This is a genomic window from Curtobacterium sp. SP.BCp (assembly GCF_051903255.1).
Classification (GTDB): domain Bacteria; phylum Actinomycetota; class Actinomycetes; order Actinomycetales; family Microbacteriaceae; genus Curtobacterium.
Genome location: NZ_CP194338.1, coordinates 2,549,376 through 2,771,876 on the forward strand (window position 1 = coordinate 2,549,376; position 222,501 = coordinate 2,771,876).

General features: G+C 72.0%; 224 protein-coding genes, 4 tRNA genes, 1 pseudogene and 1 riboswitch (1 of these 230 cut by a window edge). Of the genes and pseudogenes, 91 read left to right on the top strand and 138 right to left on the bottom strand.

Features of this window, described 5'->3' with window-relative positions; all coding sequences use genetic code 11:
* Positions 1–514, bottom strand: partial view of an adenylate/guanylate cyclase domain-containing protein gene (locus ACRQ4C_RS11980; RefSeq protein WP_439688797.1) — the beginning only. Its footprint begins 1,748 nt before the window's first position; the window shows 514 of its 2,262 coding nt (coding positions 1–514); it begins with the start codon at positions 512–514; the stop codon falls past the left edge of the window.
* A 565-nt stretch (positions 515–1,079) separates the two neighbouring features.
* Complete coding sequence (locus ACRQ4C_RS11985) at positions 1,080–2,945, bottom strand: ABC transporter ATP-binding protein (RefSeq protein ID WP_439690901.1); 1,866 nt, start codon at positions 2,943–2,945, stop codon at positions 1,080–1,082.
* 135 nt (positions 2,946–3,080) lie between these two features.
* Between ACRQ4C_RS11985 and ACRQ4C_RS11990 the strand changes: the two genes are divergently transcribed.
* Complete coding sequence (locus ACRQ4C_RS11990; RefSeq protein ID WP_439688798.1) at positions 3,081–4,502, top strand: APC family permease; 1,422 nt, start codon at positions 3,081–3,083, stop codon at positions 4,500–4,502.
* A 182-nt stretch (positions 4,503–4,684) separates the two neighbouring features.
* Here the strand turns inward: ACRQ4C_RS11990 and ACRQ4C_RS11995 are convergent, their stop codons facing one another.
* The 5 genes from ACRQ4C_RS11995 to ACRQ4C_RS12015 form a co-directional block, all read right to left on the bottom strand.
* Positions 4,685–5,257, bottom strand: a complete 573-nt coding sequence (locus ACRQ4C_RS11995) for a hypothetical protein (RefSeq protein ID WP_439688799.1) — start codon at positions 5,255–5,257, stop codon at positions 4,685–4,687.
* Positions 5,258–5,901: 644 nt separating this feature from the next.
* Positions 5,902–6,285: a 50S ribosomal protein L7/L12 gene (gene rplL / locus ACRQ4C_RS12000; RefSeq protein ID WP_400413170.1), complete on the bottom strand. Its 384-nt coding sequence runs from the start codon at positions 6,283–6,285 to the stop codon at positions 5,902–5,904.
* Between the two features lie 51 nt (positions 6,286–6,336).
* Positions 6,337–6,852: a 50S ribosomal protein L10 gene (rplJ, locus tag ACRQ4C_RS12005; RefSeq protein WP_058726968.1), complete on the bottom strand. Its 516-nt coding sequence runs from the start codon at positions 6,850–6,852 to the stop codon at positions 6,337–6,339.
* Between the two features lie 284 nt (positions 6,853–7,136).
* Positions 7,137–8,654 carry a sensor histidine kinase gene (locus ACRQ4C_RS12010; protein WP_439688800.1) on the bottom strand — a complete coding sequence of 506 codons (1,518 nt, stop codon included), beginning with the start codon at positions 8,652–8,654 and terminating at the stop codon, positions 7,137–7,139.
* An 11-nt stretch (positions 8,655–8,665) separates the two neighbouring features.
* Positions 8,666–9,406 (bottom strand): response regulator transcription factor, encoded by a 741-nt coding sequence (locus ACRQ4C_RS12015; protein WP_290131238.1) that lies wholly within the window; start codon positions 9,404–9,406, stop codon positions 8,666–8,668.
* A 368-nt stretch (positions 9,407–9,774) separates the two neighbouring features.
* On the opposite strand from ACRQ4C_RS12015, the gene ACRQ4C_RS12020 reads away from it, so the two are divergent.
* Together ACRQ4C_RS12020 and ACRQ4C_RS12025 are read left to right on the top strand one after the other, a co-directional pair.
* Positions 9,775–11,307 carry an ABC transporter permease gene (locus ACRQ4C_RS12020; RefSeq protein WP_439688801.1) on the top strand — a complete coding sequence of 511 codons (1,533 nt, stop codon included), beginning with the start codon at positions 9,775–9,777 and terminating at the stop codon, positions 11,305–11,307.
* A 185-nt stretch (positions 11,308–11,492) separates the two neighbouring features.
* Positions 11,493–12,167, top strand: coding sequence for an ABC transporter ATP-binding protein (locus ACRQ4C_RS12025; RefSeq protein ID WP_290134212.1), 675 nt, complete (start codon positions 11,493–11,495; stop codon positions 12,165–12,167).
* A 142-nt stretch (positions 12,168–12,309) separates the two neighbouring features.
* On the opposite strand, the gene ACRQ4C_RS12030 is transcribed toward ACRQ4C_RS12025, so the two are convergent.
* The 6 genes from ACRQ4C_RS12030 to ACRQ4C_RS12055 all read right to left on the bottom strand — a co-directional run bounded on the left by ACRQ4C_RS12030 (position 12,310) and on the right by ACRQ4C_RS12055 (position 18,912).
* Positions 12,310–13,254: a TolB family protein gene (locus ACRQ4C_RS12030; RefSeq protein WP_439688802.1), complete on the bottom strand. Its 945-nt coding sequence runs from the start codon at positions 13,252–13,254 to the stop codon at positions 12,310–12,312.
* 264 nt (positions 13,255–13,518) lie between these two features.
* The gene (locus ACRQ4C_RS12035) at positions 13,519–14,358 is read right to left on the bottom strand and encodes a carbohydrate ABC transporter permease (protein ID WP_290131232.1); all 840 of its coding nucleotides are present in this window, start codon (positions 14,356–14,358) and stop codon (positions 13,519–13,521) included.
* Positions 14,351–15,346, bottom strand: coding sequence for a carbohydrate ABC transporter permease (locus ACRQ4C_RS12040; RefSeq protein ID WP_439688803.1), 996 nt, complete (start codon positions 15,344–15,346; stop codon positions 14,351–14,353). Before ACRQ4C_RS12040 ends, ACRQ4C_RS12035 begins: the two co-directional genes overlap by 8 nt.
* 202 nt (positions 15,347–15,548) lie before the next feature.
* On the bottom strand, positions 15,549–16,850 hold the full coding sequence (locus ACRQ4C_RS12045) for an ABC transporter substrate-binding protein (RefSeq protein WP_290131230.1): 1,302 nt from the start codon (positions 16,848–16,850) through the stop codon (positions 15,549–15,551).
* Positions 16,851–16,930: 80 nt separating this feature from the next.
* Positions 16,931–18,169 carry a Gfo/Idh/MocA family protein gene (locus ACRQ4C_RS12050; protein WP_439688804.1) on the bottom strand — a complete coding sequence of 413 codons (1,239 nt, stop codon included), beginning with the start codon at positions 18,167–18,169 and terminating at the stop codon, positions 16,931–16,933.
* Positions 18,166–18,912, bottom strand: coding sequence for a sugar phosphate isomerase/epimerase family protein (locus ACRQ4C_RS12055; RefSeq protein WP_290131228.1), 747 nt, complete (start codon positions 18,910–18,912; stop codon positions 18,166–18,168). Before ACRQ4C_RS12055 ends, ACRQ4C_RS12050 begins: the two co-directional genes overlap by 4 nt.
* A gap of 144 nt (positions 18,913–19,056) precedes the next feature.
* Between ACRQ4C_RS12055 and ACRQ4C_RS12060 the strand changes: the two genes are divergently transcribed.
* Both ACRQ4C_RS12060 and ACRQ4C_RS12065 read left to right on the top strand, forming a co-directional pair.
* Complete coding sequence (locus ACRQ4C_RS12060) at positions 19,057–20,268, top strand: ROK family protein (RefSeq protein WP_439688805.1); 1,212 nt, start codon at positions 19,057–19,059, stop codon at positions 20,266–20,268.
* A 48-nt stretch (positions 20,269–20,316) separates the two neighbouring features.
* Positions 20,317–21,045 carry a YqaJ viral recombinase family protein gene (locus tag ACRQ4C_RS12065; protein ID WP_439688806.1) on the top strand — a complete coding sequence of 243 codons (729 nt, stop codon included), beginning with the start codon at positions 20,317–20,319 and terminating at the stop codon, positions 21,043–21,045.
* Here the strand turns inward: ACRQ4C_RS12065 and ACRQ4C_RS12070 are convergent.
* The 6 genes from ACRQ4C_RS12070 to ACRQ4C_RS12095 all read right to left on the bottom strand — a co-directional run bounded on the left by ACRQ4C_RS12070 (position 21,042) and on the right by ACRQ4C_RS12095 (position 24,539).
* On the bottom strand, positions 21,042–21,650 hold the full coding sequence (locus tag ACRQ4C_RS12070; protein WP_439688807.1) for a Pr6Pr family membrane protein: 609 nt from the start codon (positions 21,648–21,650) through the stop codon (positions 21,042–21,044). The two genes, ACRQ4C_RS12065 and ACRQ4C_RS12070, sit on opposite strands and share 4 nt — an antisense overlap.
* Positions 21,651–21,734: 84 nt before the next feature.
* Positions 21,735–22,424 carry a 50S ribosomal protein L1 gene (gene rplA, locus ACRQ4C_RS12075; RefSeq protein ID WP_022834225.1) on the bottom strand — a complete coding sequence of 230 codons (690 nt, stop codon included), beginning with the start codon at positions 22,422–22,424 and terminating at the stop codon, positions 21,735–21,737.
* Positions 22,425–22,498: 74 nt separating this feature from the next.
* Positions 22,499–22,930 carry a 50S ribosomal protein L11 gene (gene rplK, locus ACRQ4C_RS12080; protein ID WP_022906459.1) on the bottom strand — a complete coding sequence of 144 codons (432 nt, stop codon included), beginning with the start codon at positions 22,928–22,930 and terminating at the stop codon, positions 22,499–22,501.
* A gap of 121 nt (positions 22,931–23,051) precedes the next feature.
* On the bottom strand, positions 23,052–24,092 hold the full coding sequence (gene nusG, locus ACRQ4C_RS12085) for a transcription termination/antitermination protein NusG (RefSeq protein WP_400413143.1): 1,041 nt from the start codon (positions 24,090–24,092) through the stop codon (positions 23,052–23,054).
* Between the two features lie 75 nt (positions 24,093–24,167).
* Positions 24,168–24,446: a preprotein translocase subunit SecE gene (gene secE / locus ACRQ4C_RS12090; RefSeq protein WP_290131223.1), complete on the bottom strand. Its 279-nt coding sequence runs from the start codon at positions 24,444–24,446 to the stop codon at positions 24,168–24,170.
* Between the two features lie 20 nt (positions 24,447–24,466).
* A tRNA-Trp gene (locus ACRQ4C_RS12095) sits at positions 24,467–24,539 on the bottom strand.
* Between the two features lie 173 nt (positions 24,540–24,712).
* On the opposite strand from ACRQ4C_RS12095, the gene ACRQ4C_RS12100 reads away from it, so the two are divergent.
* Positions 24,713–25,894: a pyridoxal phosphate-dependent aminotransferase gene (locus ACRQ4C_RS12100; protein ID WP_439690902.1), complete on the top strand. Its 1,182-nt coding sequence runs from the start codon at positions 24,713–24,715 to the stop codon at positions 25,892–25,894.
* Between the two features lie 75 nt (positions 25,895–25,969).
* Here the strand turns inward: ACRQ4C_RS12100 and ACRQ4C_RS12105 are convergent, their stop codons facing one another.
* From ACRQ4C_RS12105 to ACRQ4C_RS12115, 3 genes are read right to left on the bottom strand one after another with little or no spacing between them, the layout of a single operon-like run.
* Entirely contained in the window at positions 25,970–27,010 is a 1,041-nt protein-coding gene (locus ACRQ4C_RS12105; protein WP_439690903.1) for a UDP-N-acetylmuramate dehydrogenase, read from the bottom strand.
* Positions 27,007–27,432: a MaoC/PaaZ C-terminal domain-containing protein gene (locus ACRQ4C_RS12110; protein WP_290131220.1), complete on the bottom strand. Its 426-nt coding sequence runs from the start codon at positions 27,430–27,432 to the stop codon at positions 27,007–27,009. The genes ACRQ4C_RS12105 and ACRQ4C_RS12110 overlap by 4 nt, the downstream gene beginning before the upstream one ends.
* Complete coding sequence (locus tag ACRQ4C_RS12115) at positions 27,429–27,878, bottom strand: MaoC family dehydratase N-terminal domain-containing protein (RefSeq protein ID WP_079236588.1); 450 nt, start codon at positions 27,876–27,878, stop codon at positions 27,429–27,431. The genes ACRQ4C_RS12110 and ACRQ4C_RS12115 overlap by 4 nt, the downstream gene beginning before the upstream one ends.
* A 113-nt stretch (positions 27,879–27,991) precedes the next feature.
* On the opposite strand from ACRQ4C_RS12115, the gene ACRQ4C_RS12120 reads away from it, so the two are divergent.
* Positions 27,992–28,381, top strand: coding sequence for a hypothetical protein (locus ACRQ4C_RS12120; protein ID WP_290131219.1), 390 nt, complete (start codon positions 27,992–27,994; stop codon positions 28,379–28,381).
* A 100-nt stretch (positions 28,382–28,481) separates the two neighbouring features.
* On the opposite strand, the gene ACRQ4C_RS12125 is transcribed toward ACRQ4C_RS12120, so the two are convergent.
* The 5 genes from ACRQ4C_RS12125 to ACRQ4C_RS12145 form a co-directional block, all read right to left on the bottom strand.
* Positions 28,482–28,555: transfer RNA gene (locus tag ACRQ4C_RS12125), tRNA-Met, on the bottom strand.
* A gap of 33 nt (positions 28,556–28,588) precedes the next feature.
* A tRNA-Thr gene (locus ACRQ4C_RS12130) sits at positions 28,589–28,660 on the bottom strand.
* 93 nt (positions 28,661–28,753) lie between these two features.
* Entirely contained in the window at positions 28,754–29,938 is a 1,185-nt protein-coding gene (locus ACRQ4C_RS12135) for a M23 family metallopeptidase (RefSeq protein WP_439688808.1), read from the bottom strand.
* 149 nt (positions 29,939–30,087) lie between these two features.
* Entirely contained in the window at positions 30,088–30,918 is an 831-nt protein-coding gene (locus ACRQ4C_RS12140) for an inositol monophosphatase family protein (RefSeq protein WP_439688809.1), read from the bottom strand.
* A 57-nt stretch (positions 30,919–30,975) separates the two neighbouring features.
* Positions 30,976–31,057: transfer RNA gene (locus ACRQ4C_RS12145), tRNA-Tyr, on the bottom strand.
* Between the two features lie 145 nt (positions 31,058–31,202).
* Here ACRQ4C_RS12145 and ACRQ4C_RS12150 point away from each other — a divergent pair.
* Both ACRQ4C_RS12150 and cls read left to right on the top strand, forming a co-directional pair.
* Positions 31,203–31,691, top strand: coding sequence for a YajQ family cyclic di-GMP-binding protein (locus ACRQ4C_RS12150; protein ID WP_242088468.1), 489 nt, complete (start codon positions 31,203–31,205; stop codon positions 31,689–31,691).
* A 38-nt stretch (positions 31,692–31,729) separates the two neighbouring features.
* Positions 31,730–33,190 (top strand): cardiolipin synthase, encoded by a 1,461-nt coding sequence (gene cls / locus ACRQ4C_RS12155; protein WP_439688810.1) that lies wholly within the window; start codon positions 31,730–31,732, stop codon positions 33,188–33,190.
* A 161-nt stretch (positions 33,191–33,351) separates the two neighbouring features.
* Here the strand turns inward: cls and ACRQ4C_RS12160 are convergent, their stop codons facing one another.
* From ACRQ4C_RS12160 to ACRQ4C_RS12175, 4 genes are all read right to left on the bottom strand, one after another.
* Entirely contained in the window at positions 33,352–34,479 is a 1,128-nt protein-coding gene (locus ACRQ4C_RS12160; RefSeq protein ID WP_439688811.1) for a heparan-alpha-glucosaminide N-acetyltransferase domain-containing protein, read from the bottom strand.
* Positions 34,480–34,492: 13 nt separating this feature from the next.
* Entirely contained in the window at positions 34,493–35,866 is a 1,374-nt protein-coding gene (locus ACRQ4C_RS12165) for an FAD-dependent oxidoreductase (protein WP_439688812.1), read from the bottom strand.
* An 81-nt stretch (positions 35,867–35,947) separates the two neighbouring features.
* Positions 35,948–37,024, bottom strand: a complete 1,077-nt coding sequence (locus ACRQ4C_RS12170) for a polyprenyl synthetase family protein (RefSeq protein ID WP_290131212.1) — start codon at positions 37,022–37,024, stop codon at positions 35,948–35,950.
* A 30-nt stretch (positions 37,025–37,054) separates the two neighbouring features.
* Complete coding sequence (locus tag ACRQ4C_RS12175; protein ID WP_290131211.1) at positions 37,055–37,864, bottom strand: demethylmenaquinone methyltransferase; 810 nt, start codon at positions 37,862–37,864, stop codon at positions 37,055–37,057.
* A gap of 97 nt (positions 37,865–37,961) precedes the next feature.
* Between ACRQ4C_RS12175 and ACRQ4C_RS12180 the strand changes: the two genes are divergently transcribed.
* Positions 37,962–39,221: an isochorismate synthase gene (locus ACRQ4C_RS12180; protein ID WP_439688813.1), complete on the top strand. Its 1,260-nt coding sequence runs from the start codon at positions 37,962–37,964 to the stop codon at positions 39,219–39,221.
* Positions 39,222–39,334: 113 nt separating this feature from the next.
* Here ACRQ4C_RS12180 and menD read toward each other — a convergent pair whose 3' ends face one another.
* On the bottom strand, positions 39,335–41,065 hold the full coding sequence (gene menD, locus ACRQ4C_RS12185) for a 2-succinyl-5-enolpyruvyl-6-hydroxy-3-cyclohexene-1-carboxylic-acid synthase (protein ID WP_439688814.1): 1,731 nt from the start codon (positions 41,063–41,065) through the stop codon (positions 39,335–39,337).
* 40 nt (positions 41,066–41,105) lie between these two features.
* Positions 41,106–41,474 (bottom strand): PLDc N-terminal domain-containing protein, encoded by a 369-nt coding sequence (locus ACRQ4C_RS12190; RefSeq protein ID WP_439688815.1) that lies wholly within the window; start codon positions 41,472–41,474, stop codon positions 41,106–41,108.
* 63 nt (positions 41,475–41,537) lie between these two features.
* Here ACRQ4C_RS12190 and ACRQ4C_RS12195 point away from each other — a divergent pair, with 63 nt between their 5' ends.
* Positions 41,538–41,858 carry a DUF4229 domain-containing protein gene (locus tag ACRQ4C_RS12195; RefSeq protein ID WP_290131207.1) on the top strand — a complete coding sequence of 107 codons (321 nt, stop codon included), beginning with the start codon at positions 41,538–41,540 and terminating at the stop codon, positions 41,856–41,858.
* A gap of 177 nt (positions 41,859–42,035) precedes the next feature.
* On the opposite strand, the gene ACRQ4C_RS12200 is transcribed toward ACRQ4C_RS12195, so the two are convergent.
* The 4 genes from ACRQ4C_RS12200 to ACRQ4C_RS12215 all read right to left on the bottom strand — a co-directional run bounded on the left by ACRQ4C_RS12200 (position 42,036) and on the right by ACRQ4C_RS12215 (position 45,920).
* Entirely contained in the window at positions 42,036–43,034 is a 999-nt protein-coding gene (locus ACRQ4C_RS12200; protein ID WP_290131206.1) for a 1,4-dihydroxy-2-naphthoate polyprenyltransferase, read from the bottom strand.
* 109 nt (positions 43,035–43,143) lie between these two features.
* Complete coding sequence (locus ACRQ4C_RS12205; RefSeq protein ID WP_290131205.1) at positions 43,144–44,280, bottom strand: AMP-binding protein; 1,137 nt, start codon at positions 44,278–44,280, stop codon at positions 43,144–43,146.
* The gene (locus ACRQ4C_RS12210) at positions 44,280–45,209 is read right to left on the bottom strand and encodes a 1,4-dihydroxy-2-naphthoyl-CoA synthase (RefSeq protein WP_290131204.1); all 930 of its coding nucleotides are present in this window, start codon (positions 45,207–45,209) and stop codon (positions 44,280–44,282) included. Before ACRQ4C_RS12210 ends, ACRQ4C_RS12205 begins: the two co-directional genes overlap by 1 nt.
* A 48-nt stretch (positions 45,210–45,257) precedes the next feature.
* Positions 45,258–45,920 carry a hypothetical protein gene (locus tag ACRQ4C_RS12215; RefSeq protein ID WP_439688816.1) on the bottom strand — a complete coding sequence of 221 codons (663 nt, stop codon included), beginning with the start codon at positions 45,918–45,920 and terminating at the stop codon, positions 45,258–45,260.
* A gap of 143 nt (positions 45,921–46,063) precedes the next feature.
* Between ACRQ4C_RS12215 and ACRQ4C_RS12220 the strand changes: the two genes are divergently transcribed.
* The gene (locus ACRQ4C_RS12220; RefSeq protein WP_439688817.1) at positions 46,064–47,050 is read left to right on the top strand and encodes an o-succinylbenzoate synthase; all 987 of its coding nucleotides are present in this window, start codon (positions 46,064–46,066) and stop codon (positions 47,048–47,050) included.
* Between the two features lie 247 nt (positions 47,051–47,297).
* Here the strand turns inward: ACRQ4C_RS12220 and ccsB are convergent, their stop codons facing one another.
* From ccsB to ACRQ4C_RS12250, 6 genes are all read right to left on the bottom strand, one after another.
* Positions 47,298–48,290, bottom strand: coding sequence for a c-type cytochrome biogenesis protein CcsB (gene ccsB / locus ACRQ4C_RS12225; RefSeq protein ID WP_439688818.1), 993 nt, complete (start codon positions 48,288–48,290; stop codon positions 47,298–47,300).
* A gap of 2 nt (positions 48,291–48,292) precedes the next feature.
* Positions 48,293–49,915 carry a cytochrome c biogenesis protein ResB gene (gene resB, locus ACRQ4C_RS12230; RefSeq protein WP_439690904.1) on the bottom strand — a complete coding sequence of 541 codons (1,623 nt, stop codon included), beginning with the start codon at positions 49,913–49,915 and terminating at the stop codon, positions 48,293–48,295.
* Positions 49,916–50,069: 154 nt separating this feature from the next.
* Positions 50,070–50,768, bottom strand: a complete 699-nt coding sequence (locus tag ACRQ4C_RS12235; RefSeq protein WP_400413594.1) for a cytochrome c biogenesis CcdA family protein — start codon at positions 50,766–50,768, stop codon at positions 50,070–50,072.
* Positions 50,769–50,812: 44 nt separating this feature from the next.
* Positions 50,813–51,433 carry a TlpA family protein disulfide reductase gene (locus ACRQ4C_RS12240; RefSeq protein WP_290131200.1) on the bottom strand — a complete coding sequence of 207 codons (621 nt, stop codon included), beginning with the start codon at positions 51,431–51,433 and terminating at the stop codon, positions 50,813–50,815.
* Positions 51,430–52,086, bottom strand: coding sequence for a histidine phosphatase family protein (locus ACRQ4C_RS12245; RefSeq protein ID WP_290131199.1), 657 nt, complete (start codon positions 52,084–52,086; stop codon positions 51,430–51,432). The genes ACRQ4C_RS12240 and ACRQ4C_RS12245 overlap by 4 nt, the downstream gene beginning before the upstream one ends.
* 79 nt (positions 52,087–52,165) lie before the next feature.
* Complete coding sequence (locus ACRQ4C_RS12250; RefSeq protein ID WP_439688819.1) at positions 52,166–53,656, bottom strand: SulP family inorganic anion transporter; 1,491 nt, start codon at positions 53,654–53,656, stop codon at positions 52,166–52,168.
* 58 nt (positions 53,657–53,714) lie between these two features.
* On the opposite strand from ACRQ4C_RS12250, the gene ACRQ4C_RS12255 reads away from it, so the two are divergent.
* Entirely contained in the window at positions 53,715–54,089 is a 375-nt protein-coding gene (locus ACRQ4C_RS12255; RefSeq protein WP_290134209.1) for a MerR family transcriptional regulator, read from the top strand.
* 194 nt (positions 54,090–54,283) lie between these two features.
* On the opposite strand, the gene ACRQ4C_RS12260 is transcribed toward ACRQ4C_RS12255, so the two are convergent.
* Positions 54,284–54,622 (bottom strand): hypothetical protein, encoded by a 339-nt coding sequence (locus tag ACRQ4C_RS12260; protein ID WP_439688820.1) that lies wholly within the window; start codon positions 54,620–54,622, stop codon positions 54,284–54,286.
* Between the two features lie 154 nt (positions 54,623–54,776).
* Here ACRQ4C_RS12260 and aspS point away from each other — a divergent pair, with 154 nt between their 5' ends.
* Positions 54,777–56,117, top strand: a complete 1,341-nt coding sequence (aspS, locus tag ACRQ4C_RS12265; RefSeq protein WP_439688821.1) for an aspartate--tRNA(Asn) ligase — start codon at positions 54,777–54,779, stop codon at positions 56,115–56,117.
* A 105-nt stretch (positions 56,118–56,222) separates the two neighbouring features.
* Here aspS and ACRQ4C_RS12270 read toward each other — a convergent pair whose 3' ends face one another.
* The 5 genes from ACRQ4C_RS12270 to ACRQ4C_RS12290 form a co-directional block, all read right to left on the bottom strand.
* A complete protein-coding gene (locus tag ACRQ4C_RS12270) occupies positions 56,223–56,516 on the bottom strand; it encodes a Dabb family protein (RefSeq protein ID WP_290131195.1) in 294 nt (97 codons plus the stop codon).
* Positions 56,513–56,767 (bottom strand): glutaredoxin family protein, encoded by a 255-nt coding sequence (locus ACRQ4C_RS12275; protein ID WP_290131194.1) that lies wholly within the window; start codon positions 56,765–56,767, stop codon positions 56,513–56,515. The genes ACRQ4C_RS12270 and ACRQ4C_RS12275 overlap by 4 nt, the downstream gene beginning before the upstream one ends.
* Positions 56,768–56,886: 119 nt before the next feature.
* Complete coding sequence (locus tag ACRQ4C_RS12280) at positions 56,887–56,985, bottom strand: 30S ribosomal protein bS22 (protein WP_003792170.1); 99 nt, start codon at positions 56,983–56,985, stop codon at positions 56,887–56,889.
* A gap of 135 nt (positions 56,986–57,120) precedes the next feature.
* Complete coding sequence (locus tag ACRQ4C_RS12285) at positions 57,121–57,315, bottom strand: helix-turn-helix domain-containing protein (RefSeq protein ID WP_111080648.1); 195 nt, start codon at positions 57,313–57,315, stop codon at positions 57,121–57,123.
* Between the two features lie 177 nt (positions 57,316–57,492).
* Complete coding sequence (locus ACRQ4C_RS12290; RefSeq protein ID WP_290131193.1) at positions 57,493–58,008, bottom strand: ArsR/SmtB family transcription factor; 516 nt, start codon at positions 58,006–58,008, stop codon at positions 57,493–57,495.
* Positions 58,009–58,082: 74 nt separating this feature from the next.
* Here ACRQ4C_RS12290 and ACRQ4C_RS12295 point away from each other — a divergent pair, with 74 nt between their 5' ends.
* Both ACRQ4C_RS12295 and ACRQ4C_RS12300 read left to right on the top strand, forming a co-directional pair.
* Positions 58,083–59,516 carry a TrkH family potassium uptake protein gene (locus ACRQ4C_RS12295; protein WP_400413075.1) on the top strand — a complete coding sequence of 478 codons (1,434 nt, stop codon included), beginning with the start codon at positions 58,083–58,085 and terminating at the stop codon, positions 59,514–59,516.
* Between the two features lie 16 nt (positions 59,517–59,532).
* Positions 59,533–60,219, top strand: a complete 687-nt coding sequence (locus tag ACRQ4C_RS12300) for a potassium channel family protein (RefSeq protein WP_290134208.1) — start codon at positions 59,533–59,535, stop codon at positions 60,217–60,219.
* Between the two features lie 169 nt (positions 60,220–60,388).
* Here the strand turns inward: ACRQ4C_RS12300 and proC are convergent, their stop codons facing one another.
* Positions 60,389–61,219, bottom strand: a complete 831-nt coding sequence (gene proC, locus ACRQ4C_RS12305) for a pyrroline-5-carboxylate reductase (RefSeq protein ID WP_439688822.1) — start codon at positions 61,217–61,219, stop codon at positions 60,389–60,391.
* 60 nt (positions 61,220–61,279) lie between these two features.
* On the opposite strand from proC, the gene ACRQ4C_RS12310 reads away from it, so the two are divergent.
* A complete protein-coding gene (locus ACRQ4C_RS12310) occupies positions 61,280–62,236 on the top strand; it encodes a cation diffusion facilitator family transporter (protein ID WP_290131190.1) in 957 nt (318 codons plus the stop codon).
* 65 nt (positions 62,237–62,301) lie between these two features.
* Positions 62,302–62,676 (top strand): hypothetical protein, encoded by a 375-nt coding sequence (locus tag ACRQ4C_RS12315; RefSeq protein ID WP_290131189.1) that lies wholly within the window; start codon positions 62,302–62,304, stop codon positions 62,674–62,676.
* Between the two features lie 90 nt (positions 62,677–62,766).
* On the opposite strand, the gene ACRQ4C_RS12320 is transcribed toward ACRQ4C_RS12315, so the two are convergent.
* Positions 62,767–63,198 carry a nucleoside deaminase gene (locus tag ACRQ4C_RS12320; RefSeq protein ID WP_290134207.1) on the bottom strand — a complete coding sequence of 144 codons (432 nt, stop codon included), beginning with the start codon at positions 63,196–63,198 and terminating at the stop codon, positions 62,767–62,769.
* Positions 63,199–63,274: 76 nt separating this feature from the next.
* Here ACRQ4C_RS12320 and upp point away from each other — a divergent pair, with 76 nt between their 5' ends.
* The 5 genes from upp (at position 63,275) to ACRQ4C_RS12345 (ending at position 68,889) form a co-directional block, all read left to right on the top strand.
* On the top strand, positions 63,275–63,910 hold the full coding sequence (gene upp / locus ACRQ4C_RS12325; protein ID WP_022902488.1) for a uracil phosphoribosyltransferase: 636 nt from the start codon (positions 63,275–63,277) through the stop codon (positions 63,908–63,910).
* A gap of 519 nt (positions 63,911–64,429) precedes the next feature.
* Positions 64,430–65,197: a winged helix-turn-helix domain-containing protein gene (locus ACRQ4C_RS12330; protein WP_400413065.1), complete on the top strand. Its 768-nt coding sequence runs from the start codon at positions 64,430–64,432 to the stop codon at positions 65,195–65,197.
* 424 nt (positions 65,198–65,621) lie between these two features.
* Positions 65,622–66,104 carry a MarR family winged helix-turn-helix transcriptional regulator gene (locus ACRQ4C_RS12335; protein ID WP_290131187.1) on the top strand — a complete coding sequence of 161 codons (483 nt, stop codon included), beginning with the start codon at positions 65,622–65,624 and terminating at the stop codon, positions 66,102–66,104.
* Positions 66,101–67,450, top strand: coding sequence for a cryptochrome/photolyase family protein (locus ACRQ4C_RS12340; RefSeq protein WP_439688823.1), 1,350 nt, complete (start codon positions 66,101–66,103; stop codon positions 67,448–67,450). Before ACRQ4C_RS12335 ends, ACRQ4C_RS12340 begins: the two co-directional genes overlap by 4 nt.
* The gene (locus ACRQ4C_RS12345) at positions 67,447–68,889 is read left to right on the top strand and encodes a serine hydrolase domain-containing protein (RefSeq protein ID WP_439688824.1); all 1,443 of its coding nucleotides are present in this window, start codon (positions 67,447–67,449) and stop codon (positions 68,887–68,889) included. Before ACRQ4C_RS12340 ends, ACRQ4C_RS12345 begins: the two co-directional genes overlap by 4 nt.
* A gap of 14 nt (positions 68,890–68,903) precedes the next feature.
* Here the strand turns inward: ACRQ4C_RS12345 and ACRQ4C_RS12350 are convergent, their stop codons facing one another.
* On the bottom strand, positions 68,904–69,878 hold the full coding sequence (locus tag ACRQ4C_RS12350) for a carbohydrate kinase family protein (RefSeq protein WP_439688825.1): 975 nt from the start codon (positions 69,876–69,878) through the stop codon (positions 68,904–68,906).
* A 142-nt stretch (positions 69,879–70,020) separates the two neighbouring features.
* On the opposite strand from ACRQ4C_RS12350, the gene ACRQ4C_RS12355 reads away from it, so the two are divergent.
* Positions 70,021–70,596 carry a TetR/AcrR family transcriptional regulator gene (locus ACRQ4C_RS12355; RefSeq protein WP_439688826.1) on the top strand — a complete coding sequence of 192 codons (576 nt, stop codon included), beginning with the start codon at positions 70,021–70,023 and terminating at the stop codon, positions 70,594–70,596.
* A 110-nt stretch (positions 70,597–70,706) separates the two neighbouring features.
* On the opposite strand, the gene ACRQ4C_RS12360 is transcribed toward ACRQ4C_RS12355, so the two are convergent.
* The 5 genes from ACRQ4C_RS12360 to ACRQ4C_RS12380 all read right to left on the bottom strand — a co-directional run bounded on the left by ACRQ4C_RS12360 (position 70,707) and on the right by ACRQ4C_RS12380 (position 76,928).
* Entirely contained in the window at positions 70,707–71,321 is a 615-nt protein-coding gene (locus ACRQ4C_RS12360; RefSeq protein ID WP_058725055.1) for a superoxide dismutase, read from the bottom strand.
* Positions 71,322–71,366: 45 nt separating this feature from the next.
* On the bottom strand, positions 71,367–71,897 hold the full coding sequence (locus ACRQ4C_RS12365) for a flavin reductase family protein (protein WP_439688827.1): 531 nt from the start codon (positions 71,895–71,897) through the stop codon (positions 71,367–71,369).
* A 109-nt stretch (positions 71,898–72,006) separates the two neighbouring features.
* Entirely contained in the window at positions 72,007–73,530 is a 1,524-nt protein-coding gene (locus ACRQ4C_RS12370; protein WP_290131181.1) for an MFS transporter, read from the bottom strand.
* 225 nt (positions 73,531–73,755) lie between these two features.
* Positions 73,756–74,874, bottom strand: coding sequence for a LacI family DNA-binding transcriptional regulator (locus tag ACRQ4C_RS12375; RefSeq protein ID WP_439688828.1), 1,119 nt, complete (start codon positions 74,872–74,874; stop codon positions 73,756–73,758).
* Positions 74,853–76,928 (bottom strand): aldo/keto reductase, encoded by a 2,076-nt coding sequence (locus tag ACRQ4C_RS12380; RefSeq protein WP_439688829.1) that lies wholly within the window; start codon positions 76,926–76,928, stop codon positions 74,853–74,855. Before ACRQ4C_RS12380 ends, ACRQ4C_RS12375 begins: the two co-directional genes overlap by 22 nt.
* Before the next feature lie 241 nt (positions 76,929–77,169).
* Between ACRQ4C_RS12380 and ACRQ4C_RS12385 the strand changes: the two genes are divergently transcribed.
* The 5 genes from ACRQ4C_RS12385 (at position 77,170) to ACRQ4C_RS12405 (ending at position 81,367) form a co-directional block, all read left to right on the top strand.
* The gene (locus tag ACRQ4C_RS12385; protein WP_439688830.1) at positions 77,170–78,474 is read left to right on the top strand and encodes an ABC transporter substrate-binding protein; all 1,305 of its coding nucleotides are present in this window, start codon (positions 77,170–77,172) and stop codon (positions 78,472–78,474) included.
* A gap of 142 nt (positions 78,475–78,616) precedes the next feature.
* Positions 78,617–79,537: a carbohydrate ABC transporter permease gene (locus tag ACRQ4C_RS12390; protein ID WP_439688831.1), complete on the top strand. Its 921-nt coding sequence runs from the start codon at positions 78,617–78,619 to the stop codon at positions 79,535–79,537.
* Positions 79,534–80,457, top strand: coding sequence for a carbohydrate ABC transporter permease (locus tag ACRQ4C_RS12395; RefSeq protein WP_439688832.1), 924 nt, complete (start codon positions 79,534–79,536; stop codon positions 80,455–80,457). Before ACRQ4C_RS12390 ends, ACRQ4C_RS12395 begins: the two co-directional genes overlap by 4 nt.
* A 124-nt stretch (positions 80,458–80,581) precedes the next feature.
* Positions 80,582–81,130, top strand: coding sequence for a TetR/AcrR family transcriptional regulator (locus ACRQ4C_RS12400; protein WP_290131175.1), 549 nt, complete (start codon positions 80,582–80,584; stop codon positions 81,128–81,130).
* Between the two features lie 66 nt (positions 81,131–81,196).
* Positions 81,197–81,367, top strand: a complete 171-nt coding sequence (locus ACRQ4C_RS12405; protein ID WP_175329491.1) for a hypothetical protein — start codon at positions 81,197–81,199, stop codon at positions 81,365–81,367.
* A gap of 281 nt (positions 81,368–81,648) precedes the next feature.
* Here ACRQ4C_RS12405 and ribH read toward each other — a convergent pair whose 3' ends face one another.
* The 7 genes and pseudogenes from ribH to ACRQ4C_RS12440 all read right to left on the bottom strand — a co-directional run bounded on the left by ribH (position 81,649) and on the right by ACRQ4C_RS12440 (position 91,007).
* Positions 81,649–82,128: a 6,7-dimethyl-8-ribityllumazine synthase gene (ribH, locus tag ACRQ4C_RS12410; protein ID WP_290131174.1), complete on the bottom strand. Its 480-nt coding sequence runs from the start codon at positions 82,126–82,128 to the stop codon at positions 81,649–81,651.
* Positions 82,129–82,163: 35 nt separating this feature from the next.
* Positions 82,164–82,826 (bottom strand): annotated as a pseudogene (gene ribB / locus ACRQ4C_RS12415) (3,4-dihydroxy-2-butanone-4-phosphate synthase); the annotation flags it as partial.
* Positions 82,826–83,512, bottom strand: coding sequence for a riboflavin synthase (locus ACRQ4C_RS12420; RefSeq protein WP_290131173.1), 687 nt, complete (start codon positions 83,510–83,512; stop codon positions 82,826–82,828). The gene ACRQ4C_RS12420 and the pseudogene ribB, both read right to left, overlap by 1 nt.
* Positions 83,513–83,593: 81 nt before the next feature.
* Positions 83,594–83,727: riboswitch (FMN riboswitch) on the bottom strand.
* Between the two features lie 128 nt (positions 83,728–83,855).
* Entirely contained in the window at positions 83,856–86,282 is a 2,427-nt protein-coding gene (locus ACRQ4C_RS12425; protein WP_290131172.1) for a bifunctional lysylphosphatidylglycerol flippase/synthetase MprF, read from the bottom strand.
* Positions 86,279–87,598, bottom strand: a complete 1,320-nt coding sequence (locus ACRQ4C_RS12430; protein WP_290131171.1) for an alpha/beta hydrolase — start codon at positions 87,596–87,598, stop codon at positions 86,279–86,281. Before ACRQ4C_RS12430 ends, ACRQ4C_RS12425 begins: the two co-directional genes overlap by 4 nt.
* 189 nt (positions 87,599–87,787) lie before the next feature.
* Positions 87,788–89,602 carry a hypothetical protein gene (locus ACRQ4C_RS12435; protein WP_439688833.1) on the bottom strand — a complete coding sequence of 605 codons (1,815 nt, stop codon included), beginning with the start codon at positions 89,600–89,602 and terminating at the stop codon, positions 87,788–87,790.
* Positions 89,603–89,693: 91 nt separating this feature from the next.
* On the bottom strand, positions 89,694–91,007 hold the full coding sequence (locus tag ACRQ4C_RS12440; protein WP_439688834.1) for a hypothetical protein: 1,314 nt from the start codon (positions 91,005–91,007) through the stop codon (positions 89,694–89,696).
* Positions 91,008–91,130: 123 nt separating this feature from the next.
* On the opposite strand from ACRQ4C_RS12440, the gene ACRQ4C_RS12445 reads away from it, so the two are divergent.
* Positions 91,131–91,562: a GNAT family N-acetyltransferase gene (locus tag ACRQ4C_RS12445; RefSeq protein WP_439688835.1), complete on the top strand. Its 432-nt coding sequence runs from the start codon at positions 91,131–91,133 to the stop codon at positions 91,560–91,562.
* Here ACRQ4C_RS12445 and ACRQ4C_RS12450 read toward each other — a convergent pair.
* Complete coding sequence (locus tag ACRQ4C_RS12450; protein WP_439688836.1) at positions 91,552–92,094, bottom strand: Lrp/AsnC family transcriptional regulator; 543 nt, start codon at positions 92,092–92,094, stop codon at positions 91,552–91,554. The two genes, ACRQ4C_RS12445 and ACRQ4C_RS12450, sit on opposite strands and share 11 nt — an antisense overlap.
* Before the next feature lie 92 nt (positions 92,095–92,186).
* On the opposite strand from ACRQ4C_RS12450, the gene ACRQ4C_RS12455 reads away from it, so the two are divergent.
* Positions 92,187–92,642 (top strand): phage holin family protein, encoded by a 456-nt coding sequence (locus ACRQ4C_RS12455; RefSeq protein WP_439688837.1) that lies wholly within the window; start codon positions 92,187–92,189, stop codon positions 92,640–92,642.
* A 3-nt stretch (positions 92,643–92,645) separates the two neighbouring features.
* On the opposite strand, the gene ACRQ4C_RS12460 is transcribed toward ACRQ4C_RS12455, so the two are convergent.
* Both ACRQ4C_RS12460 and ACRQ4C_RS12465 read right to left on the bottom strand, forming a co-directional pair.
* Positions 92,646–93,161, bottom strand: coding sequence for a hypothetical protein (locus tag ACRQ4C_RS12460; protein ID WP_439688838.1), 516 nt, complete (start codon positions 93,159–93,161; stop codon positions 92,646–92,648).
* Between the two features lie 16 nt (positions 93,162–93,177).
* The gene (locus ACRQ4C_RS12465; RefSeq protein ID WP_439688839.1) at positions 93,178–93,564 is read right to left on the bottom strand and encodes a DUF5997 family protein; all 387 of its coding nucleotides are present in this window, start codon (positions 93,562–93,564) and stop codon (positions 93,178–93,180) included.
* Positions 93,565–93,597: 33 nt separating this feature from the next.
* Between ACRQ4C_RS12465 and ACRQ4C_RS12470 the strand changes: the two genes are divergently transcribed.
* Positions 93,598–94,380: a LysR family transcriptional regulator substrate-binding protein gene (locus ACRQ4C_RS12470; protein WP_439688840.1), complete on the top strand. Its 783-nt coding sequence runs from the start codon at positions 93,598–93,600 to the stop codon at positions 94,378–94,380.
* A gap of 15 nt (positions 94,381–94,395) precedes the next feature.
* Here the strand turns inward: ACRQ4C_RS12470 and ACRQ4C_RS12475 are convergent, their stop codons facing one another.
* Genes ACRQ4C_RS12475 through ACRQ4C_RS12485 form a run of 3 tightly spaced genes read right to left on the bottom strand, consistent with a single transcriptional unit; the run spans position 94,396 to position 96,316 of the window.
* Positions 94,396–95,214: a DJ-1/PfpI family protein gene (locus tag ACRQ4C_RS12475; RefSeq protein WP_439688841.1), complete on the bottom strand. Its 819-nt coding sequence runs from the start codon at positions 95,212–95,214 to the stop codon at positions 94,396–94,398.
* Positions 95,215–95,251: 37 nt separating this feature from the next.
* Positions 95,252–95,866, bottom strand: a complete 615-nt coding sequence (locus tag ACRQ4C_RS12480; RefSeq protein WP_290131162.1) for a DNA-3-methyladenine glycosylase I — start codon at positions 95,864–95,866, stop codon at positions 95,252–95,254.
* Between the two features lie 33 nt (positions 95,867–95,899).
* Entirely contained in the window at positions 95,900–96,316 is a 417-nt protein-coding gene (locus ACRQ4C_RS12485) for a VOC family protein (RefSeq protein ID WP_439688842.1), read from the bottom strand.
* Positions 96,317–96,415: 99 nt separating this feature from the next.
* Here ACRQ4C_RS12485 and ACRQ4C_RS12490 point away from each other — a divergent pair, with 99 nt between their 5' ends.
* Complete coding sequence (locus ACRQ4C_RS12490) at positions 96,416–96,949, top strand: DUF3800 domain-containing protein (RefSeq protein ID WP_439688843.1); 534 nt, start codon at positions 96,416–96,418, stop codon at positions 96,947–96,949.
* Between the two features lie 237 nt (positions 96,950–97,186).
* Here ACRQ4C_RS12490 and ACRQ4C_RS12495 read toward each other — a convergent pair whose 3' ends face one another.
* Together ACRQ4C_RS12495 and ACRQ4C_RS12500 are read right to left on the bottom strand one after the other, a co-directional pair.
* Entirely contained in the window at positions 97,187–97,513 is a 327-nt protein-coding gene (locus ACRQ4C_RS12495; RefSeq protein WP_083513473.1) for a hypothetical protein, read from the bottom strand.
* A gap of 21 nt (positions 97,514–97,534) precedes the next feature.
* Positions 97,535–99,205, bottom strand: coding sequence for a sodium:solute symporter family protein (locus ACRQ4C_RS12500; RefSeq protein ID WP_439688844.1), 1,671 nt, complete (start codon positions 99,203–99,205; stop codon positions 97,535–97,537).
* A 152-nt stretch (positions 99,206–99,357) separates the two neighbouring features.
* On the opposite strand from ACRQ4C_RS12500, the gene aroQ reads away from it, so the two are divergent.
* On the top strand, positions 99,358–99,810 hold the full coding sequence (gene aroQ, locus ACRQ4C_RS12505; RefSeq protein ID WP_290131158.1) for a type II 3-dehydroquinate dehydratase: 453 nt from the start codon (positions 99,358–99,360) through the stop codon (positions 99,808–99,810).
* A 179-nt stretch (positions 99,811–99,989) separates the two neighbouring features.
* Here the strand turns inward: aroQ and ACRQ4C_RS12510 are convergent, their stop codons facing one another.
* Positions 99,990–100,586, bottom strand: coding sequence for an NAD(P)H-dependent oxidoreductase (locus tag ACRQ4C_RS12510; RefSeq protein ID WP_439688845.1), 597 nt, complete (start codon positions 100,584–100,586; stop codon positions 99,990–99,992).
* Positions 100,587–100,681: 95 nt separating this feature from the next.
* On the opposite strand from ACRQ4C_RS12510, the gene ACRQ4C_RS12515 reads away from it, so the two are divergent.
* Entirely contained in the window at positions 100,682–101,146 is a 465-nt protein-coding gene (locus ACRQ4C_RS12515; protein ID WP_290131156.1) for an MSMEG_6728 family protein, read from the top strand.
* A gap of 241 nt (positions 101,147–101,387) precedes the next feature.
* On the opposite strand, the gene ACRQ4C_RS12520 is transcribed toward ACRQ4C_RS12515, so the two are convergent.
* The 6 genes from ACRQ4C_RS12520 to ACRQ4C_RS12545 form a co-directional block, all read right to left on the bottom strand.
* Positions 101,388–101,681, bottom strand: a complete 294-nt coding sequence (locus tag ACRQ4C_RS12520) for a hypothetical protein (protein ID WP_439688846.1) — start codon at positions 101,679–101,681, stop codon at positions 101,388–101,390.
* A gap of 105 nt (positions 101,682–101,786) precedes the next feature.
* Positions 101,787–102,926: a cysteine desulfurase family protein gene (locus ACRQ4C_RS12525; protein WP_439688847.1), complete on the bottom strand. Its 1,140-nt coding sequence runs from the start codon at positions 102,924–102,926 to the stop codon at positions 101,787–101,789.
* A gap of 1 nt (position 102,927) precedes the next feature.
* The gene (nadC, locus tag ACRQ4C_RS12530; protein WP_439688848.1) at positions 102,928–103,836 is read right to left on the bottom strand and encodes a carboxylating nicotinate-nucleotide diphosphorylase; all 909 of its coding nucleotides are present in this window, start codon (positions 103,834–103,836) and stop codon (positions 102,928–102,930) included.
* A complete protein-coding gene (nadB, locus tag ACRQ4C_RS12535; RefSeq protein WP_439688849.1) occupies positions 103,833–105,452 on the bottom strand; it encodes an L-aspartate oxidase in 1,620 nt (539 codons plus the stop codon). Before nadB ends, nadC begins: the two co-directional genes overlap by 4 nt.
* 31 nt (positions 105,453–105,483) lie before the next feature.
* Entirely contained in the window at positions 105,484–106,755 is a 1,272-nt protein-coding gene (nadA, locus tag ACRQ4C_RS12540) for a quinolinate synthase NadA (RefSeq protein ID WP_290131151.1), read from the bottom strand.
* Positions 106,756–106,763: 8 nt separating this feature from the next.
* Positions 106,764–107,471, bottom strand: coding sequence for an NUDIX hydrolase (locus ACRQ4C_RS12545; protein WP_439688850.1), 708 nt, complete (start codon positions 107,469–107,471; stop codon positions 106,764–106,766).
* 103 nt (positions 107,472–107,574) lie between these two features.
* On the opposite strand from ACRQ4C_RS12545, the gene ACRQ4C_RS12550 reads away from it, so the two are divergent.
* The 3 genes from ACRQ4C_RS12550 to ACRQ4C_RS12560 all read left to right on the top strand — a co-directional run bounded on the left by ACRQ4C_RS12550 (position 107,575) and on the right by ACRQ4C_RS12560 (position 110,918).
* Positions 107,575–107,856 carry an acylphosphatase gene (locus ACRQ4C_RS12550; protein WP_400412993.1) on the top strand — a complete coding sequence of 94 codons (282 nt, stop codon included), beginning with the start codon at positions 107,575–107,577 and terminating at the stop codon, positions 107,854–107,856.
* 152 nt (positions 107,857–108,008) lie between these two features.
* Positions 108,009–109,484, top strand: coding sequence for an MDR family MFS transporter (locus ACRQ4C_RS12555; protein WP_439688851.1), 1,476 nt, complete (start codon positions 108,009–108,011; stop codon positions 109,482–109,484).
* Positions 109,485–109,616: 132 nt separating this feature from the next.
* Positions 109,617–110,918: an FAD-binding protein gene (locus ACRQ4C_RS12560; RefSeq protein ID WP_439688852.1), complete on the top strand. Its 1,302-nt coding sequence runs from the start codon at positions 109,617–109,619 to the stop codon at positions 110,916–110,918.
* Positions 110,919–110,994: 76 nt separating this feature from the next.
* On the opposite strand, the gene ACRQ4C_RS12565 is transcribed toward ACRQ4C_RS12560, so the two are convergent.
* Positions 110,995–111,492 carry a 2'-5' RNA ligase family protein gene (locus ACRQ4C_RS12565; protein ID WP_439688853.1) on the bottom strand — a complete coding sequence of 166 codons (498 nt, stop codon included), beginning with the start codon at positions 111,490–111,492 and terminating at the stop codon, positions 110,995–110,997.
* A 161-nt stretch (positions 111,493–111,653) separates the two neighbouring features.
* Between ACRQ4C_RS12565 and ACRQ4C_RS12570 the strand changes: the two genes are divergently transcribed.
* The 3 genes from ACRQ4C_RS12570 to ACRQ4C_RS12580 are packed head-to-tail and all read left to right on the top strand — an operon-like array spanning position 111,654 to position 114,315.
* Positions 111,654–112,607 (top strand): MetQ/NlpA family ABC transporter substrate-binding protein, encoded by a 954-nt coding sequence (locus ACRQ4C_RS12570; RefSeq protein WP_439688854.1) that lies wholly within the window; start codon positions 111,654–111,656, stop codon positions 112,605–112,607.
* Complete coding sequence (locus ACRQ4C_RS12575) at positions 112,607–113,647, top strand: methionine ABC transporter ATP-binding protein (RefSeq protein WP_439688855.1); 1,041 nt, start codon at positions 112,607–112,609, stop codon at positions 113,645–113,647. The genes ACRQ4C_RS12570 and ACRQ4C_RS12575 overlap by 1 nt, the downstream gene beginning before the upstream one ends.
* Positions 113,644–114,315 (top strand): methionine ABC transporter permease, encoded by a 672-nt coding sequence (locus tag ACRQ4C_RS12580; RefSeq protein ID WP_290131143.1) that lies wholly within the window; start codon positions 113,644–113,646, stop codon positions 114,313–114,315. Before ACRQ4C_RS12575 ends, ACRQ4C_RS12580 begins: the two co-directional genes overlap by 4 nt.
* Before the next feature lie 396 nt (positions 114,316–114,711).
* Here ACRQ4C_RS12580 and ACRQ4C_RS12585 read toward each other — a convergent pair whose 3' ends face one another.
* The gene (locus tag ACRQ4C_RS12585; RefSeq protein WP_290131142.1) at positions 114,712–115,488 is read right to left on the bottom strand and encodes an endonuclease/exonuclease/phosphatase family protein; all 777 of its coding nucleotides are present in this window, start codon (positions 115,486–115,488) and stop codon (positions 114,712–114,714) included.
* A 193-nt stretch (positions 115,489–115,681) separates the two neighbouring features.
* The gene (locus ACRQ4C_RS12590) at positions 115,682–117,100 is read right to left on the bottom strand and encodes an MFS transporter (protein WP_439688856.1); all 1,419 of its coding nucleotides are present in this window, start codon (positions 117,098–117,100) and stop codon (positions 115,682–115,684) included.
* 145 nt (positions 117,101–117,245) lie between these two features.
* Between ACRQ4C_RS12590 and ACRQ4C_RS12595 the strand changes: the two genes are divergently transcribed.
* The 5 genes from ACRQ4C_RS12595 to ACRQ4C_RS12615 are packed head-to-tail and all read left to right on the top strand — an operon-like array spanning position 117,246 to position 122,490.
* Positions 117,246–118,382: an alanine racemase gene (locus ACRQ4C_RS12595; RefSeq protein WP_439688857.1), complete on the top strand. Its 1,137-nt coding sequence runs from the start codon at positions 117,246–117,248 to the stop codon at positions 118,380–118,382.
* Positions 118,379–119,215 (top strand): IclR family transcriptional regulator, encoded by an 837-nt coding sequence (locus ACRQ4C_RS12600; RefSeq protein WP_439688858.1) that lies wholly within the window; start codon positions 118,379–118,381, stop codon positions 119,213–119,215. The genes ACRQ4C_RS12595 and ACRQ4C_RS12600 overlap by 4 nt, the downstream gene beginning before the upstream one ends.
* Positions 119,212–120,189, top strand: coding sequence for a sugar kinase (locus ACRQ4C_RS12605; RefSeq protein ID WP_439688859.1), 978 nt, complete (start codon positions 119,212–119,214; stop codon positions 120,187–120,189). Before ACRQ4C_RS12600 ends, ACRQ4C_RS12605 begins: the two co-directional genes overlap by 4 nt.
* A 55-nt stretch (positions 120,190–120,244) precedes the next feature.
* On the top strand, positions 120,245–120,895 hold the full coding sequence (locus ACRQ4C_RS12610; protein WP_439688860.1) for a bifunctional 4-hydroxy-2-oxoglutarate aldolase/2-dehydro-3-deoxy-phosphogluconate aldolase: 651 nt from the start codon (positions 120,245–120,247) through the stop codon (positions 120,893–120,895).
* Positions 120,892–122,490, top strand: coding sequence for an N-acyl-D-amino-acid deacylase family protein (locus ACRQ4C_RS12615; protein ID WP_439688861.1), 1,599 nt, complete (start codon positions 120,892–120,894; stop codon positions 122,488–122,490). Before ACRQ4C_RS12610 ends, ACRQ4C_RS12615 begins: the two co-directional genes overlap by 4 nt.
* A 55-nt stretch (positions 122,491–122,545) precedes the next feature.
* Here ACRQ4C_RS12615 and ACRQ4C_RS12620 read toward each other — a convergent pair whose 3' ends face one another.
* Positions 122,546–122,929 (bottom strand): RidA family protein, encoded by a 384-nt coding sequence (locus ACRQ4C_RS12620; protein ID WP_290131135.1) that lies wholly within the window; start codon positions 122,927–122,929, stop codon positions 122,546–122,548.
* A gap of 148 nt (positions 122,930–123,077) precedes the next feature.
* Here ACRQ4C_RS12620 and ACRQ4C_RS12625 point away from each other — a divergent pair, with 148 nt between their 5' ends.
* Positions 123,078–124,334: a hypothetical protein gene (locus tag ACRQ4C_RS12625; RefSeq protein ID WP_439688862.1), complete on the top strand. Its 1,257-nt coding sequence runs from the start codon at positions 123,078–123,080 to the stop codon at positions 124,332–124,334.
* 101 nt (positions 124,335–124,435) lie between these two features.
* Here ACRQ4C_RS12625 and ACRQ4C_RS12630 read toward each other — a convergent pair whose 3' ends face one another.
* From ACRQ4C_RS12630 to ACRQ4C_RS12640, 3 genes are all read right to left on the bottom strand, one after another.
* Positions 124,436–124,927: a pyridoxamine 5'-phosphate oxidase family protein gene (locus tag ACRQ4C_RS12630; protein ID WP_439688863.1), complete on the bottom strand. Its 492-nt coding sequence runs from the start codon at positions 124,925–124,927 to the stop codon at positions 124,436–124,438.
* A gap of 182 nt (positions 124,928–125,109) precedes the next feature.
* Positions 125,110–125,736: a hypothetical protein gene (locus tag ACRQ4C_RS12635; protein ID WP_439688864.1), complete on the bottom strand. Its 627-nt coding sequence runs from the start codon at positions 125,734–125,736 to the stop codon at positions 125,110–125,112.
* 108 nt (positions 125,737–125,844) lie between these two features.
* A complete protein-coding gene (locus ACRQ4C_RS12640) occupies positions 125,845–126,954 on the bottom strand; it encodes an LLM class flavin-dependent oxidoreductase (RefSeq protein ID WP_290131131.1) in 1,110 nt (369 codons plus the stop codon).
* A gap of 99 nt (positions 126,955–127,053) precedes the next feature.
* Between ACRQ4C_RS12640 and ACRQ4C_RS12645 the strand changes: the two genes are divergently transcribed.
* Positions 127,054–127,962 (top strand): SDR family oxidoreductase, encoded by a 909-nt coding sequence (locus tag ACRQ4C_RS12645; RefSeq protein ID WP_290131130.1) that lies wholly within the window; start codon positions 127,054–127,056, stop codon positions 127,960–127,962.
* A gap of 68 nt (positions 127,963–128,030) precedes the next feature.
* Here the strand turns inward: ACRQ4C_RS12645 and ACRQ4C_RS12650 are convergent, their stop codons facing one another.
* The 3 genes from ACRQ4C_RS12650 to ACRQ4C_RS12660 all read right to left on the bottom strand — a co-directional run bounded on the left by ACRQ4C_RS12650 (position 128,031) and on the right by ACRQ4C_RS12660 (position 130,352).
* The gene (locus ACRQ4C_RS12650; RefSeq protein ID WP_290131129.1) at positions 128,031–128,708 is read right to left on the bottom strand and encodes an SGNH/GDSL hydrolase family protein; all 678 of its coding nucleotides are present in this window, start codon (positions 128,706–128,708) and stop codon (positions 128,031–128,033) included.
* A 10-nt stretch (positions 128,709–128,718) separates the two neighbouring features.
* Entirely contained in the window at positions 128,719–129,459 is a 741-nt protein-coding gene (locus tag ACRQ4C_RS12655) for an SGNH/GDSL hydrolase family protein (protein ID WP_439688865.1), read from the bottom strand.
* 104 nt (positions 129,460–129,563) lie between these two features.
* Complete coding sequence (locus tag ACRQ4C_RS12660) at positions 129,564–130,352, bottom strand: NRDE family protein (protein ID WP_439688866.1); 789 nt, start codon at positions 130,350–130,352, stop codon at positions 129,564–129,566.
* Between the two features lie 42 nt (positions 130,353–130,394).
* On the opposite strand from ACRQ4C_RS12660, the gene coaBC reads away from it, so the two are divergent.
* The 8 genes from coaBC (at position 130,395) to ACRQ4C_RS12700 (ending at position 137,065) form a co-directional block, all read left to right on the top strand.
* The gene (gene coaBC / locus ACRQ4C_RS12665; protein WP_439688867.1) at positions 130,395–131,672 is read left to right on the top strand and encodes a bifunctional phosphopantothenoylcysteine decarboxylase/phosphopantothenate--cysteine ligase CoaBC; all 1,278 of its coding nucleotides are present in this window, start codon (positions 130,395–130,397) and stop codon (positions 131,670–131,672) included.
* Between the two features lie 117 nt (positions 131,673–131,789).
* Positions 131,790–132,182, top strand: coding sequence for a DoxX family protein (locus tag ACRQ4C_RS12670; RefSeq protein WP_439688868.1), 393 nt, complete (start codon positions 131,790–131,792; stop codon positions 132,180–132,182).
* Positions 132,179–132,970: a YqjF family protein gene (locus ACRQ4C_RS12675; RefSeq protein ID WP_439688869.1), complete on the top strand. Its 792-nt coding sequence runs from the start codon at positions 132,179–132,181 to the stop codon at positions 132,968–132,970. The genes ACRQ4C_RS12670 and ACRQ4C_RS12675 overlap by 4 nt, the downstream gene beginning before the upstream one ends.
* Positions 132,967–133,419 carry a DUF1810 domain-containing protein gene (locus tag ACRQ4C_RS12680; protein ID WP_439688870.1) on the top strand — a complete coding sequence of 151 codons (453 nt, stop codon included), beginning with the start codon at positions 132,967–132,969 and terminating at the stop codon, positions 133,417–133,419. Before ACRQ4C_RS12675 ends, ACRQ4C_RS12680 begins: the two co-directional genes overlap by 4 nt.
* Before the next feature lie 82 nt (positions 133,420–133,501).
* On the top strand, positions 133,502–134,152 hold the full coding sequence (locus ACRQ4C_RS12685; protein ID WP_290131122.1) for a GntR family transcriptional regulator: 651 nt from the start codon (positions 133,502–133,504) through the stop codon (positions 134,150–134,152).
* A gap of 99 nt (positions 134,153–134,251) precedes the next feature.
* Complete coding sequence (locus tag ACRQ4C_RS12690; protein WP_058724303.1) at positions 134,252–134,707, top strand: MarR family winged helix-turn-helix transcriptional regulator; 456 nt, start codon at positions 134,252–134,254, stop codon at positions 134,705–134,707.
* A gap of 278 nt (positions 134,708–134,985) precedes the next feature.
* Entirely contained in the window at positions 134,986–135,861 is an 876-nt protein-coding gene (locus tag ACRQ4C_RS12695) for a phospholipase (RefSeq protein WP_439688871.1), read from the top strand.
* A 58-nt stretch (positions 135,862–135,919) separates the two neighbouring features.
* Positions 135,920–137,065 (top strand): low temperature requirement protein A, encoded by a 1,146-nt coding sequence (locus ACRQ4C_RS12700; RefSeq protein ID WP_439688872.1) that lies wholly within the window; start codon positions 135,920–135,922, stop codon positions 137,063–137,065.
* Between the two features lie 27 nt (positions 137,066–137,092).
* Here ACRQ4C_RS12700 and ACRQ4C_RS12705 read toward each other — a convergent pair whose 3' ends face one another.
* From ACRQ4C_RS12705 to ACRQ4C_RS12720, 4 genes are read right to left on the bottom strand one after another with little or no spacing between them, the layout of a single operon-like run.
* Complete coding sequence (locus ACRQ4C_RS12705; protein ID WP_290131119.1) at positions 137,093–137,401, bottom strand: hypothetical protein; 309 nt, start codon at positions 137,399–137,401, stop codon at positions 137,093–137,095.
* Entirely contained in the window at positions 137,398–138,051 is a 654-nt protein-coding gene (locus ACRQ4C_RS12710; RefSeq protein ID WP_290131118.1) for a hypothetical protein, read from the bottom strand. The genes ACRQ4C_RS12705 and ACRQ4C_RS12710 overlap by 4 nt, the downstream gene beginning before the upstream one ends.
* Positions 138,048–138,602 (bottom strand): RNA polymerase sigma factor, encoded by a 555-nt coding sequence (locus ACRQ4C_RS12715; RefSeq protein ID WP_439688873.1) that lies wholly within the window; start codon positions 138,600–138,602, stop codon positions 138,048–138,050. The genes ACRQ4C_RS12710 and ACRQ4C_RS12715 overlap by 4 nt, the downstream gene beginning before the upstream one ends.
* Positions 138,603–138,658: 56 nt before the next feature.
* Entirely contained in the window at positions 138,659–138,811 is a 153-nt protein-coding gene (locus tag ACRQ4C_RS12720; RefSeq protein ID WP_290131116.1) for a hypothetical protein, read from the bottom strand.
* Between the two features lie 117 nt (positions 138,812–138,928).
* Here ACRQ4C_RS12720 and ACRQ4C_RS12725 point away from each other — a divergent pair, with 117 nt between their 5' ends.
* Complete coding sequence (locus ACRQ4C_RS12725) at positions 138,929–139,558, top strand: MOSC domain-containing protein (protein WP_439688874.1); 630 nt, start codon at positions 138,929–138,931, stop codon at positions 139,556–139,558.
* Between the two features lie 70 nt (positions 139,559–139,628).
* Here the strand turns inward: ACRQ4C_RS12725 and ACRQ4C_RS12730 are convergent, their stop codons facing one another.
* The gene (locus ACRQ4C_RS12730) at positions 139,629–140,012 is read right to left on the bottom strand and encodes an MmcQ/YjbR family DNA-binding protein (protein ID WP_290131114.1); all 384 of its coding nucleotides are present in this window, start codon (positions 140,010–140,012) and stop codon (positions 139,629–139,631) included.
* A gap of 73 nt (positions 140,013–140,085) precedes the next feature.
* Between ACRQ4C_RS12730 and ACRQ4C_RS12735 the strand changes: the two genes are divergently transcribed.
* Positions 140,086–140,385 (top strand): excalibur calcium-binding domain-containing protein, encoded by a 300-nt coding sequence (locus tag ACRQ4C_RS12735; protein ID WP_206556241.1) that lies wholly within the window; start codon positions 140,086–140,088, stop codon positions 140,383–140,385.
* Between the two features lie 110 nt (positions 140,386–140,495).
* Here ACRQ4C_RS12735 and epsC read toward each other — a convergent pair whose 3' ends face one another.
* The 3 genes from epsC to ACRQ4C_RS12750 all read right to left on the bottom strand — a co-directional run bounded on the left by epsC (position 140,496) and on the right by ACRQ4C_RS12750 (position 143,456).
* Positions 140,496–141,080 (bottom strand): serine O-acetyltransferase EpsC, encoded by a 585-nt coding sequence (epsC, locus tag ACRQ4C_RS12740; RefSeq protein WP_290131112.1) that lies wholly within the window; start codon positions 141,078–141,080, stop codon positions 140,496–140,498.
* Positions 141,077–142,015, bottom strand: coding sequence for a cysteine synthase A (cysK, locus tag ACRQ4C_RS12745; protein WP_290131111.1), 939 nt, complete (start codon positions 142,013–142,015; stop codon positions 141,077–141,079). The genes epsC and cysK overlap by 4 nt, the downstream gene beginning before the upstream one ends.
* A gap of 415 nt (positions 142,016–142,430) precedes the next feature.
* Complete coding sequence (locus ACRQ4C_RS12750; protein WP_439688875.1) at positions 142,431–143,456, bottom strand: dipeptidase; 1,026 nt, start codon at positions 143,454–143,456, stop codon at positions 142,431–142,433.
* Positions 143,457–143,508: 52 nt separating this feature from the next.
* Here ACRQ4C_RS12750 and ACRQ4C_RS12755 point away from each other — a divergent pair, with 52 nt between their 5' ends.
* On the top strand, positions 143,509–144,102 hold the full coding sequence (locus ACRQ4C_RS12755; RefSeq protein WP_439688876.1) for a GNAT family N-acetyltransferase: 594 nt from the start codon (positions 143,509–143,511) through the stop codon (positions 144,100–144,102).
* Positions 144,099–144,560, top strand: a complete 462-nt coding sequence (locus tag ACRQ4C_RS12760; RefSeq protein ID WP_439688877.1) for an SRPBCC family protein — start codon at positions 144,099–144,101, stop codon at positions 144,558–144,560. Before ACRQ4C_RS12755 ends, ACRQ4C_RS12760 begins: the two co-directional genes overlap by 4 nt.
* A gap of 7 nt (positions 144,561–144,567) precedes the next feature.
* Here the strand turns inward: ACRQ4C_RS12760 and ACRQ4C_RS12765 are convergent, their stop codons facing one another.
* On the bottom strand, positions 144,568–145,287 hold the full coding sequence (locus tag ACRQ4C_RS12765; protein WP_290131107.1) for a VIT1/CCC1 transporter family protein: 720 nt from the start codon (positions 145,285–145,287) through the stop codon (positions 144,568–144,570).
* Positions 145,288–145,469: 182 nt separating this feature from the next.
* Between ACRQ4C_RS12765 and ACRQ4C_RS12770 the strand changes: the two genes are divergently transcribed.
* A complete protein-coding gene (locus tag ACRQ4C_RS12770; protein ID WP_439688878.1) occupies positions 145,470–146,198 on the top strand; it encodes a VOC family protein in 729 nt (242 codons plus the stop codon).
* Here the strand turns inward: ACRQ4C_RS12770 and ACRQ4C_RS12775 are convergent.
* Positions 146,155–146,649: a GNAT family N-acetyltransferase gene (locus ACRQ4C_RS12775; protein ID WP_290131105.1), complete on the bottom strand. Its 495-nt coding sequence runs from the start codon at positions 146,647–146,649 to the stop codon at positions 146,155–146,157. The two genes, ACRQ4C_RS12770 and ACRQ4C_RS12775, sit on opposite strands and share 44 nt — an antisense overlap.
* 4 nt (positions 146,650–146,653) lie before the next feature.
* Positions 146,654–148,057, bottom strand: coding sequence for an LLM class flavin-dependent oxidoreductase (locus ACRQ4C_RS12780; protein ID WP_439688879.1), 1,404 nt, complete (start codon positions 148,055–148,057; stop codon positions 146,654–146,656).
* Positions 148,058–148,252: 195 nt separating this feature from the next.
* Between ACRQ4C_RS12780 and ACRQ4C_RS12785 the strand changes: the two genes are divergently transcribed.
* A complete protein-coding gene (locus ACRQ4C_RS12785; RefSeq protein WP_439688880.1) occupies positions 148,253–149,209 on the top strand; it encodes a helix-turn-helix transcriptional regulator in 957 nt (318 codons plus the stop codon).
* A gap of 28 nt (positions 149,210–149,237) precedes the next feature.
* Here ACRQ4C_RS12785 and ACRQ4C_RS12790 read toward each other — a convergent pair whose 3' ends face one another.
* The 7 genes from ACRQ4C_RS12790 to ACRQ4C_RS12820 form a co-directional block, all read right to left on the bottom strand.
* Complete coding sequence (locus ACRQ4C_RS12790) at positions 149,238–149,687, bottom strand: DUF6234 family protein (protein WP_439688881.1); 450 nt, start codon at positions 149,685–149,687, stop codon at positions 149,238–149,240.
* Positions 149,688–149,691: 4 nt separating this feature from the next.
* Positions 149,692–150,144 (bottom strand): Fe-S cluster assembly sulfur transfer protein SufU, encoded by a 453-nt coding sequence (sufU, locus tag ACRQ4C_RS12795; protein ID WP_290131101.1) that lies wholly within the window; start codon positions 150,142–150,144, stop codon positions 149,692–149,694.
* A complete protein-coding gene (locus ACRQ4C_RS12800) occupies positions 150,141–151,448 on the bottom strand; it encodes an aminotransferase class V-fold PLP-dependent enzyme (protein WP_439690905.1) in 1,308 nt (435 codons plus the stop codon). The genes sufU and ACRQ4C_RS12800 overlap by 4 nt, the downstream gene beginning before the upstream one ends.
* A 103-nt stretch (positions 151,449–151,551) precedes the next feature.
* Entirely contained in the window at positions 151,552–151,764 is a 213-nt protein-coding gene (locus ACRQ4C_RS12805; protein WP_290131100.1) for an antitoxin, read from the bottom strand.
* An 89-nt stretch (positions 151,765–151,853) separates the two neighbouring features.
* Positions 151,854–153,137 (bottom strand): chloride channel protein, encoded by a 1,284-nt coding sequence (locus ACRQ4C_RS12810; RefSeq protein ID WP_439688882.1) that lies wholly within the window; start codon positions 153,135–153,137, stop codon positions 151,854–151,856.
* 96 nt (positions 153,138–153,233) lie between these two features.
* Positions 153,234–155,342 carry an alpha-galactosidase gene (locus ACRQ4C_RS12815; RefSeq protein ID WP_439688883.1) on the bottom strand — a complete coding sequence of 703 codons (2,109 nt, stop codon included), beginning with the start codon at positions 155,340–155,342 and terminating at the stop codon, positions 153,234–153,236.
* 124 nt (positions 155,343–155,466) lie between these two features.
* Entirely contained in the window at positions 155,467–156,450 is a 984-nt protein-coding gene (locus ACRQ4C_RS12820; protein ID WP_290131097.1) for a magnesium and cobalt transport protein CorA, read from the bottom strand.
* Positions 156,451–156,529: 79 nt separating this feature from the next.
* Here ACRQ4C_RS12820 and ACRQ4C_RS12825 point away from each other — a divergent pair, with 79 nt between their 5' ends.
* The gene (locus tag ACRQ4C_RS12825) at positions 156,530–157,330 is read left to right on the top strand and encodes a tryptophan-rich sensory protein (protein WP_439688884.1); all 801 of its coding nucleotides are present in this window, start codon (positions 156,530–156,532) and stop codon (positions 157,328–157,330) included.
* A gap of 220 nt (positions 157,331–157,550) precedes the next feature.
* Here the strand turns inward: ACRQ4C_RS12825 and ald are convergent, their stop codons facing one another.
* From ald to ACRQ4C_RS12845, 4 genes are all read right to left on the bottom strand, one after another.
* Complete coding sequence (gene ald, locus ACRQ4C_RS12830; RefSeq protein ID WP_439688885.1) at positions 157,551–158,651, bottom strand: alanine dehydrogenase; 1,101 nt, start codon at positions 158,649–158,651, stop codon at positions 157,551–157,553.
* A gap of 120 nt (positions 158,652–158,771) precedes the next feature.
* A complete protein-coding gene (locus ACRQ4C_RS12835) occupies positions 158,772–160,172 on the bottom strand; it encodes an FAD-binding oxidoreductase (protein ID WP_439688886.1) in 1,401 nt (466 codons plus the stop codon).
* 28 nt (positions 160,173–160,200) lie between these two features.
* Positions 160,201–161,184 carry a helix-turn-helix transcriptional regulator gene (locus ACRQ4C_RS12840; RefSeq protein ID WP_439688887.1) on the bottom strand — a complete coding sequence of 328 codons (984 nt, stop codon included), beginning with the start codon at positions 161,182–161,184 and terminating at the stop codon, positions 160,201–160,203.
* 73 nt (positions 161,185–161,257) lie between these two features.
* Entirely contained in the window at positions 161,258–162,220 is a 963-nt protein-coding gene (locus ACRQ4C_RS12845; RefSeq protein WP_290131092.1) for a sugar-binding transcriptional regulator, read from the bottom strand.
* Positions 162,221–162,409: 189 nt separating this feature from the next.
* On the opposite strand from ACRQ4C_RS12845, the gene ACRQ4C_RS12850 reads away from it, so the two are divergent.
* Entirely contained in the window at positions 162,410–164,152 is a 1,743-nt protein-coding gene (locus tag ACRQ4C_RS12850) for an FAD-dependent oxidoreductase (protein ID WP_439688888.1), read from the top strand.
* Between the two features lie 145 nt (positions 164,153–164,297).
* Here the strand turns inward: ACRQ4C_RS12850 and ACRQ4C_RS12855 are convergent, their stop codons facing one another.
* A complete protein-coding gene (locus tag ACRQ4C_RS12855) occupies positions 164,298–164,954 on the bottom strand; it encodes a histidine phosphatase family protein (RefSeq protein WP_439688889.1) in 657 nt (218 codons plus the stop codon).
* A gap of 28 nt (positions 164,955–164,982) precedes the next feature.
* The gene (gene ykgO / locus ACRQ4C_RS12860) at positions 164,983–165,105 is read right to left on the bottom strand and encodes a type B 50S ribosomal protein L36 (protein WP_022905672.1); all 123 of its coding nucleotides are present in this window, start codon (positions 165,103–165,105) and stop codon (positions 164,983–164,985) included.
* Between the two features lie 45 nt (positions 165,106–165,150).
* On the opposite strand from ykgO, the gene ACRQ4C_RS12865 reads away from it, so the two are divergent.
* Positions 165,151–166,179 (top strand): GTP-binding protein, encoded by a 1,029-nt coding sequence (locus ACRQ4C_RS12865; protein WP_439688890.1) that lies wholly within the window; start codon positions 165,151–165,153, stop codon positions 166,177–166,179.
* Between the two features lie 584 nt (positions 166,180–166,763).
* Here the strand turns inward: ACRQ4C_RS12865 and ACRQ4C_RS12870 are convergent.
* A complete protein-coding gene (locus ACRQ4C_RS12870; protein ID WP_439688891.1) occupies positions 166,764–168,269 on the bottom strand; it encodes an MFS transporter in 1,506 nt (501 codons plus the stop codon).
* A gap of 209 nt (positions 168,270–168,478) precedes the next feature.
* Between ACRQ4C_RS12870 and ACRQ4C_RS12875 the strand changes: the two genes are divergently transcribed.
* Entirely contained in the window at positions 168,479–169,003 is a 525-nt protein-coding gene (locus ACRQ4C_RS12875) for a DinB family protein (protein WP_439688892.1), read from the top strand.
* Positions 169,004–169,109: 106 nt separating this feature from the next.
* On the opposite strand, the gene ACRQ4C_RS12880 is transcribed toward ACRQ4C_RS12875, so the two are convergent.
* The gene (locus ACRQ4C_RS12880) at positions 169,110–170,078 is read right to left on the bottom strand and encodes a sugar-binding transcriptional regulator (RefSeq protein WP_439688893.1); all 969 of its coding nucleotides are present in this window, start codon (positions 170,076–170,078) and stop codon (positions 169,110–169,112) included.
* A gap of 214 nt (positions 170,079–170,292) precedes the next feature.
* Here ACRQ4C_RS12880 and ACRQ4C_RS12885 point away from each other — a divergent pair, with 214 nt between their 5' ends.
* The 3 genes from ACRQ4C_RS12885 (at position 170,293) to ACRQ4C_RS12895 (ending at position 173,917) form a co-directional block, all read left to right on the top strand.
* Positions 170,293–171,606 (top strand): RbtT/DalT/CsbX family MFS transporter, encoded by a 1,314-nt coding sequence (locus ACRQ4C_RS12885; protein ID WP_439688894.1) that lies wholly within the window; start codon positions 170,293–170,295, stop codon positions 171,604–171,606.
* Between the two features lie 71 nt (positions 171,607–171,677).
* Positions 171,678–173,426: a dihydroxyacetone kinase family protein gene (locus ACRQ4C_RS12890; protein WP_439688895.1), complete on the top strand. Its 1,749-nt coding sequence runs from the start codon at positions 171,678–171,680 to the stop codon at positions 173,424–173,426.
* Positions 173,423–173,917, top strand: coding sequence for a ribose-5-phosphate isomerase (locus ACRQ4C_RS12895; RefSeq protein WP_439688896.1), 495 nt, complete (start codon positions 173,423–173,425; stop codon positions 173,915–173,917). Before ACRQ4C_RS12890 ends, ACRQ4C_RS12895 begins: the two co-directional genes overlap by 4 nt.
* A 214-nt stretch (positions 173,918–174,131) precedes the next feature.
* Here ACRQ4C_RS12895 and ACRQ4C_RS12900 read toward each other — a convergent pair whose 3' ends face one another.
* From ACRQ4C_RS12900 to ACRQ4C_RS12915, 4 genes are read right to left on the bottom strand one after another with little or no spacing between them, the layout of a single operon-like run.
* On the bottom strand, positions 174,132–175,115 hold the full coding sequence (locus ACRQ4C_RS12900) for a D-ribose ABC transporter substrate-binding protein (RefSeq protein ID WP_058727237.1): 984 nt from the start codon (positions 175,113–175,115) through the stop codon (positions 174,132–174,134).
* Between the two features lie 39 nt (positions 175,116–175,154).
* Positions 175,155–176,273: an ABC transporter permease gene (locus ACRQ4C_RS12905; protein WP_439688897.1), complete on the bottom strand. Its 1,119-nt coding sequence runs from the start codon at positions 176,271–176,273 to the stop codon at positions 175,155–175,157.
* A 20-nt stretch (positions 176,274–176,293) separates the two neighbouring features.
* The gene (locus ACRQ4C_RS12910; protein WP_439688898.1) at positions 176,294–177,823 is read right to left on the bottom strand and encodes a sugar ABC transporter ATP-binding protein; all 1,530 of its coding nucleotides are present in this window, start codon (positions 177,821–177,823) and stop codon (positions 176,294–176,296) included.
* Complete coding sequence (locus ACRQ4C_RS12915) at positions 177,820–178,476, bottom strand: DUF2291 family protein (RefSeq protein WP_439688899.1); 657 nt, start codon at positions 178,474–178,476, stop codon at positions 177,820–177,822. Before ACRQ4C_RS12915 ends, ACRQ4C_RS12910 begins: the two co-directional genes overlap by 4 nt.
* Positions 178,477–178,820: 344 nt before the next feature.
* Here ACRQ4C_RS12915 and ACRQ4C_RS12920 point away from each other — a divergent pair, with 344 nt between their 5' ends.
* Positions 178,821–179,951, top strand: coding sequence for a zinc-binding dehydrogenase (locus ACRQ4C_RS12920; protein WP_439688900.1), 1,131 nt, complete (start codon positions 178,821–178,823; stop codon positions 179,949–179,951).
* A gap of 22 nt (positions 179,952–179,973) precedes the next feature.
* On the opposite strand, the gene ACRQ4C_RS12925 is transcribed toward ACRQ4C_RS12920, so the two are convergent.
* Complete coding sequence (locus ACRQ4C_RS12925) at positions 179,974–181,455, bottom strand: FGGY-family carbohydrate kinase (RefSeq protein ID WP_439688901.1); 1,482 nt, start codon at positions 181,453–181,455, stop codon at positions 179,974–179,976.
* Between the two features lie 160 nt (positions 181,456–181,615).
* Between ACRQ4C_RS12925 and ACRQ4C_RS12930 the strand changes: the two genes are divergently transcribed.
* The 3 genes from ACRQ4C_RS12930 to ACRQ4C_RS12940 are packed head-to-tail and all read left to right on the top strand — an operon-like array spanning position 181,616 to position 184,501.
* A complete protein-coding gene (locus ACRQ4C_RS12930; protein ID WP_439688902.1) occupies positions 181,616–182,692 on the top strand; it encodes a LolA family protein in 1,077 nt (358 codons plus the stop codon).
* Positions 182,689–183,645, top strand: a complete 957-nt coding sequence (locus ACRQ4C_RS12935; RefSeq protein WP_439688903.1) for an ABC transporter ATP-binding protein — start codon at positions 182,689–182,691, stop codon at positions 183,643–183,645. Before ACRQ4C_RS12930 ends, ACRQ4C_RS12935 begins: the two co-directional genes overlap by 4 nt.
* The gene (locus ACRQ4C_RS12940) at positions 183,632–184,501 is read left to right on the top strand and encodes an ABC transporter permease (RefSeq protein WP_439688904.1); all 870 of its coding nucleotides are present in this window, start codon (positions 183,632–183,634) and stop codon (positions 184,499–184,501) included. Before ACRQ4C_RS12935 ends, ACRQ4C_RS12940 begins: the two co-directional genes overlap by 14 nt.
* 60 nt (positions 184,502–184,561) lie before the next feature.
* Here ACRQ4C_RS12940 and ACRQ4C_RS12945 read toward each other — a convergent pair whose 3' ends face one another.
* From ACRQ4C_RS12945 to ACRQ4C_RS12960, 4 genes are all read right to left on the bottom strand, one after another.
* Positions 184,562–185,620 (bottom strand): NADP-dependent oxidoreductase, encoded by a 1,059-nt coding sequence (locus ACRQ4C_RS12945; RefSeq protein WP_439688905.1) that lies wholly within the window; start codon positions 185,618–185,620, stop codon positions 184,562–184,564.
* A gap of 95 nt (positions 185,621–185,715) precedes the next feature.
* Positions 185,716–186,621 carry a metallophosphoesterase gene (locus tag ACRQ4C_RS12950; RefSeq protein WP_439688906.1) on the bottom strand — a complete coding sequence of 302 codons (906 nt, stop codon included), beginning with the start codon at positions 186,619–186,621 and terminating at the stop codon, positions 185,716–185,718.
* Positions 186,622–186,680: 59 nt separating this feature from the next.
* Positions 186,681–187,034, bottom strand: coding sequence for an L-rhamnose mutarotase (locus ACRQ4C_RS12955; protein ID WP_290131080.1), 354 nt, complete (start codon positions 187,032–187,034; stop codon positions 186,681–186,683).
* A gap of 59 nt (positions 187,035–187,093) precedes the next feature.
* Positions 187,094–188,455, bottom strand: a complete 1,362-nt coding sequence (locus tag ACRQ4C_RS12960; RefSeq protein ID WP_439688907.1) for an MFS transporter — start codon at positions 188,453–188,455, stop codon at positions 187,094–187,096.
* Between the two features lie 188 nt (positions 188,456–188,643).
* Between ACRQ4C_RS12960 and ACRQ4C_RS12965 the strand changes: the two genes are divergently transcribed.
* From ACRQ4C_RS12965 to ACRQ4C_RS13030, 14 genes are all read left to right on the top strand, one after another.
* Positions 188,644–189,654 (top strand): LacI family DNA-binding transcriptional regulator, encoded by a 1,011-nt coding sequence (locus ACRQ4C_RS12965; RefSeq protein WP_290131078.1) that lies wholly within the window; start codon positions 188,644–188,646, stop codon positions 189,652–189,654.
* A gap of 228 nt (positions 189,655–189,882) precedes the next feature.
* Positions 189,883–190,974, top strand: a complete 1,092-nt coding sequence (locus ACRQ4C_RS12970) for a LacI family DNA-binding transcriptional regulator (RefSeq protein ID WP_439688908.1) — start codon at positions 189,883–189,885, stop codon at positions 190,972–190,974.
* A 403-nt stretch (positions 190,975–191,377) separates the two neighbouring features.
* Entirely contained in the window at positions 191,378–192,703 is a 1,326-nt protein-coding gene (locus ACRQ4C_RS12975) for an ABC transporter substrate-binding protein (protein ID WP_439688909.1), read from the top strand.
* Between the two features lie 80 nt (positions 192,704–192,783).
* Positions 192,784–193,638 (top strand): carbohydrate ABC transporter permease, encoded by an 855-nt coding sequence (locus ACRQ4C_RS12980; RefSeq protein WP_290134204.1) that lies wholly within the window; start codon positions 192,784–192,786, stop codon positions 193,636–193,638.
* 59 nt (positions 193,639–193,697) lie between these two features.
* The gene (locus tag ACRQ4C_RS12985; protein WP_439690906.1) at positions 193,698–194,552 is read left to right on the top strand and encodes a carbohydrate ABC transporter permease; all 855 of its coding nucleotides are present in this window, start codon (positions 193,698–193,700) and stop codon (positions 194,550–194,552) included.
* 117 nt (positions 194,553–194,669) lie between these two features.
* Complete coding sequence (locus ACRQ4C_RS12990) at positions 194,670–196,994, top strand: family 78 glycoside hydrolase catalytic domain (protein WP_439688910.1); 2,325 nt, start codon at positions 194,670–194,672, stop codon at positions 196,992–196,994.
* Between the two features lie 236 nt (positions 196,995–197,230).
* A complete protein-coding gene (rhaI, locus tag ACRQ4C_RS12995) occupies positions 197,231–198,403 on the top strand; it encodes an L-rhamnose isomerase (RefSeq protein ID WP_439688911.1) in 1,173 nt (390 codons plus the stop codon).
* Positions 198,404–198,437: 34 nt separating this feature from the next.
* Entirely contained in the window at positions 198,438–200,522 is a 2,085-nt protein-coding gene (locus ACRQ4C_RS13000) for a bifunctional aldolase/short-chain dehydrogenase (RefSeq protein WP_439688912.1), read from the top strand.
* Between the two features lie 8 nt (positions 200,523–200,530).
* Entirely contained in the window at positions 200,531–201,994 is a 1,464-nt protein-coding gene (locus ACRQ4C_RS13005; protein ID WP_439688913.1) for a rhamnulokinase, read from the top strand.
* Positions 201,991–203,313 (top strand): alpha-hydroxy acid oxidase, encoded by a 1,323-nt coding sequence (locus ACRQ4C_RS13010; protein ID WP_439688914.1) that lies wholly within the window; start codon positions 201,991–201,993, stop codon positions 203,311–203,313. The genes ACRQ4C_RS13005 and ACRQ4C_RS13010 overlap by 4 nt, the downstream gene beginning before the upstream one ends.
* A 32-nt stretch (positions 203,314–203,345) precedes the next feature.
* A complete protein-coding gene (locus ACRQ4C_RS13015; protein ID WP_439688915.1) occupies positions 203,346–204,230 on the top strand; it encodes an amidohydrolase family protein in 885 nt (294 codons plus the stop codon).
* Positions 204,231–204,278: 48 nt separating this feature from the next.
* A complete protein-coding gene (locus ACRQ4C_RS13020; protein ID WP_439688916.1) occupies positions 204,279–205,154 on the top strand; it encodes a fumarylacetoacetate hydrolase family protein in 876 nt (291 codons plus the stop codon).
* Positions 205,151–205,897: an SDR family NAD(P)-dependent oxidoreductase gene (locus tag ACRQ4C_RS13025; protein WP_439688917.1), complete on the top strand. Its 747-nt coding sequence runs from the start codon at positions 205,151–205,153 to the stop codon at positions 205,895–205,897. Before ACRQ4C_RS13020 ends, ACRQ4C_RS13025 begins: the two co-directional genes overlap by 4 nt.
* Positions 205,898–205,970: 73 nt before the next feature.
* Positions 205,971–206,648, top strand: a complete 678-nt coding sequence (locus ACRQ4C_RS13030; protein WP_290131067.1) for a FadR/GntR family transcriptional regulator — start codon at positions 205,971–205,973, stop codon at positions 206,646–206,648.
* Positions 206,649–206,714: 66 nt separating this feature from the next.
* Here ACRQ4C_RS13030 and ACRQ4C_RS13035 read toward each other — a convergent pair whose 3' ends face one another.
* From ACRQ4C_RS13035 to ACRQ4C_RS13065, 7 genes are all read right to left on the bottom strand, one after another.
* Complete coding sequence (locus ACRQ4C_RS13035) at positions 206,715–207,671, bottom strand: aldo/keto reductase (protein WP_439688918.1); 957 nt, start codon at positions 207,669–207,671, stop codon at positions 206,715–206,717.
* Complete coding sequence (locus tag ACRQ4C_RS13040) at positions 207,668–208,036, bottom strand: L-rhamnose mutarotase (RefSeq protein WP_439688919.1); 369 nt, start codon at positions 208,034–208,036, stop codon at positions 207,668–207,670. The genes ACRQ4C_RS13035 and ACRQ4C_RS13040 overlap by 4 nt, the downstream gene beginning before the upstream one ends.
* Positions 208,036–209,364 (bottom strand): alpha-L-fucosidase, encoded by a 1,329-nt coding sequence (locus ACRQ4C_RS13045; protein ID WP_439688920.1) that lies wholly within the window; start codon positions 209,362–209,364, stop codon positions 208,036–208,038. The genes ACRQ4C_RS13040 and ACRQ4C_RS13045 overlap by 1 nt, the downstream gene beginning before the upstream one ends.
* Positions 209,365–209,434: 70 nt before the next feature.
* On the bottom strand, positions 209,435–210,355 hold the full coding sequence (locus ACRQ4C_RS13050) for a carbohydrate ABC transporter permease (RefSeq protein WP_439688921.1): 921 nt from the start codon (positions 210,353–210,355) through the stop codon (positions 209,435–209,437).
* Positions 210,348–211,313, bottom strand: a complete 966-nt coding sequence (locus ACRQ4C_RS13055; protein WP_439688922.1) for a carbohydrate ABC transporter permease — start codon at positions 211,311–211,313, stop codon at positions 210,348–210,350. Before ACRQ4C_RS13055 ends, ACRQ4C_RS13050 begins: the two co-directional genes overlap by 8 nt.
* A 100-nt stretch (positions 211,314–211,413) precedes the next feature.
* Positions 211,414–212,652 carry an ABC transporter substrate-binding protein gene (locus ACRQ4C_RS13060; protein ID WP_439688923.1) on the bottom strand — a complete coding sequence of 413 codons (1,239 nt, stop codon included), beginning with the start codon at positions 212,650–212,652 and terminating at the stop codon, positions 211,414–211,416.
* Positions 212,653–212,701: 49 nt separating this feature from the next.
* Positions 212,702–214,042, bottom strand: coding sequence for an enolase C-terminal domain-like protein (locus ACRQ4C_RS13065; protein WP_439688924.1), 1,341 nt, complete (start codon positions 214,040–214,042; stop codon positions 212,702–212,704).
* Positions 214,043–214,205: 163 nt separating this feature from the next.
* Between ACRQ4C_RS13065 and ACRQ4C_RS13070 the strand changes: the two genes are divergently transcribed.
* Positions 214,206–215,459: an alpha-hydroxy acid oxidase gene (locus ACRQ4C_RS13070; protein WP_439688925.1), complete on the top strand. Its 1,254-nt coding sequence runs from the start codon at positions 214,206–214,208 to the stop codon at positions 215,457–215,459.
* Between the two features lie 45 nt (positions 215,460–215,504).
* Positions 215,505–215,933 carry a hypothetical protein gene (locus ACRQ4C_RS13075; protein WP_439688926.1) on the top strand — a complete coding sequence of 143 codons (429 nt, stop codon included), beginning with the start codon at positions 215,505–215,507 and terminating at the stop codon, positions 215,931–215,933.
* A gap of 11 nt (positions 215,934–215,944) precedes the next feature.
* Here the strand turns inward: ACRQ4C_RS13075 and ACRQ4C_RS13080 are convergent, their stop codons facing one another.
* The 6 genes from ACRQ4C_RS13080 to ACRQ4C_RS13105 form a co-directional block, all read right to left on the bottom strand.
* Positions 215,945–216,487 carry a hypothetical protein gene (locus ACRQ4C_RS13080; protein ID WP_439688927.1) on the bottom strand — a complete coding sequence of 181 codons (543 nt, stop codon included), beginning with the start codon at positions 216,485–216,487 and terminating at the stop codon, positions 215,945–215,947.
* Between the two features lie 80 nt (positions 216,488–216,567).
* A complete protein-coding gene (locus ACRQ4C_RS13085) occupies positions 216,568–216,849 on the bottom strand; it encodes a type II toxin-antitoxin system RelE family toxin (RefSeq protein WP_290131056.1) in 282 nt (93 codons plus the stop codon).
* Positions 216,842–217,105, bottom strand: a complete 264-nt coding sequence (locus ACRQ4C_RS13090) for a type II toxin-antitoxin system prevent-host-death family antitoxin (protein ID WP_290131055.1) — start codon at positions 217,103–217,105, stop codon at positions 216,842–216,844. Before ACRQ4C_RS13090 ends, ACRQ4C_RS13085 begins: the two co-directional genes overlap by 8 nt.
* Positions 217,106–217,150: 45 nt before the next feature.
* The gene (locus tag ACRQ4C_RS13095; protein WP_290131054.1) at positions 217,151–217,696 is read right to left on the bottom strand and encodes a cysteine hydrolase family protein; all 546 of its coding nucleotides are present in this window, start codon (positions 217,694–217,696) and stop codon (positions 217,151–217,153) included.
* Positions 217,697–217,761: 65 nt separating this feature from the next.
* Positions 217,762–218,877, bottom strand: coding sequence for a glycoside hydrolase family 5 protein (locus ACRQ4C_RS13100; RefSeq protein WP_439688928.1), 1,116 nt, complete (start codon positions 218,875–218,877; stop codon positions 217,762–217,764).
* A 156-nt stretch (positions 218,878–219,033) separates the two neighbouring features.
* Positions 219,034–219,549: a MarR family winged helix-turn-helix transcriptional regulator gene (locus ACRQ4C_RS13105; RefSeq protein ID WP_290131052.1), complete on the bottom strand. Its 516-nt coding sequence runs from the start codon at positions 219,547–219,549 to the stop codon at positions 219,034–219,036.
* A 103-nt stretch (positions 219,550–219,652) separates the two neighbouring features.
* Between ACRQ4C_RS13105 and ACRQ4C_RS13110 the strand changes: the two genes are divergently transcribed.
* Both ACRQ4C_RS13110 and ACRQ4C_RS13115 read left to right on the top strand, forming a co-directional pair.
* Positions 219,653–220,612, top strand: a complete 960-nt coding sequence (locus tag ACRQ4C_RS13110) for an NADP-dependent oxidoreductase (RefSeq protein ID WP_439688929.1) — start codon at positions 219,653–219,655, stop codon at positions 220,610–220,612.
* A gap of 9 nt (positions 220,613–220,621) precedes the next feature.
* Entirely contained in the window at positions 220,622–221,311 is a 690-nt protein-coding gene (locus tag ACRQ4C_RS13115) for an NUDIX hydrolase (protein WP_439688930.1), read from the top strand.
* On the opposite strand, the gene ACRQ4C_RS13120 is transcribed toward ACRQ4C_RS13115, so the two are convergent.
* A complete protein-coding gene (locus ACRQ4C_RS13120) occupies positions 221,286–222,467 on the bottom strand; it encodes an ROK family protein (protein WP_439688931.1) in 1,182 nt (393 codons plus the stop codon). The two genes, ACRQ4C_RS13115 and ACRQ4C_RS13120, sit on opposite strands and share 26 nt — an antisense overlap.
* Positions 222,468–222,501 lie beyond the last annotated feature (34 nt).

Sequence of the window (222,501 nt, forward strand, 5' to 3'; positions counted from 1 at the left end):
CCTTGTCCAACTGCGGCACGAGGGTGTCGGCGTACCAGTCGTCGACCTTCTGCCGGTCGTCGTCCGACACCGGACGGCGCTGCAGGTCGTCCCAGCCGGACTCGAAGGCCTTCGTCGCGCCGATGACGCTCGCGTTCCGGGTCTGCGCGACCACGGTGTCGGTGAACTGCGCGAACGACCGCTTGAGCTCGGTGATCCGGGCCTCCCGGAGCGAGGTCACCTGGTTGAGTGCGGCGGCCTGGAGGGAGTCGCGGCCGTTCACGTACCCGACGGCCCCGACGACGAGCGCCGCCACGACGCTCACCGCCAGGAGCATCACGAGGAGCTTCGACTGGACGTCGAGGGAGCCGCTCGTGAGGAACGCGCGGAAGCGTCCACTGCGCCGCGGGGTCGTGCCGCCCGTGCTGGTCCGTTCGCGGTCATGGTCGCGGGGGTCGCGCTGGTCGAGCGGGTCGCGCTCGCGGGCACCATCCGACGGTGGGATCGGGTCGGTCGGGGACGGGGCATCGGTCACGGAGGACTCCGTTCGGGCGGCGCGGATCAGGAGGCACTGCTCGGGTTCTGATCCAGAGCTACCACGCGAGGAAGCGTCGTGTCCGGCTCGGTCCGGTATCCGGTTCACGCGGGACGGGCACCAGGTGCGCGACGACACGTGTCGCGTTGTCGCGGCCTGTCCGGGCGCGGGCCGGCCCACGGCGGACGAGAGGCGCGGTGCCCGCCCGCCCCGTCGACACGGCTCACGCCGTGGCGGACGGGAAGCACGGTGCCCGCCGGCGCGGCTGACGCTGTGACTGACGGGAGGCACGGTGCCAGCCCGCCTCGCCGCCACGGCCGACGCCGTGGCGCAGTGCAGGCACGGTGACCGCCCGCTCCGCCGGCGCGGCCGACGCCGTGTCGGACGGGAGGCACGGTGCTCGCCCGCCCCGCCGGCACAGCTGACGCCGTGGCGGACTGCAGGCGCGGTGCCGGCCTGACCCGCCGGCGCGGCTGACGCCGTGGCGGAGGGGAGGCGCGCTGCCCGCCCACGCCGTGCCTCCCGGCCGACCGCGCGGACGCGTGCTCCGGCACGCCCGCGGCGGTCAGGCGCCGACCGGCAGGTTCTGCTGGCGGTGGAGGGTCGCGTACGTCCCGCCGAGGTCGAGGAGTTCGTCGTGCGTCCCCTGCTCCACGATGCGCCCGTGGTCGAGCACGAAGATGACGTCGGCGTCCCGGACCGTGGACAGTCGGTGGGCGATCGAGATGGTCGTCCGACCGGCGGCGGCGGTGTCGAGCGCCGTCTGCACCACCCGCTCGGAGATCGAGTCGAGTGCGCTGGTGGCCTCGTCGAGGACCAGGACGGGCGGATCCTTCAGCAGCACGCGCGCGATCGCGATGCGCTGCTTCTCGCCGCCGGAGAGCCGGTAGCCCCGCTCGCCCACGATCGTGTCGTACCCGTCCGGGAACGACGCGATCGTCTCGTGGATGTTGGCCGCGCGGGCAGCCCGTTCGAGTTCCTCGTCCGTGGCGTCCGGTCTGGCGTAGCGGAGGTTGTCGCCGATCGACGCGTGGAAGAGGTAGGTCTCCTGGCTGACGATCCCGACGTGCCGCATCAGGTCCTCGTGCTCGATGTCGCGGACGTCGGCGCCCGCGAACCGCACACTGCCGCTCGTCGCCTCGTACAGCCGCGGGACCAGGTACGACACCGTGGTCTTGCCCGCCCCGGACGGCCCGACGAACGCGGCGAACTGCCCGGGCTGGAGTTCGAAGGAGACGTCCCGGAGCGTCGGGTTGTCGGGCTCGCCGTCCGGGTAGGCGAATGTCACGTGGTCGAACGCGACGTGCCCGAGCCGGGACTCGTCGACCGGCTTCGCCGTCGGGGAGTCGGTGATCGCCGGTTTCAGGTCGAGGTACTCGAAGATCCGGGCGAACAGGGCGCCCGACGTCTGGAGGTCGAGCACCACGCGCAGCAGGCCGACCGTCGGGAAGAGCAGGCGGGACTGCACCGTCGTGAACGCCACGATCGTGCCGGCCGTGATCGCGACGTCGCCGATGATCAGCCAGGCCGCGACGACGTAGATGATCGCGGGGATGATCGACAGGAAGATCTGCACGATCGCGAAGAACCACTGGCCGGACATCTGCTGCCGGACCTGGAGCTGGATCTGGTTGCGGTTCTCGTCGCCGTACCGCTGGGTCTCGCTGCGCTGCTGGTTGAAGCTCTTCGCGAGGAGGATGCCCGAGACGCTGAGCGCCTCCTGCGTGATCGCGGTCATGTCCGACAGCGACTCCTGCGTCTGGGCGGCGATGCGCGCCCGGACCTGTCCCACACGGCGTTGGGCGATCACGAGCAGCGGGAGCAGCACGACCGCGACGAGGGTCATCTGCCAGCTGAGCAGCAGCATCGCCACCACGGCCGCGATCACCGTGACGGTGTTGCCGAGCACCGAGGAGATCGTGTTGTTGAGGACGCTCGCGACGCCGCCGACGTCGTTCTGCAGCCGCGACTGGATGATCCCTGTCTTGGTGCGGGTGAAGAAGGCGAGCTCCATGCGCTGCAGGTGGCCGAAGAGCCGCATCCGCATCGCGCCCATGACCTTGTTGCCGACCGTCGCGGTCAGGTAGGTCTGCCAGACGCCGATGCCGGCGCTCGCGATCCACAGGCCGACCATGCCCGCCACCAGGGCGTAGAGGACCGGGAGGTTCGGACCACCCCCGCCCTTCGGGAACAGCCCCTCGTCGAAGGCGCGCTGGGTCAGGAGCGGCGGGATCACGGACAGCGCCGCGCCGACGAGGACCAGCACGACCGTCAGCACGATCGACGCACGGTGGGGCACGAACAGGCCGGAGATGCGGTGCAGCAGGTTCGGGATCCGGGGCGCCTCGGCGTTCGCGGCCTTCTGCGCGGCGTGGTCGCCGCTCGAGATCCGACCGCCCCCACGCGGACCCCCACGAGCGCCGTGTCCCATGCTCATGCGCGCTCCTCCCGCTTCGATCCCTGCAACCGTACCGCCGCGCGGTGACACCCGCGCGGTGTCCCGGTTTGACCCCGCACGGGGGGCGTGCCACCATCGTGCGTCCCCGTCCTGCCACCCCGAGGTCCCATGTCGTCCGCGCAGTCCCCCGTGTCCCTCCGGCAGCAGCTCGCCCGCCGCAAACCGATCGAGGACCTCCAGGCCGAGGCCGCCCGGGGCGTCAACGGTGAGCCGCTCCGCCGCTCCCTCGGGGTCTGGCACCTCACGATGATCAGCGTCGGCGCCACCCTCGGCACCGGGATCCTCGTCGTGCTCGGCACCGCGGTCCCGCTCGCCGGTCCCGCCGTCTGGATCTCGTTCGTCCTCGCGGGTGTCGCGGCGCTGCTCTCGGCCCTGTCGTACGCCGAGATGGCCGGTGCGGTGCCGACGTCCGGGTCGAGCTACTCCTACACGTACGCGACGATGGGCGAGGGCATCGCCTGGGTCTGCGGCTGGTGCCTCGTCCTCGAGTACGCCGTGTCGGTGGCGGCGGTCGCGGTCGGTGCGAGCGAGTACGTCGACGAGACCCTCCGCGTGTTCGGGCTGCACCTGCCCGCAGCGATCTCCTCGCCGCCGGGCGAAGGTGGCCTCGTCAACCTGCCGGCGGCGGTGCTGGTGCTCCTCGCCACCGCGATCCTGCTCCCCGGCGCCCGCGAGAGCGCCTGGGTGAACACCCTGATGGTGATCGTGAAGATCGCGCTGCTGGTGTTCTTCGTCGTGGTGGCCTTCACCGCGTTCCGGGCCGGCAACTTCGAGCCCCTCGCACCGATGGGCGCCGCCGGCGTCACCGCGGCGGCCTCGCGCCTGTTCTTCTCCTACATCGGCTTCGACGCCGCGTCGACCGCCGGAGAAGAGGCGAAGGACCCCCGCCGCGATCTCCCCCGCGCGATCATCGGCTCGATCGCCCTCATCACGGCCCTGTACATCCTCGTCGCGATCGCGGCGATCGGCGCTCGCGCGTGGACGTCCTTCTCCGACTCCGAGGCGTCGCTCGTCCGGATCGTCGTCGAGGTCACCGGCCAGCCCTGGGTGGCGCTGGTGTTCTCGGTCGGTGCCGTGATCGCCATCGCCAGCGTCGTGCTCACGGTGCTCTACGGGCAGACGCGCATCCTCCTGACGATGGCGCGCGACGGCCTCGTGCCGAAGGTCTTCGGCCGGGTGTCACACCGCACGGGCACCCCGGTCGCGAACACGCTGATCGTCGGCATCGTCGTCACCGTGGTCGCCGCCCTCGTCCCGCTCGGTGAGCTCGCCGACGCGACGAGCATCGGCACGCTCGTGGCCTTCGCCCTCGTCAACGTCTCCGTGATCGTGCTCCGCCGCACGCAGCCCGGGCTCGAGCGCTCGTACCGGGTCCCGCTCTTCCCGGTCGTCCCCGTGCTCGGGACGCTGTGCTGCGTGCTGCTCGCGGTGTTCCTCGGCGCCGGCACGTGGATCGCGTTCGGCGTGTGGATGCTCGTCGGCGCCGCGCTCTACCTCCTCTGGGGCCGCCGCCACAGCAGCCTGCGCTGACGCGGCCCGCGGCCCGCCCGCCGCCGCGGCCCCCGCGGCCAGTCCGTCCCGGACAAGCGACACATTCCATGGTCCTCGCGCTCACTTCCTGTCGCTCTTGCGGACCAGTTCGCGTCCGCAACGGCACAACTGTCGCTTCCGCGGAGTAGTCCAGGTGCACAGCCGTCGTTCCGAGGCATCGATCAGCGGCACGGCACACGGTGTTGCCGGAGGAGTGTTCGGAGTCGATCCTGCGACACGAGGTGTTCCCAGTAGACGCGGACGAACCCGTTCACCTCGCCTCGGGAGCGGACCCTGTCCTCTCGACGCTTCTCGTCCCAGACGGCCTCCGCAGGACTCCTCCCCCGGAGCATCGCCGGATCCTCGTACTTCGTGCGGCCGTCGAACTCGATGACGATGCCCTGCTCCGGCAGCCAGAAGTCGACCCGATCGACGACGCCGTCCGCAGACCGGAACTCGTACTGGGGCACCATGTCCGGGCACCCGAGTTCCGCGGCGCGCGCGGCGAAGTACGACTCCCCGACCGACTCGTGGCGGACGTCGCAGATGTCGAGTGCAGTCTCCACTCGGACGCCGCCCCACGGCCCGACCGACTCCGTGAGCGTCCGGAGGTCCTCGAGCGGAACTCCGGCGCGGAGCGCATGGTCGAGCGCGACCACCGCGGTCGAGAGACTCCCTCGGCGGCCGAGCTCGACGGCCGTCAGCGCGAGCGAGGTGAACGGCACACCGTGGAAGCGCCGGCCGTCGAGGCTCATCGAGCCGGCGTGGAGAGTGAGACCGACGCGTTGAGCAGTGTGCGCGAGCGAGGGCACGACGACGTGCACATGTTCGGGCCAGGGCGTGATTCGCGGGACACCGTGGATCGCAGCGGCTGAATCCAACGCGAAAGCAGCGTCTGAACGGAGGACCGGCACACTCGCGCGCATCTGGACGAGGTACCGCGACCGCGCGTCCAGAGCGTTCCACGCGGTCCGCTCGACGAACACGCCGTGCCGGACACGGACGAGTTGGCCCGCGTGCTGCCGTCGTTGGAGGCGCCGCGCAGCCGATCGGTCGACGGGGTCGGAGCGAAGAATCTCGATGGCGCTCGCTGGGTGCATTGCGGCACCATGTCGGCTTGACGGCCGGCCGCGCGGGACGGAGGCCGATCTGTGGATGGCTTGTCGTGCCTTCCGGCGGTGTGGAGGACTCGCGAAAGCGACAGATCACCGCAAGGCGAAACCGTTCGTGCTGCCGAAGCGACAGATCCGCGGCGGATTGTGCGCTCAGTATGTCGCTTTCGCGAAAGCGACAGCTCTTGCCCTCCGCGCGCCCGCCGCCCTCCCCGCGCCGCGTCAGCCGCGCACGACGAAGGCCGCCGCCCCGAGGGGCGACGGCCTTCGTGACCGAACGGTCGAGACTACGCGAGCTCGATCGTGGCGCCGGCGCCCTCGAGCGTCTCCTTCGCCTTGTCAGCGGTCTCCTTGTTGACACCCTCGAGGATCTTGGCGTCGGCGGTCTCGACGAGCGCCTTGGCCTCACCGAGGCCGAGCGACGTCAGGCCACGGACCTCCTTGATGACCTGGATCTTCTTGTCACCAGCGGACTTGAGGATGACGTCGAACTCGGACTTCTCCTCAGCGGCCTCGGCCGGGGCAGCTGCACCGGGGGCGGCGGCAGCGGCGACCGGGGCGGCCGCGGTGACCTCGAAGACCTCTTCGAACTTCTTCACGAAGTCCGAGAGCTCGATGAGCGTGAGCTCCTTGAAGGCCTCGATGAGCTCGTCCTGCGAAAGCTTCGCCATGATTTTCTCCTACTTGCTAATGCGTGGTGTGGTTGTGGAACGCGTGCCTGATCAGGCCGCGGACTCCTGCTTCTCGCGGAGGGCGTCCACGGTGCGGACGGCCTGCGAGAGGGGTGCCTGGAACAGGTACGCAGCGCCGAACAGCGAGGCCTTGAAGGCGCCGGCGAGCTTGCCGAGCAGCACTTCACGGGACTCGAGGTCAGCGAGCTTGTCCACCTCGGTCGCGGAGAGCGGGTTACCGTCGAAGTAACCACCCTTCACCACGAGCTGAGGGTTCGCCTTGGCGAATGCACGCAGCGACTTCGCGACGGCGACGGTGTCACCGTGGACGAAGGCGAGAGCGGACGGACCGGCGAGCTCGTCGTCGAACGACGAGATGCCGGCGTTGTTCGCCGCGATCTTGGTCAGCGTGTTCTTCACCACGGCGTACGTGGCGTGCTCACGGATCGAGTTGCGGAGCTCCTTGAGCTGCGCGACCGTGAGACCGCGGTACTCGGTGAGCAGAACGGCGTTCGAGCTCTGGAATGCTTCCGTGAGCTCGGCGACCGCAGCTTCCTTGTTCGCCATGGTTCTCCTTGGGGGTTTCTTGCCGGTAGCCCCAGGCCCACGAACGAAAAAAGCTCCGGCGCACAGAGGCTCGGAGCTGCCCCCACCGGAACGGCGGGAGTGGTTCGGAACACCTGCGCGGGATGCCTCACGTTGGAGGACCTTCGGTCACGGCGTTCACAAACACGTTGCGAGCACAGCGACATCCGGCGGTCTTTGGCTTCGAGAACTGTACCAGACGCCGTGGGCGTCACCAAACGACGGCCGGGAGGCACGGGGCGGGCCCGCACCGCGCCTCCCGGCCGTCAGGTGGTCGCGGGAGCGGCGTCGGGCGTCGCCGACCAGTCGGCGGGGTCCGCGGCCGCGGCCACAGGGCCGGCCTCCGGCGGCGCGATCGGCAGGTGCACCGTGAACACGGTGTCACCGGGCTCGCTCGTGACCTCGACGCGCCCACCGTGCGCCTGCACGACCGCGTCGACGATGGCGAGCCCGAGCCCGGTCGACCCGACGGTGCGGGAGCGCGAGCTGTCGGCGCGGGCGAAGCGTTCGAAGAGCTTCGGCAGGAACTCGGGGTCGATGCCCTGTCCGGTGTCCCGCACCGTCAGGTCGACACCGTCGGCGGCCCGGGCGATGCCCACTGTGATGCGGGTGCCCTCGGGGGTGTGGGTCCTGGCGTTCGTGACGAGGTTGACGATCACCTGGTGGAGCCGTGCGGCGTCGCCGAGCACCTCGACGGGCTCGTCCGGCAGGTCCACCTCGATGACGTGCCCCGGTGATGCGGCGTGTGCGTCGTTCACCGCGTCGAGCACGAGTCCGGTGAGGTCGACGTCGTCGAACTGGATCTCCCGGCCCTCGTCGAGGCGCGCGAGGAGCAGCAGGTCCTCGACCATGCTCGTCATCCGCTTCGACTCGGACTCGATGCGGCTCATCGCGTAGACCACGTCCTCGGGCAGGTCGGCGCCCATCCGGCGGGTGAGCTCGGCGTAGCCGCGGACGGACGCGAGCGGCGTGCGGAGCTCGTGCGAGGCGTCCGCGACGAACTGTCGGACCTTCTGCTCGGAGCGCTCCCGGGCCTGCATGGCACCGCCGATGTGCCCGAGCATGCGGTTGAACGCAGCACCGACCCGACCGACCTCGGTGCGGGGGTCGGCGTCGGGGACCCGGACGTCCTGCAGGGCGTCGCTGCGCTCGAGGGGCATGCGGGCGACGGCGGACGCGGTCTCCGCGACCCGTTCGAGCGGCCGGAGCGAGCGCCGCACCACGACGGCGGCGACGACCGACCCGGCGACGAGGGCGAGTCCGACGACCACCACGACCACGAGGAGCAGCGACCAGACGCTCTCGTACACGGGCGACATCGGCAGCCCGACGACGAGCACGGCGTTGCCGACGACGGGGTTGTCGACCTGCACGGCCGCGACCCGGTACTTCCCGAGCGCACCGCCGAGGTCCATCGTCGCGGGTTCGACCCCGACCTTGACCTGCCCGAGCCGCTGCAGTTCGTCCGTCGTCAGCTGCGAGCGGGAGCTGTCCTCGTTGATGACGATGCCGGCCGCCACGCCGCCCGTGCCGTAGTAGGCGGTCAGCGTGCCGGCCGCCTGCCCGAGCGGTGCCAGGGCGTCGTCGTTCGGCCGCTGCCCGTTCTGCTCCTGCTGTCCCTGCCCGAACTTCGTGCTCGCGCGCTCGGTCGCCTTCGACAGCTGGGAGTCGATGGTGCCGGTCTGGATGGACGCGAGCGCGATGATGCTGCCCGCGCCGATCACCGCACTGACGGCCACGACGAGGGCGACGATGCTGAGGACCAGCCGTCGGCGGAGGGTCACTGCGCCGGACCTCAGGAGGTCGGCTTGATGACGTACCCGACGCCGCGCACGGTGTGGATCATCGGGGTCTCGCCCGCGTCGATCTTCTTGCGCAGGTAGGAGATGTAGATCTCGACGACGGAGCTCTTGCCACCGAAGTCGTACGACCACACGCGGTCGAGGATCTGCGCCTTCGAGAGCACCCGGCGGGGGTTCCGCATGAGGAAGCGGAGCAGCTCGAACTCGGTCGCGGTGAGCTCGATCGGCCGCCCGGCTCGCGAGACCTCGTACGACTCCTCGTCGAGCACGAGGTCACCGACGACGATGCGGGAGTCACCGGCCTCGGAGATCGAGATCTGCGAGCGCCGGATGAGGCCGCGCAGCCGTGCCACGACCTCCTCGAGCGAGAACGGCTTCGTGACGTAGTCGTCGCCGCCGGCGGTCAGGCCGGTGACGCGGTCCTCGACGGAGTCCTTCGCAGTGAGGAACAGCACCGGGGTGTCGTCGTTGTTCTGGCGCAGCCGGCTGAGGACCTGCAGGCCGTCGAGGTCCGGCATCATCACGTCGAGCACCATCGCGTCGGGCTTCCACTCCCGCGCGGTGGTCAGGGCGTCCTGTCCGCCGTTCGCGCTCTTGACGTCCCAGCCCTCGTAGCGGAGCGCCATGGACAGCAGGTCGGTGAGGCTGGCCTCGTCGTCGACGACGAGGATGCGCAACGGGGATCCGTCGGCACGTGTGAGGCGCGGGGCTGCAGCGGGCTGGGAGATGGTCACGTACTCGAGTATCGAGAGTTTCCTATGAGCACTCTGAGACGCACCGATGTCCCGCCTGTGGATCGCGGACCAGTCACACAGAGCGGTCCCTGGTACTCCTCCGGCCTGAAAGCACGACGCACTCCCGGCGGAGCGGTCGGAGGTCGCGCAGGCGGTCGCCACCACGGCCCCGCTCCTGTCGACGGGGTCGTCCGGGCCCGGTGTTCGCCACGCTCGCGGGTCGCGCCGCGGTCGACGTCGCGCTGGCCGCCGTCCGCGTCACGTACGGCGACGCCGGCTGAGGCTTCATCGGATCTTCTTGGGATCCGGCAGCACGGCTCATCGACTGCCTCCCTACGGTCTCCTCGTCCCCAACACCGAGGAGAACCATGTTCCTGACCTACCTCAGGCGCGAGCTCACGAACCGCCGGAAGCAGACGGTCATCATCGCCATCGGCATGGCGCTCGCCATCGCCCTGGTCGTCATCGTGTCGTCGATCGCGAGCGGGGTGAAGACCGCGCAGTCGAGCGTCCTGTCGTCCGTGTACGGCGTCGGCACCGACATCACCGTCACGAAGACCGAGCAGCCGTCGTCGTCGAGCACCGGACGGCCGTCGTTCGACTTCGGCAGCCGCTCGGGGAGTGACAGTGGCTCGACCGACCTCTCACAGTCCCGGCTCGCGGTCGCCCGCGGGACGAGCACGTTGAACGCGTCGAACCTCTCCACGGTCACGTCGACGGCCGGGGTCAAGGCGGCCACCGGCGTCCTCACGCTCGAGAACACGACGTTCTCCGGCCAGGTGCAGCAGGACAGCAGCGGGAGCAGCTCGTCCGGCAGCAGCAGTGGTTCCGACGACAGCGGCACGCAGCAGGGCCCGCCGAGCGGCGGCGAGGGCGGTGGCTTCGGGGGCGGCTCGTTCAACGTCGACTCGTTCACCGTCACGGGCATCCCGGTCTCCGGCGAAACCGTCGGGCCGCTCACGAGCACCGAGACCACGAAGGGCCGGACGTTCACGTCGGCCGACGCCGGCAAGGACGTCGTCGTGCTCGACAGCTCGTACGCGAAGAGCGAGGACAAGACCGTCGGGGACACCCTCGAGATCGGCGGCACGAAGTTCACCGTCATCGGCATCGTGGCCTCGACCGGCTCGTCCAGCACCACCGGGTCGAACACCTACGTGCCGCTCGACACCGCGCAGTCGCTCGCCGACCTCGACGGCAAGGTCACCTCCATCTACGTCTCCGCGGAGTCCTCGTCCGACGTCAGCACGATCAAGACCGCGCTGCAGTCCGAGCTGTCGAGCGCGACCGTCTCGACCGAGGCCGACCTCGCGTCGAGCGTCTCCGGCTCGCTGAGCACCGCGTCCACGCTCGTGTCGAACCTCGGCACGTGGCTGTCGGTCGTCGTCCTCGCCGCGGCGTTCCTCATCGCGATCCTCTTCACCATCTCCGGCGTCACGCGGCGCACGCGGGAGTTCGGCACCCTCAAGGCCATCGGCTGGTCGAACGGCCGGATCACCCGGCAGGTCGCTGGTGAGTCGCTCGTCCAGGGCCTCATCGGCGGAGTGATCGGCGCCGCTGCCGGGCTCGTCGGCATCCTCGTGGTGAACGTCATCGCCCCGACCGTCTCGGCGAGCGCCTCGACGCCGCCGCGCGGCGGCGCCGGAGGCGGCGGGTTCCCCGGTGGTGCGGCGACCCAGGCAGCAGGCGGCGGGACCACCGGCGGCGCACCGGCCGGCGGCTTCGGCGGCGGCGGGACCACGGCGAGCACGTCGGACGTCGTGCTGCACGCGCCCGTGACCGTCGAGGTGATCCTCCTCGCCATCGGCCTCGCCGTCCTCGGCGGTCTCCTCGCCGGAGCACTCGGCGGTTGGCGCGCGAGCCGGCTCCGGCCCGCCGAGGCGCTGCGGAGCGTGGGCTGATGCCCGCGCCGCACACCGGCACGCACGCCGTCCGACCCGCACCGCACACCGGCACGCACGCCGTGCCGTCCGGACCGACGCCGGCCGACGCGCCGGCACCCGCCACCCCCGACCCGACAGGAGCCACCGTGACCACCACGACGACCGCAGCGTCCGCGACGGAGGCGAGCCGTGCCTCCCGGCCGATCTACCGCCTGCACAACGTGAGCAAGACGTACAAGCAGAAGCAACGCACCGTCACCGCGCTGACGAACGTCGACCTGGAGATCCCGCAGGGGCAGCTCGTCGCGGTCCAGGGGCCGACCGGCGGCGGGAAGTCGACGCTCCTGCAGATGCTCGGCGCCCTCGACCGGCCGACCGCCGGGAGCGTCATGCTGGGCGAGCACGACGTGGCGAAGCTCGGCGACGGTGCGCTCACCGACCTCCGGGCGACTGAGATCGGGTTCGTGTTCCAGAACTTCAACCTCATCCCGACGTTGACCGCGCTGGAGAACGTCGAGACCGCGTTCGCCGGGGCGCTCGCGAACCGCTCGCGGTCCGAGGTGCGCGACCGGGCGACGGCGGCGCTCCGGGAGGTCGGCCTCGGCGAACGGCTCGACCACCTGCCGGCCGAGCTGTCCGGTGGGCAGCAGCAGCGCGTCGCGATCGCCCGAGCGCTCGTGAAGAACCCGTCCGTGCTGCTGGCGGACGAGCCGACCGGCGCGCTCGACGAGGGGACGCGTGACGAGATCATGGGCCTCATCGAGCGGCAGTGGAAGGAGCGCGGGTTGACCGTGGTCATCGTGACGCACGACTCGTGGGTGGCACGTCGCGCGGAACGCCGGCTGCACATCAAGCAGGGCCAGGTCCGCGAGGTGTAGCGGGCGCCGCCGCGGCGCGGGCCGGGCGCCGGCTGCGCGCACGGCCCGAGTCTCGGCCCAGCGGACAGTTTCGCGGTCCATCCGCCGCGGAACTGTCCGCCCAGGCGAGTCTCGGGCGACGGGGCGCGGCCCGCCCGCCGCGCTACCCGCCGACCGGGTAGTCGCAGCACGCGAACCACCGTGAGTCCGGCGACCACGGCGGCACGTTCACGGTCCCCTGGCCGCCGTCCAGCGTGACGAGCGTCTCCGGCAGCACGGCGATCCGCGCGCCCCGTGCGAGGACGCCCGGCAGCAGCCGCAGCTCCACGCGGTGGTCGGCCGGGTGCCCCTGCACGCCCGGCTCGTACGAGAGGTAAAGCAGGTGCGAACCGTCCGGAGACAGGTGCGGGAACCAGTTCACCCGGTCGTCGTTCGTGATCTGCACCGGCTCGTCCTGCCCCGGCCAGAGGCTCGCGAGCTGCGCGGTCCCCGGGGTGAAGCGTTCGGTGTTGAACAGCCAGGTGCCGCCGTCGGGTGTGATCGTGCACCCGTCGTCGGGGAACCCGTCGCGTGTCCGGAACGTCGGCTCGCCGGTCGTCGGGTCGACGCTCGCGACGTCGGTCGTCCACACGCCCTCGGGACTGAGCTCACCGACGATGGCTGCGAGGGCGCTCCCGTCCGGCGCGATCCCGTGCAGGTAGAACTTCCGCGTCGTCGGGAGCACGGTCGTCGTGTCGGTGAGCTGCTCCGCGGAACCACCGTCGGGCAGCGGCACCCGGTAGAGCTCCCCGTTCCGTGCGCTCACCACGACCGAGCCGTCGGAGGGGTCGAGCACGTGGTCGTTGTTGATCTCCTCGACCCCGGGCATCGGCACCGGCACGAGTGCGCCCTCGTCGAGCACGCGGTCGTCGCCCGGGTCGGGCAGCCGCAGCAGCCAGAGGTCGCCGTTCCCGTTCAGCACCAGCGTGCCGTCGTCGAGGACGTTCGGTGCCTCGACGAGCACTGTCTTCGACTCGAACACGAGGCGGCTCGTCCGCGTCGCGACGTCGTACACGTGCACGCGGCTGGTCTGACCCGGCAGCAGCTGCCGTCCGCGGGGTTCGCTCATGGGTCCATCCTGTCGGGTTCGGGTGGTGGAGGTCGCGGTGCCGAGATCGTGTCGCTCTCGCGAGAGCGACATGCTGCCGGCCTCCGCCGGCGGGCATCTGTCGCTTTCGCGTCCGAGCGTGGCGGCCGACTCACGAGAGCGACGGTCTGCGCGCCTCCGCGCCCACCGATCTGTCGCTTTCCGACAGCGACGGGCACCGCGGCACACGGACGGGAGGCGCGGCGCGGGTCGGACCCGCACCGCGCCTCCCGGAGTTGGTCGCGGCTACTTCACCGCGCCGGCGGTCAGGCCGGCCACGAACTGCCGCTGCACGATGAGGAACGCGACCACGACCGGGATCGACACGACGAGCGACGCCGCCATGATCTGGTTCCAGTACACGTTCGTCTGCGTGGAGTACTGCTGCAGGCCGACCGCGAGCGTCGAGCCGTTGCCGTTCGTCATGACCGAGGCGAAGAGGACCTCACCCCAGGCGGTCATGAACGAGTAGATCCCGACCGCCACGAGCCCGGGACGGGCCGAGGGCAGGATCACCCGGAACAGCGCACCCATCGGTCCGGAGCCGTCGACCATCGCGGCCTCGTCGAGCTCCCGCGGGATGGTCTCGAAGTAGCCCGCGAGCATCCAGATCGAGAACGGCAGCGTGAACGTCAGGTAGGTGATGATCAGGCCGAGCCACGACCCGACGAGCTGGATGCCGAGCGCGTTCCCGAGGTTCGTGAAGATGAGGAACAGCGGGAGCAGGAACAGCACGCCCGGGAACATCTGGGTCGAGAGCACCGCGGTGGTGAAGGTGCTCTTGCCCTTGAAGTTCCAGCGCGAGACGCCGTACGCCGCGAACGTGGCGATGATCAGCGAGAACACCGTCGCGACCGTGCACACCACGAGCGAGTTGATGAAGTACTGCCCCAGCGGCACCGTCGACCACATGTCGATGAACGGCTGGAAGGTGATGTTCGTGGGGATCCACGTGAAGTCGTTCTGCACGTCACCGAGCGGCTTGATCGCCGTCGTGATCATGACGTAGAGCGGGACGACCGTGAACAGGGTCAGCAGGACCAGGGTGACGATCTTGAAGGACTTGGCGCCGACTGTCTCACGCACGGACGGACCTCCGGTTGGTCACGGCGAGGTAGATGCCCGTGACGATGAGCAGGAAGATGAGGAGCAGGACGCTCATCGCGGCACCGGAGCCGAAGTTCCAGGTGATGAACGACGCGTTGTAGATGTGGAAGCTCAGCAGGTCCGCGGCCGGGGGCTGCGCGGTCGAGCCGAACAGGACGAACGGCGTGTTGAAGTCGTTGAACGTCCAGAGGAACATCACGAGCACGAGCGTCACGTTGACCGGACGCACCATCGGCAGTGTGATCGAACGCCACTGGCGGAACGGCTTCGCACCGTCCACCGAGGCGGCTTCGTACACGTCGTTCGGGACGGACTGCAGCCCGGCCATGAGCATGAGGAACGCGAACGGCCAGGTCTTCCAGATCGCCACGACGACGACCGAGATGAAGGCGTTCGACCCGATGAGCCAGAACGGCCCCTGCCCGCCGAACAGCCCGAGCTGGTCGACCAGGACGTGGTTGATCGCACCGGAGTCACGCTGGAACATGAACTTCCAGGTGATGATGCCGGCGTACATCGGCAGCGCGTACGGCACGAGGAAGAGCGTGCGGAACAGGCCGCGGCCCTTGAACGGCTTCTGCAGCGCGACCGCAGCGGCCATGCCGAACGTCCACGAGAGCCCGACCACGAGCACGGTGAAGCCGCACGTGATGAGGAACGAGTTGAGGACGCCCTTGCCGATCGCCTGGTCGAAGTCGACGACGATCGAGTAGTTCCGGAACCCCGCGAACGGCGCGGCACCCCAGTTGGCGATGAAGTACTTGGTGAGCTGGATGAAGGAGATCCAGATGCCCACGAGCATCGGGACGATGTGGATGAGCAGCTCGAAGAGGATCGCCGGAGCCACGAGGGCGTACGGCAGCCAGTGGCGCTTGGGCTTCCGACCCGGTTGGGGCCCCGACAGGGTCGGCGCCTTCGTGTGGGTCAGGTCGATGCGCTCGGATTCAGGCAGGACCGAGGTGGACATGCGGGGCCTTTCGGCGAGGTGGAGGATCGGGTGCGCCGCGCGGGCCGGGGCAGCGGCGGGGAGGCGCGGCGTGCGTGAGCCGATCGGCTCACCCCCGGCGCGTGGCCGGGGTGGGAGGCACTGGCGCTCGCGTCACGGGGTGGACGCGAGGGGTGGAGGCCCGGGCGCGTCCTGACGGACGCGACCCGGGCCTCCAGGCGGATCAACCGGCTGCCTGGGACACCTGGTCCTGGGCGGTCTGGAGCGCCGACTTGATGTCACTGTCGGAGACCGTTCCGCCGGTCGCGATCTTGGCGAACATGTCGTTCATCGCCTTGCCGACCGTCGACTCGAACTGGTCCTCGGCGGGCACCAGCGGGAGCGGCTTCGCCTTGTTGTTGTAGATGTCGAGGAACGTCTTCGTCTGCTCGTCGGTGACCGAGTCAGCAGCGGAGGCGAGCACCGGCAGGGCCGAGTACGGCTTGTCGAGCGTGGCCTGTGTGTCCGCGCTCGTCATGTACTTGACGAACTTCAGGGCGCCGTCCTTGTTCTTCGTGTTCTTGAAGATGGACAGGTTGATGCCGGCCGGGAACGACGCGATGTCCTTCTCGCCCTGCGGTGCCGGGAAGGGCACCACGCCGAAGTCGTCCTTCGACATGCCGTTCGACGTGATCGTGCTGTTCGCGTTGTTCTGCGTCAGCATCATCGCGGCCTTCTTGTTCGCGAAGTCCGAGACCGCCTGGGTGCCGTTGTCGTACTGCGCGTTCGAGGTGTTGACGACCTTGTCGGACTGCATCAGGTCGAGGTAGCGCTTGATGCCGTCGACGTTCGCCTTCTGCGTGAAGGTCGGCTTGCCGTCCTTGTCGAACCACTCGCCGCCGTTCTGCGCCGAGTTGATGAACGCGAAGTGCGAGTTCTCGGTGTACGAACCACCGGCGATGGTGAAGCCGTACTTGCCGCCCGTGGTGAGCTTCTTGGCGTCGGTGACGAGGTCCTCCCACGTCGTCGGTGCCTCGAGGCCGGCGTCCTTGAACATCTGCTTGTTGTAGTACAGGCCGTACGCGAGGCCGTAGAGCGGGACGCTCGTGACGGTCTTGCCGGGCGCGCCACCGGTGGAGAGCGCGACCTTGCCGAACTTGTCGGCACCGCCGATCGCCTTCATCTCCGAGTCACCGAACTCCTGGAAGGCGCCGGTGGCCTGGAGCGAGGTCGCCCACGTGTTGCCGATGTTGACCACGTCCGGGCCCTGGCCCGACGTGACGGCGGTCTGGATCTTGTTCTGCAGGTCGTTCCAGCCGATGACCTGGAGGTTGACCTTGATCCCGGTCTCCTTGGTGAACTTCTCGAGGACCGGGGTGAGCACCTCCTTGTCGTTCTGGAGGGACGTCCCCTGGTTCGACGCCCAGTACGTGAGCGTCTTGGAGTCGCCGGACGAACCGGAGCCTCCGGAGGAGCAGGCCGCGAGGCCGGTCACGGTGAGTGCCGCGGCCGCGGTGATGGCCAGTGCGCGGATGGCAGTGCGCATGACTCTCTACTTTCTCGTCGTTGAGATGGTGCAGGGATGGTGCTGTCGGGTGCTGCTGTGTGCGGGGTGTCGCCCGGCCGTCAGGCCAGGGTCGACTCCGCGGGGTCCCAACCCTCGGGGAGGGTCGGGGAGGGGTCGACGGTGCTCTCGACGAGCACCGCCTCCCCACGTTCGGCGCTCTCGGCGATGGAGACCATCACGTCGAGGACGTGGAAGGCGAGGGCACCGGGGACCCGGTTGCCGACACCGGCGCGGACGGAGCGGGCGAGGTCGACCACGCCCGTGCCGCGCGAGTAGGTGGAGCCGACCGCGGGGATCGTCTCGGGCTCGTCGGCGCCGGCCGCGTACAGCTCGGTGTCGCCGTCGAAGTTGTTCGGGTCCGGGAACACGATCGTGCCCGTCTCCCCCGCGATCTCGACGAAGCCGGTGCGGCCGCGGGTCGACTCGAAGGAGAAGACGCTCTGCGCGCTCCCGCCGTTCGCGAACTCGATGAGCGCCGAGTGGTTCGTCGGGACCTCGACGGGGAACTCCGTGCCCGCCTTCGGCCCGGAGCCGATGACACGGGTCGCACGGGCCTTCGACGCGGTGGCCGTGACCTTCGAGACCGGGCCGAACACCTGCACGAGGGTCGTGAGGTAGTACGGGCCGATGTCGAACAGTGGGCCGGCACCGACCGCGAAGAGGAACTCGGGGCTCGGGTGCCAGGACTCGGGGCCGGGGCTCTGGAACAGCGTCAGGCCGTTGAGCGGGGTGCCGATGCGGCCCTCGCGGACGGTCCGGAGCGCGGTCTGGAGGCCGGCACCGAGGAAGGTGTCGGGCGCGACGCTGACCGTCGTGCCGGCGGCGACCGCGGCGTCACGGAGCCGGGTGGCGCTCTCGCGGTCGAGGGCGTACGGCTTCTCGCCCCACACGTGCTTGCCCGCGGCGAGGATCTGCAGGGCGACCTCGACGTGGGCGGCCGGGATCGTCAGGTTGACGACGATCTCGATGTCGTCGTGCGCGAGCAGCTCCTCGACCGTGCCGGAGCCCGGGACCCCCCACTTCTCGGCCTGGGCGGCTGCGCGCGGCAGGTCGATGTCGGCGATGAAGTGCACCGCGACGTCCGGGAAGACCGTGAGGTTCGAGAGGTACTGGTCCGAGATGACGCCGGCGCCGATGACCCCGACGCCGACCGGGCCGGTGCGGCGGGTGGCGCCGGCGGCCGTCGTGGTGTCGGTGCCGGTGGTTGCGGTGCCGGTGGTTGCGGTGCCGGTGCTCTCGGTGCCGGTCGAGGTGCCGGTCGAGGTGCCGGTCGAGGTGCCGGTCGAGCTGTCGGTCATGCGCGGGCCCCCTGCAGGAACGTGTACGAGTCGGCCACGGCCTGGAACACGTCGCCTTCGTGGCCGTCGAGCTCGACGACGTGCAGCGCGTCCGGCGCCGCCGCGAGGATCTCCCGGACCGGCATGATGCCGTCGCCGACCGCGACCTGCTTCTCGTCGTCGTGCGAGCCGTCGCCGTCCTTGACGTGGAGGAACTGCACCTTGTCGCCGTACTTGCCGATGACCGCGACCGGGTCGTCGCCGCCGACCGTCACCCAGTAGGTGTCGAGCTCGAGCACGACGTCGTCGGACAGCGCGTCCGCGAAGACCTCGTAGGCACTCGTGCCGTCGATGCGGTTCGAGAACTCGAACGCGTGGTTGTGGTAGCCGAGGGTCAGTCCGTGGTCGGCGGCGCGGGGCGCGAGGGCGCTCAGCTCGCGGGCGATCGCCTCGACGTCCTCGCGGGTGGTCCAGCGGGACTCGTCGATGTGCGGGTCGATGAGCGTCGTCATGCCTGCGGTGACGCTCGCGTGGAAGATCGCCTCGAGGTCCTGCTCGCCGGCGTCCAGCAGTCGCGCGTGTCCGCTCGGCGCGGCGAGCCCGGCGGCAGCGAGCGCGTCGCGCAGCTCCGCGGCACGGTCGACGTAACCGAAGAGTTCGACGTTCGTGTAGCCGATGTCGGCGATGCGCTGCAGTGTGCCGGGCAGATCGGCTGAGAGGGCGTCGCGGACGGTGTAGAGCTGGACCGAGAGCGGTTGTGTCACCAGGGGTTCTCCTCGTCGAGACGGTGCGGTCGTCACTGACCGAGCGTCACACTATGACCACTTCTGACGGCGGTCAAGCAAAAGTCCCGAACACTTCGGCGCACTTCGTTGCGTGTCCTGTTCGATGTGTGCTCTACTCGCCGCATGGTCGACTTGACTCGGACGGCAGCGTCGCCTCCGGTCGGGACGAGCGAGCTCTTCCAGATCCTCCGTGACGGCGTGCCACGGACCCGGGCCGAGCTCGCCGCCCTGACGGGGATGGCACGCTCGACGATCGGCGTGCGCCTCGATGCCCTCATCGAGGTCGGACTCGTCGGACCGGTGGAGACCGCCGCCTCGACCGGTGGACGGCCGCCAGCGCAGGTCGCCCTGGTGCCCCGCGCCCGGCTCGTGGTCGCCGCGGACCTCGGCGCCTCGCACGGACGGGTCGCCGTGACCGACCTCACCGGGGCGCCGCTCGCCTCCCGGGACGCGCGCATCGACATCGCCGCCGGACCCGTGGCGACGCTGTCGTGGCTGGTCTCCGTGATCGACGAACTGCTCGCCGAGGTCGGACGCACCCGCGACGACGTCATCGCCATCGGCATCGGCGTGCCCGGACCCGTGGAGTTCTCCACCGGGCGCCCGGCGAACCCCCCGATCATGCCCGGATGGGACGGCTTCGACGTGCCCGGGTGGCTCCGGCAGCACGTCGCCGCCCACGTCCTCCTCGACAACGACGTCAACATCGCCGCGCTCGGCGAACGGCAGCGCGGCTGGACCGACGTCGACCACCTGCTCTTCGTGAAGGTCGCCACCGGCATCGGCTCCGGCATCGTCTCCGACGGCGTCCTGCAGCGCGGTGCCCAGGGCACCGCGGGCGACATCGGCCACGTCCGGGTCGGCCGGGCCGAGGACATCCCGTGCCACTGTGGCAACACCGGCTGCCTCGAGGCCGTCGCGTCCGGTCCGGCGATCGCCCGCGCGCTGCGCGCCAAGGGCCGCGAGGTCCACACGAGCGGGGACGTGATCGACCTCGTCTCGCGAGCCGACCTCGACGCCATCGCCGCGGTCCGGCAGGCCGGGCGGGACATCGGCGAGGTGCTCGCCACCTGCGTGTCGCTCATGAACCCGTCCGTGATCGTGCTCGGCGGGTCCGTCACCCGCGCCGGCGAGCACCTCCTCGCCGGTGTCCGCGAGGTCGTGTACGCCCGGTCGATGCCGCTCGCGACGGAGCACCTCGTGATCGCGCAGTCCCGGGCGGGCTCGCACGCGGCGCTGCACGGGGCGGCGGCGCTCGCGATCGACTACGCGCTCTCCCCCGCGGGCGTCGACGAGCTCGTCGCGTTCGCCGAGGGACGCGCACTGGTGTCCTGACCGCGCGTCGGTTTCCGTCGCGTCGGTGGGCGGGGTGAGAATCGTCGGGTGACGATCGTGCAGCCCACCCTGTGGGGCGACCTGGACCCCGGACTGGAGGCGGAGCTCGCCTCCGCCGCGCCGGCACCGGGTGCGCGGACGGCCGGTCCCGGCTCCTCGGCACCTGCGGTGGGCGTGCAGCACGACACGTTCACGGTCCTGCGGGGGCACACCGAGCGCATCGTCGCGCACTCCTCGGACCGGATGGCGTGGCTCCGCGCGCGGGCCATGGGCATCACGGCGACCGACGTCGCCCGGCTCGCCTCGCTCCGCGCGGTCCACGCCGTCGTCGCCGACAAGCGCTACGGCTCCCGGTTCTCGGGCAACGTGTACACCGAGCACGGCCGGGAGCGCGAGCCCGTCATCGCTGCCTGGGTCGCTGCGACGCACGGCATCGAGCCGTCCGCGCACCTCTTCCACGCCGCCGCGAACCGTGCACACCTCGCCACACCCGACGGCGTCGGACACGACGGTGACGGGCGACTCGTGCTCGCCGAGATCAAGACGACCGCGAAGGGCTGGCGGAGCATCCCCCGGCACTACCTCCGGCAGATCTGGTGGCAGCAGTACGTGCTCGGGGCCGACCGCACCCTGTTCGTCTGGGAGCGCCACGACGACTTCGTCCCCGCGCACGACGAGCCCGAGTGCCGCTGGGTCGACCGCGACGACGACCAGATCCGGGTCCTGATCGACCTCGCCGACCGGGTGCTCGACACCCTCCGCCGCGACCGGGTCTAGACCTTCACGATCCGGAGTCGGCTCATCCCCACGACGAGCACGCCCATCAGCGCGATGAAGACCGCGACGCCGAGGCAGTACAGCGCGACGACGCCGTACCCGAGCGACGGGTTCAGGAACGGGTACGGCACCCACCCGTCGGTCGCGCCGCGGACCAGGACGACCACGAGCCAGACGGCCGGGTAGATCAGGAACCACCACACGTGCCGGAGCAGCAGCCTGCCCCGGTCCGAGAAGAGCAGCCAGTCGAGCACGGCGTAGAGCGGGATCCACTTGTGGAGCACGTCGTTCGACCACGGCACGGTGTTCTCGACGGCGGCTCCGGTGAGCAGCGTGTTGTACACGACCCCCGTCGTCGCGATGTAGACCGTGGCGGCCCCGCGGAACACCGACAACCGGAGCGGCTCACGCTTCGACCGCAACGCCACGACGAGCGTCACGCCGAGGGCGACCGCGATGACGATGTTCGACTGGATCGTGAAGTACCCGAAGAAGTTGAACGGGTTGTACTCCGGCGACCGGGAGCTGACGAGCCACTGCGCGAGGATCGCGGAGGCGGTGGCGATGACCGCGATGAGCCGGAGGGCGTTGACGAGCGTGCGCACGTCGCCACGCTATCGGGACATCGCCCCGGACGACGAGAAGACCCGCACCGAACCGGTGCGGGTCTTCCCTGACTGATCAGCAGATCAGATGCTGTTGACGTCGAGCGGGATGCCCGGGCCGAAGGTGGTCGCGACGGACCCCTTCGTGATGTAGCGGCCCTTCGAGGAGCTCGGCTTGAGGCGGACGATCTCCTCGAGCGCGGCCGAGATGTTCTCGTCGAGCTGCTCCGGCGTGAACGAGGCCTTGCCGACGACGAAGTGCACGTTGGCGTGCTTGTCGACGCGGAACTCGATCTTGCCGCCCTTGATGTCGTTGACGGCCTGCGCGACGTTCGGGGTCACGGTGCCGGTCTTCGGGTTCGGCATGAGGCCACGCGGGCCGAGCACCTTGCCCAGACGGCCGACCTTGCCCATGAGGTCCGGGGTCGCGACGGCCGAGTCGAAGGCGGTGTAGCCGTCGGCGACCTTCTGGATGAGCTCGTCGCCACCGACCTCGTCGGCACCGGCGGCGATGGCGGCCTCAGCAGCAGCACCGACCGCGAAGACGATGACGCGGGCGGTCTTGCCCGTGCCGTGCGGCAGGATGACCGTGCCGCGGACCATCTGGTCCGCCTTGCGCGGGTCGACGCCGAGCTTGAGCGCGACTTCGACGGTGGAGTCGGTCTTCGCCGAGCCGGTCTCCTTCGCGAGGGCGACGGCCTCGGTCGGGGTGTAGAACTTGTCGGCCTCGATCTTCGCGGCCGCGGCCTGGTAGGCCTTGGACTTCTTCGCCATGGTGTTCTCCTCTGGGAGCTACGTGGTTGACGAGCCGGCGAGGCTCTCCCACGGAAGGGTGTTGGGGGTGTGGATCAGGCCTCGACCGTGATGCCCATCGAGCGCGCGGTGCCGGCGATGATCTTCGCGGCCTGCTCGATGTCGTTGGCGTTCAGGTCGGCCTGCTTGGTCTCGGCGATCTGACGGACCTGGTCCATCGAGATCTTGGCGACCTTGACCGTGTGCGGGGTCGCGGACCCCTTCTGCACACCCGCAGCCTTCTTGATGAGCTCGGCGGCCGGCGGGGTCTTGAGGACGAACGTGAACGAACGGTCCTCGTAGACGGTGATCTCGACCGGCACGACGTTGCCACGCTGCGACTCGGTCGCGGCGTTGTACGCCTTGCAGAACTCCATGATGTTCACGCCGTGCTGACCGAGCGCAGGACCGATCGGCGGGGCCGGGTTGGCGGCGCCCGCGTTGATCTGCAGCTTGATCAGGCCCGTGACCTTCTTCTTCGGTGCCATGACTTGTTTCCTCCTGGAATCGAACGCACGGGGATCCGTGCACTCTCCCGCGGGCCCGGCCGTTCCGGACCGCGGTGAAGCCCCACACGCTCAGCGTGCGGGGCCAAACCTCGGTAGCTTACTACAGCTTGGTGACCTGGTCGAAGCTGAGCTCGACCGGGGTCTCGCGCTCGAACAGCGAGACGAGGACCGTGAGCTTGCCGCTCTCCGGCTTGATCTCGGAGATCGAACCCGGCAGGCCCGCGAACGAGCCTTCCTTGATGGTGATCGTCTCGCCGATCTCGAAGTCGACCTCCGCCTGCGGCTGGGCCTGCGCGGCACCGCCGGACTTCGCGCCGCCCTTGGCCGGAGCGGCCTCGGCGACCTGGACGAGCGACTTCAGCATGCCGAAGGCCTCGTCGAAGCGGAGCGGGGTCGGGTTGTGGGCGTTGCCGACGAAGCCGGTGACACCCGGGGTGTGGCGGACGACCGACCACGAGTCCTCGTTGAGGTCCATGCGGACGAGCACGTACGAGGGGATCCGGACGCGGGTGACCAGCTTGCGCTGCCCGTTCTTGATCTCGACGACGTCCTCCATCGGGACCTCGACCTGGTAGATGTAGTCCTCCATCGACATCGAGACCATGCGGTTCTCGATGTTCGACTTCACGCGACGCTCGAAGCCCGCGTAGGAGTGGATGACGTACCACTTGCCGGGCTTCATCCGCAGCTCGGCCTTGAAGGCCTCGTACGGGTCGACCTCGGCGGGCTCGTCAGCGTCGAGGGCCTCGTCGGCGGCGAGGGTCTCGTTCGCCTGCGCGGCGGACTCCTCCTCGAGCTCGACCTCTTCCTCGTCCTCGACCGCTTCGACGGCGGCCTCGGCCTCGTCGGCGGAGTCGATCTCGAGGGCGTCGTCCACGACCGCGTCGGCCTCGGGGTCACGCGACTCCTGCAGGGCGGTGAGTGCCTCGTCGAGGCCGGCGTCGACCGTGCCGTCGTCGGGCTCGTCGCTCAGACCGAGGGACTCGTCGTCGGCGTCCTCGACCGAGATCGCACGCTCCTCAGCGGACTCGGCAGCGAGCTGCTCGCCGGTCTCGACGTCGCCTTCCTGGTTCTCCTCGACCTCGGAGGACTGCTCGGCAGCCGTCGCGAGGTCGATGTCGTCGCGGGAGTTGTCAGACAATGTCGATTCTTTCCGTTCGGTGGTGCGGATCGGGTTGGCGAGCGATCAGCCCGGCCTGCGGTCGGTCGGACCGGATCAGGCGGTCGGACCGTTGCCGAAGACGTAGCCGACGCCGTACCCGAACACGAAGTCGAGGACCGACACCAGGACCATCATCACGATCACGAAGACCAGGACGACGCCGGTGTAGCTGAAGAGCTCCTTGCGGGTCGGCGTGACCACCTTGCGGAGCTCGCCGATGACCTGACGGATGAACAGGGCGATGGCAGCGAACGGCCCGCGACGCGATGCGCGGTCCTGCTTCGCCTTGGCGACGACGTCGTCCGCCGTCGCTTCCACGTCTTTGCTCGCCAACTTCTACCCTTCCAGATGTGCAGGGCGGACAGGACTCGAACCTGCAACCTGCGGTTTTGGAGACCGCTGCTCTACCAATTGAGCCACCGCCCTTCGGAACCCGGTTCGTCACCGATCCGCGTTCCGGTGGTCGAGTGTACGGGAGTCCGTCACACGGTGTCCACTTGACGGATGCTCCGGCGTGCCGCGCCGATAGGCTTGGCCCCGTGAGCACCGCAGCCGAAGGCCCCGAGTCCACCGCCAACCCCGCCGCCCCGCAGCAGCGCATCGCGTCGCGCATCGCAGCCATCGCCGAGTCCGCCACCCTCAAGGTCGACGCGAAGGCCAAGGCGCTCAAGGCCGCGGGTCGGCCGGTCATCTCGTTCGCCGCGGGCGAGCCCGACTTCGCCACGCCGCAGCACGTCGTCGACGCCGCCGTCTCCGCCGCGCAGGACCCGAAGAACCACCGCTACACGCCCGCCACGGGACTGCCCGAGCTGAAGCAGGCGATCGCCGCCAAGACCGCTCGCGAGTCGGGCGTGTCGGTCGACCCGTCGCAGGTCATCGTGACGAACGGCGGCAAGCAGGCGGTCTACCAGGCGTTCCAGACGATCGTCGACGAGGGCGACGAGGTCCTCCTCCCGGCCCCGTACTGGACCACCTACCCGGAGGCCATCCGGCTCGCGGGCGGGGTCCCCGTCGACGTGTTCGCCGGCAGCGACCAGGACTACCTCGTGACGGTCGAGCAGCTCGAGGCCGCGCGCACCTCGAAGACCAAGGCGCTGCTGTTCTGCTCGCCGTCGAACCCGACCGGCTCCGTGTACTCGGCGGAGCAGACGAAGGCGATCGGCGAGTGGGCGCTCGAACACGGCATCTGGGTCATCAGCGACGAGATCTACCAGGACCTCGTGTACGACGGCGTCCGCTTCACGGGCATCCTCGACGCGGTCCCTGCTCTCGCCGACACCACGATCCTCGTCAACGGCGTCGCGAAGACCTACGCGATGACCGGTTGGCGCGTCGGCTGGTTCATCGGCCCGGTCGACGCCGTCAAGGCCGCCTCGAACCTGCAGTCGCACCTGTCGAGCAACGTCTCGAACGTCTCGCAGCGGGCAGCGATCGCCGCACTGGACGGCCCGCAGGAGCCCGTCGCGGCGATGCGGGAGGCGTTCGACCGCCGTCGTCGGGCCATCGTCGACGGCCTCAACGCGATCCCGGGCTTCGTCACGCCGACGCCGAAGGGCGCCTTCTACGTCTACCCGGACGTCACGGCACTGCTCGGCCGAGAGTGGGCTGGCTCCACGCCGACGACCACGCTCGAGCTCGCGGACCTCATCCTCGAGCACGCTGAGGTCGCGGTCGTCCCCGGCGAGGCCTTCGGCCCCTCCGGCTACCTGCGGCTGTCGTACGCGCTGGGCGACGACGACATCGCCGAGGGCGTGTCGCGCCTGGCGAAGCTCTTCATCTAGTCCCCGACACGACGACGGCCCGCCTCCGAGGAGGCAGGCCGTCGTCGTCCTGGAGGCACGGGTCGGCTCGGGCGGTCAGCCGGCGGCGAGCAGGTCCCCCACCACCACGGGCTCGGGCACGAGCGTGACGCCGAAGCGGTTGAGCACCGTGATCTGCACGTAGCGGGCCAGCTCTGCGACCTGCGCCGCGGACGCTCCCCCGCGGTTCGTCAGCGCCAGCGTGTGCTTCGACGAGATCGCCGCGCGTGACCCGGGGACCGCGTACCCGCGGTGGACGCCGGCTTGCTCGATGAGCCACGCGGCGCTGAGCTTCACGTCGTCGCCGGCGGGCCAACGCGGAGCATCGGCGGGCAGGGTCTCGGCGAAGGCCGCGGAGACGATCGGGTTCGTGAAGAACGACCCGGCACTCCAGGTGTCGTGGTCGTCGCCGTCGAGCACCATGCCCTTCGACCCGCGGAGGCGGAGGACCTCGTCGCGGACGGTCGCCGGTGCCACCCGGGCGCCGAGTTCGACCCCGAGGGACCCGGCGAGCTGTGCGTAGCGGACCGGGACGCCGTCGTCGGACGCGGCGCCGAGCCGGAACTCGACCGTGAGCACCACGCCGCGTCGTCCGTGCTTCAGGGTCGACGAGCGGTAGCCGAGCGCGAGCTCGGCCGCGGGCACCCACGCGCGCTCCCCCGTCGACGCGTCGAGGAAGTCGATGCGGGTGAGCAGGTCGGACAGCTCGACCCCGTAGGCGCCGATGTTCTGCACGGGGGCGGCACCGACCGTGCCCGGGATGCCGCTCAGTGCCTCCAGGCCGGTCCATCCGTTCGTCACCGTCTGCGCGACGAAGGCGTCCCACGGTTCACCGGCCGCCACGCGGACGGTGACGCCGTCGACGTCGATCTCGTGGTCGATGCCGCGTGTGCGGACGAGCACGACCGTGCCGTCGAAGCCCGGGTCGGCCACGAGGAGGTTGCTCCCACCACCGACGACGAGCCAGTCGTCGTCCTGCCAGGCGGTGCGGGTGTGCTCGACGAGCTCCTCGGTGGTCGTCGCGGTGAGCAGGGTGCTCGCAGGACCGCCGACGCGGAGCGTCGTGAGGTCGGCGAGCAGGGCGTCCGTCACGGTCAGCGGAACGCCACCGTGACCTGCGCCTTGCCGAGCACGGTCTGCCCGGCGGCGGTCACGGTGAGGTCGATGCGTTGCGGGCGCCCGTCGTCGTCGACGGTGCCGACCTTCGCGACGACGCCGACGGTCGCGCCGTCTTGCGGGTCGACGACCACGGGACGGGTGAAGCGGACGCCGTACCGCGTCACCCAGCCGCGGTCGCCGAGCCACTCGGCGACGGGCTGGACGGCGAGGCCCATCGTGAGCATGCCGTGCGCGAGGACGCCCGGGAGCCCGACCGACGCGGCGACGTCGTCACGGTAGTGGATCGGGTTGAAGTCGCCGGAGGCGCCGGCGTACCGGACGAGCGAGTCGCGCGTGAGGTGCACCTCGCGCTCGGCGACGACGGTGCCGACCTCGAGCGAGGTCGCGGGTGCGGTGGTCATGCGTCGTCTCCTCGGACCACGAGGGTGGAGGTCGCCGTGACGACGTGCTCCCCCGCGGCGTCGTTCATCGTGCTCTCGGCGGTGACCATGGCGTTGCCGCCGAGGGTCTTCACGCTCGTCACGGTCAGCGTGGCGGTCAGTTCGTCGCCGGCCACGATCGGGCGGTCGTACGTGAAGGCCTGCTCCCCGTGCACGACCCGCGAGAAGTCGATCCCGGCGTCCGGCTCGGCGAGGAGCTGGGCGAGCGTGGCCTCCTGCACGACGACGGCGAAGGTCGGCGGTGCGACCACGTCGTCGTAGCCGGCGGCACGGGCGGCCTCCGGCTCGTGGTGGATCGGGTTCGTGGCGAAGACGGCGCGGGAGAACTCGCGCACCTTCTCGCGACCGACCAGGTAGGGCTGGGCCGGCGGGAACGTCCTGCCGACGAGCTCGGGGTTCACAGACACGTCCGGCAGTCTACCGAGCGCGGTCCGACACCGGATGTCCATGAGGATGCATCGGCTATGCTGCAGGGGCGACGTCGGGGGGGGTGTCGCGCGAGCTCGGGGAGGGAGCAGCCATGGAGGCACGGACGGAGTACGCCGTACACACCGGGGACCGGCGAGCGGCGATGGAGGTCGCGAGCGCGGCCCTGCGCCGGAGCGGACACGAGGTGACGACGACCGGTGGGACGATCACGGCACGGAGCGGGAGCCGCTTCCTCACGACGCTGCTCGGTGCGCTCGTCCACCCCTCGCGGCAGTTCCGGCACTACGAGCTGTCGACGACGGTGACCGGAGCGTCCACGACGATCACGGTGCGTCCGCTCCACCACGGGACCGCGGTCGCGGGCGGGGCGATCGGGGCGGAGCGTCGGCGCGCTGCGTGGCGGCAGGTGACGAGCGCGGTCGAGGGGGCCCTGCGCTCCGCCGGGGTGCTCGTCGACCGGACGGACCACGGCGCGCACTGAGCCGGCGCGCACTGAGCCGGCTCGCACTGAGCCGGCTCGCACTGCGGCGGCGAACGCCGGGAACAGGAGAGGCCCGACGCGAACGCGCCGGGCCTTGCTGTAGCGAGGGCGGGACTTGAACCCGCGACACCACGATTATGAGCCGTGTGCTCTAACCAACTGAGCTACCCCGCCGGAGATCCGGAGGCGACACTCGCTCCGGGTCGGAGCCCCGAGTCAGGATTGAACTGACGACCCCTTCCTTACCATGGAAGTGCTCTACCACTGAGCTATCGGGGCGATGTGCCGCGAACGGCACCACACGAGAGTAGCAGACTCGCGACGGTGGTCCGGAACCGGGCTCGACGCCCGGGCGTGCCGCCGCGGAGGCCGCTAGTCCGCGTTCTCCTCGAGCCAGGTCAGCGGGTCCACCGGGACGCCGTCGACGTGGATCTCGAGGTGCAGGTGGGGGCCGGTCGAGTTGCCGGTGCTGCCCACCTCGCCGAGCTCGTCACCGACCGAGACCTGCTGCCCGGTGACGACCTTGAACGTGTTGTCCTTCATGTGGCCGTAGACGCTGACGAACTGCTTGCCGTCGACGTCGTGGGTCACCCAGACGTCGTTGCCGAAGCCGCCGTCGTTCGCCTGGACCTTCGTCACGACGCCGTCCGCGATGACCCGGATCGGGGTGCCCTCACCCGGCGCGAAGTCGACGCCCATGTGGTTCGTCGAGCAGAACGAGCAGCCGGCGACCTGGCGTCCGCCGAAGCCCGAGGTGATCGGGACACCGGTGAGGAAGGGCCACTGGATCGTGCCGTCGGCGTCGTTCGTGAACGCCGACGCATCCGTGTTGGCGTACTGCGTGGCGTCGGAGACCGTGTACTGGTCACGCGTGGTCGAGCCGTCCGCGGCCTGCCCGACGCTCATCGACTGGGCACTCCCGGAGGCGGCGGACCGGGCCGAGGTCGAGCCGGCCTCCGGCGTGTAGAGCGCCTGCGCCGGGAGGGAGGTCGAGACCACCAGTCCGGCGACGAAGAGCAGGGCTCCGACCGCGGTGACGCGCGAGGCGGTGCGACGGAACGCCGCGCCGGCAGGGGCAGGAGCGGCCGTCGCTGCCGGGGCGGCAGGACGGCGGGCCGGACGCACGCGGGCGGTGGCCCCGCCGCGGCGCGACGAGGCGGGAGCGGTGGTGGACCCGGCGCGGCGCGAGATCCGGGACGGCGATGCCGGAGCGGCGCGCTCGGCGGCCGGCGCGACGACCGGAGACGTCGGCGCGGGCGGGGTCGCCGGCCCGGCGTCGGCGACGGGCAGCACCGGCGACGTCGGCGCGAGGTCGACCGGGGACGCGGGCGCGCGGTCGACCGGGGACGCGGGCGCGCGGTCGACCGGGGACGCCGGGGCGACCGCGTCGACGGGGGCGCCGACGATCGCGGCGAACTCCTCGGTCGTGCCGATCGGCGTCGTACGTGCAGCGGCTCGCTCGGCCTCGATGCGCGCTCGTCGGGTCAGGTGGACGACCGGGGTGGGTGCGTCGACGGTGACGTCGGTCGGTGCGGGCGTGGTGGAGGCGTCGGGCATGCGTTCGGTGCTGATCCTGATCGGGGGAGGAGTGGGGGCCGTTGGTAACGAGCCGGTAACGGAACCCCTGAACGGTAGCAAAGGACAACACTGCCCGCCAGTCGTGTCCCCCGGCTCGGCGCTCACCCAGTCCGAGGGCTGCACGCCGCTCAGGCCGGTGTGACCCCGAGGGCTGCGGCCTCGGCGCGGTGCAGCAGGGCCTCGAGCTCGTCGGCCACCGCGGCGCTCGCGAACAGGAACGACCGCGTGTCCCCCGCCTGCCACGAGCGGACCTCGGCCCCGGCCGCCGCGGCCACGATCGACCCGGCGGCCATGTCCCACGGGTTGATCCCACGTTCGTAGTAGGCATCGACGGTGCCGTCCCCCACCGCGCAGCAGTCGAGCGCCGCCGATCCCCCACGACGGACGTCCCGGACGCTCCCGATGAGCTCCGCGAGCACGGCGACCTGGCCGCGGCGACGCTCCGCCGTGTACGCGAACCCGGTCGACAGCAGCGTCTCGGCGAGCGAGTCGGGCGACGCGGCCACGATCGGCGCACCGTCCCGGGTCGCGGGACCTCCGGCGACGGCGCGGAACACCGTCCCGGTGGCCGGTGCGACGACGACGCCCGCGATCGGCTCCCACGTCGCGGGGTCCGGAGCACCGCGCACGACGCCGATGCTCACCGCGTAGTCGGGGCGTCCGTAGAGGTAGTTGACAGTGCCGTCGATCGGGTCGACGACCCAGGTGACGCCGCTCGTCCCGTCCGTCCCGCCCGCCTCCTCGCCGAGGACCGCGTCGTCCGGGCGCGCCTCGGCGATCCGGCGGCGCACGAGGTCCTCGACCTCCCGGTCCGCGGCGGTGACCACGTCGACCACGCTCGACTTCCGGTCGGCGACCTCGACCCCCTCGGCGCGTCGGCGGGCGGCGAGCGCGGCGGCCTCACGGGCGATGGACTCGGCGAGGTCGGCGAACGCGGACGGCGAGGGTTCAGGAGCCATGCACCCATCTTGCCGGGGAACGACGAAGCCCCCTCCGAGGAGGGGGCTTCGATCACGTGGCAAGTGAGGGATTCGAACCCCCGAAGGCTACGCCGGCTGATTTACAGTCAGATCCCTTTGGCCGCTTGGGTAACTTGCCATCGCGCACCCAGCCCGTGTGATCACCAACCGGAGGCGCGCAGAACAGCATAGCCGATGCGCGGGGGTGGTCGTGACCACCTCGTCGGGCCGGGCCGGTCCGCGGTCCTGAACCGCGCCTCCCGGCCGCCGATAGGCTGTCCGGCATGGCAGACAGTTCCTTCGACGTGGTGAGCAAGGTCGACAAGATGGAGGCGGAGAACGCCGTCAACCAGGCGGCCAAGGAGATCGAACAGCGCTACGACTTCAAGGGCGCCGGCGCATCGATCGCGTTCAGCGGTGAGGACGTCCTCATCAAGGCGAACTCCGAGGAGCGGGCCCGCGCCGTGCTCGACGTGCTGCAGTCCAAGGCGATCAAGCGCAGCATCAGCCTCAAGAGCCTCGACGCCGGCGACCCCTTCCCCTCGGGCAAGGAGTTCCGCATCGAGGTGAAGTTCAAGAACGGCATCGAGCAGGACGTCGCGAAGAAGATCGGCGCGTTCCTCCGCGCGCAGGCGCCGAAGAGCGTGAAGAGCCAGATCCAGGGCGACGAGCTCCGGGTGTCCTCCAAGAGCCGTGACGACCTCCAGAACACCATCCAGCTGCTGAAGGGCGAAGAGTTCGACGTCCCGCTGCAGTTCGTGAACTTCCGCTGACGCCCGCGTCCGCCTGACCCGACACCGACGACGTCACCGTGGAGCACTGGCTCTCCGTCGCGATCACGATCCTGCTGGTCCTGCTCGACCTCGCGATCCGTGTGTTCTCGATCATCTACGTCCCGATCAACCGGAAGCCGCAGACCGCGACGGCGTGGCTGCTCGCGATCTTCCTGATCCCCTACATCGGGTTCATCGTGTTCCTGGTCATCGGGTCGACGAAGCTCCCACGCGACCGCCGCGACAAGCAGGCGGAGATCAACCAGTACATCCTCGACCAGACCGAGGGCATGGACCGCGTCCGCAAGGACCACCCGTGGCCGCCGTGGCTCGAGAGCATCGTCGCGCTGAACCGCGGACTCGGGTCGATGCCCCTCGTGGGCGGCAACTCGGCGGAGCTCTACCCGGACTACGAGGAGTCGTACGCCGAGATGACGCGCGCGGTCGACCAGTCGCGCCGGTTCGTGCACGTCGAGTTCTACATCGCGACGCTCGACGACACGACCCGACCGTTCTTCGAGGCCCTCGCCCGTGCGCAGTCCCGCGGCGTGACCGTGCGGTTCCTCCTCGACCACTGGGCGAGCCGTGGCTACCCGGACTACAAGGACACGCTGGCGTTCCTCGACCGCGCCGGCATCGAGTGGCACCTCATGCTGCCGCTCAAGCCGCTGCAGGGGAAGTTCCAGCGCCCCGACCTCCGGAACCACCGCAAGATCATGGTGATCGACGGCTCGGTCGCGTTCACGGGGTCGCAGAACCTCATCGACAAGTCCTACGACCTCGAGTCGCACAAGAAGCGGCACATGGCCTACAAGGACCTGTTCGCCCGGTTCGAGGGGCCGGTCGTCGCGGGGCTCAACGCCCTGTTCGTGACGGACTGGTACAGCGAGACCGACGAGCTGCTCCTCCGCGAGAGCGACCCGGTCCAGCGCGCTGACCGCGGCGACGCCCTCGACTGCCAGGTGGTGCCGTCCGGTCCGGGCTTCGACGGCGAGAACAACCTGCGCCTCTTCAACGCGCTGCTGTACTCGGCGCAGCAGAAGGTGTCGATCACGTCGCCGTACTTCGTCCCCGACGACTCGATGCTCTACGCCATCACGACGACGGCCCAGCGCGGGGTCGAGGTGGAGCTCTTCGTCGGCGAGATGGGCGACCACGCGATGACCTGGCACGCGCAGCGTTCCTACTACGAGGGGCTGCTCCGCGCCGGGGTGAAGATCTGGCTCTACCGGGCGCCGACAATCCTGCACGCGAAGCACTTCACGATCGACGACGAGGTCGCCGTGATCGGGTCGAGCAACATGGACATGCGGTCGTTCAGCCTCAACCTCGAGGTGTCGGTGATGGTCCGCGGCAGCCGCTTCGTCGACGCACTCCGCGGGGTGCAGGACGCCTACAAGGAGCACAGCTTCGAGCTGACGCTCGACTCGTGGGTGGACCGGCCGCGCCGGTCGAAGGTGCTCGACAACGTCGCGCGGCTCACGGCGGCGCTCCAGTAGGCACGGCCGGGAGGCACGGGTCGGCCCGGTGGGTCGGCCCGCCCCGGTGCGCGGTCGCGATGGGCACGTCGCTGCGTCGAACCGCGGAAGCGACGTCGAACCGCGTCCGGGTCCTGGTTCGACGTCGGGTTCGTGGTTCGACGGCAGCCGGCGGCGCTGGTTCAGCGGGTGAGCGGGACGGTTCCGGTGAGTCGGGCGAGCAGACGCTCGAGCGGCCCGCGACCGAGGAACGTGCGCCACGTCATCGCGAAGAGCACCGAACCGATCGCGAACCATCCCCAGGCGGCGGCGCTCTGCGGGTACTCGGGCAGGAACGCGATCACGACGAGGTGGAACGCGTACACCGAGAGGGGCATCGCGCCGACGGCGACGAGCGGGAACGCGATCCGCTGCACCGTCCGGCCGCGACCGTCGACGAGCAGGCAGCACAGTGCCGTCACCGCGACCGCGACCCCGGCGGTCGCGACGACGTCGACGATCGAGGACGAGTGGTCCCGGGGCGACAGGAGCTCCTGCGCGAGGGCCTGTGCCGGAGTGCTGCCCTCCGGTGCGTACGGCACGCCGGGGAACGACGCCCATACGGCGTCCGACGGAACCGGAGCGAGCAGGCTGCCGACGACGTAGGCGACGACGGCGACCAGCGCGCCGGACGCGAGGAGCGCGACCTGGGTGACCCGTGCCTCCAGACCGCCGGCCCGGGCGACCGCGAGCCCGACCAGGACGTACGCCAGGAAGGTGACCACCGGGTAGACCAGACCGAGCTGGACCTCCCACATGCCCGCTTCTGCGTACAGAGGCAGCACCGCGAGCGCGGCCACGGGCGAAGCGACCGCGCAGACGCCCGCGAGGGCGAGGAGCCAACGGGCGCGCACCCGGAGCACCGGGATCGCGAGCAGGAAGAGCACGCCGTAGGTCGGGAGGATCACGTACACGGGCGTGCCCAGCGCCATCAGCAGGAGGCCGATCCCCACCACCGCGACGGCGCGGATCGCCAGACGGGCTCGCACCCGACCGATGAGCGGCGGACCGGGCGGGCGGGTCCGACCGCTCGTGAGGCCGATCGACACCCCGGCGAGGACGGCGAAGAGCGACGAGGACCGGCCGTGCGCGACGGCGACCCACGTCGACGGGTCCGACCAGTCGACCCCGTCCGGGACGTCGCCGACGTGCGTGGCGACCATGCCGAGCAGGGCGATCGCCCGGGCGACGTCGACACCCTGCAGTCGCGGCCCCGACGCGGGCACGCCCCGCACCGCGTCGGGCGGTACGGGGCGTGCTGCGGTGGTCACGGCGAGCGGTCCGTCAGCTGGTCGGGGCTGCGGCCCGCCCGAGCGAGACGTCGACCATCTCGTCACGCGGGACGACCTTGATGCGCTCGCGGCCGACCGCTGCGCCGAGCGCGAGCTCGTGCTCGTCGAGGTTGTGCCAGCCGTCGAGGTCCGTGTAGGCGACGCCGCGCTCGCGGAGCAGGGCCGGGACGGCCTCGGCGGAGGGGTCCTCCGGGGTCCACCACGAGGCCTGATCGTTGACGATGTGCTGCACGGTCTCCATCGCGTCGGACTTCGTGTGCCCGATGAGGCCGACCGGCCCGCGCTTGATCCACCCCGTCGCGTAGACGCCGGGGAGCTGCTGGCCGTCCTCGCCGAGGACCTGGCCCTCGCGGTTCGGGATGATGCCCTGGCGCTCGTCGAACGGCAGGCCGGGGAGGGGCGAGCCGAAGTACCCGACCGCGCGGTAGGCGGCCTGGACCGGGATCTCCCGGATCTCCCCCGTGCCCTCGACGCCGCCCTCGCCGTTCGGCCGGGTGCGCTCGTACCGGATCGCGGCGACGTGCCCGTCCGCGTCACCGACGAGCTCGAGGGGCTTCGCGTAGAAGTGCAGGTGCAGACGACGGCTGGCCTGCCCGACCTCCCGCTCGCGCCACTGGTTCAGGACGCGGTTGATCACCATGACCTGCTTGTTCGTCTGGATCGCCGCGAGCGAGGCCTCGTCGTGGTCGAAGTCCTCGTCGTACACGACCATGTCGACGTCGCGGACCTCCCCGAGCTCGCGGAGCTCGAGCGGCGTGAACTTCACCTGCGCCGGACCGCGGCGGCCGAACACGTGGACGTCGGTGACGGGGCTCGTCTTGAGTCCCTCGTACACGTTGTCCGGGATCTCGGTGGGCAGGAGGTCGTCGGCGTGCTTCGCCAGGATCCGCGAGACGTCGAGGGCGACGTTGCCGTTGCCGATCACCGCGACGCTCTCCGCCGTGAGCGGCCACGTGCGCGGGACGTCCGGGTGGCCGTCGAACCAGCTCACGAAGTCGGCGGCGCCGTACGAGCCCTCGAGGTCGATGCCGGGGATGTCGAGGTCGGCGTCCTTGATCGCGCCCGTCGAGAACACGACCGCGTTGTAGTGCTTCTTGAGGTCCTCGAGGGTGATGTCCTGGCCGAAGCGGACGTTGCCGAACAGCCGGACGACGCCACGGTCGAGCACGTCGCGGAGGGCGTTGATGATGCCCTTGATGCGGGGGTGGTCCGGCGCGACCCCGTACCGGACGAGCCCGTACGGCGCGGGGAGCTGCTCGAAGAGGTCGATCGACACGTCGTGGCCGTGCGCCTCGCGGAGCAGGATGTCCGCGGCGTAGATGCCGGCGGGGCCGGCGCCGACGATGGCGAGTCGGAGGGTGGGCACTGATCGTCTCCAGTTCGTTCGGGTGGGGTGCTCCCGGGGTCGTGCGGTTCGTCGGTGCCGGCGGGCGCCGTCGAGCGGTTGTCAGCGGCTGCGGTCGACGACGGACTCCGCGAACCGGGTGAGGGCCTTCTTCACGGTGCCGTCGGGCAGCGGAGCGAGCGCGTCGACGGCCTCCTCGGCCCAGCGGACCGCGACGGCCCGGGTCGTGGCGGTCGCCTCGTGGTCGCGGAGGGCGGCGACCGCGGACTGGTAGGCCTCGGTGTCCACGGCGTCGTCGTCGGCGTCCCGGACGTCGTCCTCGATCCGTCGGAGCACGGCCGCGGCGTCGGGGTCGGTCGCGGCGAGGGCCCGGAGGTGGAGCAGCGGCAGCGTGTCGACGCCGGCACGGAGGTCGTTCCCCGCGATCTTGCCGGTGCGGTCACCCGCCGGAGCCAGGTCGATGACGTCGTCCACGAGCTGGAAGGCCACGCCGACCTTCTCGCCGAAGACCGCGACCGGCTCGAGGTAGGCCCGGTCCGCCCCGGAGAAGAGGACACCAGCGCGCGCCGCGGTCGCGATGAGCGAGCCGGTCTTGTCGCTGAGTACCTGGATGTAGTGCGCGACGGCGTCCTCGCCCTCGCGCGGGCCGGTCGTCTCGTGCAGCTGCCCCAGGCAGAGCCGCTGGAAGGTCTCGGCCTGCATCCGGATGCCCTCGACGCCGAGGTCGGCCGTGATGAGGCTCGCACGGGCGAAGAGCAGGTCCCCGGTGAGGATCGCGACGTTGTTGCCGTAGGTCACGTGCGCCGCGGGGACCCCGCGACGGACGGGCGCCTCGTCCATGACGTCGTCGTGGTACAGCGACGCGAGGTGGGTGGTCTCGATGCTCACGGCGGCCTTCACCACCTCGTCCGTGACGCCGCGGCCGAGCTGCGCGATGAGGAGCGTGAGCGTCGGCCGGATGCGCTTGCCACCGGCGGCGAGCAGGTACCGGCTCGTGGTGTCGGCCAGCGTGTCGGCCGAGTGCATCGCGGCCTCGAGCGCGTGCTCGACGACCTCGAGCCCGTCGTCCACCGCGGTGATGAACCGTCGGTCGGCGGGGGACGCGAACAGCCGTTCGCCGATGCCCAGCGAGGCGCGGAGACTCGGTGCGCGACGTGCGACCGGGACGCTCGGGTTCAAGTGCTGCTCCGTACTCGGGGAGGGGATGGTTCAGCCGTCGTGGTCGGCGGCGTCGGTGCCCGGCTGGACGCGCGGCTGCTCGCCGGTGACCTGGTGGTCACGGCGGGCCTTCGCGCGACGGGCGACCGAGGCGCGGACCGTGCCCGCGACGGGCTTGCGGCCGCGGTGCAGTGCGACGATACCGGCCGTGAGGTTCCGGTAGGCGACCATCGTGAAGCCGACGCCGCGGAGCCACTGGCTGAGCACCTGCTGCTCGGGCCACGCGTCGATCGACTCCGCGAGGTAGCGGTAGGCAGCGGGGTTGCTCGACGACAGCTTCGCGACGCCGGGCAGCACCCGCTTGAGGTAGGTGCCGTACCCGAAGCGCAGGAGCGCGAGCGGCGGCGTGGAGAACTCGCAGATGACGACGCGGCCGCCGGGCTTGAGGACGCGGAGCATCTCGCCGAGCGCCTGCTGCGGGTCGTTGACGTTGCGGAGGCCGAAGGAGATCGAGACGGCGTCGAACGTGTCGTCGTCGAAGGGCAGCTGCTCGGCGTCCCCCTCGACGAACGTGATCTCGGGGTGGCGCTCACGGCCGACGCGGATCATGCCTGCGGACAGGTCGAGCGCCGTGACCTCGGCACCCTTCTTCGCGAAGGCCGCCGAGCTCGTCCCGGTGCCGGCGGCGATGTCCAGCACCTTCTCGCCCGGCTGCGGGTCGACCGCCCGGACCGTCGCGACGCGCCACAGCGGGGCGTTGCCCGCGGAGAGGATGTCGTTCGTGAGGTCGTACTTCGCCGCGACGTCGTCGAACATGGCCGCCACTTCGTCCGGCCGCTTGTTCAGGTCCGCTCTGCTCACCCGACCAATCCTAGAGGTCCGTGCCGGTGCGTTCCCGTGAGCGTGCGGCGCGTGGCCCGGACGCGACCGGCAGGGGTGCTGCGCGTACGATCGGTGCGTGCCCCGAACCACCACGGCCGCCCCGCCGCTGACGGTCTCGACCCGGATCCTCGACGACCCGGGCGACGTCCTCCGCCACACCCTGCACGACGCCCCGCTTGCCTTCGTCCGTGGTGGTGACGGGATCGTCGGGATCGGTGAGGCGCTGCGGTTCGAGTTCACGGGGCCGTCCCGGATGCGCGATGCCTCGGCCCTCTGGCGGGACGTCGTCGCGTCGGCCGAGGTCGACGACCCCGTGCAGCTCCGCGGCTCCGGCCTCGTCGCCTTCGGTGCCTTCGCGTTCGCGGACGACTCCGCCGACACGAGCGTGCTCATCGTCCCCCGCGTGGTCATCGGCCGTCGTCGCGGCAAGGCCTGGCTGACCGCCGTCGACACGACGCCCGACCCGGCACCGCTGGCGTTCCGCCGGACCTCGGTGCCGGTCCCCCGCGTGGGCGGTCACGTCCGGGTGGCGCTCACGCCGGGACGGATCGACGAGGACACCTACGCCCGCTCGGTCGCCGAGGCCGTCCGCCGCATCGGCGCCGGCGACGCCCGGAAGGTCGTCCTCGCCCGTGACCTCGTCGGCACGCTGCCGGAGGACGCCGACCAGCGCGCGCTCCTCCTCGACCTCGCCGAGGCCTACCCGCAGTGCGTGACCTTCGCCGTCGACGGGATCGTCGGAGCGACGCCCGAGACACTCGCCCGCACCGACGGCACGCGGGTGTCCGCGCGGGTGCTCGCCGGCAGCGCCGCACGCGGTGACGACCCGGTGTCGGACCGCGCCGCCGCCGAGGCCCTCGCGTCGAGCACGAAGGACGTGGAGGAGCACGCCTTCGCGATCGAGAGCCTGCTCGCCGCCCTCCGTCCCCTCGCCACCGACCTCCGCGCCGACCCGGAGCCGTTCCGGTTGCAGTTGCCGAACCTCTGGCACCTCGCGACCGACGTGCAGGCGACCCTGCCCGCGGGGACGACGTCGCTCGACGTCGCCGACGCCCTGCACCCGACCGCAGCCGTCGCGGGCACCCCGACCGACGTCGCCGTGCGGCTGGTCTCGGAGCTGGAGGGCGTCGACCGCGGACGCTACGCCGGGCCGGTCGGCTGGCTGGGCGCGAACGGCGACGGCGAGTGGATGCTCGCGCTCCGCAGCGCCCGCATCACCCCGGACCGGACGGTGCGGGCCTGGGCCGGTGCGGGCATCGTCGCGGGGTCGGTCCCGGAGCGCGAGGTCGCCGAGACCGCGTTGAAGTTCCGCCCGATCACCGACGCCCTCGCCTGACGGCCGCGCCACCCGCCGGACGGGAGGCGCGTGGCGGGCCGGCGCCGTGCCTCCAGGCCGCCACGACCAGCGCCCGACGGACGCGACCAGCGAGACCACACGGCCCACGCCGCTCAGTCGGCCAGCGGCACCTCGACGACGAGCCGCTCGGTCGGGTCCGTCAGCACCTGCTCCAGGTCACCCCACGTCGCGGCACGCCGGTACTCCCACCCGAGCCCGGTGACCACCCGCTCGACGTCCACGTGCTGCGGCGTGCTCATCATGCGGGTCATGTCGGCCTCGGGCGTGGTGGCCGCGACCTCGAGCCCCCGGAAGATCGCCCCGCCGCCGTCGTTGCCGACGACCACCTGCACCCGGTGCGTGCGCTCCGCGGTCCCGGTGACGAAGGCACCGAGGTCGTGCAGGAACGTGAGGTCCCCGACGAGCACGCGGGTCGTCCCGATCGAGGCGGACGACCGTTCGAGCGCCGCCGCGATGCCGAGGGCGGTCGACACGGTGCCGTCGATGCCCGCGAGTCCGCGGTTGGCGTGCACACGCAGCTTCTTGCCCGGGACCCGTCCGTCCGCGACGCGGATGAGCTGTGACGCGCCGAGCACGAGCCGGTCGTGCGGCCAGGTGACGCCCCACACGGCCTCGGCGAGCATCGCTCGGTCGACGGGGCGTCGGCGGAGCGCCACCTCGTCGCGGAGGAACCGGTTCCGCTCGGCGCGGTCGGGCGACCGCTTCGCGTCCAGGTCGGGCGCGGCGTCACCCTCGCCGAGCAGCGCGCGGCTCGCGACCACCCAGCGACCCACCCACGCGCGGTGCGCCGGGGTGGTGCGGCCCGTGACGCGGACGCCGGACACGACCGTGGTCGCCGCGTCCGGCCGGGAGGCACGGGCCGGGTCGTAGACGTCGGCTCCCGGTGCGCGGACCACGATCGTCTCGACGTCGGCCCGCTGCAGCAGCGTGGGGACCTCGCGGCTGAGCGTGGGGTGTCCGAGCACGACGGCGCGACGGACGGCGCCGCCGAACGCCGGGTCCTGCAGGAGTTGCCGGTAGGCGACGACGAGGTGCCGACCGAAGTGGGCCCCGCTCGACACCTCGGCGATGAGCGGTGCCCCGAGCTCCCAGGCGATCCGTTCGGCGTCCTCACCGGCGTCGTGCCCGGCGATGACGACGGTCGCGGGCTCCTCGTCCGGTGTCAGCTCGGCGACGGGCAGGCCGGTGTGCTGTCGGCGCGCGGCGTACGCGGTGTCGACCTCGTCGTGGGGCACGGCCGCGACGGCACCGTCGGCGAGCCCGGCAGACAGGGGCTCGCGGAGGGCGACGTTGAGCTGCACCGGTCCGGGCTGGCCCTCGTGCCCGGACGCGGCGGCGACGGCCTGTCGGGCGAGCTCGCGAGTCGTGCGGTGGAGTTCGTCGGCGGTGGTGTCGGCCACCGGAGCCTGCACGTCGCGGACGAACGACACCGCGGGCCCGAAGATCCCCGGCTGGACGGTCGTCTGGTTGCTGCCGATGCCGCGGAGCTCGTCCGGGCGGTCGGCGCTCAGGACGATCATCGGGACGCCGGAGTGGTGCGCCTCGAGGACGGCCGGGTGCAGGTTCGCGACCGCCGTGCCGCTGGTCGTGACGACCGCGGCGGGGCGACCGGTCTCGACCGCGAGGCCGAGCGCGAAGAACCCGGCCGTCCGCTCGTCGAGCCGCACGTGCACGGTGGTGCCACCAGCGCGCTCGAGTGCGACGGCCGCGAGCGCGAGGGCCTGCGACCGGGAGCCGGGGCTGACCACGACGTCCGTGACACCCGTACGCGCGAGTTCCTGCAGGAGCGCGACGGCGAAGTCGGTCGCCGGGCTGCGGCGCACGCTGGCGGTGTCGGCCGGCGTGCTGCTGACTGGGTCGCGCTCAGCCGTTCTGGCGTCCGTCGTCGTCCCGGGCGTCCCGGTCGTGGAACTGGTCTTCGAGGTCTCGGAGGGTTGCGTCGTCCTGGTCCTTGTCCGTGCGGGACCGCTCGGGGGGCGTGGCTCCGCCGCCGAGGAAGTCCGGGTCGTCTTCGGGTCCACGGTACCGCTGCGCGGGGCCCGGACCGGCGGGTGCCCGACCGAGCAGGAGCCAGAGGACACCGCCGACGACGGGGAGGACGATCACGAGCAGGACCCACACGCCGCGGCTCAGGGAACGCACGCGCTGGCGGGGCATCGTGGCGCAGTCGATCGCCGCCCACACCGTGAACGCCACGGCGGCGACGACGACGACGAGCCACAGTCGGACCATGCACGGAGTCTAGGCACGGCGCCTGTACAGCACCTGCCATCCGGAGCTTCGTACACTTGTCGCGTGAAAGCGTGGCTCCTCTACACCCTGGCCCGTCTCGGCGTCTTCGCGGCCGCCCTCGTGCTGCTGCTCGTCCTGACGCCGATGCCCTGGTACTGGGCCACGATCGTCGCCGCGCTCGTGGGGCTGCTGGTGTCGTACATCGCCCTCGGGAAGCTCCGCCACCGGGTCGCGCTGAGCCTGGCCGAGCGTCGACCGGGGCCGGCACACGACGCCGACACCGACTTCGAGGACGACTTCGTGGACGCCGCCGACGGTGAGGCCCCGCGCGAGCAGCCCGTCTCCGACGCCGATCGGCACGCCACGCGTCGCGACGACGCCTGACGCGGCGGCGCCTGACGTGGCGCGGCGGCGCGGGCGCGCCGTGTTCGTGGTGCGAGCGCCGTTCGCACAACCGGAGTCACCCCGAACCGCGCGTTCCGCTGGTTCGGGGTGACTTCGGTTGTGCGGGCACGGACCGCATTGTGTCGGGCTTGCGGCGCGCCGCACCCGCTCGACGCGCTACGGCTGGACGGCGAGCGTGATGCCGAGCACCACGCCGTACGCGAGCGACGCGAACGACGAGAGCTGCAGAGCCGTGATCAGCTCGCGCGGCTTCCGCGTCGAGACCCCGATCACGAGGGCCGGGAGCGCGAGCAGCAGCGAGAAGTACGTCAGCCCGGTGCGGAAGTAGAGCAGCACGAACCAGAGCAGCACCACGTACGGGAGCATCAGGAACAGGCCGTACAGCGTGCGCGCGACCGTCCGGCCGAGCACCACCGCGAGGGTCCGCTTGCCGGCCGCCCGGTCCTCGTCGATGTCGCGGATGTTGTTCACCATGAGCACGGCGCAGGCGAAGAACCCGGCAGCGACGGCCGCCGCCCAGCCGCTCGTCGTCACCTGCTGGATCTGCGTGTACTGCGTCCCGAGCACGGCGACGAGGCCGAAGAACACGAACACGAACACCTCGCCGAGGGCGTTGTACCCGTAGGGCCGCTTGCCGCCGGTGTAGAACCAGGCGGCGACGATCGCGGCCGCCCCGACGAGCAGGATCCACCAGAGGCCGGTCAGCACCACGATGACGAGTCCAGCGACGGCAGCGAGGCCGAAGAACGTCAGCGCGACGGTCAGCACCGTGCGGGGCTTCGCGATGCCCGCGCCGGTCAGTCGAGCGGGTCCGACCCGGTACTCGTCCGTCCCGCGCACGCCGTCGGAGTAGTCGTTGCTGTAGTTCACGCCGATCTGCAGGAACAGAGCCACGGCGAGGGCGAGGATGGCGATCGCGAGGTGCCCGTCCTTCGTCAGGTAGTCCCCGAAGTCGCCGGGGTCACCGCTGTCCACGAACGCGACGGCCGTGCCGAGCACCACCGGGACCACGCCGAGCGTCAGGGTCCGCAGCCGGGCGCCGCCGATCCAGTCGCGGGCGGTCGCCTTCCGCTGTCCGCCCCGCTGCAGGCCTGCGGCCTTCGCGGGGTTGCCACTCCGGCCCTTGGGACGGCTCTGCTGCTTCGATCGTGCCACGGCCGATCATCGTACCGGCGATCACCATGAGGACGACGACCGTCCGTGCGCCGACGGCGTGGGTACCGGACGGGAGGCACGGATCGCCGGACCGGGTCGACCCGCCCGATCAGGTGGCCGGGTCGACGAGCGCGCGGAGCGCCCGGCGGTCCGGCTTGCCGGTCGCGAGCATCGGCAGGCGGTCGACCACCACCACGTCGGCCGGTCGGGCGGCGCGGCCGAGCACGGCGCCGACGGCTTCGCGGACGGTGTCGAGGTCCAGCGGACGCTCGGTGACCACCACCGGCACCTCGCCCCACTCCCCCGAGGTCCGTCGTGTGACGACCGCGCCGTCCTGGCCCGGCAGTCCGCGGACGATCCGTTCGACGGCGCCGAGCGGGACCTTCTCGCCGCCGGAGATCACGACGTCGTCGAGCCGACCGGTCACGCGGACCCGACCGTCGACCACCGCCCCGGCGTCGCCCGTGCGGTACCAGCGCTGCCCGTCGAGCTCGGTGAACGCCCGGGACGTGCGCTCCTCGTCGCCGAGGTAGCCCTCGGCCAGCACGGGTCCCGCGAGCAGCAGTTCGCCGTCGTCGACCGTCGTGTGCACGGGGCCCAGCGGCGTGCCGTCGTACACGCACCCGCCGCTCGTCTCGCTCGCGCCGTAGGTCGTCACGATACGCACCCCGGCGGACCGGGCACGCTCGCGCAGCGGCTCGGGCGTCGCCTGCCCGCCGACGAGCACCGCGTCGAACCCCGCGAGGGCCGCGGTGGCCCGCTCGTCGTCGAGCACCCGGGCGAGCTGGACCGGCACGAGCGAGGTGTACCGGTTCGGAGCCGAACGGTCGGTCACGAGCCGGTCCGCGGCGTCGGCGAAGGCCGCCGGGTCGAAGTGCCCCGGAGGCACGAGGACCGGCGTCGTCCCCGCGGTGATCGACCGCGTCAGGACGTTGAGCCCGGCGATGTAGTGCGTCGGGAGGGCGAGCAGCCAGTGTCCCGGTCCGCCGAGCGCCGCGTCGGCGGCTGCTGCCCCGGCGAGCAGTGCCTCGGACGACAGCGCCACCCGCTTGCCCGTGCCCGTCGATCCGCTCGTCTCCACCACCAGGGCGACCCGCCTGGGGACGTCGGCCGGAGGCGGTGTCGGCAGCGCTGGAGCACCTTCGGCGACGGGGAGCAGGGCGGGGCCGCCGGCGAGTGCTGCCTCCAGGCCGCGCAGCACCGCGGAGGGGTCGGACGTGCCGAGCGCGACCAGCGGGCGGGGCATCAGTAGTGCCAGGGGAAGGAGGTCCACTCGGGCTTGCGCTTCTCGAGGAACGAGTCGCGGCCCTCCACGGCTTCGTCGGTGCCGTAGGCGAGGCGCGTCGCCTCGCCCGCGAACACCTGCTGCCCGACCATGCCGTCGTCGACCGCGTTGAACGCGTACTTGAGCATCCGGATCGCCGTCGGCGACTTGCCGAGGACGATCTCGCCCCAGCGGATCGCCTCACGCTCGAGGTCCTCGTGCGGGACGACCGCGTTCACGGCACCCATCTCGTACGCGCGCTGGGCGGAGTACTCCTGGGCGAGGAAGAAGACCTCGCGGGCGAACTTCTGCCCGATCTGCTTCGCGTAGTAGGCGCTGCCGTACCCACCGTCGAACGACCCCACGTCGGCGTCGGTCTGCTTGAACCGGCCGTGCTCGGCGCTCGCGATCGTGAGGTCGCAGATCGCGTGCAGGGAGTGCCCGCCACCGGCTGCCCAGCCGGGCACCACCGCGATGACGACCTTCGGCATCATGCGGATGAGCCGCTGGACCTCGAGGATGTGCAGGCGCCCCATCGACGCCTGCGCCGCGGCCGGGTCGACGCCCTCGGGCGGGGCGCCCTCGTCGCCGACGTACTGGTAGCCGCTCCGACCACGGATGCGCTGGTCGCCGCCGGAGCAGAACGCCCAGCCGCCGTCCTTCGGGCTCGGGCCGTTGCCGGTGAGCAGGACGACACCGACCCGAGGGTCCTGCCGTGCGTCGTCGAGGGCACGGTAGAGCTCGTCGACCGTGCGGGGGCGGAAGGCGTTCCGGACCTCGGGACGGTCGAACGCGACGCGGACGATCCCCTGCGAGACGTGCTTGTGGTACGTGATGTCGGTGAAGTGCTCCGCGATCGGAGCCTCGGTCCAGACGTCGGGATCGAACAGGTCGGAGACAGGGGCAGGCATGCCTCCAACGTACCGCCGGGCTGCCGGTGCTCTGCCGGTGCTTCCCGGTCAGATCGCGCTGCCGCCCATGTCCGTGAGGAGCTCCGGCGCCACGACGACGATCAGGACGATGAGGATCACCGGGTTGGCGAGGAACGCCACCACGACACCGATCGCCCCGTACCAGCGGCCGAGCGAGCCGACCGCCGCGATGAACCCGAGGACCGCGGCGACGAGGGTCAGGAACACCGTCACGAAGCAGATGCCGAACGCGAAGGTCGTGTCGCCGCCGACGAACACGGCGAAGGCGCTCGCGTCGATGGCGGCGCAGACCACGGCGAGGCCGAGGGCGATCTTGCCGACCAGGGGGTTGCGACGACGACGGGTGGCACCGCGGGCGTGGCGGAGGTCCACGGTGTTCCGCTGCATGAGCCGGGCGAACTCGTCGGTCTGACCGGTCGAGCGGGCGGCTCCGGCCGAGCGGGCCTGGACGGCGCCGCCCCGCTGCTGCTGGGTCTGCGTCCGGGCGGCGGTGCGGGCCTGCGCTGCCCGCTGTTGTTCGGCTGCTCGGGGTTGCGCTGCCCGTTGCGGCTGCGCTGCCCGCTGCTGCTGGGCCGTCCGCTGCTGCTGGGCCGTCCGCTGCTGCTGCGCTGCACGCTGCTGCGCTGCGGTGGCGCGCTGCTGCGGAGTCGCACCGCGTGGTGCTGCTCCTCGCTGCGGATCCGGCGACACCGAGCCTCCCTCTACGTCGGTCGTCCGGCGGGCTCGGGCCCCGCCGACGTCTGCGCCGACCGTGGCCGACCGTCGCATGCTAGTGCGCTGCGCTGGCGGTCCCCTCCGAACAACCGTGGGGCACCCTGGACGCTCCTGGGAGGATGGTCATCGTGCTCCCCGACCTCGCTGAACTCCTCGCCGACGCCCACGTGGTGTCCCTGCCGATGCGCGTCCGGTTCCGCGGGATCAGCACCCGCGAGGCCGTCGTCCTCCGCGGCCCCGAGGGGTGGACGGAGTTCTCGCCGTTCGTCGAGTACGACGACGCCGAAGCAGCCGCGTGGCTCCGTGCCGCCGTCGGCTTCGGGTGGACCGCGCACGAGGCAGCGTCCGACTCCGTGCCGGTGAACGCCACCGTGCCCGCGATCGGTGCCGCGCAGGTCGCCGAGCTGCTCGCCCGGTACCCCGGCTGCCGGACCGCCAAGGTCAAGGTCGCCGAGCCCGGCACGACCCTGGACGACGACGTCGCACGCGTCGCCGAGGTCCGACGGGTGATGGGCCCGGACGCCGCCGTCCGGGTCGACGCCAACGGCCTCTGGTCCGTCGAGCAGGCAGCCGCCGCGCTGGAGCGGCTCGCGGTGTTCGACCTGCAGTACGCCGAGCAGCCGGTGGCGAGCGTCCCGGAGCTCGCCGAGCTGCGGTCGCGCATCGACGGCCTCGGCGTCCGGATCGCGGCGGACGAGAGCGTCCGCAAGGCCTCCGACCCGCTCGCCGTCGCCCGGGCCGGGGCCGCCGACGTCCTCGTGGTGAAGGCGCAGCCGCTCGGTGGCGTGACGGCCGCTGCTGCGATCGTCGCCGATGCCGGGCTCCCCTGTGTGGTCTCGAGTGCGCTCGACACCTCGGTCGGACTCGGGATGGGTGCGTTCCTCGCGGCGCGCTCGATGGCACCCGGGTTCGCGGCCGGACTCGGGACGGCGGCGATGTTCGCGGCGGACGTCTCGGCGGACCCGCTGCTCCCCGTCGACGGGCGGATCGCGGTGCGGCGGGTCGACGTCGACCGGGGCCTGCTCGAACGGCACGCGGCGTCGCCCGAGCGGACCGCGTGGTGGCTCGACCGCGTCCGTCGTGTGCACGCCGTGCTCGCCGCCTGATCGGCACGCGGCTCGCGGGGCCGGTCACGACACCCCGCTCACGCCCGACCACCGGTCGCGGAACGTCGGTGTCCGGACGCCGGGGCGACCGTTCGTGACCGCGTGAGTGCGCGCAGCCGGGGAGTCGTGACCGGATCCCGCCGACGGCCGGACTGAGCACGCCGAACGCACGCACAGGACGACGGGAGGCGCGGTGCCGGCTGGCACTGCGCCTCCCGTCCGGTCGTGGCGCGTCAGCGCCCAGGGCTCACAGGCCCGAGTAGCTGTGCAGGCCCTTGAAGAAGACGTTGACGACGGAGAAGTTGAACATCACCGCACCGAAACCGATGAGCGCCAGCCACGACGAGCGTGCGCCACGCCAGCCGCGGGTCGCCCGAGCGTGGATGTAGCCGGCGTAGAGGACCCAGATGATGAAGGTCCAGACCTCTTTCGTGTCCCAGCCCCAGTAACGGCCCCAGGCCCGCTCGGCCCAGATCGCGCCGGCGATGAGCGTGAAGGTCCAGAGGACGAAGCCGACGAGGATGACCCGGTAGCTGAGGACCTCGAGCCGGTCGGCGTCGGGCAGCGTCTCCATGAAGCGCAGCTTCTTCGAGACCGGACGGCCCTGGCGGTAGGTCTGCACGAGCTGCGACACCGCGAGCCCGGCGCCCAGGGCGAAGAACCCGGTGCCGGCGATGGCGACGAACACGTGGATGACGAGCCAGTACGACTGGAGCGCGGCCACGAGCGGGACGACGGGGACGTAGTAGTTCACCGTCGCGACGCCGAGCAGGATGAGCGTGAGACCGGAGATGAACACGCCGAGGAACTTGAGGTTCTGCCAGAGCTGCACCCCGAGGAAGATCAGCACGATGAGTGCCGTCCCCGTGAGGGAGAACTCGAACATGTTGCCCCACGGCACGCGGTCCGCGGCGATGCCCCGGAGCACGACGGCGCCGATGTGCAGGATGACCCCGAGGATCATCATCGCCATGCCGACGCGCTCGAACTTCGTCCCGCGCTTCGTCGGGTCGGCCGGGGTGCCGGCGTCCACCTTCTCGAGCACGACCGTGCCGCCGCGGACCGTCGCGACGGTCTCGTCGGGGGCAGCGGCGGACGGGGCCGCAGCGGTGGTCTCACCCGCTGCGACCTTGCCCGCGCGCTTCGCCATGTCGAGCGCGAACGCGATGAACGCGATGACGTAGACGGCCATCGCCGAGTACGTCAGGACGACCGAGTAGCTGGCCAGAGTCGCGGTCATGTTCACTGGGGCATCCTAACGCCGAGGTCTGACACGTGCCGCTTGGCGATCTCCGCGACCGCACGTTCGAGGTTGGGGTCCTCACCGCGGGCGAGCCCCGCGTACTCGAGGTCGTACTCGCCGTGCTCGGCGCCCTTCCGCGGGACGGCCTTCACCCACACGCGGCGGCGGGGCACGAACAGCGAGGTGAGGAGGCCCAGGGTCGAGAGCAGCGCGAAGCCGCCGACCCAGAGCTGCGACGGGTCGTGGTGCACGTCGAGGGAGACGTAGCGCTTCACCCCGTCGAACGTGATCGACCCGGCGCCGTCCGGGAGCTGCTTCGTCTGGCCCGGCTCCAGCTGGACCGAGGCCGCGTCCGCGCGGGTGCCCGCGATCTCCTTCAGCCCGCTGGTGTCGAGCGTGTAGACGCTCTGCGGGACGCCGTCGTCGAGACCGAGGTCGCCCGTGTAGACCTGCAGGCTGAGCAGCGGGTTCTCGGTGTCCGGGTAGGTGCTGGTGAACGCACCCGTCGACATCTCCTGCGCCGTCGGGTAGAAGAAGCCCTGGATCCCGAGCTGGTCGGGCTTCGCGTCCGGCACCTTGATGACGCCGACCGACGTGTAGTTCGCGTCCTGCGGCAGGAACGGCACGACGTCCTTGAACGCCACGTTGCCCTTGCCGTCCCGGACGGTCACCTGCATCGCGTAGCCGTTGCCGAGCAGGTACACGTTGGTCCCGCCGATCGAGACCGGGTCGTTCACGCCGAGCCGCTGGGTCTTCGTCTGGCCGCTCTTCGTCGTCGTCGTGACGGTGGCGTCGTAGTCGAGCGCCTGTCCGAGGGCGTTGAGGTTCTTCTCCTCGTACTTCGTCACGAACTTGTCGAGCTTGAGGTTGTAGCCCTGCAGGTCGGACTGCTGGAACCAGCGTCCGGGGTTGAAGGAGTCGTAGGCCACGAGGCTGTTCGAGAACGTCTGCCCCTCGACGAGCAGGCGCTGACCGGTGAACCCGAAGCCGCCGCCGACGCCGACGGCGAGCAGCACCCCGACGAGGGCGGCGTGGAAGACGAGGTTGCCGGTCTCACGCAGGTAGCCGCGCTCCGCGCTGACGGAGTCGCCGAAGCGCTCGACGCGGTAGCCGGAGCGCTTCAGGATCGCCGCGGCGCGCGTCACCGCGTGGTCGACGGACGGGAGGCCCGTGGCGGCGTCCGCTCCGTCGGCCCCGGTCCCGACGCTGGTCGCGTCCACCGGCACCGACTGGAAGCCCGCGAGTCGGCCGAGCCGGACGGGGGTCTTCGGCGGCCGGGTGCGCAGCGCCTGCCAGTGGTGCTTCGTGCGCGGGACGATGCACCCGATCAGCGACACGAACAGGAGCAGGTAGATCGCCGAGAACCACACGGACGTGTAGGTGTCGAAGACCTGGAGCTTGTCGAGCACCGGGTAGAGCGCGGGGTGGTCGGACTTGTACTGCACGACGCCGTTCGGGTCGGCGGTGCGCTGCGGGACGAGCGAGCCCGGGATGGCCGCGAGCGCGAGCAGCATCAGCAGGAACAGCGCCGTGCGCATGCTCGTCAGCTGGCGCCAGAAGAACCGGAGGTACCCGACGAGGCCGAGCTTCGGCTGCGCGACGTCGGCGCCGCCCGGGGCGATCCGCTCGCGCGGCGCGGGGGCACTGTCGACGTGGTCGGACGGCCGCTGCGGGTCGGAGACGAGGTCGGTGCCCTCCTGCGCGTCGGTCGCCGCGTCCTGCGCGTCGGCGCCGTCTTGCGCGTCGGCGCCGTCCTGCGCTGCCGTGCCGTCGTGGTCAGACTGCCGGGACAAAGCTCTGGATCACCGCCCCGAGGCTCGACATGACGGCCGACCAGATGCCGGTGACCATGAGCAGACCGATGACGATCAGGATCGCTCCTCCGATGATGTTGACGGTGCGCATGTGGCGCTTCACGGCCCGGATCGCCCCGGTCGCCCAGCCGGCGCCGAGCGCGACCAGGACGAACGGGATGCCGAGGCCGAGGCAGTACGCCACCCCGAGCCACATGCCCTGCCAGGCGCTGCCGGACTGCACGCTGAGCAGGTTGATCGCGGCGAGGGTCGGGCCGAGGCACGGCGTCCACCCGAGGCCGAACACGATGCCGAGCAGGGGCGCGCCGACCAGCCCGGTGGCGGGCGTCCAGCTCGGCTTGATGGTGCGCTGCATGAACGTGAAGCGCCCCACGAACACGAGGCCCATCAGGATGACCACGACGCCGAGCACCTGCGTGATGAGGTCGCGCCACCGGACGAGCCAGAACCCGAGCGCCCCGAACACCGTCGTGTACGCGACGAAGACGGCCGTGAAGCCGAGGATGAACAGCAGCACACCGAGGACGACCCGCCCCTTGCGCTGCCCGCCCTCCGCGACGCCGCCGACGTACCCGAGGTAGCCCGGGACGAGCGGCAGGACGCACGGCGAGAGGAACGACACGAGTCCCGCGAGCGCCGCCACGGGCAGCGCGACGGCCATCTGGCCGCTGAGGATCGCGTCGGCGAAGGGGTTGCTGGCCACGGTCAGGAGGCCTTGGCCTTCCCGGTCAGCTCGTCGCTGACCAGGGTGTCGAGGATGCCGGGGCCGTCCACCGCGCCGAGGACGCGAGCGGCGACGCGGCCCTCCTTGTCGAGGACGATCGTCGCGGGGACCGCGTTCGGCGCGACCTGACCGGACATCGCCAACTGCATGGAGCCCGTGCCGGCGTCGAGCACGGTCGGGTAGTCGGTCCCGAACGTGCGCTCGAACGCCTCGGCCGTGGCCTGCTCGTCGCGGACGTTCACGCCGATGAACTGGACCTGGTCGGTGGAGTACTTCGCCTCGACCGTGTTGAGGTACTTCGCCTCGGCACGGCACGGCGGGCAGCTGGCGTACCAGAAGTTGACGACGACGACCTTGCCCTTGAGGGCCTTCGACGACAGTCGCTCCCCGGTCATGCTCTTCACGTCGAACGAGATCGGGTCGGTGCGCTTGTCCACGGCGACCTCGGTCACCGCGCCGTTGCCGGAGATGTAGTTCTGCGTGGTCCCGTTGCCGTACTGCTTCGTGAGCGCGTCGTTGCTCGACGAGCACCCGGCGAGGGCGAGCGCGGCGATGACCGCCGTCGCCGCCACCGTCGCGAGTCGCTTGCTGGTGGTCCTCACACTGCTCCTTCGTCGATCGCGGTCTCCCGGAGCCGTTCGGCAGGGTCCGCGTACCCGACCTCGGCGAAGCGACCGGTCGGCGTGGCGGGCACACGCTCGAGGGTCGTGATGCTGGAGAGGTCGCACCGCCGCTGCCGCGGGTCGTGCCACAGGTGCTCCCCGGCGAGACGACGGTGCACCATCCAGATGGGCAACTGGTGACTGACGAGGACGACGTCCCCCTCGTCGACGCTCTCCCATGCCGTGGCGACGGCCGCGAGCATGCGGTTGGCGATGGACTCGTAGGCCTCGCCCCAGCTCGGGCGGAACGGGTTCGCGATCCACGGCCACTCGGCCGGACGCCCGATCGAGCGCTTGGTGAACCCCGGGGGCTGCCCCTCGTACCGGTTCGTCGGCTCGATGAGGCGCTCGTCGAGGGCGACCTCGAGCCCGTAGGCGTCCGCCCAGGGCGCCGCGGACTCCTGCGTGCGCTGCAGCGGTGAGGCGACGATGCGCCGGACGTCGACGCCGGCATCGTGCCACGCCGTTGCCGACGCGGACGCCATCTGCTTGCCGAGGTCGCTCAGTCCGAAGCCCGGGAGCCGACCGTAGAGGACACGGCCGGGGTTGTGCACCTCGCCGTGACGGACGAGGTGGACTCGGGTCGCGGGCATGACTTCCAGTCTAGGTCGCCCGGACGCTCCCACCCCCCGCCCAGGGGATTCACGGCTGCGGGGACCTTCAGCCGAGCGTTCAGCCGAGGTGGCCGGAGAGACGCCCGTGGATGGCGACCGAGCCGGTGTTGAGGTTCTCCACCCGGACGGTCGAGCCGTGCTGCGCGTACCGCTGTTCGACGCCGTCGAGCGCGGCCACGGTGCTCGCGTCGAACACGTGCGCGTCGGTCATGTCGACGACGACGTGCTCGGGGTCCTCGGCGTAGGAGAACCGGGTCACGAGGTCGTTCGAGCTCGCGAAGAAGAGCGCGCCCCGCACCCGGTACCGGACGGTGCGCTCGTCCACGGGCTCGCGGACGACCGACACCACGTGGGCTGCTCGGCGGGCGAAGACCAGTGCGGCAGCCACGACCCCGACGAGCACGCCCGTCGCGAGGTTGTCCGTCACGACCACGACCACGACCGTCAGCACCATGACGACGGTCTCGCCGAGCGGCATCCGGCGCAGGGTGTTCGGTCGGATGCTGTGCCAGTCGAAGGTCGCGACGCAGACCATGACCATGACCGCGGTGAGCGCCGCCATCGGGATCTGCGCCACGAGGTCGTGCAGGACGATCGTCAGCACGAGCACGGAGACGCCCGCGACGAACGTCGACATCCGGGTCCGAGCGCCGGCGGTCTTCACGTTGATGACGGTCTGGCCGATCATCGCGCAGCCGCCGGTCCCGCCGAAGAAGGCCGACGCGATGTTCGCGACACCCTGCCCCCACGACTCCCGCCACTTGCTCGACCCGGTCTCGGTGATCGCGTCGACGAGCTGGGCGGTGAGCAGCGTCTCGATCAGCCCGACCACCGCCATGCCGACGGCGTACGGCGCGATGATCTGCAGCGTCTCGAACGTGACCGGGACCGTGACGCCGGTGAACCCGGGCAGTGCCGTCGGCAGGGCACCCTCGTCGCCGACGGTCGGCACCGCGACGCCGAACACGATCGTGATCGCGGTGATCACGACGACCGCGACGAGGGGCGCGGGGACGGCCTTCGTCAGGAACGGGAAGCCGACGATCACCGCGATGCCGAGGGCCGTCAACGGCCACACCACGAACGGCACGTCGTGGCCGAACAGGTTCGGCAACTGCGCGGTGAAGATGAGGATCGCGAGGGCGTTCACGAACGCCACGTTCACGCTCCGCGGGATGAACCGCATGAGCCGCGCCACCCCGAGCAGACCGAGGACGATCTGGACGACGCCGCCGAGGAGGACCGCGGGCACCAGGTACGCGATCCCGTGGTCGCGGACGAGCGGTGCGATGACCAGGGCGACCGACCCCGCGGCGGCGGACACCATCGCCGGTCGGCCGCCGACGATCGCGATCACGACGGCGATCACGACGCTCGAGAACAGACCGACCGCGGGATCGACGCCGGCGACGACCGAGAAGGAGATCGCCTCCGGGATGAGGGCGAGCGCCGTCACGACGCCGGCGAGGACCTCACGGGTGAGCAGGCGTGGGGAACGGAGGGCCCCGAGGACGGTGGCGGGCGTCGGGGCGTGCGTGATCGCGGACATCGTCGGCAACCCTACCCTCACGTGAGGGTAGGGTCGGTACGCTGGTTCCGTGGAGACGATGCACATCGGGGAGCTGGCCGACCGGGCCGGCATGTCCCTGCGCACGATCCGGCACTACGACGAGGTCGGGCTGCTCGTTCCGAGCGGACGCACCACGGGTGGGTTCCGCGTCTACACCGCGGAGGACCTCGAACGGCTGCTGGTCATCCGTCGCATGAAGCCCCTCGGGTTCACCCTCGACGAGATGGCGGAACTGCTGCGGGTCGTCGATGCGCTCCGCGCCCGGACGGCCGACGACGAACCGGCCCTGGCCGCACGGTTGGACGAGTTCCTGGAGGACGCGCGGGCCCGACACGCGAAGCTCGTCGAGCGCGCCGGCATGGCCGAGGAGTTCATCGGCACGCTCGGTTCACTCCGCGCTTCGCTCCCCTGACAGCTCGCCCGCCTCGATCAGCCGTCGGCGCTCCTCCCGCGCCGCCCTCCACTCGGCTTGCCGTCGGATCAGTTCGTGGTGCTCCCAGATGAGCCGACGCGCCTTCCACGGCCGCAGTCGGTACTTCCGGCGAATCCGCCGCCGCCACTCCTCCTGCCGCCGTCGGATAAGCGCCAGCACCGGGTCTTCCGTCGTCACCCTGTCTCCCTCCCCGTGATGAGGCCCAGCACCATGGTGCCGAGCACGGCGTCGTCTTCGCGAAGCATCTGCATGTCGTACATCGCGTCGGCTGCGATGGTCCCGATCTCCGTGCGCCCGATGTCCGGATCGCACGCCTGATCGACGATCCAGACGAATCTCGACCACGCTCGCTCGCGCTCCTCACGAGCAACGTCCCGTCGCCACCGCACCACCGCCCACACGCCCCCGACGAACGCGACGAGCAGCGTGAACGCCGCCGTGCAGACCGCGGCCACGACGACCGCCACCGCCGCAGGCGGCCAGGCCGCGAGCCCCTCCGTCCCTGCCGTCACGGGACCTCCCCCGAACTCGCGACCCGGCCACGTCGACGACGCTACGGATCCGCACGCGGCGATCCGTGCCTCCCGGCAGACCTGTGGAGGGACCGAGCCGGCGCACCCACTGTGGAGGAGCGGCCGCGGAGCGAGCCGGTTAGACTCGACCCCCGTGATCGAACGCACCCGCATCGCCGAACTCGCCGCGCTCCCCGACGGCCCCGTCTCCGTCGCCGGATGGGTCGAGACCGTCCGAGACCAGAAGAAGGTGCAGTTCGTCGTCCTCCGCGACGAGACCGGCGCCGCGCAGCTCGTCAACCCCGCCACTCGTGAGGCCGAGGACGGCGACGACGCCGCGCAGGCAGCACTGGCGATCACGAACGAGATCTCCGGGCTCGCCCACGGCACGTTCGTGCACGTCCAGGGCACGCTGAAGCACGACGAGCGCGTCAAGCTCGGCGGGCTCGAGGTCAAGGTCGGTTCGCTCGAGGTCGTGAGCGCCGCCATCCCGGACACGCCGATCGCGGACGACTCGTCGCTCGACAAGCGGCTCGACTGGCGCTTCCTCGACCTCCGCAACCGCAAGCAGAACCTCATCTTCCGCATCCAGACGACGATGGAGCACGCGTTCCGCTCGTACTGGGTCGACCGCGACTACATCGAGATCCACACACCGAAGCTCATGGCCTCCGCCTCCGAGTCGCGCGCCGAGCTCTTCCAGCTCGAGTACTTCGAGACCACCGCGTACCTGGCGCAGTCGCCGCAGAACTTCAAGCAGATGGCCCAGCCGGCCGGGTTCGGCGCCGTGTTCGAGATCGCCGACGCCTTCCGCGCCGACCCCTCGTTCACGAGCCGTCACGCGACCGAGTTCACGAGCGTCGACGCCGAGATCTCCTGGGTGGAGTCGCACCAGGACGTCATGGCCATGCACGAGGAGGTCCTCGTCGCCGGGTTCACCGCCGTCAAGGAGAAGTACGGCGCGGAGATCGAGGACGTCTTCGGCTTCGAGTTCGTCGTGCCGACCGCTCCGTTCCCGCGCGTGACCCTGGCCGAGGCCCGCAAGATCGTCGCCGACAGCGGCTACGACGTGGTGCGCGCCGACGGCGACCTCGACCCCGAGGGCGAGCGTCGCGTGAGTGCCTGGGCGAAGGAGACGCACGGCTCCGAGTTCGTGTTCGTCACCGACTACGACGCGTCGATCCGGCCGTACTACCACATGCGCCACGAGGACGACCCGACGCTCACGAACAGCTACGACCTGCTGTTCAACGGCGCGGAGATCTCCACCGGCGCCCAGCGCGAGCACCGGGTCGACCGGCTCGCGGCCCAGGCCGAGGAGAAGGGTCTCGACACCGCCGAGATCGACTGGTACCTCGACTTCTTCCGCTACGGCGTCCCGCCGCACGGCGGCTTCGGCATGGGCCTCGCCCGCGTGCTGATGCTCGCGCTGCACGAGCCGTCGATCCGCGAGGTCACGTACCTCTTCCGCGGACCGACGCGCCTCACCCCGTAGGCGGAGCCGCCCGCGCGGACGCTGCACACGAGAACGGCTCCCTCCCGATCGGGAGGGGGCCGTTCCGGTCCGGAAGGGTCGGCGCGATCAGCCGGGAGGCGCGGCTCAGCTCCGCCAGTCGATGGCGGCCCGCCCCGTGACCAGTCCGCGGATCTCCGCTGCCGCGGCCTGGTGGTCCGGGTGGACCTGGTACGCGTCGAGCCCGTCGAGGTCGTCGAAGGTCGCGACCACGGCGAGGTCGGAGTTCTTGTCGGGGTAGGCGACGTTCTCGACGACCTCGAGCGAGCGGATCGACGACACGGTGCCGACGAGCCCCGTGAGGAGTTCGCGGACGCGGGCGATCGAGGCGTCGCGGTCGACGTCCTCGCGGAGGGTCCAGGCGACGACGTGGTGGATCATGCGGAGGCCTCTGCCTTCTCGAGGGCACGGTGCAGCCGATCGGCGTCGACGTGCCAGTTGCTGTGGACACGCCCGTCGACCAGGACGACCGGGATGTCCTCGGCGTACTCCTCGCGGAGGGCGTCGTCGTCGAGGATCGACCGTTCCTGCAGCGTCACGCCGGGATGTTCGGCGACGACCCGCTCGACGATGGGTCTCGCGTCGTCGCAGAGGTGGCATCCGGGTTTCGTCAGGAGGGTCACGGCGGGCATGGGGTCAGCGTACCGGCCTGCGTCCGAAGCCCTCCGGCGTGCGCGGCGTACGCGGGCCCGCCGTGCCCGGGGAACACGAAAGCCCCGGCGGACCGGGGCTTCGGGTGCAAGTACTGGACTTACTTCTTGTTGCGACGCTGGTGACGCGTCTTGCGAAGGAGCTTGCGGTGCTTCTTCTTCGCCATGCGCTTGCGGCGCTTCTTGATGACAGAACCCATAGTGGACCTCGCTCGGAACGATGCTGATGTGTGGACACCGCGCCCGTCGGGACCGCGGAAAATCAACCCGGCCGAGTCTAGCGGAGCGCGCCGGTCCTGTCGAACACAGCGGCCGCACCCGGCGCGGTGGGGTGCTCAGCCGACGTCGGCGATGCCCCCGCGCAGGACCTCGGCGACCGCCGACTCCGGGACGCGGAAGGACCGACCGAAGCGGATGGCCGGGAGCTCCCCGGCGTGCACCATGCGGTAGACGGTCATCTTCGAGACGCGCATCATCTCCGCGACCTCGGCCACGGTGAGGAAGCGCACGTCGTCGAAACTGCCGGTCATGATCCGCCTTCGGGAGACTCGTGCGGGACGACGGGCGTCGGACGCACGGGTTGGGTGTGACCTGTGTGGTCTCTGATCACTGTAGAGGCCGGTGGGAACACCTGTCCAGGCACACGGTCACGACTCGGCCACGGTCGTCGAGGAGCGGGCGGCACGGACGTCGACGATCGGGCGTGCTCAGTCCTCGTCGCCTCGACGGGTGAAGCGCTTCCGGCCGCGGTCGACCACGCGCTCCCAACCCTGCTGCGCCCCCGTGAGCGCCGCCGAAGCCCGGTAGGACGCCTCGGCCATCACGCGGCCGAGCTCCGTGCCGACCTCGACGGTGGCCTTGCCCGCGGCGCCGTTCCGTCGTACCGAGACCGGTTGTCCGTCCGGCGTCCACGCGGTCGTGGCCGGGGTGCCGTCGGCGTCGACCGCGCCCGTGAACGACAGCACCCACTCCTCGACCGGCAGCAACGGCTCCGGGTCGAGACGGTAGAAGCGGTGCTGCCCCTCCTCGCGACTGGACACGAGGCCGATGTCGCGGAGGACCCGGAGGTGCTTCGACACGGTGGGCTGGCTGACGCCGAGCTTCTCGACGAGCTGACCGACGCTGAGCTCCCCACCGGTGACGTCGGAGCCGTACGCGGCGAGGAGTGCTCCGAGCAGCTCGCGTCGGGTCGGGTCCGCCACGACGGAGAAGATGTCGGCCATGGGACAAGGCTATCCGCCCCGTCCCGGATGTACCATGCCATCCGACCCGCCCATGTCCCCGGAGGCATACGACGATGCTGGACCACACGGAAGAGTTGCGCGTGGGCCCGTCGACCTCGCGGCGTCGCTTGAGCCAGGTCGGAGCGGTCCTCCGAGCGAGTCCGTCGCGGCTGGCGATCCTCGTGTTCCTGGCGCTGATCTTCGTCTTCACGTCGCTCTTCATGACGCCGTGGGCCGCCGCGGACGGGCGCCCCACGCACTTCTCCGACGCGCTCTTCACGGCGGCGTCCGTGGTGTGCGTCACCGGGCTCGCGACCGTCGACATGGCGACGCACTGGTCGGTGTTCGGCAAGGTCGTCATCGTCGTCGGCACCCAGATCGGCGCGGTCGGGGTGCTCACGTTCGCATCGATCCTCGGCCTCGTGGTGACCCGGCGTCTCGGTCTCCGGGCGAAGCTCATGGCCGCCGGGGACTCGAACCCGCTGCGCACCCACCACGGCGCCGTGCCGGAGGGGCAGGCCGTCCGGCTCGGGGAGGTCGGCACGCTGCTCGCGACGGTCGCGGTGAGCACGCTGACCATCGAGATCGCGGTCGGCCTGCTGCTCCTGCCGTCCGTGCTCGTCGCGGGCTACCCGTTCTGGACCGCGGTCGGCGACGCGTTCTACTACGCCGCGATGGCCTTCACGAACACCGGCTTCTCCCCCAACGCCGAGGGACTGGCGCCGTTCGCGAACGACTACTGGTTCCTGACGCTCATCATGATCGCGGTCGTCGCGGGCTCGATCGGGTTCCCGGTCATCCGGACGATCACCAAGCAGTTCCGCACGCCGCGCCGCTGGTCCCTGCACGTCAAGCTCACCCTCGTCACGAGCGCCGTGCTGCTCGTCGTCGGCGCGGTCGTCTACACGGCGCTCGAGGCGTCCAACAAGGCGACACTCGGCGAGGCCGGTGCCGGACACACGGCGTTCCAGGCGCTGTTCTTCTCGACCATGACCCGCTCGGGCGGCTTCGCCACCATCGACGTCGAACAGATGCACGGAGCGAGCCTGCTCGTCACGGACATGCTCATGTTCATCGGCGGGGGCTCGGCCTCGACCGCCGGCGGCATCAAGGTGACGACGCTCGCGGTGCTGTTCCTCGCCGCTGTGGCCGAGGCCCGTGGCCGGCAGAGCATGGAGGCGTTCGGCCGTCGGATCCCGAGCGACGTGCTCCGTGTCGCGGTCGCCGTCGTGCTCTGGGGCGCGACGATCGTCGCCGTCGCCACGATCGCCCTGCTGCAGATCACACGCGACTCGCTCGACCGCGTCCTCTTCGAGGTCATCTCGGCGTTCGCCACGTGCGGGCTCTCGTCCGGCATCTCCGCCGAGCTCCCGGAGGCGGGCAAGTACGTGCTCGCCGCCACGATGTTCCTCGGTCGGGTCGGTACAGTGACGATCGCCGCAGCCCTCGCCGCCAGCCAGAGCCGGCAGTTGTTCCGCCGTCCCGAGGAGAGGCCGATCGTTGGCTGACCGCACCCGCGCACCGTTGCCGTCCACCCACCCGCTCGCCGGCGCCGTCAGCCACGACGCCCCGGTCCTGGTGATCGGGCTCGGTCGCTTCGGTGCCGCGACCGCTGGTCAGCTCGAGCGGCAGCACCGCGAGGTCCTCGTGGTCGACACGGACGCGGGACTCGTGCAGAAGTGGTCCGACCGGGTGACGCACGCGGTCCAGGCGGACGCCACCGACATGGACGCGCTCCGGCAGATCGGCGCGCAGGACTTCGCGATCGCCGTCGTCGGGGTCGGCTCCGACCTCGAGTCGAGCGTGCTCATCACGGCGAACCTCGTCGACCTCGGCATCCCGCAGATCTGGGCGAAGGCCATCAGCCGCTCGCACGGCGTGATCCTGTCCCGCATCGGCGCGAACCACGTCGTCTACCCGGAGCGCGAGGCCGGAGAGCGGACGGCGCACCTGGTGTCGGGCCGCATGCTCGACTTCATCCAGTTCGACGAGGACTTCGCCGTCGTCAAGATGTTCCCGCCGCGGGCCGTGCGCGGGAAGGACCTCGCCACGACGGTCATCCGCACCCGCTTCGGTCTCACGGTGCTCGGCATCAAGACGCCGGGTCAGGCGTTCGTGCCCGCCACGCCCGAGAGCATCATCGGCGAGGACGACGTCATCATCGTCTCCGGCGCCACGGCCGACCTGGAGCGTTTCGCAGCGGTGGAGTGAGCTGGTCGGGTCGCGGTGCGTCGACCGCTCCCGTGACGGCCGGGCGCGGTCCGCTCAGCGGTGACGCGCCAGCGTCACGCGGACCGCGCCGACCGAGCCTGCGAGGGAGGCGGGGCGGGCCCGCCACGCGCCTCCAGGCCGATGTCTGGTCGGGACCACGGCACCTGCCTCAGCCGGCCGCGATCTCCTCGGCCCGCGCGATCGCCGCGCGCGACGCGCGCAGCAGCGTCGCCGAGAGGTCGGCGTCCTGCAGGACGGCGACCGCGCGCTCGGTGGTCCCCTTCGGACTCGTCACGGCGCGGCGGAGTTCCGCCGGGGTCCGGTCGGACGACTCGAGGAGCGCGACCGCCCCGCTGAGCGTGCCCTGCACCATGGTCGCGGCCTGCTCGGGCGTGAACCCGAGCTCCTCGGCCGCTCGCTGCCACTGCTCCACGACCAGGAACACGTAGGCGGGGCCGGACCCGGACACCGCCGAGAGCGCGTCGAGCTGCGACTCCGGCACCTCGATCACCGAGCCCGACACGGAGAAGACCGACGAGGCGAGCGCGACGGCGTCCTCGTCCGCCGAGTCGCCCGCGCTGATCCCGGTGACGCCGCGCCCGACACCGATCGGCGTGTTCGGCAGGGCCCGCACGACCCGGACCCCCTCGGGCACCGCAGCCTCCATGCTCGCGATGGTGGTACCGACGGCGACGCTGACGAGGACCGTCCCCGGCGCGAGGTCCTCCGCGACCTCGGCGAGCAGGTCGGCGATCATGTACGGCTTCACCCCGACGACGACCAGTCCCGCACCGCGGACGGCAGCACGGTTGGCGTCCGGCTCGGTGTCGCTCGCGTGTGCGTCGAGACCCCGCGAGCGGTGCGCCGCCGCGGACTCCTCCGACTTCGTCGTGAGGACGACGGTCGACGGGTCGAGACCGGCGGCGAGGAGCCCGTCGAGGACCGCGCCGGACATGGAGCCGACGCCGAGGAGAGCGGTGCGGGGCAGTTCGATGGTCATGACCCCCGACCCTACCGACGGCCTAGGATCGTCAGTCAGGCCAGGACTGAAGGGGTACCCGTGAGCGCTTCCGGAGGCACGAAGGCGATCCTCGCCGCACTCGGTGCGAACGTCGGCATCGCGATCGTGAAGTTCGTCGCGGCGGCGATCAGCGGCTCGGCGTCGATGCTGGCGGAGGGCGTGCACTCCCTCGCCGACTCCGCGAACCAACTCCTGCTGCTGCTCGGCGGCCGCCGTGCCCGACGAGCCGCGGACGAGGAGCACCCGTTCGGCTACGGCCGCGAGCGCTACGTGTACGCGTTCGTCGTGTCGATCGTCCTGTTCTCGGTCGGCGGCGTGTTCTCGCTCTACGAGGGCATCGAGAAGCTGCGGAACCCGCACCCGCTCGAGAGCTGGTGGCTCCCCCTGCTCGTGCTCGTCATCGCGATCGGCCTGGAGGGCTTCTCGCTCCGGACCGCACTCCGCGAGGCACGGCCGAACAAGGGCTCGCTGTCGTGGGTGCAGTACGTGCGACGGGCGAAGGCGCCGGAGCTCCCGGTCGTCATGCTCGAGGACACCGCGGCGCTGACCGGCCTCGTCTTCGCGCTGTTCGGCGTCGGCCTGACCGCGATCACCGGCAACGGGGTGTTCGACGCGATCGGCACGATCCTCATCGCGGTGCTGCTGATCGCCGTCGCGCTGGTGCTCGGCGTCGAGACGAAGAGCCTGCTCGTGGGCGAGGGCGCGACCGCCGCCGACGTCGCACGGATCAAGGAGGCCGTGCTCGACGGCCCCGAGGTCGAGGCGATCATCCACATCAAGACGCTGTACCTCGGCCCGGACGAGCTCATGGTCGGCGTGAAGGTCGCGGTCGACGGCGACCGACGGCTCGGTGACGTCGCGGCGGGCATCGACACCGTCGAGCACCGGGTCCGGCAGGCCGTCCCGATCGCCCGGGTGATCTACGTCGAGCCGGACGTGCTCCGGACCGGGCCGCGCCCACCGACCGAGGCGATCGTCCTCCGCGCCGCCGACTGAGCGGGCTCGTCGACTGAGGGTGCCCTTGCTGGCGGCCCGAATGTCGGATGTTGCACGATGGCTGCATGACCGCGCTGCGTGACGTCCTGCTCATCCTCCACTTCATCGGCCTCGCGGCGGTGATCGGTTCGTTCCTGTTCCAGGTGCGGCGCAAGGGCGGCTTCGAGACGAACTGGATCGTGATCGGCCTCGTCGTGCAGCTCGTCACCGGCCTCGGCCTCATGGGGCTCATCGACGCGACGACGGACGGCGGCGCGAACCACGCCAAGCTCGGGGTCAAGCTCGTCATCGCCCTCGTCGCGCTCGTGCTCGCGTTCGTCGCGCGTGCCCGTCAGAAGCGGGCCGATGCGGGGCAGGCGAAGGACAAGGCCGCCCTGCCGTTCTTCCACTCCGCGGGTGCGCTCGCGATCGTCAACGTCCTCATCGCCGTCATCTGGTGACGACCTGACGAGCTGACGGCCCGACGGCCCGACGGCCCGACGGCCCGGCGGCCCGACGGCCCGACGGCCTGCTGGCCCGGCGGGCCGGTGTCAGCGACGCGCGCCGAAGAAGTCGTCCAGCAGGGCCGCGCACGGTGCCTCGAGCACCCCGCCGACGACCTCGGACCGGTGCGGCAACCGACGGTCACGCGCGACGTCGTAGACGCTCCCCGTCGCGCCGGCCTTCGGGTCCCACGCGCCGAACACCACGCGGGGCACCCGAGCGGCGAGGACCGCCCCGGCGCACATGACGCACGGCTCGAGCGTGACCACGAGCGTGCAGTCCTCGAGGTGCCAGTCCCCCGTCACCGCGGCCGCTGCCCGGAGCGCGAGCACCTCGGCGTGCGCGGTCGGGTCCTGCCGGGCCTCGCGCTCGTTGCGCCCGGTCGCGACGACCGCCCCGGCGGCGTCCACCACGACCGCGCCGACGGGGACGTCCCCGGTCGCCAGGCACGCGCGGGCCTCGGCGAGGGCGGCCTCCATCGCGGCGACCCACGGGCGGGCGGCGGGTGCTTCCACGGGACCTCCAGGCAGTCGGCAGCACGGTAGGCTCGACCCTATGCGAGTCCACGTCGCCGACCACCCGCTCATCACGCACAAGCTCTCGGTGCTCCGCGACCGGACGACCCCTTCGCCGACGTTCCGCGCCCTGACCGAGGAGCTCGTCACGCTCCTCGCGTACGAGGCCACCCGGAACGTCCGGGTCACCGCCACGCCGATCGACACCCCGGTCGCGCACACCATGGGCGTCGCCATCGCGAAGCCCCGCCCGCTCGTCGTCCCGATCCTCCGTGCCGGGCTCGGCATGCTCGAGGGCATGGTCAAGCTCGTCCCCACGGCCGAGGTCGGCTTCCTCGGCATGGCCCGCAACGAGCAGACCCTCGAGCCGCAGACCTACGCCGAGCGGCTGCCGGACGACCTCTCCGGCCGGCAGTGCTTCGTGCTCGACCCGATGCTCGCGACCGGTGGCACCCTCGCCGCCGCGATCGACTTCCTCTTCGACCGCGGAGCGGAAGAGGTCACGTGCGTGTGCATCCTCGGCGCTCCGGAGGGCCTCGCCGCCGTCGAGCAGGCCGTCGGCGACCGCAACGTCTCGATCGTGCTCGGCGCGCTCGACGAGAAGCTCGACGAGAACGGCTACATCGTGCCGGGCCTCGGCGACGCGGGCGACCGCCTCTACGGTCTGGCCGAGTAGACGACCCCGGTCGCATCCGCGACCGATGGACGGACTGGAGGCACGGTGCCAGCTGGCACCGTGCCTCCAGTCCGTTCCCGGTTCACGGACGCGGAACGCACCGTCCGGTCGGACGGTTGACACCGCGTTGGTATCCCACCCATACTCGACCCATGACTGCAACCGTGTCCGCCCGCGTCCTCATCGAGGCGCGCTCCACCTCTGGAGCAGTGGGGACCGTCGGCATGATGATGCCGATGATGTCGGTCATGCGTTGTCGAATGTGTGCCTGATCGGCACCCGTTCCAGCCGGATCCCCCGCGACCCCACCCCCGTCGCGCAGGCGTGATCCCCGGGTGACGACCACGTCGACGACGCCAGGCGTCCGACGCGATCGATCCCCGCACTCCCGGGCTCCCCGGTCCACAGCAGGACCGCGGGGAATCCTCGGCACACCGCCGTACCCGGGCCGACGCATTCGACACCGGTCGCACAATCGCAGCACCGCAGCACCGCGACCTTCCTCCCGGAGAACCAGCCATGTCGCTCACCATCGCCCAGCCCCGCACCCCGCTCCGCACATCGGCACCCGCACCGACCGACCTCGGCACGGTGACGCCGCTGCGTCCCCGTCGCCAGCCGGTGACACCGCAGGCGAGCCCGGTGCCCACGAGCCCGGTCGTCGCCCCGCAGCGCAACCGCGCACTGCCCGAGGGCACCGAGGCCCGCGGCTTCGCCCTCTACGTCGGGATCGACGAGGCGAAGGCGGCAGCGGCCGGCACGACGCTCGCGGCCGTGGTCGAGCAGCTCAAGGCCCTGACGGCGCAGCTCGTGCCGACGTCGGAGACCTACGCCGCGGTCGCGGTCGCCGCCGAGGGCTCCGGTGGGCGTGACGTCGACGTCGTCCGGCTCGCCCTGCAGGACCGCTCCGCCGTCGCCGCGCGGAAGCAGGCCGAGAAGCCCGAGCCCGAGGAGACCGGCGTCGTGATCGACATCTCCCGGAAGCGCGTCACGCTCGACGGCGAGCCGGCACCGCTGACCTACAAGGAGTTCGAGCTGCTGCAGTTCCTCGTGCTCCGCGAGGGCCGGACCGTCGACCGCTCGGCGATCATCGACGGGCTGTGGTCCGACGGCGAGGACGAGACGCCGAACGAGCGCACCATCGACGTGCACGTCCGCCGACTGCGGTCGAAGCTCGGCGCGTTCGAGGAGATCGTGCGGACCGTCCGGGGCGTCGGCTACCGCTTCGACCGCCACGCCGACGTCGCGGTCCGCTACGCGTCGACGCCGTCGCCCGACCTGTTCTGAGGCCTCTCGGCGAGGACATCGACCGCTCTTGGTGAACTCGCAGCGAACGGGGCACGTGTGGTCTAGCGTGCCGTTACCGCTTCGTTATACAGTCGTTCCTGCAGGCAGTGTTTGCTGTGGCACCGCCTGTGGAATGTGATTGCAGGACACTCTTGGTGCAAGGGAGAGGGCCGGTCGTCTTCGGATGGCCGGCCCTCGTGTTTTCCGGAGCTGCACCCATCGTGCAGGGGAGAGGGCCGGCCGCCGACAAGGTGGCCGGCCCTCGTGCTTTCCGGAGCTGCACCCATCGTGCAAGGGAGAGGGCCGGCCGCGACAAGGTGGCCGGCCCTTGTGCTTTCCGGAGCTGCACCCGTCACCTATGGGCCGCGTCCGTCTGTCGGGCGTCGTCGGTAGGGTTGGGCGACGGACCGGAGGGAGCAGCAAGGTGAGCGACAAGGCCACTGCGGTCACGGCGTGGGAGGCCCTCTTCCGCGCCCAGGTACAGGTGATGCGGAACCTCAACGCGGAGTTCCCCGGCGGCGAGATCTCGTTCAACGAGTACGACGTCTGCTTCAACCTCTCCACCCAGCCGGGTCGACGGTCGCGGATGCGTGACCTGACCGGCCACCTCCTCCTCACCCAGCCGAGCGTGAGCCGCCTCGTCGACCGCCTCGCCTCGCGCGGCATCGTGGAGAAGCAGCCCGACCCCACCGATGCACGCGGCGTCTACGTCGCCCTCACCCCGCACGGGTTCGACGTCTACCGCGCGGTCGCGGTCCAGCACGCCGCGAGCATCGCCGCGCAGCTCGGCGCCGGACTCACCGACGTCGAGCTCCGCACCCTCACCGAGCTCTGCACGAAGGTGCGCCGCGCGGCAGGGACCGGCATCCCCGCACGACGCTCCGCTCCCGACACGGCCTCCGTGTGACCGGCGCGATCGTCTGGCTCCGCGACGACCTCCGGCTCGCGGACAACCCGGCGCTCCGGGCCGGCATCGACCACGGCGGGACGCTGACGGTCGTGTACGTCCTCGACGACGAGTCCCCCGGCGTCCGGTCGATCGGCGCTGCGGCGCGGTGGTGGCTCCACCACTCACTGACCGCCCTCGACGACGCACTGCGCGAGCGCGGTTCCCGACTGGTGCTCCGGCGCGGTGCCGCTGCCGCGGTCGTCGACGCCCTCGTCGCGGACACCGGGGCGGACGCGGTGTTCTGGAACCGCCGCTACGGTCACGCCGAACGCGAGATCGACTCCTGCATCAAGTCGACCCTCCACGACCACGGCGTCGAGGCGCACAGCTTCGTCGCGAACCTGCTCTGGGAGCCGTGGACGGTCACGACCGGCCAGGGCGAGCCGTACAAGGTCTTCACGCCGTTCTGGCGCGCGGCCCAGGCGATGCCCGAGCCCCGCCACCCGCTCCCGAAGCCGCGCGACCTCCCGGCTGCGGCGGACGTCACGGGCGACGACCTCGACGACTGGGCGCTCCTGCCGACGAAGCCGGACTGGGCCGCCGGACTCCGCGACGGCTGGACCCCGGGCGAGCTCGGTGCGCACCGTCGCCTCGAGCACTTCGTGGAGCACGCCCTCGAGGACTACGACCAGCGTGACGAACCGTCGATGGACGCCACGAGCGGCCTCTCCCCGCACCTGCGCTGGGGCGAGATCAGCCCGTACCAGGTGTGGCACCGCCTGCACAGACAGATGGAGCCGTCGCAGCGGCAGCAGGCGCCGGCGTTCCTCCGGCAGCTCGCGTGGCGTGAGTTCAACTGGAACGAGTACTTCCACTGCGAGGACATCGCGACGGTCAACGTCCGCCGCGAGTTCGACGGCTTCCCGTGGCGCGACGCCTCGGACGCCGAGCTCGACGCGTGGCGGACCGGGACGACCGGCTTCGACCTGGTCGACGCGGGCATGCGGGAGCTCTGGCACACCGGCGCGATGCACAACCGCGTCCGGCTGGCCGCGGGCAGCTTCCTCGTGAAGAACCTCCTGGTCGACTGGCGCGTCGGCGAGCAGTGGTTCTGGGACACCCTCGTCGACGCGGACGCCGCGAACAACCCGGGCAACTGGCAGTGGGTGGCGGGGTCGGGCTTCGACGCGGCACCGTACTTCCGCGTGTTCAACCCGGAGCGCCAGCTCGAGCGCTTCGACCCGCACCGCGAGTACGTCCGGCGGTGGGTGCCCGCGGACGAGGACCGACCCGAGCCGATGGTCGACCTCAAGGAGACCCGGCAGCGCGCGCTCGACGCCTACGACCGGATGCGTCGATCGTGACCACGGCGGAGGTCATCGCCCGGGTCGACGCCGTCTTCGGAGACCGCGTCGCACGGGGTGTGGCCCCGAGCTCGGTCTGGGGCGTCTTCGACCCGAGCGGACTCGTGGCGTCGGGCGGCCACGGCGACCGCGGTGACGGCACCGCGCCCGATGACTCGACGGTCTACCGGATCGCCTCGTGCACGAAGAGCGTGACGGCGGCGACCCTGCTCACCCTCGTCGCCGACGGCCGGCTCGACCTCGACGCCCCGGTCACCGACTTCGTCCCGGCGTTCCGCGCGGTCGAGCTCCCGACGACGGACTCCCCCGTGCCCACCGTCCGGATGCTGCTGACGATGTCCGCGGGGTTCCCGACGGATGACCCCTGGGCAGACCGTCAGGAGTCCATCAGCGACGACGAGCTGGACGCGGTGCTGACCGACGGGCTGCTGTTCGACAGCGTCCCCGGCACCGGGTTCGCCTACTCGAACCTCGGGTACGCCCTGCTCGGTCGGGTCGTCGCGGTCGTGTCCGACGAGCCCTACACCGTGACGGCGACGGGCCGGGTGCTCCGCCCGCTCGGCCTGCACGACACGGTGTTCTCCGCCGAGGACTCGAACGGCTTCGTGGTGACCGGGGTCCGGCCGTACGCCGGTACCTGGGAGCCGCTGCCGCTGACCGGCCCCGGCGCCTTCTCCTCCATCGGCGGCCTCTACTCGACGGTCTCGGACCTGGCTCGGTGGGGCGGTCACCTGGCCTCGGCGTTCGCGGACCGGCCCGAACCCGGGCCCGTGGCACCGGCCGATCGACGGCTCATGCAGCAGGCGATGCGGGTCGTCCCGCCCGTCATCGTCCCGGGCTCGACCCGTGCGACGGCGTACGGGTTCGGGCTGTTCGTCGAGCAGGACGACCGTCACGGTCCGATCGCCTCGCACTCCGGCGGGTACCCGGGCTTCTCCGCCCACATGCGTTGGTCCACCCGGCACGGCATCGGCGTCGTCGCCTTCGAGAACGCGACGCAGGCCAAGGTGTCCCAGGCCGCCACCGAGGCTCTCGACCTCCTGCTCGACGCGCGCGAGGGCGAGCGCGAGACCGGGCGGTCTGCACGAGGTCCGGTCACGGCCGACGTCGCGGTGCTCCCGCAGACCCGGGAGGCGCAGCGCCGCGTCTCCACCCTGCTCGCCGACTGGGACGACGCCCTCGCCGATCGGATCCTCTCGCCGAACGTCGCGCTCGACGAACCCTACGAGCGCCGGCGTCGACACCTGGCCGAGGCCGCCGCTGCCGTCGGCGCCGACCTCACGGCGGCACCGGCCGAGGAGCGCTCGGTCGCGCCGACGCACCTGCGGTGGTGGCTCCCCGGCGCGGGTGGTCGACTCCGGGTCGAGATCCGACTCGCGCCGCTCGCCGCCGGCCTCGTGCAGACCATGACGGTGACGGCCGAGCCCAACGAGGCCTGAGCAGCGACCGGAGGTCAGACCGGCGGACGACCGCCGACGAAGCCGAGCGCCCGTGCAGCGACCCGTCCGCCCTCGCGCGCGGCCGACCCGATCCGGACCGGGTCGGTCGCCCAGGCGCGGAGGAACCCGGCGGCGAAGGCGTCCCCCGCCCCGAGCGTGTCGACGACCGTCGCCGGCGTGGCCGCCACCCGCTGCGGACTCCGCCCCGGCCGCCCCACGACGGCGCCGTCCGCTCCGACGGTCACGACCACCAGCGGGACGTGTTCGGTGAGCCGCCGGACACCCTCACGGAGGTCGGCGGCTCCCGTGAGCGCCAGGGTCTCCTCGCGTCCGGGGAACAGCACGTCGACCCCGGCGAGGGCTTCGAGGAACGCCGGGGCACCGAGCGCCCGGACGACCGACGGCGACGACGGGTCGAGCGACACCCGGGCCGGTCCGGAGCGGGCGCACGCCACGAGTTCCGCGAGCCGGTCCACCCCGCCGCCGGACAGCATGCCCGCGCCGGTCAGGTGCACGATGTCCGCGCGGGCGACCAGGTCGGGCGGCACGTCGGCCGCTGACAGGAGGCCCGCGGCCGCCGGGTCGGACATCGCCGTGCGCCCGTTCCGGTTCCGCACGGAGACCTCGGTCCCGGTGCTCGCACGAGCGTCGTAGCGGATGTGCGGACGGACTCGGGCGTCCTCGAGTCCTCGTTCGTGTCGGTGCACGTCGTCGACGCCCACCCGGGCCACCAGGTCGACCTCGGCACCGAGCCACCCCAACCACGTCGCGGTGTTCCCCCCGGCGCCGACCGCGCGGTGGCGGATGGTGGCGGCCGGGTCGTGCAGGCCCATGGCGTCAGCGGTGGTGTGCACGAGGATGCCGTCGAGGACGTCGCCGACGACCAGGAAGCGCTTCCCGGCGCCCCGACGCCGTCCTCGGTCAGCAGGCTGCGCCCGCCCTGGTACGGGCGTTCGTGGCGGCACAGCGTGCTCGTGGAACGTGGACATCCGCCTTAGTGTACGTGTACACGAGCTTTGCTCCTCTTTTCTCGCGGATCACTCAGGCTCAGCCATCTCGAATGCATCGCACGTACGGTAATATTTCTGGTGGTCGCACACGGCGGCCGTGCCAGCAGTCCCGGAGGACCCCGTGCCCAGGAAGCCCGATCCCACGCTCAAGCCCGCGATCATCGAGAAGGTCACCGAGCACCTGCACGACACCAAGCTCGAGGCGGTCTCGGTCCGGAGCCTCGGCCGGGTCCTCGGGACGAGCGCGTACCCGATCGCGTACCACTTCGGTTCGCGGGAGGCGCTGATCGACGCCGTCGTCGAGCACCTCGACCGCGACCTCGCCGACCTCCGCCTCGTGCCCGACGCGGGCCCCGCCGCGCTCCGCCACTGGCTGATCGCGGTGTTCGGCGGGCTCGAGCACCGCGATCGGTTCCTCGCCGCACGGCTCACGTTCGAGCTCGGCGCGGTCGAGACCCTCGACGGGCGGGAGCGCGAGCGTCTCGTGCACCACGGTCACCTCGCCGCGATCGCCGCGTGGTGCACGGCACACGGCTACGCGACTCCCGATGCCGAACAGGCAGCGAGTGAGGCGGTCTGCGCCGCACGGGGAGCGCAGTGGGCAGCGCTCGTCGACCCGGACGGCACCGACGTCGACGGCGCGCTCCGCGCGATCGCCGACCGGCTCGCTTCCGGAGCGCAGGTGCCCGTCGCCTAGCGGGGAGCAACGACTCCGCACACCGTGCAACGGACGGGAGGGACGGTGCCGTCCGGCACCGTCCCTCCCGTCCGTCTCCGGGTCGCGTCACGCGACCCGCTGCACACGACTCAGAGCGTGACGAAGCTCTGCGACTTCGCATTCGCGAAGCGCGCGGCCACGTTCTCCCAGTCGACGATGTTCCACACGGCCTTGACGTAGTCCGCCTTGACGTTGAGGTAGTCGAGGTAGAAGGCGTGCTCCCACATGTCGAGCATGAAGATCGGCACGACGCCCAGCGGCACGTTGGCCTGCTGGTCGAAGAGCTGGAACGTGGTGAGCTTCTGCCCGACCTGGTCCCACGCGAGCACCGACCAGCCGGAACCCTGGATGCCGGTCGCGACGGCGGTGAACTGCGCCTGGAACTTCTCGAACGAGCCGAAGAACTCGTCGATCGCCGCGGCGAGCTCGCCCTCCGGGACCTTCGTGTCGGGGCCGAGGTTGGTCCAGAAGATCGAGTGGTTGACGTGGCCACCGAGGTTGAACGCGAGGTCCTTCTCGAGCTTGTTCACGTTCGCCAGGTTGCCCGACTCGCGTGCCTCGGCGAGCTGCTCGAGCGCGGTGTTGGCGCCCGTCACGTAGGTCTGGTGGTGCTTGTCGTGGTGCAGCTGCATGATCTTGCCGCTGATGTGCGGCTCGAGCGCCGCGTAGTCGTACGGCAGCTCCGGCAGGGTGTACTCAGCCATGTGAGGTCCTTTCGATCGGTGGTTGGCGGAACGGTGTCCCGCGGCTCACGAGAGCCGGGAACGGTCGGTGAGGGAGTGGAATTCCCGGTTGTGGTAGACGAGCGGCTCGCCGCGCTCGAGGCCGAGGACGATGTCGAGGACCTCGGCCACGACGACGGTCGACGAGCCGATCGGTGTCGTCGAGAGCGGCCGGCACCGGAGCGCGGTCGCGGCACCCGGCAGGTAGCGGTCCCCCGAGGGCAGCGTGCCCCAGATCGGGTCGTCCGCGGCCGGGCTCCCGGTGCTCGCGAACCGCTTCGCCAGCGCGACGCCGAGCGAGTCGACGAGGTGCACGACGAAGATCGGGGCGCCGAGGACGACGCCGGCGGACCCGGAGCTCGTCGACAGCGAGAAGACGAGGACCGGCGGGTCGATCGCCACGCTCGCGACGCTCGACGCCGTGAGCCCGGTCGGGCCGTCGGGGCCCTCAGCGGTGATCACGGCGACGCCGGCGGGATGGCCCCGGAAGGCGGACTTGTAGGCCTCGGCGAGGTTCGCGGGCGCGTCGGACATCGTGGTCGTGGTCGTTCCTGTCATCGGGGGGTCGACCGCGTGCATCGCGGCCAGGTCCCAACGTAGGACCTGAACCGGGGTTGAGGTCAACGATTCACAGGTTCCGACGATCCCGGGCGCGCCGTGTGTCCCGCTACCGACGGCGCAGCATCACCACGGCACCCGACGCGGCGACGACCATGAGCACCGCGGCCACCGAACCGGTGATCGTCACGCCGGAGTCGAACGCCGCCCGGGCCGACGCGAGCAACGCCTCGCCGGCCGAGCCGCCGAGGTCAGCGGCCGCCGAGACCGCTCCGCCGAGGGTCTCCTGCGCTGCGGTGTGCGCGGTGGAGGACAGCCCGTCGGGCACCGCCACGTGGGCACGGTAGGCGGTCGCCAGGATCGTGCCGAGCACGGCCGTCCCGAGCACGGCCCCGATCTCGTACGCCGTCTCCGAGAGCGCGGACGCCGCACCGGCCTTGTCGGCGGGAGCGGTGGAGATGATGAGGTCGTTCGTCACCGTCTCCGACGCGCCGATCCCGATGCCGAGCAGCACGAAGGCGAACCCGAGGGCGACCACCGTGGCGTGGTGCCCCAGGACCGCGACCATCGCGTACGCGGCCGCGGAGAACAGCAGCGCCACGGCGACGACCCAGCGCGGCGCGACACGGGCGACGATCGGCACGACGACGAGGCCGGCGACGATCGTCAGCACGGAGCCGGGGATGAGCACGACGCCCGAGGTGAACGGGTCGAGCCCGGCCACGAGCTGCAGGTGCTGCGCGATGAAGAACAGGAACCCGGTGAGCGAGAACATCGCCGCGAGGTTCATGAGCACGCTGCCGGTGAACGCCGTGCTGCGGAACAGCGTCAGGTCGAGCATTGGCGTGCGGGAGCGCAGCTGCCGGCGGACGAAGGCGATGCCGCACACGACGCCGACCGCGAGCATCGCGATCGCGAGCCCCCGCTCCTCCGGGTGCACGACCGACTTGATCGCCCAGGCGACGGGGCCGAGCGCGCCGAGGGACAGCAGCATGCTCGGCACGTCGACCGGCCCGGGCGCGGGGTCGCGTGACTCCGGGACGAAGAACGGCACGCCGACGAGCATGAGCACGAGGATCGGCACGGCGACGAGGAACACGCTGCCCCAGGGGAAGTGCGCGAGGAGCACCCCGCCGACGAGCGGTCCGAGCGCGTTGCCGGCAGCGAACATCGTCGACCACACGGCGAGCGCCATCCGCCGCTCCCCCGCGTCCGTGAAGACGTTGCGGATGATCGAGAGCGTCGCCGGCATGAGCATCGCACCGAAGACGCCCATCGCGATCCGGGCGGCGACGAGCATCCAGGCGTCGGTGGCGAAGGCGGCCGCGACGGACAGCAGCGCGAAGCCGGTGGCACCGACGACCAGGATGCGGCGTCGTCCGATCCGGTCGCCGATGCTCCCCATCACGACGAGGAGGCCGGCGAGGACGAGCGGGTAGGCGTCGACGATCCACAGCTGGGTCGTGGCGTCGGGGTCGAGGGCGCGGCTGATCGACGGGAGGGCGAAGCTCAGCACGGTGTTGTCGACCGAGATGAGCAGCACGGGCAGCATCAGCACGGCGAGCGCGGCGAACCGTCGGGCGCGGCTGCCGGTGGCGACGGTGGGGACCGAGCTGGTGAGCAGAGCGGACACGCAGGACTCCTGGAGGACTTCGAGCCGGACCAGGTCGACGGCACTTCGGTGGGGGTGGTCCGGGACGGGGCGCGGAGATCGACACGCGCCCCGTCAGGACTCCGTAAGTGTACCGTCTGGACGGTGTTGGTTGCAAATGCAACCAACGAGCGGCCGGGAGGCACGGTGCGGGCCCGCCACGGGCCTCCAGGCCGGTGCGTGGTGGGCGTGCGCTCGCGCGATCGGCTACGCGCTCTCGCGCACCAGCAGCCGGTGCCGCACCGTGCGCTGCACGGCAGCGCCGCTGCGCGGCAGCTCCCCCGCGAGCATCCCGAGCGCGAGGTCGAGGGCCTCCCGCGCCACGGCATCGAGGTCGACCGCGAGGGTCGTGAGCGTCGGTGAGACGAGCGCACCGAGCGGCAGTCCGTCCACCCCGACGACCCGTACGTCGCCGGGCACGTCGCGGCCCGCGCGTCGGCACGCCTGGAGCACCCCGAGCGCCATGACGTCGTTGAAGGCGAGGACGGCGTCGAGCCGGCGTCGGCGCGCGAGCACCTTCGTGGTCTCCTCCGCGCCGCACTCCGCGGTGCCGTGCGGACCGTGCACGAGCTCGGGCAGGTACCCGCGCCGGTGCAGGGCGTCGAGCATCAGGGCGCCACGTGCGCTCGGCCGTCCGGGCTCGGAGTTGTCGAGCACCACGGGGTGTCGGACGCCGGTCGCGACGAGGTGGTCGGCGAGCTGCTCGATCGACTCCGCCGGGTCGATCCACACGGCGGCCGTCGGCGGGTCGGCGGACGGGTCGAGCTCGACCATGGGGACGGAGCCGAGGAGCGCGGTCCACCGCTCGCGCCGGTTGCCGAGGTACCCGATGACGACGTCCGTCTGGCTGCCGAGGGCGGCGACGATGCGGTCGGCGTCCCCGGCGAGCGTCGTGTCGGCGAGCATGACGTTCCACCCCTGCTCGGCCGCGAGGCGGTAGACGGCGGACGCGAGCTGTGGCGAGTAGGGGTTCCGGAGGTCGTTGACGACCAGGCCGAGCTGGTGGTCGCCGCCCGTGACGAGGCCGCGGCCGAAGCGGGACGGACGGTACGCGAGCTGCTCGGCGACGGCGAGCACCCGTTCCTTCGTGGCGGCACTGATCCCGGACATCCCGTTCATCGCGCGGGTGACGGTCTGCCGGGAGACGCCGGCGGCGGCGGCGACGTCGATGATCGTGGCCCGTGACGGTGTCCCGGGAGCCGCGGGCGACGACTGCGTCGCAGGTGCCGCGGGCGACGCCTGCGCCGCAGGTGCCGCGGGCGCGTCGGACGGGTCCGGCGCACCCACGGCGTGCTGCGGATCGGTCAGTCGCGGAGGTCCAGCCATGCCACCTGTTCGGGAGTGAGGTCGACGGAGAGGCCCTGCATCGAGGAGCGGGCTTCCGCGATCGTACGCGGTCCGAAGAGCGGGAACGTCGGGAACGGCTGGTTCAGGACGTACGCGAGGGCGATGGCCGTCGCGGGCACCCCGAACTGCGCACCGAGCTCCCGGGCGCGACGGAGCCGCTCGAAGTTCTCGTTCGAGTAGTAGCAGCGGACGAGCTCGGCGTCGCTCGTGTCCTCCGGCGCCGCACGGCCGGTGAAGAACCCACGGGCCTGCGACGACCACGGCAGCAGCGGGACCTGACGCTCCTCGAGCCACCGCTTCGACTCCGGGTCGGTCGCGTGGCGGCAGCCCGCCCACGGCACGTCGTACGCCTCGGCGAGGCCGAAGTGGTTGCTCAGCACCTCGAAGCCGTGCTTGCCGTTCGCCGCCGCGTAGGCGTTCGCCTCGTCGAAGCGTGCGAGGCTCCAGTTCGAGCCGCCGAACACCCGGATGCGGCCGGCGCGGCGGTGCTCGTCGAGGACGTCGACGAACTCCCCCACGGGGACGTCTTCGTTGTCGCGGTGCATCATGTAGATGTCCGCGTAGTCGGTGCCCTGGCGATCGAGGCTCTCGAGCAGCTGCCGCGTCAGTGACTCCGGGTCGCAGTACGGGGTGTGGGCGCCCTTCGTGATGACGACCACGTCCTCCCGGACGCCGCGGTTCTGGATCCACTTCCCGAGCCGGCCCTCCATCGTTCCGCCGCCGTAGATGTAGCCGGTGTCGAAGACGTTGCCGCCGCGGCTGACGAAGTGGTCGAAGATCGCGCTCGCGTGGGCGAGGTCCAGCTGGTTGTCGACACCCATCACGAGTCGGGACAGCCGCTTGCCGACCCCGGCGATCTCCCCGTACCGCATCGGGTTGTCGGCCCGGTCCGGCTCGTGGGCCGCGACGGTCAGCGGCTCGCCGCTCACCGTCGGGATGTCGGCGTCCTCGGCCTCGAACGGGTATCGGAGGCCGATCGCCTCGCGCCAGCGGTCGAGGGTCCTGGCGGTCGCGAGCGACTCGTCGGTGGTCATCTCCGGGGCGTCGGTGCGTCCGTCGCGCAGGGCGGCGGTCGTGGCGTCGGCCTCGAGCGCGTACGGCGCCGCACCGGCGAACGAGAGCGTGCGGGGTTCCTCGTCGACGGTGCGGACCTCGATCGTCGGGTCGTCCCCGAGGGTCCACGGGTCCGTCAGCACGATCCGGCCGCGGGTGCCGTACACCGTCACGGCGTTCTCGTCCTGCACCCGCACACCGGTCCGGACCACCGCGGTGATGCCGGACGGGTACGTGAGGTGCGCCGTGGTCCACTCGTCGACGCCCGTCGGCCCGAGGGTCCCCGTCGCGGTCAGCTCGGTCGGTTCCGCGACCGCGACGCCCGTCGCCGCCTGCACGACGGCCGCGGTCATCGTGACCGGGTACCCGCCGACGTCGAGGATGCCGCCACCGGCGGTCTCGACGTCGAACAGGCGACCGGTACGGGAGCCGGCGCGGAAGGCGAAGGACGCGTCGACGTGGGTGACGTCGCCGATCGCGCCGTCACGCACGAGCTCGCGGAGCGCCGCGGTCTGCGGGTGGAAGCGGTACATGTAGGCCTCGACCAGGGGCAGCCCCGCCTGGCGTGCGGCGTCGACGAGCGCCATCGCGGTGCCGTGGTTCGGGGAGAGGGGCTTCTCGCAGAGGACCGCCTTGCCGGCAGCCAGGGCGCGGAGCACGAGACGTGCGTGCCCGGTGTGCACCGTCGAGACGTACACCGCGTCGACCCGCGGATCGGCGAGCACCTCGTCGTAGCCGGCCGCGGTCACGTCGGCGAAGCCGTGCTCGGCAGCCTCGTCCGCGAACGCCTGCGCACGGCTGGGGTCGCTGCTCCCGGCGGCCACGAGCACGCCGCCGACCGACGGGTCGACGTCACCCGTGACGCCGTTCCCGCTCGCCGGCAGTTGGGAGAGGAACCGGCGCGCGATGCCACCGGGTCCGAGGACGGCCCACCCTTCCTGCGTGCGGGTGGAGGTGGGGGTCGCGGTCTGCGCTGACATGCGGATCCTGTTCGTCGTGAACCTTCACGGTCGCAGCGACGCTAGCCCGATCTCCGCCACGGCACAATGCCGAGGATGCTTGACACGGCGTGTCGCGGAGAGCATGCTCTGAGCACTTCGTGAGCGTTCACGGTCGAACGCTCGGCACGGGTCTCGACGATGAGTGCCCGTGCGCCGGCCGCTGCCCGACGAGCGCGCCGCCGAGGTGTCCGGCAATCTCAACGACGAGAGCAGGTCGTCCGTGACAGCAGCACCATCCGTCCGTCTCAGCAGGCGGGGGTTCCTCGCCGGCGCAGGAGCCCTCGGGGCACTCGCCACCACCGCACTCCTCACGGGGTGTTCGACCGGGACCGCGATCTCGAAGGACCCCGACGAACTCGTCCTCTGGTACTGGAACCGTTCGCTCGACCCGAAGTTCCTCCGCCAGGCGGCCGGCGGCATCCCCGGGCAGGGAGCGAAGCGTCTGCGACCGGACCTCATCGGCGGCGCCTCGTACGACACGAAGTTCCGCACGGCGCTGGCCGGGAACGCGTTCATCCCGGACGTGCTCATGATCAACTCGAACTGCTGGCTGTACTTCCCCGACGAAGAGCTCTTCACCGACTTCCGGCCGACGGCTGCGGAGCGGGAGGACTACTACGACTGGAAGCTCTCGCTCGGGCGCACCCCGTCCGGACGCCAGTGCTTCTGGCCCGTCGACACCGGACCCACCGGGTTCTTCTACAACCAGGAGGTGCTGCGCAAGGCGGACCTGCCGACCGAACCCGACGAGGTCGGCGCCGCGATCAGCACCTGGGCCGACTTCCGTGCGGTCGGCAAGCAGATCAAGCAGAAGACGGGCGCGGCCACGATCATCACCGCCACACAGCTCTTCAACCAGTTCATCGCCGCGAGCCCGACCCGGTACTTCGACCGCGACGACGAGCCGCTCTACCAGCGCGACGACAGCTCGGTGCGGAAGGCCTGGGACAACGCGGTCGAGTCGATCCACGCCGGCATCACGGGCAACCTGCAGTCCGGCACGGACCAGAACGCCGGGTGGGTGGCGGGCCGCGTCGCCGGGCAGATCGAGGGCGCCTGGTGGACGCAGATCATCCACGACACCGCACCCGACCTGTCCGGCAAGTGGCGCATCGCGAAGCAGCCGGAGCGGCCGGGCAACAGCGGCGGCTCGTTCCTCGCGGTCCCGAAGTCCTCGAAGGACCCGGAGGCCGCTGTGGCGTTCGCGAAGTGGATCACGCAGCCCGAGATCCAGTCGCACACCTACAACGACATCCAGCTCTTCCCCTCCACCCCGGCGTCGTTCACCAACGGCCTGATGCGGAACCCGGGCGACTACTTCGGCGACCAGGACCCGCTCGACTTCTTCAGCGATGCCGCACCGGAGGTGCCCGTGACCTACATCTCGAACCGCGAGCGCTTCATCGGGGCCTTCGCCACGGAGATCACGAACGTCGAGTCGACGGGCAAGGACCCCGAGCGGGCGTGGAAGGACGCGGTCGACCAGACCGACCGGGTCCTCGCGAAGCGGGGTGTGGCGGCATGACCTCGACCCGTGAAGCACCCGCGACCACGGCGAACCCGACCGTCGGCGGCACACCCACCTCGTCGATCTCGACCGCTGCGGCCGGCCGCCGGTCGGGCCTCCGCCGGTCTGGCCGCAGTACGTCGCGATCGCACCGTTCTACGTGCTGTTCCTCGTGTTCGGCCTGTTCCCGATCGTGTTCTCGATCGTCCTGTCCTTCACCGACTGGGACGGCGTCGGCTCCCCCGCGTGGGTGGGGTTCGCGCAGTACCAGTACCTCCTCGGCGACCCGAGGTTCTGGAACGCGGTGTCGAACACCTTCATCATCTGGATCATCTCGACCGTCCCGATGCTCTTCCTCGCGCTCGTGCTCGCGTTCCTGCTGCACGGCAACATCCGGGCGAAGGGCTTCTACCGCGTCGCGTTCTTCATCCCCAACGTCACGAGCATGGTCGCGATGGCGATCGTCTTCGGGTCGGTGTTCTCGGACGGGTTCGGGCTCGTCAACGCCGCGCTGCGTGCCGTCGGCGCGGACCCGGTCGGGTGGCTCTCGACGTACTGGGGCGTCAAGGTCACGATCGCCGTCATGGTGATCTGGAGGTGGACCGGGTACAACGCGATCATCTACCTCGCCGGACTGCAGTCGATCCCGACGGAGCTGTACGACGCCGCGAAGGTCGACGGCGCGAACACCTGGCAGATCTTCACCCGGATCACCATCCCGATGCTCCGGCCGGTGATCCTCTTCACCGTGATCACGTCGACGATCGGCGGCCTCGGACTCTTCACGGAGCCGCAGATCCTGTTCCAGGGCCAGGCCGTCGGCGGACCAGACGAAGCCGGCATGACGATCGTGCTCTACCAGTACGACCAGGCCTTCAACCAGTTCGACTTCGGCTACGGCTCGGCGATCGCCTGGGTGCTCTTCTTCTTCTCCGTGGTCTTCGCGATCATCAACTGGCGCCTGCTCAGTGAACGCGACGGGTTGAAGACACCGCGACGGCTGCGCACCGCGCGCACCCTCGCTCCGGCGACGTCCGGCCGCGCCGGTGCCACCACCGCCTCGAAGGGGGACCGCGCATGAGCGCCGACACCGCACCGAGCACGACGAACACCGCAGCGGCCCTCGGCCGACCGAACGCCGCCGCGGACCGCCCCGACGACAACCGTCGCGGGTTCAGGCACGGCTGGGTCGGACGGCTCGTCACGCACCTCTGCCTGATCGTCGGCGTCGTGCTGTCGATCTTCCCGTTCTACTGGCTGCTCGTGATGTCGACGTCGTCGAACGCGCAGATCTTCGGCTACCCGCCCTCGCTCTGGTTCAGCGACCACACGATGCAGAACCTGGCGACGGTGTTCAGCAGCGTCGACATGCTCCGCGCGCTCGGCAACACCGTGCTCGTGTCCGGAGCCACGGCCGTGCTCGTCATGCTGTTCGACTCGCTTGCGGCGTTCGCGTTCGCCAAGTACGAGTTCCCGTTCAAGCGGTCGCTCTTCACCGTCATGCTCGCGACCTTCCTCGTGCCCGGGAGCCTCTCGCTGGTGCCGAGCTTCGTCCTCATGGCGCACCTCGGCTGGATCGGTGGGCTCCAGGCACTCATCGTCCCCGGGGCGGCGAACGCGTTCGGCATCTTCCTGCTCCGGCAGTTCGCGACCGGGTCGATCCCGAACGAGATCATCGACTCCGCGCGGGTGGACGGTGCCGGGTTCTTCCGGACGTGGTGGTCGATCGCGGTGCCGATGCTCCGCGGAGGCCTGGCCTTCCTCGGCATCTTCACGTTCATCAGCTCGTGGAACGACTACGTCTGGCCCCTCATCGTGCTCATCGATCCGAAGGGACAGACGCTCCAGGTGGCGCTGGCCTCCCTCAGCTCGGTGAACGCGACGGACCTCGGCTCGGTGATGGCGGGCGCGGTGATCAGCGTCTTCCCGCTCATCGGGGTGTTCATCATCGGCTCGCGGCACTTCATCGCGAACATCGCCGCCGGAGCACTCAAGGGCTGACCCGACCCGCAGGCGCCGTGGAGGATGGCCCACGGCGCCTGCGCGCTGCCCGGCGACGGTGCGGCCCCCGGCCGCGGCGCGACCGGTGCGCGCCGCCCGGTCCCGCGCATGGCAGACTTCCGGCATGGCAAGCGCCCGCGATCGTGTCCTGGACAGCTTCGTCGCCATCGTGTGCGAGGAAGGCGAGCGTCCGGCGACCCTCGACGCCGTCGCCGCCCGCGCCGGCGTCTCGAAGGGCGGACTGCTCTACCACTTCGGCTCGAAGGCCGCCCTCGTCGAGGGGCTGTGCGAGCGGCTCTCCGACCTGTCGCACATCGACGTCGAGCGGATGCGCGAGGCCGAGGACGGCGTGGCCCGCTACTTCGTCCGCAACTGCCAGTGGGTCGGCAGCGAGCTCGACCTCGCCCTGCTCGCAGCGAGCCGGTTGCAGCAGGCCGGGTACGAGGAGGCCGGACGGACCCTCGACGACACCGAGAACGCCTGGCTCGAGACCCTCGTCGAGGAGCTCGGCGACGAGCCGACCGCGCAGGCCGTCAAGCTGCTCGGCGACGGGCTGTACCACCAGGCCTCGCTCGGCGCGACGACGGACGTCCGACCGACCCGCGGCGTCGTCGACATGGAGGCCCTGCTCGCCGTCGTCGACCGTCTGATCGCGACGAAGCCCGCGGCGTGAACCAGCACCCGCGCTCCTGGGGATAGACTGGCGACTGCATCACCCGCTGATTCCGGAGGTACCACCGTGGGCCGCGTCATCGCCGCTGTTTTCTCGATCCTGCTGCTGCTGGTGTCGATGTACCTGTTCGGTTTCGCGTTCCAGGTCGCGTCGGGTCAGGCGTTCGTCTTCATGGGTGGCCTGATCCTCATGTGCATCTCGTTCTTCCTGCCGATCCACGTGTTCGGCAAGCGGTAGTCACCACCGCACGGCACGGACGGCCCCGCACCCATCGGTGCGGGGCCGTCGTCGTTCCGCTGCGCGCACGGCCTGGAGGCGCGGCTCGGGCCCACCACGCAGCACTCGTCAGGCAGGCGGGCCTGCCGACTGCGCGCCCGCCCGGCCGGCGCGCCAGCCGACCCGGCCCGCTCCACGCGCCTCGACGGCTCGCGCACGACCGAAGACACCCCGAACCGCGTCGGAACGTGGTGCGGGGTGCCTTCGGTCGTGCAGCGTTGCGGGGCGCGCGGACGCGGTGGTCAAGCGGGGACGCGCAGCGACCGGAGCGTGACCGCGGTCGCGATGGCGGCGTGCGCGGCCTCGGCTCCCTTGTCCTCCTTCGACTCGGGCAGCCCCGCGCGGTCGATGCCCTGCTGCTCGTCGTCGAGGGTGAGGACCCCGAAGCCGATCGGCTTCCCGGTCTCGATCGCGACGCGGGTGAGGCCGCTCGTCGCCGCGTCCGACACGTACTCGAAGTGCGGGGTGCCGCCGCGGATGATGACCCCGAGCGCCACCGCCGCGTCGAACCCGGACTCGAGCGCCGACTTCGCGACGACCGGCAGTTCGAAGCTCCCGGGCACGGGGATCACGGTCGCCGTCGCACCGAGCCGTTCGACCTCGCGCTGCGCCCCCGCGAGGAGTCCCGCGGCGATGACGTCGTGCCACTGCCCGGCGACGATCGCGACCCGCACCCCGGTGCCGTCGACGTGGCCGCGCTCCGCAGCTCCCGCTCCGCTCATCGTGTCGTTCCTTCCGTGGGCGACTTCCCCGCCCGGTCGGCCGCGTCCAGCCACTCGACGAGCGCGGCGATGGTGATGACGGGCACGCCCTCGCGCGCCCCGAGTTCGACGAGCCGTGGCAGCCGCATCATGCTGCCGTCCTCGTCGACGATCTCGCAGATGGCCGCCGCCGGGCGCAGGCCCGCAGCGGTCACGAGTTCGATGGCCGCCTCGGTGTGGCCGGCGCGTTCGCGGACGCCACCCGGGCGGGCGCGGAGCGGCACGACGTGGCCCGGGCGGTGCAGGTCGGACCGGACGGACGCCGGGTCGGCGAGCACTCGCAGGGTCCGGGCGCGGTCGTGTGCGCTGATGCCCGTCGTGATGCCGGACGCCGCGTCGACGGTGACCGTGTAGGCCGTCCCCCTCGGGTCCTCGTTGTGGGCCACCATCGGCGGCAGGTCGAGCGCGTCGGCGATCTCCGCGGACACCGGTGCGCAGACGAACCCGGACGAGTGCGCCACGGTCCACGCGATCCACTCCGGGCTCGCGAGCTCGGCGGCGAGGATGACGTCGCCCTCGTTCTCGCGGTGCTCGTCGTCCGCGACGATGACCGGGCGGCCGGACGCGATGGCGGCCACGGCGTCGTCGATGCTCGACAGTCCGGGGACGCGGTGTTCGCCGGGGCCGGACGCGGCGACGGGTGTGGCGTGCGTGACCATCACCGCGCCTCCAGGACGGGTTCCGCCGCACCGGCAGCACCGGCCGACACAGCAGCGCCGGCGGCCGTCGCCGCGGCGTCGAGCCGCAGCATCCGCCGGACGTGCCGGGCGAGGACGTCGGTCTCCACGTTCACCCGGTCCCCCGGCACCCGGAGCCCGAGTGTGGTGGCCTCGAGCGTCTCCGGGATGAGGCTGACCTCGAACCACGCGGCGTCGGGTGCGGTGTCCTCGGACGAGACCGCGCTCACGGTGAGGGAGACGCCGTCGAGCGCGATCGATCCCTTGTCGACGACGAGCGGGCTCAGCTCGGGCGCGAGGGAGAACCGCACGCGCCGCCAGCCGTCGCCGTCGGACGTCTCGAGCACGGTCGCCGTGCCGTCCACGTGCCCCTGCACGATGTGGCCCCCGAGGCGGTCCCCCACCGACGCGGCGCGCTCGAGGTTGAGGCGGTCGCCGACGACGAGTGCGCCGTGGGCACTCATGTCGAGCGTCTGCTTCATGACGAAGGCCGTGAAGGTGTCGGGGGTCTGCTCGACGACGGTCAGGCAGACGCCGGACGTGGCGATGGAGTCGCCGTGCGATGCGTCCGCGACGACGAGCGGACCGCGGACGGTGAGCGCGACGGAGTCGCCGTGCTGCTCGACGGCGGTGACGGTGCCGAGTTCCTCGATGATGCCGGTGAACACTGGTGTCCTCTCAACGGGACTCCGGGGGTGCTCGACGATCGTCGACACGGGCGGACGGGTCGACACGGTCGACCTGCCCGCCAGCGCTTCCTCCCATCCGGACTTTCACCGTCGGTCCTGGAATCCCACCAGGTCAACCTCTGCCGGGTTCGCACCCGTCATCAGTTCGTGGACTGTCACCACCGGTTCGGACTTGCACCGACCCCGGAGCGCTTGCGTACCGGGAACGATACCCCACCCGCATGACGGTCCGGTTGCGCCGGTTTCCTCGCGTGACACGCAGCAGCCTGGAGGCTCGTGGCGGCGCCGCCACGAGCCTCCCGGCCGACAGGTGGTGCGTCGGTCAGCCGCGCCCCCGCGCGAAGGCAACCGCCTGCCGGAACGACAGGTCGGGCAGGTACGCCCGCACCACCGCGATGCCGATGGCCGGCAGCGCGACGGGATCGGGGTAGGCGAGGACGAGCGGGTGCAGTTCGGGGCCGAACTTCTGCTTGAAGCGCAGGAGCGAGCGGAACCCGTAGACGGGCTCGAGCACCCCGCCGACGAGCTCGAGGAGGTTCTGCACGCCGTCCGTCGGCGCCTCCGGGTCCGAGACCTGCGCGAGCGGCGCGGCGGACAGGCTGAGCCGTTCGACCCCGTCGTCGCGCATCTGCTCCGCGGCGCTCGCGACGAGGAACTCCATGACGCCGTTCGGCGCGTGGTCGGTCCGCCGCATCACGTCGAGCGTCCACCCGACGACGCGCCCGTCCCGGTGGCTGGGGAGCCAGCTCGTCACGGCGAGCACGGTGCCCTCGGCGTCCTGCGCGACGAGCGTCCGGACGGCGGGGTCACGCATCTCGTCGACGCCGCCGAGGGTGAACCCCATCTCGGGGAGTTCCCGCTCGGCGACCCACTCCTCCGAGATCGCCTCGATCTGCCGGACGGTCGGCGTCGGGAGGTCCTGCCAGGACGACCAGGTCGCGGTGATGCCCTCGCGGCGGGCCTTGTTCACCGCGGTCCGGACGTCCTGCTTCTTCTTCCCGCTCGTGGTCCACGTGCGGGGGTCGAAGTCGGCGTCCTCGGCGACCGGCAGCGTGCCCCAGCCCTGCGGCGTGAGGTGCTCCGCGACCTCGGCCTCGATCCCGTAGAACGCAGCGGTCCAGCCGTTGTCGTCGCAGTACCGGGCGAAGTCCGTCAGCGCGCGCTCGCGTGCGTCGGGCCACCCGAACGGACCGCCGACCGTCACCGCGACCGCGCCGTTCCGCCGGAACGCCACGCCCGCCCGCCCGTCGGCCGCGAACCAGTACTGGTTGCCGAGCCACGTCGTCATCCAACCGAACGTGTCGCCCCCGCCGGCGAGCAGGAGTGCGCGTGCCCGCTCGCGGTCTGCCCGCGAGCCGTCCGCGTCGGTGTCGGGTTCGACCGCGCCGGTCGGCCGGACCGCGGCGAGCGCGACGACGACCCAGAGCACCGGTCCGCTCAGGCCGACGACGAGCCGGAGTGCCGGGTCGAGCGACGGCAGCCGGTCCCAGAACGACACCGGCGCGAGCGGGCCGAGCGCGGCGAGCGCGAGCCGGACGGGGTCCTCCACGTGGGCCGGCGAGGACGCGGCCACGACCAGCACGATGGTCACGAGCACGAGTGCCGACGCACCGACGGTCACCGCGAAGCCGACGACCCGTCGGCGGGACGGCAGCACGGTGAACGAGCGGCGGAGCAGGACGAGCACGACCGCGGTCGCGAGCGGCACCACGATCGACGCGGCGATCGACACGTCGACGACGAACTGGTCCTCGAAGCCGTGCAGGGCCGTGACGCGCCCCGGCACGAGTCCGTAGGTGACGGCGGCGGCCACCCCGGTGACGACGTCGACGACGACGACGAGCCACACCGCGAAGCGGCTGCCGCGGAAGAGCCCGAGGCCGCCGACGAGCAGGACGAGGAGCGGCGCCACGGCGAGGACGAGCGTCCACGGGTCGGTCGCGCGGAACGAGAGCAGTCCGCGGAGGCACTCCCCCGCGACACCGTCCGCGCGGCACCCGCGCACCGGGCTCACCGGACCGGCACCGACGACCGCGGCCAGCGGGGCGAGCAGTCCGACGCGGGCCCTCGAGACGAGCGCGATGACGGGTCCGACCGCCGAGACGAGGACGGCGGTCCCGAGCAGCACCCGGATCTCCCGGTGGGAGCTGCGGAGCCACCCGGTGCGCTTCGGCGTCCGTCGGAGCAGCTCGCCGAGCACCCAGCCGGCGGCCGCGGCGAGCACGGCGTACAGGTCCGACACGTGGCCGGCGTAGAGGAGCAGCGCCGCCACGACGGCGAGGGCGTTCACCCGGATGCGACGCCGCCAGAGCGTGCCGGCGAACGCGCTCGCGGTGACGATCGTGCCGACGATCGCGGTCCACGGGTCGAACGCCGTGGCGCGGCCGAGCAGGAGGTGCCCGACGTCACGGCCGTCGGTGTCGACGAAGGCGGTGAGGGCGCCGACCCCGGTCCCCACCACGGTGGTGACGACGAACGCGACGATCGTCCGCCACGGCCCCATCAGCCGTTCCGATGCACCTATCAGCACGACCACGCCGGCGATCGTCACGAGGATCGCGACCAGGCCGGTCGACGCGGCGAACACCCGGAACGGGCCGAACGACGCGGGCTGGGTGCCGTGCTGCACGCGGAGCACCACCGCGGCGACGGAGGTGACGAGGACGAGCAGGGCGAGCACCGTGGTGACCGGGTACCGCCGCAGGGTCTGTTGCGCGCGCCGCGGCCACGCTCGGGTCTGCGGGCTCACAGGGCACCGCTCGCGGGGAGACCGAGGTGGGCGATCACCGTCGGGAGTCCGTGCGCGAGGACGTACCGCACGGTGTTCCAGTCGTGCGCGGAGCCGGGCGAGACGATGACCTCGGTCGTGATGCCCACCTTGCGCGCGGCGGCGTCGAGCATCGCGGTCGACCGCCGGTACGGCGCGTCGTCCTGCCCGACGCCGAACACCGTGAGGTGGTCGACGTAGTGCCCGTGCGCCGCCATGAGCGCTGCGGGCGCCGCTGCCCGGTACTTCGCCGCGGAACCGTCGAACGCCACCTTGATGCTGTTCGCGGCGCTCCCGGTCAGCGGTGCGGGCTCGCTCGAGATGGCGAGCGCCGAGCCGAACACGTCGGGGAACTCGGAGGAGAACTGCATCGCGCAGGTCGCCCCCTCGGAGAACCCGGCGACGGCCCACCCCGACGGGGCCGCGGCCACCGGGAGGTGCTTCCGGATCCAGTCGACGGTGTCGGTCATCACGTAGGTCTCGCTCCGGCCGAGGCGGCGGGAGTCGACGCACATCGGGTTGCGGTTCGGCGCGCCGAGCTGGTCGGGCGACACCACGATCGGGGCCAGCCCGTCGTGGGCAGCAGCGTAGCGGTCGAGGAAGCGCCCCATGTCGCCCGTCTGGAACAGGTCGGACGGCTCGCCCGGCTGCCCGGAGAGCGCGACGATCACGGGGAGCGTCGGCGGGTGCGCTGTCCGTGCTGCCGGGGGCAACCAGACGACGGCCTTCCGCGCGTGGAAGTGCGACACCGTCGCGGGGATCCGGACGCTGATCGCCTCGCCCTTCGCCGGCATGCCCGCGGGGGCGTGCCACCCAGACGGGTCGAGGGCGGGCCGGGTCGTCGGTCCCGTCGCGAGCACCGGCAGGTCCTTGTAGGGGTAGGGATTCGTGACGAGCGCCTGCTGGATGTCCTTGTAGAACCCGAAGTCCACGTTGACGCCGAGCCCGGCCGCGAGGACGACCGCTCCCGCCGCCGTGAGCGCGATCACCCGACGCCCCCATCCGCCCTGCACCGCGACCGTGACGAGGAGCGCGACGGCGGCGACCGCGAAGGCCACCCACATCCGGGTGATCGGCGTGAAGGCGACGCCGAACGCGTCCTGCACGTCGCCGAACCACCACACGAGGCCGAGCCCCACGACGGCTCCGACGCCCATGGCGGCGATCCGGACGAGGAACCGCGAGAGCGACCACGGTCGAACGACGAGCGCCCAGAGCACGAGGAGGCCGGCGATGACGTCCACCGGGACGAGGACGTCACTGTCCGTGATCTTGAGGCGCAGGAGTTCGTGGAGCACGTGCCAATCGTGGCCCCGGCCGGCTGCCGACCAGCCGCCGAGCCGCTTCCACTGCTCACAGGATCAGCATCACCACCTTCCAGAGTCCGTCCAGTTCGCTCACAGGTGGACGTCCGGCGGGCAGCGCGGTGCGCCGGGACCACCTCGGAGGTGGTCCCGGCGCGACCGCGGGGTCGCTGGCCCGTCCGGTCAGTGCCGACGACGCAGCGTGAGCACGCCGGCTCCGGCGAGGAGCAGCAGCAGCGCAGCGGTCAGCGGCAGCGTCGGCGACGCCGCGCCCGTGTAGGCCAGACTCGTCGCGGTGCTCCCGGACCCGGTGGCCGCGGCAGTGGTCACCGCTGCGGCCGTGGCCAGCCGGGAGGCGCTGGTCGCCGCCGTCACGACGGCTGCGGTCACCGGGACGGTCGCCGTCACGGGCGCCGAACCGGTGGTCGTCCCGCTGCCGGCTCCGGGCGTGGTGCCGGTCCCGGCCCCGGTCCCGGGGGTCGTGCCGGTCCCGGGGTCGGTGCCGTCACCCGGGTCCGTTCCCGTCCCGGGGTCGGTACCCGTCCCGGGGTCGGTGCCGTCACCAGGGTCCGTGCCGGTCCCGGGGTCGGTACCGTCACCCGGGGTCGTGATCGTGCTGGTGCCGTCACCGATGATGCCGATCCCGTTGCCGCCGATGGTGATCGGCAGGCTGATCACCGGGGTGACCTGCGTCCCCGAACCGATGCCGTCCGAACCGTCCGTCGTCCCACCGGCCGACGGGACCGAACCGGTCGAACCCGAGCCTGACGTCGAACCAGAGCTCGTGCCGTCACCGACGACCCCGATCCCGTTGCCACCCACGGTGACCGGCAGGCTGATCACCGGCGCGACCTGCGTCCCCGAACCGATGCCGTCCGAACCGTCCGTCGTCCCACCGGCCGACGGGACCGAACCCGACGAACCCGAACCAGCCGTCGAACCAGAGCTCGCGCCGTCACCGACGACCCCGATCCCGTTCCCGCCGATGGTGACCGGCAGGCTGATCACCGGGGAGACCTGCGTCCCCGAACCGATGCCGTCCGAACCGTCCGTCGTCCCACCGGCCGACGGGACCGAACCGGTCGAACCCGTGCCGGACGTCGAACCCGCGCTCGCGCCGTCACCGACGACCCCGATCCCGTTGCCAGAGATCGTCACGGGCACCGACACGAGGCCACCGACCTGCGTGCCGGAGAGCAGCCCGTCGGAACCGTCCGTGGTCGGCGTCGGGGCTCCCGTGCCCGTCCCCGTCCCGACCGGCGTCGTGGTCGTCGAGCCGGAGGCCGCACCGTCACCGAGGACGCCGATCCCGTTGCCCGAGACCGTCACCGGCACGGACACGACCGGTGCGACCTGCGTGCCCGAGGCGGTGCCGTCCGCGCCGGACGTCGTCGGGGCCGGTGCAGCCGGAGCGGACGAGTCCGCAGCCGGAGCGGCCGGAGCCGCCGCCGAGGACGCATCGCCCGCGACCCCGACGGCGTTGCCGGACACGGTCACCGGGACGTCCACGTCCGGGGCGACCTGCGTGCCCGAGGCCGTGCCGTCCGCGCCCGACGTGGTCGGCGCAGGCGCAGGCGCAGGAGCCGAGGGTGCCGGAGCCGGAGCGGTCGCCGAGGACGCATCGCCTGCGACCCCGAGCGCGTTGCCGGACACGGTCACCGGGACGCTGACCGCCGGAGCGACCTGCGTCCCCGAGGCGGTGCCGTCCGCCCCCGAGGTGACCGGAGCCGGAGCTGCCGGAGCCGAGGCTGCCGGAGCCGCGGGTGCCGGGGTCGACGCAGCGCCGGACCCGGTCACCGTCGACACCGCGTCGCCGAGGACGCCGAGCGCGTTGCCGGTGACGGACACCGGAGCGTCGACGGACGGGGCGACCTGTGTGCCCGAGACGGCTCCGTCCGCTCCGGAGGTCGTCGCGGCGTTCGCTGCCGCGGCTCCCCCGAGGGTCAGGCCGCCGACGAAGAGGGCGAACCAGAGCCCTCTCGAGACGTACTTGTTCATGGTCGTTCACTCCCTGATCGAGATCGGTTCCCGACCGTGGTGACGGTCGGGGGTGTGTGCGTGCCTGCCGTGGCGGACAGGCGCACCGATCTCAATCAGGGGCGACGTCGTGGTCGCCGACGAGGGACGCGGGGACCACGTCGTCGGCGAGGGAACCGCGTGACCCCGCGGTGAGGGAGAACTGGGCGTCCGAACCGGCGGTCGTGCCGACCGGCGCGGTGATCGACGAACCGCCCGTGGCACCACCGGGGGTGCCGGTCGCGGCGGGGCCGTCGGCCGGCAGGTGCACGGGGGCACCACCCTCCGGGACGAGGAGCGCGCGCCCGTCCACGACCACGGAGGTCGTCGGGGCGGCGCCGAGGGACGCGTCGCCGGCCGCGGGGACCCGAACCGCCGCGACCGGTGACGTGGTCGTTGCCGTAGCGTCGGCCGACCCGGCCCGGGGCACGGAGGACGACTCTGGCGTGGTCGCGACCGCGGGGGCTCCGGAGCCGCTGCCCACCGGGGGCAGGCCGGTCCCGGTGACGGGGATCGTGCCTCCAGGGAGGGTCGCGACCGGCGGCTGCGCGCCGTCGAGCGGCGGGAGCGCGCCTCCGGGCGTGAGCGGGACCGTGCCGTCGACCACGCCGGGGAGGTCGCCGACCGTGCCGCCGACGCCACCGAGGGTGTCGTCGACGAGCCCGGTGACGGGCGCCGTGACGGTCCCGAGGGCACCGTCGCCGGCGACCGGTCCGACGACCGGGAGTCCGGCGACGACGCGGTCGAGAGCGTCCACGAGCCCGGTGACGGGGCGTGCGCCGGTGAGGTCCTGCACGGCTCCCGTGACGGGGCGCAGTGCCGTCGCGAGCGGGCCGGTCAGCGGCCGGGAGGCACTGGTCGCCTCGGCCGCGGAGCCCGCCGTGGACGTCGGTGCGGGAGCCGGTGCTGCGGGCTCGGCGGGTGCGTGCGCGGCGGGCGCCGGTGCCGGCTTGTGGACCGGCGCGGCCGGTGCCGGAGCGGGCTTCGCGGGTGCCGGAGCGGGCTCCGCGGTTGCCGGTCGGGCAGCGGCCTGCGCCGGCTGGGCAGCGGGAACCGACTGCGCCGCGGGCGCCGGAGCCGGAGCCGCGGGACCGGGAGCCGGGTGCAGCGCCGGGGGCTTCGGGGCGACGGCGGTGCGGACGGGGTCGACCACCTCGCCGACGACCGAACCGACGCCGCGGGTGACGCCCTGCACGGTCGATCCGAGGCCTTCCGTGACCCCGCCGAGCAGCCCCGGCCGGTCGCTGGTGGACGCGGCGGACGTCGGGGCGGCGGTCGACGCCGAAGCGGACCGGACGCCGAAGACGAGAGTGAGCAGCACGAGGGCAGCAGCGAGCCCGACGCCCAGCAGGACGTACCGGACCAGCGTGCTCAGGGGTGCACGCATCGCCTGATCCATGCGCTCACCTCCTGATCCTGGCTGCGCACGTAGAGTGGTTGCCCGGTACGGTACGCCCGTCCGCCCGAGTTCGCATCCCTTTTCGTGGGGAAACGTCAGGAAAGGCCGGCAGTGGTCCCGATCTTCAACGCTCCGACCCGCAACCTCGACCCCGTGACGCTGCACGAGATCCTCCGTCTGCGGCAGGACGTCTTCGTGGTCGAGCAGGGCGCCGCGTACGACGACATCGACGGGCGCGACCTCGAGCCGGGCACGGTGCAGTTCTGGGCGGGACGCGGATCGGTCGACGCGACGGTGCGGCTGCTCCGCGAACCGGACGGCAGCGAGCGGATCGGCCGCGTGGCCACCGCTCGGCACGCCCGCGGACACGGGCTCGCCGGGCGGCTCATCGAGGCGGCGATCGCCGAGGCCCGTGCCCCGCGGATCCTCCTCGGAGCGCAGGAGCACCTCGAGGACTTCTACGGCCGGTTCGGCTTCGTCCGCTCCGGAGCGCCGTACTCCGAGGACCGGATCCCGCACATCCCGATGACCCTCACCCGCTAGACCGCTCCGCACGCCAACGACGGAGCTCGTCGAACGACCGCCCCTGGTGCGTCCGGTCCGCCACGAGCCGCTCGAACACGATGTTCGTCTGGGTGGTCGCCACGGACGGGTCCCCGCTCAGCTCGTCGGCCACGAAGTCCCGGAGCTGCTCGGTGGACGTGCACGCGATGTGCACGAGGAAGTCCTTGTCACCCGCGAGGAACGACACGTCCTGCACGACGGGTACCCGCAGCAGCCGCTTCGCGAACTCCCGGAGCTCGTGCCGTGCGGCGGCGTGGACGCGGACCGAGACCATCGCCTCGATCGAGAACCCGAGCCGCGCGACGTCGACGTCGGCCCGGTAGCCGCGGACCACCCCGGCGTCCTCGAGGGCACGGACACGAGCGAGGCACGTCGACGGGGCGATGCCGACGGCCGCGGCGAGCCGGTTGTTCGGGATGCGGGCGTCCTCGGCGAGGGTCCAGAGGATGCGCTCGTCGACCTCGTCGAACCGCGGGGTGGGGTCGGGACGGCGGGCGGCACGTTCGGACATGCCACGACGGTACCGCGCCCTGGGAGCCGCGCGTAGCGTGGCCGGACACTGACCGTGACACGCGCCCGACGCGCCGACGACGAGGAGCCCCCGTGCGCACCGACGACCACGACGGCGGCAAGCCGTCCACCCGCGACTCGCTCACCGCCGGCCTCGTGCAACGAGCCCTCGAGCCGCTCCTGCGCGCCGTCCGCGAGGAGGTCGCCGCCGCACGCCGAGAGGTCGGTGCCCGCGCGAAGAGCGCGAGGACCGGCCTGGTGATCACCGGTGCGGCGGTCGCGTTCGCGCTGACCACGCTCGTCCTGCTGGCGGGGTTCCTGGTGGCCCTCCTCGCGCTCGCGCTCCCGGTCTGGGCGGCGACCGGGATCACGCTCGTCGTGTTCGCGATCGTGACGGGGGTCCTCGCGGCGGTCGGGGTCCGGGGCATCCGCCGTGGCGTGCCACCCGTGCCGAAGGACACCATCCGCGCCGCGAAGGACCGTGTCACGAAGGACCGCGTCTCGGATGACCGCGTCGCGCGGACGACCGTCGAGTCGACGCGCGACTGACCGCTACATCGCGAGGGTCATGCCGACCACGGCGACGGTCATCGCGAAGACCTCGCCGCTCCGGACCGCCCGGCGGTCCTCCTGCGCCCACTCGTACCGGAGGAGCCACCCGCTGGAGGCGCAGTAGCCGATCACGCCGGCGCCGAGCACCGCCGTGAGCGCGATGCCGTGACCAGCGTGTCCGTCGACGGCACCGGTCGCGTGGCCCATCAGGAGCATCCCGGCCATCACGACCGCCGAGAGCGCGCGGTGCACGTCCATCGGTTCGGCGCGGCGCCCGTCCTGCCGACGACGTCGCACGACCGGGAGCGGCGCGAGCAGCAGGAGGACGGTCGCGGCGAGGAGCGTCCACACCGCTCCCGCGTGCACGACCGGGAGCAGCATCGCGACGAGCATCACGGTCGCCGGGACGATCACACCGATGCGCGGCCGGTAGCGGTCACCGACGATGCAACACACCGACGCGAACTGCGGCACGACGAGCATCGCGTCGGCGACGGTCTCGTGCACGGCGGTCATGGGCGGTCGGAGGTGTTCAGTCCTCGGAGCGGGCGGCCTTCGCGGCGCGCTCCTGCTTCACCCGGGCGTTCTCGGCGTGCACCGCGGCCTGGGTCGCGCGCTCGCGCACCAGCCAATCGGGCTTCTCCTGGAGGAGCGTCTTGATCTCCGCGGTCGTCAGCGGCTCGTCGATGCCCGCACGGCTCAGGCCCGAGATCGACACGCCGAGCTTCTGCGCCACGACGGGTCGCGGGTGCGGGCCGTCGCGACGGAGGTCCTCGAGCCACGCCGGCGGCTCGGTCCGGAGTTCGTCGAACGCCGTCCTGCTGATCGGCGCACCGCGGAAGGACTCCGGGGCGGCCGACAGCAGGATGCCGAGCTTCTTCGCGGCCGTCTCGGGCTTCATGGTCTGTTCCTGCGCCATGCACACCAGGGTACGGCCCCTATGCTCGGTTGCATGACCGAGGCCCTCACCATAGCCTTCGTGCCCGGGGTCTCCCCGGCGAAGTGGGCCCGCGTCTGGCGCGAGCGGTTCCCCACGATCGAGCTGCGTCTCCGCCCGATCGGCGCGGACGAGGTCGACGACGCCCTCGCCGGGGAGGCCGACATGGTCTTCGCCCGCGAGCCCGTCCTCGACCACCACAACGCGATCCCGCTCTGGACCGAGACCGCGGTGGTCGCGATGCCGAAGGACTCCCCGCTCGCCGACGCGACCGAGGTCGACCTCACCACGACGGACGTCCACGTCGTCGACGCCGGCCCGGTCCCCGCGGACGTCGACGCGACGCTCGACCTGGTCGAGGCCAACGTCGGCGTCGCGGTCCTCCCGCAGTCGCTCTTCCGCGCGGCGAGCCGGAAGGACCTCGTCGCCCGGCCGCTCACCGGCTCCCCCGGCACCCGCATCCTGCTCGCCTGGCGTTCGGAGGACGCCTCCGAGACCACGGAGGAGTTCATCGGCGTGGTGCGCGGGCGGACCGCCAACAGTTCCCGGGGTGGTCAGGACCAGACGGGAGGCCCGGATCGCGCCGACGAGAGCAGCTCGCGCTCGTCCGCGGCCGGCTCCGGTTCCGGCTCCGGCTCTCGCGGCGGCAAGGCGACCGCCGCGAACAGCCGCACCACCGCCAAGCGAGGTGCCACGAAGGGCACCAGCGGGAAGACCGGCGGCGGCAAGGCCGGGCGCGGCAAGGTCCAGCGCGGGATGAAGGGCAAGCCGAAGCGCGGCTCGAAGGGCAACCGGTAGGCGGCAGCCCCGACGTCAGCGGATGACCGCTGCGGCCGCGCGCGCCACCCGCTCACCCCGTGCGTCCTCGGCCGCAGCGCGTGCCTCGGTGACGACCCTGGCGTCCGCCCACTCGGCCGACCCGGCGTCGAACGGCGGCTGCGGGTCGTACTCGATCTGCAACTGGATGCGCTCGGCTGCCGGCTGTCCGGCGAGTTCACCGGCCAACCAGAGCGCCATGTCGATGCCCGCGCTGACCCCGGCCGCGGTGACGACCGCGCCGTCGTCGACGATGCGCTGCTCCACCGGGTCCGCGCCGAACGCCGCGAGCATCGGCTTCGAGGCCCAGTGCGTCGTCGCGCGCTTGCCCGCGAGGAGGCCCGCCGCGCCGAGCACGAACGCGCCGGTGCACACCGACGTCACCCAGGTGGCGTGCTCCGCCGTGCGCCGGACGAACGCGACGACGTCCGGGTCGAGCATCGCGTCGAAGGCTCCGTCGCCGCCGGGGACCACGAGGACGTCCGCCGCCCGCGCGGTCGGGAACGTCGCGGTCGGCACGAGCGCGAGGCCGCAGTCGCTCGGCACCGGGTCAAGAGTCGCCGCGACGTACTCCACCGAGGCGCCGGGCACCCGTGTTAGGACCTGCGCGGGTCCGGTCAGGTCGAGCTGGGTCAGCCCGGGGAAGAGGAGGAAGGCGATCCGGACCTCTGCCGGGTCGTGCTGCGGGCGCACGTCACCGGGAGCTTCCGGCGCGGGCATCGGCGAGTCGACCGGCACCTCGACGTGCTCGGCGCCGATCGGCTGCACCGGCACCGTCCGCGATCGGTTCGGGGCGGGGTCCGGTTCCGAGGTCATGCCCCGACCGTAGCCCTGCCCGCGCACCGGTGGCCGCTCAGCTCCAGACGCCGGAGCTCCCCCGCCGATGGCTGCCGAGCAGGTGCGTGTCGACGATGCCGATCGCCTCCATCAGCGCGTACATCGTGGTCGGGCCGACGAACGCGAACCCGCGCTTCCGGAGCGCCTTCGACAGCGCCACCGACTCGTCGGACGTCGTCGGGACGTCGGCGAACGTGACCGGCTCGGGCGTGCGCTCGGGCCGGAACGACCACACGAGGTCGGCGAGCCCACCGTCCTCGCGCAGTGCCACCGTCGCGTTCGCGTTCGTGATCGTCGCGAGGATCTTCGCCCGGTTCCGCACGATGCCCGCGTCGGCCATCAGCCGCGCGACGTCGTCCTCGCCGAACCCGGCGACCACGTCCGGGTCGAAGTCCGCGAAGGCGCTCCGGAACGCCGGACGCTTCGCGAGGATCGTCCGCCACGACAGCCCGGACTGGAACGCCTCGAGCGACAGCCGCTCGAACACGCCCCGTTCGTCGCGGACGGGCATCCCCCACTCGGTGTCGTAGTAGGTGCGGAGCATCTCGTCGGTCGACGCCCAGACCGGGCGGGCGAGACCATCCGCACCGACGACGAGGGACTGCGGGACGACGGGTTCTCCGGTGCTCACGCACCCATCCTGTCGTCCACCGCCGACACGTTGCTACTCGCTCGGCGGACCGTCCTGCATCGCGGCCTGGTCCATCCACACGTGCTCCCAACGGTGGCCGTCCGGGTCGGTGAAGCTCCGCTGGTACATGAAGCCGAGGTCCATCTCGGGCCGGTCCTCGCTCCCGCCGGACATGACGGCAGCGTCGACGATCCGGTGCACGTCCTCCTTCGAGTCCGCGCTGAGGGAGTTGATCACCTCGATCGTGTCCGGCCCGGCGATCGTCTTGTCGGTGAACTCGGCGAACTTCGCGTGGGTGAGCAGCATCACGTACACGGTGTCGCTCACCACGACGCACGCCGCAGTCTCGTCGGTGAAGTCGGGGTTGATCGTGTAGCCGAGGGACTCGTAGAAGGACTTCGACCGGTCGAGGTCGGCGACCGGCAGGTTGATGAACACCATCGTGGGCATGGGGGCTCCTTCGCTCCCCCAGAACCTCTCGCAGACCCCTGCCCCTCCGCAAGCACGGTTCCGATCCGGAACGATCGTGATACGCAATGTGCTGGATCGATGCGGACTGCCTACGTCGACGAATCCGAGCCGGGCGGCGGGCTGGATCACACCGTGTACGTGATGGCCGCGGTCCTCATCGATGCGGCAGACGCGAACGAGGCGCGCGGAGCCGTGCGGAGCGCGACTCCGAAGCGCATGCGGAAACTGCACTGGTACGAAGCACTCGGCGGTCAGCGGTTGACGTGGCTCGGTCTCCTCACCCGGGCGGTGAGCATCGTGGTGGTGCGTTACGACGGCCAACCCGCCCGCACGGAACGACGGCGGCGGCGGTGCATCGAGCGCCTGGTGTGGGAACTCCAACAGCGAGACGTCCGTGCACTCGTGCTCGAGTCGCGAAGCCGAGTCCGCGATGCCAGCGACGTTTCGATGCTCGAGTCGCTCCGGGACCGCGGCATCGGCAACGGTATCTGCCACGAGCACGTCCGCGGTTCGGACGAACTCCTGCTCGCTCTGGCAGACATCGCCTGTGGAGCGCACTCCCGCGGATTGCTGAAGTCGCGACCTCAGGACGCGCTCGTCCTGGTGCAGTAGCCCGGACAGCGCAAAACCCCGGTCCCGCGCTGGCTGCAGGAAACTCCGGGGCTCACTTTCGGCCGAGCAGCACCCGACCGACATGTCAATACTAGAGCCCTTGCGGCGGACGGTCAAGGAGGACTGAGTGAGGCCAGCGCGACGGACGCGCACCGTGCCTCCAGGCCGGCGGCGCAGACCAGGGACGACCGTCGGCCGCCCGCCGGAGCGGACGGCCGTCGGACCGGTGCGGGTGCGTCAGGCGAGTTCGCGGCCCTCGCCGGCCGCCTTCTGGTGCTCCTCGGCCTCGGCCTGGCCGATGATGTCCGCCGCGGGCACCGGGTTCAGCCGGTCCCACAGGAAGAAGAGCAGGCCGCCCACGAGCAGCGAGAGCCCGACCCACAGGTTGATGTGGATGCCGCCGGTCTTCTCCGGGTCGGTGCCGTAGTTGACGATCCCGACGATCGTCGTGATCACGCCGTAGACCACGAAGAGGCCTCCGAGGATGCGGCGCAGGTCGAGTCGGCGGGTGGAACGGACGAGGGCCTGCTGCTCCTCGGTCATCGTGGTGGTGTCGTCACGCATGAGCGATCTCCTTCGAGCGGATCAGAGGAACGGGAGGTAGAGGGCGACGCACAGCACGAGCGCGACGGTCCCGAGGAGGGCCGGCGAGCGGTACCAGGCGGTGTCGGTGGCGACGGCCCCGGCGGTCATGTCGATCTTGCCGACGCCGTAGACCAGCCCGCCGAGCTCCGAGACGTCCTTCGGCTTCGTGGCGAGGGACACGACCACGGCGACGACGAGCACGGTGACGAAGGAGATGATCGCGCCGTAGAGCGTCTCGGCGGTCGCGGTGGCGAAGAGGTCCGGGTTCACGAGGTACGCGATCCAGGTGATCGTCGGGGCGATGATGCCGAGGATGTACCCCCAGAGCGCTCCGGCGGTGGTCATCCGCTTCCAGAGCAGTCCGAGGATGAAGACGCCGAACAGCGGTGCGTTGAAGAACGAGAACAGCGTCTGCATGTACGTCATGATGTTGCCGGCCTGCGCGGCGAGGAACGCGGTGCCGATGCCGACGAGGACGCCGACGACGGTCACCCAGCGGCCGGTCTGCAGGTAGTGCAGGTCGGGCATGTTCGGCTTGATGTAGCGCTGCCAGATGTCGTACGTGAAGACGGTGTTGAACGACGAGACGTTCGCCGCCATGCCGGCCATGAACGAGGCGAGGAGACCCGTGACGGCGATGCCGAGCACACCGGTCGGGAGGTACATCTGGATGAGCTTCGGGATCGCGTCGTTGTAGGTGAGCGCACCCGAGGCGAACTGGTTGCCGACGACGGCCGCGGCGATGAGACCGGGGACGACGACGATGAACGGGATGAAGAGCTTCGGGATCGCCGCGATGAGCGGGGTGCGGCGGGCGGCCGACATGTTCTTCGCGGAGAACGCGCGCTGGACCTCGGTGAAGTTGGTGGTCCAGTAGCCGAACGAGAGCACGAAGCCGAGGCCGAGCACGATCGCGAGCCAGTTCGCCCCGATCGGGTTCGTGACGTCGCCGATGCCGGTGCCGGCCCACGCCTGCAGGTGCTGCACACCCTGGGTCTGCTCGATCGCCTCGGTCAGGCCACCCCAACCGCCGACGCGGTGCAGGCCGACGATCGTCAGCGGCACGAGGCCGGCGATGATCACGAAGAACTGCATGACCTCGTTGTAGATCGCGCTGCTCAGGCCGCCGAGGGTGATGTACGCGAGCACGAACGCGGCGGACACGAGGATCGCGAGCCACTCCGGCCAGCCGAGCATCGCCTCGATGACGATGGCCATGGCGTAGAGGTTGATGCCGGCGATGAGGACGTTCGACACCGCGAAGGCGATGGAGTTCACCAGGTGCGGCGCCTTGCCGAACCGGCGGAGCATGAACTCCGGCACGCTGCGCACCTTCGACCCGTAGTAGAAGGGCATCATCACGAGCCCGAGGAACACCATCGCGGGCACGGCACCCACGAGGTAGTAGTGCAGGGTCGCCATGCCGATCTGCGCACCGTTCGCCGCCATGCCGAGGATCTCGGTCGCGCCGAGGTTCGCGGACACGAACGCCAGGCCCGTGATCCACGCCGGCATCGACCGTCCGGACAGGAAGAAGTCCATGCTCGTGCGGACCTGCCGCCGGGCGGTGAACCCGATGCCGATCACCACCGCGAAGTACACGATGATCATCAAGTAGTCGACCCAGCCCAAGTCGAGCCGGATCCCGCTGTTCGCTGCCGCGAGAACCATTCACACTCCACGTCGATGTGTTGCAGCCGACAACTCCGCCGGCCCGGACGAAGACGCTACACCGGTTTGTGACCGTTCACATAGCTGAGGCATGTTTCACCCCGGCACACGTGCACGAGCCCGTGACCTCGGCCCCTCGGTAGGCTCGGCGCATGACCGCACCGCGCATCCTCGTGCTCAACGGGCCGAACCTCGACATCCTCGGCCGTCGCGACCCGGCGCAGTACGGCACGACGACGCTCGCCGAGATCGAGGCCATCGTGCACACCGAGGCGGCGGTCCACGAGCTCGAGGCCGACTTCCGGCAGACGAACCGCGAGGGCGAGCTCGTCGAGTGGCTGCACGAGGCGCTCGACGACTTCGTCGCCGTGGTGATCAACCCCGCGGCCTACGCGCACACCTCGGTCGCGCTGCACGACGCGGTCGAGGCGCTCACCGTCCCGGTCGTCGAGGTGCACCTGTCGAACACGTGGAAGCGCGAGCCCTTCCGGCACGTCGACCACGTCGCGACGGCGGCGACGGCCGTCATCGCCGGCGCGGGCGCCGACGGGTACCGACTGGCCGTCGCGCACGTCGCGTCCCTGGTGGCGGACCCGACCGACTGACGGCCTGGAGGCACGGTGCGGGCCCGCCCCGCGCCTCCCGTCCGGCGCGCCCGTCGTCGCGTCGCGAGGTTCCAGAGTTCTGGACCCTCGCCGCCACCACGGCCGATGCCCGGCACCTCGGCGAACGCGAGCGGGGTGTCGTGGAACCTCGACCGCTGGTCGCGCTGGGCCGTGAGCCGCTAGAACTCGGCGGGGCGGCGCACGTCAGCGGTGCCGGCGGTGGCGAAGCCCCCGCGGATGATCGGCAGCGCCCGTCGTACGGCCTGGTCGATGCGGAGCTCGAGGTCGACGCTCGCGATGTCGTAGCCGCCCTCGCGCTTGGTGAAGTCGCGCTCGTTGCCGAACACCCCGAGCGGCAGCGTCGTCGACTGGAAGAACCCGAACAGCGGCCGCATCTGGTGCTCGACGAGCAGCGCGTGCCGGTCACTGCCGCCCGTGGCGGTGAGCAGCACCGGGGTGTCGACGAGGTCGTACTGCCCGACCCAGTCGAAGAAGAGCTTGAACGCGCCGGAGTACGCGGCACGGAACGCGGGGCTGCCGACCACGAGGACGTCCGCCGTCTCGACGAGCTCGAGGGCGCGGGCCGTGGCCGGGGCCATCGCCTCCCGCGAGCTGGCCGCGCCGAGGTCGGCGAGCAGCGGACCGATCTCCACCGTCTCGGTCCGTGCGTCCTCGAACTCCTGCCCGAGACGTGCGACCGTGGCCGCGACCAGGGTCGAGGTCCGCGACGGATCCGACGGGCTGCCGCTGACGCCGACGACGAGTGCTGCGCTCATGTCGTCGATGCTCACACGCAGCGCTCCCCCGGGGTGCGCGTGTGACGGCATGTGTCGGGGAGCCCTGCCAGCGCGCCGCGGGTAGCGTCCGGTCGATGCAGACGTTCCTGCCGTACGCCGACTTCCGCGCCTCGGCCGAGGCGCTCGACGACCGTCGGCTCGGCAAGCAGCGCGTCGAGACGCTGCAGGTCATGCGCGCCCTGACGCTGCCCGGCTACGGCTGGCAGAACCACCCGGTGACGGCGATGTGGCGCGGCTACCGGCCGGCACTCATGGCCTACCAGGACGCGACGTGCGCGGTGTGGGTCGAGCGCGGGCACCCGGACACCTGCCGTGACAAGACCGTGGCGGACCTGGCGCTCGTCCCCGAGGACCTCGAGGCCTACGCCTCGGGCGACTTCGCGGTACCGCCGTGGAACGACGACGAGGCGCTGCACCGGTCGCACCGCTCGAAGCTGCTGCAGAAGGCGCCGGAGTTCTACCGACCGCTGTTCCCGGACGATCCCGATGACCTGGCCTACGTCTGGCCCGGGACGGTCCCGGCTCCGGTCCGCGACTGACCGTCGCTCACGGGCGACACCGGCCCGCCGTGGGCGGCACCGGCCCGCCGTGGGCGGCAGGGGGGACGGCGTCGCAGGGTCGACGCCACGCCCACGGCGGGTCGCGGTGTGCGGCGGGGCACGACGACAGGGGGATGTCGTGCCCCGCGCCGGACGCAGATCAGGGGGTCGCGTCCGGCTGGGTGCACCGCGGCCCCACAGGGGGACGGGTCCGGCGGTGCTGGTCCGGTAGGGCCGTACTTCAGAGGGGGTGTTCGGTGTCCTCTCGGTACCGGTCCGATTCGGTCGGTGCGGGCATCGACCGGTGCTCAGGGGCGGCCACGGCGGCTCGGTCGACGGCCGGCCGGATCATCGGGAGCAGGGCGCTCCCGACGGTCGCGAGCGCTCCGACGACGGCCACGACCGCGAGGGGTCCGGCGCCGAGGTCGTGCTGGGCGGCCACGACGAGCGCGAGCACCGTCGCGGGTGCGGGGAGGAGCTGGACTGCCCGGAAGCGGTCCTCCCGCCGGACCCGAGTCGTGATCGCGTTTGCCATGTGGACAGCCTGACGCACTTCCCCGGTCCGCAAAAGGGGGGACACGACCCCACTCATGGAGTAGAACGTCTAGTACACCCGGTCCGGGCTGCCGCGACGGCTGCCCTAGGCCAGTGCGCGCACCGCGGCGACGGCGTCCCGCACGGCACCGACGACCGCGGGCACGTCCGACGGTGCGAGGGACCCGTCGAACGTCAGCCGCACCGCCGACCGCGCCGTGTCCTCGTCGAGCCCGAGTGCCGTGAGCACGTGCGAGGCCTCCGTGCTCCCCGCCGCACACGCGCTGCCCGACGAGGACACGACGTCCCGCTGCTCGAGCTCGAGCAACACCGTCTCCCCGTGGACCCCCGGGAAGCAGAACGACGCGTGTCCCGGGAGCCGCGACGTCCGCGAACCGGTCACGAACGCCCCGGGCACGGCCGCGAGCACCCGGTCCAGCACGGCGTCCCGAACTGCGCTCGCCCGGGCCGCGGCGTCCGTCCGCTCCCCCGCGTGCAGCGTCAGCGCGGTGGCGACGGCGACCGCGCCGGCGACGTCCTCGGTCCCGGACCGCCGTCCGCGTTCCTGTCCTCCGCCGTGCAGGAGCGGCTCGAGCGGCGTCCCGGCACGCACGACGAGGACGCCGGTCCCCTTCGGCGCGCCGAGCTTGTGACCGGACAGCGACACCGCGTCCGCGTCGGTGGCCTCGGGCCCGACCGGCAGCCACGGTGCGGACTGCACGGCGTCGGTGTGGAACCGCGCCCCCACGCCGTGCGCCACCGCGGCGAGCGCGCGGACGTCCTGCACCGTGCCGACCTCGTTCGACGCGTGCGCGATCGTCACGAGCGTCGTGTCGGGACGGAGCGCGTCGGCGAGGACGTCCGGGTGCACGACGCCCTCGCGGTCGACCGGCAGCACGGTCACCTCGAAGCCGTGGTGCCGCTCCAGGTAGCGGCAGCTCTCGAGCACGGCCTCGTGCTCGATCGCGCTCGTGACGACGTGTCGCCCCCGCGGCGCCGCGAGGGCGATGCCCTTGACGGCCGTGTTCGCCCCCTCGGTGCCCCCGGTGGTGAAGACGACCTCGGCTGGCCGGCAGCCGAGCACCCGGGCCGCAGCCGCCCGGGCGTCGGCGAGACCCCGCGCGGCGGCGTCCCCCACACCGTGCGTCGACGACGGGTTGCCGAACGTGCCGGTGAGGTACGGCCACATCGCCTCGAGCACCTCGCGGCGGACGGGCGTCGTGGCGGCGCGGTCGAGGTAGAACACGTCAGGCCGAGACGGCGATGTCGAGCCCGAGGTCGAGGGCCCGGGCCGAGTGCGTGAGGGCTCCGACGGAGATGACGTCGACCCCCGTCGCGGCGATCGCACCGACGGTGTCGAGGGACACCCCGCCCGACGCCTCGACCAGGGCGCGCCCGGCCACGATCGCGACGCCCTCGACGAGCTCGTCCGGTCCGAAGTTGTCGAGCATGATCGTGTCGACGCCCGCCGCGACGACGGGTTCGACCTGGTCGACGCGGTCCACCTCGACCTCGAGGTGCACGGTGTGGCCGAGCCGCTGCCGGGCAGCCCGCACCGCGTCACCGATGTCGATGCCGCTCGCGAGGAGCACCGCGAGGTGGTTGTCCTTCGCCATCACGGCGTCCGACAGCGACGTGCGGTGGTTCCGGCCGCCGCCGCACCGCACCGCGTACCGCTCGAGCGCGCGGAGCCCCGGGGTCGTCTTCCGGGTGTCGACGATGCGCGCCGAGGTGCCCGCGACGGCCGCGACGTAGGCCGCGGTGAGCGTGGCGACGCCGGACATCCGCTGCACGAGGTTGAGCGCGACCCGTTCCGCGCGGAGGACCGACCGTGCCGGCCCCGACACCGTCACGAGGGTGTCCCCCGCGACGAACCCGGCGCCGTCGGCCACGTGCACCTCGGCCCGGATCGTCGGGTCCACCGCGTGCATGACCGACACGAAGACGCCGCCGCCGCTCAGCACGCCGGGCTCCCGTGCGGCGAGGACCGCGGTCGCCGTGGCGCCCGCGGGGATGAGGGTCTCGCTGGTGACGTCGCCCCACGGGGCGTCCTCCTCGAGCGCGGTGTCGACCACGCGCCGGAGGACGTGCGGCGGGATCGAGCCGGGGTCGGTGACGACGAGGGCGTCGGTCGTCGGTGCGGCGGTGTCGGTCATGCGGGTACCTCCTGCGGGACGGCCGCGGGTCGGAGGACCCAACCGTTCGGTCGTGCGGCTCGGGGATCGGTGTCGGGGTGGTCGGTCCGGGCGTGCGCGCCGCGGGACTCGGTGCGGGCCTCGGCGGCGCGGGCGGTCAGCCGGGCGAGGTCGAGCAGCGCGCGGTCCTCGTGCTCGCGGACGCCGGTGGGCGCCGGCACGCCGAGGCGGTCGAGGTCGCGGCGGGCGCTCGCGAGTCCGCTCGCGTCGCGCAGGAGCCCGACCCGGTCCGTCATGACGGACTGCACCGCCTGACGGACGTCCGCGGCGTCGGTGCGGTGATCCGGGCCTCCCGTCCGGTCCTGCCGGGAGGCACGGGTCGCGTCCGCAGCGTCGGCGACGGTCACGACGTCCAACGTCGTGTCGCCGCGCAGGCGGATCCGGCCGGGTCGCGGTGCACCGAGCGCGTCCGCGGCGCGGACCGCGAAGACGAGGCCCTCCAGCAGCGAGTTCGAGGCGAGCCGGTTCGCCCCGTGGACCCCGGTGCAGGCGACCTCGCCGACCGCGAGGAGTCCGGGCAGGCTGGTGCGTCCCTCCGCGTCGGTCGCGACGCCGCCCATGGCGTAGTGGGCCGCGGGGGCGACGGGGACGCCCTCGCGGGTCCAGTCGTAGCCGGCGGCGCGCGTGGCGCGGGTGAGGCCGGGGAACCGACGGACGAGGAAGTCCGGGTCGAGGCCGGTGGCGTCGAGGAGCACCGGAGCGCCACCCTGGTCGCGGACGGCGGCGGCGATGCCCCGGGCGACGACGTCACGCGGGGCGAGCTCGGCGTCCGGGTGGAGACGGGTCATGAAGCGGTCACCGCGGGCGTCGCGGAGCACGGCGCCCTCGCCGCGGACGGCCTCGGACACGAGCCCGCCGTCCGGCACGGCCAGTCGGGTCGGGTGGAACTGGACGAACTCGACGTCGGCGAGCACGGCGCCCGCGCGCCAGGCCGCCGCCTGGCCGTCCCCGGTCGCGACGAGCGGGTTCGTGGTCTCGCGGTACAGGTGTCCCGCGCCGCCCGAGGCGAGGACGACCGCGTCGGCGTCGAGCCGCCGCGGTTCGCCGAGGAGGTCGAGGACGTCGAGGCCGACGACCGCGCCGCCGTGGACCACGAGGTCGACGAGGCAGGTGCGCTCGAGGATCGTGACGTGGCGCCGGTGCAGGGCGTCGACGAGGGTCCGCTCGATCGCCGCGCCGGTCGCGTCGCCGTCGGCGTGGACGACCCGCCAGCGACCGTGTGCGGCCTCACGACCCCGGGCGAGGTCGTCGCCGTGCCGGTCGAGGCTCGCCGCGTCGGTCGTGCGGTCGAACGGCACGCCGAGCGCCAGCAGGTCGCGGACGCGGGCGGGCCCGTCGGTGCAGAGCACCTCGACCGCGCGGGCGTCTGCGCTGCCGGCGGCGGCGACGTGCGTGTCCGCCTGGTGCAGGGCGGCGGAGTCGTCGGCGCCGAGCGCCACGGCGACCCCGCCCTGGGCGTACCGGGTGGCGCCGTCGGTCAGTGTGCCCTTCGTCACGAGGGTGACGTCGTGGCGGCTGCTCGCGCGGATCGCGGCGGTGAGCCCGGCGATGCCGGACCCCACGATGACGACGTGCACGGTGTGCTCCTTCCGTCCCGGCGGTCCCGCGTCAGCCGCGGGGCTTGGCGGCGAGCATGCGCTCGAGGGCGACCCTGGCGTCGGCCTGGACGTCGGTGGGCACGACGATCTCGTTGAGGACCTCACCGCGGACGAGCGCCTCGAGCACCCACGCGAGGTAGCCGGGGTGGATCCGGTACATGGTCGAGCACGGGCAGACGACCGGGTCCAGGCAGAAGATCGTGTGCTGCGGGTACTCCGCCGCGAGCCGGTTCACCATGTTGATCTCGGTGCCGATCGCGAACGTCGTCGGCTCGGTCGCGGCCGCCACGGTCTTCCGGATGAGGTCGGTGCTGCCCGCGTGGTCCGCGGCGTCCACGACCGCCATCGGGCACTCCGGGTGGACGATGACCTGCACGCCGGGGTGGTCGCGTCGGGCCTGGTCGATCTGGTCGACGGTGAAGCGGCGGTGCACCGAGCAGAAGCCGTGCCAGAGGATCACCCGGGCGTCCTGCAGGGCCGCGACGTCGTTGCCGCCGAGCGCCTTCCGCGGGTTCCACATCGGCATGCGGTCGGTGCTGATCCCCATGGCCTTCGCGGTGTTGCGGCCGAGGTGCTGGTCGGGGAAGAACAGGACGCGCTGCCCGCGCTCGAACGCCCACTCGAGGACGGTCGCGGCGTTCGAGCTCGTGCAGACGATGCCGCCGTTCCGGCCGCAGAACGCCTTGAGGTCCGCCGCGGAGTTCATGTAGGTGACCGGGATGACCGGGACGCGTCCGTCGGCGTCCGGCTCGGTGCCGTAGACCGCCGTGAGCTCGGCCCAGGCCTGCTCGACGCTGTCGATGTCCGCCATGTCGGCCATCGAGCAGCCCGCGGCGAGGTTCGGCAGGATGACCCGCTGGTCGTCCCGCGCGAGGATGTCCGCCGTCTCCGCCATGAAGTGGACGCCGCAGAACACGATGGCCTCGGCATCGGGCTTCGTCAGCGCGGCGTTGGCGAGCTGGAACGAGTCACCGAGGAAGTCCGCGTGCCGCACGACCTCGTCCCGCTGGTAGAAGTGCCCGAGGACCACGACGCGGTCGCCGAGGGTGGCCTTCGCCCGCTCGATGCGCTCGTGCAGTTCCTCGTCGCTCGCGGTCTTGTACTCGTCCGGGATGCCGCCCTGCCGGGGAGCCCCGGTCGGGATGACGTCGGACATCGACGACCCCGGACCGTAGCCGGGCCGGGAGTCGAAGTCCCACGTGGGCACCGCGAGGTCCGGTGTGCACGTGCTGCCGGCGGCGCCGCCGTTGGAGATGAGCTCGATCGTGGTCGCGATGGACACGGTGGTTCCTATCGGTTCGTTGGCTGCTCGGTCCGCTGCAGCGGACCGTTGTCCGCGTACGCGAGGTCGGGGTTGGAACGGTAGAGCCGGGCCGGACGGTGCCGTCCCCCGCTCGTGGTCTCGTCGGTGGGCAGGACCGCGTCGGTCTTCTCCACCTGTCGTCGGAAGTTCGCGGGGTCGAGCGCCCGCCCGAGCACGGCCTCGTACACGCCGCGGAGCTCGGCGAGGGTGAACCGGTTGCCGAGGAACGCCTGCGCGATCCGGGAGTACGACATCTTGTTCCGCAGCCGCCACAGGGCGTACTCGACGATGCGGTCGTGGTCGAACGCGAGCGGCGGGTGCTCGTCGGCGAGGAACCAGCGGACGTTCCAGTCGTCGGGCACGACGTTCGCCTCGTCCGGGTGCACCAGGGCCCAGTACACGATCGACACGACCCTGCTCGGGGAGCGGTCGACGTCCCCGAACGCGTAGAGCTGCTCGAGGTACCGCGGCTGCACGTTCGTGGTCTCCCGGAGGTGCGCCGCGGCGGAGTCCTCGAGCCCCTCGTCCGGTCGGACCCAGCCGCCGGGCAGCGCCCACGAGCCCTCGTACGGTTCCGCGACCCGACGCACGAGCGGCATCCACAGCGCCGGTGCACCCGTGTCCGGGTGCGGACGCAGCGCGACGATCACGGTGGACACCGCGACGCGGATGGGGGGCTCAGAAGATAGTGTCATGTTGACTCGAAGTGTTCGGGTTGCGATGACTCTATCACCGGGTTTCACGAGTCGGTAACACCGCCGAAAACTCGTCCGGGGAGCGCACGCCTACGGTGAGGGCATGACGACGGTGACGAGGATGCACGCGGTGGTGTCGGGCACGGTGCAGGGGGTCGGTTTCCGGTACTGGACGGCGCGGAAGGCCGACGGGCTCGACCTCGTCGGGTACGCGCGGAACCTGTTCGACGGGACGGTCGAGGTGGAGGCCGAGGGGCCGTCCGCAGCGGTCGACCGGCTCATGGACCTGCTGCACAGCGGCCCGCCCTCGGCCGAGGTGACCGAGGTCGCGCTCCGCCCGGTCGTGCCGCACGGGGACACCGAGGGGTTCTCGATCCTGCACTGAGCGGGGCGTGCCGCTCGGCGCGCCGATACGGCGTGCGGCTCGGCTCGCCGGTGTCGGACGGAAGCGGAATAATCGAATCCGTTCAGGCGGTTGCCCTGTCTGCGCTCCGGCGCCCCCTCGTCCCGTACGTCGCGATCCACCAGGAGCCCCGCATGACCCAGGCCGTCGATTCCGCACCGCGCACCGGGAGCGTGACGCAGCCGTCCGCCGGCGAGACCCGGCTCGTGATCGGGCTCCTGCTCGTCTCCGCGTTCGTGGTGATCCTCAACGAGACGATCATGGGCGTCGCGCTCCCCCGGCTCATGGACGACCTCGGCATCAGCGCGGCCACGGGCCAGTGGCTGACGACCGGGTTCCTCCTCACGATGGCCGTCGTCATTCCCGTCACCGGGTTCCTGCTGCAGCGGTTCAACACGCGGCCGGTGTTCGTCTGGGCGATGAGCCTGTTCTCCGCCGGCACGCTCGTCGCGCTGCTCGCGCCGGGCTTCACGATGCTGCTCGTCGGGCGCATCGTGCAGGCGAGCGGGACGGCGATCATGATGCCGCTCCTCATGACGACGGTGCTCACGCTCGTCGAGCCGGCGCACCGTGGGCGCGTGATGGGCAACATCTCGATCGTCATCTCCGTCGCCCCGGCCGTCGGTCCGACGATCTCCGGGCTGATCCTCAACGCGTTCTCGTGGCGCTGGCTCTTCGGCTTCGTGCTCCCGATCGCGATCGCCGCGCTGATCCTCGGCATGGTCAAGGTGCGCAACGTGTCCACGCCGCGGAAGGCCCCGATCGACGTGTTCTCCGTCGTGCTGTCCGCCTTCGCGTTCGGCGGGCTCGTCTACGGACTGTCGAGCATCGGCGAGGCCGGGTCGACCGGGCCGCTCGTGCCGATCGTGTCGCTCGTGGTCGGCGTGGTCGCCCTCGCGGTGTTCGTGTTCCGACAGACCCGCCTGCAGCGCAGCGACTCGGCCCTGCTCGACCTGCGCACGTTCCGCACCGCCGGCTTCACCATCCCGATCGTCGCGATGGTCGTCAGCTTCATGGCGATGTTCGGCACGCTCATCCTGCTGCCGATCTACCTCGAGCGCGTCCTCGGGCTCGAGGTCCTGCAGGTCGGGCTCCTCCTGCTCCCCGGCGGCCTGATCATGGGGCTGCTGTCGCCGGTGGTCGGTCGCGTCTACGACCGCCGCGGCCCGCGCGTGCTGCTCATCCCCGGCTCGATCATCGTCAGCGCCGTGCTCTGGGCGCTCTCGACCGTCGGCACCGGTACGAGCGTGTGGTTCGTCCTCGGTGCGCACGTCGTCCTGAGCATCGGGCTGGCGCTGACCTTCACGCCGCTCTTCACCTCGGCGCTCGGCGGGCTGCCGCCGAAGCTGTACTCGCACGGCAGCGCGGTGCTCGGCACGGCACAGCAGCTCGCGGGTGCCGCGGGCACGGCACTCTTCGTGACCCTGCTCACCATCGGGGCGGCGGGTGCGGCGAGCTCGGGAGCAGCGGACGTCGCGGCGGCCACGGCGACGGGCGTGCGGACGGCCTTCCTCGTCGGGGCGATCATCTCGCTCGCCGGCATCGTGACCGCGTCGATGGTCCGTCGACCCGCGACGCCGGAGGGTGCACCGGCTCCGTCGATGCACTGACGCTCGCCCGAGCACCAGACCGGTCCTGCGGCTGCGACGCCGCGTTCCCCTTCGCGCCCCCTCCCGGACATCGCGCCCCGTCACCACGGGGCGCGATGTCCGTGAGGGGGCGCGATTGCACCAGGGGCGCGGATGACCGGCCACGTGCCGCAGCGTCCGTCGGCCGCGCGTGGCATCGTGGGCGGCATGCGGTCGACGACGAGCGAGCTGAACTGGTCCGGCACGGTCACCTACACGGCGGAGCGCGTCGTCCGACCCGGTTCCGTCGCCGAGGCCGCCGAGGTCGTCGCCCGCTCCCCGCGGGTGCACGGCCTCGGCACCCGGCACTCGTTCAACGACGTCGCGGACACCCCCGGCGTGCTGCTCGACCTCACGGGCGTCCCGACCGACCTCGTCGTCGACACCGACGCACGGACCGCGACGATGGGCGCCGGGACCCGGTACGGACTCGTCGCACCGGAGATCGACCGCGCCGGGTTCGCCCTGCACAACATGGGTTCGCTGCCGCACATCTCGATCGGCGGCGCGGTCGCGACCGGCACGCACGGCTCCGGCACGACGCTCGGTTCGCTGAGCACCGCCGTCCGCTCCCTCGAGCTGATCGGCCCGGACGGCGAGCTCCGCACCGTGCACCGCGACGACCCCGGGTTCGCGGGCACGGTCGTCCACCTCGGGCTGTTCGGCATCGTGACCCGGGTGACCCTCGACCTCCAGCCGACCTACGGAATGCGGCAGGACTCCTACGGCCCGGTCCCGTGGGACGTCTTCACCGCGCACGTCGCCGAGGTCCACGCCGCCGGCTACTCGGTGTGCTCGTACACGGTGTTCGGCGACGAGATCAGCGACGTGCTCGTGAAGTCCCGCGTCCCCGACGGCGCCGTCGACGTGACTGTGCCGGAACACCTCCTCGGTGCGCCGAAGCGGCCGGGGACACCGGGTGACGGGCACCACACCGCCCGCGACGGGTCGGTCGGTCCGTGGTGGGACCGCCTGCCGCACTTCCCCATCGAGTCGGTCCCGAGCGTCGGGTCCGAGGTCCAGAGCGAGCACTTCGTCCCGCTCCGGCACGCGGCGGCGGCCCTCGACGCCGTCCGGACGATGGCGGCGCGCATCCAGCCGCACCTGCACGTCTGCGAACTCCGGACGATGGCGGCCGATCCGTTCTGGCTGAGTCCGACCCAGGGTGAGGACGTGCTCTGCATCGCCTTCACCTGGAAGAAGCACCCGGCCGAGGTCGCGGCGCTCCTGCCCGACCTCGAGGGTCTGCTCGCCCCCTTCGACGGGCGGCCGCACTGGGGGAAGATGAGCTCCCTGGACGGCGAGGCGATCGCCGGGCTGTACCCGCGCCTCCCGGCCGTCCGCGACCTCGTCCGCGCCGCGGACCCGGACCGCGTCTTCGGCTCCGCCTTCGCCGAGCGCGCCCTCGGGGTCTGACGACGGCACGCCGACGGCGGCGGGACGCGGACGGGACGACGCAGCCGGGAGGCCCGTCCCGGCGCCGACCCGCTCCTCACGCCAGCGGCGTGACCGCCCCCGCCTCGCCGTCCCAGAACCGCACGCCGCCCACCTCGAGCACCTCGGGCAGCGGTGCCCGCCGGAGTGCCGCCATCGCCCGCGGGAGATCGACGTCCCGGACCCGCCGTGCGAACGACACGTGCGGCGACCACGCACCCGGCAGCGAGGTGTCGACGCCGCCAGGCGCAGCGCGGTGGACGGCCTCGTGGAAGGCGGCGAGCGCCGGGTCGACGACGACGGCCCGGACGAGCACGGACCGCTCCGGACCGGCGGGGAAGAGCAGGACACCGCCGAGCCGGAGCGTCGCGGGCACGGGCGCGTCGAACCCGGTCGGAAGGGGCAGGTCCGGACCGGCAGCGAGGGTGACGTGCGGCGCGTTCGACGCCGACACGTGCCGACCGAGGCTCGGCAGGTCGTCAGCGATCAGCTCGTCCCACACTGCTCGGACGGCCGCGTCCGACGCCGGGGACAGGACGAGTTCGATGCTCCGCACCCGTCCGAGTGAACCCGACCGCGCTGTCACACGGCTGTAACACGGCGGAACGCAACTCGCGGCACCCGTGGGTCACCGGTCACACTCGTCGCACGCCACGGACCAGTGCTGCTCCGCGGGCGAGTCGAAGACCACGCACCGCTCACCCCACGAGGAGCACCATGTCCGCACCTGCACTGCCCCAGAAGCCGAAGGGCAAGCGTCCGATCGGCTGGATCGTCGCTGCGGCCGTCGTCGTCGTCGCGATCGTCGTCGCCGTGATCGTCGGTGCCGTCCGTGCCGGTGGTGACGGTGGGGCGGGTGCGACTGCCGACGGCGGTGCCGCCAAGACCGTGAAGATCGGTGTCGCGGACAAGGCGCTGCCGTACTGGAAGACCTACACGAAGCTCGCGAAGGAGAAGCTGAACGTCACCGTGCAGCTCGTGAACTTCTCGGACTACTCGCTGCCGAACCCGGCGCTCAAGGACGAGCAGATCGACATCAACCAGTTCCAGCACATCCAGTACCTCGCGGACTACAACGTCACCTCGGACGACGACCTCCAGCCGATCGGCTCGACGGCCGTCTACCCGCTGCCGCTCTACGCGACGAAGTACGACAGCGCCTCGGCCCTCCCGGCGGACGCGAAGGTCGCGATCCCGAACGACGCGATCAACCAGGCGCGTGCCCTCCTCGTGCTGCAGGACGCGAAGCTCCTCACGCTGAAGAACGGCGGGACCGCGTTCTCGACGACCGCTGACATCGAGACGCACAAGGTCGACGTGCAGACCCTCGACGCCTCGCAGACCGCGAACGCGCTGCAGCAGGGCTCCGTCGCCGCAGCCGTGGTGAACAACAACTTCGCGACCGCCGCCGGCCTGCCGGTCAAGGACGTCATCTCGAAGGACGACCCGTCGAGTGCCAGCGCAGCCCCGTACGTCAACGTGTTCGCCGTCCGGAAGGCCGACGAGGACGACAAGACCTACCTGGCCCTCGCGAAGCTGTTCCAGGACAGCGCGGTGCAGAAGGCGTTCAAGGAGGACTACCCGCAGGCCGTCGCGCGCAACGTGAGCGCCTCCCAGCTGCAGAGCGAGCTCGCCACCGTCGAGCAGGACGCGAAGGCGGCCAAGCAGTAGTGTCTGCCCTCGTCGAACTCCGCGGCGTCTCGAAGCACTACCGCCGCGCCGACACGGGCGAGACCGTCACCGCGGTCGAGGACGTCTCCCTGGACGTGCACCAGGGAGAGGTCCTCGGGGTGATCGGCTACTCGGGTGCCGGCAAGTCGACGCTCGTCCGGCTCGTCAACGCCCTCGAGCTCCCGAGCTCCGGGTCGGTGACGGTCGCCGGCCAGGACCTGACGGCGATCCCCGAGCGGGATCGCCGTCAGGCGCGTCGGCGCATCGGGATGATCTTCCAGCAGTTCAACCTGTTCCGGTCCCGGACGATCGCGGGCAACGTCGCGTACCCGCTGAAGGTCGCCGGTGTCGGCAAGCAGGAGCGCGACCGTCGGGTGGCGGAGCTGCTCGACTTCGTCGGGCTGCTCGACCGCGCGTACGCCTACCCCGAGCAGCTCTCCGGCGGCCAGAAGCAGCGCGTCGGCATCGCCCGTGCGCTCGCGTCGAACCCCGAACTCCTGCTCGCCGACGAGGCCACGAGTGCCCTCGACCCGGACACCACGTCGGAGGTCCTCGGGCTGCTCCGCCGGGTGAACCGGGAGCTCGGCGTCACGATCATCGTCATCACGCACGAGATGGACGCCGTGCGGCAGATCGCGGACCGCGTCGCCGTCATGGAGCACGGCCGCGTGGTCGAGGTCGGCGACGTGTACGACGTGTTCTCGAAGCCGCAGACCCCGGCCGCACAGCGGTTCGTCCGAACCGCCCTGCACGACCGACCGTCCGAGGAGCAGCTCGTGCGGCTCCGTGAGCACCACGCCGGTCGACTCGTCACCGTGCAGATCTCCGACGAGGTCGGCCTCCAGAACCGCATCGACGCCGCGTGGCGCGCGCACGGTGTGACGGCCGAGCTCGTGTTCGGCGGTGTGGGCGAGATCCGGGAGCGCCGGATCGGCTCGCTCACCTACGAGCTGACGAGCGACGACCCGCACGCCGTCGACGAGGCCGTCCGCGACCTGCGCGCGAGCGGCACCACCGTGGACGAGGAGGCGGCGGCGTGAACAACACCTTCCAGAGCGTGATCGACACGTTCGACGTCTTCGTCGCCTCGGTGCGCGACACCCTCGTGATGACGATCATCTCGCTCGTCGTCGCCGGCGTGATCGGCCTCGCCCTCGGGCTCACGCTGTACGCCACCCGCCCGGGCAACCTGCTCGGCAACCGGACCGTCCACACCGTCGTCAACGTCGTCGTGAACATCGTCCGGCCGATCCCGTTCGTGATCCTCCTGGCCGCGATCGGTCCCCTGCAGCGGGAGGTCGTGGGCACCACCATCGGCGTCCCCGCGGTGACGTTCGCGATCTCCTTCGCGGCGTCGTTCGCCGTCGCCCGGATCGTGGAGCAGAACCTGCTCGCGGTGGACCCCGGCGTGGTCGAGGCCGCTCGGGCGTCGGGAGCGCACCCGGTGTCGATCTTGCTGACGGTGCTCATCCCGGAGGGCCTCGGGCCGCTCATCCTCGGGTACACGTTCATCTACGTCGGCATCGTCGACATGACGGCGCAGGGCGCGATCGTCGGTGGCGGCGGCCTCGGCGAGTACGCGATCAACTACGGCTCGCAGCGCTACGACTGGTGGATCGTCTACGTCTCGGTGGCGGCGATCGTGGTCATCGTCCAGCTCGGGCAGTTCCTCGGGAACCGTCTGGCGCGCGCGACGTTGCGTCGCTGACCCGCCCCGGGTCGCGGACGTGCCGCTCACCTTCCGGCGAGCGCGACGCCGCGCGGCACCAGCCTTGGTCGCAAGACATGCCGCTCACCTTCCGGCGAGCCGACACCTTCTGCGACCAAGGCGGCACGCCGACGGCACGCCGCGCGACCAGCGCGGGCGACGCGGGTCGGAGGGCGCGGACGCGACCGCCGGACGGACGGGAGGCGCGGAGCCGGCTGGCACCGCGCCTCCCGTCCGTCCGTGGGTTGCCTCGCACCAACGTTGGTCGCAGGACATGCCGCTCACCTTCCGGCGAGCCGACACGTTCTGCGACCAACGCGGCACGCCGACGGCACGTCGCGCGACCAGCCTGGGCGGCCGATGCGCGCTCCGAGCGCGACGCCGCGCCGGTAGGTGTCAGGCCGCGGGGGCGTCGATCGTCGGGTAGCCGGCGGTGTCGCCGGGGTGCTCGTAGTGCGCCCGGACCAGGATCGGCCGGTGGTCGGACACCCCCGCGGGGAGCGTCTCGACGCCGGCGATGTGCAGGCCGACGCTCGTCGCGAAGTCGAAGTGGCCCGTGAACTTGCGGTAGCGCAGGTAGGTCGGCTGGTCCGAGAGCGACAGCGCGAAGCCGTGCTGTTCGATCTTGCGGCGGAGGTTCGTCTGGAACCACGGGTAGTTGAAGTCGCCGACCATGATCGCCGGGGCCTCGCTCGAGAGGTCGCGGACGAACTGGTGCGCCGCCTCGATCTGCTTGCGGCGGAGGGAGTTCGTCGCGGTCAGGGGCGAGGCGTGGAACGAGGCGACGATGACCTCGGTGTCGGCCTCGCGGTCGCGGAGGTGCATGGCGATGAGCCGCTCGTGGGCGGGCGCGAGCACCCGGTCGTGCAGCGACTTCTGCAGCGAGTGGATGCTGAAGTCCTGGAGCTCGAAGCGGTCGTCGCGCTTGTAGATCGCGAGGCCCAGCCGGTTCGCCTTCGTCGACGCCGCGAGGGAGAGCCCACCGACGGACGGAGCGAGGTCGTTCGAGTCGCACTCCTGCACGCACAGGACGTCGGCCTGCGAGGCCTCGGCCAGGGACGCGAGTTCGCCGTTCGCGGTGTGCTCACGGAGGTTGTAGCTGACGACGCGGAGTGCGGTCGGCTGCACGTCGGCGTCGGGGTCGAGCGTCCCGTGCTGCTGTGGAGCGGCCATGCTGCCTTCCTGTTCCGGGTGGCGTCCTGTCCGGGGTACCGGGTCACCCTGCCGGAGCGAAACTACTCGGCCTCCGCAGCAGGTTCCTGAGACTGTAGCGCGGGACGGGTTTCCGGCGCGTGACCGGGTCGCGAACGGACAGCGGCGGTCCGCAGCGGCGCGGTGCGCGCACCCGCCGCACAGGTCGCACGCGTCAGGCGCGGACCCGCACCCGCCGGGCGGGTCGCACGGTGTCCCCCGCCGTCCGGCTCATGAGCACACCCTCGACGCACGCGACGACGAGGAGCGCCGCGATGACCCAGAACGCGGCCACGTACGGCCCCGACCCGCCGAGCCCCGACGCCGCGCGGATGACCACGGCGGCGACCGCGACGCCGAACCCCGCCGCCGTCTGCTGCAGCGTCGAGGAGAGCGTGTTCGCCGGGGTCATGTCCGCCTGCTCGACGTCGGCGAACGCGATCGTGTTGTACGCGGTGAAGCCGACCGACCGAGCAGCACCGCTCACGACGAGCAGCACCGCGAGCAGCCAGAACGGGGTGTCCGGCGTCATGAACGCCATCGCCACGACGCTGAGCGCGGCGACGGCGGACGACACGACGATGACGGGCCGGTACCCGAACCAGCGGAGGAACGGAGTCGTCATGGGCTTGATGCCGAGGTTGCCGACGAAGACCCAGAGCACGGCCGACCCGGCGAGCACCGCGCTCCACCCCCACGCGTCCTGGAAGAGCAGCGGGAGCACGAACGGCACGGCCGAGACGGCCAGGCGGAAGAGGCTCCCGCCGGCGTGCGACACCCGGAAGGTCTCGAGCCGGAAGGACTCGAGCCCCATGATCGGGTGCGGGGCCCGGCGGAAGTGCCGGATCGCGAGCCAGCAGCACACCGCGCCGACGACCCCGGAGACGACGACCGCGACGACCGGCACCACGTCGAGCGCCAGCAGCGATGCCATCACGACGAGCGCGCCGAGGCCGAAGCACGCGAGCAGCGACCCGAGCCAGTCGAACGGCACGCGCTCCGGTGCCCGCTCCTGGGGCACGAGCACGAGCGCGGCCACGAACGCGACGACACCGAGGGGGATGTTGACGAGGAAGATCCAGTGCCACGTCAGGGTGTCGACGAGCACCCCGCCGACGAACGGCGCGATGATCGGCGCCGCCAACGCCGGCCAGGTCAGGATCGCGATCGCCGTGACGAGCTGGTCGCGTCCGGCGCTCCGGAGCACGACGAGCCGGCCGACGGGCACCATCATCGCGCCGCCGAGGCCCTGCAGGATGCGCCAGAGCGTCAGCTCCACGAGCCCCGTCGACGCGGCGCACAGTGCGGACGCGATCGTGAAGAGCGCGATCGCCGCGGCGAAGACGGTCCGCGAGCCGACGCGGTCGGTCACCCAGCCGCTCACCGGGATGAACACGGCCAAAGTCACGAGGTAGGCGGTGATCGCGACGCCGACCGCAGCCGAGTCGACCCCGAGGTCGCGGCCCATCGCGGGCGCGGCGGTCGCGAGGATCGTGCCGTCGAGCAGCTCCATGAAGAAGGTGCCGGCCACGAGGACGGCCACCGCCGTGCTGTGGGTCCGCCGTGGTGCGGGCGTCGATGTCGTCGTCGTCATGTCGAACGAAATGCTATGCCTGCTCGGGTTCCGCGACGGCCCGTGCGACGAACGTTCTGCGTTGCACAATGGAGTGGCCGCCAGCGTTGTCCGCACCGCGGCGGACGGACGAACGTGGCAGCACCGCACTCGACGAGGAGGCCCGATGACCACGCACGTGCTCGACGACGTCCTGCTGCCGGCGATGACGCTCCGCGAGTCCGCCCTCGCGTCCAACGCCGCCGTGATGCAGGCGTACGTCGACCGCCACGGCCTGCTGTTCGCGCCGCACATGAAGACCCACATGGCACCCGCCCTGGCCCGCCGGCAACTCGACCTCGGCGCGTGGGGTGTCACGGTCGCCTCCGTCCAGCAGGCCGTCGTGGCGTGGCGGCACGGCATCCACCGGATCCTCATCGCGAACGAGGTGCTCGACCCGGCCGGACTGGCCTGGATCGCGGGCCGTCGCACCGAGGACCCCGGTGCCGACGTCCTCTTCCAGGTCGACTCCCCCGCCGGCGTGACCGCGGCAGCGGCCCACGGAGCACTCCCGGTGCTCGTCGAGGTCGGGTTCCCCGGCGGACGCACGGGCGTCCGGTCCCCCGAGGTTGGGATCGCCCTCGCACGCACCGCACACGACGCCGGCCTGGAGCTCCGCGGCGTCACCGGATACGAGGGCGGGCTGCCCGGCCCCGACGAGGCCCGCGACTACGTGCGCGGCGTCCTCACGGTCACCGCGGCGGTCCGCCCGCTCGTCGGGGTGCCCCGGACGCTCCTGAGCATGGGCGGGAGCGCCTGGTTCGACGCGGTCGTCGAGGCCGTCGAGTCCCGGCCCGGTGACGTCGACGTCCTGCTGCGCTCCGGAGCGTCGCTGACGCACGACGACGGCTTCTACGCCGAGCGGACGCCCTTCGGCCGCCACCCCGAAGAGGGGCGGCTCGAGGCCGCCATCCGCGTCTGGGGTCGGGTCACCTCCGCCCCGGAGCCGGGCCTCGTGCTCGTGGCCGTCGGCAAGCGGGACATCAGCTTCGACGAGGGACTGCCGGTCGTGCGCGAGGTCCGGCCGGGAGGCACGGCTGACGCCCGCCCCGTGGCTCCCGTCCTCGGGTCGGTCACCGTCACCCGCCTCGACGACCAGCACTGCTACCTGCGGACCACCGACGCGGCGCCCGACCTCGTCCCGGGGGACGTCGTGGTGTTCGGCATCTCCCACCCCTGCACGGTGTTCGACAAGTGGCGCCGGGTCCTCGTGCTCGCCGACGACGACACCGTGCTCGACACGATCGAGACGGAGTTCCGGTGACCACCCCACCCGACATCCCCGCCCGCAACGCCGCCCTGTCGCTCCGGCGCGGACTCCGGCTGCTCGACCACGTCGCCGAACGCACGCGGAACGGCGAGGTGTCGGTCAGCCTCGGCACCCTCGCCACGGAGCTCGGGACGTCGAAGTCGACCGTCCTCCGCCTGACGGCCCCGATGGTCGAGACCGACCTGCTCCGCCGGACGGCGGACGCCGGGTTCACGCTCGGGCTCGGGGCGCTGCTCCTCGGCCAGAGCTACCTCGAGGGCATCGACCTCCGGGCCGCCGCGGCGCCGTTCCTCCGCCGGACCGCCGAACGGACCGGGCTCACGTGCCACCTCGTCGTCCCGGACGGCACCGACATCGTCTACGTCGACAAGGTCGAGACGCGCGGGACCGTCCGCATGGGGTCCCGCATCGGCAACCGGCTGCCGATGCGCAACACCGCCTCGGGCAAGGCCATCGTGGCGTTCGGGGAGCCGGACCTGCTCGCCCGGGTGCTCGCGGAGCCCGTCCGGGCGATGACGGACCACACCATCACGGACGACGTGCGCTGGCGCCGCGAGGTCGACCGGACGCACCAGCGCGGCTACGGCATCGACGACCGCGAGAACGAACCGGACATCCGGTGCGTCGCCGCACCCGTGTTCGGCCACGCGAACCAGGTCGTCGGGGCGATGAGCATCTCCGGGCTCGCGTCGCGGTTCCCGGCGGCCGCGGTCCGCGAGCTCGGGTCGGGGGTCGTCCGGACGGCGCACGAGATCTCGGTCGCGCTCGGTTCGTCCTCCGCCCAGCTGGCACTGAACCGGACGGCGACGACCCGGAGCGCCCGGTGACCGGGCGGGTGGTCACCGTCGGCGAGACGATGCTCCTGCTCAGCGGACAGTCGGTCGGTGCTGTCCCCGACCTCGACGCGATGCGCGTCGACACCGGCGGCGCGGAGAGCAACGTCGCGATCGGCCTGGCCCGCGCCGGGGTGCCGACGACGTGGGTCGGCCGCGTCGGGACGGACCCGGCGGGCGACCGCGTCGTGGCGGACGTCCGCAGCTCGGGCGTCGACGTGGTCGCGGTCGCCGATGCGGACCGCTCGACCGGACTCATGATGAAGGAGCGGCTGGCCGACGGCCGGACCCGCGTGACGTACCACCGCCGAGGGTCTGCCGGATCGGCGATCGGACCCGAGGACGTCCCCGCCGGACTCGTCGAGCAGGCCGCCCTCGTGCACCTCAGCGGGATCACCCTCGCGCTCTCGGACCGTTCCCGCGCGACCGTGGACGCCGTGCTCGACCGCGCCGAGGCCGCCGGTGTCCCCGTCTCCTTCGACGTCAACCACCGGCCGAAGCTCATCGACCCGGACACCGCACGCGTTCGCTACCACGCGGTGGTCGAACGCTCGGCGACCGTGTTCGCGAGCGACGACGAGGCCCGGCTGGTGCTCGGCCGCGAGGAGCAGCCGGACGACGAGGACGACCTCGCGCGCGGTCTCGCGGCACTGGCCCACGGCACCGCGGTGGTGAAGCTCGGCTCCCGCGGAGCGGTGGCCTCGGTCGACGGCGTCCTGCACCGCCGAGCGGCGACGCCCGTCCGCGTGGTGGACCCCGTCGGTGCCGGGGACGCCTTCGTGGCCGGCTGGATCGCGGCCGTCCTCGGTGGCGCCGAGCCGGCGGTCGCGCTCGACCGCGCGGCGGACGCCGGGGCCCTCGCCTGCACCGTGGCGAGCGACTGGAGACTCCCGGACCCCGACGCGGTCGTCACCGTGGACGATGCCCCGGAGGTCGACCACGCCGTGCACGACCGCGTGGACCGCTGATGGTCACCCGACGACGAGCACGCGCGACGAGCACCCAGACGACAGGAGGACCCCGATGACCGACACCGCCGCCCCCACCACGACGGCCAGGCACCGCCACGACGCCGGACCCGCGGTCGCCGTCCTCCGCGGCGGCACGGGCGAGCACGTCGAGGACGTCATCCGGGTGCTCGTCGAGTCCGGGGTCCGAGCGATCGAGCTCACCACCAACACCCCGCGCTGGCAGGACGGCATCGCCTGGGCGGTCGACCGGTACGGCAGCGCCGCCGCGGTCGGCGTCGGGACCGTCATCGAACCCCGGCAGCTCGACGAGGCCGCCGCGCTCGGCGCGACCTTCGCGGTCAGCCCGCACACCGATCCCGCCATCGGCGAGCGCGCCCACGAGCGGGGCCTCGGCTGGTACCCGGGTGCGGCGACCCCGACGGAGATCGTCACGGCGTGGCGGCACGGAGCCCGGGCGGTCAAGGTCTTCCCGGCCGCGCAGCTCGGCGGGCCGGCGTTCCTGAAGCAGGTGCTCGCACCGCTCGACTTCGTCGACGTGATCCCCACCGGCGGCATCGGCGTGGACGACGCGGCCGACTACCTCGCGGCGGGTGCGGTCGCGGTCGGCCTCGGCTCGCCGCTCGTCGGCGACGCCCTGCGGGACGGCGACCTCGACGGCCTCCGCACACGCGCGGAACGGCTCGTCGCGGCGCTGGCGCGATGACGGCGCCGGTGTTCCTCGCCGGCGGGTCGATCATCGGCGACGACGGCCGGTTCCACCGCCGGGACGTCCTCGTCGCGGACGGCCGGGTCACCGAGGTCGGCGAACGGCACCGTGTCCCCGCCGACGCAGCGGTGATCGACTGCTCCGACCGGGTCGTCATGCCGGGCTTCGTCGACGCGCACTCGCACGCGGGGTCCCTCGTGTTCGACGAGCGCGTGCAGCTCGCGCTCCTGCGCCAGGGCGTCACGACGATCATCACCGGGCAGGACGGCGTCGGGCCGGCACCGGGCGACGGCTCGTACGCGGCCCGGTACTTCGCCGCGATCGACGGCCCGCACCCGACCTACCGCGGCGGCGGCATCGCCGGGCTGCTCGCCACCTACGACGGCACGACGCCGCTCAACGTCGCGACGCTCGTGCCCGCCGGGACCGTCCGGTACGAGGTCATGGGCGACGACGACGGCCCCGCCGACGACGAGCAGCTCGACGCCATGCGTGCGCTCGTGCGACAGGGAACGGCGGACGGGGCGGTGGGCCTCGCGACCGGGCTCGACTACGTCCCCGGCCTGCACGCCTCGACCGAGGAGATCGCCGCCCTCGTAGCCGAGTCCGCCGCCGTCCGGGGCCGGTACGTGACGCACATGCGCGGTGGCTACGAGTCGAACGTCGGCGCGGGCATCGACGAGATCGTCCGCATCTGCCGCGCGGCCGGCGGCTCCGCACACGTGTCGCACCTGCACGCCCCCGTCCGGCTCGCCCTCGACGAACTCGACCGGGCCGCAGCGAACGGGGTGTCCCTGTCGTTCGACGCCTACCCCTACTCGCGCGGCTGCACGATCCTGTCGATGCTGCTCCTGCCCGCGGAGCTCGCCCGCCCGGGCACCGACGACCTCGCCCGGGCGCTGGCGGCCGACGGCGGTCGTGCGCGGGTCCGGGGCGCGGTGCTCGACCGGGTGCTCGGACGCGCGGACCTCGGCTCGGACTGGGCGGAGCAGATCACCCTGTCGCACGTGCCGGCCGCCGAGTTCCACGCGCTGCAGGGCCGGACCCTCGCGGACGCGGCGGAGGCCACCGGGACCGACCCGGTCGACCTCGCGCTCGACGTGCTCGTCGACTCGGAGCTGCAGGTGACCGTCGTGATGCGGGTACCCCGCCCGCGGACGTCGACCGAGCTGTCGGAGCTGTACCGGTACGGCGGCCACTGCGGCGGCTCGGACGGCATCTTCGTCGGGACGCACCCGCACCCGCGGGCGTACGGCACCTTCGCTCGGTACCTCGGCGAGTACGCCCGGACCGGACTGCTCTCGTGGTGGGAGGTCCAGGAGCACCTGTCGACGCTGCCCGCAGACTTCTTCCAGCTGGACCGCCGCGGTGCCGTCGCGCCGGGCTGGACCGCGGACCTCGTGGTCGTGGACCCCGAGCGGGTCGCTGCGCGGTCGACGTACGCCGAGCCGATGCTGCTCGCCGAGGGCATCGACGACGTCCTCGTCGCGGGCGTCCCCGTGCTCCGGGACGGCGCGCTCACGGGGGCGACCCCGGGCGCGGGACTGCGACGGACGCCGTTCCGTCATCCCGCCGGGACGACCGCGTCCTGACAGCGGCGACCCGGCGCGTGGCGCGCGGTGCGCCACGTGCCGGGTGAGGACCCGCTCAGGCGGAGGGCAGGACCGCCACGACGTCGATCTCGACGAGGATGCCCGCGAGGTGCGACTGGACCGTCGTGCGGACCGGGTACGGCTGCGTGAAGTGCTTCGCGTACTCCTCGTTGAACGCCGCGAAGTCGCGGTCGGAGTGCTCGAGGTGCACGGTCGACTTCACGACGTCGTCGAGGGTGGCCCCGTGCTCGGCGAGGACCGCCGCGACGTTCGCGAGCACCTGCGCGGTCTGTCCGGCGACGTCGTCGGCCATCGCACCGGTCGCGGGGTCCTGCGGGCCGAACCCGGCGGTGTAGAGGAAGCCGTTCGCGACGATGCCCTGGCTGTAGGGTCCGGCGGGCTTCGGCGCGTTGTCGGTGACGACGGCGGTCTTCGGCATGGTGCTCCTGTCGGTCGGATCGTTCCGTCCACCGTAGGCGGCGGCGCGCTCCGCGGCCCGGCCACCTGACGGCCGCTTTCCGTCCTGCACAACGCAGGGCGGGCCTCCCGGCTGGGTCTCCCAGGGAGCGGACGACTACCCTCGACCCGTGCCGCCCGAATCGACGCTCTCCGGATCGCTCGCGACCGGCCGACGGCGGTTCACCGACCTCGCGACCAGCCTGCCGGCCTGGTCCGCCGTGCTCCTGGTGTGGTTCGGCGGGCGCGTCGTGTCGACGTTCTGGCTGGCGCTGGCGTACCCGCTGATCGGTCGTGCGCTCCCCGCCAACGCGATCTGGGGCAACGACCACGGGTTCCTGACCTTCCTGACGGCGTGGGACGGGCAGTACTACCAGCAGATCTCGCTGCACGGCTACCCGACGACGCTGCCGACGGACGCGGCCGGCCACGTGACGCAGAACGCGTGGGCGTTCCTGCCGGCCTTCCCGTTCGCCATCCGCATGCTCACGGCGTCCACCGGCATCACGTTCGAGGTCGGTGCGCCCCTGATCGCCCTCGGCGCCGGACTCGTCGCCGCGTTCCTGCTGTACCGGCTCGTCAGCGACCACGCCGGGCACCGCGCGGGCATGTGGGCCGTGTTCTTCTTCACGTGCGGCCCGCTGTCGTTCCTGCTGCAGGTCGGGTACGCGGAGAGCACGTTCCTCGCACTGACCTTCGGTGCGCTCCTCGCACTCGAGCGCCGACGGTACGGCCTCCTCACCCTGCTCGGCGTCGTCGCGGCGTTCACCCGCCCCGGCGCCCTCGCGATCCCGCTCGTGCTCGGGGTCGTGGTGCTCGTCCGCTGGGTGCGTGCCCGTCGCGCCGACCGGGCCACGGGGACCGCCGACCGCACGCTCGACGGCTTCCCGCTGCGCGAGCGCCTCACGGCCGTGGGGTCCGGGCTCGCGATGGCCGCCGCGGGGGTCGCCTGGCCACTCATCGCGTCGCACTTGACCGGCACGCCGAACGCCTACCTCGAGACCGAGATGTCCTGGTGGGTGAACTTCATCGGGCGGGTCGACTTCGCGCCGATGACGCCGTGGTTCCTCATCGCGTCGCGGTGGCTCGGCGTCGGGGGCGTGTTCATCGTCGTGTTCCTGCTCGTCGCGTACCCCGTGTGGCTGCTCCGGCGCTCGACCCGGCAGCTCGGGTCGACGACCGTGCTCTACTCGGCGGCGTACGCGCTGTACATCTTCGCGGTGTCGCTCCCGATGGCCTCGACGCCGCGGCTGCTCATGCCGCTGGCACCGCTGTTCGGGTCACCCGAACTCGTCGCGAAGCCCTGGATGCGGTGGACCTTCGTGTCCTGCGCGCTCCTCGGGCAGCCGGTGCTGGTGGCGGTGCTGTGGCTGCTCGGCCCGCCGTGACCCGCTGACGCGACGCCGCACCTTGCCCGCCCGGCGTCGCCGTGGAACGACGAATCCGTTGTCGTGCGACAGCGGCTTCGTCGTTCCACAGCGGCAGGGCCCTAGAGCTCGACCGTCCCGTGGTCGCCCGTGTCGGGCTGGCTCTGCTTGCCGAGTGCGGCCTTGAGGGTCTGCACGAGACTCCCCACGGGGCCGGTGTCCTGGGTCCAGTACTCGACCGAGTCCCCCTCGACCGTGAGGAGCCGGATCGACGGGTCCTTGCGTCCCTCGGGGAACCAGGCCTCCGCGAACGGGGACCACAGCTCGTCGATGACGGTCTCGTCCCGCGTCACGGTGGCGGTGCCGGCGATCGACAGGTACCCGCCCTGCGACTCGATCGCGACGTTCACGTGCGGGTTGCGGGCGATGTCCTCGACCTTCTCGCTGCCGTCCTGCACCAGGAAGCGGAGCGTCCCGTTGAACGCCTTGTCCTGCACCGCCAGCGGCCTCGCGTGCAGCGCGCCGTCGGCGTTGACCGTGGTGAGGAGCGCCGTGCGGGCTCCGTGGACGATGTCCGAGATGGCTGCTCGCTGGTCGGCCTGGGTGTCGGTCATGGTTGGTCCTCCTCGTCGTGCGCCCCGTTGTGCCCGACGTGCGGCCGGGTCTCCCCGGGGCGCGTTCCGTTCGGACCAGTGTGCTCCGGGACGCTGGGACGCGTCTGCCTGGAGGCACGGTGCGCGCCCGCGACGTCGGTCGCGCCCGGTGGTCGCCCAGCCCGTCACGCGCGGTCGCGTCGTCAGACGGCGGGTTCGCGGATGGTGGTCTCGACGTCGACCACCTGCGGGATCCGCGGCATGGACGCGAACCCGAACGCCACCGGCGGGTCGAGCGGGGCGATCGACCCGAGCGGCGCTCCTGCCCACGTGCCCCGCACGCCCGTGACGTCGTGCGCCCCGGTCACGCCGTAGTACTCGCGACGACCGTTCCCCGCCGTGCCCGCCGTCCCGGCCCCGGGTGCGAGGAGTCGGGCGACCGGGTCGATCACGGTGAGCCACCGCCAGTCCCGGGCGACCGGCTTCGGGACGATGCGGAGCACCCGCCCGAGCGGTGAGATCCCGCCGACGTCGATCGAGGCCTGCAGGGGTCCGGCGTCGAGTTCGAGGCCACGGGCGGTCCGGCGCGTCCGGACGTCGACGACCGAGACGGTGTCGAACCGGTAGGTGCCGGAGACGTACGCCGCGACCAGCTCGTCGGGCGCGAGCAGCACCGAGCTGCCGTCGGCCTGCTCGAGGAAGACGTCCGTGAACGGACCGAACGGCGACCGCTCCCACATCCCGACGACGATCCGGACGCCGGACATGCTGCCGACGCCGAGGATCTTCCCGCGGAAGCGTCGTTCGGTGGGCTCGGGGTTCCGGGACATGCGCCGGACGCTACCCGCGCCCGCCGAGAGCGACGTGACGGGCGCGCACCGTGCCTCCAGGCCGGACCGGGCGTGACGAGGGCACGCGACCCGCCCGCACCACCGTGCTCAGGGCACCGGCACCGGCTCCGCGAGGAGCTCGCGGACCCGGGGCGCGACCTGCGTGCCGTAGAGCTCGATCGACCGCATCATGTCGTCGTGCGGCAGGCGGCCCGTCGCGTAGCGCATGTCGAACCGCGAGACCCCGAGGATCCGCATGTTCCGTGCGATCTTCCGCGCGACCGTCTCGGGCGAACCGACGTACAGCGAGCCGCCCGCGGAGAGCCCGGCGCGGTACCCGGCGACGTCGAGGGGCGGCCAGCCGCGCTCCCGGCCGAGCTGGTCGGTGACGGCCTTGTGGTACGGCCAGTAGCGCTCGGCGGCCTCTTCGTCGGTGGCGGCCACGAACCCGGGCGAGTGCATCGCGATGGGCTGCTGCGGCAGCTCCAGCTGGGTCAGGGCCTGGCGGTAGAGCCGCGAGAACGGGGCGAACTGCGCGGGCTGCCCGCCGATGATCGCGAGGAACAGCGGCATGCCGTACGAGGCGGCGCGGATGACGGACTGCGGGGAGCCGCCGACACCGATCCACGTCGGGATGGGGCCGTGCTCGAGCTTCGGGAAGACGTCCTGGTCGACGAGCGGCGCCCGCTTCGTGCCGGACCAGGTCACCTTGTCGCCGCCGCGGAGGGCGGCCCAGAGCTGCAGCTTCTCCTCGAAGAGGACCTCGTAGTCGCTCAGCTCGTGGCCGAAGAGCGGGAACGACTCGGTGAAGGACCCGCGGCCGAGGATGACCTCGGCACGCCCGTCGGAGATCGCGTCGACGGTGGCGAAGCGCTCGTAGACGCGGACCGGGTCGTCCGAGGAGAGCACGGTGACCGCGGAGCCGAGGCGGATGTCCTTCGTCGAGGCGGCGATCGCGGCGAGGACGACCTCGGGTGCACTGACGATGAAGTCGGCACGGTGGTGCTCGCCGACGCCGATGAAGTCGATGCCGAGCTGGTCGGCGAGCACGGCCTGCGCGACGACGTCGCGGATGCTCTGCGCATCCGACTTCACCGAGCCGTCGGGGAGTTCGGTGACGTCGCCGAACGTGTCGAGGCCGAGCTGCACGGGGCCGACGCGGTCGGGTGCGGGCGGCGGCACGTCCGAGGGGCGGTCGGTGCCGAATGCGTTGCTCATGGATCCTCCTGCGGCGTGCCGTTCAATGCGTATGCATGAATCTACCACGGATCGGTGGCGCGCAGCAGCCCCGCACCCGCCCCGAGTACCGTCACGCCCATGCCGCAGATCCCCGACCAGACCGGCCGCCGCATCGTCGTCACCGGAGCGAACAGCGGGACCGGCAAGGAGACCGCCACCCGCCTCGCCGCCGCCGGCGCGTCCGTGGTGCTCGCCGTCCGGACCGTGTCCAAGGGCGAGGACGCCGCTCGTGACGTCCGCGCCGCCCATCCGGACGTCGACGTCGAGGTCCGCGAGCTCGACCTCGCCGACCTCGCGAGCGTCCGCCGGTTCGCCGACGGCATCGCAGCGGACGACCGACCCCTCGACGTCCTCGTGAACAACGCCGGCGTGATGGCGCCGCCGAAGCGCTTCGAGACGGTCGACGGCTTCGAGCTCCAGTTCGGCACGAACTTCCTCGGCCCGTTCGCCCTGACGAACCTGCTGCTCCCGGTCCTGCTGCGCGCCGAGGCTCCTCGCGTCGCGACCATGTCCAGCCTCGCCGCGCTCTTCGGCACCGTCCGGTTCCCCGACCTGCAGTGGGAGCGCGGCTACAACGGCTGGCGGGCGTACGGCCAGTCGAAGCTCGCCGACCTGCTCCTCGCGCTGCACCTGCACCGTCTCGCGGTGGAGCGGGACTGGGACCTCGTCAGCACGGCAGCGCACCCGGGCTACACGCGGACGAACCTGCAGTCCGCTGGGCGGTCGCTCGGCCGGTCGAAGCCGGTCCGGACGCACGACCGTGCGCTGCCGTTCACGCAGGACGTCGAGCAGGGGTCGGAGCCGCTGCTGTACGCCGCCGTCGGACCGAACGCCGTCGGGGGCGCCTACTACGGGCCCGCGGGCTTCGGCGGCCTCACCGGCCCCACCACGGTGGCGTCGGTCCCCCGGTCGGCCCGGAGCGCCGACCTCGCCCGCTCGCTCTGGGCGGTCGCCGAGGACCTCACGGGGACGGCGCCGCCCGCCTGACCGGCCTGGAGGCGCGGTGCGCGCCCGCCTGACCGGCCTGGAGGCGCGGTGCGCGCCCGCCCGCCGGCTCACCAGCGCAGGTGGTCGCGCTCCAGGGCTCCGCTCACCGCCGCGAGCAGCGCGCGCTGACCACGGGCGGTCGGGTGCACGTCGTCGGCCTGCATCCACGCCGGGTGCCCGCGGAGCGGCTGCCCCAGGTCGAGCCAGGACCCGCCGACGCCGGCCACCGCGGTGTGCATCGCCGCCGAGATCGTGGCGAGCTGGGCGGGCGGGGCGTCCTGGTCCCAGACCGCGCTGAGGCCGACGACCCGGGCCCGCGGCAGGAGTCGGTGCACGGCCGCGACGAGCTGCTGCGTCGCGCCGTCGAGCTCGTCGTCGTCCTGCCCGAGGTCGTTCGAGCTGGCCTGCAGCACCACCACCGCGGGGTGGAGCGCCGCGGCCTGCTCGGCGAGCTCCTCGTACGTCGCCGAGCACTGGTCGTCCCCCTCGGCGAGCACCCCGGCACCGTCGCAGCCGAGGTCGGTCAGCCGGAGGTGGTCGCGTGCGGCGAGGAGCTCGGGCCACGCCTGCGCCGGCCGGAGTCCGTGCCCGATCGTGATGGAGTCGCCGATGACGACCACGCGTGCCCCGGTCGGCAGCGACCCGATCGACAGGACCGCCGACTCGTCCGACGAGCAACCGGCGAGCACGCCGCAGAGCGCCACCGCGACGGCGACGACGAGGGCTGCTCGGGAGGGACGGCGCACGGCGCGTCCGTCAGAACTGCACGTCGTCGCGGGTGAACGCCGCCGTGACCGCGGCCGCGATCGCCTGCTGACCCCGCACCGTCGGGTGCACGTCGTCCGACTGCATCCAGTCCGCGTGACCCCGCAACGGCTCGCCGATGTCCACGTAGGTCCCACCCTCGCGCTGGAGTGCCACGCGCATCGCCTTCGAGATCTTCGCGAGCTGCGCGGGCGGTGCGTCCTGGTTCCAGATCGCGCTGAGTCCGATCACCCGGGCGCGCGGCATCCGCCGGTGCACGTCGTCGACGACCTGGTCGGTGGCGCTCCGGATCTCGGCGGTGTCGAGCCCGAGGTCGTTCGAGCTCGCCTGCAGCAGGACCACCTGCGGACGGAGTCCGACCGCGCGCTTCACGAGCGTCGGGTAGGCGCTCGCACAGTCGTCGTCGTCCCCGAGCGCTGCCACCCCGGCACCGTCGCAGGACAGGTTCGTGAGGGACCAGCCGTTCGTGTCGGCCATCAGCGCGGGCCAGGCCTCCGCGGTCGTGAGGCCGTGCCCGCCGGTGATCGAGTCGCCGATCGCGACGACACCGACGTCCTCCGCCTCGTCCCACGGGGTGCCGGGCCCCGGCGTGGGCGTTCGACGCGCGCTGGCGCTCGGCGACGACTCCGCACCGACGGCGGCGGAGGGCTGCTCACTGCAGGCGCCGAGGGCGAGCACGGCGAGCGCCGCGACGCCGACGACGACGAGCACGCTCCGGGTCCGGGTGGTCACAGAGCGCGAAGCTACGCCCGCAGGCCACGGCCCGCCCGTGCGTGGCGCTGCGGGTGTGCTCAGGCGCGGCGCAGCTCGGGAGGGTCGGCGCGGTGCCGGGTCGGTCAGGCGCGGTGCAGTTCGACCGAGCCGTCGAGTCGTCCGGGCTCGGTGAGCCGCGCGTGCTGCAGGACGGTCCGCTCGGGTCCGACCGCCGCGGCGACGATCGACAGCGTCGTCATGTGCCCCTCGGCCTCGTGGGCGTCGCGGAGGATGGCGTCCGGGTGGTCCGTCGGCAGCTCGGCGGAGGCGGCGAGCACGCCGAACCAGCCACTCCAGCCGTCGCCCGCGTCATCACCGGCGTCCGCGGTGCGCAGTTCGTCGAAGGGCCCGAGCACCGGGGGCGCGACCGGGGCGTCGGCCGCGCGGAAGGCCTCGAGCCACCGGCCGATGCGGGGTGCGGCGGGGTCGTCCGGCTCGCCGTGCGTCACCATGTGCACGCCCGGCTCGAGCTCGGTCGTGCGGACCGCCGCGCCGTCCCAGGTGACGACCTCGGCGCCGCCGGCCGTGGCGCGCACGAGGTTGAACGCGCGGGTGGTCGGCAGGGTGCCGTCGTGGCCGGGCAGGACGCCGGTGACCGCGTCGAGCGGCACGACGCCGCGGGTCGTCCACGTGCCGTCCTCGCTCGGCACCGGCTCGCCGCGGTTCAGCACGACCGCGAGTCCGGCGGCGTCGGACGCGGCGAGCCAAGCTCCGCCGGCCGAGCGGTCGCGCACACCCCGGACGCCGGGGTCGAGGTCCGGCCACCAGGCCGCGGGCGGGTCCCACGGACGCTCGGGCGACTCGTCGCGGAGGGCGAGCACCGTGACGGGCCACTCGGAGCCGGGCGCGACGCGGACGACGACGGTGCACATGGGTCCGATCCTCGCACGGGCACCGCCGGTAGCGTGACGGGTGTGAGCGCAGCAGCAGAGCACAGCCGCACGGTCGTCGTCGGCATCACCGGGGGCATCGCCGCGTACAAGGCGGTCGGGGTCGTCCGCGACCTCGTCAAGCGCGGCCACGAGGTCCACGTCGTCCCGACGGAGGGCGCCCTGCGGTTCGTCGGGCTCCCGACCCTCGAGGCACTCAGCCGCAACCCGGTCACGACGAGCGTCTGGGACGACGTCGCCGAGGTCCGGCACGTCGCGCTCGGCCGCCGCGCCGACCTCGTGGTCGTCGCCCCGGCGACCGCGGACGCCCTGGCCCGGATGGCGGCGGGTCTCGCGGGCGACCTGCTCGGCACGACGCTCCTCGCCACCGAGGCGCCCGTCGTGGTCGCACCCGCGATGCACCCGCAGATGTGGGAGCACCCGGCCACCCGGGCGAACGTCGAGACCCTCCGCGCCCGCGGCGTCCGCTTCGTCGGGCCGGTCGTCGGCGCGCTGACCGGGGACGACGCCGGCATCGGCCGGATGTCGGAGCCCGAGGACATCGTCGAGGCCGCGCTGGCGGTGCTGGACCAGGCCGACCACCCCGACGACGCCGGTCTGTCCACCGGGACCGCACCGTCCCTCCCGGCCGGTGACCTGCGCGGGGTGCGCGTGCTGGTGACCGCAGGGGGGACCCGCGAACCCGTGGACCCCGTCAGGTTCGTCGGCAACCGGTCGAGCGGTCGGCAGGGTGTGGCGTTCGCGGCGGACGCCGCCGGCCGCGGGGCCGTTGTCACCCTGGTCGTGGCGAACGTGGACGCCGGACTCACCGCCGACCTCGGCGTCGAGGTGGTGTCCGTCGGGTCCGCCCTCGAGCTCGCCGACGCCGTGCGCGCGGCGGCCGTCGACGCGGACGTGGTCGTGATGACGGCGGCGGTGGCGGACTACCGGCCGGCCGAGGTGCACGCCGAGAAGCTCAAGAAGGACGCGCAGGGCGACCGCCTCACGCTCGAGCTCGTCCGGAACCCCGACGTGCTCGCCGAGCTCGTGGCGAACCGGCGGACGGGGCAGATCATCGTCGGGTTCGCCGCCGAGACGGAGCCCGACCGCGCGGCCCGCATCGAGCTCGGGCGGGCCAAGATCGCGCGGAAGCCGGCGGACCTCCTGGTCGTCAACCACGTCGGGTGGTCGTCGGGCTTCGAGCGCGAGGAGAACGCGATCGAGGTCCTCACCCCGGGCGGCGAGGTCGTGCGGGAGGCCTCCGGCTCCAAGGCCGAGGTGGCGGCGGCCGTCCTCGACCTGGTCGCGACCGCGCTGGCCTGACGCGGCGCGACGGCGGCGCGCCCGCGCGCTGCACACCGCCGCGCTGCGCGCCGCAGCACTGCGCACTGCGCACTGCCTCGCTGCGCGTTCCGAGGGAGCGACGAGCACGATGGGGCCATGCGACGACGTGAACGCACCAGACGCGCCAACCGCACCGCTGCCGCCCTCGCCGTCGTGCTCGGCGGCGCCGGTGTCACCCACTTCCTCCGCCCGCGAACCTACGACCGGATCGTCCCCGAGGCGCTCCCGCCCCGCCTGACGACGCTGCTGTCCGGCGTCGCCGAGCTCGGCATCGCGGCGGGACTCGCGGTGCCCAGGACCCGACGTGCCGCAGGGTGGGCCGCCGGAGCGCTGTTCCTCGCCGTCTTCCCCGCCAACGTCAAGATGGCGAAGGACGTCCTCGACTCCCCGCGGTCGTCCCGGGCGATGCGGCTCGTGTCCGTGCTCCGGCTGCCGCTGCAGGCGCCGCTGGTCTGGTGGGCGGCCCGCGTGGGTCGGCACGGCGGATGAGCGAGGCGCGCGCGGCGGTCCCGCTGCTGCACCGGCCCGTGACGGTGCACGCGTGGGAGGACATCGTCTTCGCGCACTGGCGGCACGACCCGGACGTCCTCGGCCGGATGCTCCCGCGCGGGACCCGTCCGGACGTCGTGGACGGCAGTGCCTGGGTCGGGCTCTCCGCCTACGTCTTCCGCGAGACGCGGGTGCCGCCCTTCCCGCCGTCCGGGCGGCTCGGCTCGATGACCGAGGTCACGATCGAGGTCCTGACGGTCGACGACCACGGTCGGCACGGCGTCGCCTACCGGACGGTCGACACGGACAACGTGCCGGCGATCGTCGCGGCGCACGCGCTCCTCGGTGTCCCGTACACGTTCGCGCACGCCGGCTCGCGACGACGCGGGGACACCGTCGCGCACCGGTCCGTGCGGCACCCAAACCGCGCGCTCCACCCGTTCCGCGCCGCGCGGGCGCCGCGGCTGACGCCGACGGGCAGGCCTGGAGGCTCGCCCCGCCCCCGCCACGCCGCCGCGGTCCGTGTCGTGGCCGGTCCGGTCACGACGGCGCCGCTCGCGGTCGAGCTCACGACGCGCGCGGGGATCCACGCGCGGCACCTCGCGCAGACGGTGTTCTGGCAGCGGCAGCACCCGCCGCTGACGATCCGGTCGGCGCGCGTCGAGCAGCTGTCGGGCGACCTCCCCGCGGCCGTCGGGCTGCCGGGGCTGTTCGACCGGGCACCCGACTCGGCGCTCGTCGTGGACGCGACGACCGTCCGCTACGCGTGGGGGGACGTGGTTCGGTGACCGACCCCGACCTCGTCCGGTTCGTCACCGCGCAGGAGGGGGTGCACGAGACCGCGCTCGCCGAACTCCGCGCCGGACGCAAGCGGACGCACTGGATGTGGTTCGTGTTCCCGCAACTCGCCGGACTCGGCCGCAGTCCGACCGCGCAGCACTTCGCGATCACGGGGCTCGACCAGGCCGCGCGGTACCTGGCGGACCCGGTGCTCGGGCCGCGGCTGCTCGAGGCCGTGGCGGTCCTGACGGAGGCTCCGGCGCCGTCGGCCGAGGTGTTGCTCGGCGGCGTCGACGCCGTGAAGGCGCGGTCCTCGTCGACGCTCTTCGCCCGGGCCGCGCCGGACCCCGCCCCGTTCCGCGCAGCGCTCGACCGCTGGTACGGGGGCGAGGAGGACCCGGTGACCCTCCGACTGCTCGACGCGGGACCGGTACCCCGTTCGCCCGGCGACCGCTGACCGTATATCAGGTACGGTGATCCGTACGGCCGCACCCGGAGTGTCGGTCGCACGACGAGCAGACCTCGAGGAGGGTCCCCCGATGCCGGTCCCCACCAGCGCACCCACCGAGCACCAGCTGCTCCGCGACACCGTCCGCGCGAAGATCCACGACGCGATCATGGACGGCACGCTGGAACCGGGCGAGCGACTCAACGACGACGAGCTCATCGCCTGGCTCGGTGTCTCCCGGACCCCCATCCGCGAGGCCCTCAGCCAGCTCGCCCGCGCCGGGCTCATCGAGATGGCGCCGAACCGGTACACCCGGGTGACCACGCCCAAGCCGGACGAGGTCGTCGAGGCGTTGCAGACCCTCGGTGTGCTGTTCGGCGGCGTCGTGCGCCTCGCGGTCCCCCGGCTCGGGTCCGCGAGCCGGAAGGAGATCCTCGCCGCGCTCGACACGACGATCGCCGAGTTCGAGGCCCACGACGTCACCGCGGTGAACCACGACGCCCTCGACGTGTTCGGACTCTACGTCGCCGAGTGCGGCAACGCCGACCTGCAGCGCGTGTGCCGCGACACCACGGACGGACTCGGGTTCCGACTCCGCCTGCCGAACCTCGACGAGCTCGTCGACTGGGACCGGATGACCGAGGACTTCAAGCGGCTCCGGGCGGCGACCGAGGCCGGCGACAACGTCGCCGCCGAGCTCGCGACCGAGGCGATCCACCAGCTCCCGGGCGAGAAGCACTGAGAACCCTGTACGTCCGGACAGGGACGGTCGTACCGGCCGCTCCCAGCCTGCCCGGTAGCATCTGGACGACCCCCTGAGAGCCGAACCCGGAGGCCACCCATGAGCGCTCGCGAGACCGACCGGACCGCCATCGCGGCCCGACTCGCGGCAGCGGTCGGACGCATCAACCGACGTGCCCGCACCGACTCCGCCTCACTCGGGTACGGCATCGTGTCCGCACTCGCGACGATCGAGCGCGAAGGGCCCCTGCGACCGGGCGACCTCTCCCGCCTCGAGGTGGTCACGAAGCCCACCATGACGCGGATCCTGACCGAACTCGAGCAGCGCGGTTTCATCGAGCGCGAGGCCGATCCGCGGGACGGACGGGCGTTCATGGTGAGCGCCACGCCGGCCGGTGTCGCAGCGGTCGAAGAAGCACGGTCGCAGCGCACGGGCATCGTCGCCGAACTCATCCACGACCTCCCCGACGCGGACGTCGACGCGATCGCGAACGCCCTCGGCGTCCTGGAGCGCATCGCGCAGGGCGAGCGCACCCAGGAACCTCCCACCTCCTGACCCCTGATCCGGTCGTTACCGAACCGTTACCAACGGGCGGACGGACCGTTCTGCCAGTGTTCCTGGACGCGCTGCCCAGCGTGACGCGTCATCGTGTCGGCTCCGCCACGGCGTGACCTCCCACGGTCACCGGAGGGCGGACGGACGGGCCCCACACCACCGTCCGGGCCTCACCCGACTCGCGGACCCGACGGTCCCACCGTCCCCGACCTCCACGCCTCCCCCACCCCGGCGTGCCCGGGACGGTCCGCGCCCGAGTCGGCCGACCACCGGAACCGATGAAGCGACGCACCACCGAACTCCCCACGACCACCGCCTCCACCCGACGCGAGGCCCTCGACTCCCCCTCCCGACGCGTGCGGCGGGCCGTCCGCAACCGGACGACCCTCGTCGCCGCGGGCGCAGCCGTCCTGGCCGTCGCCGGCGGCGGTGTGCTGGTCGGGACGCAGCCCGCACTCGGCGAGGCGCTCGGCGTCCCGACGGCCAGCCCGACGTCCGCTCCCGCGCTCGACGGCACCGCGCTCGACCGCGCCCAGGCGCAGGCCACGATCTCGAGCGCGCAGGTCGTGCTCGCCGACGCGAACCACAAGACCGACACCGCGGAACTCGAGCAGCGCGTCGACGCACTCGACGACTACCGCACGCTCTCCGGCGCCGCGCTGACGAATCGGATCGCGTCCACCGTCGCCGCCACGCAGCAGGTCGCCGAGGCCAGCGCCGCGCAGGACAAGTCCGACGTCGATGCGAAGCGTGCCGCGGCCGAGCAGGCCGCCGCGGAGAAGGCAGCAGCCGAGAAGGCCGCCGCCGAAGCCGCCGAGCGGGCACGCAAGCTCGCCGCGGGCAACACGGTGGCGGGTGCGAAGGCGACCGCGAGCTCGCTCGCGTCCTCGCAGTACGGCTGGGGCTCCGACCAGTTCCAGTGCCTCGACAACCTCTGGACCAAGGAGTCCGGGTGGAACTACCGCGCCGTGAACAGCAACGGCGGGGCGACCGGCATCCCGCAGGCACTCCCCGGCTCGAAGATGGCGACGATCGGCTCGGACTGGCAGACCAACGCCACCACCCAGATCAAGTGGGGTCTGCAGTACATCGCCGACGCGTACGGCACCCCGTGCGCCGCGTGGGGGCACTCGCAGGCGTCCAACTTCTACTGATCCTTCCGGATCTCCCGGCCGTCTCGTGGTCGCGCCCGGAGTGCGGTAGGCATGCTCCGTGACCACGACCGGACTGCGCCGCATGGCGCCGCGCGACCCCGCCGAGGCGCACCGCGCCGCGAGCCCGCTCGAGCTGCTGTTCGACCTCGTCTTCGTCGTCGCGGTCGGGTTCGCCGCGACGAACCTGCACGAGATCGAGGCCGAGGGACACGTCAGCACCGCGATCGTCGCCTACGCGTTCGTGTTCTTCGCGATCTGGTGGGCGTGGATCAACTTCACGTGGTTCGCCACCTCGTTCGACACCGACGACTGGCTGTACCGCGTCACCACGTTCGTCCAGATGGCCGGCGTGCTCGTCCTCGCCGCCGGGGTGCGCCCGTTCATGGCCGAGGGCGACCTCACGATCGCCGTCGTCGGGTACGTCGTCATGCGCCTCGCCCTCGTCGCACAGTGGCTCCGCGCCGCGGGGTCGTCGCCCGAGTACCGCCGGACCGCGCTCCGGTACGCGGTCGGCATCGTCGTCGTCCAGGTGCTCTGGGTGCTCGCCCTGGCCGTTCCAGAGGCCGCGCGCCCGTGGGTGGTCCCCGTGCTGATCCTGCTCGAGGTGCTCGTGCCGCCGTTCGCCGAGCAGGGGTCGCGGACCACCCCGTGGCACACGCGGCACATCGCCGAGCGGTACTCGCTGTTCACGCTCATCGTCCTCGGCGAGGGACTCGTCGCGTCCGCGAGCGCGGTCATCGACGGCATCGCCGACGCCGACCACCTCGGGCCCCTGCTCGTGCTCGCCGCCGCGGGCCTCGTGATCGTCGCCGGCATGTGGTGGATCTACTTCTCCCGCGAGCAGCACGCGCACATCCGGTCCCTCCGGACGGCACTCGTGTTCGGCTACGGCCACTACGTCGTGTTCGCCGCAGCAGGAGCGTTGCCCGCCGGCATCGAGGTGGCCGTGAGCGCCGACGCGGGCGACGCGGACCTGTCGCACGGCACCGTCGCGGCGACGATCGCCGTCCCGGTCGCGCTGTTCGTGCTGGCGATCTGGGCGCTCGCGCTGCGTCCGTCGCTGTCGGTCGGTCGGAACGCCCTCGTCGTCGTGCTGGCGCTCGGGATCGCGGCCTCGGTCCTCGTCCCCGAGGTGTCGGTCGTCGTGACCGCGGGCCTCGTCGCGGCGATCGTGGTCGTGCTGGAGGTGGCGGACCGACGGTGACCACCGCCGGTCGACGCTCGGGAGCGGTCAGCCGATCCGGGCGACGCGGACGTCGACCCGGCTGAGGGCCAGGCCGTGCTCGGTGGCCGCGGCGAGTGCGGCGACGTGTGCCTCGTGGGCGGTCTCGGGCGCCGGCCGGGACAGGTCGGTGCCGATGACGATCCGGAGCACGTCACCGTCGAGGACGACGCGGCTCGGTGCCGTCCGGGCGGCCAGGCTCTTCACCGCGGACACGGTGCTGCCGAGGGTGGGCCGGGCGCGGTAGAGGTCGGCGACCCCGGGGACCTCGAGCACGGCGGCCTCGACGGCGCCGAGGATGTCGTCGGCGGGGCTCATGCGTCCTCCTCGGGGGCTGCGTCGGCGGCGGTGTGGCGGGCATCGGCGTCGGTGTCGTCCGTGCGGGGCAGCAGGTCACGGACGACGACGTCGACCGAGTCGACCACGAGGTCGGTCTGGTCGGCGAGGACCCGGGCGACGGTCTCGCGCACCTCGGCGGCGACCGTGCGGATCGTCGCCCCGGAGCGCACCGCGATCTCGACGACGACCCGGACCGGCGCCCCGAGCTCGGTCACGTCGCCCTCGAGCGTGCAGCGCGCGATGAGTGCGTCGCCGACGCCGTCGCCGGCGCTGCGGACGAGGGACCGGATGGCGCCCTCGGTCATCACCGGACGTTCGGTCGGCGCCGCCGGGCGGAGCGGGACGTCACGGCCGGCACGGGCCTCGAGCGAGATGTTCGCGAGGACACCGCTCACCCAGGACTCGTCGGCCGGGGCCTCCTCGGCGGCGGCGGCCTCGAGGGAGCCGAGGGACGTCTGCCGGAGCCGGACGAGGGCGGCGAGCGCGTTCTGGCACGCCGGGGAGTCGTCGATGGTCGGGTCCGCGGGCTGCATGCCCGCGTCGAGGTAGTCGGCCAGCTCGTCGATCGAGTGGCCGTCGAGGTCGTCGGGTTCGAGGGACTCGAGCCGGACGTGCTCGGGATCGGTCATCGCCATCCCTCCATGAGACGGATCATGTTCTTCCGGGCTCGGGACAGCAACCCGCGGACGGTCGAGACGGGGAGGTCGAGCTCCTCGGCGATCTGGTCGTACGAGTACTCGAGCACCTCCTTCATGAGCCAGCACCGGCGCTGCGCTTCGGGGAGCTCGGCGAGGGCGGTCTCCACCGCTTCCTCACGCGAGCGTGCCTCGGCGACCCGTTCCGGAGCGTCGTCCGACGGCGCCTCGACCTCGATCTCGGTGACGTCGTCGTGGAATCGACGGGCCCGGATGCGGTCGATGCACTTCCGGCTGAGGATGCGCATGAGCCAGGACTTGACCTTGGCGTGGTCCTCGAGGCGGTCGAGCCGGTCCCAGGCCGTGATGAACGTCTCCTGCACGACGTCGTCGAGCTCGTCGGTCGACCCGAGTGTGCGGCGTGCGTACGCCCGCAGCAGGGGCGTGTAGCGGCGGATGAGGACCTCGAACGCCCGGACGTCGCCGTCGGACGACCGGCCCGCGAGGACGGCGTCGTCGAGGTCGGTGAGGAACTGGTGGGGCACGGGATCCTTCTACCGGGGTCGGATGGGGTCTTCCTGAGCACGGGTGGACGTCCCGCTCACCGGGCACCTGCGCGGAACCCGTGCGCCGAGGTCACCCGGAACGGTCCGACCGGCCGAGCGGCGAGGGCACGGACCCGCGCCTGCGCGAGCAGGTGCGTCCGCGCGGTGCGGTGACGGGGGTCGGTGCGCGGGTTCGGGGTGTCGGTCATGGTCGTTCCTCCTCGGGCCGTGGAGACGGCCTCCACCGACAGGACGGAGCAGGACGGCACTTCGTCACACGCGGCACCCGACTTCTGCCGCTGGCCTCCGTACGGCATGCTGGTGCCGTGCCCCTGGTGACCGCCGTCTGCCGCGTCGAGCGGCTCCTGCCCGACTCCGGGACGATCGGCGTCACGGCCATCGACAAGCGTCCGGTCGAGGGGCCGGTCCGGGTCCGCCCGCTCGGCCTGTACGCCGACGTGCAGGCCGACCGGAAGCACCACGGCGGCGAGGACCAGGCGGTCTACGCGTACGCGGACGAGGACGCCGCGTTCTTCGCCGACGCACTGGGCCGCGACGTCCCGCCGGGGCTGTTCGGTGAGAACCTGCGGACCTCGGGGCTCGACGTGACCGGCGCGGTCACCGGCGAGCGCTGGCACGTCGGCGACTCCCTCGTCCTCGAGGTCACGATCCCGCGGATCCCGTGCGGTACCTTCGCCCGCCGGATGCGCGTCGACAAGTGGGTCCGACGCTTCACGGAGGAGGGTCGTCCCGGCGCCTACTTCCGCGTGGTCCGGTCCGGGCCGGTGCAGGCCGGTGACGGCGTCGAGGTACGAGACCGGCCGGACCACGGCGTGACGATCGGCGAGCTCTTCGCCGGGGTCAGCGCCGAACGCGCGCGTGCCGTCCTCGACGCGGGTCGTCCGGTGGCGCCGAAGGTGCGGGTCCTGCTCGACAAGGCACTCGCACGCGGCTGACCCAGCGGGTCGTCGTGTCGGTCGGGTCGTCGTGTCGGTCGAGACGTCGCGTCAGGCCGGGAGCGCTCCGTCAGTCGGGCAGGGTGCGGCGGACGGGGTCGATCGGTCGCTTCGCGCGCGGCAGCCCGGCGACCACGAGGTCGTACGCGTTCGCGACGAGGTCCTCCACGAGGGTCTCGTCGATGCCGTCCCCGGGCGCGAGGGTGATCCAGTGCCGCTTGTTCATGTGCCAGCCCGGCGTCACCTCGGCCAGGTCGCGGACGAGCGCCGCTCCGTGCGGCGGGGCGCACTTCAGGTTGACGATCGGGACGCCCCGCAGCTCGGACGTCATGACGAACATCTTGCCGACCACCTTGTAGACGACGGCTCCCTCGCCGAACGGCTGCGTCTCCTCGACCGCTGGCAGACCCATCGCGGTCCGCGCAGCCACCTCGTGCAGGCTTGCTCCGTCCATGCCCCCAGCATGCCCGAGGTCGGGCCCCGATCGGGGGTATGAGTGATCCTCGCGGTGGCCCTAGTCTGAGCGGATGCAGATGACCCGAACCCTCAGCATGGCGGCCGCGAGCGTCGTCCTCGCCGCCACCGCCGTCGTCGGCGGCGCCTCGGCCGCACAGGCAGCCCCCACTGTCTACAAGAACTGCGACGCCGTGCACCGCGTGTACTCCGGCGGGATCGCGAAGAAGTCCGTCACCAAGAACAAGGTGACCTCGGCCGGCAAGGTGACGTACCGCGCACTCAAGGGCACCGTCAAGAAGGACGACAAGCTCTACGCGGCCAACAAGAAGCTCGACCGCGACGCCGACGGCATCGCCTGCGAGAAGAGCTGACCCGACCACGCACCGGACGAGGCCCGGCGCGCACGGAGCGCGCCGTGCCTCCCGTCCGGGACCGCGACCGGAGGTCGCTGCGACCCGTGTCGCCGCGACCGGGCTGCGCGTCAGAGCGGGGGCACGCCCTCGTGACCGGAGCGCGGGCGGGCCGTCCCGGCCACACCGGTCACCACCGACCCCGCCGGCACGTCCTTCGTGACGACCGTGTTCGCGCCCACGACGGAGTCCGCGCCGACCGTGATCGCCCCGATGAGGGACGATCCGGCACCGAGCACCACCCGGTCCCCCACCCGCGGGTGCCGCCGCGCGCCCGGCCCGTGCTCACCGCCCCGGCCGCCGAGCGTCACGCCGTGGAAGAGCACCACGTCGTCGCCGACGACCGCGGTCTCGCCGATGACGACCCCCATGCCGTGGTCGATGAAGAACCGGCGGCCGATGCGCGCGCCCGGGTGGATCTCGATGCCGGTGACCGACCGGGCGACCTGCGCGACGACCCGGGCGGCGAAGCGCGACCCCGGCAGTCCACGCGCGAGCCAGAGCCGGTGCGTCAACCGGTAGGTCCAGATCGCGTGCAGGCCGGAGTAGACGACCGCGTTCTCGAGGTCCCCGCGTGCTGCGGGGTCACCGCGGCGTGCTGCGGCCAGGTCCTCCCGGATGGTCCGCAGCACGCCGCGCCGACGGGCTGACGTCACGCAGTGAGCCCCTCGAAGAGCACCGTCGAGAGGTAACGCTCACCGGTGTCGCAGACGATCGCGACGATGCGCTTGCCGGCGTTCTCCGGGCGGGCACCGACCTCGATCGCGGCGTGGATGATCGCGCCGGAGGAGATGCCCGACAGGATGCCCTCCTGCGTCCCGAGGTCTCGGGCCACGCGCAGGGCGTCGTCGAGCTCGACGTCGAAGACCTCGTCGATGACGCTGCGGTCGAGGACCTCCGGCACGAAGTTCGCGCCGATGCCCTGGATCTTGTGCGGGCCGGCCTTGCCCTCGGTCAGCAGCGGCGAGTCCTTCGGCTCGACGGCGATGACCTGGACGCCCGGCACGCGTTCCTTGAGGACCTGACCGACACCCGTGATCGTGCCGCCCGTGCCGACGCCCGCGATGAACACGTCGACGTGTCCCTCGGTGTCGCGGAGGATCTCCTCGGCGGTGGTCCGGCGGTGGATGGCGGCGTTCGCGGGCGTCTCGAACTGGTGCGCCAGGATCGCTCCGGGGGTCTCCTCGACGATCTGCTCGGCGCGCGCCACGGCACCCTTCATGCCCTCGGGGCCGGGCGTCAGGACGACCTCGGCACCGTAGGCGCGGATGAGGGCGCGACGCTCGACGCTCATCGTCTCGGGCATCGTGATGACCACCCGGTAGCCGCGGGCCGCACCGACGAGGGCGAGGGCGATGCCGGTGTTGCCCGACGACCCCTCGACGATCGTGCCGCCGGCCTGCAGCTCGCCGGACTCCTCGGCCGCGTCGATGATCGCGACGCCCAGGCGGTCCTTGACGCTCGCGCCGGGGTTGTAGAACTCGAGCTTCGCGAGGATCTCGGCGCTGCCCTCGCGCGGCAGCCGGTTCAGCCGGACGAGCGGGGTGTTCCCGAACGCCTGCGAGATGTTGTCGTGGATGGTGCCGCTCATCTGGTCCGTTCCTCCGGGTCGGGCCGCGCCGCCGTCAGGGGCGGTCCGGCGTGCGGTGCGCTCCTGTGCGCCTGCGGTGCGAGCCTACCGAGCGGAGCCGGGTTCGCCCTGGTCCGTGACGCGCCGGTACGAGGCACGGTGCCGCGGAGCACCGCGTCCGCCGGGCGCCGAGCACCGCGTCCGCCGGGCGCCGGGCACCGGGCACCGGGCGCCGGGCACCGGGCACCGGGCACCGGGCACCGGGCGCCGGGCACCGGGCACCGGGCGCCGGGCGCCGGGCGCCGGATCGAACCTCGGGAACGACGTCGAACCGGGTCACGAGGCCGGTTCGACGTCGTCCCCGTGGTGCGACACGCGCGACGTGCCGAACACGACGCAGGCCGAGCCGCGCCGTGGCGCGTCGCGTCGCGTCGCCTCAGCCCACCCCCGTAGTCCGCGCGAACGCCTCGTCCGTCGCCTCGAGCACCCGCAGCACGTTCCCGCCGGCCAACGCCAGCAGGTCGTCGTCGTTCCACCCCCGCCGGACCAGCTCGTCCGCCAGGACCGGGTACCGCGACACGTCCCGCAGGTCCGGCGGCAGCACCGGCGTCCCGTCGTAGTCGCCACCGATCCCCACGTGCGCGATGCCGGCGACGTCGCGGGCGTGCTCGACGTGGTCCGCGACCTCCGCCACGGTGACGAGCGGCGCCTCCCCCACCGACCCGTCTGCTTCCCAGTCGGCGTAGGCCCGCGACACGAACGCCGGCACGAAGGTGATCATCACGACACCGCCGTTGTCCGGCAGCCGCTCGAGGACGTCGTCGGGCACGTTCCGCGGGTGGTCGCACACGGCCCGGGTGGACGAGTGGCTGAAGAGCACGGGCCGGGTCGCGACGTCGAGCGTGTCGTGCATCGTCGCGGGGGCGGTGTGCGACAGGTCGACGAGCATGCCCGTGCGCTCCATCTCCGCCACGACCTCGCGGCCGCGGTCGGTGAGGCCGCCGTGCGGGTGCGCGCCCGTCGCCGAGTCCGCCCAGGGGGTGTCGTCGTTGTGCGTCAGGGTCATGTAGCGGACCCCGAGGCGTGCGAACGACCGGAGGACGGCGAGGTCGTCGCCGATCGAGTGGCCGCCCTCGGCGCCGAGCAGCGACGCGATGCGTCCGTCGGCCACCGCTGCCCGCACCTCGGCCGCGGTCCGGGCGAGGGCGAAGGTCTCCGGGTACCGCTCGACGATCCGGAGCGCGAGGTCGATCTGCTGCAGCGTCGTCCGGACGGGGTCGGGTTCGGAGCAGGGCACGAACACCGACCAGAACTGCCCGACCACCCCGCCCGCCCGGAGCTTCGGCACGTCGGTGTGGAGCGAGCCCTCCTCGGTGTCGATGCCCTCGACCCCGGAGCCGTGGGTGTCGCGCCGCTCCCAGGGCAGGTCGTTGTGGCCGTCGATCACCGGGAACACAGTCATCCGCCGACGGTACCGCAGCCGCCCGCGGTCGCCCCGTCGCTAGGCTCGGCCCATGGACCCCGTGACGTTCAGGACGGACCGCCTGGTGCTCTCGCCGCCGGAGCAGTCCGACGCCGACGCCGTCATCGCGTACGCCACGGACCCGGACGTCATCGCGTACACCCCGGTCCCCGTGCCGTACTGTCACGCCGAGTTCGCGGAGTGGCTCGAGCGGTGCCGTACGGGCTGGGTCGAGGGCTCCCGGCTCGCGTGGGCGATGCGCCGCGCCGAGGACCCGCGGTTGCTCGGCACGGTCGAGCTGTTCGGCATCGCGGACGGGTCCGCGGAGGTCGGCTACGCCGTCCACCCCGACGGCCGCGGGCACGGGTTCACGACGGAGGCGGTCTCCCGCATCGTGGACTGGGCGTTCGCCGAGCCGCCGCACGGCCTCGGCCTCGTCCGCGTGCAGTGGCGTGCGATCGCGACGAACCGTCCCTCCGCCGCGATCGCCCGCCGCGTCGGCATGTCGTTCGAGGGCCTCCGACGCTCGGCCAGCGTGCACCGTGGTCGACGACACGACGAGGCGCTCGCCGCGGTCCTCCGCGACGACGACCGGTCGGCTCCGCAGGGCTGGCACGCCGCCCCGTACGGCTGGCCCGCCGCGTGACGGTCCGGTTCCGGCTCGACACCCACCTCGACTGCCCGCCCGAGCAGGCGTTCGCGCTGTCCCTCGACATCGGCACGCACGAGCGCTCCCTCGCCGGGACGGGCGAGCACGCCGTCGGCGGCGTGACGACCGGCAGGATCGGCCTCGGCGAGACGGTCACGTTCCGCGCCCGCCACCTCGGCGTCGTCTGGCGGCTCACGAGCCGCATCACCGCACTGGAGGCTCCACACCGGTTCGTCGACGAACAGGTGCGTGGGCCGTTCGCCCGGTTCCGGCACGAGCACCGCTTCGAACGCGCCGGCACCGGCACGCGGATGGTCGACGACGTCGTCGTCACGGCGCCCTTCGGGCCCGTCGGACGGCTCGCCGAGCTCCTCGTCCTGGACGGCTACCTGCGCCGGCTGCTGTCGACGCGGAACGCCGCGCTGGCCGCCGAGGCGGCCGCAGCCGAGGCCTGACCGGACGTCAGACCGCGTGCGCCCCGAGCAGCGCACCGGCGGCGTAGGTCGCGGCGAGCGCCAGTGCGCCACCCACGACGACGCGGATCGTCGCACGGCCCCGGGCAGCCCCACCGAGCGCAGCACCGGTCGCCCCGGTGACGGCGAGCGCGACGAGGACGGCCACGACGGTCACCGCGACCCGCACGGCCTCGGGCGCGAGGAGCATCGCGAGGAACGGCAGCGCCGCCCCCGTGGTGAAGGTCGCCGCGGAGACCCAGGCGGCACGCCACGGGCTGACGACCTCGTCCTCGGCGTCGCGGAGGGCGGCCTCGGCCCGGAGCGCTCGGACCTCGGGTCGGACGAGCTCGGCCGCGACCGAAGAGGCCACCTCCGGCGCGACCCCGAGCCCCCGGTAGTGCGCCGCGATGGTGTCGGCGTCCTCGGACTCCGCCTCGAGCTGCGCCTGCTGCGCGGCCTGACCGGTGCGCTGGGCATCACGGGCACCGCTCACGGAGACGTACTCGCCGAGCGCCATCGAGACCGCCCCGCCCACGAGCGCTGCGGTGCCGGCGGCGATGACCGGGCCGGTCCCGGCGCCCGCCCCGGCGACGCCGACGAGCACGGCGGCGACGGACACGATGCCGTCGTTCGCACCGAGCAGTCCGGCGCGGAGCCAGTTGAGCTTCGCGGCGCTGGTGGCGTCGTGATCGGTGGCGGGGAGCACGAGGTCCGATGCGGTCGACATGCGACGAGGATGCCACCGTCCAGGACGTTCCGCCAGCAAGGTGAGGCTGCCCTGACCTGGGGTTTCGTGGTGAGGGCAGCCTCACCTGCGCGACCGCCCGACACTGCGGGAAACCGCACCCTTCCCCGCATCGGAGACACCCCCGGCGAGGAGTCGGACGGCCCGGATGACACACTCCAGCCATGGGCAGGGGAATCAGGATCGACCACGTGGGCGTCACGGTGCCGGACATCGACGCTGCCACGGCGTTCTTCGAGGCGGCACTCGACGCCGTGTTCCTCTACGACGTCCGGAGCCGGACCGAGGAGCCACGGAGCACCCCGGAGGTGCACGGCTACCTCGGGATCCCGTCGACCATGGCGCAGGGTGCCATCCGGATGCTCGCGCTCCCGGAGGGGCCCGGGCTCGAGCTGTTCGAGTACCTCGGGCCGGACCAGCACTCCCCCGCCGCACCGTCGGACCTCGGGTGGCAGCACGTCGCCCTGTACGTGGACGACATCGACGCCGCGCTCGAGAAGGTCGAACGAGCCGGCGGACTGCGGAACTCCGACCCGCGGGAGCTGCGCGGCGTCGAGGCCGGCGAGGGCAACCGCTTCGTGTACACCCGGACGCCGTGGGGCTCGACGCTCGAACTCGTGAGCTACCCGACCCCGCAGCCGTACCTGCTCACCGCGCCCCGGGCGAAGTGGGAGCCGTGGCCGTCCCCCGAGGACGCGCGGCGCGAGCCCGTCGGGGCACTGCGGACCGCCGTCGCGTCGTGGGCGGACGGCTCCCCGTTCCGCCGCGCGGGCGTCGACGCACTGCACCCCGAGCCGGTGCCCGCCTGGTCGGCACTCCTGGCGGCGACGTGGCGAGCGGTCGCCGCCGTCATCGCCCCCCGGCGACCCAGGCGCGCGTCGATCGACCGCTGAGCGGGTGTGCGAAGGGCTCGCCGGCCGGCCGGAACCCGGCACCGCGGTAGAGCCGGACGGCGGGAGCGTTGTCCTCGAGCGCGTGCAGGACCACCCGCGGGTGTCCCGCGCGGCCCGCCGCGGTGACGGCCGCCTCGAGCAGCTCCCGCCCGACGCCACGGCCCTGTGCCCGCGGCGCCACCGCCAGGAGCGACAGGTACGCCGCGTCGGCCGGGTCGCCGGCACCACCGGTGCCCGGTGCCGTCACGAGCACGAAGCCGGCGATGCCCGCGCCGTCCTCGGCCACCACGAGCGCGACCCGGTCCACGCCGAACTTCGTCACTGCGCGTCGGCGCACGGCGTCGGACTCGGGGAGACCGTCACGGACGGCGACGGCGGACACCCAGAGGTCCGTGCACGCCGTGTCCTCGTCCCCCGAAGCTGCACGGAGGACGAAGGACGGGAGGGTCATCCGGTCAGCCTACGACCGACCGCTCGCCGATCCGGTAGCCGGCACCCCGGTGCTCCTCGGGCAGCCGGTCACCGCGTCCGTGCAGCTTGTGCCGGAGCGACCCTTCCTCGTACCCCTCGGGGTAGACACCGCGGGCGCGGAGCTCCGGCACGACGAACTCGATGACGTCCTCCCACGTGCCCGGCGTCACCGCGTAGGCGAGGTTGAACCCGTCGACGTCGGTCTGCTCCTGGATCCGCTGCAGCGTGTCCGCGATGGTGGCGCCGGAGCCGACCGCGACCGGTCCGAGTCCACCGATCGCGGTGTGCCGGGCGAGGTCCCGGATGGTCCACTTCGAGCCGTCGGTGCCCTCGGCCGCGGAGATGTTCGCCGCCGCCGACTGGATCGCGTTCGACTCGACGTCACCGAGCGGCTCGTCGAGCTCCCACTGCGCGAGGTCCACGCCCATCCAGCCGGAGTTCAGCACGAGGGCACCCTCCTCCGACGCGTACGACAGGTAGTCCTCGTACTTCGCCTGGGCGGCCTCGTCGGTGGCGTCCGTGATCACGGTGAGCAGTGAGTAGACGCGGGCGGCGTACCGGTCGCGACCAGCTGCCTCCAGGGCGTCCCGGATCTTCGTGACGGTCGCGGCCAACTGCGGCAGGGTCGGCGCCGCGACGAACACCGCCTCGGCGTTCTCGGCCGCGAAGCGGACGCCTCGCGGGGACGCACCGGCCTGGTAGATGACGGGCGTGCGCTGCACCGACGGCTCGGAGAGGTGGATGCCCGGGACGTCGAAGTGCTTCCCGTGGTGCTCGATCGGGTGCACCTTCGCCGGGTCGGTGAAGACGCCGGTCGCACGGTCCTCCACGACGGCGTCGTCCTCCCACGAGCCCTCCCAGAGCTTGTAGAGCACCTCGAGGTACTCGTCCGCGACGTCGTAGCGGTCGTCGTGCGACAGCTGGTCCGTCTGCCCCATGTTGCGGGCCGCGCTCGGCAGGTACCCGGTCACGACGTTCCACCCGACCCGGCCCTTCGTGAGGTGGTCGAGCGTCGACATGCGCCGCGCGAACGGGTACGGGTGCTCGTAGGCGGTCCCGGCGGTGATGCCGAACCCGAGGTGCTCGGTCACCGCCGCCATCGCCGAGACGAGGAGCACGGGGTCGTTCACGGGCACCTGCGACCCGGTCCGGAGCGCCGACTCGTCCGACCCGCCGAACACGTCGTACGTGCCGAGGACGTCGGCGATGAAGATGCCGTCGAACGCGCCGCCCTCGAGGATCTTCGCGAGGTCCGTCCAGTACGACAGGTCGTTGTAGTGCCGCGAGCGGTCACGGGGGTGGCGCCACAGCCCGGAGGACTGGTGCGCGACGCAGTTCATGTCGAACGCGTTGAAGCGGATCTGCCGGGGTTCGCTGTCGGTCGTCACGGTCGCGACGCTACGGGCGGGCCGTCGCGTCCGCCACGGACGTTGCGTCGTGTGACACGCCCGGCCGGGAGGCACGGGTGCGGCCCGTCCCACGGCTCGCGTCCGGCGGGCGCACCGTCCGCAGCGCGCGGGTGCGCTGTCCGCACGCCGAACGATTGCTGGGCACCGGTGCGCTCGCCACGGCAGGATGCAGGGGTGCCCCAGACCATGCAGCGCACCCGGTGGTCCGCGACGACCCAGGACCCGGCCCAGGCATCGGAGCAGCTCCGCGCGCTCCCCGACCTGCGTCGCGTCGACGTCGAGCCCGGCGCCGACGGCTTCGCGTTCGACATGCGTCGGCGCGGGACCGACCTGCTCTCCCTGTGGTCCTCCGCGTCCTCGGGCGAGGTCCGTGGCGAGGTGCAGGCCGACACCGCGATGGTCCTCTTCTGGTTGAAGTCCGGCACCGGCGCCGTCGACGAGGACCACGACGTCCCGACCGGTCGTCCGTCGCTCTTCCGCCACGACCCCCAGCACGTGCGGTGGACCGGGTACGAGCTCGACCTCATCCGCATCGACCGACGGACCGTCGAGGAGGTCGCCGCCGAACGGGGTGCCTGGCGTCCCGGGCCGCTGCGCTTCCAGCCGCACCACATCCCCGAGGGCCCCGCGCTCGCCGCGTGGTGGCTCATGGTCCGGACCGTGGCAGCCGAGGTGCTCCGCGGCCCCTCCGTCGTGCCGGAAGCCCGCGAGCGGGAGCTGACGCGCTTCGCCGCCGGTGGGCTCCTCACCGCGATCCCGCACTGGCCGATCGGCGAGCAGGGGCCGCCCCCGACCGCAGCGGCCGCCCGGTTCGCGCGCGCCGAGGGGTTCCTGCTCGACCACGCCACGGAGCAGATCTCGGTCGAGGACGTCGCCGACGCCGCCGGCCTGAGCATCCGCGGGCTGCAGGAGGCGTTCCGGCGGCACCACGGCGTCACCCCGACGACGTACCTCCGGCGGATCCGGCTGCTGCTCGCACGGGAGCAGCTCGAGTCCGGCGAGGCCGAGAGCGTCGGCGACGTCGCCCGTGCGGTCGGGTTCGGCCACCTCGGGCGCTTCGCGAGCAGCTACCGCGCAGAGTTCGGCGAGCTGCCCCGCGAGACGTGGTCGGCGTCGCGGAGGGACCGCTGAGTCCGCCGCGTTCGCCGGTCTCGCCGAGTCACCCGCCGTACTGGGCGCAGCTGTCCGTGCCGCTGTAGCAGGGGTGGTAATCGTCCGGCAGGGGGCCGGACCCACCGTCGTCGTGCCACCGCCCCTGCGGCACCGAGAGGACGACGGCCGCCACGAGGACGACCGGTACGAGCGTCAGGGTCGTGAAGGCGACCCACCGCACGCCGGCGCGGACGGCGAGCACGAGGGCGGCGACGAGGAGCAGGCCGGCGAGGACGAGCAGCCCCTCGTACCGGTGGACGGCCGCGGGCGACTCGTCCGGCCCGTCGAACAGGCGGAGCGTGGACACGAAGTTGCCGAGCAGCACGACGGGCATGCTGCAGAAGAGCAGGCCGGCGGTGACGGCGAGCCGGCGCTCCACACGGCGACCGCGCCCACGTCGGCGCTCGGTCTGGTGTCGCGCGTACTCGGCCGCGACTCGATCCCCCGGGGTCGTCACGCGATCATGGTGCCACGGCGGTGGCCTCGCGCGCGGCTGCCTCGGCGGCGACCCAGGCGAGCATGCCGCACTTGACCCGCATCACGAACTTCGAGACGCCGTGGAACGCGACGAGGTCCTCGAGGACGTCCTCGTCGGGCTCGCCTGCCCCGCGGGAGCGCATCATCTCGCGGAACGCCTCCGTGAGCGCGAGGAACTCGGGGACGGTCCGGCCGGCTGCCATGTCGGTGAGCACGGACGCGGACGCCATCGAGATCGAGCAGCCGTCGCCCTGCCACGCGAGCTCGGCGATGCGGTCGGTCCCCGGTTCGAGCCGGACCCGGACGGTGATCTCGTCGCCGCAGGTCGGGTTGCGCTCGAAGTGCTCCGCGTCCGCGGACTCGAGGGGGCCGTCGCCGTGGCGGGCCCTGGCGTGGTCGAGGATGACCTGCTGGTAGAGGGAGTCGAGGGCGTTCACCGGGCGGCCCCCTCGCTCGAGGCGCCGAAGTAGTCGCGGATCTCGCCGACCGCCTGCACGAAGCGGTCGACGTCCGACTCGGTCGTGTACACGTAGGTGCTCGCCCGGGTCGTCGCGACGAGCCCGAGGCGACGGTGCAACGGCTGGGCGCAGTGGTGGCCGGAGCGCACCGCGATCCCCTGCGCGTCGAGGTACTGGGCGACGTCGTGCGCGTGCACGCCGTCGACGTCGAAGGACACCAACCCCGAGCGGGGCACCCCGGCCGGCGGCCCGACGACGCGGATCCCGGGGACACCGGCGAGCCCGTCGAGCATGCGCTGCGCGAGGTGCTCCTCGTGCGCGCGGACCTGCTCCGTGCCGAGCCGCTCGAGGTACCGGACGGCCTCGGCGAGGGCGACCGCCTGTGACACCGGCTGCGTCCCCGCCTCGAAGCGCTCCGGCGCCGGCATGTACTCGCTCGACTCCATCGTCACGGTGGTGATCATCGAGCCGCCGGTGCGGAACGGCGGCAGCGCGTCGAGGAGCTCCGCGCGGCCCCAGAGGACGCCGATGCCGTTCGGCCCGAGCATCTTGTGCCCCGAGAACGCCGCGAAGTCGACACCGAGCTGCCCGAGGTCGAGCGGCCGGTGCGGTACCGACTGGCAGGCGTCGAGGACGACGAGCGCCCCCTTCGCGTGGGCGAGCACGACGACCTCGGCGACCGGGGCCACCATGCCGGTGACGTTCGAGACGTGGGCGAAGGCGACGACCTTCGTGCGGTCGGTGATGTGCTCGGCAGCGTCCGCGGCTGTCCAGGTGCCCTCGTCGCTGACGGGGACCCAGCGCAGCGTCGCGCCCGTGGTCGCGGCGAGCTCCTGCCACGGGACGAGGTTCGCGTGGTGCTCGGCCTCGGTGACCAGGACCTCGTCGCCGGGCCCGATCCGGAAGCGCTCGGCGGCGGGACCGCCCCGGCCGCGGCTGGCGTTCGCGAAGCCGTACGCCACGAGGTTGAGGGCGTCGGTGGCGTTCGCCGTCCAGACGACCTCACGCGGGGCGGCTGCGCCGACGAAGCGCGCGACCGTGGCCCGCGCGTCCTCGTAGGCGTCGGTGCTCAGCGCCGCGAGCGTGTGCGCGCCGCGGTGGACCGCCGCGTTGTCGCGCTCGAGGAACGCGCGCTCGGCGTCGAGCACCTGGCGCGGGCGTTGCGCGGTGGCGCCGGAGTCGAGGTAGGCGAGCGGCTGCCCGTTCACCTCCTGCTGCAGGATCGGGAAGTCCGCGCGGATGCGCAGCACCTCGTCCTCGGTGAGCGGTGTGCTCGGTCCCACGATGGTCACGACTGGTCCTCCCGGTGTCGCCGGTCACGCGACGACCCGTCAATCGTGGTCGTTGTTCCCGCCGACGTCCAGTCGGACCGTCGTGGACCCCGTGCTACTCGTTGCCGACGTGCTTGTCAGCGGTGTCGCGCGCGCTGTCGATCTTGTCGTCGAACTTGCCACCGGTGGCCTTCTTGACGGCATCGGCGACGCCGTCGAGCACCTTGTCGCTGACGCCCTCGGCCTTCTCGCTCTTCAGCGCGTCCTGCACCTTGCCGTCCTGCAGGAACTGCTGCGCCTTCTTGGTGATGTCGTCGAACCCGGCCATGATCGGCTCCTCCACTCGGGCGGAGCACGTCCGCCCCGCGTGCGGCCGATGGTAGGCGTTCGGCCCGTCGGTGTCCGGGCGCCACCTGCTCAGGCCATCTGGGCGCTGCGGCGGCGGGCGAGCACGTACGAGACGGCGACCGACCCGGCGACGGCGAGCAGGGCGGGCACGAGGATGTCCGTCCCCTGCTGGGTGAACTCCACGACGAGCACGAGTGCCGTGAAGGGCGCCCGCATGGTCGTCGCGAGGAACGCCGCCGCGCCCACGAACGCGAACGCCGCGAGCGACGTCGAGTCGACGGGCCAGAGCAGCAACCACAGCCCGCCGAGGCCGCCGCCGATGGCCGAGCCGATCGCGATGGACGGGGTGAGGGTGCCGCCGACCGCTCCGGCGCCGATGGTGACCGCGGTGGTGGCGGTCTTCAGGATCCCGAGGACGAGCAGCAGCAGGATCGGGACGAGCCCGAGTACGGAGGCGTCGTCGAGGGCGGCGTTCATCGCGACGACGCCGAGCGCCCGACCGTTGCCGAGGACCTCGGGGAACGGCACCGCGACGAGCCCGACGAGCGCGAACGCGACCGGGAGCACGACGAGCAGGTGCCAGCCCTTCGGCGCGATCCCCTGCAGCCGGTTCGTCAGCTTCACGAACCCGACCCCCGCGAAGCCGAGGACCGGCCCGACGACCACCGACCAGACGAGCAGCGACTCCGACATCGGCATCGCGGGCACGTGGTAGAGCACCTCGTCCGGGATCACGAGCCGTGCGGTGAAGGCGGCGATCGCGCTCGTCGCGAAGGCCGGCAGCGCGGTCGCGAAGGTGAGCTCGCCGAGGAGCACCTCGACCGCGAACAGGGCCCCGCCGAGCGGCACGTCGTACACGGCGGCGAGGCCGGCTGCGGCACCGCACGCGACGAGGATGCGGGTCTCCCGGGCCGTGAGCCCCGCACGGACGGTCACGAGCTGGGCGAGCCACGCGCCGAGCTCACGCGGGGCCACCTCCTTGCCGATGGAGCCGCCGAGGCCGACCGCGAGGATCTGCACGCCCGCGTTCGCGACGGTCGAGAGCGCGGGCATCCGCTTCCCGGAGACCGCGGCGGTCACGGCGACCGTGGGTCTCGCCCAGCGTCGGAGCGCCCACCACGCGACCGCGGTCAGGACCCCGGCCGCGGCGACCGCGAGGAACCGGCGCCACCCGGAGTCGGCGTCCGCTGCCTCGAGGTGTCCGCCGAAGGGGAAGCCGAACGCGACGAACTGGATCAGCTGGAGCGCGAGCCACACCGCGACGCCGGCGATGCCGCCCGCGACGCCGACGAGGGCGGTGACGACGGCGATGCGGAGCGCCCAGATCGGGGTGGCGTGACCGGTGCGCGGCATGGCGACGAGCCTACCGAGCACCGGTCACAGGTCCGACCGCCGTGACGCCGGACGACAGGGCGCGGGCCCTCCGCCGTGACGCCGGACGACGCGGGGTCAGACCGCTGTGACCCGGAACGGCACCACGGCATCGGCGGGCAGGTGTGGCGGCTGGACCCCGACCGTCGTGAGCACCCGGCCGGAGAACTCGCGGGAGCCCGACCACCACGCGGGTGCCTTCAGGCCGTGCAGCTCGCCGACGACGACGGGGTCGACCCGGTAGCGCGTCCCAGGGTCGAGGTCGCGGAAGCGCACCCGGCCGGTGTTCGACACGTCCGACCATCCGGTGCTCGCCAGGAAGAACACCGCGCTCCGCTGGTCGGGCGCGACGGTGCCGTACACGAGGCGCGTCGGCTCGACCTCGTCGACCCGCACCAGGTCCCCGCCGTGCAGGAGCGGCCGGAGCTCCTTGTAGAGCGCGGTCCACGCGGCGAGGTCGCGGAGCTCGTCGTCGGTCGCGCGGGCGAGGTCCCACTCGATGCCGAGGTGTCCGACGAGCGCGGTCCCGGCCCGGAAGGCGAGGTCGTGGTACCGGCCCGTCGTGTGGTTCGTGCCGCTCGCGACGTGCGCGCCGAGGAGCTCGGGCGGCAGGAGCTGCTGCGTCCAGCGGTGCATCCGCTGCCGTTCGGACGGGTCGATGCAGTCGGACACCCACACGCGGTCGGTGTGCTCGATGACACCGAGGTCGACGCGGGCGCCGCCGGACGAGCACGACTCGATCTCGAGCGCCGGGAAGCGTCCCTTGAGCGTCGCCATCAGCCGGTAGGTGGCGAGGGTCTGCTCGTGCACGGCTGCTCCGCCGCCGGGAAACCCCGCCTCGACGAGGTCGCGGTTGTGGTCCCACTTGACGTAGTCGACGCCGTACTCGCCGATGATCGCGGTCATCCGCTCGAGGACGTACGCGAAGGCCTCGGGGATCGCGAGGTCGAGCACCTGCTGGTCACGGGAACGCACGGGCAGGCGGCCGTCGGCCTGCATGATCCACTCGGGGTGCGCCCGCGCGAGGTCACTGTCCTCGTTCACCATCTCCGGTTCGAACCACAGGCCGAACTGCATGCCGAGCGCTCGGACCCGGTCGACGATCGGGCCGAGGCCGTCCGGCCAGACACCCTCGTCGACGTACCAGTCGCCGAGCCCGGCGTGGTCGTCCCGGCGGTGCCGGAACCAGCCGTCGTCGAGGACGTAGCGCTCGACACCGAGGGCCGCGGCGCGCTCGGCGAGGTCGGTGAGCCGGTCGAGGTCGTGGTCGAAGTAGACGGCCTCCCAGACGTTGATCGTCATCGGGCGCGGGGTCGACGGGTGCTGCGGACGACGACGCAGCCAGCGGTGGAAGCGTCGGGCCTGGTCGTCGAGGCCGTCCCCGTACGCGAACCACACCCACGGCGTCCGGTACGACTCCCCTGCCCGGAGCCGGACCTCGCCCGGCAGCATGAGCTCCCCGCCGCCGACGACCTGCCGCCCGGTCGAGAGCCGCTCGGCGAGGTGCCGGTGGTTGCCGCTCCAGCCGGTGTGCACGCCCCAGACCTCGCCGTGACCGAACCCGAACCCGGGCTCCCCGACCGAGAGCACCGTCGCGGCGTCCGGCCCGGTGCGTCCCCGACGGTTGTCGCGCTCGTGCGTCCCGACGTGCAGGGTGCTCCGCTGCGGCGTCCGCTCGCCGCCCCACCGTCCGGCGAGGTCGAGGACCTCACGGGCGCGGTCCGGGATCGGGAGCGCGAGGTGCACGTCGTCGAGCGTGTAGGTGCCCTCCCCGGTGTTGGTCACCTCGGCGCGGGTGCGGACGAGCCCCGAGGAGGTCAGCTCGACCTCGAGCACGACCGCGAGCCCGGCGGTCTCGTCGCTCCCGCGCGCGACGACGGCGGAGTCGGTGACGTCGAGCGAGGACACCGTGAACGCCGGCGACCAGTCGCGTCCGTCGCGGTGCCCGGAGATGCCCGGTCGGCCGTTCCAGCCGCGGTGCGGCTCCGGCAGCACCGCGAGGCGCACCGGCACGTCGGCCTCGTTCGGCGCGACGACGGCGACGTCGGCGCCGGCCAGGGCGGCGAGGTCCTCCGCGGACACGTCGCCCAGAGCGGCGCCCCAGTGGACCACGGCTGGGAGCGCTCCCGGAGAACAGTCGAGGACGAGGGAGACACCCTCGGCGGTGAGGTGGACGACGTCGGTCATGCAACGACCTTGGCACACGCCCGAGGGCGACACGCGCGCGTGACGCGCGACCGGCCGTCGGACGGGAGGCCCGTGGCGGCGCCGCCACGGGCCTCCCGTCCGACGCATCGCGCGTCGCGAGCCGTCAGAACCAGCGTTTGACCTTGAACACCACGAAGAGGACCGCCGCGAACAGGATCATCGCGAGGATGGACAGCGGGTAGCCCCAGGTCCACTGCAGCTCGGGCATGTGGGTGAAGTTCATCCCGTAGATCGCCGCGATGAGCGTCGGCGCGAAGAGGATCGCCGCCCAGCCGGAGATGCGCTTCGTGTCGTCGTTCTGCTTCTGCGCCGCGAGCGTCGAGTCGACGGTCAGGGCGTTCTGCAGCAGCTGCCGGAAGGTGTCGAGGCGCTCCACCGTGCGGATCGCGTGGTCGAGGACGTCACGGAAGCGGCGCTGCATCTCGACGGGCAGGTGGTACTTCTCCGCGCCCCGGTGCAGGTTCTCGATCATGTACACGAGTGGCCGGGCGGCCCGCTGGAACGCGACCACCTCGCCGAACAGCTCGTAGATGCGCTTCGAGACCCCGGCGACGCCGGCGAAGAGCTGGTCCTCGATCTGGTTGATGTCCTCCTCGAGACCGTCGATCACCGGCAGGTAGCCGTCGACGATCGAGTCCATCAGCGCCCAGAGCTGCGCCTGCGGACCCGCCGTGACGAGGCCGGGCTTCCCGCTCATCCGCTGCAGGGCACGGGGGACGGCCTGCGGCCCGCGGGGGTCCGCGGGGACGACCGCGAGGAAGAAGTCCTCGCCGACGAAGGCGTGCACCTCGCCGAACTCGACCTCCTCCTTCGCGTCGTGGTAGACCGCGGGCTTCAGCACCACGAAGAGGGTCTTTCCGTAGCGCTCGAGCTTCGGTCGCTGGTGCCCCTCGGCGGAGTCCTCGACGGCGAGCTCGTGCAGGCCGAGGGCGACGGCCACGTCCCCGAGCTCCTCGGCGTCGGGCTGGTGGAGCACGATGCACGCACTCGCCCCCTGGTCCTCGAGCATCCGGAAGGTGTCGGGGAGCGACGGACACGCGATCGGCGCGATCTTGTCGACGTACACGGTGTTCAGCTCGACGCTCACGTCCCCCACCGTACGCAGGACGCGCAGGGTGTGGGCGCGTACCGTCCCGGTCATCAGCATGCTGACGAAGGGAGTGGACATGACTGGGACACGGACGTGGCGGATCGTCGTCATCGTGAGCGCGGTGATCGCGGTGGTCGGGTCGTTCATCGGGTCGGGAGCCGCGGGCGGCACCCCGATCCAGGACGCCGCGGGCGGAGCGCTCTCCGCGTCGTCGACGTCGATCGCGCCGGACGGGCCCGCGTTCGGCATCTGGTCGGTGATCTACCTCGGACTGATCGTGTACGCCGTGCGGCAGCTGTTCCGGACCGCCGACGACGAGCGGCACGCGCGACTGGCCCTGCCGGCGACGCTCTCACTCCTGCTCAACGCGGCGTGGATCCTGTCCGTGCAGTTCGGGTTCCTCTGGGCGAGCGAACCGATCATCGTCGCGCTGCTCGTGGTGCTCGTGTGGACGTTCACGATCCTGCGGCGCACCCGGCCGTCCGGCGTCGTCGAGGCGATCGTCACCGACGGCACGTTCGGGCTCTACCTCGGGTGGGTCTGCGTGGCCACGGCGGCGAACACCGCGGCGGTGCTCACGGCCGCGGGCTTCCGGGGCTTCGGGCTCGGGCAGGACGTCTGGGGCGTGCTCGTCGCGGCGGTGGCCGGGCTCGTCGGGGTCCTGCTCGCGGTGTGGGGTCGCGGGCGGCTCGCTCCGACGGTCTCGCTCTGCTGGGGGCTCGCGTGGGTGGCGGTCGGACGACTCGACGGGCCGCTCGTCTCGGTGCCGACGGCCGTGACGGCCGTGGTGGCCGTGGTCGTCGTCGTGCTCGTCACGCTCCTGGTCCGGACCCGCGCGGGGTGGGCGGCCCGCCGGCGGGCGGTCGCGGCCGCCTGACGGGCGCGACGAACGCGGCGGGCGTCCGCCGTGCCTCCCGGCCGGTGCGGTGCCGCCCACCCGGTGAACGCGAAAGCGACGAGGAGCGGCCGATCCGCGCTGTCGCTTTCGCGAGAGCGACAGTCTGCCCGGGCACGATGCCGGCGAACTGTCGCTTTCGCGAAAGCGACTTGTCGCCGCCCACCGCCGCCCGCGCCAGCGGCGTCAGCGCGCGGCGGCGTCAGCGCGCGGCGGCCACGAGGCCGTGCGCGGCGGCGACGGCCTCGTTCACGAGCTGCCCCGCGTGTACGTTCAACCCGAGCGCGAGCGCGGGGTCGTCCGCGAGCGCCTGCTCCCACCCGCGGTCGGCGATCGCGACGGCGTACGGCAGCGTCGCGTTCGTCAGCGAGATCGTCGACGTGCGCGGCACCGCACCGGGCATGTTCGCCACGCAGTAGTACACCGCGTCGTGGACGCGGAACGTCGGGTCGTCGTGCGTCGTCGGCCGGGAGCCCTCGAAGCAGCCGCCCTGGTCGATCGCGATGTCGACGAGCACCGACCCGGGCTGCATGTCGGCGACCATCGCGTCCGTCACGAGCTTCGGCGCCGAGGCCCCGGGGATGAGCACCGACCCGATCACGAGGTCGGCGGACGCCAGGGCCGACGCGATCGCGTGCGACGAGGACCGCAGGGTCGTGATGCGTCCGTCGAACCGGGCGTCGAGCGCACGGAGGCGGGGCAGGCTGATGTCGAAGACGGTGACCTCGGCGCCGAGGCCGAGCGCCATCGTCGCCGCGTGCTCCCCCGCGACACCGCCGCCGATCACGACGACGCGGCCCTTGGGCGCGCCCGGGACCCCGCCGAGCAGCAGCCCGCGCCCGCCGTTCGTCCGCATGAGGTGGTACGCGCCGACCTGCGCGGAGAGGCGCCCGGCGATCTCCGACATCGGGGACAGCAGCGGCAGCGAGCGATCGGGCAGCTGGACGGTCTCGTAGGCGATCGCCGTCGCACCCGACTCCATGAGCGCCGTCGTGAGCGGACGGTCGGCGGCGAGGTGCAGGTAGGTGAAGAGCACCTGCCCGGGTCGGATCGACGCGTACTCGGACGCGACCGGCTCCTTCACCTTGAGGATCATCTCGGCGCGGCCCCAGACCTCGGCAGCGGTGTCGACGATCGTCGCGCCGGCTGCGGCGTACTCGTCGTCCGGGAACGCGGACCCGACGCCCGCCCCGGCCTGCACGAGGACCTCGTGGCCGTGCAGCGTCAGCTCGGCGACACCTGCGGGGGTGGCGGCGACGCGGTACTCGTTGTTCTTGACTTCGGTGGGGACGCCGATCAGCATCACGGACTCCTTCGTGGGCGGTGCTCGTTCGACACCCACGATGCGCCGCGGTTCGTTACGAAGAGGTTTCTGCCGAACTTCTGCGCACGAACCAGCCCGGACGTGTCACGGGATTCGGCGTCAGAACACCTTGCCCGGGTTGAGGATGCCCTTCGGGTCGAACACCCGGCGGATCCCGCGCTGGAGCTCGAGGACGTCCGTGCCGACCTCGTCGCCGAGGTGGTGCCGCTTCAGGACCCCCACCCCGTGCTCCCCGGTGAGCGTGCCGCCGAGTTCGATCGCCGCCCGGAAGAGCGCGTCGGCGGCGTCCCACACCTTCTGCGGCACGACCTCGCCGTCGAACACGAAGTTCGGGTGCAGGTTGCCGTCTCCGGCGTGGGCGCAGGTCGGGATCGGTAGGTCGAACTCGCGGCCGATCGCCTCGACCCGGTCGAACATCTCGGCGAGGCGGCTGCGCGGCACGGCGACGTCCTCGATGAGCACCCGCCCGCGCGCGGCCATCGCCGCGTGGAACGAGCGGCGGATCGTGAGCAGTCGGTCGCGTTCAGCGGCCGACCCGGCCAGGCGGACGGTCCCGCCCTCGGCCTGGAGGCGCGGCACGGCTCCCAGCGCGTCCCGCGTCGCGTCCGGGCCGTCGTACTCCACGAGGAGGAACACCCCGCCCTCCTGGCCGCTCCCCACGGTCTCCGCCACCACGCTCGGCCCGAGGTGGTCGGCGATGTAGCCGAGCGACGAGGCGTCGAGGAGCTCGACGGTCGAGGGCCGGGCGGCACCGTCCGCGGACGCCGCGACGATCGCCGCCGACGCCGCTGCCGCCCGGTGCACCGTCGGGAAGACCGCGCCGAGCGTGGCGGGCTCGCCGGCCGGGACCGGCACGAGCCGGACGGTGGCGGCGACGATGACCCCGAGGGTGCCCTCCGAGCCGACCAGGAGCGACGTGAGGTCGAGGCCGGTCACCCCCTTGACCGTGCGGTGGCCCGTCGAGACGAGCCGGCCGTCGGCGAGGACCACGTCGAGTCCGAGCACGGCTTCGCGCGTGACGCCGTACTTCACGCAGCGCAGGCCCCCGGCGTTCGTCGCGATGTTGCCGCCGACGCTCGCGATCGCCGCACTCGCGGGATCGGGCGCGAAGCGGAGTCCGTGGTGCGCGACGGCCTCGTTCAAGGCGCCGTTCAGCACGCCCGGCTCGACGACCGCGAGCTCGTCCTCCGGCGAGACCTCGAGGATGCGGTCCATCCGCGCGACGCTGAGCACGACCGAGCCGTCGGTCCCGTTCGCGCCGCCGGCCAGACCGGTGCCGGCACCGCGCGGGACGACCGGGACTCCGAGCGCCGAGCACGTCCGGAGCGTGGCCTGCACGTGCTCGACGGAGCGGGCCTCGACCACGACGAGCGGTGCCCCGTCCGCGACCCAGCCGGACCCGTCGGTGCGGGATGCGTCGACCACGGCGTCGTCGGTGCGGACGAGCCCACCGTGCGGGTCGGCGAGGGCGGTGCGGAGGGCGGCGACGACGGAGTCCATGCCCCGCACGCTACCGGGGACGGTCGGGTCAGCCGGCTCGGAGCGACTCACTGGGCAACTCGCCGAACCGCGACCGGTAGGACGCCGAGAACCGACCGAGGTGGCCGAAGCCCCAGTTGCGGGCGATCTCGGCGACGGTGGTGCCGTCCGGGGCCCCGCGGAGCAGGTCGGTCCGTGCGCCGTCGAGTCGGGCGGCGCGCAGCACGTCGCCCGGCGTCTGCCCGAGGTTGCGCTTGAGCGACTGCTGCAGACCGCGGGGGCTGAGCCCCGAGGCCGCGGCGATCTCGGGCGTCCCGATCGGCTCGCGCGCGTGGTCGTGCACGAACTCGAGCGCCCGCCGGAGCCGGTCGTGCTCGGGCCCCGTCCCGGTGACGACGGCCCGGAAGCGGCTGCGCTCGGGGAACGCGGCGACCGCGGCCCGGACGAACGCCTCGGCGATGTCGCGCTGCTCGACCGGCCCGACGTCGTTGCCCACGTCGAGCCACCGCGACGAGTGCGCCCGGACGGTGTCCTGCCAGATGCGTCGCCCCTCGGCCGTGGGACGCCGCAGCGGCTCGAACGCGAAGTCGTCGTCGCCGACCACGGACCGGACGAAGTCGCGGTCGAGGTGGACGAGGTTGAGCGCGATGTCGCGGTGGTGCAGCAGGTAGGGCGACCCGAACGGCAGGACGATCGGCACGCCGGCTTCGAGGTCGACCGACTCGCCACCGAAGGTGATCGTGCTCGACCCCGAACGCATCCAGGCGACGAGGAAGGCGTCGTCGGTCATGCTCTCGGTCTGGAGGTCCACGCCGAGCCGTGACGAACGGAGCGACATCCGGTCGTCGCCGACGCCCGCGAAGTCCCACGGGGTCTGCTGGTGCGTCCGCCGGACCCGGGGCGCGCGGAAGTCGTAGCCGTCGCCGAAGAAGGCCATCGCCTCGTCGACGTCGTGACCGATGAGCCGCCGGAAGGACCGGGGCACGACCGAGGACGCCGTCTGCGACGGGGTGGTCTCGCTCCTGGGCACCATGACACCGAACCTACGGGGCACCACCGACACCGCCCCGCGCGATGCGGACAAACGGCTGGTCACCGCGGCGGTGTCACGGCTGCAGGATGGCCTGCCCGATGCTCTCGTCGATGATGAGGTCCGTCACGAGGCCCGCCGCCAGGGCGCCACGGAGCGAGGCGGCCTTCGACCGACCGGCCACGACGCACACCCGCCGCGGCGCGTGCTTGATCGTGTCGAGGTCCGGTCCGCCGGCCCGCGCGTTGACGCCGATGTCCTTCCACGAGCCGTCCGCCCGGTAGAACACGGTCGAGACGTCGCCGACGACCTTGGCGCGCACGAGCTCCTGTTGGTCCGCCGGGTCGAGGTAGCCGCCGGAGTACACGTGCGACGGCACCGGGGCCTGCGGCGCACCGACGCCGAAGACGACGAGGTCCATGCGCTCGTGCAGGTCGAGCACGCGGCGGATCGACCGCTCCTTGAACAGCATCTCCTTCGTCGCGGGGTCGTCGAAGAACGCCGGCACCGGGAACTGCTGCACGAAGGCGCCGTACGCCTCCCCGAACCTGCGGAGGATCTCGGACGCGTAGACGATGCCCGTCGTGCGGGTGTTCGCGGCGCCGTTCACCTGCACGATCGTCGACCCGTGCGTCGTCTTCGGCACGAGGTACCGGCTGACCGCGCTCACCGTCGAACCCCACGAGATGCCGATGACCATGTTCGAGTCGATGTACTGCGTGAGGATCCGGGCGGCGGACAGCGCGACCCGCTCCAGACGGTCGACGTCGCTCGTGTGGTCGGGCACCGGGACGACGTGCGCGTGCACCCCGAAGCGGGACCGGATCGACCGACTGAGCGCGGCCGCCTGGTCGAGGGGCGACCGGATCTGGATGTCCACCAGACCGGTGTCCCGCGCGTACTTCAGCAGCCGCGACACCGACGACCGGGACGTCCCGAGCTCGTCCGCGATGGCGTCCATCGTGAGGTCCTGCAGGTAGTACAGGTGCGCGGCGCGCAGCGCCTGCTGGGTGCGCACGGGCTGGGCGGCATCGCTCATGGTGCTCCGATCTGTTGCACCGCAACCATGCACGGACGTGCACGGCCTCTGCAACCCCTGTCGCGCCTCCCGGCCGGGTCGGGAGCGACCACGACAGGTGTGCTGCACGTTCGTGCACGCAAGTTGCCCAGCCTCCCACCCAGGAGCACCATCGATCCCGAACCAACCGATCGACCAAGGAAGCGACACATGTCGAAGAAGACGCAGCCCCGGAACACGGTGAGCGCCCTCACGGAGCGCCCCAACGCCCAGGTCCTCATCGTCGGTGGTGGCATCAACGGCATCGCCACCTTCCGCGACCTCGCCCTGCAGGGTGTCGACGTCGCGCTCGTCGAGCGCGGCGACTACGCGAGCGGCGCCTCGGCCGCCTCGAGCCACATGATCCACGGCGGCATCCGCTACCTCGAGAACGGCGAGTTCCGCCTCGTCCGCGAGAGCGTGCAGGAGCGCAACGGCCTCATCCGCATCGCCCCGCACTACGTCAAGCCGCTGCAGACGACGATGCCGATCTTCTCGACGTTCTCCGGCATCATGAACGCCCCGCTGCGGATGCTCACGCACAAGCAGCGCTCGACGAAGGAGCGCGGCGCAGCGCTCATCAAGATCGGCATGACGATCTACGACTCGTTCTCGCGCGACGGCGGTTCGGTGCCGAAGCACCGCTTCCTCACGAAGAAGGCGGCCCTCGCGGACATGCCGGCGCTCAACAAGGACCTCAAGTACACGGGCACCTACTACGACGCCTCCGTGCACGAGCCGGAGCGCCTCGCGCTCGACGTCCTCAAGGACGGCCTCGCCGCGGGTACCGGGACGGGCTCGGCAGCGACGGCCCGCGCGGTCAACTACGTCGAGGCCGCCGGGACCCGCGACGGCGGCGTCCTGCTCCGCGACCGGGAGACCGGTTCGGAGTTCACCTTCACCGCCGACGTCGTGATCAACGCCTCCGGCCCCTGGACCGACCTCACCAACGAGGCGTTCGGCGGCGAGACGAAGTTCATGGGCGGCACGAAGGGCTCCCACATCGTCGTGCACAACGACGAGCTCCTCGAGGCCACCAAGGGCCGCGAGCTGTTCTTCGAGAACAACGACGGCCGCATCGTGCTCATCTACCCGCTCAAGGGCCGGGTCCTCATCGGCACGACCGACATCGACGCCGACCCGTCGCAGCCGGCCGTCTGCACCGAGGAGGAGGTCGACTACTTCTTCGGCCTCGTCAAGCACGTCTTCCCGCAGATCGAGCTCACCCGAGACCACATCGTGTACCGGTACTCGGGCATCCGCCCGCTCCCCCGCCACGAGGACACCGCCCCCGGCTTCGTGTCCCGCGACTACCGGATCGTCGACACCCCGATCGCCGGCCTGCCCTCGTCGACCGTGCTGTCGCTCGTCGGCGGCAAGTGGACGACGTTCCGTGCCCTCGCCGCGCACCTCTCCACCGAGGCCACGACCAAGCTCGGCGTCGCCCGGAAGGTCGACACCACCGGCATGCCGATCGGCGGCGGCAAGGACTTCCCGACCACCGACGCGCAGCGCGCCCTCTGGGTGAAGTCGCACCGTGACGGCCTCGACGCCGGCCTCGTCGAGGGCCTGCTCGAGCGTTACGGCACCCGCGCCGCTGAGGTCGTGGACGTCCTCACCGACGGCCCGGTCGAGCCGCTCGAGTCCGACCCGAAGCTCACCCGTGCGGAGGTCGCGTACTTCGCCGAGCACGAGCAGGCCGTGCACCTGGTCGACGTGGTGCTGCGTCGCACGAACCTCGCGTTCGTGGGCGGGGTCACGATCGACCTGCTCGACGAGCTCGCCGACGTCCTCGCCGACACCCTCGGCTGGACCGCGGAGGAGCGCGGCGACGAGGTGCAGCGCACGCTCGACGTGCTGCGTGAATCGCACGGCGTCATCGTGCCGCTGCACACGGCGGCGCAGCCCGCGTAGTCCACGCGACCACAGAACGGACTGGAGGCCCGGTACCAGCTGGTACCCCCTCCCTCGCAGGCTCGGTCGGCGCGCCCCGCGCAACGCTTCGCGTTGCCAACCAGCGGGGCGCGCCAGTCCGTCGTCGCGTCGCGCGGCGCGTCCGTCAGAAGCGCTCGCCCGTCGGGTCCTGCGCACTCCGGTCGATGAGGTCCTCGCCGCCGACGGGCTCGCCCTCCCAGTCGACCAGGCGCCAGCCGTCGTCGAACGAGCCCTCGAGCTCGACGATCCCGGTGTTCTCCAGGTGCCGCTTCGTGCCGAACTCGTCCGGCGTGTTCTGCGCGACCGCGCTCGCCCACGTCCGGATGGCGGCGCCGTGGCTGACCGCCGCCGCGACCTCGACCCCGGACGACTCGATCCGGCGGACCGCGTCCTCGTAGCGCGCGAAGAACTCGGTGCCGCTCTCCGCGCCGGGCATGCGGCTCTCGCGGTCGCCCTGCGACCATCCGTGCACGGTCGCGATGTAGGTCTGCACGGACACCTTGTCGCTCTTGCCCTGGGTGTCCCCGGCCTCGATCTCGCGGAGGCCGTCCAGCACCTCGGGCTCGAGGCCGAGCGCGGCGGCGAGCGGTGCCGCGGTCAGTTGCGTCCGGACCATCGTCGAGACGAAGAGCCGCTCGATGCCGCGGTCGGCGAGTGCCGCCGGGAGCGCCTCGGCCTGCTGCCGCCCGAGGTCGGTGAGTCCGGGGCCGGGCACCTCGGCGTCGAGGATGCCGTGCACGTTCGCGGGGGTCTGGCCGTGGCGGATGAGCAGCAGTCGCATGGTGCCACCCTACGGACGGGCGCCGGTGTCAGCCCTGCCGGGTGTTCCACCGCGGGTTCTGCTTGTTGATGACGTAGACGCGGCCCCGGCGGCGCACCACCTGCGAGCCGGGGATCTTCTTCAGTGCCTTGAGCGAGTTGCGGACCTTCATCGGGAGCCTCCTTGTTGGTAACGATTCTCATGTAGATTAACCCACATGCTCGTCGCCTCGATCACGCTCGTCTCCGCCCTCCACGTCGCCGACGCCGTCGACACGGCCGCGCGGATCGACACCGGACACCGGATGCACCTCGGCGGGGACGCCGTGTCGGTCGCGCGAGCGGTGGCGGAGCGCGCCGACCGTCTGGACCGGCTGTGTGGGCCGGACGCCGACCACGGACTCGTCGTCAGTCTCGCCCCCGGCACCGACGTCCGGGCCGTGGGGATGATGCTCGCGAACGCGGCACGCGCCGAGCACGGCGACGACCGGATCCTGCGACACGTCGTGTCCGTGCTGCGCGCCGACGACGTCGCGCGGCTGCTGTGGGGCGACGTCGACGACGCGTTCGTCGCCGCCGACCGGATCGCGTCGCTCGTCGAGTACGCCACGGTCGTCGTGCTCGACCGCATCGAGCCCCTGTCCGGACGTCGACGTCGTGCCCTGGTGTCGCTGCTCCACCGACTGGCCCCGAACGCCGTGGTGCTCGCCGGGCCGGCCGTCCGCGGGCCGCGCGACCTGCCGGTGTCGAACGGCGGTGCCGCGCGGTTCCTCGCGTCGGGCGCCGGGTGGATGCGAGGCCTGTCGGGAGCCGCCGACCACGGCCGGGACGAGCACGACGACCTCGTCACGCTCCGCTACCGGGAGCCGCTCCCGTTCCACCCGGGACGCCTGGCCACGACGATCGAGCAGGACCTCGCGCCGGGGGTGAACGGACGCGTGCTGCGCTCGAAGGGCTTCTTCCGGCTCGCCTCACGACCCGACCACGTCGGCTCGTGGTCGAGCCTCGGTGCGATGCTTGCGCTCGACCCGACGGCGAACGCCTCGTGGGACCCCGACGCGCCCATCGGACAGGCGATCTGGTTCGTCGGCGAACGGCTCGACGTCCCCGGGATCGAGCGGGCGCTCGACCGTGCGCTGCTGACGCCGTCAGAGCTCCTGGCAGGGCCGGACCTGTGGCGCACGTGGGCGGACCCGTTCCCGGTCTGGCCGGCGCTCGACCCGTCACACGGTCACCACGGCGACTGACCGGTCGCGTGCACGGCGGACGGCCCGCAGATCGCTGCGGCCGGTCAGTGCGGCCGACGGGGCGGGGCTTGTTCCGGCCGGGCCGGGCCGGGGTTTGTGCGGCCGGGGCGGGTGCGGCCGGGGTGGGCGCGGCCGGGGTGGGCGACCGCAGCTGCTGAACGACACCGCCGTCGTCGTGCGACAACGGTTCTGTCGCTTCCTCGGTCGCCCATCTGCCCGCGCCCGCAACGAACGACACCACGGTCGTCGCACGACAACGGTTCTGTCGCTTCCTCGGTCGCCCATCTGCCCGCGCCCGCAACGAACGACACCGCCGTCGTCGCACGACAACGGATCTGTCGCTTCCTCGATCGCCCATCTGCCCGCACCCGCAACGAACGACACCGCCGACGTCGCACGACAACGGTTCTGTCGTCCGACAGCGGCACCCGAGCGCGCACGACCGTCCGAAAGCGGCGCCCACCCGAGCACGACCGGCACGACCAGCTCCCGAACGAGCACGACCGGCACGCCGCCGAGCACACATGCATGTGCGCCCCGACAGGACCCCCTGGGTCCGGCCGGGGCGCGCGCGCCCGACAGCCTCAGCGAGCGGGCGCTGCAGGCTCCTCGCGCAGGGCGTCCGCGGCCGCGAACGGCAGGTCCCCGAGGTCGAGGTTCGGGTTCGTGTCCTGCGTCTGCACGAGCTCGCGCGCCTCGGCCTCCGTCTCGACCGCGGGCATCGAACCCGGGAGCGGCCGCTGCGACGACTCCTTCATGCAGAACACCCCGACGGCCCCGAGCGCGCTCATCGCCATGAGGAAGTACGCCGGCGCGAGCTGGTCGCCCGTCCAGGTCAGCAGCGCCTGCACGATCAGCGGGGTCGTCCCGCCGAAGACCGCGATCGCGATGTTGTACGCGAAGCCCATCGCGCCGTAGCGGGTCGAGGTCGGGAACAAGGCGGGCAGCGAGGCGGCCTGGTTCGAGACCCACAGGGCGGTCATGAGCGCCAGCAGGGCGAGGCCGAGCAGCGTCGACCACTGTGCACCGTGCGCGATGAGGAGGAACGCCGGCACGACGAGGACCACGGTGGTCGCGGCCCCGATCCACATCACGACCCGTCGGCCCAGGCGGTCCGAGAGCCGACCGGTGAGCGGGAGCATGACCGCCAGGAGCACGAGGACGGGGATGGTGAGGAGCGTGCCGTTCAGCGCCGAGTAGCCGAGCGAGTCGGTCAGGTACGTCGGCATGTACGAGGTCAGCGCGTACCCGACCGTGTTCGAGGCCGCGACGAGCATGATCGCGATGAGGATCGGACGCCAGTGGTCGCGCACCATGGCCCACACGCTGGTCGGACGGGCACCCGTCGCATCGGCGCGGGCTTCGGCCGAGGCCTCCTGCGCAGCCTGGGTGGCTTGGAACACGGGCGACTCCTCGATGCGCAGGCGGAAGTAGATCGCCACGACGCCGATGACCCCGGCGAGCAGGAACGGCACGCGCCAGCCCCAGGCCGTCATCGTGGCGTCGCCCAGCGTGAGCTGGAGCACGGTCACCACCGTGGCGCCGAGCGCGAAGCCCATGTAGCTGCCGAAGTCGAGGATGCTCGCGAAGAACCCACGGCGGCGGTCCGGGGCGTACTCGGTCACGAAGGTCGTGGCGCCGGCGTACTCACCACCGGTCGAGAAGCCCTGCAGGAGCTTGAGCACGACGAGGACGACGGGCGCGAGGGCACCGATGGTCGCGTAGGCGGGGAGCGCACCGATGAGGAACGTCGAGGTCGCCATCAGGATGAGCGTCGTCGCGAGCACGCGCTGCCGACCGAGCCGGTCCCCCAGACGCCCGAACACGATCCCCCCGAGCGGCCGGGCGATGTACGTCGCCGCGAACACGCCGAGGCTGAAGAGGACCTGCACCGCGGGCTCCGCGGTCGGCAGGAAGACCTTCCCCATCGTGACGGCGAGGTACCCGTACACCCCGACGTCGTACCACTCCATCGTGTTGCCGACCACCATGCCGCCGACGGCTCGGCGCATCATGCTCTTGTCGACCACGGTGACGTCGCTCACACGGAGTCGACGTCGCTGCTCGGTACTGCTGGGGTCGGATCCCATCGGTTCCTCTCTCGGGGACGGCAGGGCCGTCGAGCGGCCGGACGGGCCGCGGGGGTCGGTTGGACAGCCAGCGACGTTACCGAGCCACCGACATGTCACTGTGTGGGCATTCACAGGGAACGGCGTGTCACCCGGACCGGGGTCGCCGCCGCATCCCCGCCCCTGTGCGGATCCGCGGAACCTGAATCACGACCCGGTAACGTTCGGTCGTGGCGATCGAACCCGAGACGAAGAACTGGACGTGGGTCATCACCGCGACGTGCCCCGAGTGCGGCTTCGACGGCCGCGCGGTGTCCGTCCGCGACGTCCCCGGCATCATCACGGAGAACACGGCCGCTTGGCCCGCAGTCCTGGAGCGCGAGGACGTCCGCGTCCGCCCCGACGACCGCACGTGGTCGCCGCTCGAGTACGCCGCGCACGTCCGCGACGTGCACCGGAAGATGACCGAGCGGCTCGCGCTCGTGCTCGAGCAGGACGAACCGACGTTCCCGAACTGGGACCAGGACGCCACCGCGGTGGAGGACGACTACGCCGCGCAGGACCCGGCGACGGTCGCCCACGAGCTCGTCGATGCCGGCCGGCGCGCGGCCGAGGCGTTCGCGGCGGTCCGTGACGCGGACCTCGACCGGACCGGGCTGCGCTCGGACGGCAGCGCGTTCACGGTCGCGACCCTCGCGACCTACTTCGCGCACGACCCGGTGCACCACCTCTGGGACGTGCGGCGCAGGTCGTAGTCGACCCGTGCCTCCCGGCCTGGAGGCACGTGGCGCGTGAGCGGCGACGGCCGCGTCGACCGGCCGGTCACCACCCCGCGTGCGCCGCCGGACGGGCGCGCGCCGATCAGGCGAGCGCGTCGAGGAGGGCGCGCGCCGTCGGCGCGTCCGTCACGAGCTCGTTGACGAGCCGCCCGCGGACCGCACCGATGATGCTCGCGACCTTCGCCTCGCCGACCGCGACGCCGACGGCGTGCGGGACGGCCGCCAGCACCTCGCGCGAGGTCCGGACCATGCGATCGCTGCCCGGGAACTCGATCGCGGACCCGTCCGCGGCGAAGAAGTTCAGGCACACGTCGCCCGCGGCGAGGTCGAACGCCGCGTCCTCGACGGGGATGCCCCTGGCGATCGCGTCCCGGGTGGCCGTCGGAGCACCGATCCCGAGCACCGCACCCTTCGCACTCCCCCAGAGACCGACGACGTGCTGGAACGCCGGGTCCTCGTCGAGGGTCGCACGCATCGCGGGTGACGGGATCGCCTGGGCGAACAGGAACGCGGGGATCGCCCCGGAGTGCTCGGCCGCCGTCCGCGTGATCTCGTTCGTCTGGAACCACGGCATCGGATCCGCCTGACCGCCGACGGTCGGGACGAGCTGGACGCCGGACAACCGGGGCATCCCTGCCTGGGCCACGTCGTAGACGGTCCGACCGGACGACATCAGCACGGCGTCCCCGGGAGCGAGCCCCATGCCCTCGAAGGCCGTGGCGACCGGTCCGGCGAGGTCGACGCCGAGGGTCGCGGGGTGGGTGACCGCGGCGAGGTGCACGGCCTGCAGCCCGAGCACGACCTGCAGGCGCTCCGCGAGGGCGACGGTCTCGTCCTGGAAGGGGTCGACGACCTCGATGCGGACGAGGCCCGCTCGGCGGGCCTCGGCGACGAGCCGACTGACGGTCGGCCGGGAGACGCCGAGTCGAGCCGCGATCTCGACCTGTGTGGCGTCCTCGAGGTAGTACATCCGCGCCGCCTGGTACACGGTGTCGAGCGGGAACCGCGAGCGTCCGGCCTCCGTCGGTGCGGCGGGGGTGTCGGAGGACATGTGGCATCGCCTTTCGGAGCGTCGCCGACCCCGGTCGACGAGCGATCGGTTCGCGCGGACACCGTGATCGTATCCCCGGCCCCACCGAGCCCGGCCGGTACCAGCGGCGGGTCGCAGCGCACTGGTGCGGATTGGTGAAATTGTGTTCTGGACAAACGTTCCACCGGTGTATGGTCGAGAGCGATCGCAGACCACCAGGACACGGGAGTCGAGGATGTCGACGACGACACAGCGTGCGACGAGCGCGCGCACACCGCAGCGCACCGAGGGTCGACTGGACCGGATGGGCATCCCGAGGCCGCTCGCGCTCGGATTCGTCGCGGTCCTCGTCTTCATGACGGGCAACGGCGTCGAGTCGAACTTCATCACACCGCACATAGTCGCCGTGCTCGGCAGCCCCGAGACGACCGTCGCGACCATCGTGACGTTCTACAGCCTCGCGGCACTCATCGGTTCCTACGTGTCCGGCGCCCTGTCCGACCTCGTCGGGCCGCGTCGGGTGATGGTGCTCGGGTTCGCCGTCTGGGTGGTCTTCGAGGTGCTGTTCCTCATCGCCCTCGCCGTCGGGAGCGTCCCCTTCGCAGCGGTGTCGTACGCGCTCCGCGGGTTCGGCTACCCGCTGTTCGCGTTCGCGTTCCTGGTCTGGGTGAACATCACCACGCCCGTCGAACGGAACGGCTCCGCCGTCGGCTGGTTCTACGTGGCGTTCACCGGCGGGTTGCCCACGCTCGGGTCGCTCTTCGCCATCGGCGCGATCCCGCTGTTCGGCGGTGGTACCGGCGGAGAGACCGGCGCGATGATCGCCTCCGTCGGGCTCGTCCTGATCGGCTTCCTCGTCATGCTCTTCGGCGTCCGGCTCCCGAACGGGTTCAGCCGGATCGCCCCGGAGGGCGAGAGCACCTGGCGTGTCCTGACGAGCGGTGTGCGCCTCACCGTGACCCGGCCGAAGGTCCTGATGGGCTTCCTCGTCCGGTTGATCAACACCGCCCCGGAGTTCGGGATGTTCGTCGTCCTGCCCGCCGTGATCGCCCAGGACCGTGGCTGGGGCCAGGGCCGCTGGCTCCTCATGACCGTCTGCGTCTACGCCACCAACATCCTCGTGAACGCCCTGTTCGGGTGGGTCGGCGACCGCATCGGCTGGCAGCGCACCGTCAAGTGGTTCGGCATCGTCGGGTCCGCGACGGGCCTCGTCGCGTGGTGGTACGTGCCGCAGCTCGTGCCCGCCGGGTCGGACTGGGGCTACGTGCTCTCCGTCGTCGCCGGCTGCGTGTTCGGCTGCCTCCTCGCCGGCTTCGTGCCGATGGGCGCGATCATGCCCGCGCTCGCCCCGGACCACAAGGGCGCCGCGATGGCGATGTACACGACGGCGGCCGGCGGCGCTGCGTTCCTCGGCACCGGCGTCGTCGCGGCGGTGTTCGCACTCGGCGGCGGCGGCCAGGCGGTCACGTGGACCTTCGTCGGCCTGTACGCCTGCGCGTTCGTGATGATCCACTTCCTGCGCGTCCCACAGGGCGACCGGACCCACTGACCCCGGGCGGCGGCGGCCGTCCCGTCGCCGCTCGGTCCCCCATCGACCACCACTGACAGGACTCCACCACGATGACGACCATCCACGACGACCCCGAGGACTTCGCCGAGGACCAGCTGGCAGGCTGGACCGCCCTCTACGCCGATCGCGTCCGTGCCGTCCACGGCGGCGTCGTGACGCTGCCGACCGCGGACGCGGATCCGCAGGTCGCCGTCGTCGTCGGCGGCGGCTCCGGACACTACCCGGCCTTCTGCGGGGTGGTCGGCCCGGGCTTCGCCACCGGCGCGGTCGTCGGCAACGTCTTCACCTCGCCGTCGACCGCACAGGTGTACGCGGTCGCGAAGGCCGCCGACCAGGGCAGAGGCGTCGTGCTCACGTTCGGGAACTACGCCGGTGACGTGATGAACTTCGGGATCGCGGCCGAGCGCCTCAACGCCGAGGGCATCCCGACGCGCATCGTGGTCGTGACCGACGACGTCGCCAGCGCCGACGAGCCGTCGCAGCGCCGCGGCATCGCCGGTGACTTCTCGGTCTTCAAGGCGATGGGGGCCGCCGCGGCCGCCGGGGCGTCGTTGGACGAGGTCGAGCGCGTCGGCAACGCCGCCAACGCCGCCACCCGGACCATCGGCGTCGCGTTCTCGGGCTGCACGATGCCGGGCGGCGGCGAACCGCTCTTCACCGTCCCCGAGGGCCACCTCGGGCTCGGACTCGGCATCCACGGCGAGCCGGGCATCGAGGACGTCCCCCTGTTGCCGGCGCGCGAGCTCGCGACGCTGCTCGTCGAGCGGCTGCTGACCGAGCGGCCCGGGTCCACGACCCGCGTCGCCCCGATCCTGAACGGGCTCGGGGACACCAAGTACGAGGAGCTCTTCCTGCTCTGGGGCCGGGTGCTCCCGCTGCTGACCGAAGCCGGCCTCGAGGTCGTCGAGCCCGAGGTCGGCGAGCTCGTCACCAGCCTGGACATGGGCGGCTGCTCGCTGACCCTGCAGTGGCTCGACGACGAGCTCGAGCGGTACTGGCGTGCGGACGCCTACACGCCGGCGTACCGCAAGGTGGCGGCCCCGGTCGCCGCGCTCGTCGCGGCCGACGCGGTGGAGGACGCCGCGGCGGAGGCGACCGAGGTGCCGGACGCGACCACCGCCTCCCGGCAGGCCGCTGCGACAGCGCGCGCCGCGTTCGACGCGGTCGACGCGCTGCTCCGCGAGCACGAGGAGGAGCTCGGTCGCATCGACGCCGTCGCCGGCGACGGCGACCACGGCCGCGGCATGGTCAAGGGTTCGGGTGCGGCCCGCCGGGCCGTCGAACGGATCGACCGGGAGGCAGGGGTCGCCTTCGTCCTCGGACGCGCCGGTGACGCGTGGGCCGAGTTCGCGGGCGGGACCTCCGGGGTCCTCTGGGGAGCGGCGCTCGAGGCGTTCGGTCGGTCGCTGCGCGACGACCGCGACGAGTACCGCCCCGCGGACGTCGTGGACGCGGCGCAGGCCTTCGCCGACGCGATCGTGCACCTCGGCCGCGCAGCACGTGGCGACAAGACGCTCCTCGACGCCCTGCTCCCCTTCGTCGACGCCCTCCGAGAGGGCGTCGCGGACGGGAAGGACACCGCGACCGCGTGGCGCGCGGCCGCAGCGGTCGCCGTCGCCGAGGCAGCCGCCACCGCCGACCTGCGCCCCCGCGTCGGACGGGCGCGGCCGCTCGCGGAGAAGAGCGTCGGCACGCCCGACGCCGGCGCGACGTCCATGGGATTGATCCTCACGCGCGTGGGCGAGGTGCTCGCCGACCGCGCTGACCGTACGGAGCAACAGGAAGGAACACACGCATGACCCACCGACTCGTGATCGGCTCGGACGATGCCGGGTACGACTACAAGGAGATCATCAAGCGCGACCTGCTCGCCGACGACCGGGTGGCGTCCGTCGAGGACGTCGGCGTCGACGCGGACGGGCACACCGCGTACCCGCACGTGGCCGTGGACGCGGCCAGGATGGTCGCGGACGGCCGCGCGGACCGGGCGGTCCTGGTGTGCGGCACCGGGCTCGGGGTCGCGATCAGCGCGAACAAGGTGCCGGGGATCCGTGCGGTGACGGCGCACGACTCCTTCAGCGTCGAGCGCTCGGTGCTCTCGAACGACGCGCAGGTGCTGTGCCTGGGCCAGCGCGTGATCGGCGTCGAGCTCGCCCGACGCCTGGTGCGGGAATGGCTCGGCTACGAGTTCGACCCGACGTCGGCGAGCGCGGAGAAGGTCGCCGCCATCTGCGGGTACGACGGCTCGTCGCCCTCGGGCATCGACGCGGGGGCGTCCGCCGCCGGCTGAGGACCGACCACGGGAGGACCGACCGACCAGGACCGGCCGCAGCGACAGGGGATCGCTGCGGCCGGTCCTTCGTGGTGTCGACGGTCGACTCGCGCGGTCCGTCAGCAGCCGCCGCGCCGCTGCGTCACCTGCTCGGCCGGGGCACAACGTGCGACGGCCCCGGCCCGCACCACTGGGTGCGGGACCGGGGCCGTCGTCCGCGGTCAGGGACGCGTCACTCGGAGAGGGTGAACGGCGAGGTCACCTTGTCCGCGTTCTCCTTGGTGATGAGCACGCAGTCGAACGCCTGCTTCTCCTGCGCCGCGCCGGTCTTGCCCGTGCGGAGGTACTCGTCGGCCTCCTGCACGGCCTTCTTGGCGAACGTCGCCACCGGCTGGAGCACGGTGTACTGCAGCTCGCCCGCCTTCACGGCGTCGACCGCGTCCGGCGAACCGTCGAAGCCGCCGACCTTGACCTGGTCGAGCTTCCCGGCCTCCTTGAGGGCCGCGATCGCACCCAGCGCCATCTCGTCGTTGCCGGAGATGATGCCCTTGATGTCGGGGTTGGCCTGGAGGATCGACTGGGTCTTGTCGTGGCCCTGCGTCCGGTCCCAGTTCGCGACCTGCTTGGCGACCTCCTTGAGGTCCGGGTACTGGGAGAGGACGGTCTTGTACCCGTTGGACCGGGTCTGGGCGTTGTTGTCCGACGGCGCGCCGAACAGCTCCGCGTAGTTGCCGGAGTCCCCGACCGACTTCACCCACTGCTGCGCGCCGATGGCTGCGCCCTGGGCGTTGTTCGAGACGAGCTGGGCCTTCGCGAGTCCGGCCTGGTTGATCTCCGCGTTCACGAGGAACACCGGGATGCCGGCGGCGTCCGCCTTCTTCACGGCACCGATCGACCCGCTCGCGTTGGCCGGGTCGAGGATGATCGCGACCGACTTGTTCGTGATCGCGGTGTCGATGAGGTTGCTCTCGGTGTTGGTGTCGCCCTTCGACGCCGACACGTTCGACTTGTAGCCGAGCGACTTCGCCTCGGCCGACGCGACGTCGCCCTCCGTCTTCCAGTACGGGTTCGACGGGTCGTTCACGATGATGGAGATGAGGCCGCCCTTCTTGGACGAGCCGTTGCCGCCGGACGCGGCACCGCCGGCGGAGCAGCCCGTCAGGACCAGGCTCAGTCCGACTCCCGCTGCGAGCACCGTTGCGAGCTTGCGGTTCATGGTGGGTTTCCTTTCGCTGTGGACCGTGTGACGGGAGGGTCAGACGGCTGTCTTCTCGCCGACGACCGCCGGGGGCTCGGTGTCGGTGGGAGAGGTCTGTCGGGGTCCCGCTGCACCGCCGGCGCGTGCCGGACGTCGCTTGTACTGGACCGCGTTGAGGAGGACGGCGAACACGATGACGGCGCCGGTGAAGACGGTCTGCCAGTAGGCGGAGACGCCGATGATGACGAGTCCGTCGGACAGGAACCCGATGACGAACGCACCGAGCAGCGTGCCGCGGACGTTGCCGACACCGCCGGACAACGCCGCGCCGCCGATGACGACCGCCGCGATCGCGGTCAGTTCGTACGAGCTGCCGGCCGTGGGACTGGCGCTCGTGAGCTCGGACGACAGGATGAGTCCGGCGATCGCGGCGCACAGGCCCGAGAGGACGTACACGCGGATCTTCACGCGCTTCACCGGCACACCGGACAGCTCCGCGGCGCGTTCGTTGCCGCCCGAGGCGTACAGCCAGCGGCCGAAGACGGTGCGGTTGAGGAGCAGCGATCCGACCACGGCGGCGACGATCATCACGATCACACCGATCGGGAGCCCGAGCAGTCGGTTGAAGCCGAGCCAGTCGAACCCGGTGTTGCCGAGCGCGGCGTTCCCCTCGAGGTTGTTGTAGGTCAGGCCGTTCGTCATCAGGAGGCCGATGCCGCGGACGACGTACAGCATGCCGAGGGTGGCCACGAACGGCGCGACCTTGAACCGCGCGACGAGCACCCCGTTGACGAGGCCGATGAGCGCCCCGGACGCACAGGCGAGCACGACCACGACCCAGACCTTCGGGTAGAGCGTGACCCCGCTGATCGCGACCCCTTTCATGAGGAACCCGGCGATCACCCCCGAGAAGCCGAGCGTGGAGCCGACGGACAGGTCGATGCCGCCGTTGAGGATGACCAGGAGCATGCCGAGCGCGAGGATGGCGTACACGGCGACGTGCGACGACATCGTGAGGAGGTTGCTCACCGTGAAGTAGTTCGGCGACAGGATCGAGAAGACGACGATGATGACGACGAGGGCGAAGTAGGCCCGCCCCTGCAGCAGGAGGCGTCCGACGCTGAACCCGTCGGCGAAGAGGGCGGGGCGCCGCTGACCGGCGGTCGTGGTGGTCATTGCTGTTCCGTTCCTGGCGGTCACGCGACCACGGCTTCGCCCGAGGCGGCCATGATCGCTTCCTTGGTCACGTCCGAACCGAACTCGGCGGCGATCCGCCCACGGCTCATGACGACGATGCGGTGGGCGATGCTCAGGCACTCGCCGACCTCTGAGGTGGTGTAGACGACGGCGAGGCCCTGACGGGCGCGCTCGGCGAGCAGCCGGAACACCTCGGCCTTGGCACCGATGTCGATGCCCCGGCTCGGTTCGTCGAGCAGGATGACGTCCGGGTCGGTCGCGAGCATCTTGCCGATGACGACCTTCTGCTGGTTCCCTCCGCTGAGCGAGCCGATCATGGCGCCGCCGCCGGCCGTCTTCACGTGGACGGTCTGGATCGAGTCGGTGACGAGGTCGACCTCGCGGCGACCGGACAGGAAGAGCCCGCGCACGAAGGCGCCGATGGACGCCAGCGACATGTTCGAGCCGACGGTCATCGTCTGCACGAGCCCGTCACGCTGTCGGTCCTCCGGCACGAGACCGAGGCCAGCGTCGATCCGTTCGGCGATGGACAGCCCGGCGAGGTCGCGGTCGCCCTTGCGGATCGCGCCGCCGTCGACGGGCGTGCGTCCGGCGACGGCCTCGAGCAGCTCGGTCCGGCCAGCACCCATGAGGCCGTAGATGCAGACGATCTCACCCTTCCGGACCGACAGCGACACGTGGTCGACGACGTTCCGCCCCGGCACGTCCGGGTCGGCGACCACGACGTCCTCGATCGCGAGCGCAGGTGCGCCGAACTCGTACCCGGTGGGCGGCGAACCGAGGTCGAACCCCTCGCCGACCATGGCGCGGACCACCCATTCGAGGTCGATGTCCGCACGCCGGGCCGTCGCAGTGACCGCCCCGTCCCGGAGCACCACGGCGTGGTCGGTGATCTCGAGGGCCTCCTCGAGGTGGTGCGAGATGTAGACGATCGACACACCACGGGCCTTGAGGTCGCGGACGACCTCGAAGAGCACCTCGACCTCGGACGCCGAGAGCGCACTGGTCGGCTCGTCCATGATGAGGATCCGCGCGTCGACCGAGAGCGCCCGGGCGATCTCGACGAGCTGCTGCTGCCCGAGGCGCAGGTCGGACACCAGGGTGAGCGGGTCGATGTCCTCCCCGAGCTCCGCGAGCACCGCCGCGGCCTGTCGGGCCTCCTCGGCGTAGTCGACCCCGGAGGGCCCACGCAGCTCACGCCCCATGAAGATGTTGTCGCGGACCGTGAGGTTCGGCGCCAGGCTCAGCTCCTGGTGGATGATCGAGATGCCGTGCTCGCGGGCGTCCACGGTGTCCACGAAGGACACCGGCTCGCCGTGCAGCGTGAGGGTGCCGGAGGTGGGCTGCTCGACGCCGGACAGGATCTTCATGAGCGTCGACTTGCCCGCGCCGTTCTCCCCGAACAGCGTGGTGACCTGCCCGCGGTGCACCGCGAACGCCACCCCCTTGAGCGCCCGGGTCGCACCGTACGTCTTCACGACGTCGGTCGCCTCGAGGACGACCGTGCCGATCGCGCCGTCGCCGCTCATCCCTGCACCTCCAGCGCCGACGGCGTGACGAGCCAGCCCTTCGGGTTGATCAGCTGGAACGCGCCGGTGACGGTGACCTTCTTGCCCTGCAGCGACCCCGTGTCGACCTCGGCGAGCACCTGCTTCTTCAGCTGGTCGTTGAGGGCCGCGCCCGCGTTCTGGTAGTCGATCTGGTTGGTGAACTGGCCGAACTCGATCGTCCCCGGTGCGTCGCGGAGGTCCGTGCCGTTGATGGCGGGACCGGTCTGGATGCGGACCAGCAGCCCACTCGGGAGACCGGACACCGTGACCGGGTAGATGCCGTCCTGCGGGGCGCCGACGGTCCCGGTGAAGGTGGTCGCGAACTCCGGTCCGGTGCCGGCGTCGACGCCGTACTTCTTCGCCGCGGCGGTGGGGTCGGCGATGATCGCGGGCGCGAGCTCGGTCGCGGGCACGGCGCGCTTCGCGATCGCCGCCTGCACCTTCGGGAAGTTGGTCTTCCCCCATGCCGAGGCCGAGAACGCGGCCGGGCCGGCGCCGACCGTCGAGCCCTTGCCGACCACCTTGACGGACAGCGCCATGGCGACGACGACGACGAGGACGACCGCGACCAGCACGATCCGCCTGGTGACCCGACGGTTCCGTGTGGGCTGGACCGCGCCGGCGGCGGTCATCGGTCGGCCCCGTCGCGGACGGCTCGGTCCGTGCGGCGGCCCGGGAGGCCGGTGGCGGCCCGGGCCGCGTCGGGTCGCCGGGTCCTGTGGTCGGCTCGCGTCATCGCGTGCTCCTCGTGGTTCGCTCCGTTGCGTCGATCCGCTCACCCGGACCGGCACCACCAGCGTGGTGCAAAGCAGAAATTATGTGCGTAACGAAATTTCTGCAAGTGGACGCGCCGGACAGATCCGGTTCGGACCGGGTGGACAGGCGCCAGAAATCTTGTTCTTGACTTTTGTTCTGCGTCGCGTAGTGTCGCCCTCGCCGCGACGACGCGGCGTGACCTCGACCCACGGAGATCCTCATGTCCACGACGACCGAGACCCCCACGAGCACCGGCTCCGAGACCATCCCGGCGACCATGCGCGCCGTCGTGGTGCACGGACCCGGCGACTACCGACTCGAGGAGCGCCCGGTCCCGACACCCGGACCCGGCGAGCTGCTCCTCCGCACCGACGCGGTCGGGATCTGCGCATCGGACCTGAAGTGCTACCACGGCGCGGCGAAGTTCTGGGGTGACGAGAACCGGCCGGCCTGGGCGGAGACCGACCGGATCCCCGGACACGAGTTCGTCGGGACGGTCGTCGCCGGCGACGAGGACGCCCTCGCCACCCGCAAGGTGTCGCTGGGCGACCGGATCGCCTGCGAGCAGATCGTGCCCTGCTGGGAGTGCCGCTACTGCCTCGAGGGCATCTACTGGATGTGCAACGTCCACGACATGTTCGGCTTCAAGGGCTACGACGGCGCGATGGCCGAGTACGTCCTCGTCCCGACCAAGGCGCTCACGCACCCCGTGTCGAGCGACCTGCCCGGTCAGGTCGCCGCGTTCGCCGAGCCGCTGTCCTGCGCTTTCCACGCCGTCGAGCGTGGCGACATCAAGTTCGGCGACACGGTCGTCATCGCCGGCGCCGGCCCCATCGGCCTGTCCGCGATCGCCGGTACCCGCCAGAAGAACCCGCTCCGCATCATCGCCCTCGACGTCGTCCCGGAGAAGCTCGAGCTCGCGCGCAAGGTCGGTGCGGACATCGTGATCAACATCGCCGAGGAGGACGCCGTCGCGCGCGTCAAGGAGCTGACCGACGGCTACGGCGCCGACGTCTACATCGAGGCGACCGGCCACCCGTCGGCGGTGCCGCAGGGGCTCAACATCCTCCGCAAGCTCGGCACCTTCGTCGAGTACTCGGTCTTCAAGGACAACGTGTCGGTGGACTGGTCGATCATCTCGGACGACAAGGAGCTGGACGTTCGTGGTGCGCACCTCGGGCCCCACACCTGGCCGGCTGCGATCAAGCTCCTCGAGTCCGAGACGCTGCCCATGTCGGAGATCTGCACCCACCAGTTCGCGCTGGAGGACTTCCAGCAGGCTCTCGACCTGGTCGGCGACTCGGCGGGCGCGAGCGTCAAGGTCTCGATCATCCCGTCACGGCGCTCCTGAGCGTCGCCCGCGGGCGGCCCCGTCAGTGCTGCGGGACCGTCCGCCGGGCCAGCCGGTGGACCACCGCGGCGGTCGCGTCGTAGAGGTCGCGGTAGTCGCGGTAGCCGGCCTCGTACGCGCGGTGCGCCTCGGGGTCGGGTCGGATGATCCCGGCGGGCGGGTTCCACGTCGCGATGTCGACGTCCGTGACGAGACCCGCCGCGAGGAACGCCGACCCGTAGCAGGCACCGACCGTCGTGCTCGGGACCGTCTGCGGCAGGCCGGTGACGTCGGAGACGATCGTCGGCCACAGCGATCCACGGAGACCGCCGCCCGCACCGACGAGTTCCCGGACCTCGACGTCGGCGTCCGCGAGCGTCTCGAGGTTGTGGCGGACCGCGTACGCCGTCGCCTCGAGGGCCGCCCGGTACAGGTCGCCGCGGGTGTGCCGGACCGTCAGGCCGGCAACCACCCCGCGGGCGAACGGGTCGGCGATCGGGGTCCGCTCTCCTGCGAAGTAGGGCAGCATGAGCAGCCCGTTCGCGCCCGGCCCCGAGACCTCGGCCTCCTGGAGCATCGTCGCCCAGTCGCCGTGGACCAACCGCCGGAGCCATTCGGTGATCGCCCCGGACGTCGCCGTGCCGCCAGCCACGCACGCCTGCCCCGGTCGCGTGCCGACCGTCGTCCACATGCCCGGGACCGCGATCGGTGCGGCCGTCGGCGCGATCATGAACATCGTCGTCCCGTACTGCAGGAACATGCGCCCGGGCACGGCTTCGCCGACGCTCACCCCCTCCGCCCAGGCATCGATCGCGCCGGCGGTCACCGGGATGCCGACGGGGAGTCCCGTCACCGCCGCGGCCTCGGCGGTCACGACGCCCGCCCGATCGCCCGACCACACCAGCCGGGGCATGGCGAGGCCGGGCGCGAGGGCCTCGCACCACTCCGGGATCCAGCGGTTCTCGTGGACGTCGTACAGCGGCGTCGTCTGGCTCGCCGAGTGGTGGTCGAGGACGTACTCGCCGGTCAGCAGGCCGACGACCCGGGACGACGGCATGGTGAAGCGTGCGGCCCGCGCCCAGGTGGCCGGCTCGTTCCGCGCGAGCCAGGCGAGCTTCACGCCTGCGGCCTGGGTGGTCAGCGCACTCCCGCACCGCGCCCGGACGGTCTCGAGGCCGCCCAGCTCCGCGGTCACCTCGTCGAGCATGTCCGCCGTACGGGTGTCCACGCCGTAGAGCACGGCAGGTCGCAACGGCCGGTCGTCGGCGTCGGTCAGGAGGACGCACGGTCCGATCCCGCTGACACCGACGGCGACGACGTCGGCGTCCGGGACCGAACGCAGGAGCTCGCGGGTGAGCACCGTGAACTCCGCCCACCAGGAGTCACCGTCCATCTCGACGAGTCCCTGCTCCGGCCGGTCCACCTCGTGCCGTCGGCTCGACTCGGCCAGGACGGTCCCGTCGAGTCGGGCGAGCAGCGCCTTGGTGCTCGACGTGCCGATGTCCACTCCGAGCACCGCCCGCATGCCGTCTCCTTCGAGGTCGTGCGCGGACCGCGTCCGCGCTCAGAGTCTAGGGAGGTCGGCGATGCCCAGCGTTCTGTCGGTTGCCGGACGTACCGTGCTGCCGTCCCGCACGCACCGCCGAGCTCGCACCGCTCAGCTCGCACCTCCAAGGGGGATCCCGATGAAGAAGTCAGCCTGGTTGCCCGCCGTCATCGCACCGGTCGTCGTCGCCGGCGCCGTCGCGGCACCGATGATCGCGAACGCGGCGTCCACGCCGATCGCGGGGTCCGACCCGAGCGCCGCGGACGTGATCGCGAGCGTCGCGAAGTCGTCCGACGCGCAGTACTCGGGCAGGGTCGAGCAGACGAGCGACCTCGGGCTGCCCGAGCTCCCGTCCGGGGCGGGCGGTTCGTCGTTGCAGGGCGACGCATCGGACGCGCTCAGCATGCTGACCACGTCGCACACCGCGCGCCTGTACGTCGACGGTGCGGACAAACAGCGTGTGCAGGTGACCACCCAGCTCGCCGAGCAGGACCTCGTGCGCAACGGCTCCGACGTCTGGACGTGGGACTCGAAGCAGCGGGAGGCGACGCACGTCACGCTCCCCGCGAAGGCGTCGGCCCCCGAGGACGGCTCCGCCACGCCGGCGGACCTCGCTCGGAAGGCCATCGACGCGATCACGCCGAGCACGACGGTGTCGAAGCCGACGAGCACCTCGGTCGCCGGCCACGACGCCTGGTCGATCACGCTCACGCCGCGGTCGAGCGACTCCCTCGTCGGGTCCGTGCGCCTGGTGGTCGACCAGCAGACCGGTCTCCCGCTGCGGGTGACCGTGTCGGCGAAGGGGCAGGACTCCCCCGCGTTCCAGGTCGGCTTCACGAGCCTCGACTACGGTGCGCCGGCCGCCCGCCTGTTCGACTTCACCCCGCCGAGCGGCGCCGAGGTGCACACGAAGGACCTCTCGGACGCGTCTCGTGAGCACGCGGACCACCGCGGACACGACCGCGCGGACGACCGATCCGCGGCGGGTGTCACGACCACGGGCTCCGGCTGGGACACGATCGCCGAGCTGCCCGCCGGCTCGGCCGACACCACGGCGCTGGACGCCGACGCGAGCGGGCTGCTCGACCAGCTGACCCGCCCGGTCGACGGCGGCCGCGCGGTGCAGACCTCCCTCGTGTCCGTCTACCTGACGAGCGACGGCCGGGTGCTCGCGGGCGCGGTCCCGGTCTCCGCCCTCGTGGCCGCGGCCAAGTGACGGACGCTGCTGCTCCCGACGGGTACGCGATCCGCACCGAGGGCCTGCGGAAGGTCTTCCGGAAGCAGCACGCCGTCGACGGCATCGACCTCGAGGTCCCCCGTGGTGCGGTGTTCGGGTTCCTCGGCCCGAACGGTTCGGGCAAGACGACGACGATCCGGATGCTGCTCGGGCTCACCGGGGCGACCGGCGGGACCATCGAGGTCCTCGGTCGCCGGATGCCCGACGCGCTGCACGAGGTCCTGCCCCGCGTCGGCGCGCTCGTCGAGGGGCCCGCGTCGTACCCGTACCTGTCCGGCCGGGCAAACCTGTCCCGGTTCGACGCAGCCGACCCGACGACAGACCCCCGCACGAGGAAGGCCCGGGTGGCAGCGGCGCTCGACCGGGTGGGGCTGTCCCACGCCGCCGACAAGAAGGCGCACGCCTACTCCCTCGGCATGAAGCAGCGGCTCGGGCTCGCGAACGCACTCCTGACGCCACGAGACCTGCTCGTGCTCGACGAACCGACGAACGGCCTCGACCCGCAGGGCACGCGCGAGGTCCGGAACCTCATCCGGTCCCTGGCCGACGACGGCACCACGGTGTTCGTGTCGAGCCACCTCCTGGCAGAGATCGAGCAGGTGTGCACGCACGCCGGGGTGATGCGCGCCGGGAAGCTCGTCGCGCAGGGGTCGCTCGACGAGCTGCGGTCCGCCGGGGTCCGGACCCTGACCGTCCGCACGCCGGACCTCGGTCAGGCGGGCAGCGTCCTCGTGCGCCTCGGGCTCACGCCGCGACACGAGGGCGGTGCGGACGTACTCGTCGCGGACCTCCCGGCCACCGTGCTCGCCGAGGACGTCACCGCCGAGCTCGTCCGGGCCGACGTCCGGGTGCGCGGCATCACCGTGGGCGGCGGCAGCCTCGAGGACCTGTTCGTCGCACTCACCGGGGAGGGCTTCGATGTCGCAGCCTGATGCCCCGTCCCGCGCGGACGCCGGCGGCACCGCGATCGCCCGTCGGCGGCCCTTCGCCCTGCTCGGCTCCGAACTCGGACTGCTGTTCCGCCGACGCCGCACCTGGGCGATGCTCGGCGCACTGGCGCTCGTCCCGATCCTCATCGCCGTCGCGGTCCGCGCCACCACGGGCCCGGACCGCGGCGGGCCGGCGTTCCTCGGCGACATCACGAACAACGGCCTCTTCGTCGCGTTCACCGCGCTGACGGTGTCGATCCCCCTGTTCCTGCCGCTGACCATCGGGGTGGTCTCGGGCGACACGGTCGCGGGCGAGGCGAGCCACGGGACCATCCGCTACCTGCTCGTCGCCCCGACCGGTCGCCTGCGCTTCGTGCTCGTGAAGTACGTCGGCACGGTCGCGTTCGCCCTCGCGGCGACGCTCCTCATCGTGCTCGTCGGTGCCGCGATCGGGGCGCTGCTGTTCCCGATCGGCCCGGTCACCCTGCTCTCCGGCACGCAGGTCGACGGCTGGTCGTACGCGGGTCGGGCCCTGCTGCTCGCGCTGTACGTCGCGATGTCGATGCTCGGGCTCGCGGCGATCGGCCTGTTCGCGTCGACGCTGACGAGCGTCCCGGTCGGGGCGATGGCCGCGACGGTCGTGCTCGCGGGGGCGTCGCAGGTGCTCGACCAGCTGCCGCAGCTCGACTGGCTGCACCCGTTCCTGTTCTCGCACCAGTGGCTCGGGTTCGGCGACCTGCTCCGCGACCCGATCTCGTTCGACTCGTTCGGTGCGAACGCCGTGCTGCAGCTCGGTTACGTGGTCGTGTTCGGGGCGCTGGCGTACAGCCGGTTCGCCACGAAGGACGTCCTGAGCTAGCCAGCGTTCGAGCTCGCCCGCGTCCGAGCGCGCCCGCGTCCGAGCACGCCCGCGATCGAGCTAGCTCGGGTTCGCCGTCCCCCCGGCCATGCTCTCCGTCTTCGCGCCGCGCTCGTCGGCGTAGCGGTCCCGGAGGTCACGGGCCTTCTCCGAGCGGTACCAGTCGAGCCGTGCCCCGGTCTCCACCGTCTGCATGCCGATGACGACCTTGCCGCGAGAGTGCATCTCGGCGAGGTCCTCGTACGCGTCCACGATGTACTCGAACGGGTAGAAGCCCGAGATGAGCACCTGCACGCGGCGGTCCTGCACGGCCTTCGCGAGCAACTGGAGCGACTCGGTGGCTTCCTGGTCGTCGGCGGGGGCGCGGAGGAACCGCACCTCGATGTCGCGCCGCTCCTCGGACGAGACGAAGCGCCCGTCCGGGATGCCGAGCCGTGAGGCCAGGGACTCGGCGTCCGACTCTCCGTGGTTGTCGATGAACGCCGTGATCGTGCGGCCGTCGGCTGCCTCGCGGATGCGGGCCTCTTCGCCCTCGCCGTAGGCCACGGGCAGCGTGCCGATCTGGCGGAGGTAGTCGTGGTTGCGGGGGCTCCCGAGGGCGATCACGGTGGCGCCGGCGTCGTGCGCGAGCTGGCACTCGATGTGCCCGACCCCGCCCGCCGCGGCGGTGATGACGACGGTGTCGTCCTTGCCGAGCCGGAGCTTCCGGACGACGTCGATCGCGGTGCACCCGGCGAGGTAGAGCCCGCCGGCGACCTCCCATCCGACGTGCTCCGGCTTCTTGATGACGGCGGCGCGCGGCACCCGCACCCAGTTCGCGTGCGTCCCGCCCTGGGGGTGGTGCCCCATGACCTCGTCGCCGACACGGAGGTCCTTCACGCCCTCGCCTCGGGCGCGCACGATGCCGGCGAAGTCGACGCCCTGGTGCGCGGGGAAGGTGAGCTCGACGTGGTCCTGCAGCTTCCCTTCGCGGAGGAAGCGCTCGATGTGGTTCAGGCCGGCGGCCACCACCTCGACGACGATCTCACCGGGTCCGGGCTCCGGTCGCTCCTGCTGGACGACCTGGACCACGTCGAACCCGCCGTAGCGGTCGTACTGCACTGCGTTGCCGTGTCGCATGGCGCGCTCCTTCGAAGACGATCTGCCTCTCGTCTACTCGTGCGGGCCGAGCGGTGTCCGCACGTCCGGGGGACTTCGCGGACACCGGGCGCGTCTCAGCCCGCCGCCGCGATGATCGCCCGTACGGTGTCGGCGTCGTGGTGGAACGCGAGCGGGTCGGCGTCGGGCCGCGGCACCCGCACGGGCGTGGACCACACCGAGCCGTCCGCCGCGACGTCGACCACGAGGTAGCCCGCGTCGATGTGCGCCGACTCCTCGTCGTACGCGCCGACGACGTCGGTGTCGTTCGCGACCCCCGGCGCGACGAGCACCGGGACCCCGGTCCACGTCCCGGCGGCGTGGTGGTGGTAGTGGCCACCGAGGACCAGTCGGACGTCCGTCCCGCGGACCACCTCGGCGAGGGCGTCGGCGTTCCGGAGCTGCAGTGCGGCGTGGAGCGCGGTCGGAGCGGGCAGCGGCGAGTGGTGCAGGACGACCACCGTGCCGACGTCCGACGGCGCGGACAGTGTGGTGCGGAGGCGGTCGAGCGCCTCGTCCGCGACCATCCCGTAGCCGGCGCCGGGGACGCTCGTGTCGACCGTGACGATCCGGCGTCCGGCGACGACCGACTGCCCGGCCACCGGCACCGTCGGCGGCAGGTACTCGAGGGTGTGCACGAGCGGCCGGCCGCCCTCGCCGAGCACGTGCCCGTTCGCGAGCACCTGCCGGAAGCCCTCGCGCTGGTCGTGGTTGCCGGGGACCGCGACGAGTGCCGCTCCGTGCCGCTCCGCCCACGCGCCGACCCGCTCCCGAAGGACCGTGTACGACCCGGGCGAGCCGTCCTCGGACACGTCGCCGGACACCACCACGAGCCCCACGTCCGGGATCCGCTCCGCCGAGGAGAGCACCGCGTCGAGTGCGGCCGCCGTGTCGGTCGACCCCTGGTGCAGGGCGCCGTCGCCGGTGAGGTGGGTATCGGACAGGTGGAGGATGCGGAGCGATCCGGGAGCGAGCGGCTGCATGGCGGTCACGCTAGTCGGCGCGGCGATCACCCCGCTGTGCCGCACGTCAGCGTCCGGTGTCAGCGTTCCGTTCCGACAGCGGCGGCCGCGAGCTGGTCCTCGAGGTTGAAGACCTCGGGCAGGACCCGGGCGGTCTGGTCGGCCCGCCCGGTCGCGCCGTCGAAGAGGTCCTGCATGTGCGCCTCCCACGTCGCCGCGACCTCGGACGCGGCGAGGGCCGCGTCCGCGTCGGCGACCGAGTCCGTCTCGTAGTACCCGATGAGCAGGCCATCGTCGTCGAGGAACAGCGAGTAGTTCCGCCGCCCCGCGGCGGCGATCGTCCGCAGCATCGCCGGCCAGACCGCCGCGTGGCGTTCCCGGTAGGCGTCGAGGTGCTCCGCGGCCACCTGGAGACGGAAGCAGACGCGGGTCACGTGATCCGGGCCTCCAGGCGGTCCGGACGGGAGGCGCGCACCACGCTGGTCGACGTCGCTCACCGAGGCGTCCGCTCGCCGGGCGCGGCGCGCAGCGTCTGCTGACGCTCCGCGTGCTCGTCGACGGTCCGGGTCGTCCCCGTCACGCTCGTCACGGTGCCGTACCGCTCGGCCTCGATGGACTCGAGCGATCGGCCCTGGGTCCGCGGTGCCCAGATCGTGCCGACGAGGAACGACAGCGCGAGGAGGCCGAGGATGAGCCCGCCGAGGCCGCGGAGCCCGATGTCGGACAGCAGCAGCGGGAACCAGATGCTCAACAGACCGACCATGACCCGCGCGGCGAGGAAGAGCACGCCCTGGGCGCTGGCGCGGTACCGCGTGGCGAAGAGCTCGCTCGTCCAGAGGCCGTAGAACGCCTGCGCGCCGATGCCGGACGACACACCCCACGCGATCGCGAAGAACAGCAGCGTGCCGAGGTTCGCCGGTGCGTAGATGAGGACCGCCCACGCGACGATGGCGAGCACGGCCCCGACGGCGAAGAGCACACGGCGGCTCACCCGGTCGGCGAAGCGCATGAAGCCGAAGTACGTCGCCGCGACCGTGCACGCCCACACGAGGACCTGGAGCCCGTACTGCTCGGGCACGCTCGTGACGCCGGTGGCCGAGTAGACGCGCGGCTGGAAGATGCCGGCCTGACCCGCGACGGTGTTCCACAGCGCGTAGACGCCGAACAGGAACAGCATCGCGGTGAGGTTCACACGCTTGCTGAACAGCTGCGTGATGCCGTGGAAGAAGTTCGCGCTGCCGGTGGCGGCGCGCTCGTCCTTCCAGATCGTGGACTCGGGCAGGCCGCGGCGGAGCCACCACACGACCGCGGCGACGACGAACAGGTGCGCGAAGATGAGCCGGCTGCCGAGCAGGCCGAGCGGGGCGGCGGCGATCGCCAGGGCGAACCCGACCATCGGGCCGATCGACCACGCGAGCTGCGCGGTGCCGACGTGCGCGGCCCGCTTGTCGGCGGGCGCCTGCTCCGCGATGTAGGTCCAGCTCGCGGGGACGCCGGCGCCCACCGCGATGCCGGTGAGGATGAAACCGACGAGGAGCATCCCGTAGCTGCCGGCGAACACCGCGAGGAGGATGCCGAGCATGTAGAGCAGCAGGTCGTAGGTGTAGATGAACTTGCGGCCGTAGCGGTCGCACAAGGGGCCGCCGATGATCGCGCCGGCCGCGGCACCGAACGCGTTGGCGGACAGGCTCGCGAGCAGGCCGACCTGCAGGTCCCCGATGTGGAACTGCGCCTGCCAGAGGCTGAGGCTCGTGGCGATCGCGATGATCGACCCCGACTCGATGTAGTTCGACATGGCGACCGAGATCGTCGCCTTCCAGCCCGTGGTGTTGCGGGCTCCAATGCGGACCGCCATTGGTCCTCCGTTCGCGTGTTCGTCGATGAATCGTTTCAACGGTGGTGCTGCGAGGACGATACGCGGTACCGCGGCGTTCGGCAAGCACCACGACGACGGGCATCGTCGGGGCTGCACCGCGGCAGCGATCCTCGCAGACACAGCGTCCCGCGCGCCCGGAACCACCGGGCGGATGCCAGGATGGCCCCATGGCGGTCAGCGTGCGGGACGTGGCAGCGCTCGCCGGTGTGTCCCTCGGCACCGTCTCGAACGTCCTCAACCGGCCGGACAAGGTCGCCCCTGCGACGGTCGAGCGCGTGCAGTCCGCGATCGCCTCCCTCGGCTTCGTGCGCAACGACTCGGCCCGCCAGCTCCGGGCCGGTCGCAGCTCCACCGTCGGCCTCATCGTGCTCGACGGGGGCAACCCGTTCTTCACCGACGTCGCACGCGGCGCCGAGGACGCCGCCATGGCGCAGGGACTCGCGGTCCTCATCGGGAACTCGGACGAGTCCGCCGAGCGCGAGCACACCTACGTCGACCTCTTCGAGGAACGCCGGGTCGCCGGCCTGCTCGTCTCCCCCGCCGGCAACGACCTCTCACGGCTCGAGCGACTCCGGGACCAGGGCACGGCGGTGGTCCTCGTCGACCGCCGCGCCGACGACGAGCACTTCGCGTCCGTGTCGGTCGACGACGTCGCCGGCGGCCGCATCGCCGTCGAGCACCTCGCCGCGATCGGCCGCCGACGGATCGCGTTCGTCGGTGGCCCCACGAGCATCCGGCAGGTGGCCGACCGGCTCGCAGGGGCGACCGCCGCGGCCGAGGCCGCCGGCGTCTCACTCGAGGTCGTCCCGACGCGCTCGCTCTCGGTCCTCGAAGGGCGCCGTGCCGGCGAGGAGCTCCAGGCCCGTCCGCCGAGCGAGCGGCCGGACGCCGTGTTCGCCGCGAACGACCTGCTCGCCGTCGGGCTCGAGCAGGCGTTCATCATGCGTGGATCGGTCGCCGTCCCGGAGGCGATCGCCATCGTCGGCTACGACGACATCGCCTTCGCCGAGGCCGCGGTCGTCCCGCTGACCTCGGTCCGGCAGCCCGCACAGGACCTCGGCCGGCGGGCGATCGAGCTGCTGGTCGCCCAGGTCGAGCACGGGCAGGGCATCGACCTCGAGCACGTGGAGTTCACCCCGGAACTCGTGGTCCGGCAGTCCACGGTCGCCGAGGGCTGAGTCGATCCGCGGTGCCGCCCGCCACTGGACGGGAGGCGCGGTGCGGGGCCGCCACGGGCCTCCGGCCGCGGGTGGTGCCGCCCACCACCGGACGGGAGGCGCGGTGCGGGGCCGCCACGGGCCTCCCGGCCGCGGGTGGTGCCGCCCACCACCGGACGGGAGGCGCGGTGCGGGGCCGCCACGGGCCTCCGGCCGCGGGTGGTGCCGCCCGCCGCCTACGATCAGACCATGGTGCACATCCCGAGGCGCGACGCGCCCCCGAGCGTGCACCACGTCGCGGCCCGCGCCGGGGTCTCGCTCGCGACGGTGTCGAACGTCCTCAACCACCCGGAGCGCGTCGCGGAGGGGACCGCCGCGAGGGTCCGTGACGCCATCGCCGCCCTCGGCTACACGCCGAACCGGAACGCGCGCGCACTCGTGTCGGGACGGACCCGGTCGATCGGACTGGTGGTGACCTCGCTCCGGAACTCGCTGTTCACCGACATGGTGAGCGGCGCACAGACCGCGGCGCGGGCCGAGGGCAACACGCTCCTCGTCACGAACAGCGACAACGACCTCGGGGCGCAGGCCGAGCACCTCGCCTTCATGGAGAGCACGCGGGTGTCGGGCATCCTGCTCGCCTCGATGACGACCTCCCGCGAGCAGGTCGAGACCGTCCGGAAGCACGGACTCCCCGTCGTGTACGTCAACTACGAACCCGACGACGTCGACGCGTGCTCGGTGATCGTCGACAACGAGCAGGCCGGCTACGTCGCGACGACACACCTCATCGAGCAGGGGTGCCGACGCATCGGGTTCGTCAGTGCTCGTCCGGACCTGCAGCCCGTCGCCCGACGACGAGCGGGGCTCCTCCGCGCGATCGCCGAGCACCCCGGCGTGGAACTCGTCGACGTCGACGCCGGGGACATCGACCCACCCGGGGGCACCGACGCCGGAGTCCGGATCGCGGCGATGGCGCCCGCGGACCGTCCGGACGGGGTGCTCGGCGTGACCGACCTGCTCGCGATGGCGGTGGTCACCGAGCTCCGAGCGGCGGGGATCCGCGTGCCCGAGGACATCCCGGTGTCCGGCTGCGACCACAACTCCATCGCATGGGGCGGCGCGGTCCCCCTGACCTCGGTCACGCAGCACGGCGAGGAGATGGGGGCCGAGGCGATCGCCCTCCTGCTCGCCGAACTCGCGGAGGGCCCGTCGCACGTGCACCGGACGGTGGTCCTCGGGAGCGAGCTCGTGGCGCGGGAGAGCACGCTCGGACGGGCGCGCGCTGCCGGGGTGCAGGCGGCGACGCGGCCGAGCGACCCGCGGCGGACCGAGGCCTGACGGGAGCTGGCGCGGGCGCGGCGGGCGGAGCTCGTGCGCGCGGCTCCGAGTCTCGTGCACGTGGCACCGAGTCTCGCGCGCCCCAGTCCGAGTCTCGTGCAGTGCGACGACTCTCGTGCGTTGGAGCCCGAGTTCGGTCGGTCACCCCGAGTCTCGCCTGCACGGACCGAGTCTCGTGCGCGCCGCCCCGAGCCTCGCCTACGCAGGACGCGCCGCCGCGACCGCACGGGCCGCCGCGACGACTTCCGTAACGAATTCGACGCGGCGATTGACACGCTTCAATCCTCGTGGTTCCATTCCGATTGAAACGCTTCAACCCGCAGTACCCGGACCCGCACCGACGCGGTCTCCGGAACCGCTCCACCCGGGTTCCCCAGCCCCGGGCCTTACGAGGAGGTAAGGAATGTCAGCACGCTCCACGCGCCGACTGGCCACCAGGTTGATCGCCATCGGCGGCGCTGCGGCACTGGTCGGCAGCCTCGCAGCCTGTTCGTCCGGCGGGTCGGCCGACACCGGCGGCAAGGTGCAGATCACGTACCAGGCGGACAACTCGCCCGCCACCGCAGCCACCGCCAAGCCGCTCATCGCCGCGTTCGAGAAGGCCAACCCGGACATCACGGTGAAGTTCGACACCCGCCCACAGGGCACCGACGGCGACAACCTCGTGAAGACGCAGCTCTCCACGGGCGAGATGGCCGACGTGTTCAACTACAACTCCGGCTCGCTCATGCAGGCCCTCAACCCGGACAACACGCTCGTGGACCTGTCCGACCAGTCCTGGGCGAAGGACGTCGACCCGCAGTTCACGAAGGTCGTCAGCACCGACGAGGGCATGTACGGCGCACCGTTCGGCACGAGCTTCGGCGGTGGCGTGATGTACAACAAGAAGGTCTACGAGAAGCTCGGCCTGAGCGTCCCGACCACCTGGGACGAGTTCATCAGCAACAGCGAGAAGATCAAGGACGCCGGCGACGTCGCTCCGATCATCCAGACCTACGGCGACACCTGGACGAGCCAGCTCTTCGTCCTCGGCGACTTCGCGAACATCAGCGCGCAGCAGTCGAACTGGGCTTCCCGGTACACGGCCAACAAGGAGTCGTACGCGAAGCAGCCCGCGCTCGCCGGGTTCCAGCACCTCGCCGACGCGCAGGAGAAGGGTCTCTACAACGAGGACTACGCCTCGGCGACGCAGGCGAACGGGCTGAAGATGCTCGCCGAGGGCACCGGGGCGCAGTACCCGATGCTGACGAACGCCATCGCGACGATCCAGCAGGACAACCCGGACGCGGTGGACGACATCGGTGCCTTCGCCCTGCCGGCCCAGGACGCCGCGGACACCCGCCTGACCATCTGGGAGCCGAACGGCCTGTACATCCCGAAGACGAGCACGGGTGACAAGCTCGCCGCCGCGAAGAAGTTCATCGCGTTCGCGAACTCGTCCGAGGGCTGCGGGGTGCAGAACGACACCGGGACCCCGGGCGGCCCCTACGTGATCTCCACGTGCACGCTGCCGGACAGTGTCCCGCCGATGATCGGTGACCTGCAGAAGTACCTCGACGACGGCAAGGCATCCCCGGCTCTCGAGTTCCTCTCCCCGATCAAGGGCCCGAACCTCGAGAAGATCTGCGTGCAGGTCGGCTCCGGCATCTCCTCCGCCGCCGTGGGTGCGAAGCAGTACGACCAGGACGTCGTGCAGCAGGCCCAGCAGCTCGGCATCAAGGGCTGGTGAGGTCGGTGACCGCGACGCTCACGACGGCGGTGGCCCCGCCGCAGACGACGAAGGCCGGACCGGGCCCCGCACGGAAGCGGATGCGCTCGTTCTACCCGGCGTGGTTCTTCATCCCGGCGATCGCCCTGTACGTGGTGTTCTTCGCGGTCCCGACCTTCGCGGGGTTCTACTTCTCGCTCACCCGCTGGACGCTGTTCGACCAGACCTTCATCGGCTTCGACAACTTCGTCCGGTTCTTCCAGGACCCGCAGCTCGTCTCCGGGTTCGTGCACACGTTCGAGTACGGGTTCGTGACGAGCGCGGCGAAGGTGGTCCTCGGACTCGCCCTCGCCCTGCTCCTCACGAGCCCGGTGCTCGGGCGGGGCTACCTGCGGGCGGTGGTGTTCTTCCCGGTGCTCGTGTCGACCATCGGCATCGGCATCACCTTCAAGGCGCTGATGGACCCCTTCCACGGGATCATCAACGGCGCCCTCGGCTCGCTCGGCCTGCCGACCCCCGGCTGGCTGACCGACCCGGCGCTCGCCCTCTGGAGCGTCGCCGCGGTGGACATCTGGAAGGGCGTCGGCATCGCGACCCTGATCTTCATCGCCGGGATCGTCGCGATCCCGCAGGAGTACTTCGAGGCCGCCCGCGTCGACGGGGCGAGCTCCTGGACGATCTTCCGCAACATCACGCTGCCGCTCTCGCGCCCGGCGATGGGGACGGTCATCATCCTGTCGCTCATCGGCGGGCTGCGGTCGTTCGACCTGATCTGGGCGATGACCGGCGGTGGTCCCGGGTTCACGAGCGACGTCATCGCGAGCGTGATCTACAAGCAGTACCAGGCGGGCTTCTACGGGCTCTCGACCGCCGGCAACGTCGTGCTCTTCGTCGTCGTCACCGCGATCATGGTGCCCATCTCGTGGCTCATCAACCGCAAGGAGGCGGAACTGTGACCGCACCAGCACTCGACCGCGCAGCCACCGCGGGCCGCACCGGACGAGGACGGGCCAGCGTGGCGGGGCCCCGACGCGGTCCGAGGCGCGACACCGTCCGACGATGGACCGTCGGCAGCATCGCGATCGTCGTCAGCTTCGTCGTCTTCCTCGTGCCGTTCGCCTTCATCCTGCTCCAGGCGATGAAGTCCCCGGCGGAGGCGAACCAGCTCGGCTTCACGCTCCCGACACAGTTCCAGCTCTGGCAGAACCTGGCGACCGTGCTCGGGACCGGCGACGGCGGCATCCTCCGGGCGTTCCTGAACAGCGCCGTCCTGACCGTGGGCAGCGTGCTCATCATGGTCGTGTTCTCTGCCATGGTCGGGTACACGCTCCAACGCCGCCCGAGCCGGTGGAACGGCGTGATCAACTTCTTCGTGCTCGCCGGCCTCATCGTCCCGCCCGCGATCGTGCCGACGATCTGGGTGCTCCAGGGCCTCAACCTCTTCAAGACGATGGGCGGCATGATCCTCATCGAGGCCACCTTCGGACTGTCGTTCTGCATCCTGCTGTTCCGGGCGTTCGTCGCCACGATCCCGAAGGAGCTCGACGAGGCCGCGGTCCTCGACGGCGCCGGACCGATCCGCCTGTTCTTCGGGGTGGTCCTGCCCCTGCTCAAGCCCGTGATCATCACGGTGGTGCTGGTGCAGTCGGTCACGGTGTTCAACGACTTCACGAACCCGCTGTACTTCCTGCCCGGTTCCGAGAACGCCACGGTGCAGCAGACGCTCTACTCGTTCCAGAGCCAGTCCGTCAGCCAGCTCAACCTGCTCTTCACCGACGTCCTGCTCATCACGATCCCCCCGCTGATCCTCTACGTCTTCTTCAACCGTCAGATCGTCGCCGGCATGACCAGCGGCGCCGTCAAGGGCTGACGCCCACCCGGCCTGGAGGCACGACCTGCCTCCGCCACGCCGCCCACCGCGGCGGGCACCAGCTCCCACGACCCCGCACCGGTCGACGACGACCGGTCGCGTGAAAGGACTCATCTCATGACCACCTGGACCGCACCGTTCATCGCGAGCGACGCCGACCTCGGGAGCGCACCGATCCTGCGCCGGGAGTTCACCCTCGACGACGGCCACGGCGCCGTCATCGGCGCGACCCTCGACGTCAGCGCCCTCGGCGTCGTCGAGGCGTGGCTCGGTGGCCAGCGGGTCTCCGACCACGTCCTCGAGCCGGGGTGGACGAGCTACGAGTGGCGCGTCCGGGTCGTGTCCCACGACGTCACCGGACACCTCGCCGAGGCCGGGTCCGGCGACGCGGCGGTGCTCGCACTCGTGCTCGGGAAGGGCTGGGCCGCCGGCCGTCTCGCCTGGGGCGGGGGTGGGGGCTGGTACGCCGACGAGGTCGCCGGGTCCGCCGAGCTCCGCATCACGTTCACGGACGGCCACGAGCAGCGGATCACGACGGACACCGACTGGCAGGCCCTGTCGAGCGCGATCACCGCCGACCAGCTCTACGACGGCCAGGACATCGACGCCCGCCTGCGCGACGGGTCCTTCCTCACGCCGGGCGACGTGACGGTCCCGAGCGTCGAGGGACACGAGGGCCGGACGAGCACCGTCCACACGGTGGACCTCGGCGACCGCGAGCTCGTCGCCGACACCGTGCCGCCCGTCCGGCCCCTCGCCGAGATCGCACCCGTCGCGGTCTGGACGAGCCCGTCGGGAGCCACCCTGGTCGACTTCGGCGTGAACCTCGTCGGCTGGATCCGGGTGACGGCGAGCGGCAAGGCGGGGACGGTCCTGACCCTCCGGCACGCCGAGGTCCTCGAGCACGACGAGCTCGGCACCCGCCCGCTCCGCACCGCTTTGGCGACCGACCACTTCACCCTGAGCGGCAGCGGCCCGGACGCCCCGGACCGCTTCGAGCCCCGGTTCACGTTCCACGGGTTCCGGTACGCGCAGGTCGACGGATGGCCGGGCACGCTCGACGACCTCCGCGCGTCGCTCACCGCGGTGCAGGTCGGCTCCGACCTCCCCCGCACCGGCACCTTCGCGTCGAGCCACGACCTGCTGAACACCTTCCACGAGAACGTCGTGCGGGGTATGCAGGGCAACTTCCTGAGCGTCCCGACCGACTGCCCGCAGCGCGACGAGCGGCTCGGCTGGACGGGCGACATCGCAGCGTTCGCGCCGACGGCCTCGTACCTGTTCGACACGAGCGCGTTCCTCGGCGACTGGCTGCGGGACGTGTGGCTCGAGCAGCAGCACGCGGACGGGGTGATCCCGTTCGTCGTGCCGGACGTGCTGAAGTACTCGCCCGCCGAGGACTTCGGGAAGCCGAACGCCACCGCACTCTGGTCGGACGCGGGGGTCTGGGTGCCGTGGACGCTGTACCAGGCCTACGGTGACACCGCGGTGCTCGCGGAGCAGTTCGACTCGATCGCCGCGCACCTCCGCCGAGTCCGCAGCTTGCTCTCCCCCGAGGGGCTCTGGGACACGGTGTTCCAGTTCGGCGACTGGCTCGACCCGGACGCCCCGCCGGAGGACGCCGCCGCGGCGAAGGCCGACCCCGGCGTCGTTGCGACCGCGTGCGCGTTCCGTTCGGCGAGCATCGGGGCCGAGGTGGCGACGCTGCTCGGCCACGAGGCGGAGTCGGCCGAGTTCCGGGAACTCGCCACGGGCCTCCAGGCCGCGTTCCGGGAGCACTACGTGGCGGACGGGAGGATCCGCAGCGACTGCACCACCGTCTACGCGCTCGCGATCGTCTTCGGGCTGCTGGCCGAGGCGGACGAGGCCGCGGCGGGCGACCGGCTCGCCGAGCTCACGGCCGCCGCCGGGTACCGGATCTCGACCGGGTTCGCGGGCACGCCCTTCATCACCGACGCGCTCACGCGGACCGGCCACGTCGAGGACGCCTACCGACTGCTGCTGCAGACCGAGTGCCCGTCGTGGCTCTACCCGGTCACGATGGGCGCGACCACGGTGTGGGAGCGGTGGGACTCGATGCTGCCGGACGGCACCATCAACCCGGGGCAGATGACCTCGTTCAACCACTACGCCCTCGGTGCGGTGGCGGACTGGATGCACCGGGTGGTCGGGGGTCTGTCGGCGCTGGCGCCGGGCTACGCCGAGGTGCTGGTCGCTCCGCAGCCGGGCGGCGGCCTGACGTGGGCGTCGACCTCGCTCGAGAGCGTCCACGGACGGATCGCGGTGCGGTGGGACCTCGTCGACGGCGAGCTCGCGGTGCAGGTGACCGTGCCCGAAGGGGTCTCGGCGGTGGTGCGCCTGCCGGGGCTGGAGGAGCAGCGCGTCGGCGGCGGCGAGCACGAGTTCCGGGCGCCCGCGGCGGCGGCGGTGCCCGCAGGCTGACCGCCGAGCCAGCCCGTCGGCTCCCCACCGGCGGAACCAGGTTCCGGACACGGCACCGTGCTGTTCCGCAGTGCTGTGTCCGGAACCTGGTTCGGCCAGCCCGGCCAGCCCGGCCAGCCCGGCCAGCCCGACCAGCCCGACCAGCCCGGCCAGCCCGACCACTGCCGCCCGGTTGCACACCGCACCCGCAGCGCGTACGGTATGAAACGATTCAATCAGTCACGAGGAAGTGCACGATGACATCCACCCCGACCTTCGCCGGCATCGGCGACCAGCTCGCCCGGCAGCAGATCGAGCTCCCGAGCTGGGCGTTCGGCAACTCCGGCACCCGCTTCAAGGTGTTCTCGACGCCGGGCACCCCGCGCGACCCGTACGAGAAGATCGCCGACGCCGCGCAGGTGCACCGGTACACGGGGCTCGCGCCGACGGTCGCGCTGCACATCCCGTGGGACCTCGTGGACGACTTCGCCGACCTGAAGCGGCACGCCGAGGAGCACGGGGTCCGCCTCGGCACGATCAACTCGAACACGTTCCAGGACGACGACTACAAGTTCGGCGCACTGACCCACACCGACGCGAGCGTCCGGCAGAAGGCGATCGACCACCACTTCCGGTGCATCGACGTGATGGACGCCACCGGCAGCCGCGACCTGAAGATCTGGCTCGCCGAGGGGTCGAACTACCCGGGCCAGGCCGACATGCGCGAACGCCAGGACCGCCTGCACGAGTCCCTGTCGACGATCTACGACCGGCTCGGCGACGACCAGCGGCTCGTGCTCGAGTACAAGTTCTTCGAGCCGTCGTTCTACCACACGGACGTCCCGGACTGGGGCACGAGTTACGTGCAGACCGCGGCGCTCGGCGACAAGGCGATGGTGTGCCTCGACACCGGGCACCACGCTCCCGGGACGAACATCGAGTTCATCGTGATGCAGCTGCTCCGGCTCGGGAAGCTCGGCAGCTTCGACTTCAACTCGCGCTTCTACGCCGACGACGACCTCATCGTGGGCGCGGCGGACCCGTTCCAGCTGTTCCGCATCCTCGTCGAGGTCGTCCGCGGGGGCGGGTACGACAACCCGGACGTCGCGTTCATGCTCGACCAGTGCCACAACGTCGAGGACAAGATCCCCGGGCAGATCCGCTCCGTCCTCAACGTGCAGGAGATGACCGCCCGCGCGCTGCTCCTCGACCGCGTCGCGCTCACCGCGGCCCAGGAGGCGCACGACGTCCTCGGCGCGAACGAGGTCTTCATGGACGCGTTCCAGACCGACGTCCGCGCCGACCTCGCCGCCTGGCGCGAGTCGCGGGGGCTCCCCGCGGACCCCATGCGCGCCTACCTCGACTCCGGCTACCAGCAGCGGATCGCCGAGGACCGCGTCGGCGGCGTCCAGGCCGGCTGGGGCGCCTGAGCGGCGCCAGGACGACGAAGGAACGCGACTGATCATGACCGACACCAGCCTGGAGGCACGGGTGGACACCGCAACGCAGACGACCGGCGACCAGGTGGTCGCCTCCCTGATCGCGCGCTCGAACGCGCTCGGCTCCGACCCGCGGATCACGAACTACGCGGGCGGCAACACGTCCGCGAAGGGCACCGCGACCGACCCGGTGACGGGCGAACCAGTGGAGCTGCTGTGGGTGAAGGGCTCCGGGGGCGACCTCGGCACCCTCACGCCGTCTGGGCTGGCCGTCCTCCGGGTCGACCGGGTCCGGGCGTTGCAGAACGTCTACCCGGGCGTCGAGCGTGAGGACGAGATGGTCGCCGCGTTCGACCACACCCTGTTCGGCAAGGGCGGTGCCGCACCGTCGATCGACACCGCGATGCACGCCCTCGTCGACGCCACACACGTCGACCACCTGCACCCGGACGCCGGCATCGCGATCGCGACCGCCGCCGACGGCCCGGAGCTTACCGAGCGGATCTTCGGCGACAAGGTCGTGTGGGTGCCGTGGCGCCGTCCGGGCTTCCAGCTCGGCCTCGACATCGCCGCGATCAAGGACCAGCACCCCGAGGCGATCGGCACGGTCCTCGGCGGCCACGGCATCACCGCCTGGGGTTCGTCGTCGAAGGAGACCGAAGCGAACTCGCGGTGGATCATCGACACCGCCGAGCAGTACATCCGCGAGCACGGGCAGGACCAGCCGTTCGGCACCCTCCGACCCGGGTACGAGGCGCTGCCCGAGCCCGAGCGGCGTGCACTGGCGGCTGCCCTCGCACCGACGATCCGCGGCATCGCCGGGCACGACAAGCCGGTCGTCGGCAGCTTCACCGACACCGACGTCGTCCTCGACTTCCTCGCGAGCGAGAAGGCACCCCAGCTGGCGGCCCTCGGCACGAGCTGCCCGGACCACTTCCTCCGAACGAAGGTCAAGCCGCTCCTCCTCGACCTGCCCGCCACGGCGAGCATCGAGGAGCAGACCGCCCGCCTGCACGAACTGCACGAGCAGTACCGCCAGGACTACCAGGCGTACTACGACCGCCACGCCACCCCGGAGAGCCCGGCCATCCGCGGCGCCGACCCGCTCATCGTGCTCGTGCCGGGCGTCGGCATGTTCTCCTACGGCAAGGACGCGCAGACCGCACGGGTCGCGGGCGAGTTCTACGTCAACGCGATCAACGTCATGCGCGGCGCCGAGGCCCTGAGCACCTACGCCCCCATCGACGAGGCCGAGAAGTTCCGCATCGAGTACTGGGCGCTCGAGGAAGCCAAGCTCCAGCGGATGCCCGCGCCGAAGCCGCTCGCGACGCGCATCGCACTCGTGACCGGAGCCGCGTCCGGCATCGGCAAGGCGATCGCGAAGCGCCTCGCTGCCGAGGGTGCCGCCGTCGTCATCGCCGACCTCGACCTCGGCAAGGCGGAGGAAGCAGCGGCCGAGATCGGCGGCCGGGACCAGGCCGTCGGCGTCGTCGCGAACGTCACGAGCGCTGACGCCGTCGACCAGGCGATCCAGGCGACGTTGCTGCACTTCGGCGGCCTCGACCTCGTCGTCAACAACGCCGGACTCTCCCTGTCGAAGAGTCTGCTCGAGACCACCGAGCAGGACTGGGACCTGCAGCACAACGTCATGGCCAAGGGGTCGTTCCTCGTGTCGAAGGCCGCGGCGAAGGTCCTCATCGAGCAGGGCCTCGGCGGCGACATCGTGTACATCTCGAGCAAGAACTCCGTCTTCGCCGGCCCGAACAACATCGCCTACTCCGCCACCAAGGCCGACCAGGCACACCAGGTCCGGCTGCTCGCGGCCGAGCTCGGCGAGCACGGCATCCGCGTCAACGGCATCAACCCCGACGGCGTCGTCCGCGGATCGGGCATCTTCGCCTCGGGGTGGGGAGCGAACCGGGCCAAGACGTACGGCATCGACGAGCAGGACCTCGGGAAGTTCTACGCCCAGCGCACCATCCTCAAGCGCGAGGTCGTCCCCGAGAACGTCGCGAACGCCGTGTACGCCATCTGCACGTCCGACTTCTCGCACACCACCGGGCTGCACGTCCCCGTCGACGCCGGCGTGGCCGCGGCGTTCCTGCGGTAGGGCACGCCGTGACGAACAGCGGCAGCGTCGCCGCGGTCGACCTCGGCGCGACGAGCGGGCGGGTCATCATCGGCCACGTGGACCGGGACGGCGTGCGGACGGACCACGTCGCCCGCTTCCCGAACGGCCCGGTCGCCCTGCACGAGCACGGCCGCGACACCCTGCACTGGGACGTCGTCGAGCTGTACCGGGAGGTCGTGGCCGGACTCCGCCGGGCCCGCGCCGAGCACACCGACCTCGCGAGCATCGGCATCGACTCGTGGGCAGTGGACTACGGGCTCCTCCGCGAGGGACGCCTGCTCGGCCTGCCCGCCCACTACCGGGACGCCCGGCACGAGCACGGCGTCGACACCGTCCACGCCCGCGTGACCGCCGACGAGCTGTACCGGCGCAACGGTCTCCAGCACCTGCCGTTCAACACCGTCTTCCAGCTCGCCGCCGACCCTGACGCCGTGCTGGCGGACCGGGCCCTCCTCGTGCCCGACCTCCTCGGCTACTGGCTGACCGGCGTCGAGGCCGCCGAGCGCACGAACGCGTCGACCACGGGGTTGCTCGACGCGACCACGCGGGGATGGGACTCGACCCTGGTCGCCGCCACGGGCCTCCCGGCCGACCTGCTGCCCGCACTCCGCGACCCGGGAGACCGACTCGGCACCCTCCTGCCGTCCCTCGGTGGCGGCGTGCCCGTCACGCTCGTCGGGTCGCACGACACGGCGTCGGCAGTCGTCGCGGTCCCCGCGACGGAGGCGGACTTCGCGTACATCTCCTCCGGCACGTGGTCGCTCGTCGGGGTCGAGCTCGAAACCCCCGTCCTGACGGACGCGGCACGCGCGGCGAACTGCACGAACGAGGGCGGCGTGGACGGCCGCGTGCGCTTCCTCAAGAACGTCTCCGGCCTGTGGCTGCTCTCCGAGAGCGTCCGCACGTGGGAGCAGGACGGCTCCGCCGTCGACCTGGAGGCACTGCTCGCCTCCGCCGCGGAGGTCACCGCACCGGTCCCCGTCTTCGACGTCGCGGACGAGTCGTTCACCGCGCCGGGCGACATGCCCGCCCGCATCGCCGCTTGGTGCTCGCTGCACGGACTCTCGGCTCCGGCCACCCGGGCCGAGTTCGTGCGGTCCATCCTCGAGTCCCTTGCGGCTGCGTACGCGTCGACGCTGCGGACCATCGTCGAGGTCACCGGCAAGGACGTCCGCGCCGTGCACGTCGTCGGCGGCGGGTCGCAGAACCGTCTCCTCTGCCAGCTCACCGCCGACCGGACCGGACTGCCCGTCCTCGCCGGCCCCGTCGAGGCGACCGCGCTCGGCAACGTGCTCGTCCAGGCGCGCAGTCTCGGCCTCGCGGGGCTCGGGGGTGCATCGTTGGAGGCACTCCGCGACGTCGTCGCCCGGACCGTCGAACCCATCCGCTACTCCCCCGCTCCGGGCTCGGACGCCCGACCCCACCGCACCACCGTCAGGAGCCACGCATGACCACCACCGACGACCACCACCGCGTCGACCCCGCCACGGGAGCACCCGCGGCGTCCACCGGTCCGGCGTCCTCGGCACGGACCCGCGTCGCACGGCGGATCCCGAAGGTGCGGGACCTGGCGCCGTTGCTGCAGTTCCGGAAGCCGGCACTGCCGGGGCGGCGGCAGCGGCTCGAGCAGGCGTTGACGATCTGGGACCTCCGCAGCATCGCCGCTCGACGCACCCCGAAGGCCGCGTTCGACTACACCGAGGGCGCCGCCGAAGCCGAGATCTCGTTGGCGCGTGCTCGGCAGGCGTTCGAGGACATCGAGTTCACCCCGGCCATCCTCCGCGACGTGTCGTCCGTCACCACGTCACGTTCCGTGCTCGGCGCCGACGTCGCACTCCCGTTCGGGATCGCACCCACCGGGTTCACCCGGATGATGCAGACCGAGGGTGAGCGCGCCGGCGCCCGCGCGGCCGGACGTGCGGGCATCCCGTTCTCCCTGTCGACGATGGGCACCACCGCGATCGAGGACGTCAAGGCCGCCAACCCCTACGGGCGGAACTGGTTCCAGCTCTACATGTGGAAAGACCGCGACAAGTCGATGGCGTTGGTCGACCGGGCCGCCCGCGCCGGGTTCGACACGCTGCTCGTCACCGTCGACGTCCCCGTCGCCGGAGCGCGGCTGCGGGACAAGCGCAACGGGTTCTCGATCCCGCCGCAGCTGGGCGTGAAGACGGTCGTGAACGCGATCCCCCGGCCCTGGTGGTGGTTCGACTTCCTCACCACCGAACCCCTCGCCTTCGCGTCGTTGGATCGGTGGTCGGGGACCGTCGGAGAGCTGCTGGACCACATGTTCGACCCGACCGTCACCTACGAGGACCTCGCGTGGATCCGCGACCAGTGGCCGGGCAAGGTCGTCGTCAAGGGCGTCCAATCCCTCGCCGACGCTCGTCGCCTGGCCGACATGGGTGTCGACGGCATCACCCTGTCGAACCACGGCGGCCGCCAACTCGACCGCGCACCGGTGCCCTTCCACCTCCTGCCCCAGGTGGTCAAGGAGGTCGGGAAGGACACCGAAGTGCACCTCGACACCGGCATCATGTCCGGCGCCGACATCATCGCCGCCATCGCCCTCGGCGCGAAGTTCACCATGGTCGGCCGCGCCTACCTCTACGGGTTGATGGCCGGCGGCGAAGCCGGAGTCGACCGCATGATCCAGATCCTCACCGACCAGATCGAACGCACCATGCGCCTCCTCGGCGTCACCACCCTCGACGAACTCGAACCCGCACACGTCACCCAACTCCAACGACTCACACCCATCCCGCGCTGACAGACATCGGACATCTGGCCCATGATGGTGTCGTGATCATCGACGCTCACCACCACCTGTGGGACCCCGCCGACCGCCCCTACCCCTGGATGGACGACTCGGTCGCCGCCATCGACCGCCGCTTCGACGTGGACGACCTCCGCGCGGCGACGGCCGACACGGACGTCACCGCGACCATCGTGGTGCAGGCCGTCCACGACGAGGACGAGACCGCGTTGCTCCTCGGCCAGCCCGCACCGGTCGTCGGGGTCGTCGGCTGGGTCGACCTGACGGCGCCCGACGTGGCCGACCGGCTCGCGATGCTGCTGGGAGACGGATCGGCACGCGAGGCGGCGGGCTCGGCGACCCGTGCGCTGGTGTCGACGGCCCCCTCGTTGGTCGGCATCCGGCACCAGGCGCAGGACGAGCCCGACCCGGACTGGCTGGCCCGTCCGGACGTCGTGCGCGGCGTCCGTGCGGTGGCGGCCGCCGGGCTGACGTACGACCTGCTGGTGCGAGCTCGGGAGCACCCCGCCGCGCTCGCCCTGGTCGACGCCGTCCCGGAGGGGCGCTTCGTGCTCGACCACGCCGGCAAGCCGGACATCGCCGCGGGGGACAACGGGTGGCGGCAGCGGATGGCGGACCTCGCCGAGCGACCGAACGTCGTGTGCAAGGTCTCCGGCCTCCTCACCGAGGCCGGGCCCGACTGGCGGGAGCGTCCGGTCGCCCGGTACGCCCGTGAGGTGGTCGAGGTCTTCGGACCCGACCGGTCGGCGTTCGGCTCGGACTGGCCGGTGTCGACGCTCGCCACCGACTACGCCGAGGTGCTCGGCACGACCCAGGACGCCCTCGCCGATCTGTCCGACGCCGACCGCGACGCGGTGTTCCGGGGCACGGCGGTCCGCACGTACCTGGCGCCTCGCGGCATCCAGACATAGGATGTCTGTCGGGCGCTGTGCCGCGCCGTTCGACGAGAGCGAGGAACGATGCAGTTCGCACGACTTGGCCCGGCGGGCTCCGAGATCCCGGTCGTCATCGACCCTGACGGCAGCGTCATCGACCTCCGACCGCTCACGTCGGACATCACCGGGGCGTTCCTCGCGGCAGAACCCGGCCCGGACGAGCTCGTCGCGCACGCACGGGCCGCCGGCGACCTCCCGACGATCCCTGCCGACGAGGCCGCTGCCCTCCGCCGTGGCGCACCCGTCGCCCGCCCGGGCAAGGTCGTCTGCATCGGGCTGAACTACCGCGACCACGCGGCCGAGACGGGCGCCGACATCCCCACCGAACCGATCGTGTTCATGAAGGACCCGTCGACGGTGATCGGCCCCGACGACGAGGTCCTCATCCCCCGCGGCAGCACGAAGACGGACTGGGAGGTCGAGCTCGCGATCGTGATCGGCCGGACCGCCCGCTACTGCGCCTCCGAGGACGAGGCCGCCGCCTGCATCGCGGGCTACACGATCGCCCACGACGTCTCCGAGCGGGAGTTCCAGCTCGAGCGCGGCGGGCAGTGGGACAAGGGCAAGTCGTGCGAGACGTTCAACCCGCTGGGGCCGTGGCTCGTCACCCCGAACGGGTTCGCCGACGCCGGACTCGACCCTGAGCGGCTCGGGCTCCGCCTGTCCGTCAACGGCGAGGTCCGCCAGGACGGCACGACCGCCGACATGATCTTCCGCCCGACCGAGGTCGTTCGGTACCTCTCGCAGTTCATGGTGCTCCACCCCGGCGACGTCATCAACACCGGCACCCCGGCCGGAGTCGCCCTCGGCAGCGGTGCGCCGTACCTCAGGGCGGGCGACGTCGTCGAGCTGAGCGCGGACGGGCTCGGCAGCCAGCGCCAGACGGTCGGCGCGGCATGACCGCCGGCAGCCACGACGGTGTCCGGGCGATCGTGACCGGCGGAGCGTCGGGCATCGGCGCCGCGATCGCCGAGGCCCTGCGCGAGCGCGGTGCGACCGTCGCGGTGCTCGACCTCCGGCCTGACGACGCCGACCTGTCGTTCGCGTGCGACGTGTCCTCGGACGAGAGCGTGCGGGCAGCGGTCGGCGCCGCGGTCGAACGGCTCGGCGGGCTCGAGGTCGTCGTGAACAACGCCGGCATCGGCGCGCAGGGCACCGTCGAGGACAACCCCGACGACGAGTGGCGACGCGTGTACGAGGTGAACGTCCTCGGCGCGGTGCGGGTGTCGCGGGCGGCACTCCCCCACCTCCGCGCGTCCGGCAACGCGAGCATCGTCAACACCTGCTCGATCGCCGCGACGGCCGGCCTGCCGCAGCGTGCGCTCTACTCGGCGACGAAGGGCGCCGTCGCCGCCCTCACCCGCGCGATGGCCGCCGACCACCTGCGCGAGGGCGTCCGCGTCAACGCCGTGAACCCCGGGACGGCCGACACCCCGTGGGTCGGACGGCTGCTGTCGTCGGCACCGGACCCCGCCGCCGAGCGGGCTGCCCTCGAGGCCCGACAGCCGCACGGTCGTCTGGTCGCCGCGGCGGAGGTCGCCGAGGCCGTCTGCTACCTGACGAGTCCGGCAGCCCGGTCGACGACCGGGGTCGACCTGGCCGTCGACGGCGGGATGCAGGCGCTGCGGCTGCGGCCGGCGTGAGGGACCCGGGAGGCGCGGCTATCGTCGTGCTGTCCGGTCGCGTGCGCGACCGCGCTGAGCAGGAGGTGGTGACGTGGCGTCGCTGACCGACGATGCGATCGCACGCATCCAGCAGATGATCGTGAGCGGCGAGCTCCAACCGGGCCAGCGCCTCCCTCCCGAGAAGGAACTCAGCGAATCCCTGGGCCTCTCGCGGAACAGCCTCCGCGAGGCGGTGAAGGCCCTCGAGCTCATCCGGGTGCTGGACGTCCGCCGCGGCGACGGGACGTACGTCACCTCGCTCGAACCGACCGTCCTGCTCGAAGCGGTCTCGTTCGTCGTCGACATGCACCACGACCGGTCCCTCGTCGACCTGCTCGAGGTCCGGCGCATCCTGGAACCGGCGTCCGCGGTGCTCGCCACCGCCCGGGCGTCCGAGCAGCAGATCGACGAGCTCGCGACGCTCATGGTGGCGGTCGACGACAGCACCGGGGTCGAGGACCTCGTCGCGCACGACCTCCTGTTCCACTCCACGATCGCCACGATCGGGGGGAACCAGTACCTCTCCGGGCTGCTCGACGCCCTGTCGAGCAAGACCGTCCGGGTGCGGGTGTGGCGTGGCCTCACCCAGAACGGGTCCGTGCAGCGCACCCTCGACGAGCACGCCGCGATCGTCGACGCGATCCGCCGGCGCGACCCGCAGCTCGTGCAGTCGCTCGTCGTGGCCCACGTCGAGGGCGTGGAGCGCTGGCTCCGCCGGTCGCTGGACTGACCGGCGCGAAGAGCGCGGCGCGAAGAGCGCGGCGCGAGGAGCGCAGCGCGAGGGCGCACGCGCGGCTCAGACGCTGAGCAGCCCCGCCGCGCGGAGGTCGTCCCACAGCGCGTCGGGCACCACCGCCGCCGCACGCTCGGCGTTCTGCCGCACCTGCGACGCCGACTGCGCACCGAGTGCGATCGCCCGGACGGCGGCGGCACGACGAGGGAAGGCCAACGCGGCGTCGGGGAGCGTCACCCCGTGTCGTTCGCAGACGTCCGCGATGGCGTCCGCGCGCTCGACGAGGTGCACCGGGGCCGTGGCGTAGTCGTACGTCGCACCCGGCGCCGGTCGGGGCGAGCTCAGCAGACCGGAGTTGTAGACCCCGACCGCGACCACGTCGACGCCGAGCTCGGCGCACCGGTCGACCAGTGCGGCCGCGGGCTGTTCGAGCAGCGTGTACCGCCCGGCGAGCATGACGACGTCGCACAGCCCGGTCTCGACGGCGGCGGCCAGCGCCTCGACCGAGTTCGACCCGACACCGACCGCCCGGACGACCCCCGCGTCGCGCAGCTCGGCGAGCGTCGGGAGCGCCTGGGTCAGCCCGTCGGTGAGCGAGTACACGTCCGGGTCGTGCAGGTACGCGACGTCGACGTGGTCGAGACCGAGCCGGACGAGCGACTCGTCGAGGGACCTCCGCACGCCGGACGGCGACGGGTCCCACTGCCGCACCGTGTCGTCGGCCACCGCGAACCCTCCGGAGGCCAGGTCGTCCCCGTCGCCCCGGCCGGGCACCAGGAGCCGGCCGACCTTCGTGGACACGAAGTACTCCGAGCGCGGCCGCCCGGCGAGCGCCGTCCCCAGCCGTCGTTCGGACAGCCCGAGCCCGTAGTGCGGAGCGGTGTCGAACCCGCGGACGCCGACGTCCCACGCGGCGTCGACGGCGGCGCGGGCGTCCTCGTCGGAGACCTCTCGCAGCAGGTTCCCGATGCCGGCTCCCCCGAACCAGAACGGCCCCCGGTCGAGCTCGACCGCGCTCACCGGTCCGCCTCCGGCCCGACCTCGGCAGTCACGGGAGCGACCCCGTCCACCTGCGCGGCGAGGGACCACACCCGCGGGACCCCGTCGTCGCTGCCGGAGTAGTCGTCGGCGGCCTCGAGCAGCGGGTTGACGACGGCCTGCCACTCCGCGTTCACCGGGTCGTCCGCGAGCGACCGGCGCATCGTCCGGTAGTCCTCGACCTCGATGAGGTGCACGAGGTCGAGGCCGTCGCGCCAGATCGTCCAGTCGTGCACTCCGGCCTCGCGGAGCCGGGCGGCCAGCGCGGGCGGGACCGTGGCGTGGACGCTGTCGTACGCCGCCTCGTTCCCCGCCCGCAACCGCGTGCGCGACAGGATCCGCTGCACTAGTCCTCCTTCAGGAAGAGCTCGACGACGGGCACCGCGACGTCCGGGCGCACGATCGGGAGTGTGAGCGTCAGGGTACCGGCGGGCTGCCCACCGAGACCGGTGTTCTGCGCACGCGTGCCCGGTGGGATCTCGCGGTACCGCACCTCGGACGCGTCGTTCAGGAGCTGCGCGTACACCACCTTGCCGGCGAGGTCGGGCAGGTGCACGTGCTCGAACGGCCAGGTGAACAGGTGCAGGTAGAGCCGGTCCCCGCGCTGGGTGTAGACCGTGCCCGCCGGCGCCCGGAACGACGACGGTCCGGCGCCGTACACCGACCGCGCGTGCTGGTGCATCCACTCGCCGATGCCGGCGAGCGACCGCCGCGCGACCGGGTCGAACTCCCCGCGCCCGGTCGGTCCGACGTTGAGCAGCATGTTCCCGTTGTTCGAGACCCCGTCGACGAGCATGCGGACGAGGAGGTCGACGCTCTTGACGTCCTGGTTGTCGCGGTCGTAGCCCCACGACCCGTTGAACGTCTGGCACGCCTCCCACGGCACGGGGACGCCGTCGACCTCCATCGGCTTGTCCGGCTGGTACTGCTCCGGCGTGACGATGTCGCCCGGGATGTCGAGGCGGTCGTTGACGATGATGCCCGGCTGCAGCCGCTTCGTCAGGGCCATGAGCTCCTCGGAACCCCAGTCGTCACGCCCCTTGCCGCCCCAGCGGTCCTCGTGGTCGTTGTCCCGGTACGAGAAGTCGTAGAACAGGTAGTCGATCCGCCCGTACCCGGTCAGGAGCTCCTCGACCTGCCCGTGCAGGTACTCCCGGTACCGGGCCATGTCGCGCCCTTCCTGGAGTCGGGCGATCTCCTCCGGGCTGTCGTCCCGGCGCGGGTGCACGCCGTCGATGGTGAAGTCCGGGTGGTGCCAGTCGATGAGCGAGTGGTAGAACCCGATCCGGATGCCCTCGGCCCGGAACGCGTCGACGAACTCGCGGACGATGTCCCGGCCGAAGCGGGTGTTCGTCGCCTTGTAGTCCGTGAGCTGCGAGTCCCAGAGCGCGAACCCCTCGTGGTGCTTGGTGGTGAGGACGGCGTACTTCATGCCGGCCTCGCGTGCCCGGCGCGCCCAGTCGGCCGGGTCGAACAGGTCCGGATCGAAGTGGTCGAAGTACTTCTGGTAGTCCTCGTCGGTGATGCGCTCGTAGTTCTTCACCCACTCGTGCCGAGCGGGGAGCGCGTAGAGCCCCCAGTGGATGAACATGCCGAACCGGTCGTGCGTGAACCAGGCGGGCAGACCGCTCGCGTCGGTCTCGGTCTGCGGCGCAGCGGGTGCGGTGATGGTCATGTGGGCCAGTTTCCTTCCAAGGAGACGAACGAGGGACGAACGGGAGGCGCGGCGCGCCTGGTCGGGTCGGCTACCGGCCGCCGAGACCGGAGGTCACGATCCCCTTGACCAGGTGCTTCTGCAGCAGGATCAGCAGGATCACGGTGGGCAGCATCGAGATCACCGAGGCGGCCATCACGAGGTTCCACTCGGACCCCTGCTGTCCGAAGAACTGCTGCAGCCCGAGCGGGATGGTGCCGTGCGCCTCGACGTCGTTGACGACGACGAGCGGCCAGAGGAACGAGTTCCAGTAGGAGATGAACGAGAACACCGCGAGCACGGCCATGGTGGGTCGTGCGAGCGGCAGCATCACGGAGAAGAACGTCCGGATCGCACCGGCACCGTCGACACGGGCGGCGTCGTCGAGTTCCTGCGGCACCGTCAGGAAGAACTGGCGGATGAGGAACGCGCCGAGCGCGGTGAACGCCCACGGGATGATGAGCGCCTGGAACGTGTCGACCCAGCCGAAGCCCTGCATCATCACGTACATCGGGATGACGAGCACGTCCTGCGGGATCATCAGCGTGACGAGGAAGAGCATGAAGACGGTGTTGCGTCCCCGCCAGCGGAGCCGGGAGAACGCGTACCCGGACAGCACGGCGACGGCGACGTTGATCGCCGTGCCGGCAGCCGCCACGAACACGCCGTTGAGGATGAACCGGGCGAACGGCAGGTAGGTGAACGCCTGGACGTAGTTGTCCCACTCGAGCGAGCGGCCCCAGAGCGTCGGCGGGGTGGTGAAGACCTGGTCGGCCGGCTTGAGGCTCGTCGCCACCATGTACACGAGCGGCGACACGAACAGCAGGGCGACGAGGCAGAGCAGCGCGTAGCCGATCGCGTGGCGGACCCGACCGGGTCGGGGTGCGGATGCCGTCCTGGGCACCGCCCGCGGGTTGACGGTCCGGTTCGACGTGGTGAACCCGCGTGTGCGGGCCCGGGTCAGTTCACTCATAGTGCACCCACCGCTTCTGTCCGAGGAACTGGACGGCCGTGATCCCGAGGATGATGACGAACAGCACCCAGGCCCCGGCGGACGCCAGGCCGAGCTGCTGGTTCTGGAAGCCCGTGTTGTAGATGTACTGCACGAGGGTCTCGGTGGCCGTCCCGGGTCCGCCCTTGGTGAGGACGAACGGCTGCACGAACACCTGGAACGAGGTGATGAGCGTCATCATCGTGGCGAAGAACACGGACGGCGAGATGAGCGGGAACTTGATAGCCCAGAAGGTCTGCCACGCGTTCGCGCCGTCGAGCTGCGACGCCTCGATCTGGTTCTCCGGTACGGCGTCGAGCGCGGCCGAGAAGATCAGCATGTTGTAGCCGAAGCCCTGCCAGACGCTCATCGCGACGATCGCGAGCATCGCCCAGTGCTCGTCGGCGAGGAAGTTCGGCGCGTGCACGCCGACCGTGGACTGCAGCGACGCGTCGATCGCCCCACCGGGCTGGTAGAGCATCCGCCAGACGACGACGTTCGCGACGATCGGCGTGATCGTCGGGATGAAGAACAGCACGCGGAACACGTGGCGCCCGGCGATCCGCGGCGTCAGCCAGGCCGCGAGCCCGAGGGACACGACGAGGTTCAGCGGGACGTACAGCACCACGAAGAGCGCGGTGTTGAGCGTCACGGTGCGGAACACCGGGTCGGCGAACAGCCGGGCGTAGTTCTCGATGCCGGTCCAGCTGCGCTCGCCGAGCATCGGCCAGTTCATGAAGCTCACGACGAGCGAGGCGACGATCGGGAACGCCGTGAACACGACGAGTCCGATCGAGTGCGGTGCGGCGAACGCGGCGCCCCACCACGAGCGTCGCCCGACGGCGCCGGCGGCGTCGCCCTTCCGGCGTGGGGTCGCCGTGCCGGTCGCGACCGCGGCCGCGACGGCCGCCTCGGCCGGTGGGTCCTGGATGGTGGTCATGCGACGACCTCCTCGTCATCGGAACGGGTGGGGGGGGGACGGACGGGAGGCGCGGGGCGGGGTCGACCCGCGCCTCCAGTCCGTCAGGCGGGAACGCTGGTCACTGCGTGCCGAGCTGGCCGGCGATGGACGACATCGTCTCCTTGCCCGACGTCTGACCGTTCACGGCCTGGAGCGCGTACTGCGTGAAGAGCTGCGAGAGCTGGTCGCTCTGCTTGTTCCCGAGGAGCGGCGAGGACTTCGCGAGCGCGGCCTTCAGCGCGGGTTCTGCTCCGTCGATGCCGGCGCTCGAGTACCAGGCGCCCTGCGCGGCGGTACGACCCGGGAAGGCGCGTCCCTCCTCCGCGAGCCCCGTGAGGACCTTCTCGCTCGTCATCGTCTGCACCGCTTTGAACGCCTGGTCCGGGTACTTGCACTGCTTCGAGACGCCGAAGCCGGAACCGGCCGCGAAGGTCGACGGACCCGACGTCCCGGACGGGAGCGTCGTCACGCCGAGGTCGAACTTGACCTTGGCCTTCTGGCTGATGAGCGACCACGGACCGTCGGTGTACATCGCGACCTTGCCGGCGGCGAAGTCGTTGCTCGACTGCGAGCCGTCGGACGACGCCTGCGACGCGTAGCCCTTCTTCACCAGGCTCGCGAGCCAGTCGAGGCCGTCCGCGAACTTGCTGTCGGTGGCGTCGATCTTCCCGGAGCTCGTGATCACGCGGCCGCCGTTGTACCCGTAGATCATCGACTCGAGGTTGAGGTCGGTGACGGTCGAGCCGAACATGGTGACGCCCTTGGCCTTGAGCGCGGCGCCGGCCTGCTCGAAGTCGTCGACCGTCCAGCCCGGCTCCGGCTCGGAGACCCCGGCCTTCTTGAACACGTCCTTGTTGTAGAACATCATGATGGGCCCGGTGTCGTACGGCAGGCCGTAGAGCTTGCCGTCGACCTTCATGCCGTCGAGTGCCGTCTGGTCGAAGGCGGAGAGGTCGAGCCCGTCCTTCTTCGCCAGGTCGTCGAGCGGCAGGAGCGACGAGGTGTAGTTCGCGGTGCGGAGCGACTGCATGCTCACCACGCACTGGGCGCTGCCGGCGCTGAGCTGGGTACTGAGCTTCGTGAAGTAGTTCTCGAACGGCGCACCCTGGATCGTGAGGGTGATGCCGTCCTCGGACTTCACGGTGTCGGCGACCTTCTGCCAGGCGGCCTTGTCCTCCTTGCCGGCGATCCACATGGACCAGGTCATGGCGTCCTTCGACTGGCTGCCGCCGGCACTGCTGCCCGCGGAACACCCGGTGAGGACGAGGGCTGCCGCGGCCGCGGCCGCCACCCCCGCGATGAGTCGTCGTCGTTGCATCGGTCTCTCCACTCCGTCGTGGTGATCGTGTTCGGTGGTGTGGTGTCGGTCAGGCGACCCGGGCGGCGTCGCGGACCGGCGGTGCCGGCGCTTCCGTCGCCCAGACCGGGCCGTCGGGGTAGGTGTAGGTGTCCAGGGACCCGGCGAGCATCTCGGTGCCCGCGCCCGGTGCGGACGGCGGCCAGTACCGGCCGTCGTGGACGTCGACGGGGGTGACGAAGTGCTCGTGCAGGTGGTCGACGAACTCGATGCACCGCGTGTCCAGATCGCCGGTCAGTGCGACCGCGTCGAACATCGACAGGTGCTGGACGGCTTCGCAGAGCCCGACTCCGCCGGCGTGGGGGCACACCCGGACGCCGTACTTCGCCGCGAGGAGCAGGATCGCGAGGTTCTCGTTGACGCCGGCGACCCGCGTCGCGTCGATCTGGAGGACCGACATCGCTCCGGCCTGGATCAGCTGCTTCGCGATGACCCGGTTCGCCATGTGCTCGCCGGTCGCCACCGGGATCGGGGCGATCCGGCGGGCGATGGCGGCGTGCGCGAGGACGTCGTCGGGACTCGTCGGCTCCTCGACCCAGGCGACGTCGAACGGTCGGAGCCGCTCGATCCACGCGACCGCCTCGTCGACGTCCCACCGTTGGTTCGCGTCGATGGCGATGCGGATGTCCGGGCCGACGACCTCGCGGGCGATCCGCATGCGGCGGACGTCCTCGTCGACGTCGGCGCCGACCTTGAGCTTCACCTGCTCGAAGCCCTCGTCGACGGCTTCGCGGCAGAGGCGGGCGAGCTTGTCGTCGTCGTAGCCGAGCCAGCCCGGCGTGGTCGTGTAGGCCGGGTAGCCCTCGCGCTCGAGCCGGCCCTTCCTCTCGGCACGGAGCGGCTCCGCACGACGCAGGAGTGCGAGCGCCTCGTCCGGGGTGATGGCGTCGGTGAGGTAGCGGAAGTCGACGAGGGCGACGAGTTCCTCCGGGGTCATGTCGGCGAGCAGCGCCCAGAGTGGCTGCCCCGCGCGCTTGGCCTTGAGGTCCCACAACGCGTTCACGACGGCGCCGATGGCCATGTGCATGACGCCCTTCTCCGGGCCGAGCCAGCGGAGCTGCGAATCGTGCACGAGGTCTCGCCACGTCGCACCCATGTCCGCGAGGAGCGCCTCGGCGTCGCTGCCGACGACGTGCTCGCGGAGGGCTGCGATCGCGGCCTCCTGCACCTCGTTGCCGCGGCCGATCGTGAAGACGAAGCCGGTGCCGACGTGTCCGTCGGGCTCGTCGGTGCTGAGTTCGACGTAGGCGGCGGAGTAGTCGGGCGCTGGGTTCATCGCGTCGGAACCGTCGTGCTCCCGCGAGGTCGGGAACCGGACGTCCCGGACGCGCAACCCGGTGATGCGACTCATCGTGTCTCCTGCCCGTTCGGTCCTCGATGACCGAACGCGCTCATCAAAACATCCGACCTCTTCCGCGTCAAGCATCGTTCTGCGGCGGTTCTTGTTCGCGAGTTGCAATATTCGTAGGATGACTCAAGGACGCGCGGTACAGCGCGGACGAACGGAGACGAACATGAGCCGAACGCGCCCGCAGATCGAACGGCGGATCCCGAAGGTGCGGGACCTGGCGCCGTTGCTGCAGTTCCGGAAGCCGGCACTGCCGGGGCGGCGGCAGCGGCTCGAGTCCGCGCTGACGATCTGGGACCTCCGCGCCATCGCCGCCCGACGCACCCCTCGTGCCGCATTCGACTACACCGAAGGCGCCGCCGAAGCCGAGATCTCGTTGGCGCGTGCTCGGCAGGCGTTCGAGGACATCGAGTTCACCCCCGCCATCCTGCGCGACGTGTCCCACGTCTCGACCGCACGCTCCGTGCTCGGCGCCGACGTCGCACTCCCGTTCGGGATCGCACCGACGGGGTTCACCCGGATGATGCAGACCGAGGGCGAACGCGCCGGCGCCCGCGCGGCCGGACGCGCCGGCATCCCGTTCTCACTGTCGACGATGGGCACCACCGCCATCGAAGACGTCCGTGACGCGAACCCGCACGGGCGGAACTGGTTCCAGCTCTACATGTGGAAAGACCGCGACAAGTCGATGGCGTTGGTCGACCGGGCCGCCCGCGCCGGGTTCGACACGCTGCTCGTCACCGTCGACGTCCCCGTCGCCGGCGCCCGCCTGCGCGACAAGCGCAACGGCTTCTCCATCCCACCGCAACTCGGCGTGAAGACCGTCGTCAACGCGATCCCCCGGCCCTGGTGGTGGTTCGACTTCCTGACCACCGAACCCCTCGCCTTCGCATCGCTCGATCGGTGGTCCGGGACGGTCGGTGAACTGCTCGACCACATGTTCGACCCGACCGTCACCTACGACGACCTCGCCTGGATCCGGTCGCAGTGGAAGGGCAAGGTGGTCGTGAAGGGCGTGCAGTCCCTCGCCGATGCTCGTCGCCTGGCCGACATGGGTGTCGACGGCATCACCCTGTCGAACCACGGCGGCCGCCAACTCGACCGCGCACCCGTCCCCTTCCACCTCCTCCCGTCCGTGGTCAAGGAAGTCGGGAAGGACACCGAAGTGCACCTCGACACCGGCATCATGTCCGGCGCCGACATCATCGCCGCCATCGCCCTCGGCGCGAAGTTCACCATGGTCGGCCGCGCCTACCTCTACGGGTTGATGGCCGGCGGCGAAGCCGGAGTCGACCGCATGATCCAGATCCTCACCGACCAGATCGAACGCACCATGCGCCTCCTCGGCGTCACCACCCTCGACGAACTCGAACCCGCACACGTCACCCAACTCCAACGGTTGGTGCCGATCCCCCGGTGACCGGATCGTGACCCTCGGGTCCGGCGCAGCGTGGTGGGATGGGGCATGCAACGGGGACGGATGCGGCTGGTCACGGCGGGGACGCTGCTCGTGGCATTCGGCGGCTCGGTCACGGGGTGCGCGGCCAGCAGCGCAGCCGGGTCCTGTGCCGCGAAGGAGGTCCGGCTCGGCGATCCGGACCTCCGACCGGGTGGCGAGGTCGCGCTCAGTGTCGACTGGATGTGGCGGACGTGCGAGGACACCGGCGGGGTGCCGCGCGCCTCGGACGACGTCGTCGTCACGATCACGCCGTCGTCCACGGGCACGGCCGTCGTGCTCGGACGGCCCACGCCGGAGGGTCCGCGCTTCCGTGTGGCCGGTCGGTTCGACCTGCCCGACGACCTCCCGGCGGGAGACGCGGTCCTCGGTGTGCACAGCAACGACGGGGACCGCGCGGGCGCCGACGTGCCCGTGACGATCAGCCCGGCGGACTGACCCGCACTGCCTCAGACGCGTCCGGCTCGGTCGCGTCGGCGGAACACGAGCGTGCCGGCTCCCTGGACGACGAAGAACAGCCCACTCGCGGCCAGCACCGCTGCGACCACGAACCCACCCGCGGTCTCCACACCGATCGCGGCGACGACGGCGAGGGTGAGGAAGATCGCACCCATCACGATCAGGACGACCGGGTTCTGCGCGATGAAGAACCGTCGCCCGTGGTTCGCCGCGGCCGTGGCGTCGGACCGCGCCTTCGCCACCTCGTCCGGGTCGCGGCCGGCACGCCGGTCGGCGGCTCGTCGGCGTGCACGGAGGACGAGGAAGACCGCGAGCCCGACCACGATCGCCACGGGGTAGGCGATCGGCCGCTCGATGTGCACCAGACCCGAGACGAACAGCACCCCGACCGCACTGACGACGCCGGCGACCATCGCGGTCGTCCAGACGTCGGTGCGACCGTCGGCGCCGGTCGCGTAGCCGGGGCGTCGCGCGTACGGGTCGTGCTCTGGTTCGTGCCGCTCGGGCGCTGCCCGGTCTCCGTCGTTCCCCACGGCGTCAATGTACCGGCCGACGGGCAACGGCGGCGTTCAGGCGGCGCGTCAGCGGTGCACGTCGCGCCGGTGTCCGATCGTCAGGACGATCGGTACACGTCGCGCCGGTGCCCGATCGTCAGGACGAGTACGACCAAGCGGTCGTCGACGATCTCGTAGACGATCCGGTGGTCCCCCACGCGAACACGGAGCTCGCCGGGTCGCCCGACGAGTGCGGTCATGCCGGGCGGACGTGGATTCGACTGCAGGAGGACGAGCGCCGCGAGGATCCGACGCTGCGTCGGACGATCGAGCTTCCCGAGGGTCTCCGCGGCGCGCTTGGTCAGTTCGACGGCGTACTGCTGTGGAGCGGGGTCAGGCAAGCGTGATCCCGAGCTCCCGCGCGACGTCCGCGAGCGGCAGCGTCGCCGGGTCGTCCTCGAGGTCCGCACGGACGGTGTCCACCGCGGCGCGATCGGTCGCGTCCTCCAGCGCCGCCAGAGCCCGGTGTGCGAGATCGGCGTCGAGCACGACGACCCGTTCACGACCGCGGATCGTGATGCCGACCGGCTCGCGGTGCGCGAGATCGAGGAGGTCTGACCACCGCTGGCGGGCCTCACTGGCAGGAAGCGAGTACACGTACGAATCGTACGATTCGTACGGTCCGTACGTCAAGCCGGTTCGTCAGTGCTCGAGGAGGTCGGCGCTGCGGACCACCGTCGCGAAGCTGCCGTCGAGGGCGGCCAGGAACGCGGCGTGCACGGTCGCGCCGGGGACGGTCACGTCGCCGAGCGCGAGGTCCGGCGCGGCGCAGGCATCGGCCACCACGGTGCACGTGAACCCGAGCTCCGATGCGGCTCGGGTGGTCGAGTCCACGCACATGCTCGTCATCATCCCGAGGACGACCAGGTCGGTGACGCCACGATCGCGGAGCAGCGCCTCGAGCCCGGTGCCGATGAAGCTGTTCGGCTCGTGCTTCTCGACCACCGTCTCCCCCGCCCGAGGCTCGACGTCGGGGTGGAAGGCCACCCCGGGCGTCCCGGGGACGAAGAAGCCCGCGTCGGCCTCGGTGGCGGTGTGGAAGACGTGCACGACGTCCTCGCCGGTCTCGCGGAAGTGCCGCAGCACGGCGCCGGCGGCATCGGCCGCCGGCTCGGGTTCGACGAGCGGGAACGCCCCGCCGGGGAAGTAGTCGAGCTGGACGTCGACGAGGAGCAGCGCGCGGGTCATGCCCCGATCATGCTCGTCGGGCACCCGGTCCGTACCGGGTGCCCGACGTGTCAGCGATGCGCGGGTCAGCCGACCGTGAACGGCGCGCGACGGCCTTGACCCCACGCCCAGTGCAGGAGCGCGACGCCGGAGTCGTTCGTCACCGCGAGGGACAGGTGCTTCCCGGAGCCCTGGATCGTGGTGAGGCTGTAGCTGTCGTCCGTGCGCAGGCCCGGCCAGTAGACCGCGCCGAGGTGCCGCTCGCGGGCGATCGTCGTCACCGTCTGGAGGAACGCCACCGAGTTGTCGGCGTCGGCGTCCCCGGTCGTGGCGGACCCCCGGTAGTCGATGCCGGTCGTCATGGGGACGCCGAACTCGTCCAGGACGGTCCGGGCCGAGCACGCCTGGTCGCCGAGCCGGGAGGTGAAGTCGGCGGCCCACCCGGCCGCGTCGTGCGTGCCCCAGAAGCCGTAGTAGTGCTGCGAGACGTAGGTCCCCGCGAGTGCCGGGGCGGCGCAGACCGCGTCGACGTGGTCGTTGTAGCCGACGCCGCTGACGAACACGCGGTCGCGCGGGATGCCGCGAGCGGTGTAGCGGTCGACCCAGTCGGTGGCGACCTGGATCCACTGGTCGGCGGTGTACCCGAACGGCTCGTTCATCGGCTCGAAGTACACGCCACGGTCACGGGCGTACGTCCGGGTCAGGGTGTCCCACATCCCGGTCCACGCCGCCGGGTCGTCGACCTTGCCGTCCTTGCTCGCGCCGTCGCCCTCCCAGTAGCCGAGCACGACACGGAAGCCCTCGTGCCGCGCGGCGTCGATCGCGCCCCTGTACGAGTTCCACCAGGCGGTGCCGACCGAGTACGGGTTGACCGGCATCCGGACCGTGTTCGCGCCGAGGTCCTTCCGGAACCCCTGGATGATCCGCTCGGACGTGCGGTACACGGTGCGGTAGTCGTCGCTCGTCGAGAGCCCGGAGAGGACGACCGGGCCGTTCGCGTAGTTGTCCCTCGGGTCGGCCCAGTTGACACCGTGGAACTGCGTCGGGTCGAGCGCCGGCACGGGTCCCCGGTGCGCTGTCGCCGCGGGGGCCGGGGCCGCGTTCGCGACCGCCGGGCTCGCGAGCGCGAGTGCGGTGGCGCCGGCGAGTGCGGCGATGGTCGCGGCGAGAAGGCGTCCCCGCAGGGTGGTCGGTGCGTGCATGTGTGCGTGCTCCCTGTCTGCTCCGTTGCAGCGGCACGGCGTCGTCGCGGTGCCGGAGTGGACGGTCGCCGTGGCGGGTCCCTTCCGCCATGGCAACGTCAACATCCAGCAGGGTTCCACTCCGAAGACGGGGTGTCAACGCCCCTGCGAGACCGTTCAGCCGGGGGCGGGACCCCGACGGCGACGGGACGTCACGGAGCGCGGCGGCACGGTGCGCAGGTGGTCACGAACCACACCCAGGACCCGACCGAGGTCCTCGACGTCGCGTGGGCCGATCGCGTCGAAGACGAGTTCCCGCAGCAGCGCGACGTGTCCAGGGAAGACCGCGCCGAGCTTCACCCGCCCGGCCTCGGTGAGGGTGACCGTGACGCCGCGGTCGTCGTCCGCCGCCTGCCCACGAACGACGAGACCGTCCCGTTCGAGCAGTCCGACCTGGTACGTCAGGCCACTGCGGCTGATCACCACGCCGTCGGCGAGCTCCGTCATCCGCCGGCTCCCGCCGGGCGCGTCGCCGAGGGTGGCGAGCAGCTGGAACTGCACGTAACTGAGGTCGCCCGCATCGCGGAGCTGTTGCTCGACCGCGTGCCGCACCAGGTTCCCGACCTCGATCAGGGCGAAGTACGCCCCGAGCTCACTGGCGTCGAGGTTCGTGCGCGGCTCGGATCCGGTCATGACCCCATCCTACCTGTTGCTTCGAATTCGAAGCAGTGGTAGCGTCCTCCGCAGATGCTTCAAATTCGAAGCACACGAGGTTCCACCAACGAAGGGCAAGACCATGCAAGCAGTGCGTTTCCACGAGGTCGGCGGACCCGAGGTCCTGCGGATCGAGGACGTCGAGCGGCCGGTGCCAGGTGCCGGGGAGGTCCTGGTGCGGGTCGCCGCGTCGGCCTACAACGCCGCGGACAACGGGATGCGGGGCGGCTTCCTCCCGATCCCGGTCGTCCTGCCGCACGTGCCGGGGTACGACGTGTCCGGCACGGTCGAGGAGGTCGGACCGGGTGACACGGACCTGCGGGTCGGTGACGCCGTGGTCGGGTTCCTCCCGATGGAGCGGGACGGCGGCGCGGCTGAGTTCGTCCTCGCACCGGCGGAGTCGCTCGTCGCCGCTCCGACGAGCATCCCGCTCGCGGACGCCGCAGCGCTGCCCTCCGTGGCACTCACCGCGTGGCAGGCACTCTTCGACGACGGGCGCCTGACTGCCGGACAGCGCCTGCTGATCGTCGGCGCTGGCGGGGTCGTCGGGAAGTACGCCGTCCGGCTGGCGGAGCGCGCGGGTGTCGAGGTCGTCGCGACGGCGAGCCCGCGGAGCGCGGAAGCCGTGCGGGCCGCGGGTGCGGACGTCGTCGTCGACCACACCACCGACGACCTCCTCACCGCGGTGGACGGGCAGGTCGACGTGTTGCTCAACCTCGCCCCGCTCGACCCGGAGCGGTTCGCCGCCCTCGTCGCCCTCGTGCGCGACGGTGGCACGGTCGTGAGCACGACGGCGTTCATCTCCACCCCGGGCGACGACGCCCGTGACGTCCGTGCGGCCACGGTGTTCGTGCAGCCGAACCGGGCGCGCCTGGTCGAACTCGTCCGTCTCGTCGACGCCGGCGAGCTGCACGTCGAGGTGACGCGACGCATCCCGCTCGCAGACCTGCCGGCACTGCACGCCGAGGGCGCCGCCGGTCGGATCGCCGGCAAGGTCGTCGTGCTGGCCGGACCGGACGCCACCGCTGCACCGTCCGCCTAGGGTGGGGACGTGAGCGACGAGCAGGCACGGGCAGCGCTGGCGACGGTCGGTCGGGACACCACCGCACCACTCGTGCCGACGCTCCCGGCCCTGCCGTCACCACGACGGGCCGCCGTCCTCATGCTCTTCGGCGTCCTGGACGACCGTCCGAGTGACCGCCCCGCGTCGGCGCCGAGGGTCTCCGACGACCTCGACGTCCTGCTCCTCCGACGCGCGGACACGCTCCGCGCGCACCCGAGCCAGGTCGCCTTCCCCGGGGGGCGCATCGACGCGGGCGACGCCGACGCCGCGGACGCCGCCCTCCGTGAAGCGCACGAGGAGACCGAGCTCGACCCCGCGGGAGTCGACGTCCTCGGGGTGCTCCCCGCCGTACCGCTCGCGTTCTCGAACCACCTCGTCGAACCGGTCCTCGCGTGGTGGAGGTCGCCCTCGCCCGTGCGGGTCGTCGACGAGCGGGAGTCCGCGACCGTCTTCCGGGCACCGGTCGCCGACCTCCTCGACCCGGGCCACCGCGGCGTGACCGTGATCCGACGGGACGGTCAGGAGTGGCGTGGACCGGCGTTCACCCTCGACGCGGAGCACGGGACGGAGACCGTGTGGGGCTTCACGGCGATGCTCCTCGACGCGCTGTTCGACCGACTGGGGTGGGCGGAACCGTGGGACGACCGGACGGTCATCCCACTGCCAGGGGAGCGCTGAGCGAGGCGGTCACCGGGAGCGACAGCGCGAGCGGGTCCGACCGGACCTCGTCGAGCGCCCGGGCGACGGCTCCGAGCACGACGACGTCGGCCCCGAGCCTCGAGGCGACGAGCTCCGGGACCGGGTCGTAGTCCCAGTCGGCGAGGTGCACCCGAGCCCGGTCGAGCACGGGACCGACCGCGTCCGCGATGGCGCCGGCGACGACCACCCGGTCGATGTCGAGGAGGCTCGCGAGGAGCACGCTCACCCGGGCCAGCCGGTCCCCGAGGCGGTCGACGACCTCGACCGCGACGGGGTCGCCGAGCGCCGCGGCCTCGAACAGGCGCTCCGAACCGTTCCGCCCGGCGAGGAGCGACCCCGGCGGGATCCGGTCGGCGGCCTCGGCCACGAGCAGGCGCGCGGTCGCACCGATGCCCTCCGGGGAGCCGACGCCGTCGACGAGGTCGAGCACGCGCATCTCACCCGCTCCGCCGCGTGCGCCCCGCAGCAGCGCGCCGTCGACGACGATCCCGGCGCCGAACCGCTCACCCGAGAGCAGCGCGGCGAAGGAGGCGTCGCCGGAGGACGGGCGTTCCGCGAGGGCGGCGAGGTTCGCGTCGTTCTCGACCACGAGGCGTCCGTGCCCGAGGAGCGCACCGAACCCCGGGTTCATCCGGTCCCAGTACCCGTCGTCGCGCGGCGAGGCACCGCGGACGTCGACCGGCGCCGGGATCCCGACGACGACCACGAGCACCCGGTCCGCGCCGACCCCGGCGTCGGCGAGCACCGCCGCCACCGCGTCCCGCACCGCGCCGAGTCGCACCGCGACGTCGAGACCGGTGTCCCCGAGCGACGTGGCCGCGCGGCCGCGGACGACACCACGGAGGTCGGCGACCGCGACGGACACCCGGTGCTGACCGGCGTCGACGCCGACGAGCACCCCTGCGTCGTCGTCGAGCGCGTACCGGCGCGCCGGTCGACCCTTGCGGTACTCCCCCGCCGCACGGGCGTCGTCGAGCGCCCGCAGCCAGCCGAGCTGGACGAGTTCGTCGCACGCGGCGAGCACCGTCGAACGGGTCAGCCCCGTCCCCGCGATCGCCTCCGTCGCCGTGAACGCGCCGGAGGCGAAGGCGTACGCGAGGACGACCTCGGCACTCGATCCTCGCGACGGCGGCATGGTCGGAACACTACCGCGGAACGAGTTGCTTGCG

What these genes read in the sequence shown, in the direction of transcription:
- rhaI (WP_439688911.1), top strand. Translation starts at nt 197,231, where the DNA reads ATGACATCCACCCCGACCTTCGCCGGCATCGGCGACCAGCTCGCCCGG.
- ACRQ4C_RS12255 (WP_290134209.1), top strand. Translation starts at nt 53,715, where the DNA reads ATGCACATCGGGGAGCTGGCCGACCGGGCCGGCATGTCCCTGCGCACG.
- ACRQ4C_RS12770 (WP_439688878.1), top strand. Translation starts at nt 145,470, where the DNA reads ATGGGCAGGGGAATCAGGATCGACCACGTGGGCGTCACGGTGCCGGAC.
- ACRQ4C_RS12925 (WP_439688901.1), bottom strand. Translation starts at nt 181,455, where the DNA reads ATGCGGGCGGTGCTCGGAGTGGACATCGGCACGTCGAGCACCAAGGCG.
- ACRQ4C_RS13075 (WP_439688926.1), top strand. Translation starts at nt 215,505, where the DNA reads ATGCAACGGGGACGGATGCGGCTGGTCACGGCGGGGACGCTGCTCGTG.
- ACRQ4C_RS13050 (WP_439688921.1), bottom strand. Translation starts at nt 210,355, where the DNA reads ATGAGTGAACTGACCCGGGCCCGCACACGCGGGTTCACCACGTCGAAC.
- ACRQ4C_RS12940 (WP_439688904.1), top strand. Translation starts at nt 183,632, where the DNA reads ATGTCGCAGCCTGATGCCCCGTCCCGCGCGGACGCCGGCGGCACCGCG.
- ACRQ4C_RS12900 (WP_058727237.1), bottom strand. Translation starts at nt 175,115, where the DNA reads ATGAACCGCAAGCTCGCAACGGTGCTCGCAGCGGGAGTCGGACTGAGC.
- ACRQ4C_RS12275 (WP_290131194.1), bottom strand. Translation starts at nt 56,767, where the DNA reads ATGCCCGCCGTGACCCTCCTGACGAAACCCGGATGCCACCTCTGCGAC.
- ACRQ4C_RS12950 (WP_439688906.1), bottom strand. Translation starts at nt 186,621, where the DNA reads ATGCAGCCGCTCGCTCCCGGATCGCTCCGCATCCTCCACCTGTCCGAT.
- ACRQ4C_RS12450 (WP_439688836.1), bottom strand. Translation starts at nt 92,094, where the DNA reads ATGTCCGAACGTGCCGCCCGCCGTCCCGACCCCACCCCGCGGTTCGAC.
- ACRQ4C_RS13100 (WP_439688928.1), bottom strand. Translation starts at nt 218,877, where the DNA reads ATGCACGCACCGACCACCCTGCGGGGACGCCTTCTCGCCGCGACCATC.
- ACRQ4C_RS12250 (WP_439688819.1), bottom strand. Translation starts at nt 53,656, where the DNA reads ATGTCCGCGATCACGCACGCCCCGACGCCCGCCACCGTCCTCGGGGCC.
- ACRQ4C_RS12755 (WP_439688876.1), top strand. Translation starts at nt 143,509, where the DNA reads ATGGACCCCGTGACGTTCAGGACGGACCGCCTGGTGCTCTCGCCGCCG.
- ACRQ4C_RS12545 (WP_439688850.1), bottom strand. Translation starts at nt 107,471, where the DNA reads ATGACACTATCTTCTGAGCCCCCCATCCGCGTCGCGGTGTCCACCGTG.
- ACRQ4C_RS12710 (WP_290131118.1), bottom strand. Translation starts at nt 138,051, where the DNA reads ATGACCGATCCCGAGCACGTCCGGCTCGAGTCCCTCGAACCCGACGAC.
- ACRQ4C_RS13110 (WP_439688929.1), top strand. Translation starts at nt 219,653, where the DNA reads ATGCAAGCAGTGCGTTTCCACGAGGTCGGCGGACCCGAGGTCCTGCGG.
- ACRQ4C_RS13055 (WP_439688922.1), bottom strand. Translation starts at nt 211,313, where the DNA reads ATGACCACCATCCAGGACCCACCGGCCGAGGCGGCCGTCGCGGCCGCG.
- ACRQ4C_RS12485 (WP_439688842.1), bottom strand. Translation starts at nt 96,316, where the DNA reads ATGCCCACGATGGTGTTCATCAACCTGCCGGTCGCCGACCTCGACCGG.
- ribH (WP_290131174.1), bottom strand. Translation starts at nt 82,128, where the DNA reads ATGAGCGGAGCGGGAGCTGCGGAGCGCGGCCACGTCGACGGCACCGGG.
- ACRQ4C_RS12585 (WP_290131142.1), bottom strand. Translation starts at nt 115,488, where the DNA reads ATGGCCGCTCCACAGCAGCACGGGACGCTCGACCCCGACGCCGACGTG.
- ACRQ4C_RS13070 (WP_439688925.1), top strand. Translation starts at nt 214,206, where the DNA reads ATGAGCCGAACGCGCCCGCAGATCGAACGGCGGATCCCGAAGGTGCGG.
- ACRQ4C_RS12595 (WP_439688857.1), top strand. Translation starts at nt 117,246, where the DNA reads ATGACCACGCACGTGCTCGACGACGTCCTGCTGCCGGCGATGACGCTC.
- ACRQ4C_RS12435 (WP_439688833.1), bottom strand. Translation starts at nt 89,602, where the DNA reads ATGAACAAGTACGTCTCGAGAGGGCTCTGGTTCGCCCTCTTCGTCGGC.
- ACRQ4C_RS12765 (WP_290131107.1), bottom strand. Translation starts at nt 145,287, where the DNA reads ATGTCGACCGCATCGGACCTCGTGCTCCCCGCCACCGATCACGACGCC.
- ACRQ4C_RS12110 (WP_290131220.1), bottom strand. Translation starts at nt 27,432, where the DNA reads ATGACCACCGCACCCGCGACCTCGCTCGAGGTCGGCACCGTCGTCGCC.
- ACRQ4C_RS13045 (WP_439688920.1), bottom strand. Translation starts at nt 209,364, where the DNA reads ATGACCATCACCGCACCCGCTGCGCCGCAGACCGAGACCGACGCGAGC.
- ACRQ4C_RS12030 (WP_439688802.1), bottom strand. Translation starts at nt 13,254, where the DNA reads ATGAGCGAACCCCGCGGACGGCAGCTGCTGCCGGGTCAGACCAGCCGC.
- ykgO (WP_022905672.1), bottom strand. Translation starts at nt 165,105, where the DNA reads ATGAAGGTCCGCAACTCGCTCAAGGCACTGAAGAAGATCCCCGGCTCG.
- ACRQ4C_RS12850 (WP_439688888.1), top strand. Translation starts at nt 162,410, where the DNA reads ATGTCGAAGAAGACGCAGCCCCGGAACACGGTGAGCGCCCTCACGGAG.
- ACRQ4C_RS12805 (WP_290131100.1), bottom strand. Translation starts at nt 151,764, where the DNA reads ATGGCCGGGTTCGACGACATCACCAAGAAGGCGCAGCAGTTCCTGCAG.
- ACRQ4C_RS12825 (WP_439688884.1), top strand. Translation starts at nt 156,530, where the DNA reads ATGACTGGGACACGGACGTGGCGGATCGTCGTCATCGTGAGCGCGGTG.
- ACRQ4C_RS12555 (WP_439688851.1), top strand. Translation starts at nt 108,009, where the DNA reads ATGACCCAGGCCGTCGATTCCGCACCGCGCACCGGGAGCGTGACGCAG.
- ACRQ4C_RS12460 (WP_439688838.1), bottom strand. Translation starts at nt 93,161, where the DNA reads ATGACCGCCGTGCACGAGACCGTCGCCGACGCGATGCTCGTCGTGCCG.
- ACRQ4C_RS12495 (WP_083513473.1), bottom strand. Translation starts at nt 97,513, where the DNA reads ATGCGTGACGACACCACCACGATGACCGAGGAGCAGCAGGCCCTCGTC.
- ACRQ4C_RS12285 (WP_111080648.1), bottom strand. Translation starts at nt 57,315, where the DNA reads ATGACCGGCAGTTTCGACGACGTGCGCTTCCTCACCGTGGCCGAGGTC.
- ACRQ4C_RS12235 (WP_400413594.1), bottom strand. Translation starts at nt 50,768, where the DNA reads ATGGCCGTCGCGCTGCCCGTGGCGGCGCTCGCGGGACTCGTGTCGTTC.
- ACRQ4C_RS12295 (WP_400413075.1), top strand. Translation starts at nt 58,083, where the DNA reads ATGCTGGACCACACGGAAGAGTTGCGCGTGGGCCCGTCGACCTCGCGG.
- ACRQ4C_RS12120 (WP_290131219.1), top strand. Translation starts at nt 27,992, where the DNA reads ATGGAGGCACGGACGGAGTACGCCGTACACACCGGGGACCGGCGAGCG.
- ACRQ4C_RS12350 (WP_439688825.1), bottom strand. Translation starts at nt 69,878, where the DNA reads ATGTCCACGTTCCACGAGCACGCTGTGCCGCCACGAACGCCCGTACCA.
- ACRQ4C_RS12560 (WP_439688852.1), top strand. Translation starts at nt 109,617, where the DNA reads ATGACCGGCCACGTGCCGCAGCGTCCGTCGGCCGCGCGTGGCATCGTG.
- ACRQ4C_RS12690 (WP_058724303.1), top strand. Translation starts at nt 134,252, where the DNA reads ATGAGCGCTCGCGAGACCGACCGGACCGCCATCGCGGCCCGACTCGCG.
- ACRQ4C_RS12905 (WP_439688897.1), bottom strand. Translation starts at nt 176,273, where the DNA reads ATGACCACCACGACCGCCGGTCAGCGGCGCCCCGCCCTCTTCGCCGAC.
- ACRQ4C_RS12620 (WP_290131135.1), bottom strand. Translation starts at nt 122,929, where the DNA reads ATGCCGAAGACCGCCGTCGTCACCGACAACGCGCCGAAGCCCGCCGGA.
- ACRQ4C_RS12675 (WP_439688869.1), top strand. Translation starts at nt 132,179, where the DNA reads ATGAGCGAGGCGCGCGCGGCGGTCCCGCTGCTGCACCGGCCCGTGACG.
- ACRQ4C_RS12930 (WP_439688902.1), top strand. Translation starts at nt 181,616, where the DNA reads ATGAAGAAGTCAGCCTGGTTGCCCGCCGTCATCGCACCGGTCGTCGTC.
- ACRQ4C_RS12865 (WP_439688890.1), top strand. Translation starts at nt 165,151, where the DNA reads ATGCTCGTCGCCTCGATCACGCTCGTCTCCGCCCTCCACGTCGCCGAC.
- ACRQ4C_RS12570 (WP_439688854.1), top strand. Translation starts at nt 111,654, where the DNA reads ATGTCCGCACCTGCACTGCCCCAGAAGCCGAAGGGCAAGCGTCCGATC.
- ACRQ4C_RS11995 (WP_439688799.1), bottom strand. Translation starts at nt 5,257, where the DNA reads ATGAGCCTCGACGGCCGGCGCTTCCACGGTGTGCCGTTCACCTCGCTC.
- ACRQ4C_RS12775 (WP_290131105.1), bottom strand. Translation starts at nt 146,649, where the DNA reads ATGACCCTCCCGTCCTTCGTCCTCCGTGCAGCTTCGGGGGACGAGGAC.
- ACRQ4C_RS12500 (WP_439688844.1), bottom strand. Translation starts at nt 99,205, where the DNA reads ATGGTTCTCGCGGCAGCGAACAGCGGGATCCGGCTCGACTTGGGCTGG.
- aroQ (WP_290131158.1), top strand. Translation starts at nt 99,358, where the DNA reads ATGACCGCACCGCGCATCCTCGTGCTCAACGGGCCGAACCTCGACATC.
- ACRQ4C_RS12610 (WP_439688860.1), top strand. Translation starts at nt 120,245, where the DNA reads ATGACCGACACCGCCGCCCCCACCACGACGGCCAGGCACCGCCACGAC.
- ACRQ4C_RS12270 (WP_290131195.1), bottom strand. Translation starts at nt 56,516, where the DNA reads ATGATCCACCACGTCGTCGCCTGGACCCTCCGCGAGGACGTCGACCGC.
- ccsB (WP_439688818.1), bottom strand. Translation starts at nt 48,290, where the DNA reads ATGACCGCGACTCTGGCCAGCTACTCGGTCGTCCTGACGTACTCGGCG.
- ACRQ4C_RS12975 (WP_439688909.1), top strand. Translation starts at nt 191,378, where the DNA reads ATGTCAGCACGCTCCACGCGCCGACTGGCCACCAGGTTGATCGCCATC.
- ACRQ4C_RS13020 (WP_439688916.1), top strand. Translation starts at nt 204,279, where the DNA reads ATGCAGTTCGCACGACTTGGCCCGGCGGGCTCCGAGATCCCGGTCGTC.
- ACRQ4C_RS12835 (WP_439688886.1), bottom strand. Translation starts at nt 160,172, where the DNA reads ATGGACTCCGTCGTCGCCGCCCTCCGCACCGCCCTCGCCGACCCGCAC.
- ACRQ4C_RS12220 (WP_439688817.1), top strand. Translation starts at nt 46,064, where the DNA reads ATGGTCATCGTGCTCCCCGACCTCGCTGAACTCCTCGCCGACGCCCAC.
- ACRQ4C_RS12330 (WP_400413065.1), top strand. Translation starts at nt 64,430, where the DNA reads ATGTCGCTCACCATCGCCCAGCCCCGCACCCCGCTCCGCACATCGGCA.
- ACRQ4C_RS12640 (WP_290131131.1), bottom strand. Translation starts at nt 126,954, where the DNA reads ATGAGCAACGCATTCGGCACCGACCGCCCCTCGGACGTGCCGCCGCCC.
- ACRQ4C_RS12440 (WP_439688834.1), bottom strand. Translation starts at nt 91,007, where the DNA reads ATGCGTGCACCCCTGAGCACGCTGGTCCGGTACGTCCTGCTGGGCGTC.
- ACRQ4C_RS13095 (WP_290131054.1), bottom strand. Translation starts at nt 217,696, where the DNA reads ATGACCCGCGCGCTGCTCCTCGTCGACGTCCAGCTCGACTACTTCCCC.
- ACRQ4C_RS12020 (WP_439688801.1), top strand. Translation starts at nt 9,775, where the DNA reads ATGTTCCTGACCTACCTCAGGCGCGAGCTCACGAACCGCCGGAAGCAG.
- ACRQ4C_RS12590 (WP_439688856.1), bottom strand. Translation starts at nt 117,100, where the DNA reads ATGACGACGACGACATCGACGCCCGCACCACGGCGGACCCACAGCACG.
- proC (WP_439688822.1), bottom strand. Translation starts at nt 61,219, where the DNA reads ATGACCATCGAACTGCCCCGCACCGCTCTCCTCGGCGTCGGCTCCATG.
- ACRQ4C_RS12695 (WP_439688871.1), top strand. Translation starts at nt 134,986, where the DNA reads ATGAAGCGACGCACCACCGAACTCCCCACGACCACCGCCTCCACCCGA.
- ACRQ4C_RS12380 (WP_439688829.1), bottom strand. Translation starts at nt 76,928, where the DNA reads ATGTCAGCGCAGACCGCGACCCCCACCTCCACCCGCACGCAGGAAGGG.
- ACRQ4C_RS12045 (WP_290131230.1), bottom strand. Translation starts at nt 16,850, where the DNA reads ATGCGCACTGCCATCCGCGCACTGGCCATCACCGCGGCCGCGGCACTC.
- ACRQ4C_RS12515 (WP_290131156.1), top strand. Translation starts at nt 100,682, where the DNA reads ATGCAGACGTTCCTGCCGTACGCCGACTTCCGCGCCTCGGCCGAGGCG.
- rplA (WP_022834225.1), bottom strand. Translation starts at nt 22,424, where the DNA reads ATGGCGAAGAAGTCCAAGGCCTACCAGGCCGCGGCCGCGAAGATCGAG.
- ACRQ4C_RS12400 (WP_290131175.1), top strand. Translation starts at nt 80,582, where the DNA reads ATGGCAAGCGCCCGCGATCGTGTCCTGGACAGCTTCGTCGCCATCGTG.
- ACRQ4C_RS12615 (WP_439688861.1), top strand. Translation starts at nt 120,892, where the DNA reads ATGACGGCGCCGGTGTTCCTCGCCGGCGGGTCGATCATCGGCGACGAC.
- rplK (WP_022906459.1), bottom strand. Translation starts at nt 22,930, where the DNA reads ATGGCACCGAAGAAGAAGGTCACGGGCCTGATCAAGCTGCAGATCAAC.
- ACRQ4C_RS12855 (WP_439688889.1), bottom strand. Translation starts at nt 164,954, where the DNA reads ATGCGACTGCTGCTCATCCGCCACGGCCAGACCCCCGCGAACGTGCAC.
- ACRQ4C_RS12815 (WP_439688883.1), bottom strand. Translation starts at nt 155,342, where the DNA reads ATGACCGACGTCGTCCACCTCACCGCCGAGGGTGTCTCCCTCGTCCTC.
- ACRQ4C_RS12920 (WP_439688900.1), top strand. Translation starts at nt 178,821, where the DNA reads ATGTCCACGACGACCGAGACCCCCACGAGCACCGGCTCCGAGACCATC.
- ACRQ4C_RS13025 (WP_439688917.1), top strand. Translation starts at nt 205,151, where the DNA reads ATGACCGCCGGCAGCCACGACGGTGTCCGGGCGATCGTGACCGGCGGA.
- ACRQ4C_RS12960 (WP_439688907.1), bottom strand. Translation starts at nt 188,455, where the DNA reads ATGGCGGTCCGCATTGGAGCCCGCAACACCACGGGCTGGAAGGCGACG.
- ACRQ4C_RS12205 (WP_290131205.1), bottom strand. Translation starts at nt 44,280, where the DNA reads ATGCCCCGCCCGCTGGTCGCGCTCGGCACGTCCGACCCCTCCGCGGTG.
- ACRQ4C_RS12895 (WP_439688896.1), top strand. Translation starts at nt 173,423, where the DNA reads ATGACCCACCGACTCGTGATCGGCTCGGACGATGCCGGGTACGACTAC.
- ACRQ4C_RS12945 (WP_439688905.1), bottom strand. Translation starts at nt 185,620, where the DNA reads ATGCGACACGGCAACGCAGTGCAGTACGACCGCTACGGCGGGTTCGAC.
- ACRQ4C_RS12550 (WP_400412993.1), top strand. Translation starts at nt 107,575, where the DNA reads ATGACGACGGTGACGAGGATGCACGCGGTGGTGTCGGGCACGGTGCAG.
- ACRQ4C_RS12845 (WP_290131092.1), bottom strand. Translation starts at nt 162,220, where the DNA reads ATGAGCGATGCCGCCCAGCCCGTGCGCACCCAGCAGGCGCTGCGCGCC.
- ACRQ4C_RS12685 (WP_290131122.1), top strand. Translation starts at nt 133,502, where the DNA reads ATGCCGGTCCCCACCAGCGCACCCACCGAGCACCAGCTGCTCCGCGAC.
- nadC (WP_439688848.1), bottom strand. Translation starts at nt 103,836, where the DNA reads ATGACCGACACCGCCGCACCGACGACCGACGCCCTCGTCGTCACCGAC.
- ACRQ4C_RS12490 (WP_439688843.1), top strand. Translation starts at nt 96,416, where the DNA reads ATGCGGACTGCCTACGTCGACGAATCCGAGCCGGGCGGCGGGCTGGAT.
- ACRQ4C_RS12885 (WP_439688894.1), top strand. Translation starts at nt 170,293, where the DNA reads ATGTCGACGACGACACAGCGTGCGACGAGCGCGCGCACACCGCAGCGC.
- ACRQ4C_RS13065 (WP_439688924.1), bottom strand. Translation starts at nt 214,042, where the DNA reads ATGAGTCGCATCACCGGGTTGCGCGTCCGGGACGTCCGGTTCCCGACC.
- ACRQ4C_RS12470 (WP_439688840.1), top strand. Translation starts at nt 93,598, where the DNA reads ATGACCGAGGCCCTCACCATAGCCTTCGTGCCCGGGGTCTCCCCGGCG.
- ACRQ4C_RS12670 (WP_439688868.1), top strand. Translation starts at nt 131,790, where the DNA reads ATGCGACGACGTGAACGCACCAGACGCGCCAACCGCACCGCTGCCGCC.
- ACRQ4C_RS12730 (WP_290131114.1), bottom strand. Translation starts at nt 140,012, where the DNA reads ATGGACGGAGCAAGCCTGCACGAGGTGGCTGCGCGGACCGCGATGGGT.
- ACRQ4C_RS12915 (WP_439688899.1), bottom strand. Translation starts at nt 178,476, where the DNA reads ATGACCGCCGCCGGCGCGGTCCAGCCCACACGGAACCGTCGGGTCACC.
- ACRQ4C_RS12395 (WP_439688832.1), top strand. Translation starts at nt 79,534, where the DNA reads ATGAGCGCCGACACCGCACCGAGCACGACGAACACCGCAGCGGCCCTC.
- ACRQ4C_RS12140 (WP_439688809.1), bottom strand. Translation starts at nt 30,918, where the DNA reads ATGGCTCCTGAACCCTCGCCGTCCGCGTTCGCCGACCTCGCCGAGTCC.
- ACRQ4C_RS12520 (WP_439688846.1), bottom strand. Translation starts at nt 101,681, where the DNA reads ATGGCAAACGCGATCACGACTCGGGTCCGGCGGGAGGACCGCTTCCGG.
- ACRQ4C_RS12660 (WP_439688866.1), bottom strand. Translation starts at nt 130,352, where the DNA reads ATGTGCACCGTCGTCGTCCGCGTCGCGCCCGGCTCCGAGTGGCCCGTC.
- ACRQ4C_RS12705 (WP_290131119.1), bottom strand. Translation starts at nt 137,401, where the DNA reads ATGAGCCCCGCCGACGACATCCTCGGCGCCGTCGAGGCCGCCGTGCTC.
- ald (WP_439688885.1), bottom strand. Translation starts at nt 158,651, where the DNA reads ATGCTGATCGGCGTCCCCACCGAAGTCAAGAACAACGAGTACCGCGTC.
- ACRQ4C_RS12050 (WP_439688804.1), bottom strand. Translation starts at nt 18,169, where the DNA reads ATGACCGACAGCTCGACCGGCACCTCGACCGGCACCTCGACCGGCACC.
- ACRQ4C_RS13000 (WP_439688912.1), top strand. Translation starts at nt 198,438, where the DNA reads ATGACCGACACCAGCCTGGAGGCACGGGTGGACACCGCAACGCAGACG.
- ACRQ4C_RS12465 (WP_439688839.1), bottom strand. Translation starts at nt 93,564, where the DNA reads ATGGCGCAGGAACAGACCATGAAGCCCGAGACGGCCGCGAAGAAGCTC.
- ACRQ4C_RS12375 (WP_439688828.1), bottom strand. Translation starts at nt 74,874, where the DNA reads ATGGCTGGACCTCCGCGACTGACCGATCCGCAGCACGCCGTGGGTGCG.
- ACRQ4C_RS12870 (WP_439688891.1), bottom strand. Translation starts at nt 168,269, where the DNA reads ATGGGATCCGACCCCAGCAGTACCGAGCAGCGACGTCGACTCCGTGTG.
- ACRQ4C_RS12135 (WP_439688808.1), bottom strand. Translation starts at nt 29,938, where the DNA reads ATGCCCGACGCCTCCACCACGCCCGCACCGACCGACGTCACCGTCGAC.
- ACRQ4C_RS12360 (WP_058725055.1), bottom strand. Translation starts at nt 71,321, where the DNA reads ATGGCTGAGTACACCCTGCCGGAGCTGCCGTACGACTACGCGGCGCTC.
- ACRQ4C_RS12880 (WP_439688893.1), bottom strand. Translation starts at nt 170,078, where the DNA reads ATGTCCTCCGACACCCCCGCCGCACCGACGGAGGCCGGACGCTCGCGG.
- ACRQ4C_RS12635 (WP_439688864.1), bottom strand. Translation starts at nt 125,736, where the DNA reads ATGTCCCGGAACCCCGAGCCCACCGAACGACGCTTCCGCGGGAAGATC.
- ACRQ4C_RS12990 (WP_439688910.1), top strand. Translation starts at nt 194,670, where the DNA reads ATGACCACCTGGACCGCACCGTTCATCGCGAGCGACGCCGACCTCGGG.
- ACRQ4C_RS12630 (WP_439688863.1), bottom strand. Translation starts at nt 124,927, where the DNA reads ATGACCGACACCCAGGCCGACCAGCGAGCAGCCATCTCGGACATCGTC.
- ACRQ4C_RS12810 (WP_439688882.1), bottom strand. Translation starts at nt 153,137, where the DNA reads ATGCCGCGCACCGGTCACGCCACCCCGATCTGGGCGCTCCGCATCGCC.
- ACRQ4C_RS12890 (WP_439688895.1), top strand. Translation starts at nt 171,678, where the DNA reads ATGACGACCATCCACGACGACCCCGAGGACTTCGCCGAGGACCAGCTG.
- ACRQ4C_RS12840 (WP_439688887.1), bottom strand. Translation starts at nt 161,184, where the DNA reads ATGGTGCCCAGGAGCGAGACCACCCCGTCGCAGACGGCGTCCTCGGTC.
- ACRQ4C_RS12965 (WP_290131078.1), top strand. Translation starts at nt 188,644, where the DNA reads ATGGCGGTCAGCGTGCGGGACGTGGCAGCGCTCGCCGGTGTGTCCCTC.
- ACRQ4C_RS12475 (WP_439688841.1), bottom strand. Translation starts at nt 95,214, where the DNA reads ATGACCTCGGAACCGGACCCCGCCCCGAACCGATCGCGGACGGTGCCG.
- ACRQ4C_RS12910 (WP_439688898.1), bottom strand. Translation starts at nt 177,823, where the DNA reads ATGAGCGGCGACGGCGCGATCGGCACGGTCGTCCTCGAGGCGACCGAC.
- ACRQ4C_RS13105 (WP_290131052.1), bottom strand. Translation starts at nt 219,549, where the DNA reads ATGACCGGATCCGAGCCGCGCACGAACCTCGACGCCAGTGAGCTCGGG.
- cysK (WP_290131111.1), bottom strand. Translation starts at nt 142,015, where the DNA reads ATGAGCGGCACCATCCACGACAACATCTCGCAGGCGTTCGGGAACACC.
- ACRQ4C_RS13010 (WP_439688914.1), top strand. Translation starts at nt 201,991, where the DNA reads ATGACCACCACCGACGACCACCACCGCGTCGACCCCGCCACGGGAGCA.
- ACRQ4C_RS12290 (WP_290131193.1), bottom strand. Translation starts at nt 58,008, where the DNA reads ATGGCCGACATCTTCTCCGTCGTGGCGGACCCGACCCGACGCGAGCTG.
- ACRQ4C_RS12735 (WP_206556241.1), top strand. Translation starts at nt 140,086, where the DNA reads ATGCAGATGACCCGAACCCTCAGCATGGCGGCCGCGAGCGTCGTCCTC.
- ACRQ4C_RS12980 (WP_290134204.1), top strand. Translation starts at nt 192,784, where the DNA reads ATGCGCTCGTTCTACCCGGCGTGGTTCTTCATCCCGGCGATCGCCCTG.
- rplJ (WP_058726968.1), bottom strand. Translation starts at nt 6,852, where the DNA reads ATGGCGAACAAGGAAGCTGCGGTCGCCGAGCTCACGGAAGCATTCCAG.
- ACRQ4C_RS12245 (WP_290131199.1), bottom strand. Translation starts at nt 52,086, where the DNA reads ATGCCCGCGACCCGAGTCCACCTCGTCCGTCACGGCGAGGTGCACAAC.
- ACRQ4C_RS12190 (WP_439688815.1), bottom strand. Translation starts at nt 41,474, where the DNA reads ATGGTCCGACTGTGGCTCGTCGTCGTCGTCGCCGCCGTGGCGTTCACG.
- ACRQ4C_RS13120 (WP_439688931.1), bottom strand. Translation starts at nt 222,467, where the DNA reads ATGCCGCCGTCGCGAGGATCGAGTGCCGAGGTCGTCCTCGCGTACGCC.
- ACRQ4C_RS12060 (WP_439688805.1), top strand. Translation starts at nt 19,057, where the DNA reads ATGGTCGACTTGACTCGGACGGCAGCGTCGCCTCCGGTCGGGACGAGC.
- ACRQ4C_RS12970 (WP_439688908.1), top strand. Translation starts at nt 189,883, where the DNA reads ATGGTGCACATCCCGAGGCGCGACGCGCCCCCGAGCGTGCACCACGTC.
- ACRQ4C_RS13060 (WP_439688923.1), bottom strand. Translation starts at nt 212,652, where the DNA reads ATGCAACGACGACGACTCATCGCGGGGGTGGCGGCCGCGGCCGCGGCA.
- rplL (WP_400413170.1), bottom strand. Translation starts at nt 6,285, where the DNA reads ATGGCGAAGCTTTCGCAGGACGAGCTCATCGAGGCCTTCAAGGAGCTC.
- ACRQ4C_RS12750 (WP_439688875.1), bottom strand. Translation starts at nt 143,456, where the DNA reads ATGACTGTGTTCCCGGTGATCGACGGCCACAACGACCTGCCCTGGGAG.
- ACRQ4C_RS12645 (WP_290131130.1), top strand. Translation starts at nt 127,054, where the DNA reads ATGCCGCAGATCCCCGACCAGACCGGCCGCCGCATCGTCGTCACCGGA.
- ACRQ4C_RS12210 (WP_290131204.1), bottom strand. Translation starts at nt 45,209, where the DNA reads ATGCCTGCCCCTGTCTCCGACCTGTTCGATCCCGACGTCTGGACCGAG.
- upp (WP_022902488.1), top strand. Translation starts at nt 63,275, where the DNA reads ATGCGAGTCCACGTCGCCGACCACCCGCTCATCACGCACAAGCTCTCG.
- ACRQ4C_RS12150 (WP_242088468.1), top strand. Translation starts at nt 31,203, where the DNA reads ATGGCAGACAGTTCCTTCGACGTGGTGAGCAAGGTCGACAAGATGGAG.
- ACRQ4C_RS11985 (WP_439690901.1), bottom strand. Translation starts at nt 2,945, where the DNA reads ATGGGACACGGCGCTCGTGGGGGTCCGCGTGGGGGCGGTCGGATCTCG.
- ACRQ4C_RS12315 (WP_290131189.1), top strand. Translation starts at nt 62,302, where the DNA reads ATGACCGCGCTGCGTGACGTCCTGCTCATCCTCCACTTCATCGGCCTC.
- ACRQ4C_RS11990 (WP_439688798.1), top strand. Translation starts at nt 3,081, where the DNA reads ATGTCGTCCGCGCAGTCCCCCGTGTCCCTCCGGCAGCAGCTCGCCCGC.
- ACRQ4C_RS12320 (WP_290134207.1), bottom strand. Translation starts at nt 63,198, where the DNA reads ATGGAGGCCGCCCTCGCCGAGGCCCGCGCGTGCCTGGCGACCGGGGAC.
- ACRQ4C_RS12720 (WP_290131116.1), bottom strand. Translation starts at nt 138,811, where the DNA reads ATGACCGACACCCCGAACCCGCGCACCGACCCCCGTCACCGCACCGCG.
- ACRQ4C_RS12365 (WP_439688827.1), bottom strand. Translation starts at nt 71,897, where the DNA reads ATGACAGGAACGACCACGACCACGATGTCCGACGCGCCCGCGAACCTC.
- ACRQ4C_RS12280 (WP_003792170.1), bottom strand. Translation starts at nt 56,985, where the DNA reads ATGGGTTCTGTCATCAAGAAGCGCCGCAAGCGCATGGCGAAGAAGAAG.
- ACRQ4C_RS12040 (WP_439688803.1), bottom strand. Translation starts at nt 15,346, where the DNA reads ATGTCCACCTCGGTCCTGCCTGAATCCGAGCGCATCGACCTGACCCAC.
- ACRQ4C_RS12510 (WP_439688845.1), bottom strand. Translation starts at nt 100,586, where the DNA reads ATGAGCGCAGCACTCGTCGTCGGCGTCAGCGGCAGCCCGTCGGATCCG.